At 68.6% G+C, this 169,274-nt stretch carries 145 protein-coding genes, 4 tRNA genes and 1 riboswitch; of the genes, 97 read left to right on the top strand and 52 right to left on the bottom strand.

Annotation, left to right across the window (positions count from 1 at the left end; translation table 11 throughout):
• The 4 genes from mmsA to ACPYN9_RS09465 form a co-directional block, all read right to left on the bottom strand.
• Positions 1 to 1,154 (bottom strand): CoA-acylating methylmalonate-semialdehyde dehydrogenase (mmsA, locus tag ACPYN9_RS09480; RefSeq protein WP_424465998.1); only part of this gene is annotated, 1,154 nt, incomplete at its 3' end.
• 78 nt (positions 1,155 to 1,232) lie between these two features.
• Positions 1,233 to 2,159 carry a Cgl0159 family (beta/alpha)8-fold protein gene (locus tag ACPYN9_RS09475; RefSeq protein ID WP_424465997.1) on the bottom strand — a complete coding sequence of 309 codons (927 nt, stop codon included), beginning with the start codon at positions 2,157 to 2,159 and terminating at the stop codon, positions 1,233 to 1,235.
• A complete protein-coding gene (gene iolC, locus ACPYN9_RS09470) occupies positions 2,152 to 3,120 on the bottom strand; it encodes a 5-dehydro-2-deoxygluconokinase (protein WP_424465995.1) in 969 nt (322 codons plus the stop codon). The genes ACPYN9_RS09475 and iolC overlap by 8 nt, the downstream gene beginning before the upstream one ends.
• Positions 3,121 to 3,239: 119 nt before the next feature.
• On the bottom strand, positions 3,240 to 4,343 hold the full coding sequence (locus ACPYN9_RS09465) for a glutamate--cysteine ligase (protein WP_424465993.1): 1,104 nt from the start codon (positions 4,341 to 4,343) through the stop codon (positions 3,240 to 3,242).
• 123 nt (positions 4,344 to 4,466) lie between these two features.
• On the opposite strand from ACPYN9_RS09465, the gene ACPYN9_RS09460 reads away from it, so the two are divergent.
• The 5 genes from ACPYN9_RS09460 (at position 4,467) to trmD (ending at position 6,916) form a co-directional block, all read left to right on the top strand.
• Positions 4,467 to 4,697: an LPXTG cell wall anchor domain-containing protein gene (locus ACPYN9_RS09460; protein ID WP_424465991.1), complete on the top strand. Its 231-nt coding sequence runs from the start codon at positions 4,467 to 4,469 to the stop codon at positions 4,695 to 4,697.
• Positions 4,698 to 4,841: 144 nt separating this feature from the next.
• A complete protein-coding gene (rpsP, locus tag ACPYN9_RS09455; RefSeq protein ID WP_424465989.1) occupies positions 4,842 to 5,258 on the top strand; it encodes a 30S ribosomal protein S16 in 417 nt (138 codons plus the stop codon).
• A gap of 2 nt (positions 5,259 to 5,260) precedes the next feature.
• Positions 5,261 to 5,491, top strand: a complete 231-nt coding sequence (locus tag ACPYN9_RS09450; RefSeq protein WP_068484100.1) for an RNA-binding protein — start codon at positions 5,261 to 5,263, stop codon at positions 5,489 to 5,491.
• Positions 5,481 to 6,098, top strand: a complete 618-nt coding sequence (rimM, locus tag ACPYN9_RS09445; RefSeq protein ID WP_424465987.1) for a ribosome maturation factor RimM — start codon at positions 5,481 to 5,483, stop codon at positions 6,096 to 6,098. The genes ACPYN9_RS09450 and rimM overlap by 11 nt, the downstream gene beginning before the upstream one ends.
• Positions 6,099 to 6,169: 71 nt before the next feature.
• Positions 6,170 to 6,916: a tRNA (guanosine(37)-N1)-methyltransferase TrmD gene (gene trmD, locus ACPYN9_RS09440; RefSeq protein WP_424465986.1), complete on the top strand. Its 747-nt coding sequence runs from the start codon at positions 6,170 to 6,172 to the stop codon at positions 6,914 to 6,916.
• Here trmD and map read toward each other — a convergent pair.
• A complete protein-coding gene (map, locus tag ACPYN9_RS09435; protein WP_424465984.1) occupies positions 6,913 to 7,680 on the bottom strand; it encodes a type I methionyl aminopeptidase in 768 nt (255 codons plus the stop codon). The genes trmD and map overlap by 4 nt on opposite strands.
• Before the next feature lie 76 nt (positions 7,681 to 7,756).
• Here map and ACPYN9_RS09430 point away from each other — a divergent pair, with 76 nt between their 5' ends.
• From ACPYN9_RS09430 to dprA, 9 genes are all read left to right on the top strand, one after another.
• Positions 7,757 to 8,323, top strand: coding sequence for a hypothetical protein (locus ACPYN9_RS09430; RefSeq protein WP_424465982.1), 567 nt, complete (start codon positions 7,757 to 7,759; stop codon positions 8,321 to 8,323).
• 187 nt (positions 8,324 to 8,510) lie between these two features.
• Complete coding sequence (gene rplS, locus ACPYN9_RS09425; protein ID WP_068484112.1) at positions 8,511 to 8,861, top strand: 50S ribosomal protein L19; 351 nt, start codon at positions 8,511 to 8,513, stop codon at positions 8,859 to 8,861.
• 103 nt (positions 8,862 to 8,964) lie between these two features.
• Positions 8,965 to 9,843, top strand: coding sequence for a signal peptidase I (gene lepB / locus ACPYN9_RS09420; RefSeq protein WP_424465980.1), 879 nt, complete (start codon positions 8,965 to 8,967; stop codon positions 9,841 to 9,843).
• Positions 9,840 to 10,493, top strand: a complete 654-nt coding sequence (locus ACPYN9_RS09415; RefSeq protein WP_424465978.1) for a ribonuclease HII — start codon at positions 9,840 to 9,842, stop codon at positions 10,491 to 10,493. Before lepB ends, ACPYN9_RS09415 begins: the two co-directional genes overlap by 4 nt.
• Positions 10,494 to 10,505: 12 nt before the next feature.
• A complete protein-coding gene (locus tag ACPYN9_RS09410) occupies positions 10,506 to 10,829 on the top strand; it encodes a DUF2469 family protein (RefSeq protein ID WP_068484088.1) in 324 nt (107 codons plus the stop codon).
• A gap of 70 nt (positions 10,830 to 10,899) precedes the next feature.
• Complete coding sequence (locus ACPYN9_RS09405) at positions 10,900 to 12,999, top strand: RecQ family ATP-dependent DNA helicase (protein ID WP_424465976.1); 2,100 nt, start codon at positions 10,900 to 10,902, stop codon at positions 12,997 to 12,999.
• Between the two features lie 173 nt (positions 13,000 to 13,172).
• Positions 13,173 to 13,532, top strand: a complete 360-nt coding sequence (locus ACPYN9_RS09400; RefSeq protein ID WP_424465975.1) for a YraN family protein — start codon at positions 13,173 to 13,175, stop codon at positions 13,530 to 13,532.
• Complete coding sequence (locus ACPYN9_RS09395; RefSeq protein WP_424465973.1) at positions 13,529 to 15,160, top strand: YifB family Mg chelatase-like AAA ATPase; 1,632 nt, start codon at positions 13,529 to 13,531, stop codon at positions 15,158 to 15,160. Before ACPYN9_RS09400 ends, ACPYN9_RS09395 begins: the two co-directional genes overlap by 4 nt.
• Before the next feature lie 6 nt (positions 15,161 to 15,166).
• Positions 15,167 to 16,495 (top strand): DNA-processing protein DprA, encoded by a 1,329-nt coding sequence (dprA, locus tag ACPYN9_RS09390; protein ID WP_424465971.1) that lies wholly within the window; start codon positions 15,167 to 15,169, stop codon positions 16,493 to 16,495.
• 43 nt (positions 16,496 to 16,538) lie between these two features.
• Here the strand turns inward: dprA and ACPYN9_RS09385 are convergent, their stop codons facing one another.
• Entirely contained in the window at positions 16,539 to 17,009 is a 471-nt protein-coding gene (locus tag ACPYN9_RS09385) for a MarR family winged helix-turn-helix transcriptional regulator (RefSeq protein ID WP_424465969.1), read from the bottom strand.
• Positions 17,010 to 17,073: 64 nt separating this feature from the next.
• Here ACPYN9_RS09385 and ACPYN9_RS09380 point away from each other — a divergent pair, with 64 nt between their 5' ends.
• Both ACPYN9_RS09380 and ACPYN9_RS09375 read left to right on the top strand, forming a co-directional pair.
• Positions 17,074 to 19,311, top strand: a complete 2,238-nt coding sequence (locus tag ACPYN9_RS09380; RefSeq protein WP_424465968.1) for an MMPL family transporter — start codon at positions 17,074 to 17,076, stop codon at positions 19,309 to 19,311.
• Positions 19,205 to 20,095, top strand: a complete 891-nt coding sequence (locus tag ACPYN9_RS09375) for a tyrosine recombinase XerC (RefSeq protein ID WP_424466004.1) — start codon at positions 19,205 to 19,207, stop codon at positions 20,093 to 20,095. Before ACPYN9_RS09380 ends, ACPYN9_RS09375 begins: the two co-directional genes overlap by 107 nt.
• Before the next feature lie 222 nt (positions 20,096 to 20,317).
• On the opposite strand, the gene ACPYN9_RS09370 is transcribed toward ACPYN9_RS09375, so the two are convergent.
• The gene (locus ACPYN9_RS09370) at positions 20,318 to 21,940 is read right to left on the bottom strand and encodes a hypothetical protein (RefSeq protein ID WP_424465966.1); all 1,623 of its coding nucleotides are present in this window, start codon (positions 21,938 to 21,940) and stop codon (positions 20,318 to 20,320) included.
• A gap of 37 nt (positions 21,941 to 21,977) precedes the next feature.
• Positions 21,978 to 22,529 (bottom strand): peptidoglycan DD-metalloendopeptidase family protein, encoded by a 552-nt coding sequence (locus tag ACPYN9_RS09365; protein WP_424465964.1) that lies wholly within the window; start codon positions 22,527 to 22,529, stop codon positions 21,978 to 21,980.
• A gap of 301 nt (positions 22,530 to 22,830) precedes the next feature.
• Here ACPYN9_RS09365 and rpsB point away from each other — a divergent pair, with 301 nt between their 5' ends.
• The 11 genes from rpsB to ACPYN9_RS09310 all read left to right on the top strand — a co-directional run bounded on the left by rpsB (position 22,831) and on the right by ACPYN9_RS09310 (position 31,484).
• Positions 22,831 to 23,703, top strand: a complete 873-nt coding sequence (gene rpsB, locus ACPYN9_RS09360) for a 30S ribosomal protein S2 (protein WP_424465963.1) — start codon at positions 22,831 to 22,833, stop codon at positions 23,701 to 23,703.
• Between the two features lie 27 nt (positions 23,704 to 23,730).
• Positions 23,731 to 24,561: a translation elongation factor Ts gene (gene tsf, locus ACPYN9_RS09355; RefSeq protein WP_424465961.1), complete on the top strand. Its 831-nt coding sequence runs from the start codon at positions 23,731 to 23,733 to the stop codon at positions 24,559 to 24,561.
• Between the two features lie 150 nt (positions 24,562 to 24,711).
• Entirely contained in the window at positions 24,712 to 25,437 is a 726-nt protein-coding gene (gene pyrH, locus ACPYN9_RS09350) for a UMP kinase (protein ID WP_424465959.1), read from the top strand.
• A 111-nt stretch (positions 25,438 to 25,548) separates the two neighbouring features.
• Positions 25,549 to 26,103 carry a ribosome recycling factor gene (gene frr, locus ACPYN9_RS09345; protein ID WP_424465957.1) on the top strand — a complete coding sequence of 185 codons (555 nt, stop codon included), beginning with the start codon at positions 25,549 to 25,551 and terminating at the stop codon, positions 26,101 to 26,103.
• 6 nt (positions 26,104 to 26,109) lie between these two features.
• Positions 26,110 to 27,294, top strand: a complete 1,185-nt coding sequence (locus tag ACPYN9_RS09340) for a phosphatidate cytidylyltransferase (RefSeq protein WP_424465955.1) — start codon at positions 26,110 to 26,112, stop codon at positions 27,292 to 27,294.
• A 100-nt stretch (positions 27,295 to 27,394) separates the two neighbouring features.
• Positions 27,395 to 27,955 carry a DivIVA domain-containing protein gene (locus tag ACPYN9_RS09335; RefSeq protein ID WP_424465953.1) on the top strand — a complete coding sequence of 187 codons (561 nt, stop codon included), beginning with the start codon at positions 27,395 to 27,397 and terminating at the stop codon, positions 27,953 to 27,955.
• 93 nt (positions 27,956 to 28,048) lie between these two features.
• A complete protein-coding gene (locus tag ACPYN9_RS09330) occupies positions 28,049 to 28,657 on the top strand; it encodes a lytic transglycosylase domain-containing protein (RefSeq protein WP_424465951.1) in 609 nt (202 codons plus the stop codon).
• Positions 28,658 to 28,738: 81 nt separating this feature from the next.
• On the top strand, positions 28,739 to 29,383 hold the full coding sequence (locus tag ACPYN9_RS09325; RefSeq protein WP_424465949.1) for a transglycosylase family protein: 645 nt from the start codon (positions 28,739 to 28,741) through the stop codon (positions 29,381 to 29,383).
• A 130-nt stretch (positions 29,384 to 29,513) separates the two neighbouring features.
• Positions 29,514 to 30,269, top strand: a complete 756-nt coding sequence (locus tag ACPYN9_RS09320; protein WP_424465947.1) for a transglycosylase SLT domain-containing protein — start codon at positions 29,514 to 29,516, stop codon at positions 30,267 to 30,269.
• Positions 30,270 to 30,372: 103 nt separating this feature from the next.
• On the top strand, positions 30,373 to 30,729 hold the full coding sequence (locus tag ACPYN9_RS09315) for a hypothetical protein (protein WP_424465945.1): 357 nt from the start codon (positions 30,373 to 30,375) through the stop codon (positions 30,727 to 30,729).
• Positions 30,726 to 31,484: an alpha/beta hydrolase gene (locus ACPYN9_RS09310; RefSeq protein WP_424465943.1), complete on the top strand. Its 759-nt coding sequence runs from the start codon at positions 30,726 to 30,728 to the stop codon at positions 31,482 to 31,484. Before ACPYN9_RS09315 ends, ACPYN9_RS09310 begins: the two co-directional genes overlap by 4 nt.
• Here ACPYN9_RS09310 and ACPYN9_RS09305 read toward each other — a convergent pair.
• From ACPYN9_RS09305 to ACPYN9_RS09295, 3 genes are all read right to left on the bottom strand, one after another.
• Positions 31,456 to 32,481 carry a zinc-binding metallopeptidase family protein gene (locus tag ACPYN9_RS09305; protein WP_424465941.1) on the bottom strand — a complete coding sequence of 342 codons (1,026 nt, stop codon included), beginning with the start codon at positions 32,479 to 32,481 and terminating at the stop codon, positions 31,456 to 31,458. The genes ACPYN9_RS09310 and ACPYN9_RS09305 overlap by 29 nt on opposite strands.
• Positions 32,482 to 32,549: 68 nt before the next feature.
• Entirely contained in the window at positions 32,550 to 33,596 is a 1,047-nt protein-coding gene (locus ACPYN9_RS09300; RefSeq protein ID WP_424465939.1) for an AI-2E family transporter, read from the bottom strand.
• A gap of 85 nt (positions 33,597 to 33,681) precedes the next feature.
• Positions 33,682 to 35,157 carry a DivIVA domain-containing protein gene (locus ACPYN9_RS09295; protein WP_424465938.1) on the bottom strand — a complete coding sequence of 492 codons (1,476 nt, stop codon included), beginning with the start codon at positions 35,155 to 35,157 and terminating at the stop codon, positions 33,682 to 33,684.
• Positions 35,158 to 35,490: 333 nt separating this feature from the next.
• Between ACPYN9_RS09295 and ACPYN9_RS09290 the strand changes: the two genes are divergently transcribed.
• Both ACPYN9_RS09290 and ACPYN9_RS09285 read left to right on the top strand, forming a co-directional pair.
• Entirely contained in the window at positions 35,491 to 37,926 is a 2,436-nt protein-coding gene (locus ACPYN9_RS09290; protein ID WP_424465936.1) for a hypothetical protein, read from the top strand.
• On the top strand, positions 37,919 to 38,908 hold the full coding sequence (locus ACPYN9_RS09285) for a tetratricopeptide repeat protein (RefSeq protein ID WP_424465934.1): 990 nt from the start codon (positions 37,919 to 37,921) through the stop codon (positions 38,906 to 38,908). The genes ACPYN9_RS09290 and ACPYN9_RS09285 overlap by 8 nt, the downstream gene beginning before the upstream one ends.
• Positions 38,909 to 39,023: 115 nt before the next feature.
• Here the strand turns inward: ACPYN9_RS09285 and glgB are convergent, their stop codons facing one another.
• From glgB to glgX (ACPYN9_RS09270), 3 genes are all read right to left on the bottom strand, one after another.
• Positions 39,024 to 41,228 (bottom strand): 1,4-alpha-glucan branching protein GlgB, encoded by a 2,205-nt coding sequence (gene glgB / locus ACPYN9_RS09280; RefSeq protein ID WP_424465933.1) that lies wholly within the window; start codon positions 41,226 to 41,228, stop codon positions 39,024 to 39,026.
• 57 nt (positions 41,229 to 41,285) lie between these two features.
• On the bottom strand, positions 41,286 to 43,544 hold the full coding sequence (locus tag ACPYN9_RS09275) for an alpha-1,4-glucan--maltose-1-phosphate maltosyltransferase (protein WP_424465931.1): 2,259 nt from the start codon (positions 43,542 to 43,544) through the stop codon (positions 41,286 to 41,288).
• A gap of 81 nt (positions 43,545 to 43,625) precedes the next feature.
• Positions 43,626 to 45,758, bottom strand: coding sequence for a glycogen debranching protein GlgX (glgX, locus tag ACPYN9_RS09270; protein ID WP_424465929.1), 2,133 nt, complete (start codon positions 45,756 to 45,758; stop codon positions 43,626 to 43,628).
• 118 nt (positions 45,759 to 45,876) lie between these two features.
• Between glgX (ACPYN9_RS09270) and ACPYN9_RS09265 the strand changes: the two genes are divergently transcribed.
• From ACPYN9_RS09265 to ACPYN9_RS09255, 3 genes are all read left to right on the top strand, one after another.
• Positions 45,877 to 47,088, top strand: a complete 1,212-nt coding sequence (locus ACPYN9_RS09265; RefSeq protein WP_424465927.1) for a cysteine desulfurase family protein — start codon at positions 45,877 to 45,879, stop codon at positions 47,086 to 47,088.
• Positions 47,089 to 47,168: 80 nt separating this feature from the next.
• Positions 47,169 to 49,052: an ABC transporter ATP-binding protein gene (locus ACPYN9_RS09260; RefSeq protein WP_424465925.1), complete on the top strand. Its 1,884-nt coding sequence runs from the start codon at positions 47,169 to 47,171 to the stop codon at positions 49,050 to 49,052.
• Positions 49,053 to 49,124: 72 nt separating this feature from the next.
• A complete protein-coding gene (locus ACPYN9_RS09255) occupies positions 49,125 to 49,850 on the top strand; it encodes a VIT1/CCC1 transporter family protein (protein WP_424465923.1) in 726 nt (241 codons plus the stop codon).
• Between the two features lie 6 nt (positions 49,851 to 49,856).
• On the opposite strand, the gene ACPYN9_RS09250 is transcribed toward ACPYN9_RS09255, so the two are convergent.
• Complete coding sequence (locus tag ACPYN9_RS09250; protein WP_424465921.1) at positions 49,857 to 51,125, bottom strand: CynX/NimT family MFS transporter; 1,269 nt, start codon at positions 51,123 to 51,125, stop codon at positions 49,857 to 49,859.
• A 76-nt stretch (positions 51,126 to 51,201) separates the two neighbouring features.
• On the opposite strand from ACPYN9_RS09250, the gene ACPYN9_RS09245 reads away from it, so the two are divergent.
• Positions 51,202 to 51,816 carry a TetR family transcriptional regulator gene (locus tag ACPYN9_RS09245; protein WP_424465919.1) on the top strand — a complete coding sequence of 205 codons (615 nt, stop codon included), beginning with the start codon at positions 51,202 to 51,204 and terminating at the stop codon, positions 51,814 to 51,816.
• On the top strand, positions 51,813 to 53,417 hold the full coding sequence (locus ACPYN9_RS09240) for an MDR family MFS transporter (RefSeq protein WP_424465918.1): 1,605 nt from the start codon (positions 51,813 to 51,815) through the stop codon (positions 53,415 to 53,417). Before ACPYN9_RS09245 ends, ACPYN9_RS09240 begins: the two co-directional genes overlap by 4 nt.
• A gap of 41 nt (positions 53,418 to 53,458) precedes the next feature.
• Here ACPYN9_RS09240 and ACPYN9_RS09235 read toward each other — a convergent pair whose 3' ends face one another.
• A complete protein-coding gene (locus ACPYN9_RS09235; protein WP_424465916.1) occupies positions 53,459 to 54,298 on the bottom strand; it encodes a helix-turn-helix domain-containing protein in 840 nt (279 codons plus the stop codon).
• Positions 54,299 to 54,427: 129 nt separating this feature from the next.
• On the opposite strand from ACPYN9_RS09235, the gene mnmA reads away from it, so the two are divergent.
• From mnmA to ACPYN9_RS09195, 8 genes are all read left to right on the top strand, one after another.
• Positions 54,428 to 55,606, top strand: a complete 1,179-nt coding sequence (gene mnmA, locus ACPYN9_RS09230; protein WP_424466002.1) for a tRNA 2-thiouridine(34) synthase MnmA — start codon at positions 54,428 to 54,430, stop codon at positions 55,604 to 55,606.
• A complete protein-coding gene (locus ACPYN9_RS09225; protein WP_424465914.1) occupies positions 55,603 to 56,079 on the top strand; it encodes a hypothetical protein in 477 nt (158 codons plus the stop codon). Before mnmA ends, ACPYN9_RS09225 begins: the two co-directional genes overlap by 4 nt.
• On the top strand, positions 56,076 to 58,454 hold the full coding sequence (gene ligA / locus ACPYN9_RS09220) for an NAD-dependent DNA ligase LigA (RefSeq protein ID WP_424465912.1): 2,379 nt from the start codon (positions 56,076 to 56,078) through the stop codon (positions 58,452 to 58,454). Before ACPYN9_RS09225 ends, ligA begins: the two co-directional genes overlap by 4 nt.
• A gap of 118 nt (positions 58,455 to 58,572) precedes the next feature.
• Positions 58,573 to 60,999, top strand: a complete 2,427-nt coding sequence (locus ACPYN9_RS09215; protein WP_424465910.1) for a DUF6882 domain-containing protein — start codon at positions 58,573 to 58,575, stop codon at positions 60,997 to 60,999.
• A 75-nt stretch (positions 61,000 to 61,074) separates the two neighbouring features.
• Positions 61,075 to 61,374 (top strand): Asp-tRNA(Asn)/Glu-tRNA(Gln) amidotransferase subunit GatC, encoded by a 300-nt coding sequence (gene gatC, locus ACPYN9_RS09210; protein ID WP_424465908.1) that lies wholly within the window; start codon positions 61,075 to 61,077, stop codon positions 61,372 to 61,374.
• Positions 61,371 to 62,897 carry an Asp-tRNA(Asn)/Glu-tRNA(Gln) amidotransferase subunit GatA gene (gene gatA, locus ACPYN9_RS09205; protein ID WP_424465906.1) on the top strand — a complete coding sequence of 509 codons (1,527 nt, stop codon included), beginning with the start codon at positions 61,371 to 61,373 and terminating at the stop codon, positions 62,895 to 62,897. Before gatC ends, gatA begins: the two co-directional genes overlap by 4 nt.
• Complete coding sequence (gene gatB, locus ACPYN9_RS09200; RefSeq protein ID WP_424465904.1) at positions 62,897 to 64,411, top strand: Asp-tRNA(Asn)/Glu-tRNA(Gln) amidotransferase subunit GatB; 1,515 nt, start codon at positions 62,897 to 62,899, stop codon at positions 64,409 to 64,411. The genes gatA and gatB overlap by 1 nt, the downstream gene beginning before the upstream one ends.
• A 111-nt stretch (positions 64,412 to 64,522) precedes the next feature.
• The gene (locus ACPYN9_RS09195; RefSeq protein WP_424465902.1) at positions 64,523 to 66,037 is read left to right on the top strand and encodes a hypothetical protein; all 1,515 of its coding nucleotides are present in this window, start codon (positions 64,523 to 64,525) and stop codon (positions 66,035 to 66,037) included.
• A 98-nt stretch (positions 66,038 to 66,135) separates the two neighbouring features.
• Here the strand turns inward: ACPYN9_RS09195 and ACPYN9_RS09190 are convergent, their stop codons facing one another.
• A complete protein-coding gene (locus tag ACPYN9_RS09190) occupies positions 66,136 to 67,857 on the bottom strand; it encodes a long-chain-fatty-acid--CoA ligase (protein WP_424465900.1) in 1,722 nt (573 codons plus the stop codon).
• Between the two features lie 62 nt (positions 67,858 to 67,919).
• Here ACPYN9_RS09190 and dinB point away from each other — a divergent pair, with 62 nt between their 5' ends.
• Positions 67,920 to 69,215, top strand: a complete 1,296-nt coding sequence (dinB, locus tag ACPYN9_RS09185; RefSeq protein ID WP_424465898.1) for a DNA polymerase IV — start codon at positions 67,920 to 67,922, stop codon at positions 69,213 to 69,215.
• An 8-nt stretch (positions 69,216 to 69,223) separates the two neighbouring features.
• Here dinB and ACPYN9_RS09180 read toward each other — a convergent pair whose 3' ends face one another.
• The 5 genes from ACPYN9_RS09180 to glgX (ACPYN9_RS09160) form a co-directional block, all read right to left on the bottom strand.
• On the bottom strand, positions 69,224 to 69,511 hold the full coding sequence (locus ACPYN9_RS09180) for a DUF2277 domain-containing protein (protein ID WP_424465897.1): 288 nt from the start codon (positions 69,509 to 69,511) through the stop codon (positions 69,224 to 69,226).
• Between the two features lie 67 nt (positions 69,512 to 69,578).
• The gene (locus tag ACPYN9_RS09175) at positions 69,579 to 70,169 is read right to left on the bottom strand and encodes a dihydrofolate reductase family protein (protein WP_424465895.1); all 591 of its coding nucleotides are present in this window, start codon (positions 70,167 to 70,169) and stop codon (positions 69,579 to 69,581) included.
• A 179-nt stretch (positions 70,170 to 70,348) separates the two neighbouring features.
• Positions 70,349 to 72,139, bottom strand: a complete 1,791-nt coding sequence (gene treZ, locus ACPYN9_RS09170; protein ID WP_424465893.1) for a malto-oligosyltrehalose trehalohydrolase — start codon at positions 72,137 to 72,139, stop codon at positions 70,349 to 70,351.
• 47 nt (positions 72,140 to 72,186) lie between these two features.
• Complete coding sequence (treY, locus tag ACPYN9_RS09165) at positions 72,187 to 74,532, bottom strand: malto-oligosyltrehalose synthase (protein ID WP_424465891.1); 2,346 nt, start codon at positions 74,530 to 74,532, stop codon at positions 72,187 to 72,189.
• A gap of 3 nt (positions 74,533 to 74,535) precedes the next feature.
• Positions 74,536 to 76,731, bottom strand: a complete 2,196-nt coding sequence (gene glgX, locus ACPYN9_RS09160; RefSeq protein ID WP_424465889.1) for a glycogen debranching protein GlgX — start codon at positions 76,729 to 76,731, stop codon at positions 74,536 to 74,538.
• Between the two features lie 139 nt (positions 76,732 to 76,870).
• On the opposite strand from glgX (ACPYN9_RS09160), the gene ACPYN9_RS09155 reads away from it, so the two are divergent.
• The 5 genes from ACPYN9_RS09155 (at position 76,871) to ACPYN9_RS09135 (ending at position 80,989) form a co-directional block, all read left to right on the top strand.
• Complete coding sequence (locus ACPYN9_RS09155) at positions 76,871 to 77,203, top strand: spore germination protein GerW family protein (RefSeq protein ID WP_424465888.1); 333 nt, start codon at positions 76,871 to 76,873, stop codon at positions 77,201 to 77,203.
• A 26-nt stretch (positions 77,204 to 77,229) separates the two neighbouring features.
• A riboswitch (TPP riboswitch) is annotated at positions 77,230 to 77,339 on the top strand.
• A gap of 50 nt (positions 77,340 to 77,389) precedes the next feature.
• Positions 77,390 to 78,037, top strand: a complete 648-nt coding sequence (locus ACPYN9_RS09150) for an ECF transporter S component (RefSeq protein WP_424465886.1) — start codon at positions 77,390 to 77,392, stop codon at positions 78,035 to 78,037.
• Positions 78,038 to 78,042: 5 nt separating this feature from the next.
• The gene (locus tag ACPYN9_RS09145) at positions 78,043 to 79,569 is read left to right on the top strand and encodes an ABC transporter ATP-binding protein (protein WP_424465884.1); all 1,527 of its coding nucleotides are present in this window, start codon (positions 78,043 to 78,045) and stop codon (positions 79,567 to 79,569) included.
• The gene (locus ACPYN9_RS09140; RefSeq protein WP_424465882.1) at positions 79,566 to 80,420 is read left to right on the top strand and encodes an energy-coupling factor transporter transmembrane component T family protein; all 855 of its coding nucleotides are present in this window, start codon (positions 79,566 to 79,568) and stop codon (positions 80,418 to 80,420) included. The genes ACPYN9_RS09145 and ACPYN9_RS09140 overlap by 4 nt, the downstream gene beginning before the upstream one ends.
• Positions 80,417 to 80,989: an ATP-binding protein gene (locus tag ACPYN9_RS09135; protein ID WP_424465880.1), complete on the top strand. Its 573-nt coding sequence runs from the start codon at positions 80,417 to 80,419 to the stop codon at positions 80,987 to 80,989. The genes ACPYN9_RS09140 and ACPYN9_RS09135 overlap by 4 nt, the downstream gene beginning before the upstream one ends.
• A 15-nt stretch (positions 80,990 to 81,004) precedes the next feature.
• Here ACPYN9_RS09135 and ACPYN9_RS09130 read toward each other — a convergent pair whose 3' ends face one another.
• From ACPYN9_RS09130 to ACPYN9_RS09120, 3 genes are read right to left on the bottom strand one after another with little or no spacing between them, the layout of a single operon-like run.
• Positions 81,005 to 81,619 carry a hypothetical protein gene (locus tag ACPYN9_RS09130; protein ID WP_424465878.1) on the bottom strand — a complete coding sequence of 205 codons (615 nt, stop codon included), beginning with the start codon at positions 81,617 to 81,619 and terminating at the stop codon, positions 81,005 to 81,007.
• Between the two features lie 42 nt (positions 81,620 to 81,661).
• The gene (locus ACPYN9_RS09125) at positions 81,662 to 82,009 is read right to left on the bottom strand and encodes a metallopeptidase family protein (protein WP_424465876.1); all 348 of its coding nucleotides are present in this window, start codon (positions 82,007 to 82,009) and stop codon (positions 81,662 to 81,664) included.
• Between the two features lie 47 nt (positions 82,010 to 82,056).
• Positions 82,057 to 82,497, bottom strand: coding sequence for a cytidine deaminase family protein (locus tag ACPYN9_RS09120; protein WP_424465875.1), 441 nt, complete (start codon positions 82,495 to 82,497; stop codon positions 82,057 to 82,059).
• Positions 82,498 to 82,553: 56 nt separating this feature from the next.
• Here ACPYN9_RS09120 and ACPYN9_RS09115 point away from each other — a divergent pair, with 56 nt between their 5' ends.
• The 3 genes from ACPYN9_RS09115 (at position 82,554) to ACPYN9_RS09105 (ending at position 84,412) form a co-directional block, all read left to right on the top strand.
• Positions 82,554 to 83,327, top strand: coding sequence for a class I SAM-dependent methyltransferase (locus ACPYN9_RS09115; protein ID WP_424465873.1), 774 nt, complete (start codon positions 82,554 to 82,556; stop codon positions 83,325 to 83,327).
• A gap of 62 nt (positions 83,328 to 83,389) precedes the next feature.
• Entirely contained in the window at positions 83,390 to 83,725 is a 336-nt protein-coding gene (locus ACPYN9_RS09110) for a hypothetical protein (RefSeq protein WP_424465871.1), read from the top strand.
• 81 nt (positions 83,726 to 83,806) lie between these two features.
• The gene (locus tag ACPYN9_RS09105; RefSeq protein ID WP_424465869.1) at positions 83,807 to 84,412 is read left to right on the top strand and encodes a phosphoribosylanthranilate isomerase; all 606 of its coding nucleotides are present in this window, start codon (positions 83,807 to 83,809) and stop codon (positions 84,410 to 84,412) included.
• Positions 84,413 to 84,508: 96 nt separating this feature from the next.
• On the opposite strand, the gene ACPYN9_RS09100 is transcribed toward ACPYN9_RS09105, so the two are convergent.
• A complete protein-coding gene (locus ACPYN9_RS09100) occupies positions 84,509 to 85,435 on the bottom strand; it encodes a LysR family transcriptional regulator (protein ID WP_424465868.1) in 927 nt (308 codons plus the stop codon).
• 72 nt (positions 85,436 to 85,507) lie between these two features.
• Here ACPYN9_RS09100 and ACPYN9_RS09095 point away from each other — a divergent pair, with 72 nt between their 5' ends.
• Positions 85,508 to 86,488: an EamA family transporter gene (locus ACPYN9_RS09095; RefSeq protein ID WP_424465866.1), complete on the top strand. Its 981-nt coding sequence runs from the start codon at positions 85,508 to 85,510 to the stop codon at positions 86,486 to 86,488.
• A 133-nt stretch (positions 86,489 to 86,621) separates the two neighbouring features.
• Here ACPYN9_RS09095 and ACPYN9_RS09090 read toward each other — a convergent pair.
• Both ACPYN9_RS09090 and orn read right to left on the bottom strand, forming a co-directional pair.
• Positions 86,622 to 86,697 (bottom strand) — tRNA-His (locus tag ACPYN9_RS09090).
• 49 nt (positions 86,698 to 86,746) lie between these two features.
• Entirely contained in the window at positions 86,747 to 87,367 is a 621-nt protein-coding gene (orn, locus tag ACPYN9_RS09085; RefSeq protein WP_424465865.1) for an oligoribonuclease, read from the bottom strand.
• A gap of 79 nt (positions 87,368 to 87,446) precedes the next feature.
• On the opposite strand from orn, the gene ACPYN9_RS09080 reads away from it, so the two are divergent.
• From ACPYN9_RS09080 to ACPYN9_RS09070, 3 genes are all read left to right on the top strand, one after another.
• Positions 87,447 to 87,519: transfer RNA gene (locus ACPYN9_RS09080), tRNA-Arg, on the top strand.
• Between the two features lie 53 nt (positions 87,520 to 87,572).
• Positions 87,573 to 88,730, top strand: a complete 1,158-nt coding sequence (locus ACPYN9_RS09075) for an SGNH/GDSL hydrolase family protein (RefSeq protein WP_424465863.1) — start codon at positions 87,573 to 87,575, stop codon at positions 88,728 to 88,730.
• A 61-nt stretch (positions 88,731 to 88,791) separates the two neighbouring features.
• Complete coding sequence (locus ACPYN9_RS09070; RefSeq protein ID WP_424465861.1) at positions 88,792 to 89,940, top strand: hypothetical protein; 1,149 nt, start codon at positions 88,792 to 88,794, stop codon at positions 89,938 to 89,940.
• Here the strand turns inward: ACPYN9_RS09070 and ACPYN9_RS09065 are convergent.
• Complete coding sequence (locus tag ACPYN9_RS09065; RefSeq protein ID WP_424465860.1) at positions 89,929 to 91,266, bottom strand: ClC family H(+)/Cl(-) exchange transporter; 1,338 nt, start codon at positions 91,264 to 91,266, stop codon at positions 89,929 to 89,931. The two genes, ACPYN9_RS09070 and ACPYN9_RS09065, sit on opposite strands and share 12 nt — an antisense overlap.
• Positions 91,267 to 91,480: 214 nt before the next feature.
• On the opposite strand from ACPYN9_RS09065, the gene ACPYN9_RS09060 reads away from it, so the two are divergent.
• Genes ACPYN9_RS09060 through ACPYN9_RS09045 form a run of 4 tightly spaced genes read left to right on the top strand, consistent with a single transcriptional unit; the run spans position 91,481 to position 94,611 of the window.
• The gene (locus ACPYN9_RS09060; protein ID WP_424465859.1) at positions 91,481 to 92,659 is read left to right on the top strand and encodes a cupin domain-containing protein; all 1,179 of its coding nucleotides are present in this window, start codon (positions 91,481 to 91,483) and stop codon (positions 92,657 to 92,659) included.
• Between the two features lie 6 nt (positions 92,660 to 92,665).
• Positions 92,666 to 93,304 (top strand): flavodoxin family protein, encoded by a 639-nt coding sequence (locus tag ACPYN9_RS09055; RefSeq protein ID WP_424465857.1) that lies wholly within the window; start codon positions 92,666 to 92,668, stop codon positions 93,302 to 93,304.
• A 39-nt stretch (positions 93,305 to 93,343) separates the two neighbouring features.
• The gene (locus ACPYN9_RS09050) at positions 93,344 to 94,156 is read left to right on the top strand and encodes a DUF1275 family protein (protein ID WP_424465856.1); all 813 of its coding nucleotides are present in this window, start codon (positions 93,344 to 93,346) and stop codon (positions 94,154 to 94,156) included.
• Positions 94,153 to 94,611 carry a hypothetical protein gene (locus ACPYN9_RS09045; RefSeq protein ID WP_424465854.1) on the top strand — a complete coding sequence of 153 codons (459 nt, stop codon included), beginning with the start codon at positions 94,153 to 94,155 and terminating at the stop codon, positions 94,609 to 94,611. Before ACPYN9_RS09050 ends, ACPYN9_RS09045 begins: the two co-directional genes overlap by 4 nt.
• A gap of 10 nt (positions 94,612 to 94,621) precedes the next feature.
• Here the strand turns inward: ACPYN9_RS09045 and ACPYN9_RS09040 are convergent, their stop codons facing one another.
• Both ACPYN9_RS09040 and ACPYN9_RS09035 read right to left on the bottom strand, forming a co-directional pair.
• Positions 94,622 to 95,947: a hypothetical protein gene (locus ACPYN9_RS09040; protein ID WP_424465852.1), complete on the bottom strand. Its 1,326-nt coding sequence runs from the start codon at positions 95,945 to 95,947 to the stop codon at positions 94,622 to 94,624.
• 31 nt (positions 95,948 to 95,978) lie between these two features.
• Complete coding sequence (locus tag ACPYN9_RS09035; RefSeq protein WP_424465850.1) at positions 95,979 to 96,698, bottom strand: CPBP family intramembrane glutamic endopeptidase; 720 nt, start codon at positions 96,696 to 96,698, stop codon at positions 95,979 to 95,981.
• 68 nt (positions 96,699 to 96,766) lie between these two features.
• Between ACPYN9_RS09035 and ACPYN9_RS09030 the strand changes: the two genes are divergently transcribed.
• Positions 96,767 to 97,348 (top strand): TetR/AcrR family transcriptional regulator, encoded by a 582-nt coding sequence (locus ACPYN9_RS09030; RefSeq protein ID WP_424465848.1) that lies wholly within the window; start codon positions 96,767 to 96,769, stop codon positions 97,346 to 97,348.
• A gap of 163 nt (positions 97,349 to 97,511) precedes the next feature.
• Entirely contained in the window at positions 97,512 to 100,172 is a 2,661-nt protein-coding gene (locus tag ACPYN9_RS09025) for an aminotransferase class I/II-fold pyridoxal phosphate-dependent enzyme (RefSeq protein ID WP_424466000.1), read from the top strand.
• 6 nt (positions 100,173 to 100,178) lie between these two features.
• Here ACPYN9_RS09025 and ACPYN9_RS09020 read toward each other — a convergent pair whose 3' ends face one another.
• The 3 genes from ACPYN9_RS09020 to ACPYN9_RS09010 are packed head-to-tail and all read right to left on the bottom strand — an operon-like array spanning position 100,179 to position 102,240.
• The gene (locus ACPYN9_RS09020; protein ID WP_424465846.1) at positions 100,179 to 101,084 is read right to left on the bottom strand and encodes an alpha/beta fold hydrolase; all 906 of its coding nucleotides are present in this window, start codon (positions 101,082 to 101,084) and stop codon (positions 100,179 to 100,181) included.
• Positions 101,081 to 101,764 carry a TetR/AcrR family transcriptional regulator gene (locus ACPYN9_RS09015; RefSeq protein WP_424465844.1) on the bottom strand — a complete coding sequence of 228 codons (684 nt, stop codon included), beginning with the start codon at positions 101,762 to 101,764 and terminating at the stop codon, positions 101,081 to 101,083. Before ACPYN9_RS09015 ends, ACPYN9_RS09020 begins: the two co-directional genes overlap by 4 nt.
• Before the next feature lie 56 nt (positions 101,765 to 101,820).
• Complete coding sequence (locus ACPYN9_RS09010; RefSeq protein ID WP_424465842.1) at positions 101,821 to 102,240, bottom strand: winged helix-turn-helix transcriptional regulator; 420 nt, start codon at positions 102,238 to 102,240, stop codon at positions 101,821 to 101,823.
• Between the two features lie 110 nt (positions 102,241 to 102,350).
• Here ACPYN9_RS09010 and ACPYN9_RS09005 point away from each other — a divergent pair, with 110 nt between their 5' ends.
• The 6 genes from ACPYN9_RS09005 to nadE all read left to right on the top strand — a co-directional run bounded on the left by ACPYN9_RS09005 (position 102,351) and on the right by nadE (position 106,741).
• Entirely contained in the window at positions 102,351 to 102,737 is a 387-nt protein-coding gene (locus tag ACPYN9_RS09005; RefSeq protein WP_424465840.1) for a nuclear transport factor 2 family protein, read from the top strand.
• 89 nt (positions 102,738 to 102,826) lie between these two features.
• Positions 102,827 to 103,036 carry a heavy-metal-associated domain-containing protein gene (locus tag ACPYN9_RS09000; protein ID WP_424465839.1) on the top strand — a complete coding sequence of 70 codons (210 nt, stop codon included), beginning with the start codon at positions 102,827 to 102,829 and terminating at the stop codon, positions 103,034 to 103,036.
• A 1-nt stretch (position 103,037) separates the two neighbouring features.
• The gene (locus tag ACPYN9_RS08995) at positions 103,038 to 103,253 is read left to right on the top strand and encodes a hypothetical protein (RefSeq protein ID WP_424465837.1); all 216 of its coding nucleotides are present in this window, start codon (positions 103,038 to 103,040) and stop codon (positions 103,251 to 103,253) included.
• The gene (locus tag ACPYN9_RS08990; protein ID WP_424465835.1) at positions 103,250 to 105,529 is read left to right on the top strand and encodes a heavy metal translocating P-type ATPase; all 2,280 of its coding nucleotides are present in this window, start codon (positions 103,250 to 103,252) and stop codon (positions 105,527 to 105,529) included. Before ACPYN9_RS08995 ends, ACPYN9_RS08990 begins: the two co-directional genes overlap by 4 nt.
• Complete coding sequence (locus ACPYN9_RS08985) at positions 105,526 to 105,843, top strand: metal-sensitive transcriptional regulator (RefSeq protein ID WP_424465833.1); 318 nt, start codon at positions 105,526 to 105,528, stop codon at positions 105,841 to 105,843. Before ACPYN9_RS08990 ends, ACPYN9_RS08985 begins: the two co-directional genes overlap by 4 nt.
• Positions 105,844 to 105,919: 76 nt before the next feature.
• Positions 105,920 to 106,741, top strand: coding sequence for an ammonia-dependent NAD(+) synthetase (gene nadE, locus ACPYN9_RS08980; protein WP_424465832.1), 822 nt, complete (start codon positions 105,920 to 105,922; stop codon positions 106,739 to 106,741).
• 27 nt (positions 106,742 to 106,768) lie between these two features.
• On the opposite strand, the gene ACPYN9_RS08975 is transcribed toward nadE, so the two are convergent.
• A complete protein-coding gene (locus tag ACPYN9_RS08975; protein ID WP_424465830.1) occupies positions 106,769 to 107,095 on the bottom strand; it encodes a hypothetical protein in 327 nt (108 codons plus the stop codon).
• Between the two features lie 95 nt (positions 107,096 to 107,190).
• On the opposite strand from ACPYN9_RS08975, the gene msrA reads away from it, so the two are divergent.
• The 5 genes from msrA to ACPYN9_RS08950 all read left to right on the top strand — a co-directional run bounded on the left by msrA (position 107,191) and on the right by ACPYN9_RS08950 (position 111,304).
• Positions 107,191 to 107,712 carry a peptide-methionine (S)-S-oxide reductase MsrA gene (msrA, locus tag ACPYN9_RS08970; RefSeq protein WP_424465828.1) on the top strand — a complete coding sequence of 174 codons (522 nt, stop codon included), beginning with the start codon at positions 107,191 to 107,193 and terminating at the stop codon, positions 107,710 to 107,712.
• A gap of 181 nt (positions 107,713 to 107,893) precedes the next feature.
• Positions 107,894 to 108,424, top strand: coding sequence for a single-stranded DNA-binding protein (locus ACPYN9_RS08965; protein ID WP_424465827.1), 531 nt, complete (start codon positions 107,894 to 107,896; stop codon positions 108,422 to 108,424).
• Positions 108,425 to 108,518: 94 nt separating this feature from the next.
• Positions 108,519 to 108,977 carry a DUF6993 domain-containing protein gene (locus ACPYN9_RS08960; RefSeq protein ID WP_424465825.1) on the top strand — a complete coding sequence of 153 codons (459 nt, stop codon included), beginning with the start codon at positions 108,519 to 108,521 and terminating at the stop codon, positions 108,975 to 108,977.
• Positions 108,978 to 109,023: 46 nt separating this feature from the next.
• Positions 109,024 to 110,706 carry an energy-dependent translational throttle protein EttA gene (gene ettA, locus ACPYN9_RS08955; protein WP_424465824.1) on the top strand — a complete coding sequence of 561 codons (1,683 nt, stop codon included), beginning with the start codon at positions 109,024 to 109,026 and terminating at the stop codon, positions 110,704 to 110,706.
• A gap of 100 nt (positions 110,707 to 110,806) precedes the next feature.
• Entirely contained in the window at positions 110,807 to 111,304 is a 498-nt protein-coding gene (locus ACPYN9_RS08950) for an acyl-CoA thioesterase (protein WP_424465822.1), read from the top strand.
• Positions 111,305 to 111,345: 41 nt separating this feature from the next.
• Here ACPYN9_RS08950 and ACPYN9_RS08945 read toward each other — a convergent pair whose 3' ends face one another.
• Positions 111,346 to 112,320: an acyl-CoA thioesterase gene (locus tag ACPYN9_RS08945; protein WP_424465820.1), complete on the bottom strand. Its 975-nt coding sequence runs from the start codon at positions 112,318 to 112,320 to the stop codon at positions 111,346 to 111,348.
• Between the two features lie 63 nt (positions 112,321 to 112,383).
• Between ACPYN9_RS08945 and ACPYN9_RS08940 the strand changes: the two genes are divergently transcribed.
• Both ACPYN9_RS08940 and gdhA read left to right on the top strand, forming a co-directional pair.
• A complete protein-coding gene (locus ACPYN9_RS08940; RefSeq protein WP_424465818.1) occupies positions 112,384 to 113,100 on the top strand; it encodes a hypothetical protein in 717 nt (238 codons plus the stop codon).
• A 79-nt stretch (positions 113,101 to 113,179) separates the two neighbouring features.
• The gene (gene gdhA / locus ACPYN9_RS08935; RefSeq protein WP_424465817.1) at positions 113,180 to 114,526 is read left to right on the top strand and encodes an NADP-specific glutamate dehydrogenase; all 1,347 of its coding nucleotides are present in this window, start codon (positions 113,180 to 113,182) and stop codon (positions 114,524 to 114,526) included.
• Positions 114,527 to 114,542: 16 nt separating this feature from the next.
• Here the strand turns inward: gdhA and ACPYN9_RS08930 are convergent, their stop codons facing one another.
• Both ACPYN9_RS08930 and ACPYN9_RS08925 read right to left on the bottom strand, forming a co-directional pair.
• Positions 114,543 to 114,995 (bottom strand): globin, encoded by a 453-nt coding sequence (locus ACPYN9_RS08930; RefSeq protein ID WP_424465816.1) that lies wholly within the window; start codon positions 114,993 to 114,995, stop codon positions 114,543 to 114,545.
• Positions 114,995 to 115,921, bottom strand: a complete 927-nt coding sequence (locus tag ACPYN9_RS08925; RefSeq protein ID WP_424465814.1) for a mechanosensitive ion channel family protein — start codon at positions 115,919 to 115,921, stop codon at positions 114,995 to 114,997. The genes ACPYN9_RS08930 and ACPYN9_RS08925 overlap by 1 nt, the downstream gene beginning before the upstream one ends.
• 89 nt (positions 115,922 to 116,010) lie before the next feature.
• Here ACPYN9_RS08925 and ACPYN9_RS08920 point away from each other — a divergent pair, with 89 nt between their 5' ends.
• On the top strand, positions 116,011 to 116,496 hold the full coding sequence (locus ACPYN9_RS08920; protein ID WP_424465812.1) for a glutathione peroxidase: 486 nt from the start codon (positions 116,011 to 116,013) through the stop codon (positions 116,494 to 116,496).
• Positions 116,497 to 116,581: 85 nt separating this feature from the next.
• Here ACPYN9_RS08920 and pepN read toward each other — a convergent pair whose 3' ends face one another.
• Positions 116,582 to 119,137 carry an aminopeptidase N gene (gene pepN / locus ACPYN9_RS08915; protein WP_424465810.1) on the bottom strand — a complete coding sequence of 852 codons (2,556 nt, stop codon included), beginning with the start codon at positions 119,135 to 119,137 and terminating at the stop codon, positions 116,582 to 116,584.
• A gap of 82 nt (positions 119,138 to 119,219) precedes the next feature.
• On the opposite strand from pepN, the gene ACPYN9_RS08910 reads away from it, so the two are divergent.
• The 3 genes from ACPYN9_RS08910 to ACPYN9_RS08900 are packed head-to-tail and all read left to right on the top strand — an operon-like array spanning position 119,220 to position 121,328.
• Positions 119,220 to 119,828 (top strand): DsbA family protein, encoded by a 609-nt coding sequence (locus ACPYN9_RS08910; protein ID WP_424465808.1) that lies wholly within the window; start codon positions 119,220 to 119,222, stop codon positions 119,826 to 119,828.
• The gene (locus tag ACPYN9_RS08905; RefSeq protein WP_424465806.1) at positions 119,828 to 120,373 is read left to right on the top strand and encodes a ribose-5-phosphate isomerase; all 546 of its coding nucleotides are present in this window, start codon (positions 119,828 to 119,830) and stop codon (positions 120,371 to 120,373) included. The genes ACPYN9_RS08910 and ACPYN9_RS08905 overlap by 1 nt, the downstream gene beginning before the upstream one ends.
• Positions 120,366 to 121,328: an Fpg/Nei family DNA glycosylase gene (locus tag ACPYN9_RS08900; RefSeq protein WP_424465804.1), complete on the top strand. Its 963-nt coding sequence runs from the start codon at positions 120,366 to 120,368 to the stop codon at positions 121,326 to 121,328. Before ACPYN9_RS08905 ends, ACPYN9_RS08900 begins: the two co-directional genes overlap by 8 nt.
• Before the next feature lie 31 nt (positions 121,329 to 121,359).
• Here the strand turns inward: ACPYN9_RS08900 and ACPYN9_RS08895 are convergent, their stop codons facing one another.
• Together ACPYN9_RS08895 and ACPYN9_RS08890 are read right to left on the bottom strand one after the other, a co-directional pair.
• Positions 121,360 to 126,870 (bottom strand): SCO7613 C-terminal domain-containing membrane protein, encoded by a 5,511-nt coding sequence (locus ACPYN9_RS08895; RefSeq protein ID WP_424465802.1) that lies wholly within the window; start codon positions 126,868 to 126,870, stop codon positions 121,360 to 121,362.
• 127 nt (positions 126,871 to 126,997) lie between these two features.
• On the bottom strand, positions 126,998 to 127,660 hold the full coding sequence (locus ACPYN9_RS08890; protein ID WP_424465800.1) for a DUF6891 domain-containing protein: 663 nt from the start codon (positions 127,658 to 127,660) through the stop codon (positions 126,998 to 127,000).
• 111 nt (positions 127,661 to 127,771) lie between these two features.
• On the opposite strand from ACPYN9_RS08890, the gene ACPYN9_RS08885 reads away from it, so the two are divergent.
• Positions 127,772 to 128,221 (top strand): N-acetyltransferase family protein, encoded by a 450-nt coding sequence (locus tag ACPYN9_RS08885; protein WP_424465798.1) that lies wholly within the window; start codon positions 127,772 to 127,774, stop codon positions 128,219 to 128,221.
• A gap of 107 nt (positions 128,222 to 128,328) precedes the next feature.
• Entirely contained in the window at positions 128,329 to 129,753 is a 1,425-nt protein-coding gene (locus ACPYN9_RS08880) for a DUF2252 domain-containing protein (protein ID WP_424465797.1), read from the top strand.
• Between the two features lie 24 nt (positions 129,754 to 129,777).
• Here the strand turns inward: ACPYN9_RS08880 and ACPYN9_RS08875 are convergent, their stop codons facing one another.
• Both ACPYN9_RS08875 and ACPYN9_RS08870 read right to left on the bottom strand, forming a co-directional pair.
• Positions 129,778 to 131,406 carry a Mur ligase family protein gene (locus ACPYN9_RS08875; RefSeq protein ID WP_424465795.1) on the bottom strand — a complete coding sequence of 543 codons (1,629 nt, stop codon included), beginning with the start codon at positions 131,404 to 131,406 and terminating at the stop codon, positions 129,778 to 129,780.
• Between the two features lie 236 nt (positions 131,407 to 131,642).
• Positions 131,643 to 131,719, bottom strand: a tRNA-Pro gene (locus ACPYN9_RS08870).
• 142 nt (positions 131,720 to 131,861) lie between these two features.
• Between ACPYN9_RS08870 and ACPYN9_RS08865 the strand changes: the two genes are divergently transcribed.
• Positions 131,862 to 131,935, top strand: a tRNA-Gly gene (locus ACPYN9_RS08865).
• A gap of 91 nt (positions 131,936 to 132,026) precedes the next feature.
• On the opposite strand, the gene ACPYN9_RS08860 is transcribed toward ACPYN9_RS08865, so the two are convergent.
• The 4 genes from ACPYN9_RS08860 to ACPYN9_RS08845 form a co-directional block, all read right to left on the bottom strand.
• Positions 132,027 to 135,092, bottom strand: a complete 3,066-nt coding sequence (locus ACPYN9_RS08860) for a DEAD/DEAH box helicase (RefSeq protein WP_424465793.1) — start codon at positions 135,090 to 135,092, stop codon at positions 132,027 to 132,029.
• A 41-nt stretch (positions 135,093 to 135,133) separates the two neighbouring features.
• The gene (locus tag ACPYN9_RS08855; RefSeq protein WP_424465792.1) at positions 135,134 to 136,573 is read right to left on the bottom strand and encodes an MFS transporter; all 1,440 of its coding nucleotides are present in this window, start codon (positions 136,571 to 136,573) and stop codon (positions 135,134 to 135,136) included.
• 61 nt (positions 136,574 to 136,634) lie between these two features.
• Entirely contained in the window at positions 136,635 to 137,879 is a 1,245-nt protein-coding gene (locus ACPYN9_RS08850) for a M20 family metallopeptidase (RefSeq protein ID WP_424465790.1), read from the bottom strand.
• Complete coding sequence (locus ACPYN9_RS08845; protein WP_424465788.1) at positions 137,876 to 139,087, bottom strand: M24 family metallopeptidase; 1,212 nt, start codon at positions 139,085 to 139,087, stop codon at positions 137,876 to 137,878. The genes ACPYN9_RS08850 and ACPYN9_RS08845 overlap by 4 nt, the downstream gene beginning before the upstream one ends.
• A 120-nt stretch (positions 139,088 to 139,207) precedes the next feature.
• On the opposite strand from ACPYN9_RS08845, the gene ACPYN9_RS08840 reads away from it, so the two are divergent.
• Positions 139,208 to 140,614 (top strand): hypothetical protein, encoded by a 1,407-nt coding sequence (locus ACPYN9_RS08840; RefSeq protein ID WP_424465786.1) that lies wholly within the window; start codon positions 139,208 to 139,210, stop codon positions 140,612 to 140,614.
• Positions 140,615 to 140,639: 25 nt separating this feature from the next.
• Here ACPYN9_RS08840 and ACPYN9_RS08835 read toward each other — a convergent pair whose 3' ends face one another.
• Together ACPYN9_RS08835 and ACPYN9_RS08830 are read right to left on the bottom strand one after the other, a co-directional pair.
• The gene (locus ACPYN9_RS08835; RefSeq protein WP_424465784.1) at positions 140,640 to 141,380 is read right to left on the bottom strand and encodes a response regulator; all 741 of its coding nucleotides are present in this window, start codon (positions 141,378 to 141,380) and stop codon (positions 140,640 to 140,642) included.
• Complete coding sequence (locus tag ACPYN9_RS08830; RefSeq protein ID WP_424465782.1) at positions 141,377 to 142,741, bottom strand: sensor histidine kinase; 1,365 nt, start codon at positions 142,739 to 142,741, stop codon at positions 141,377 to 141,379. Before ACPYN9_RS08830 ends, ACPYN9_RS08835 begins: the two co-directional genes overlap by 4 nt.
• A gap of 174 nt (positions 142,742 to 142,915) precedes the next feature.
• Between ACPYN9_RS08830 and ACPYN9_RS08825 the strand changes: the two genes are divergently transcribed.
• From ACPYN9_RS08825 to ACPYN9_RS08790, 8 genes are all read left to right on the top strand, one after another.
• Positions 142,916 to 143,911 (top strand): Bug family tripartite tricarboxylate transporter substrate binding protein, encoded by a 996-nt coding sequence (locus tag ACPYN9_RS08825; RefSeq protein WP_424465780.1) that lies wholly within the window; start codon positions 142,916 to 142,918, stop codon positions 143,909 to 143,911.
• Entirely contained in the window at positions 143,908 to 144,570 is a 663-nt protein-coding gene (locus tag ACPYN9_RS08820) for a tripartite tricarboxylate transporter TctB family protein (RefSeq protein WP_424465778.1), read from the top strand. Before ACPYN9_RS08825 ends, ACPYN9_RS08820 begins: the two co-directional genes overlap by 4 nt.
• Entirely contained in the window at positions 144,558 to 146,126 is a 1,569-nt protein-coding gene (locus tag ACPYN9_RS08815; RefSeq protein ID WP_424465776.1) for a tripartite tricarboxylate transporter permease, read from the top strand. Before ACPYN9_RS08820 ends, ACPYN9_RS08815 begins: the two co-directional genes overlap by 13 nt.
• A gap of 536 nt (positions 146,127 to 146,662) precedes the next feature.
• A complete protein-coding gene (tig, locus tag ACPYN9_RS08810) occupies positions 146,663 to 148,051 on the top strand; it encodes a trigger factor (RefSeq protein ID WP_424465775.1) in 1,389 nt (462 codons plus the stop codon).
• 159 nt (positions 148,052 to 148,210) lie between these two features.
• Positions 148,211 to 148,825: an ATP-dependent Clp protease proteolytic subunit gene (locus tag ACPYN9_RS08805; RefSeq protein ID WP_424465773.1), complete on the top strand. Its 615-nt coding sequence runs from the start codon at positions 148,211 to 148,213 to the stop codon at positions 148,823 to 148,825.
• A 14-nt stretch (positions 148,826 to 148,839) separates the two neighbouring features.
• On the top strand, positions 148,840 to 149,511 hold the full coding sequence (locus ACPYN9_RS08800; RefSeq protein ID WP_424465771.1) for an ATP-dependent Clp protease proteolytic subunit: 672 nt from the start codon (positions 148,840 to 148,842) through the stop codon (positions 149,509 to 149,511).
• 122 nt (positions 149,512 to 149,633) lie between these two features.
• A complete protein-coding gene (gene clpX / locus ACPYN9_RS08795) occupies positions 149,634 to 150,911 on the top strand; it encodes an ATP-dependent Clp protease ATP-binding subunit ClpX (protein ID WP_424465769.1) in 1,278 nt (425 codons plus the stop codon).
• A 91-nt stretch (positions 150,912 to 151,002) separates the two neighbouring features.
• Positions 151,003 to 151,872, top strand: coding sequence for a hypothetical protein (locus ACPYN9_RS08790; RefSeq protein ID WP_424465767.1), 870 nt, complete (start codon positions 151,003 to 151,005; stop codon positions 151,870 to 151,872).
• 26 nt (positions 151,873 to 151,898) lie between these two features.
• On the opposite strand, the gene ACPYN9_RS08785 is transcribed toward ACPYN9_RS08790, so the two are convergent.
• Positions 151,899 to 153,266 carry a M1 family metallopeptidase gene (locus ACPYN9_RS08785; RefSeq protein WP_424465766.1) on the bottom strand — a complete coding sequence of 456 codons (1,368 nt, stop codon included), beginning with the start codon at positions 153,264 to 153,266 and terminating at the stop codon, positions 151,899 to 151,901.
• The gene (locus ACPYN9_RS08780) at positions 153,263 to 157,201 is read right to left on the bottom strand and encodes a Pls/PosA family non-ribosomal peptide synthetase (protein WP_424465765.1); all 3,939 of its coding nucleotides are present in this window, start codon (positions 157,199 to 157,201) and stop codon (positions 153,263 to 153,265) included. Before ACPYN9_RS08780 ends, ACPYN9_RS08785 begins: the two co-directional genes overlap by 4 nt.
• A 250-nt stretch (positions 157,202 to 157,451) precedes the next feature.
• On the opposite strand from ACPYN9_RS08780, the gene ACPYN9_RS08775 reads away from it, so the two are divergent.
• The 7 genes from ACPYN9_RS08775 to ACPYN9_RS08745 all read left to right on the top strand — a co-directional run bounded on the left by ACPYN9_RS08775 (position 157,452) and on the right by ACPYN9_RS08745 (position 167,775).
• The gene (locus tag ACPYN9_RS08775; protein WP_424465763.1) at positions 157,452 to 158,849 is read left to right on the top strand and encodes an HtaA domain-containing protein; all 1,398 of its coding nucleotides are present in this window, start codon (positions 157,452 to 157,454) and stop codon (positions 158,847 to 158,849) included.
• Between the two features lie 144 nt (positions 158,850 to 158,993).
• Positions 158,994 to 160,442 (top strand): hypothetical protein, encoded by a 1,449-nt coding sequence (locus ACPYN9_RS08770; protein WP_424465762.1) that lies wholly within the window; start codon positions 158,994 to 158,996, stop codon positions 160,440 to 160,442.
• Positions 160,443 to 160,498: 56 nt separating this feature from the next.
• Positions 160,499 to 161,743, top strand: coding sequence for a heme/hemin ABC transporter substrate-binding protein (locus ACPYN9_RS08765; protein WP_424465760.1), 1,245 nt, complete (start codon positions 160,499 to 160,501; stop codon positions 161,741 to 161,743).
• Entirely contained in the window at positions 161,740 to 162,936 is a 1,197-nt protein-coding gene (locus tag ACPYN9_RS08760; RefSeq protein WP_424465759.1) for a FecCD family ABC transporter permease, read from the top strand. The genes ACPYN9_RS08765 and ACPYN9_RS08760 overlap by 4 nt, the downstream gene beginning before the upstream one ends.
• On the top strand, positions 162,933 to 163,802 hold the full coding sequence (locus ACPYN9_RS08755; protein WP_424465757.1) for a heme ABC transporter ATP-binding protein: 870 nt from the start codon (positions 162,933 to 162,935) through the stop codon (positions 163,800 to 163,802). Before ACPYN9_RS08760 ends, ACPYN9_RS08755 begins: the two co-directional genes overlap by 4 nt.
• The gene (locus ACPYN9_RS08750; protein ID WP_424465755.1) at positions 163,799 to 165,040 is read left to right on the top strand and encodes a hypothetical protein; all 1,242 of its coding nucleotides are present in this window, start codon (positions 163,799 to 163,801) and stop codon (positions 165,038 to 165,040) included. Before ACPYN9_RS08755 ends, ACPYN9_RS08750 begins: the two co-directional genes overlap by 4 nt.
• Entirely contained in the window at positions 165,037 to 167,775 is a 2,739-nt protein-coding gene (locus ACPYN9_RS08745) for a hypothetical protein (RefSeq protein WP_424465754.1), read from the top strand. Before ACPYN9_RS08750 ends, ACPYN9_RS08745 begins: the two co-directional genes overlap by 4 nt.
• A gap of 636 nt (positions 167,776 to 168,411) precedes the next feature.
• Here the strand turns inward: ACPYN9_RS08745 and ACPYN9_RS08740 are convergent.
• Positions 168,412 to 169,059: a heme oxygenase (biliverdin-producing) gene (locus tag ACPYN9_RS08740; RefSeq protein ID WP_424465752.1), complete on the bottom strand. Its 648-nt coding sequence runs from the start codon at positions 169,057 to 169,059 to the stop codon at positions 168,412 to 168,414.
• Positions 169,060 to 169,274 lie beyond the last annotated feature (215 nt).

The raw sequence follows: 169,274 nt of genomic DNA, 5'->3' as shown, positions 1-169,274 counted from the left end.
CTGCTGGTGGGGAGGTTGTCGATGAGGGTCGGGCCGAGCCAGAACCCGCCTTCGGCGCCCTCGGCTTGGATGGTGCGGCCGTCGACGAGGACGTCGGCGCCGTCATCCGCAGCGATCTGGATGTAGGAGGCGATCTTGTCGCGGTGTACTTCGGACACGATGGGGCCCATGTCGGGTTCCTTGTGCGTGTCGGTGGGGGTGCCGTCCCCGATGCGCAGCGTCGCGATGCGCTCCTTCACCTTCTCGATGAGCTGGTCGGCGACGGGCTCGATCGCGAGGACCACGCTGATGGCCATGCACCGCTCGCCCGCGGACCCGAAGCCGGCGTTGATGGCCTGGTCGGCGACGAGGTCGAGGTCGGCGTCGGGGAGCACGAGCATGTGGTTCTTCGCCCCGCCGAGCGCCTGCACGCGCTTGCCGTGCTTGGACGCGGTTTCGTAGATGTACTGCGCGATGGGGGTGGAGCCGACGAAGCTGATGGCGCTCACGTCGTCGTGGGTGAGGAGCCCGTCCACGGCTTGCTTGTCGCCGTGGAGGACGTTGAAGACGCCGTCGGGCAGGCCCGCTTCCTTCCACAGCTCGGCGAGCCAGATCGCCGCGGACGGGTCTTTCTCGGACGGCTTGAGGACGACGGTGTTGCCGACCGCGATCGCGATGGGGAAGAACCACATGGGCACCATCGCGGGGAAGTTGAAGGGGCTGATGATGCCGACCACGCCGAGGGCTTGCTTGATGGAGAACACGTCCACGCCGGTAGACGCGTTCTCGGTGAAGTCGCCCTTCATGATGTGTGGGAACCCGGTCGCGAGTTCCACGACCTCGAGACCGCGCTGGATCTCCCCGGCCGCGTCAGACACGACCTTCCCGTGCTCGGACGTGATGATCTGCGCGAGCTCCAACTTCCGCTCGTTCAACAACTCACGGAACTTGAAGATGATGTTCTGGCGCTTCGCGATCGAGGTGTTCGACCAGGCCGGGAACGCGGCCTTCGCGGCGGCGACTGCGGCGTTGATCTCGGCGTCGTCGGCGAGAGCGACGTTGCTCGTCGCGGTGCCGAGGGCCGGGTTGAAGACCGGCGACGTGCGCGCGGGCGCAGCCGTCGTGGAGGCGCCGTTGATCCAGTGCTGGATGGTCGGCAGGGTGGTGTCGGTCATTGATCTTCCTTCGCTGTGGTGCGCCGGACAGGAGCGGCGACGATGGATGCGGCGGTCGCCGCGACGCGGGTGGTGAGCTCAGCTCGTGGTGTGGACGAGGTTCGAGGTGTGGACGAGGCTCGAGGCCGTGTCCACCGCTGCGGCGACGTCGCCATCGGCGGGGTAGAGCAGCGTGCGGCCGACGACGAGACCCCGCACCCCTGGGAGGGCGAGGGCGTCGGCCCACTTGGCGTAGACCGCATCCTGGTCACCGTTCGGCTCTCCACCGAGCAGCAATGTCGGCAACGTCGTCGCCGCCATGACGCGCTCCATCTCAGGAACAACCGGCAGCTTCATCCACGTCGAGCCAGAGCTGTTACCGAGGCCAGAAGTGATCGCGACCGAGTTGATGACGGCGTCTGCACTGAGATCGTTGACGATCCGGCCGTCCTTCCACTCACTCATGAACGGCTCGAGCATGATCGGCAGAGACGCCGCCGCCGCGTCGTCGACCGCGCGGGCGTTGGCCTCGAGCGTCGAGACGGTGCCAGCGTCGGCGAGGTTGATGCGCACGAGCGTCTTCGCGAAGTCGATGCCGTCGCGCACCATCGAGTTGATGTCGTAGCCGGTGAACCGGTCGTCCATCTCGAAGCTCGCGCCGCGGAGTCCGCCGCGGTTCATGGAGCCGACGATGAGCTTGTCGTCCAGCACCCCGAGCAGCGCGAGGTCGTCGATGATGTCCGGCGTCCCGAGCACGCCGTCGACGCCGGGCCGCGAGAGGGCGAGCGCGAGCCGATCGAGCAGGTCGTAGCGGTCGGCCATGGCCATCGCGTCGTCCCGCACCCCGAGTGCACCGCGCGCGGGGTGGTCGGCGGCGACGAAGAACAGCCTGCGGTCCTCCGGCAGCAGTGCGGGGCGGCGCTTCCGGGCCGCGAGAGCCTCTCTGAGCGCTGCAGGGCCGTCGGCCCGAGCGTCGCGAAGCCGGGCAAAGGCGGCTTCGTCGAGGATCCGATACTTCTCAGGCAAGGGAGTTCTCCTTCAGGATCTCGTCGACCTCCGCCGTCGTCGGCATGGCGGTCGAGCACTCGAGGCGCGAGGCCACGACGGCACCGGCGACGTTCGCGAAGCGCAGGATGTGCTCGAGGTCCCAACCCGCGATGAGCCCCTTGCAGAAGGCACCGCCGAAGCTGTCCCCGGCGCCGAGGCCGTTGACGACGTCCACGAAGTGTGTCGGGACCTCGATGGATCCCTCTCGGGTCTTGGCCAGGACGCCTCGCGGGCCCTGCTTGACCACGGCGATCTCGACGCCGCGCTCGAGCAGCGCATCCGCTGCCCGCTGCGGCTCGGTCTCGCCGACGGCGACCTCGCACTCCTCTTTGTTGCCGATCGCGATCGTCGACTGGGCGAGGATCGGCTCGATTGCCGCGGTCGCGGTCGCGGCGTCCGGCCAGAACATCGCGCGGTAGTCGAGGTCGAGGATGGTGTGCTCGCGTCGGGCTCGAGCGGCGAACGCCGCGTGGTGAGCGGCTCGGCTCGGTTCCTCGGAGAGGCCGGTGACGGTGGCCCAGAAGATCTTGGCGTTCTTGATGGCCTCGAGGTCGAGGGTGTCCGCCTCGATGTTGAGGTCAGGCGCCTTCGGCTGCCGGTAGAAGTAGAGCGGGAAGTCGTCGGGAGGGAAGATCTCGCAGAACGTGACGGGGGTGGCGAGGGAGTCGTCGCGGGTCACGAAGCTCGAGCTGACCCCGAGGCGTTCGAGCTCGCGCACGATGTAGCGACCGAAGGGGTCGTCACCGGTGCGGGTGATGACCGCCGAGTGCAGGCCGTGCGTCGCGCCAGCGACGGCGACGTTGGTCGCGCTGCCGCCGAGGAACTTTCCGAAGGTGGAGACGTCCTCGAGCCCGACTCCGGTCTGGAGGGGGTAGATGTCGACGCCAACACGGCCGAGCGTGATGAGGTCGTACGCGGGGGGTTGTGTTGCAGTGGTCATACGGCTCTGTACAACTTTCAGTCCGATGGTGAACGAGGACGAACCTCAGCATACACCTAATGTCCTGACAAAGTAACAAAGAGGGGTGGGTGAATATTGATCCGCCGTCCGCGGACGCGTCAGCGCTTCAGATCGTCGATCAGGGCGTCCACGACAGGCACGAGCGCGCCGTCGTGCTGCTCCGCGATGCGCCGCTGGCGGTCGCTCGACGACCCGCCCTCAATGATCTCCGCGATCGTCTCCAGCTCCGCCGCGCATCCGAGGTCCTCAGCGACCTCCAGGTACTCGCGCTCGATGCGCTCGGACAGCACCTCGGTGACCGGTCGCTCGTTGCCCTCCGCGTCCTCGATGATGATCGCGTCGAGTCCGTAGCGAGCGGCCCGCCACTTGTTCTCCCGGACGAACCATGAGGGGAGGCGGTCGGCGTCCCTGCCCGCGTCGAGCTCCCGCGAGGCATGCTCAACGACCACGTGGTTCAGCGCCACCATCGCCCCGAGCTCCCTGAGGTTCGTCGCGCCGTCGGAGACGCGGATCTCAACGGTGCCCCACTGGGCCGACGGGCGCACATCCCACCGCAGCTCCTGCACCTCGTCGACGATGCCCGTGTGCAGCACATCGTGCGCGACGCGCTCGTAGTCTTCCCAGGTCTCCATCTCCGGGGGCAGCCCGCCGGTCGGGAGCTGCTGGAAGACCATGGTGCGGTGGGAGCTAAACGACGTGTCCTCGCCTTGCCAGTACGGGCTCGACGTCGAGATGGCCAGCATCAGGGGGTAGTTGGCCAGTACGGCGCGCATGATGGCAGGCACCTTCCGGCAGTCCTCGACCCCAACATGGGTGTGCACGCCCCAGATGGCGAGCTGTCCGCCCCAGCGTCCCGAGCGCTCCGTGACCAGTCGGTAGCGCTCGCCGGGCGAGCGTTGCTGCTCCCGCCACCTGGAGAAGGGATGCGTGCCCGAGCCGATCACGCCGGCTCCCGCCGCGTCGGCGGCCGTAAGCAGGGAATCCCGCAGGCCGCGCAGTTCGTCGACCGCAGACCGTGCAGAGCGGTGGACGCCCGTCACGAGCTCCACGGTGTTCGTGAGGAACTCCTTCGTAAAGCGCTCGTCGTCGAGGCGGGCGATCAGTTCAGGGCCGATGCCGGTGAGCTCGCGCGACTCAGTGTCGACGATGCCGAGCTCCCATTCGACACCGAGTGTCGACCGCTCTGATGAGGCGAAACGCATGGTTGAAGCGTAGACGCACCAGGGCTCGCGGCGTGTCCGCATTGCGGGCCGTTCCGCATCCACCGCAAGATAGGGGGAGGAGTCGGGCGGCGGCAGGCGGCGCCCCGGAAGCGGAGGCCCCACATGCGCTACTCGGATTCCCTCGCTGGGCTTGCGACCGCGGCCAACGAGCTCGCCGTCACGGGTGCACAGGACTTCGTGCCGTACGTGATCGGTGCCGTCCTCCTCGTCCTGCTCGGCGGGGTCGTGCTCTTCTTCGTGCAGCGCAGACAGCGGGCCGCCGAGCGCGCAAGCGAGTCCGCGATCGATCGCGAGGGGCGCTCGACATCCGGTGACGATTCTGCGGTTGGCTAACTGGCCAAGAGTCTGCCAAACTAGGCAGTTGAGTCTCGTGGGCTCGACCCTCTAATCCGGCCCGCGATTCACCATTGAGCTCTGCCGAGTGTGCCCCACGCCCTCCGGCTGTCGTTCGCCGATACACACACCATCAGGAGACACGTGGCTGTCAAAATTCGTCTGAAGCGCCTTGGCAAGATCCGGGCACCCTACTACCGCATCGTCGTCGCCGACTCGCGCACCAAGCGCGACGGTCGCGTGATCGAGGAGATCGGCAAGTACCACCCCACCGAGAACCCCTCGCTCATCGAGGTCAACTCCGAGCGTGCGCAGTACTGGCTGAGCGTCGGCGCACAGGCCTCCGAGGCCGTCGTCGTTCTGCTCAAGCTCACCGGAGACTGGGGCAAGTTCACGGGCGAGGGCTCGACCGAGAACCAGGTCAAGGCGCCTGAGGCTAAGGTCCCCTTCGTCGCAGAAGAGGGCAAGAAGCCCGTCCTGCGCCCGAAGGTTGAGCCGAAGGCAGCTCCGGCCGCCGAAGAGGTCACCGAAGAAGCAGCGGCTGAAGAGGTCGAGGCCTAGTCATGCTCGCTTCCGCGCTGGAACATCTCGTCAAGGGAATCGTCGATCACCCCGACGATGTCCGCGTGGACCGCAGCACTGCTGCACGCGGCGAGGTCCTCGAAGTGCGTGTGCACTCCGAGGACCTCGGCCGCGTCATCGGTCGCTCCGGCCGCACTGCGAAGGCGCTGCGCACCGTTGTGACCGCACTTGCCGATGGCCGCCGGGTCCGCGTCGACGTAGTTGACGACTGAGGTGGCAGGCAAGAAGAAGGGCATCACCCAGCTCCGCGTCGGGCGCCTCACCAAAGCCCATGGGCTCAAGGGCGCGATCAAGCTCGAGCTCTTCACCGATGAGCCAGACCGGCGCTTCGTGCCGGGGGCGAGCTTCAGCCTGCAGGTTCCCACCGACAGTGCATGGCACGGCAAGAACCTCGAGCTCCAGGAGCTCCGTTGGTACAACGGACACCCGGTCGGGTTCTTCGTCGGCGTCTCCGACCGCACCGCGGCGGAGGGGCTCGCCAAGGCGATCCTCTGGGTCGACTCCAACGACGCCGAAGAGCTCGAAGACGACGCCTGGTACGACCACCAGCTGGTCGGCCTCGATGTGCGGCGTGACGGCATCTCCGTCGGCCACGTCATCCGGGTCGAGCATCTGCCCGCCCAAGACCTTCTTGTCGTGAAGACCGCCGACGCTGAGGTACTTGTTCCGCTGGTGAAAGCGATCGTTCCCGACGTCGACCTCGAGGCCGGCTTCGTCAGCGTGACGCCGCCGAACGGCCTCTTCGAGGAGCTCGACGACACGCAAGCAGCGGGCAAGGTCCCTGCTGCAGGGTCGGCGAACGCAGCGGACGCCGAGTAGTCCGCCTTCCTCGGCGATGAGCTGCGCGCCCACGAGCATTCGGGGGCGCGCCTCCGCTTAAGCTGGAGTCCATGCGCGTCGACATCGTCACCATCTTTCCCGAGTTCTTCCAGGTGCTCGACGTCTCCCTGCTCGGGAAGGCCCGCCAGGACGGCCTCATCGACGTCCGCGTGCACGACCTGCGGGACGCGACGACCGACCGGCACCGAACCGTCGACGACACGCCATACGGCGGCGGCGCAGGGATGGTCATGAAGCCCGAGCCGTGGGGGCAGACGATCGACGCGATCCTCGAGGACGCCGCCGCTTCATCCGGTCGTCCAGGTGCCGTCGGGCTCGACACCGAGGCGGATGACCGACCGCTCGTCGTTTTCCCGTCACCGGCAGGCACGGTCTTCACGCAGGCCACGGCGCGCCGCTACGCCCTTGAGCGGCACATCGTCTTCGGCTGCGGACGATACGAGGGCATCGACCAGCGCGTCTTCGACGACACCGCCGAGCGTGCCAGAGTCGAGCTCGTGAGCCTCGGCGACTACGTGCTGAACGGGGGAGAGGTGGCAGTCACCGCCATGATCGAGGCGTTCGGTCGACTCGTGCCCGGTGTCGTCGGCAACCCTGAGTCACTCGTCGAGGAGTCACACGAAGACGGGCTGCTCGAGTACCCGAGCTACACGAAACCCGCGACGTGGCGCGGCAGGGAGGTGCCCGACGTGCTGCTGAGCGGGCACCACGCCAAGATCGCCGCGTGGCGCCACGAGCAGCAGATTGAGCGCACGAGGCGCGTGCGCCCCGAGCTGCTCCCGCCCGAACTTCGCTAGCTGCGCGCCGTCAGCACGATGGGGTCGCCGTCGGTGATGACGACCGTGTGCTCGCTGTGCGCGCCACGCGAGCCGTCTGCGCTGCGAAGCGTCCATCCGTCCGGATCCTGGACCAGCTTGTCTGTGGTCTCGAGGAACCAGGGCTCGAGGGCGAGCACGAGGCCCGGCTTGAGCGGCATGCCCCGGTTCGCGCGCCCCCGGTTCGGGACGCTCGGCTCCTGATGCATCGTCCGGCCGACGCCGTGGCCGCCGAACTCGACGTTGACGGGGTAGCCGGCGTTCTTCGCGACCTGGCCGATGGCGTGCGAGATGTCGCCGAGCTTGTTTCCGGGGCGGGCAGCCTCGATGGCTGCTTCCAGCGCGACCTCGGTCGTGTCGATGAGGCGCAGGTCCGCGTCCCTGGGCGTGCCGACCACCACCGTGATAGCGGAGTCACTGACCCAGCCGTCCACCGCGACAGCGAAGTCGAGGGTGAGGACGTCGCCGTCCTTCAGCGCGTAGTCATGGGGCAGGCCGTGGAGCACCGCGTCGTTGACCGACGTGCAGATGACCTTGCCGAACGGCGAGTTGCCGAAGGAAGGGTGGTAGTCGATGTAGCAGCTCTTGGCGCCGCGCTTCGTGATGAGCTCGTGTGCCCTGGCGTCGAGCTCGAGAAGGTTCGTGCCGACCGCGGCGCTCTGCGAGAGCTCGCTGAGGACCTCCGCGACGAAGCGCCCTGCAGGTCGCATCTCTTCGATTTCGTTCTGGGTGCGCAGCTCGATCATCCGGCAATCGTACCGGCGCTCGTGCCCAGAGCGAACGACGGAGGCTGCGTTCGGGATCCTCCCGTAGCGTTGCGCCATGGGCATCGGTCGTCTCGTCTACCGCGCACTCCTCCCAGCTGCGCTCTTTCTCGCCGCCTGGCAGTTCGTGGGATGGCTCATCCTGGGTGCGCCTGTCGCTCGGCTCTTCGTCTTCGGCTTCGCCGGTCTCGCAGCCGTCGCGGGCCTCCTCATCCTCTCCGCGAACTTCTGGCTGCGGCCCGACATCCGCGAGACCAAGGCCCTGCCGTTGCGGGACGTGTCACTCGTGGTCGTGCCGTGGCTGCTATGGGCTGTCGGTGCTGTCGTGCCGGATGCGCCGGGACTGTGGGTGCTGGCCGCGGCGTTCCTCTCGATGCTCATCGCGGGCTCGATCGCGCGCCGTCGCCTGACGGCAGTCGTCCAGGAACGGCTCGCCTCGGCGCAGGCTGCGGGGCCGCAGGCCAGCCCCTTCGGCCTGTTCGGTGCGATGCCAGGCATGGCTGGGCCCGGTATGCCAGGAGCCCAGGGCGGGCGGACCCCGCCCTCAGGCCCTGGGGGAGCATCCGGGCCGGACGCGGGCAAGGTCATTACCCTCGACTCCGAACCCGACGACGACCGGCGCTGACGAAGCCGTCGCGTGCACAACGCGTTCGCGCACACCGCTCGCATTGCGGGCGTCATGCCGGCATGGTTTACTAGATCCTTGTGCCGCGGCTCGACTCTGCCACAGGGGACGAGAGCACTTCGCGATGCACGCCAACCTCTTCACTGACCTTCGCAGCCGACCTGTGGCGACTGCAGAGAGCGAAATCATGACCAACGTTATCGACGTCATCGACGCAGCATCGCTGCGCAGCGATGTCCCAGACTTCCGCCCAGGCGACACCGTCAAGGTGCACGTGAACATCGTTGAAGGCACGCGCTCGCGCGTGCAGGTCTTCCAGGGTGTCGTCATCGCACGTCAGGGCGCCGGCGTCCGCGAGACCTTCACGGTCCGCAAGGTCAGCTTCCAGGTGGGCGTCGAGCGTACGTTCCCGGTGCACACCCCGGTCATCGAGAAGATCGAGATCGTCTCCCGCGGTGCCGTGCGTCGCGCGAAGCTCTACTACCTCCGTGGTCGCCGCGGCAAGGCCGCGAAGATCCGCGAGAAGCGCGACAACTAAGCGATTGCAGTAGGCGAATGGCTCCCCAAGGCGGGAGCCATTCGTGTCGATCCACATATTCACTGAGGGTTCCGCCGCAGCGGACCGAGCGCGAGGGGGAGCCATGGGTGACGCGAACGTGCGCGACCGCCGTGCTCCATCCCACGGTCGGCCACCACACGAGGGCAGACACCGTCTGGGGCGCACCGACCGCCCCGCCGGCCTGCGGCCCTCGGACATCGCCGACGCGCCCATCCACGCCACGGGGCTCATCTCCGAAGACGAGCCGCTTCCCACGCCCGGACGCGGTCTCGGCAAGGCGATGCTCTCGTTCGGGCGCGACCTGGTCATCGTCGCGGTGCTCGCGATCGTTATGTCGATGCTGATCAAGACGTTCCTGCTCCGCCCGTTCTACATCCCCTCCGCCTCGATGAACGACACCCTCGTCGTCGAGGACCGCGTGCTCGTGAACCTGCTCGTCCCGGATCTCGTCGGCATCGAGCGAGGAGACATCGTCGTCTTCGAGGACCCGGGCGGCTGGCTCCCCGTCGTCACTCCGCCGGCCAAGACCGCGTCGCAGGCCGCGATCGACGGGGCGCTCGAGTTCGTCGGCCTCAAGCCCGAAGAGACGAGCAACCACCTCATCAAGCGCGTCATCGGGCTTCCGGGCGACGTCGTGTCGTGCTGCAACGAGTACGGGCAAGTGCTCATCAACGGACTCCCCGTCGGAGAGCCCTACCTGCTGCTCCAGGACGGGCAGGCTGCGTCAGGCATGCCGTTCGACGTGACCGTACCCGAGGGGCACCTCTGGGTGATGGGCGACAACCGCTACAACTCTGAGGACTCTCGGTACCACCAGGACGAGCCGGGTGGAGGGTTCGTGCCGGTCGACGATGTCGTCGGGAAGGCGTTCCTCCTCAACTGGCCACTCGACAGGTTCTCGTTCCTCGGCAACTACCCTGAGGTCTTTGACCGCGTGCCAGAACGGTCTGACCAGGAGTGACGCCGCCCGTCGACCCGACGCTCGACCTCGAGCGTGAGCTTCTGCGCACCGCGCCCGTCGTGATCGGCGTGGACGAAGTCGGCAGGGGCGCGATCGCAGGACCGGTGGCCGTGGGAGCCTGCGCCGTCGACGGCGCACGCGTCAGCCTCGGCGCACCGGCAGGGATCCGCGACTCCAAGCTGCTCAGTGCGAAACGTCGCCTCGAAGCGCGAGAGGGCATCGAGGGCTGGGCGCTCGGCGTCGGCGTCGGCTACGCGAGCGCAGCCGAGATCGACGAGCACGGGATCACCGCCTGCCTCGGCGCCGCGGCGAAGCGCGCGCTCGCAGAGCTCCACGCGAACGGGGTCCCGGTCGCCGACGCCGTCGTGCTGCTCGACGGTGCGCACGACTGGCTCACCCCGTGCCTGAGCACCCCGCTGCGCGTCGTGGTGCGGCCGAAGGCAGATCGCGACTGCACCTCGGTGGCTGCGGCCTCCGTCATCGCCAAGCTCGATCGAGACGCGATCATGACCTCGGCCGCCGAAGCCCACCCCCAGTACCTCTGGGAGTCGAACAAGGGGTACGGCAGCGCGGCGCACCTCGCAGCGATCACCGCGAGCGGGCCGAGCGAGCTCCACCGGCACACGTGGCTCCGTGCCGCGACCCCGTAGACTGGGCGGATCATGGACGACGAGAATTTCGACGATTACGAGCGCGAGCAGGAACTCTCCCTGTTTCGCGAGTACCGCGACGTCGCGGGGCAGTTCAAATACGTGATCGAGACCGAGCGTCGGTTCTACCTGGCGAACAGCGTGGACCTGGTCAGGCGCGACACCGAGCACGACTTCTACTTCGAACTCACGATGAAAGACGTCTGGGTCTGGGACATCTACCGGTCCGATCGCTTTGTCAAGCAGGTTCGCGTGCTGACGTTCAAGGACGTGAACGTCGAAGAGACCGGCTCCAAGGAGTTCGAGCTGCCTAAGGAACTCGCACTCGACGAGTGATCCGCGAGCATCGGCGAGCGCGACGCGCCGCGTGCGCGCCGTTGTCCGTGGTTCGTGGGAGCCTCGTCGAGTGACAGAGACGCCGATTCCCTTAGCCACCGCATCCGCCGCGACCCAGATCCTCCGTGCGCTGGTCGGCCGAGACGACGCCGTCTTCCACGACGGTCAGCTGGAGGCGATCTCCGCCATCGTCGACGAACGGCGGCGCGTTCTCGTCGTCCAGCGCACGGGGTGGGGCAAGTCGGCGGTGTACTTCATCGCGAGCCTCATGCTGCGCGCCCGCGGCTCAGGGCCAACCATCCTCATCTCGCCGTTGCTCGCCCTCATGCGCGACCAGGTCGAAGCGGCAGGGCGAGCCGGTGTCAGGGCAGTGTCGATGTCGTCGGCCAATGCCCACGAGTGGGCTGGCATCCGAGAGCAGCTCGCCGCCGACGAGATCGACGTCCTGCTCGTCTCGCCCGAGCGGCTCAACAACCCGGAGTTCCGCGACACACAGCTGCCGGAACTCCTTGAGCGCACCGGGCTGGTCGTCGTCGACGAGGCGCACTGCATCTCCGATTGGGGCCACGACTTCCGGCCCGACTACCGTCGCATCGCGTCGCTCATCTCCGGGCTCGGCGACAACGTCCCAGTGCTCGCCACCACCGCGACGGCGAACGAGCGCGTTGTCCACGACATCGAGGAGCAGCTCGGTCGCAGCGAAATCCTGACCATCCGCGGGCCGCTCGCGCGGGCCAGCCTGCGGCTTGGTGTGCTGCGACTCGGCAACGCTCGCGAGCGTCTCGCCTGGCTCCTGCAGCATCTCGACGAGCTCCCCGGGTCCGGCATCATCTACACGCTCACGGTGGCGGGAGCGGAAGACACCTCCGCCGCGCTGCGCGAGGCGGGCATCCACGCCCCCTCCTACACGGGCAAGACCGACCCAGACGAACGCGAACGACTCGAGGGCGCGCTCAAGCGCAACGAGGTCAAGGCCCTCGTCGCCACCAGCGCGCTCGGTATGGGGTTCGACAAGCCCGACCTGGGCTTCGTGGTGCACCTTGGGGCCCCGTCCTCGCCGGTCGCGTACTACCAGCAGGTGGGTCGCGCGGGCCGATCGAGTGCCTCCGCCGACGTGCTCTTGCTCCCGGGCGACGAAGACCGCGCCATCTGGGAGTACTTCGCGACGGTATCCATGCCCGACGAAGCGCGTGCGCAGGCGGTGCTCGGGGCGCTCGGCGACGCTCCACGATCGACGGTCGCGCTCGAAGCCGCCGTTGACCTTCGTCGTTCTCGCCTCGAGCTGCTGCTCAAGGTGCTCGACGTCGACGGCGCCGTGCGTCGAGAGCAGGGCGGCTGGGTCTCCACCGGTCAGCCGTGGAGCTACGACGGCGAGCGCTACGCGCGCATCGCCGCAGCGCGCAGCGCCGAGGCCCAAGCGATGATCGACTACGAACGCACCGAGGGGTGCCGCATGGAGTTCCTCCAGCGGCAGCTCGACGACGCGACTGCTGCGCCGTGCGGGCGCTGCGACAACTGCGCGGGGGTCTGGTTCGATGCGACCACGGATGCGGCGGTTCAGGCGCGCGCGGGCGCTGCACTCGACCGGGTGGGCGCAGACATCGCCCCGCGCCGCCAATGGCCGAGCGGCATGGCGAGCCTCGGCGTCGAGCTCAAGGGCCGCATCTCCAAAGAAGAGCAGGCGTCCGAGGGGCGGGTCCTCGCGCGCCTCAGCGACCTCGGCTGGGGCGGCCCGTTGCGCGAGCTGTTCGGTTCGGCCGGGCCGGACACCGTCGTGACCGGCCCGCTCCTGCAGGCCTGCATCCGCATCCTGTCCGAGTGGAAATGGGATGCCCGCCCGCAGGCCGTCGCCTACGTGCCGTCACGCTCGCGGCCGCAGCTGGGCGCGTCACTCGCGGAGGGCATCGCCGCAGCCGGACGCCTCCCGCTGCTCGGCCCGCTCGACCTGGTCCGCGGCGGACCAGCCGGGCAGCCCGGCGGCAACAGCGCGTTCCGGCTCTCACACGTCGCTGGTCGGTTCTCGACGGCGTCCATCGAGGTGCCCTCTGGGCCAGTGCTGCTGATCGACGACTTCGTCGACAGCGGCTGGACGATGACGGTCTGCGCACGCGAGCTGCGGCGCGCCGGGGCCAGCGCCGTGCTGCCACTGGCACTGGCGCAGCGCGGTTAGACCGGACTCGAAGCCTTCTCCGCAATTGGTCGTCGTGTGAGGCCAGAGCAGCTGCTGCCGCGGCCACTCTGCAGACGTCTCGCCTGTGGACTCTTGCTCGTCCACAGGCGCCGGGCTCTTCGTCTGACGCTCGCTCGCCGCGGGCCAGACTCCCGGGCAGGGAGGTGGTGCGAATGCGTGCCAAGGATCAACTGGGGCGGCTCGGGGAGAACCTCGCAAGCGCGTATCTGGAGGAGCGCGGCCATGTGGTCGTCGAGCGCAACTGGCGGTGCAGGGAAGGCGAGATCGACGTGGTCTCGCGCCAGGGCGGGTACATCGTCTTTACGGAGGTGAAAGCGAGGCGTTCGACCGCAGCGGGCCATCCGTTGGAGGCGATCACGCCGGCGAAGCTCGCCCGCATGCGCAGGCTCGCGGGGCTCTGGATGCTCGCCCACCCCGACGAGCGCGGGGCGATGCGGCTCGACGTGATCGCGGTGATCGCGCCGACAGACCGAAGCCCTTCCGTGCAGCATGTGGCGGGAGTGGGCGCATGACGCAGGGCACAGTCGGCCACTCGGTCGCGATCGCACTCGAAGGACTCGGGGGAGCGCTCGTCGAGGTGGAGACGCAGATCAGCCCTGGCTTGCCCTACTTCAAACTCGTGGGTCTGCCGGACACCTCGCTCGGCGAGGCTCGCGAGCGAGTCCGGGCGGCCCTGCAGAGCTCGGGGTGTCCGCTACCTGCCAGCAGGGTCGTCACCAATATGTACCCGGCGTCGCTCCGAAAGCACGGCGCCGGCTTCGACCTGGCCATCGCCGTGTCGTTCCTCGCCGCCGCTGGCATCATCTCGGCGGAGTCGCCGACGCGTGCGGTGCATATCGGCGAGCTGTCGCTGACGGGCCAGGTGCGGGCGGTCGTGGGCGTGCTGCCCGCGGTCGCCGCGGCGAAGGCGGCGGGCTTCGACACGGTCGTCGTGCCAGTCGACTCGCAGGCGGAGGCGGAGCTCGTCGAAGATATCCGCGTGATCGCCGTAGCCTCGTTGCGAGCCATCGCATTGCACTACGGCGCCGACCCAGACCAGCTGACCGAGGAGCTCGACTATCCCTCGGGCGCCCCAGCGCGGTCGCTTGCCGTCGGGGAGCGCGGCGACACCGAAGCGCCCGTGGTCGCGGCCGGGCCGGGCGCCACCCTCGACCTCGCCGATGTCGTCGGGAACGAGGCGGCCGTCCGAACGCTCCTCATCGCCGCCGCGGGTGGACACCATCTCCTCATGCTCGGTCCGCCCGGAGCCGGCAAGACGATGCTCGCGGAGCGGCTGCCTGGTATTCTCCCCGACCTCGACCCGGAGGCGGCCGTCACCCTGGCGGCGATCCGCTCGCTGCGAGGCATCCCGCTCTCATCGCGCCTCGACCGCCGGCCGCCGTTCGAGGCGCCGCACCACACCGCGTCCGCGGTCGCCCTGCTCGGAGGCGGGAGCGGAACGATCCGGCCGGGCGCGATCTCGCTTGCGACCGGTGGGGTCCTGTTCCTCGACGAAGCCCCGGAGTTCGCGCGCCACGCGCTCGACGCGCTCCGGCAGCCGCTCGAGAACGGTGTCATCGAGATACACCGCGCGCAGGGGAAAGCCGCGTATCCGGCCGAGATGCAGCTCGTTCTGGCGGCGAACCCGTGCCCATGCGGCAACCACGGCGACGCGGAGGCGACCTGCCGGTGCGACGCATCCGCGCCACGGCGCTACCTTGCGCGTCTTTCCGGCCCGCTCCTCGATCGAATCGATCTGCAGTTGCGCGTCGAGCGGGTGTCGGCGGCCCGGGCCAGGCTCGTCGAGCACGAGGACCGACTTGTGGGAGAGCAGGGGCGCGAACGCGGATCGACGACCACCACGGAAACCGCCCGCGAACTCGTCGCGCATGCGCGTGCTCGGGCGGCGCGACGGCTGCGCTCCACTCCGTGGGACACCAACGCGCGAGTCGTCTCGCGCTGGCTGCGCGCGCCGGAGAACCGCCCGAAACGGGAAGCCTACGCACCGTTGGCGTTGGCGCTGGAACGAGGACAAGTCACGATGCGCGGGCACGATCGCGTGCTCCGGGTCGCCTGGACGATTGCGGATCTCGCGGGGGTCGAGCGCCCCGAGATCGACCACGTCCGCGAAGCGCTGTCGTACCGAATTCGGCTCGGGTAGGACACGATGCCAGCACGCCAAGAACCAAATGAGAGCCCGCGAACCGCGCCCGGCGACCTCGGCCACAGCCGAAGCCGCGAACCGGGCCTCGACGAGCTGCGGGAAGCGCTCGCCGGGGTCAGCGGGGCGGATGCGGAGACGCTGGGCGACGCTGAGGTGCGAGCCCGCGTTGCGCAGCTTGCCTGGTCCTGCACGGTCGAGCCGGGGGACGCGACGGCCGGGCTCCTGCTCGGCGCGCTCGGCCCCGCGGCGGCCTTCGAAGCCGTGTCCTCTGGCGCCCTCCTGCAACGGGCCCGGCAACGGGGGTCCGGGGCGGGCATCCCGCTCGCCGATCTTGCCTCAGCGCTGGAGCGATGGCACGACCGTCTCAGCATCGCGCGGACCGTTGCGATCCTGCGCAGCTCAGCACGGCTCGGCATCCGGGCCGTGCTGCCGGGCGCGCGAGAATGGCCAGTCCAGCTCGACGACCTCGGGCCGCACGCCCCCTGCGCGCTGTGGGTGCGCGGGTCCATGGAAGCACTCCTGCAGCTGACCTCGTCGGTCGCACTGGTCGGTGCACGCGCATCCACGAGCTACGGCGAAGAGGTGACGGTCCGGCTCGCGAGCGGGCTGGCCAACCGAGGCTTCGCGCTCGTGTCCGGCGGCGCGTACGGCATCGACGCGGTCGCGCACCGTGTGGCGCTCGCAGAGGATGCCCCGACGGTGGCCGTGCTCGCCGGCGGCCCTGACCGCCTCTACCCGCAGGGCAACAGAGCGCTCCTCGAGCGGATCATCGGGGAAGGGGCGCTCGTCACGGAGCTGCCCGTCGGCCAGGCGCCCACTCGCTGGCGGTTCCTCCAACGCAACAGGATCATCGCCGCCCTTGCTTCGGCAACCGTGGTCGTCGAGGCCGGCCGACGCTCCGGGGCCGCCAACACTGCAGCGCATGCGCTCACGCTCGGTCGACCGCTCGGGGCCGTCCCGGGCCCCGTCACCAGCGCCGCTTCGGTGGGCTGCCACCGTCTGCTGCGGGAGTCCGACGCGACGCTGATCACCTCGGCCGACGACATCGTCGAACTGCTGGGGCAAGGCCACGAGAATGAGCTGGCACTTCCCGATGGCGGGTCATGGCCGGAGAACCGGCGCTCCGATCGGAGTGCGCCACCGCGCCTCTCGTCCAACGCGGTCCGTGCGCGAGATGCGCTGCGAGCCGGGCGCCCGCAGCGTGTCGGGTCGGTCGCGGCGGCAGCTGGACTCACCGCCGGCGAGGCCGCGGCCGGACTCGCGGAGCTCGAGCTCGAGCGCCTCGCCACCGAGACCCCCGGTGGCTGGGTCAAGATCTCGACACCGAAGTGACGGCCGCCGTGGTCGTCTCTGCGCCCAGCGGAAAACCGCCCTCTCAGCGTGGTGGCTGGAGGTGCTCCCGGTAGCTGGCAACGACACCTTCCAAGTAGCGCACGATGACCTCGCGCTCCCGCTCGTCGAACTCCTGGGCCACGGAGTCGATGTCCATGATCATGGGTGCGAGCAGGCCCCGTGCCCTCGCCGTCGAATCCTCATCGGGGACGACGAGCACTCCGCGGCGGTCGCTGGGGTTCGGCTCGCGGCGCACGTGGCCGGCCTTGACGAGGCGATCGACGACGACGGTCACGGCCGCCGTCGTGATGCCGAGTCTGCGAGCGATGTCCGACGGCGTGAGATGGCCGGACGAGATGAGGTGCTGCATGGCGACGAGGTCGGTGTGGTTGACGTCGAGTTCCTTCGCGACGACGACCTCGTACTCGTCCGAGATCGTGAGGATCTCGCGCAGCAGCGCGGTCGACTCGTGGACGCGCGGGAAGGCGCGACCCTGCTCGGCACCGGATTGCATGGAACCCATCGTAGCGCTAGGTTTGCTAAGCAAATTGATTACTAGTGAAATTAGGCGGTTTCCCATGGGCGGGCTCCTTCGATTCATCATCGGCAAGGCGAGCGGTGTGATCGTCATCGCGGTCTTTGTCGTCCTCAGTGGCCTCGCGTTCGTCTGGGGATCGGGGGAGGGCGGCGACGTGGCACCCGCGGGAGACCTTCCCGCAACTGCCGAATCGGCGAAGGTTGAGGAAGCGCTGGCGACCTTCGAGACCGAGGACACCTCGGCGGCGCTCTTCGTGTTCCACCGCGACGGTGCGGCGCTCACCCCCGAGGACTTCGCCGCCGTCTCGGCCGCGAGCGCCGGTATTGCGGATGCGGCTGGCGTCGACATGCTGCCGCCGCCCTTCCCGGCGGAAGACGGTGAAGCGATGATCCTCACTGTTCCGCTCGACGCGACCACCGACGTGGACGCGCAGTCAACGCGGGCGGACGAACTGCGTGCCGCCGCGGCCGACGGGCTCCCCGAGGGGCTCATCCCCGTCATGACTGGGCCGGAGGGCTTCGCGGTCGACATCGCCGCCGTCTTCGAGGGAGCCAATTTCACGCTCCTCACCGTCACCGTGCTGGTGGTCGCGTTCCTGCTCATCGTCACGTACCGCAGTCCCGTGCTCTGGCTCATCCCGCTCTCCGTTGTCGGGCTCGCCGACGGGGTGGCGGGCATCGTCGCGACGCGAGTCGTCACGGCCTTCGGGCTGACGATGGATGCGTCGATCAAGGGCATCCTGTCGGTCCTCGTCTTCGGTGCTGGGACGAACTACGCGCTTCTGCTCATCGCCAGGTACCGCGACGAGCTGCGCGTCTCCGAGGACCGTCGCGAGGCAATGGCGACAGCGCTGCGCGGTGCGGGGCCCGCCATCATCGCCAGCGGCGGCACGGTTGCCCTCAGCCTCGCGACTCTGCTCTTCGCGTCGCTCGGTGGCAACGTCGTGCTCGGCCTGGCCTGCGCGATCGGCGTGGTCGTGGCTATGGCCTTCGCGCTCGCGCTCCTCCCGGCCACGCTGGTGCTCTTCCCTCGTGGGATCTTCTGGCCCGTCGTCCCCCGCGTGGGCGACGACCAGCACGGCAAGGGCTTCTGGTTCAAGCTCGGCACTGGCGTCTCGAAGCGCCCTGCCGTCGTCGCGGGCGCGGGCATCATCGTCCTCATCGCGCTGTCTGCGATCGCCCCGAGCATCAAGATCGGACTCGCCCAGACGGAGCGCTTCACCTCGACGCCCGAGGCGGTCGTCGGCCAGGAGCTCCTCAACGACCACTTCCCTGACCTTGCGGGCGCTCCGGCAGTCGTCGTCGCACAGTCGAGTGCGGCGGACACGGTCGCCCAGCGCGCCGCAGAGGTCGACGGCGTCGTGTCTGCGACGGTCGGCGACTCCAGCGGAACAGTCACTCGCATCGACGTCGGCCTCTCGTCGCCAGCTGAGACCGACGAGGCCCTCGCGACCGTGGAGCGCCTGCGCGCTGAGCTCTCGCAGATCGACGGTGCGGAGGCGCTGGTCGGCGGGCTCGACGCCCAGGCGCTCGACGAGCAGGCCGCCCAGGACCGTGATCAGCTCCTGCTGTTCCCACTCATCCTCGCCGTCGTCTTCGTGGTGCTCTTGCTGCTCCTCCGATCGCTGGTCGCCCCCGTCCTGCTCCTCCTCACGGTGGTCGGCTCGTTCTTCGCGTCGGTGGGCGCCAGCTGGCTCCTCTTCACGTACGTCTTCGGCTTCCCGGCGCTCGACACCTCGGTGCTGCTCTTCAGCTTCCTGTTCCTCGTGGCCCTCGGCGTCGACTACAACATCTTCCTGGTGACACGAGCGCGGGAGGAGGCCGTGAAGCACGGCACGAGGAACGGCATGATCCGGTCGCTCTCGGCGACGGGTGGGGTGATCACGAGCGCGGGCATCCTGCTGGCGGCGGTCTTCGCGGCCCTCGGTGTGCTTCCGCTCATCACGCTCACGCAGATCGGCATCATCGTGTGCGTCGGCGTACTGCTTGACACCTTGCTGGTGCGCACGGTCATCGTGCCCGCGCTTGCGTTCCTCACGGGCGAGCGCTTCTGGTGGCCGAACACGAGCATCGTCCGCACGTCCCACCCGGAGCGCGAGCATCCTGCACACGCGAAGCCGGCGCACGCCGAGGTTCGGCGACCCTACGATGGTGCCCATGCGGGAGCTCTCGGTGGCAGTGGATGCGTACCTGCGTTCGCTGCGCTCCGAGCGGGGGCTCTCGCCCCGCACTGCGAGGGCGTATGCCAGCGACCTGAGCCTGTTGCTCGACTTCTGTGAGTCGGCGGGAAGCGGCGATCCAAGGGCGTTGACCCTCGACGTGTTCCGCGATCTGCTGTGGGAGCAGACGCAGTCGGGGAAGGCGGCCTCGAGTATCGCGCGCATGGCTGCGTCGTTCCGCGGGTTCACGTCGTGGCTCGAGGAGACGGGTCGTGGCCCAGACGCGGCGCGTCGGCTGAAGAGTCCGAAGGCGGGTTCCACCCTCCCGCGCGTGGTCTCTGCGGACGGGATGCGGGGCATCCTGGACGCCCTCGGTGACCGCGCTTCGACGGGTGACCCGGTTGAGCTGCGGGATCTGGCGATCGTCGAGCTGCTCTACGCGTCTGGCATCCGTGTCTCGGAGTGCTGCTCGCTCGATCTGGGTGGTGTCGACCTTGCCCGGCGGGTTGTCAGGGTCGTGGGTAAGGGCGACAAGGAGCGAGTGGTGCCGTTCGGGGCTCACGCCGCGAGAGCTCTCGACCAGTGGCTGGAGGCGGGGCGCCCGATGCTGGCGCAGCCTCGATCGGGTCGCGCGCTGTTCCTCGGCGCTCGCGGTGGGCGATTGGATGCGCGCACCGTTTACGCTCTGGCCCGCGAGGTGCTGGGGGCTGCCCCGGGTGGCGGGCCGTCGGGGCCGCACACCTTCCGTCATACCGCCGCGACGCATCTGCTCGACGGTGGAGCCGACCTGCGGGCGGTGCAGGAAATTCTTGGGCATTCGGATCTCGGAACGACGCAGATCTACACCCATGTCTCTGCTGAGCGCCTGAAGGCCTCCTACCTGCAGGCGCATCCGCGAGCCTGAGCACCTCGTTCGGGTGATCGGCCGGCCGCGCGCTGCTGTCGTCTGATGATCTCGTCGGTGGGGCACCCGAGTGTGATCTGCGTCGAAGTCGGGCAGATGTGCGCGGCGCGCCGCGACGGTGTGATGCATCCGTCGCGGCGCGCCGTCGCGGTCAGAGTCGGAGTGGGCTCGGCGTCCGATGCTCGGGGCCTCACCCCCGCTCGCTGCCGGGAACGAGGCTCGTCACGCTCCGCGTCGCCTGCTCAGGGCGCCCCAGATGAGAGCTGCGAGCCCGGTCAGCAGCGCACCGATGCCCAGTAGGAGTGGCCAGCCGATTGCGGTCGCCCCGGTCTGCGCGAGCTCCGGCTGCGTGCTCTCTGGCGTCGAGGCGGCTGCGGCGGGCGTCGTCGGCTCCGTGGTTGGCGTGACCTGGACGGTGCTTGCCGTTGCCGTTGCCGTTGCCGTCGCCGAAGCTGGGGGCGTCATGGGCGTCGAAGCGGTCGGAGTGGCCGACGCGGTCGCCGGTGGCAGCTGTTCGGGTGTCGTCTGTTCGGGCGAGATGGAAGGGGCGCCTCCCTCCGGTTTCGCTGGCAGGGTGGGGGTCGCCGACGCCGTCGGGCTGACGGGTGGCACTGTGGTCGTCGGCGTCTCAACGCTCGTTGGCGTTGGCGTTGGCGTTGGTGTCGGTGTCGGTGTCGCTGCCAAGCTGGCCTTCGGGGTCGGGGTCGGGGTTGGCGTCGGTGTCGTCGTGGGCGTCGCGGTTGCGGTCGCCGTTGCCGCAGGGCTCGGGCTCGGGATGCGCGGGGGAGCCGCGGTGCGCGTCGGCGTCGGCGAGGTGGAGGGGGTGCTCCTCGTTGTGGACTTCACGGTCGGCGTGGGTACCGGCGTCGTGGCCGGGGGAGAAGTCGCCTCGGGTGAGCGCGGCACGCGGTCTTGCCCGATGGCGGTGAACTCACCGGGTACCGTCCCGCCGCTGCTCCCGAGTAGCTGTGCGCCCGGGGTGTGCAGGAGCAGGATCTTCGCAGCCCATGGCTCGGACGGCGACGCCACCTTCGCCGTCCCGCTTACCGTCACGGGTCCGCGCTCGAAGGCGGCTGAGGGCACGGTGAACGTCGCCGGCTCGCCGGCGGTGAGCGTGGCGGTGCTCGTTCCGGTCGAGGAGAACGTGGCTCCGCTGAGCATGACCACGCCGGTGACTCCGTTGATTCCGGACGCGAGTGTGACGCTCCCCTTGGTGGCATCCTTCGCGTCGGTCGTGAACTGCAGGCTGGCCGATTGGTTCGAGAATCCCTTCGCGCCCACCTTCGTCGCGCCCTCTCGGATGGTGGCCAGCGTCGCGATGACCGCCTGCTTCTGTCCGTCTGGGACGCGGCCAAGGTAGTGCTCGTCGCCGCTCGTCCCGTGGCTCGAGTATGCGTCAGGGGCTGCGAGCGACCACACGAACATGGCCACGGCGCTGGTCACGGCTGGGTCCGTCGACTGCCCGTGCGTCGAGATCGCCCAGTTGACGCGTGCGGTGTCGTCGTCGCTCATCTGGAACTGGCGGCCGTCGACGACGTCGCCCTTGGTTGTCTCGTCCAGCGGGCGTGGCAACCAAGGCTGCAGGCAGTAGACGTTGCGTCCCTCGAAGCTGTACGCCCCGATCCGGCCCTGTCCGCCGTTCTGCGCGTCGTCAAAACCCGGGCCGTAGTCGGCGGCACTCGCGGTCTGCGCCCCGGAGAAGAGCAGGAAAGTCGCGGCCATCGCCAGCATCGCGAATCCCGCGGTGGCTCTGATGATGCGGGCGACGAGCGTGGGCTGGTGGTGGTCCCCTCCTGGCTCGTGGAGTGCCGTGGGTCGATGCCGACGGGCGGTGCGTGGAGACATGTGGTGCCTTTCTGATGTGTGGTGTGCGTGACCGAGGTCACCGGTACAGCGGGAGGAGGACGGCGGCGGGCGGGCGAAGCGCACCGAAGCAGCGAGCTGGGTCGGCGTAGGACCCGCCTTGCCGAAGGCCGAGATGCAGGGCACCCTCAGGGGTATGACGATGCGCGGGGCTCAGCACCCCAATGCGCTGCCCGGGGTGGACGGCGGAGCCTTGGCTCAGGTCGGAGACGACCGGCTCGTAGCTCGTCACCGAGCCATCGGCGTGCTGCAGGGACAGCACAGGTCTGTCGACCACGAAGCCGGCGAAGCGGATCGTCCCGGCCGTTGGGGCGAGCACGGCCGCGCCTGGGCGTGCCGCGATGTCGATCCCGCGGTGTCCGGCGCCATAGTCCGTCGTGAGATCAAAGGCGCGAGTGACGCTCGGTGCCTCCTCCACCGGCCACAGCCAGGCGCACGGGGCGATCGAAGCGTCGACCTGCGTGGCCGTGAAGGTCGCAAGCCCGCACGCACACAGGAGCGCGACGATGCTTCCCGCTAGGATGCGGTGGCGTCGCGGGCTGGCGTGCTCGGGTTGTGGTTCGCTGCGCATGGAGGCATCGTGCTCCGGTCCGAAGGGCAGGGGAGCCCGGGTCGACGCTCCTGTGGACAAAGGCTGTCCACAGCGCAAAAGACACCCGAGTGACGCCCCGTTCCCTGCGACGTCCCGCCGGTGTAGACTGTCGCCAGCAGCCCGCCATGCGGGCTGACTTCGCGTGCCCACCACAACGCGCATCCACCGGTCTCCAGCACGTTCGTGCGGGAGCGGATGCGCGCAGGGCACCAGGCTGTGCGGCCGCCGGTCGCAGAGAACAACCGCGCGCAGGAATGCGCATTTGAAAAGGAGAACGACCATGGCAGTCGTTACCATTCGCCAGCTGCTCGACAGCGGCGTGCACTTCGGGCACCAGACCCGTCGCTGGAACCCGAAGATGAAGCGCTTCATCTTCACCGAGCGCAGCGGCATCTACATCATCGACCTCCAGCAGTCGCTGGGCTACATCGATGCTGCCTTCGACTTCGTCAAGGAGACCGTCGCACACGGCGGCACCATCCTCTTCGTCGGCACGAAGAAGCAGGCTCAGGAGTCCATCGCAGAGCAGGCAACGCGCGTGGGCCAGCCCTACGTGAACCAGCGCTGGCTCGGCGGTCTGCTCACCAACTTCGGCACCGTCCAGAAGCGCCTCAACCGTCTCAAGGAGCTCGACCTCGTCGACTTCGACGACACGACGCGTGGCTTCACGAAGAAGGAACTCCTCATCCAGCGTCGCGAGCGTGACAAGCTCGAGAAGTCGCTCGGTGGTATCCGCAACCTCTCGAAGACGCCTTCGGCGCTGTGGGTTGTCGACACCAAGAAGGAGCACCTCGCGATCGACGAGGCCAAGAAGCTCGGCATCCCGGTCATCGCGATCCTCGACACGAACTGCGACCCCGACGACGTCAACTACCCGATCCCGGGCAACGACGACGCCATCCGCTCCGTCGCACTGCTCACGCGCATCGTCGCCGACGCTGCTGCTGAGGGTCTGATCCAGCGCCACCAGAAGCCGACCGAGGGTCAGGCAGAGGTCGAGCCGCTGGCCGAGTGGGAGAGCGACCTGCTCCAGGGCGACGCTCCCGCTGCCGAGGCCGTCGTCGAGACGCCCGCCGAGACCGTCGAGGTCGAGGAAGCTGCTGCACCCGCAGAGGCGACCGAGGCTGTCGAGGCCGTCGAAGAGTCCAAGTAACTTCAAGCACTAGGGAGAACCCCACACATGGCTAACTTCACCCTCGCTGATGTCAAGGAGCTGCGCGAGCAGCTCGGGACCGGCATGGTCGACACGAAGAAGGCGCTCGAAGAGGCCGACGGCGACAAGGAAAAGGCCGTCGAGATCCTCCGCCTCAAGGGTGCGAAGGGCAACGCGAAGCGCGCTGACCGCTCCACCAGCGAAGGCCTCGTCGCCGCCAAGGACAACGGCAACGGCACCGCGACGCTCATCGAGCTCGCAACCGAGACCGACTTCGTGGCGAAGGGCGACAAGTTCATCGCTCTCTCGGAGAAGGTTCTCGACGCCGTGGCCGCCGCTGGCGCGTCGAACGTCGACGAGGCGCTTGCCGCCCCCGTCGACGGCACGACCGTCAAGGAGACCATCGACGGTGTCGCTGCGATCCTGGGCGAGAAGATGGAGCTCCGCAAGGTGAGCCTCCTCAAGGGCGCCAACTTCGAGATCTACCTGCACCGCACGTCGCAGGACCTGCCGCCGCAGGTCGGCGTGGTCGTGGCGTACGAGGGCGACGACGCGGCAACCGCGCGCGGCATCGCTCAGCACATCGCGATGTTCGACCCGCAGTACCTCACGCGTGACGACGTCCCTGCCGAGGCAATCGACAAGGAGCGGGTCATCGTCGAGGAGATCTCGCGCAGTGAGGGCAAGCCTGAGGCTGCCCTCCCGAAGATCATTGAAGGACGCCTCACCGGCTTCTTCAAGCAGATCGTGCTGCTCGAGCAGGACTACGCTCGCGACAACAAGCAGACCGTGAAGAAGATCGCTGACGCTGCAAACGTCAACGTCGTCGACTTCGGTCGCATTCGCGTCGGCGCGTAGAACCGCACCTTCACGAATTCGGGGCCGGATGCATCTGCATCCGGCCCCGTTTCGCGGTTCTGGGGCGCGTGCGCACGCGGCCCCTGAGACGTGGGCGCCCTCCACACAAGGTAGGCTCGTGGACGATCAGCGACCCCACAAGGAGCACACATGTCACCACAGGCCCCGCGCAGACGCGTTCTCCTCAAGCTCTCTGGCGAAGCGTTCGGTGCAGGCAAGATGGGTGTCGATCCCGAGGTGCTCACGAGCATCTCAAAGGAGATCGCAGCCGCCGCGCGTGACGTCGAAGTCGCCATCGTCGTTGGCGGAGGTAACTTCTTCCGCGGCGCTCAGCTCGCGAATGCAGGCATGGATCGGGCGCGTGCCGACTACATGGGCATGCTCGGCACGGTCATGAACGCGCTCGCGCTGCAGGACTTCATCGAACAGGCCGGCACACCCGCCCGCGTGCAGTCGGCCATTGAGATGCGCCAGGTCGCCGAGCCCTACATTCCGCTCCGCTCGAAGCGCCACATGGAGAAGGGTCGAGTCGTCATCTTCGGTGCCGGCGCCGGGCTGCCCTACTTCTCCACCGATACGGTCGCCGCCCAGCGTGCGCTCGAGGTCGGAGCTGATGTCGTGCTGGTCGCGAAGAACGGCGTCGACGGCGTCTACACCGCTGACCCGCGCAGAGACGAGAGCGCAGAGCTGCTGCACTCGGTCACGTACCAGGACGCCCTGCAGCGCGGGCTCAAGGTTGTGGACTCCACGGCGTTCAGCCTGTGCATGGACAACGGCATGGACATGCGCGTGTTCGGCATGAGCCCCGAGGGCAACATTGCGCGCGCAATCCTCGGTGAGGACATCGGCACCCTCGTGACCTCGAGTCTCGACTAGTCCGTACCTCGCACCCCGCGACAACTCCGTCAGCGCGCCGCGCCCTGCGCGTGGCGACCGCATCCCACCACCTCGGTAGGATGATGCAGAACGCCCTGGAAAGGACACCCCGTGATCAACGACGTGCTCACCGAGACCAAAGACAAGATGGCCAAAGCCGTCGACCACGCCAAGGAAGACTTCGCGACGGTGCGAACGGGGCGAGCGAACCCCCAGCTCTTCACGAAGATCCCGGTTGACTACTACGGCACCGCGACCCCGCTCGAGCAGCTTGCATCCATCGCGGTGCCCGAAGCTCGCGTGCTCGTGATCACGCCCTACGACAAGTCTGCGCTCAAGGAGATCGAGAAGGCGATCGTCTCCCACCCGAACCTTGGGGTGACCCCGAGCAACGATGGCAACCTCGTCCGGGTTGTCATGCCGGAGCTCACGGCGGACCGCCGCAAGGAATACGTCAAGCTCGTCCAGTCGAAGGCCGAAGAGGCTCGCGTCGCCGTGCGCAACATCCGTCGCAAGGCGAAGACCGATCTGGAAGCGCTGAAGGACGAGGTCGGCGAAGACGACATCACCCGCGGCGAGAAGGAACTCGAAACGGTCACGAAGTCCTACATTGACCGCATCGACGAGGCCTCCAAGCACAAGGAAGCCGAGCTCCTCGAGGTCTAATCGCTCGTGTCCACGACAGGGAGTGACGAGGCGGATCCCGCCAAGCTGTCGGACCCAGAGGTCCGGGAGCCGGTGACCGAGCCCGAAGCGCACGTCACGGCGAGCGCCTTCGGGCCGGCGGCTGGCGAGGCCGAGGCCCCACCGGTTGCCGACGACCCGTCGGCTGCGGCTGAGGTCCCGGTCATGCCCGGGGGCGAGAGCGCCCCGCCACTTGGGCCCCTCCGAGCGCAATCCCGACTCGGCGACACCGGGGCGAACATCCTGCACGACCTCGAGACGCGGGCCCAGTACGCCCGGACGCAGGTCAGAGAGCAGCGCGACAAGCTACGTGCGCGCAACGATGCGATCAACGCTCGCAGTGGTCGCAACCTCGCCTTCGCGGTGCTGTTCGGTGTCGTGCTCGGTGCCGTGCTCATCTCGAGTCTGATCTTCATCAAAGAGCTGTTCATCCCCTTCGCGATTGCGATGGTCGTCTTCGCGACCATCGAGCTCGCGAGCGCCATGCGAGGGGCGGGCCGCGATGTGCCCCGCATCCCGCTCGTCGCCGCCGCGGTCGCGATCATCCCCGCCGCGTACTACTTCCAGGTCGTGGGGCAGTGGGTCGCCCTGCTGGTCGGCGTTCTCGTTGTCACCGTGTGGCGTCTCGTGGAAGCTTCGACGTCCAGCGACAGGCCACCGCGCAAAGCTGTGTGGGCCGACTTCCTGGCTGCCGCCCTCATCCTCATCTACGTCTCGTATTTGGGGTCGTTCACGGTGCTTCTCACGGCACAGGAGGATGGCCAGTGGTGGGTGCTCGGCTTCCTCATCATTGTGGTCGCCGTTGATGTTGGCGCTTACGTGTTCGGACTCAACTTCGGCAAGCACAAGCTTGCACCCAAGATCAGTCCGGGCAAGACCTGGGAGGGCTTCGCGGGCGCGGCGCTCACCTCAATCGTCGTCGGCATCCTCGTGAGCGTTTTCCTGCTCGATCAGGCGTGGTGGTTCGGCCTGATCATGGGGCCCCTCCTTCTGATCACCGCCACCGCCGGTGACCTGACCGAGTCGATGATCAAGCGCGACCTGAAGATCAAGGACATGAGCTCGTGGCTGCCTGGTCACGGCGGGTTCTTCGACCGCATCGACTCGATCCTGCCCTCGGGTGCGATGGCGTTCGCGCTGTATTTCTGGAGTGCGGACAGCACGCTGTGGTGAGGGGCCGCGCGACGCGTCAGGGGTACGGATGCGGCGCTCCGGTCATGCCCCGCCGGGTAGCCTGCGCCATCTTGGCCCGTGATGCGGCAGAATGGTCCGCGTGAGCAGCACTTCATTCCCTCTGGCAGCTCGTGGCACTCTCGGCTACGACGCCGAAGAGGTCGACCGTGCATTTCGTGTCGCACGGCAGCGCTACGACAATTTCGACAACGGAACGCAGGGCAAGCGGCTGTCGACGAGCAGCATCCGCCACACGGCATTCACGATGCGCAAGGGCGGCTACTCTGCCCCGCATGTGGATGCGGCGCTTGAGCGCCTCGAGGACGCGGTTGCGATCCGTGAGCGTGACGAGCACATCGAGCGTGTGGGGCGCGATGCCTTCCTGCGGGAGACGAAGACCACCGCGCGCGCCGTGCTCGCTCGGCTTCGCCGAGAGGACGGCGAGCGCTTCGATCGCGTCTCGGTGTTGCAGCGCGGCTATGACGTGAAAGAGGTCGACGAGTTCTCTGGACGTCTCGCCGATTTCCTGCGTGGGGGTACCGCCATGTCGCTGCGCGAAGTGCGCGGGGTGGCCTTCACGCCGAAGCGTCACGGCTACAAGGAGACGCAGGTCGACCTGCTCATCGACGCCGTCATTGACGTCATGCTCGCCATCCGCTAGCTCGCGTCTCGCCTCAGAGAGGCCTGAGCGTTGTCAAATCGTAACCTACCCGTTACGATTGCCGGGTCCCCACTGCCCGTCGGATGGAGCTCCATGCCGGAAACCACTGCAACACGCGGTGAGCGTGCGCGTCAGCGTCGCCAGCGCCGCGCACGGCGACGGGCCGCGATCTTCGGATCTTCGGCGCTCGGCGTTGTCGCAGCTGGAGCCATCGCCGTCACGACCCTCACCGGCGCAGGAGCCACCGCATCCGCAGACGCGTCGCTCTCGCCGAGCGTGCAAGAACTGTCGCGGGAGCAGGCCCAGGCGTATGCAGTGCTCGCGGTGTCCGGGGAGAGCAGTCAGGGCACGACCATCGACGACCGCGGCTCGAGCGTCAGCATCGACGTCGTGCCAACCGACCCCGCGTCGCTGAAGAAGATCACCGAGGAGATGGTCAAATCCCAGTACGGCTGGGGTGCCGACCAGATGTCGTGCCTCGACAAGCTCTGGATGAAGGAGTCCGGCTGGAACTACTTGGCCGAGAATGCCGAGTCTGGAGCCTACGGAATTCCGCAGTCGTGGCCGGCTGAGAAGCTCGCCACGATGGGTGCTGACTGGAAGACCAACCCCCTCACGCAGATCAAGTGGGGAATCGACTACATCGACCGCGCGTGGGGCACTCCCTGCGCCGCCTGGAACCAGCACAACGGCTCCTACTGAGTCGGCGGAGGTGCCTGCCTCTGCCGCAGTGTGCACACCGCCTGAAGCCCTCGCATTCGCGAATCACCTGGGAGTACCAGCATGACCACGACAGCCATCCGGACCGGCTCGACCCGAGCCTCACGACCAGCTGCACTGCGCAGGCGCGTCGGCGCACGCGTCGTGGTTCCAACACTTGCCGGTCTCGCGATCGCAGCCCTCGCGGTCACCGCAACAGTGCAGCTCAGCGACCAGGGGCACACGGAGAGCGGCGTGCCCGTCGTGGCTTCTGTCGACGAGCTTTCGGCGGCCGGAGCCCAGGGGTATGCAGTGAGCCTCGTCTCGGCCGTCGACGAGGCGCAGGACGCCGGTGCACGGACGAGCGACATCGCCAGCATCGTCGTGACCACGCCCACGCCCACGCCGACTCCCACGCCGGAGCCGGAGCCGGAGCCCTCGGAGTCCTCCGGTGGGTCCTCGTCTGGCGGCGGCTCCTACGAACCGGTCGATGTGTCGTCCGATCCGAGCATCGACGCGACTCTTGCTCGAATCGCCCAGTGCGAGTCGGGCGGCAACCCGCGGGCCGTCAACCCGAGCGGGTACTACGGCCTGTACCAGTTCTCCATTCCGACGTGGCAGTCCGTCGGTGGCACCGGTCTTCCCTCGGAGGCTTCCGTGGAGGAGCAGACGATGCGAGCCAAGATGCTGCAGGCGAAGGCTGGCTGGGGCCAGTGGAGTTGCTACTGAGTCGTTGAGTTGAGGCGCGAGAGCTCTCTCGGCACGGGCACATCCCCGGGCATGTGACGCCGCGTTCGTTGCCATTCTGTAACCATTCCGTTATCCTCGGGGAGTCCCTAGTTCCAACCCCGGGAGATCAATGACCACGTTGCAGCGCACGGGCTCAACGCGAGCAGCGCGTCCGACAGCCGTCCGACGCTCGCGGGCGAAGATCATCGTCCCCATCGCCGCCAGCACCGCGGTCGGCGCGCTCGCGCTCACCGCAGTCCTGCAGGCCGGCGCTACCACGAGCCCCTCGCCTGCCCTCGCGATCGCGCCGAGCGTGGCCGATCTCACCGTCGCGGGTGCCCAGGCCTACGAGGTCAGCCTTGTCTCCGCAGTGGACCAGGCCGGGGCCGACGCCGTCGCAGATGAGGGCGCCACCGCCCCGACCGCGACTCCCCGCGACAACGACCTGGCAGGGATCGTCGTGACCACTCCGACACCAACACCGACACCGACCCCCACGCGCAGCGAAGACGAGTCGACTTCGTCGTCGTCGTCCTCATCCTCGTCTTCCTCCTACAGCAGTCCCGAGTACGTGGCGCCCGACCCCGGCACGGCCAAGGCCCTCGCAGCTGACATCGTCGCGTCCATGGGATGGGGCACGGGCGAGTTCGCCTGCCTCGAGAAGCTGTGGCAGCGCGAGTCCGGCTGGAACGCCGCCGCCGAGAACCCGTCGTCCGGCGCTTACGGCATCCCGCAGTCACTACCGGGTAGCAAGATGTCCACCCACGGCTCCGACTGGCGCACGAACCCCGAGACGCAGATCCGATGGGGAATCGACTACATCAAGGGCCGCTACGGAACTCCGTGTGGCGCGTGGGCGCACTCCGAAGCCGTGAACTGGTACTGAGTCGACCCCACGTTTTGCGCAGGCCCAACGACGCCGCGTGACCTCACGGTCACGCGGCGTTGTCTGTCAGGTCAGCTCACTCCGGCTTCCTAGAATGGATGCCATGCCCCGCTCGAACCGATCTCGCCGCCAGAGCGGGGACCCCTCGTCTCGGTCGCGAGGCGGACGCGCAGCGAAGTGGCAGCAGGCGGCCGTTGAGCGCGAGGCTGGTGGCGCGGACGAGCTCGAGCACCTGCGGGACGGCTGGCGGCGCACCGAGGTGCGCAGAGGCGTTTCCTACACCGTGCAGCCCATCTCGGCGGCGCGCGCACTCAAGGATTATGTGTGTCCCGGATGCCCGAACCCCATCGACGCGGGGGTGTCCCACGTCGTTGTGTGGCGGGCCGAGGGCATTCTCGGCGACGAACAAGCGTTGGCGGCCCGCCGGCACTGGCACAACCACTGTTGGAGGATGGCGTGACTGCAGCATCGAAGGACTCACAGGCCTCGGCCCCCGTCGAGATCAGAAGCGGAACAGAGCTCCCCGCCCGGCGCGAGGAGATCGAGTTGCACACGAGCGACGGCCTCACGCTGGTCGGTGAGCTCGCGCTGCCGCTCGACAGGGAACCCGTCGCGACGCTGGTCACCCTACATCCGCTCCCCACCGCAGGGGGCTTCATGGACTCGCATGTGCTCCGCAAGGCGTCACTGCGGCTGCCCGCACAGGCAGACCTCGCGGTGCTCCGCTTCAACACGCGCGGCACGAGCTCGCCGCGGGGGACGAGCGAGGGGCAGTTCGGCGATGGTGAGACCGAGCGCGCCGATGTCGAGGCGGCCATGGCGTTCGTGCGCGAGCGCGGGCTGCCGAATCCCTGGCTTGTCGGCTGGTCGTTCGGTACGGAGCTTGCGCTGAAGCACGGTCACGAGCACGCTGATGTCCGCGGCCTCGTCCTCTTATCGCCGCCGCTTCGTCGCACGAGCCAGGCCGAGCTCGACCGTTGGGCGGATGCGAGCGTGCCCGTTGTTCTGGTCGTGCCAGAACATGACGACTTCCTGAAACCGGACGAAGCGGCGGAGCGCATCGCGCACCTCCCAGGCCTGGAGCTGGTCGCCGTCGACGAGGGGCGTCACCTGTGGGTGGGGGAGAAGCAGACGCGCAGGGTGCTCGAAGAGATCGTGCGACGCGTCAACCCGGACGCGCTTCCGTTCAGCTCGTGGTGGCCGAGCGTCGACTGACCCGGGTCACGATGCGGTGCATGAAGGAGAGCTTCACCTCGGTCGGTGCGTTGAGCACGAACGGGTAGAGGTCGTTCTGCCCCATCGCCCGACTGAAGCGGTTGAGGAGCAAGGACACCTCGTGCCAGTCGGCGAGCACGCGTTCGATCGACTCATCCCGGTAGTCGAGTAGTGGAGTGATCGAGGGGTGGAGCTGCACGCTTGAGGCTGCGGCGGTCCACAGCGAGCCCAGGATGTGCAGGTAGTGGGCGAACGTCTCGGCGAAGTCCTCCCAAGGGTGCATAGTTGCGTACTCGGAGATGTACGACGCCGCCCAACCCTCCGGCGCTCCGAATCGGTAGTGGCGATCAAGCGCCTCCCGGTAGCTCGCCCGTTCGTCACCGAACAGATCGCGGCATTCGTCGAGGAGTGTCTCATCGTCGAGCAGGATGGACTGGTAGTAGTGCCCGATCTCGTGGCGGAAATGACCGAGGAGTGTTCGATAGGGTTCGCCAAGACGCACCCGAAGCGCCTCGCGATGCGCGTCCAGCGTCTCGGCGAGATCGATCGTGATGATGCCGTTGGCATGGCCGATCGTCACCCGCTGGCCCGAGCTCCTGCTCGAGAGCAGATCGAATCCGAGCCCGCCTTCCCGTTCGGCGTAGCTTGTGATCGGCAGGCCGAGGTGCAGGCACTGTGCGAGGAGTCGCCGCTTGTCGGCGTTGGCCTCTGCGAGCTTCTCGAGCGCCAGCGTGTCATCGGCTTCAGGGCGTCTCCGGACGAGCCGACACGACAAGCAGGATGACGTGGCGATGCCGTCTTCGACGAGCCAGTTGCACTGCCAGGTGCGGTTGCCGCACTCGCGCCAGAGGCGGCCGTCGACAAGTACGACACCGCCGCTCACGTCGATGAACGTTTGCGTCTCGTCGTGGAACGCGATCGGCGTCGCGCAGGCATCGCAGGAGAGCGATTCGAGCATGACCAGCGATGCGCAACGGGGGCACTTGATGCTCTGCACGCCTCGAATCATAGAGGCAGGATCGGACGGGCCGCGCGCGCCGTCTCCGCACGGTTCCGCGGGGCGCGTCAGCGTTCGTTCTGGGCGGGTATCCAGACCTGCTTGACGATGAGGAGGATCGCGGCAGCGATCGGGATCGCCACGAGTGCTCCGAGCAGGCCGAGGAGCGTGCCGCCGGTGAGGGCGGCGATCACGACGATCGCACCGGGAATTTGGACGGCGGAGCTCATGATGCGCGGGCTGATGATGTATGCCTCCACCTGCATGTAGATGACGTAGTAGATCGCAGCCATCCACCAGACGCTGCTGTCGACGGGCATCAGTGCGAGCTGCAGGAGCACGATGATGATCGAGGCCGACAGCGTGCCCACCAGAGGGATGAGCGAGCCGAGGAACGCGATGACGGCGAACACCGCGGGCATCGACGCTCCGATGATGGAGAGGAACGTGAACGACAGGATTCCGTTCGCGAGACCGAGCGCGAGCTGGCCGAGCACGAACTTCCCGACCGACGCCGTGATCTGCTCGGTCAGCTCCGCGGTCCGGGCCCGTCGTGACGCGGGCAGCAGCTGGTAGAAGCCGCGCTTGATGCTGTTCATGCTCGAGACGAAGTAGAGCATGAGGATGAAGACGATGAGCACGCCGAAGAAAGCGTTGACGATGCCGAAGCCGACCTCGAGCACGCCGCCACCGATCGCCGCGAGGTTGTTGCGGAGCCACTCAAGCGCGTCGGTGACGAACTCCTGGGCCTGCAGGTCGGGGAAGCGTTCGTCGACCCATTCGATCACGTTCGAGCCAGCGAGATCGTTGACGATCGACGAGTAGCGAATCGACAGCTGCTCAACCTGGCTGCTGATGCTCGGGATGAGCGCCCAGACGACAAGCCCCAACGCCAGTGCGGCGCCGCCGAGCGAGGAGACAATCGCGGCCCATCGTGGCCAGCGGTGGCGCTCGAGGAAGGCGATGATCGGCTCAAAGCCGAGCGCAAGAAAGAGCGCCGCTCCGATGTACGTGAGGATCGTGCTCAGTGACGCGATCATGCCGCCGAGCACCAGGGCGGTTAGCACGCCGATCGTGGCGATGAAGCCGAGCCTGAACGGATTCTCGATGCGCATTCGGTGTTCCCCCTGATCGGATCCCGACCGGTGGTCGGGATCCGAGTCTAGACGCGTGGGAGGGCGCTCCTTCGCGCGGTGCGCGTCAGCGCTGGCGGGGCGCGCCGCGCTTCTGGTTGGAGTTCTGGCCACCGCCCTGGCGTCCGGCCTGCGCGGGCACGGCGTCCTGAGCGGCCTTGTCTTCCCCAGCGGCTTCCTTGGCCTCGTCGGCGTTCGATTCCGTCTCCTGCTGAGCACCGCCGCTGGAGAGCGCGAAGGCGTGTGCCTCGGCGGCACCATCGCTCGAATCGGGTGCATCCTCAGCCGAAGCCGACGGACGCTTCGTGATCTGCTCGTCCGCCTCCGGGAGGCTGAAGTCGGTGCGCGAGAAGGCACGCTTGAGCTGGTCGAGGTAGCTCTGCACCTGGTCTCGCTCCTCGCGAAGCTCGGAGAGCCGCTGCTCGGCGTTGTCGAGGAGGCTCTGCGTGTGCTGCTCGACCTCGGTATTGCGCTCACGGGCCTGCTTGTTGCTGGTCTCGAGGAGGTCAGCGGCCTTGCGTTCGGCCTGGTCCTGCGTCTCCTGTGCGCGGCGGCGAGCATCCGCCATGATCTTGCCGGCCTCGCGTCGCACCTGCTCGCTGCGCTGGTTGAGGTCTGCGAGCTGCTCGGTCGCGTCATCGATGAGTTTCTTGGCGGCGGCCTCGGCTTTCCTGCCCGCCGCGACGAGCTGCTGCTCGAAGGCGTTGCGGCGCTTCGAGAGCTCGACGTCGAGCTCTGTGCGCTTCGCGTTCATCTCGCGCACGGCACCCTCGCGGAGCGCGTCGATCTCGCCCTTGGCGACCTGTCGCTCAGCTTCCTGCTCGTGCTCCATCTGCGTGCGTCGAGCCGCAGCCTCACGCTCGAAGTCGGCGCGGGCCTTCTCCATCTCGCGCTGACGCTCGGCGAGGCGGGCGGCCGACTCGGCGATGTCGTTCTCGACCGCCTGGCGCTTCGTCGCGAGCTCCTCGTCGACCGAGGCGCGCAGGGCGGAGATCTCGAGGTCGGTGGAGTGGCGCAGCTCGCGGAGCTCGGTCGTGACCTGGTCTTTGACGGTCTCGATTTCGCGTTCTTGGTTGGTTCGCGTGAGCTCGGCCTCCTGCTTCGCGTTTTCGAGCAGGCTGTCTGCCTCGGAACGTGAGTCGCTGAGCACACGGCCAGCGCGCACATCGGCTTCCCGCGTCACCCGCTCGGCGTAGTCGTTTGCCTCCTGGTGGATGCGCGCCGCGTTGCGGTGCGCTTCACTGAGGATCTTGTCGGCCTCGCGCTGGGCCTCGGCGGTGAGCTTCTGCGCCTGCTGCTCGGCGGTCGCCAGCGTGCCGGCGAGCTTCGTGCCGAGGCCGGAGTAGGTGGGGTTGCCCACCTCGTTCAGTTCGGTCTCGAGCTGCTTGATGCGCGTCCGCATGGCGGCGATCTCGCGGCTGGCGCCGGAATCCTGGTTGCCAGCCTGCGCGAGCTGTGTGCGCAGGGACCTGATGACCTCGTCGACCTCGTCGCGGTTGTACCCACGCATCGCAGTGTTGAAGTTGATGTCGTCGAATGCCAAGGACGCCTCCGCGTGAGTTCGGGTTTCCACGTGCGCGCCTGCCGCCCGCGCACGTCCTGAAGTCTAGACGGCGGGCGTGTGCGAGATGCTGATGAGGCCAGAGATGACTCGAACCTGTGCCAGAGAACGCGGTGGTGCGGGCCAGGAAGACCGGACTTTCCGCAGATTCCGGCCTGACATTGGCGTATTCCAGGGGATGTGCGGGCGCGGTGCGTTAGATTGAGGGGTCGAGAGTCTTCGTGAACCTCATGGAAGACGACGGCACCCTCGCGAGAGGAGCACGTCGAGCGCACAAACGATGCACGGCGCAATCACTCGAGAAGGAGTCACTCAGTGAGATTCATCCTAGCCGCGATCGCATTCCTCGGAAGTGCGGCGCTGCTTGTCGTCGGCTGGCTGCAGATCGCAGATGCGCGGGCCGCCGACTCCGTCGTTGCGAGCGGCACCCTGACGCAGGAGTCGCCGCTGCTGGTCATTCCGAGCGACACGCTCATCGAGCACGCTGGAACGCAGTCCATCACCATCAGCGGGGACGGCCCCATCCGCGTCGCCATCGGTCGTCAGGGCGACATCGCCGGCTGGGTCGGCACGACGCAGCATGAGATCGTCACGCTCGACGACACGAGCGGCGCACTCGTCTTTACGCCGGGGGAGGCCTCGGCCGACGAGACTACGGCGCCGAACATCCTCGGCAGCGACTTGTGGTTCCAGGAGTACGAGGGTGAGGGCACGCTCGAACTCCAGCAGACCCTCCCGGTCGGATTCGCGCTTCTTGTGCAGTCCGACGGTGAGTCTCCCGCGCCGGGTCAGGTCTCGATCTCGTGGCCGCTCGACGGTCGCGCGCCGATGGCGGGCCCGCTCCTGCTCGGTGGCGGGGTGCTGCTGCTGATCTCGCTCGGACTGCTGCTGTGGGCGCTCCTGAGCATGCGCCGCCGATCCAAGCCACAGCGCCAGACGCGCGAGGAACTTGACTCGGAGATCCCTGCAGCGGCTCCCGCGTTGGCGGACGACGCCGTGACGACGCCGGCGTTTTCGTTCGGCCGCTCGGCCCCGAGCGCAGACGATGGTCTGGATCGCACCGAGCTCGACCCGATCGAGCAATCGCAGAGCGTCGTCGCCACGTCGGTGAAGCTCTCCGAAGGAGATACGTCGACGACCGGCGGCGACGTCGATCACGACAGCTTCAAGCCGGTCGAGGAAGACGTTCCTGCCTGGGCTCCGCCTTCCTCTGATCCGGAGCAGACGCAGCAGCCGGGTCGTCCCACGTTCCCGTCGTTCCGCGCGCCCGGTGCGGACGTTCCAGCCGTGCCGTCCCAGGCAGGTTCCGAGGGGGCCGCGGTGGCGGCAGACGACCCGTTCAGTTGGAGCGCCCCGGCCGAGACCACGGCGTCAGAAGACGCGCCGTCGCTGCCCTTGGCAGCAGACGCGCGAGCGGAGCAGTCGACGGATGCGCCGCAGCCGAGCGATTCGCAGGGCCCGGACTCGGAGAGCGACCCGAGCGCGCAGAACGAACCGGCGTCGCCTACGGACGACGACGACCGGGGCGATGACACGTCGGCCGGTGGCGAGCCTCCCGCAGGCGGCGCATCCGGTGCGGGTGAAGCCACCCCAGCAGCCGACCCGACCGCGGGCGAAGCGCAGCAGTGGCGCAGGCCGCGTGGCCGCGACCGCAGTCAGGCGCCCAAGCGGCTCTTCCGGCTCATTCCGGTGTTGCTCGTCGGCTCCATCGCGCTCACCGGATGCTCGGCCGATTTGTGGCCGGAGCAGTTCGGCGGTTCGACGAGTGCGCCGACCACACCAACGCCGACGTCGTCGATCGATCAGGCGCTCATCACCGAGGGCGAAGCGCTCCCGGCGGTCAACGCCCAACAGCTCACCGAGATCCTCGACGATGCGGCCAAGCTCGCGCAGGAAGCCGACGCCGCGAACAAGGCGGACGGGCTCAAGCCTCGCTTCACCCAGGCCGCGTACCAGGAGCGCGCCGCGGAGTACCAGGCGAAGGCCGCGGACAACGCCCTGCCGGGCCCTGTCGCGTTCCCCACCGGAGACGTCGTCTACGCCGTGCCGCAGGCCTCTGAGGCGTGGCCGAAGTCGATCTTCGTGGTGCGCGAAGCCGGTGGTGACACCCCAACGGCACCGTTCGGCATCATGCTCACGCAGTCGAATGCTCGCGACACGTACAAGGTGGCGTCCATCGTCCAGCTCACCCCTGACGTGACGCTTCCGGAGGCTGCCCCGGCCGAGATCGGTGCACCGGGCATCGACGCGCTCGAGCAGCCGCTCGTGATCGCCCCAGACGAGCTCGCGGCCGCGTACGCCGACGTCATCACCAACGGCGATGGCTCGCAGTTCGCTGCGCTGTTCTCCCCAGACGGGGACTCGCTGCGCACGCAGATCGCCGATGCGCGGGCTACAGTCTCCGGGGAGATCGACGCGAACGCCGCGAAGATCGAGTTCCAGACGCGCCAGACCGACGATCCACCCTTCGGTGTGCAGACCCTCGACGGCGGCGCGATCATCGCGGTCTCCATCGAAGAGGTCGAGAAGCTGAGCGCTCGCACGCAGCTCGCGACCCTCAGCGTCCAGGGACGCACGGCAGCGCTGGCCGGTGCCAGCTCCTCGTCGCTGGGCTTCGAGACCCTGTACACCAACCAGCTGCTGTTCTACGTGCCGTCGGAAGCGACAGGCGGCGCTGTCCAACTGCTCGGCTTCGCCAACACCATGACCGGCGCACGCCAGCTCAACGCCAACGAGGTTACCTATGGCTGAAACCCCTCCACTCAACCCAGCAAGTCTCTACGGAGCAGTCGACCTGTCCTCGCTCGTGCAGCGCGCGAACGCTCCGGCAGGCCAGGCCTCTCCGGGAGCACCTGCCGCCGCCCCTGGCCAGCAGGGAACGCCAGCCGCAGGCTCCGCAGGTGAACCGGTCGCAACACTTCCCGATGTTGTGGTCGACGCCGACGAGCAGACGCTCGAGCAGTTCATGCAGCTCTCGCAGTTCCTGCCAGTCATCGTTGAGATGCACGCGAAGTGGTCCAGCGACGCGCAGGCGCTCTCGCCGGTGCTCGCCAAGATCGTTCGCGGTGCCGAAGGGCGTATCGTCCTGGTGCGCGTCGACCTGGATGCGCACCCGCAGCTCGGCCAGCAGCCCCAGGTCATCGCGATCATCGGCGGGCGACCGCTGCAGTTGTTCGCAGGCAACCCGCCGGAGGAGCAGATCACGCAGATCGTCGGCGAGATCCTTCAGGTCGCGGCCCAACAGGGCCTGACCGGGCACGTCGCCATCGACGGCGCGCCCGAGGCCGAAGCCGACGCCCAAGAGCCCGCAGCCCCGCCGCTGCCGCCGCTGCACGCTGAAGCCTTCGAGGCGCTCGAGCGGGGCGACTACGCGGCGGCCATCGATGCCTACGAACGTGCTCTGGCCGAGCGGCCGGCCGACGACGAAGCCCGCGCAGGGCTGGCCCAGGTCCAGCTCCTCGTGCGCTTGCAAGGCAAGACGCTCGAGGAGATCCGTCAGCGCGCTGCCGCGAACCCCGACGCGCTCGACGCCCAGCTCGACGTCGCCGACCTCGACCTCTCAGGAGGACACATCGACGACGCGTTCGATCGCCTGCTGACGCTGTTCCCCAAGCTCGACGCGGAGGGCAAGACCGCAGCGCGCGAGCGTCTGCTCGACCTGTTCCTGGTCGTCGGTGTCGCCGACCCACGCGTCGGAGCGGCGCGAGCGAGGCTCACGAACCTCCTGTTCTGACCCGTCCGCGCACGGTCCGCTGTCCGCAGCGCCCGGCCACGCGCACGACGTGAGCGGCCCGGATGCGATCACATCGCATCCGGGCCGCTTGCTGCGTGTTCTGCCGGGAGTTCGCTCAGCCCTCGTGCTTGAACCAGACGGCGGCGAGCGGCGGGAGCGTCACCGCGGCCGACTGCGCGAAGCCGTGCGATGGGATGTCCTCGGTCGTCACCGCTCCGTAGTTACCTGCACCGGAGCCCGCGTACGTCTCGGCGTCGGTGTTGAGCACCTCAGACCAGCGGCCGCCGTGCGGAAGCCCGAGGCGGTACCCGCTGATGACCTGGTTCGAGAAGTTGAAGATCATGGCGACATCAGGGGTGCCATCGAACCCGCGTCGAGCGAACGCGAGGACGCTGTTGGCCGCGTCGTCGCCGCTCAGCCACACCATTCCCGACGAGTCGTCGTCCCGCTGCCAGAGCGCACCCTCGTGCTTCGCGAGGCGGTTCAGGTCGCCCACGAGGCGCTGCACACCCGCGTGCCCGGGGTTGTCGAGCTGCCACCAGTCGAGGCCGCGAGACTCGCTCCACTCGGTCTGCTGCGCGAACTCCTGCCCCATGAAGAGCAGTTGCTTGCCCGGGTGGCCCCACTGGTAGGCCAGGAAGAGCCGGGTGCCGGCGAGCTTCTGCCACTCGTCGCCTGGCATCTTCGAATACAGCGACCCCTTGCCGTGCACGACCTCGTCGTGGCTGATGGGGAGCAGGAAGCGCTCGCTCCACGCATACACGAACGAGAAGGTCAGGTCACCCTGGTGGTGGGACCGGTAGATGGGGTCGCGTTCGACGTACCTGAGGCTGTCGTTCATCCAGCCCATGTTCCATTTGAGTCCGAAGCCGAGCCCGCCCCACTCGGTGGGCTTCGTGACGCCCGCCCAGCTGGTTGACTCCTCGGCGATCATGGCGATGCCGGGGTAGAGCTTGTAGGCGGTCGCGTTGACCTCCTGGAGGAAGGCGATCGCCTCGAGGTTCTCGCGGCCCCCGTGGATGTTGGGCACCCACTCTTCGCGCGAGTAGTCGAGGTAGAGGATCGACGCGACGGCGTCGACCCGCAGGCCATCGATGTGGAACTCCTCCAGCCAGTAGAGCGCGTTCGCCACGAGGAAGTTGCGCACCTGCGAGTCGCCGAAGTTGAACACCTTGGTTCCCCAGTCGAGCTGCTCGCCCAGGCGCGGGTCGGCGTGCTCGTACAGCGCCTGCCCATCGAACTCCGCGAGACCGAAGCTGTCCTTGGGGAAGTGGCCTGGCACCCAATCCATGATCACGCCGTAGCCCGCCTGGTGGAGCCGGTCGATGAGGTAGCGCAGGTCATCCGGTGAACCGAGGCGCGAGGTGGGAGCGTAGTAGCCGGTGACCTGGTACCCCCACGAGCCGCCGAATGGATGCTCGGCGAGGGGCATGAACTCGACGTGCGTGAATTCCAGGCCGTCGAGGTACTCGACGAGCTGATCAGCCAGCTCGCGGTAGCCGAGGCCCGGGCGCCACGACATCGCGTGGAGCTCGTAGGTGGTCATCGGCCCCGTGTGGGGGTCTCGCTGCGCCCGGGCGCTCATCCACTCGGCATCGCCCCATTCGTACGAGCTCGGGGCTGCCACCACGGATGCTGTCTGCGGCGGCTGCTCGGCGTGCAGTGCGACGGGGTCAGCCTTCTCGACCCAGTCGCCGGATGCGGTGCGGATCTGGAACTTGTACGTCTCGTGGGGCGTGACGCCCGGAACGAAGAGCTCCCAGATGCCGAGCGCGTCGAGGCGACGCATTGCGTGGGCTCGCCCGTCCCAGCCGTTGAACGACCCGATGACTCTGACCGCCTGGGCGTGCGGTGCCCAGACGACGAACGAGGTGCCCGAGACCGGAGCGTGCGTGCCCCAGTGCTCGCGGTGGTGGGCGCCGAACACATGCCACAGTCGTTCGTGGCGACCCTCGCCGAACAGGAACTGGTCGACCTCGCCGACCACCGGGAGGAAGCGGTACGGGTCGTCGACGACGTGTGGCACGCCGTCGCCGTAAACGGCTTCGATCCGATAGTCGTCGAGGCCGGAGGCGTGCGAACCCTGCCAGATGCCGTGCGCGAGATGATGCAGCTCGACCCGCTCGCCGCTCGTCTGGAGGATCGCGGTGACGCGCTCGGCGAGTGGTCGGCGCGCGCGGATGATCGTGCCCCCGTCGTCCTGCAGGTGCTGCCCGAGGATCCCGTGCGGCCCGGAGTGGCTGCCGTCGGCAACCGCCCGGAGCTCACCGTCGGGAATGCTGATCGCGGCCTGGGCGGCTGGCTGGAGTTCGTCCGTCATGGTGTTTCCGTTCTCGTTGACGTCCGGCCGCGCGCTGGGGCGCGACCGGACGACGGGTCAGAGTGCCGAGTGCCTTACGCGAAGGATGTGGGCGGGCAGGGTCGATGGGTCGAGCCGAACGTAGTTCGCGCCGCCCCACACCCACTCGTGCCCGCTGAGCAGGTCTTCGACGCCGAACTCGGTGTCGGGGGCGAAGCCGAACTTGGTCTGGTCGATGTAGACGGTCGCCTCCTCGATACCGGAGTGGTTGAGGTTGACCGCGACAATCACCGTGTTGGAGACGCCGTCTGGCGAGTACTCGGCGGGCAGGTGCTTCGAGAAGACCAGGACGTTCTCGTTGTCGCTGAACTGCACCTCGAAGTTGCGGAGCTGCTGCAGCGCCGGGTTGGCGCGGCGCAGCTCGTTGAGCTTCGTGAGCAGCGGCGCGAGCGAGTAGCCGCTCGCCTCGTGCGCGGCCCAGTCGCGCTGCTTGTACTCGTACTTCTCGTTGTCGATGTTTTCTTCAGAACCAGGGCGCGCGACGTTTTCGGCGAGCTCGAAGCCGGCGTAGACGCCCCACAGCGGCGAAGAGGTCGACGCGATGATGGCGCGGATCTTGGCGGCGTTGCGGCCACCCTGCTGCAGGTACTCGGTGAGGATGTCCGGCGTATTCACGAAGAAGTTCGGGCGGAGGAAGTCGCTCGACTCCTTCGACACCTCGGTGAGGTACTCCTCGAGCTCGGTCTTCGTGTTACGCCAGGTGAAGTAGGTGTACGACTGCTGGAATCCCGCCTTGGCGAGCGCATGCATGACGGCAGGTCGGGTGAACGCCTCCGCGAGGAAGATGACTTCGGGGTGCGCGGCGTTGACTTCGTGGATCAGCCACTCCCAGAACTGCAGCGGCTTGGTGTGCGGGTTGTCGACCCGGAAGATCTTGACCCCGAGCCCGATCCAGTACTCAACGGTGTCGAGCACCTCGGCGTACAGGCCGTTGCGGTCGCCGTCGAAGTTGATCGGGTAGATGTCCTGGTACTTCTTCGGCGGGTTCTCTGCGTAGGCGATGCTGCCGTCCGGCAGCTGCGTGAACCAGTCGGGATGCTCGGCGACCCAGGGGTGGTCCGGCGTCGCCTGCAGTGCGAGGTCGAGGGCGAGTTCCATGCCGTGGCGCTCGATCTCTCCGACGAAGAAGCGGAAGTCATCGACCGTGCCCAAGTCGGGGTGGATGTCGCGGTGGCCACCCTCTGCTGCGCCGATCGCCCACGGCGAGCCTGGGTCTCCCGGCTGCGTCGTGAGTGAGTTGTTCGGCCCCTTGCGGTTGGTGTGGCCGATGGGGTGGATCGGCGGCACGTAGAGGACGTCGAAGTTCATCGCGGCGACGGCGGGAACGCGCTCAGCGGCGGTGCGGAAGGTGCCGGAGGTCCAGCTGCCGTCGGCGGCCTGCTTGGCACCCTCGGAGCGCGGGAAGAACTCGTACCAGGCCGCGTTGCCCGCGAGTGCGCGGTCGACCTTGATGGTGCGATGTGCTGAGCTCGTCAGGAGCGACCTGACGGGGTGTGCGTCGATGATCTCGAGCACGTCGTCGGCCAGCAGTGAGGCGAGGCGGAAGGACGCGGACCGCGACGTGAAGCGCGACGCGGTCGCCGCATCCCGGAGCACGGCGGACTGGTGCGCGGTGAGTTCCGGGTCGGCGGCGGCCCGGTCGACGACCTGGGCGCCCAGCTCGAGCATCACCTCGACATCAATGCCAGCGGGAATCTTGATCTCGGCGTTGTGCTGCCAGGTCGCGAAGTCGTCGTTCCAGGCCTCGACCCACCACTCGTGGGCGCCTGCCACGGTGACCTGCGCCTCGGCGAGCCACGAGTCGGTGCCCTTCGCGCCGGGCCGCATGCGGATGCGCTCGGCTTCGGAGCCCGGAGCCGCGAGCAGCAGCTCGACGCCGATGATGTCGTGCCCTTCGCGGAATGCGACGCACGAGAAGGGGATGATGTCGCCGACGTAGCCCTTCGTCGGGAACAGGTTGTCGACGAGCTGCGGCTGCAGGTCGAGGATCGGGATGCGCCCGATCGATGGGACGTAGCCGGAGCCGGGGAAGCCGTCGCCGACCTGCGGAAGCGCGGTTGCGACGGCTGCGGCTGCGGCAGGCTTCGCGGCGGGCGCCTTCGGCTTGCGCGCACGCGGTGCCTTCGCGGGGGCGGCGTCGGAGACGGCCGCCGCGCTCGTGGTTTCGGCTGCCTCGGGCGCCTGGGCTACCTTCGGCGAGCTGCCCGCTCGCTTAGCGCCGGCCCGACGGGGGCGGCTCGGTGGAATCTGGTCTTCTGACGCTGGTATCGTTGCCACAACCGAACGCTACCAACACCCACCCTCATCGGGGCTGTCCGCGTGTCACGGAATGTGAACGACGTCCCGCGCGACGTCCGATCAGATGTGGTGGTGCGCCGGCGTCACGTCGACGGCGTAGACCTGGACCGAGGGGCCTTCGATGCCCGTGAGCTGACCTGGGACGAGCACGCGGCTCGTGGTGAGCGCCTCATCCGGATGCTCGTGGGTCGAGTCCCAGAGCAGACGGTACCCGGTGATGTCGTCGATGGCCGGAGGGCGGAGGGCCGCGTCGTCCTCACTGCCGTGGACGACGATCAGGAGACGGTCGATGAGCATCCGCACCCCGTCCACGAGTTCTGCGTCGCCGGTGAAGTCCGCGTCGGCCTCCGGGATGTACGCGTCGAGCAGCACCTGGAGTGTGCGTCCGCCTGGTCCCTGCCACGAGCCGTCGCCCATCGGGTTGCCGAGCGCGTCGAACCAGCGGCGCCTGGTGCCGTGCTCGCTGAGCAGGTTCCCGTGGTTGAAGCTGCTCGGACGCAGCACTTGGTGCGTGCTCCGCAACTCGATGAGGCGTCGCGTGTGGGCGAGCTGGGCGAGTTGGACCTCGCTGAGATCCCACGAGAACCAGGTGAGGGGCGAGTCCTGGTTGTACGGGTTGTTGTTGCCCTTCTGCGTTCGCGCGACCTCGTCGCCAGCGGTGAGCATGGGAACTCCGGCGCTCAGGAGGAGCGTCGCGAGGAGGTTCCGCATGGTGCGCCTGCGCAGTGTTTCGATGCTGCTGCTGTCGCTCGGCCCTTCGACGCCGAAGTTCCACGAGCGGTTGTCGCCGGTGCCGTCGCGTCCCAGTTCAGCGTTCTGCAGGTTGTGCTTGACGTTGTAGGAGACGAGGTCGCGCAGCGTGAAGCCGTCGTGCGCCGTGACGAAGTTGACCGAGGCGAGGGGGCCGCGATCGTCGCCGAACATGTTCGAGGACCCAGCGAGCGAGGTGCTGAACGACCCAGCGCCCTCGGGATGCACGCCGTAGGTCCGGGCCTCGGCGATGTCGCGCACCCAGAAGGAGCGTGCGTGGTCTCGGAAGCTGTCGTTCCACTCCGACCAGTCTTCTGGGAAGTTGCCCGTCTGCCACCCGCCCATGCCGACGTCCCACGGCTCCGCGATGAGCTTCGTGTCGGCGAGTCGCTCGTCGGTGACGATGGCTTCGAGGAGCGGGTGCTCTCGCTCGAACGCGTGGTGCGCGTTGCGGCCGAGAGTTGCCGCGAGGTCGAAGCGGAACCCGTCGATCCGGAACTCCTCGACCCAGTAGCGGAGCGAGTCGAGGATGAGCTCGCGGACAACCGCCTCCGACGTGTCGAGCGAGTTGCCGCATCCGGTCTCGTCGACGGGGTTGCCGTGCATGTCGTGGCGGTAGTAGGTCGCGTTGTCGAGGCCGCGGAACATGGAGGTCTCGTCGCCTCGCCCGCCCTCTGAGGTGTGGTTGTAGACGACGTCGAGGTAGACCTCGATGCCGGCGGCGTGCAGGTGCTTGACCATGCCCTTGAGCTCGCGTGCCACGGCGTGCGGGCCGGCCGCGCGTGCGGCGGGGGATGCGTACTCCGCGTGAGGTGCGAAGAAGCCGAGCGTGTTGTACCCCCAGTAGTTCGCCATGCCCTGCCGGCGAAGGAAGGACTCCGACGCGAACGCGTGCACGGGCAGCAGCTCGACGGCCGTGACGCCGACCGACTGCAGGTAGGCGATCGTGTCTTCGTGCGCGAGCCCCGCGTAGCTTCCGCGGAGTTCTTCCGGCATATGAGGGGCCAGCTGCGTGAAGCCCTTGACGTGCGCCTCATAGACGACGACATCGCGGAGGGGGAGCAGCGGCGCGCGCACCTGCCCCCAGTCGAACGGCTCGGTCTCGACGACCTGCGCGGTCCAGATGGGAACCGCGACGGTGCCCACGTTGGAGACCTGCTTCGCGTATGGCTCGACGAGCAGGCGGTGCTTGTCGAAGGCGTTGGTGCCGGTCGACGGGCCGTCCGCGCGCACTGCGTAGTGCTGTCCGTTCACGAGCTCGGCGCACTCTGCCTGCCACACGCCGCCAGGCATGCGCGCCATCTCGATCGTGCGCGTGATCGTGCCGTCCGCCTCCACGAGGCAGAGCGTCATCGCCGATGCGTGCGTCGAGAAGACGCGCAGGCGCGCGATGCCCTGGTGGTGGGTGACGCCGAGGTCGGAGCGGGTCTGTGAGTCGAGCATGAGGCCTAAACTGTTCGAATTGAGTGGGCGATGCACCTTCGGAGCTGCCGTCCGCGCGTGCGCGTCCTGGTGCGCACAGATCGCGCAATTCTATGTCCAGAGGAAGTCGAGGAGCGAAATGGCCGTTTACCTCGACCACGCTGCGACGACGCCCATGGTTGCGGAAGCGCGCGAGGCGCTGCTGGACGGGTTGGATCTGATCGGGAATCCGTCGTCGATCCACGGGCACGGGCAGGCGGCGAAGCGGATGCTCGAGGGCGCGCGAGAGCGCATCGCCTCGGCGCTCGGCGCCGATCCCATCGAGGTCGTGCTCACCTCGGGCGGCACCGAAGCGATCAATCTCGGGGTAAAGGGCCTCTTCTGGGCCAGGCGGCAGAACGCCCCCGCTCGCACGCGCATCCTGGTGCCGAGGGGCGAGCACCATGCGACGGTTGACGCCGTTGAGTGGCTGGCCACCCACGAGGGTGCCGTCATCGACTGGCTGCCGGTTGATGCGACTGGACGCGTCGATCTCACGGTCGCTGCGGGGCGGATGCGCGAGCACGCCGACGAGATCGCCCTGGTCACGGTCATCCTCGCCAACAACGAGGTCGGCACCGTGCAGCCGGTGCGTGCGCTCGCCGCCCTCGCCGCCGAGCACGGCATCCCGGTGCACGTCGACGCGGTCGCCGCGTTCGGGCACATGCCCGTCTCGCTGCGCGATCTCGCGGTGGCTGCGGTGAGCGTCTCTGCGCACAAGATCGGCGGCCCCGTGGCCATGGGCGCCCTCGCGCTCGCGCGTGCGCACACGGTCGAGGCTCTCATTCACGGCGGAGGGCAGCAGCGCGGAGTCCGCTCGGGTACGCAGGACGTGCCGGCCGCCCTCGCGTTCGCCGCAGCATCCGACTACGCAGTCGCGAACCTGGACGCGCAAGCGTCCCGACTCGACGCGCTGGCCGGTCAGCTCGCGGAGGGCCTCGCACAGATCCCAGGTGCACAACTCCGAGGTGCCGACCTCGACGGTCACCTCGATGACGGAGGCGTCTCCGTTCGCGCGCGCGTTCCCGGCAACGTGCATGCGACCTTCGATGGCTGTCAGGGCGACTCGATGCTCTTCCTGCTCGACATGGCCGGCTTCTCCGTCTCGACCGGTTCGGCCTGCCAGGCGGGCATCGCAGAGCCGTCACACGTGCTGCTCGGCATGGGGCTCGACGAGCGGGACGCGCTCAGCGCGCTTCGCTTCACCCTCGGCGCCTCGACGAGCAAGAAGGACATCGCTGAGCTCCTCGCGGTCCTTCCTCGCGTCGTCGAGCAGGCGCGGGCGGCGGGATTCTCCGACAGGGCCGTCTAGCGCCTCGTCCGCGCTTCGCCTGCCACGCGTTCGTGCATCGGCCGTGCCCGAGTGTCGGCGGATGCGCCTACGCTGACGCCATGACGATGCGAGGAGGCGGGCCGCCGGCCGGGGGTCGCGTACGTGACGAGTCCGTGCTCCGCGCGGCGAACGAGCAGGCACCGCAGATCGACGACCTGTGGCAGCGGGTGATCCGCCTGTTCGCGCCATACCGCGGCAAGATCGCGATCGCCCTGGTCCTCGTCCTGATCACGGCGGCCATCTCGGTACTGCCTCCGCTCCTCACCGAGCAGGCCTTCGACGTAGGCCTCTTCCCTCCGGGCGGAACGGGCCCGAACATCGGAGAGCTCTGGAAGATCGTCGGCCTCATGGCGCTGCTCTGGGTGTCGTCGAGCGCGCTCGGGGTCGTGCAGACCTACTTCACGGCGAGCGTCGGCAATTCCGTGATGGGCGATCTGCGCGTCCGGCTGTTCGACCACTTGCAGCGCATGGAGCTGGCCTTTTTCACGCGCACGAAGACCGGGGTCATCCAGTCGCGCCTGCAGAACGATGTTGGCGGAGTGGCATCGACGCTGCAGTCGATGATCACCAGCGTCGTCGGCAACATCGTCACTGTGCTCGCGGCCGTTGTTGCGATGGCCCTCCTCTCCTGGCAGCTCACGGTCATCGCGTTTGTGCTCATGCCGGCGCTCGTCTGGGCGCAGCGGCGGGTGGGGCAGGTGCGCGCCAGAATCGCGACCAAGACCCAGGAGTCGCTGTCCGAGATGACCGCGATCACCCAGGAGTCGCTGAGTGTGTCAGGCATCCTCCTCGCGAAGTCGTTCGGCCGCGAAGAGGCGGAAGGGCAGCGCTACCGATTCGAGAACACCAGGCAGATCGGGCTGCAGGTGAAGCAGACGATGAGCGGTCAGTCATTCTTCGCGTTCGTGTCCATCGTCTTCTCCCTGGTGCCCGCGGCCGTCTACATCGTCGCCGCCTACCTCATCACCGGTGGCGTCGACCTCACGGCAGGCACGATCGTCGCCTTCACGACGGTCCAGACCAGGCTGACGATGCCGCTCATCGGGCTCATGCGCATCGGGCTCGAGGTGCAGACCTCGAAGGCGCTGTTCGCGCGAATCTTCGAGTACCTCGACCTTCGACCCGCCATCACGCCCTCGGCCGCGCCCGTCCGGCTCGACGCATCCCGACTCGGCGAGGTGGAGTTCGACCGCGTGTCGTTCCGCTACCCAGACGCGGAGGTCGATTCCGCGCCGACGCTCGACGACGTCTCGTTCAGCGTCCGCCCAGGGCAGTTCGTCGCGTTCGTCGGGCCGAGCGGCGCAGGGAAGACCACGATCGGCTATTTGGTTCCTCGACTGTACGAAGTCACCTCCGGCGCGGTGCGGTTCGGGGGCGTCGACGTGAGAGACCTCGACCCCGAGGCCCTCATCGCGAACACGGGCATCGTGAGCCAAGAGAGCTACCTGTTCCACGCCTCCATCGCCGAGAACCTCCGGTTCGCGAGGCCTGATGCGACGCAGGAGGAGCTCGAGGAGGCCTGCAGGAAGGCCAACATCCACGAGACCATCGCGAGGTTCCCCGACGGCTACGAGACGCTCGTGGGGGAGCGCGGCTACCGGCTGTCGGGAGGGGAGAAGCAGCGGGTCGCCATCGCGCGAGTGCTGTTGAAAAACCCGGCGGTCCTCGTGCTCGACGAGGCTACGAGTGCGTTGGATACCCGCTCCGAGCGGTTCGTGCAGCGCGCGCTGGACGCCGCCTCGCGCGGCCGTACGGTGCTTGCGATCGCGCACCGCCTCTCGACGGTGAAGGATGCCGACCTGATCTGCGTGATTGACGAGGGCCGCATCGTCGAGCGGGGGAGCCACGCCGAGCTTCTCGAGAGGGGCGGACTCTACGCGGCGCTGCACGAGGAGCAGAACGCCGGTCTCGTGGCGTTCCCAGAGGAGGCTCCGCCGCAGTAGCATCTCGCCATGGCCTCCCAGATCGCAGCTGGTGATCCGCTCGACGACGTCGGCCCTCGGGAGCGCTGAACCGTGCTCGATGCGGCCAACGTGCGCAAGTGGGTGCTCGACTCCAACGACGGCATCATCTCTACGACGGGCATCATCCAGGGGTTCGCAGGCGCCGGCGCGGATGAGCAGACGGTGCTCTTCGCGGCGGTCACCCTCATGATCACCGGAGGGCTCTCGCTCGGAGGCTCGGCCTACGCCGAGGCAGCGCAGGATCGAGCGGCGGAGCTCGCGATCATCGAGGAGCAGCAGCGCCGCCTCGCGATGAGCCCGGAAGAGGAGCGCGAGGAGTTGCGCGAGCATTACCTCGACCGCGGCCTCGATCCCCGTCTGGCCGATCAGGTCGCCGTGCAGCTCATGACCCGGGACCCTCTCGGCGCGCATCTCGAGACGGAGTTCGGGATCCTCGACGGTGCGAGCCCGGCCACGCAGCCCTTCTGGATTGCCGTGCGTGGCTTCTTCGCGTTCCTGTCCGGCGCCCTGCCGTTGACGGCCACCGTGGTCTTCGTCGACGATGCGTGGCGCCTCGCGGCCTCGTTGCTGGTGGTGGTCGTCTCGTTGACCGTCACGGGCCTCGTGTCCGCGCGGGCGGGGACGGGGCACCCGCTCAGGGCCGTGACCCGGTCGGTCGGCGTCGGGCTCTTCATCGCCCTGCTGTCGTTCCTTGCCGGCAACGTCTTCGAGGTCGTCGACCAGTTCATTCCGCAGATCGACGTCGACGGTGACGTCGCCTCGACTCCGAGCGGCTGACCGCGACTACCTGGCCAGCTGGATCTCGTCCTCGATCTTCCACGTGCCTGCGAGTGCCGGGGCGAGCGGGATGACCGCGAGGGTGAGCACGGCGAGGAGGCCAAGCGAGAGCGACCAGTTGCCGGTTGCCGTGGCGAGCACGCTCACGGTGAGCGGGGCGAGGGCGGCGAGCGCATAGCCGACGAGCTGCACGAATCCGCTGAGGATCGCCGAGCCGCGCTGTCCCGCCGCGCGCAGGCCAATGAGCGTGAGGCAGATCGGGAAGATGAGCTGCCCGAAGCCGATCAGCACGACCCACAGGATCGGGGCGGTGGTCGGCGCGAAGATGAGGCCCGCGTAGCCGAGCGCGAAGCCCGCCGCCGAGGCGATGAGGGGCCAGGTCGTGCCGAGGTACCGGATGACGAGGGGCGTGGCCAGCGAGAGCGGAATGCCCATCGCGGCGAAGAGCGAGAGATACCCGGCTGCCGCGACGGTGTCTGCGCCCGCGCGTTCCTGGAGGATCGTGGGCAGCCAGCCGAAGCAGCAGTAGGCGTTCATCGACGAGATCGCGAAGGTGGTGGCGAGGGCCCAGGCACGTCTCGAGCGCCAGATCGATCTGGCGGGCTTCGCACGTGTGCCGTCGGGGAGTGTCACGGCGCCCGTCGAGGGGGCGACGTGGCCGCGCGCGGCGCGCACCTGCGCGCGAACAAGGAGGACGGCCCACGGCACGGCAGCGGACGCCGCGACGATCGCCCACATGGACAGCGACGTGCGCCAGCCTGAGGCGAGCGCCACCGGGGCGGCGACGAGCGGCGGAAGCATGGTGCCGAGCGCCACCACGATGGCGTACGTGGAGGTCATGACGGGGATGCGCGAGCGGAAGTAGGTGACCACGACGGGCGGCAGGAGGATGTTGCCGATCCCCATGCCCAGCAGCGCGATCCCGCTTCCGCCGAGCAGTGTCGGGATGTTGGGTGCCGCTCCTCGAAGCAGATGGCCCGCGATGATGGCGCTCAGCGCGATCATGATGAGCAGCTCGAGGCGCACGCGGCGCAGGAGCCACGGTGTGATGAGGCCCGCGATCGCGAACGCGACGGGCGGCAGCATCGTCAGCACGCCTGTCGTGGCTCCCTCGAGCGGCAGGTCGACTGAGATGAGGTCGAAGATCGACGACGCGTTGGTGACGGCCGTTCGCAGGTTCAGTGCGAGCAGCACAAGCGCGAGCACGGCGAGTGCCGTCCAGATCCACGGAGATCTGCTGCTGCCGGAGGGTTTCTGAGGGGGGAGAGCTGACACGAGGTGCAACTGTACTCAGCGTCTGCCCAGGAATCTTGCACTTGTGAAAGTTTGCACTCATGCATATTCTTGAGGGGTGTCGAACGCAGCCCTCTCCCTCCGTGAACGCAACCGCATCGACTGCTGGCATGCCATCCACGATGCGGCGGCTGACCTCACCATCGAGCGCGGGCTCGACGAGACCACGATCGACGCCATCAGCGAGCGGGCGGGTGTCTCGCGACGCACGTTCTTCAACTACTTCCCGAGCAAGGAAGACGCGGTGCTCGGCATGCAGGCACCCACCATCCCCGACGGGGCGGTCTCCGACTTCCGCACCGGCGAGGGCGACTCGTTCGGCCGCACGATGCGGCTCATGCTGGCCGTGCTCGACTCCGCGATCCCGGACCACGACGACTTCCCGAGACGGCGCACCCTCGCCGAACGGCATCCCGTCCTCGAGGAGCGGCTCCGGCGGCACATCAGCGCGGCCGAAGACATCGTGCTCTCGATCCTGAGCGACCCAGACGGTGAGGTGCGCGCCGAATCACGGTCGGGCGACATCGAGTCGGCGAAGGCGCTGCTCTCGCTCGCCGCCACCATCCTGCGCTTCACCAGCAGAAACGACCCCCACGGCATCCTCGTCGATCGAGAAGCCGCCATCAACCGATCCATCGACGTCTTCCGGAAAGCGATCTCAGAAGCTCTATGACGACTCCCCCCAGCATCGACTCGCACGCCCGCGCCGACGTGCAGAACGTCACGACCGCACCTGAGGCACCCGCACCCGGTGCAAACCGGCGCAGCATCGTGCCCCTGTTCCTGGGGCTGATGGTCACCATGCTCATGGCATCGCTCAACAACACCGTGCTTTCCAGCGCCATGCCGACCATCGTCGGCGAGCTGCACGGTGTCGAGCACATGAGCTGGGTGGTGACGTCGTTTATCCTCGCCTCGACGGTCATGATGCCCGTCTACGGCAACCTGTCGGACCTGTTCGGTCGCAAGCCGCTCCTGCTCATTGCCATCGGGCTCTTCATTGCCGGGTCCGTCCTCGGTGGGCTGGCCCCATCCATCGAACTGCTCATCGGCGCCCGGATCGTGCAGGGGCTTGGCGGTGGCGGTCTCATGATCCTGTCGCAGGCGGCGATCGCAGACGTTGTGCCCGCGCGTGAACGCGGCAAGTACATGGGCGTCATGGGCGCGGTGTTCGCTTTCTCCTCCGTCGCGGGCCCGCTGCTCGGCGGCTGGTTCACCGAGGGTCCCGGCTGGCGCTGGGTGTTCTGGATCAACCTGCCGCTCGGAGCGCTGGCCCTGCTCGCGACGATCTTCCTCCTGCGCCTGCCGAAGCGACCAGCGCACGAGCGGACGCGCATCGATGTCGGCGGCATGGCCCTCATCTCGCTCGCGACGACCGCACTGGTGCTCGTCGGTACCTGGGGTGGTTCCCAGTACGAGTGGACCTCTCCCACCATCCTGCTCCTCGCGGCCCTTGCCGTGGTCTCGGCCACAGGGTTCGTGCTTGTCGAACGCCGCGCGGCGAACCCGATCATGCCGCTCGGCATGTTCCGCGACCGCAACTTCATTCTGACCACGATCGCCAGCCTCTCGACGGGCGTCATCATGTTCGGCACGCTCGGCTACATGCCGACCTACCTGCAGATGGTGACGGGCTCCGGGCCAACCGTCTCCGGCCTCCTCATGACGCCGATGATGGGCGCGCTGCTCATCACCTCGATCCTGAGCGGTCAGTACGTCTCTCGCACCGGTCGCTACAAGTGGGTGCCGATCGCCGGCGCTGCAGTGCTGGGTGCAGGACTCGTCGTGCTCTCGTTTGTGACCGTCGACAGTCCGGTGTGGATGATCTGCGTCGCGCTGGGCATCATGGGTATTGGACTCGGCGGAAGCATGCAACTGCTCACGCTCATCGTGCAGAACTCGTTCCCGGCCCGAATCGTCGGCACCGCGACGGCGGCCAACAACTACTTCCGGCAAGTCGGGGCCACGCTCGGCTCCGCGGTGGTCGGCTCGGTCTTCGCCGCCCGGCTGACGCAGATGGTCGCCGATCGCCTGCCGGCGGGTGCTGCGGCTGAGGACGGCGCGAGCTCCTTCACACCGGCCGCGATCGCCCAGCTGCCCGAGCAGATCCGCGCCATCATCGTCGGCTCCTACAACGAGGCGCTCATCCCGATCTTCCTTGCGCTGGTGCCGCTGACGATCATCTCGATCATCGCGCTGTCGTTCCTTCGCGAGAAGCCACTCGCCACTGGTGCGGAGCCGTCGGCGACGACCTCGGCCACGCAGATCGGCTGAGCTCGGCACCGCAGATCGGCCCCGGCCCGCTGAGCGACTCGCTAGATGCAGAGCTCGGGGCCGAGGTCGATGGTCTCGCCGTCTGCGGTCATGGTCGCGAGACCGCACCATCGCTCGCTCGTCTCAGGGCTGATCCCGAGCGTCGTGTAGATCGACTGCACGTCGTGCGCTGAGACGGTCTGCCCACGCTCCGAGTCGCGGTCCACGGCGGGGTAGACCGACATGGTCAGCTCGTTGCCCGCGGCCGAGCCGTCGTAGCGGGTGACCCTGCCCCACACAGCTTTGCAGCTCGTGGAGTACATCATCTGCACTTGCGTCTCCCGGTCGCGCATCTCGCTCGCCGCGACCACGGCGTCGTCTCGGCACACGGTCTGCATCGGGTCCATGCCGTCCGCGATGCTCGCAAACGGGTCCTCTTCGGCCGTCAGCTGCCCGACGCCGAACCAGATGCCGCTGGTGACGGCGGCCGACACAATCGCTGCGGCACAGGCCGGTGTGACGAGACGGCGCTTCGAGATGCCAGTCGGTTCGTCAGTGCCTGTGCGCGGTGCTGCCTCGGCGTTCGTGAGCCCGGAGGTTCCAGTTGCGCCGGGCTCGTCTGTCGACGGCTGGGGGACCGAGGGGGCGGATTCGGCCGTGGCGAGCGCCGCCAGTGCGCTCCTGCGATCGAGCCAGGGGCGTGGTTCTGCTCCGAGCGCCCTCACCAGTCGGTCGACGGTCTTCTCCGTCGGTAGGCGACTCCCCGCGAACGCGTCGCCAACGACGGTCTTCGAGATCCCGGTCTCCGTGGCCAGCTTCATGATGGTCGGCTTGCCCGCCTGCTCGCGCAGCTGTTGCAGATCGGCGTTGAATTTGGAGGGGGAATCGGGGGTATCGCTCACGCGTTGCCTGCCTCGGGGTAATGGCCATTCACTGGCGCTGGACATCGTCAAAGTACCAGAGTCGCAGAGGGCACCCGGGGCAGTGTCGGAGGCCCGACGTACACTGATCCGGTGAAAGTTCTAGCCGCTATGAGCGGCGGGGTCGATTCCGCCGTTGCCGCAGCCCGGGCCGTCGAAGCCGGGCACGAAGTCATCGGTGTGCACCTCGCGCTCTCCCGAATGCCTGGCACCCTCCGCACCGGGTCGCGCGGGTGCTGCACGATCGAGGATTCGATGGATGCGCGCCGCACTGCGGACTTGCTCGGCATCCCCTTCTACGTGTGGGACTTCTCCGAGCGGTTCAAGCTCGACGTGGTTGACGACTTCATCTCGGAGTACAGCGCAGGGCGAACCCCGAACCCCTGCATGCGGTGCAACGAGAAGATCAAGTTCGCCGCCCTGCTCGAGAAGGCCATAGATCTCGGGTTCGACGCTGTGTGCACCGGCCACTACGCCACCCTCGAGGCCGGTGACGACGGGCTCGTCGAGCTCCACCGCGCCAGCGCCTGGGCGAAAGACCAGTCCTACGTGCTCGGCGTGCTCACGCAGCAGCAGCTCGAGCACTGCTACTTCCCGCTGGGTGACACGCCCTCGAAAGAGCTGATCCGCGCTGAGGCGGCAGAACGCGGCATCAGCGTCGCGCAGAAGCCCGATTCGCACGACATCTGCTTCATCCCCGACGGCGATACGCGCGGGTGGCTTGGCGAGCGCATTGGAACCGCCACCGGCGAGGTCGTCGACAGCGAGGGTGCGAAGCTCGGGGAGCATGACGGCGCGACCGCGTACACGGTCGGGCAGCGCAAGGGGCTCCGTCTCGGGGTGCCAGCTCCGGATGGAAAACCCCGGTTCGTGCTCGAGATCCGCCCGAAGACCAACGAGGTTGTGGTGGGGCCGAAGGAGGCCCTCAGCATTGCCGAGATCGCGGGGCAGCGGATGAGCTGGACCGGCGCGGTGCTGACGCCGGACGACGGTGAGTTCCGCTGCGACGTGCAGATCCGCGCGCACGCGGATCCGGTTCCGGCGACGGCGCGGGTGAGCGCGAGTGCCGAGAGCACTCGAGATGACGCGACGATCCCAGGCGTCGAATGGCGTGTGATCGTCGATGAGCCGTTGGTCGGCGTGGCACCGGGGCAGACGGCGGTCGTGTACGTCGGCACCAGAGTGCTCGGCCAGTTCACGATCGACCGCACGGTGAGCGCTGTCCCGGGTGGCGAACCCGCAGCAGACAAGGCCCCGGCGCGGGACGCCGGCGGACAGGAGGCAGCATGAGCACCGAGACCGATGGCTCCGTCTTGAAAGACGGCGAGGCGATGGACATGCTCACCGAACGGGCCGAACGCTGGGCCGCGAAGTACAAGCAGCTGTCCGACCCGGAGCGGTGGCGCAGCGACTACGACGAACACTTCACGGCTCCGGCGCTGCGACTCGCAGAGCGTTGCACGCTCGCAGCCCGGGCCTTCGGTCCGAAAGACTGGATCCTGGCCTTCGTCCTCTGGTTCCTCATCGGCGGCACGGTGTTCCTGGCGTCGAACTTCCTCATGCAACTCGAGCCGACTTGGCAGATCGTGTTCGCGGTGTTCGCCGTGCTCATCGCGGCCGTTGGCATCGTCCAGAGCTATCTCGAGACCACCAGCGAGAAACGGGCGGCCAAGCGCCTCGCCGCCAAGCACGAGTGGCTCCTCAACGTCAGCCGCAAGGCTGCGCTCGCCACGCTGAGCTCGCGTGCCGGAGCGGTCGCATGACGAGCTTCGACGACGCGAGAACCCGCGTCGAGGAGCTTCGGGAGCTCGTGGCCGGCTATCAGTCCGCCTACTACGAGCGCGATGCCCAGCTCGTCTCCGACGCCGAGTACGACGAACTCGTCAGGGAGCTCGACGCCCTCGAGCGTGAGCACCCTGAACTGCAATCACAGGACTCGCCGACGCAGACGGTCGGCGGCGGCGTCGCCGAAGGTCTGCGTCCGATCGAGCACGCCGAGCGCATGCTCTCACTCGACAACGTCTTCTCGACCGAGGAACTCCGTGAGTGGTGTGCCAAGACCGAGGCGGCCGCCGGTCGTCGTGTTGAGTGGCTCACGGAGCTGAAGATCGACGGGCTCGCCATCGCGCTGCGGTACGAGCACGGCAAGCTGGTGACCGCGGCGACGCGCGGCGACGGTCGCACGGGCGAGGAGGTCACGCAGAACGCCCTGCAGATCGACGGCATCCCCGCGACGCTTTCTGGCGAGGGGCATCCGCCGCTCGTCGAGGTGCGCGGCGAGGTGTTCATCCCCGTTGCCGCCTTCGCGGAGCTCAATGCCTTCCAAGCCTCGCTCCGGCCTCGCGCGGTTGAGGAGTATCGGGAGCGCTGGGAGGCCCGCCCGGCCGCCTCGCGCGGCGAGTTCGACGAGGAAGCCGAGCTGGCTCGCGCGACGAAGCGCTTCCCGGACTTCGCGAACCCCCGCAACGCGGCCAGCGGTGGGTTGCGTCAGCAGCTCGAGAAGAAGAGCGGACTCGAACGCGAGGCCGGTGAGCTGCGACTGCATGGGCTGCAGATGTATGTGCACGGCATCGGCGCATGGCCGTCGCCACCGGTGCGTTCGCAGAGCCAGGTCTACGAACTGCTGGCGGGGTGGGGGCTGCCGGTGACGCCGTACGCGAAGGTTGCCGCCGACGTCGACGAGGTCGTTGAGTTCGTCGAGCGCTATGGGGCAGAGCGTCACTCCGTCGAGCACGAACTCGATGGCATTGTCGTGAAGGTCGACGAGCTCGACCTTCACGACGAGCTCGGTACCACCAGCCGAGCGCCGAGGTGGGCGATTGCCTACAAGTACCCGCCGGAGGAAGTGCACACGAAGCTCCTTGACATCGCGGCGAGTGTCGGCCGCACCGGGCGAGTTACCCCGTTTGCGATCATGGCGCCCGTCAAGGTGGCGGGCAGCGTCGTGCGCATGGCCACGCTTCACAACCAGGACGTCGTGCGCGTCAAGGGCGTGAAGATCGGCGACACCGTGGTGCTGCGCAAGGCGGGGGATGTGATCCCCGAAGTGCTCGGCCCAGTGCTCGAGCTGCGGGGTGACGACGTGCGCGACTTCGTCATGCCGAGCGACTGCCCGGAATGTGGCACGCCGCTTCGTCCGATGAAGGAGGGCGATGTCGACCTGCGCTGCCCGAACGCACGCTCCTGCCCGGCTCAGGTTCGCGGTCGGGTCGAACACATCGGCTCGCGCGGAGGCCTCGACATCGATGCGCTCGGCGAGGTCACAGCTGCGGCGCTCACCCAGCCCTCGGTGCCGGAGCGACCGCCGCTCGAGACCGAGGCGCGCCTCTTCGCGCTCACGCTCGAGGAGATCGTGCCGATCGAGGTCGTCGTGCGCGACTCGGAGACGGGCGAGCCGAAGACTGACGACGCCACCGGCGAGCTCATCCGTCGTGCTCCGTTCCAGAAGGTCTCACTGGTCTACCCGCCCGGCGCTGAGGAGATGACCCCAGCTGAGCGACGGAAAGCCGGCATCAAAAAAGACCACAGGCTCGTCGAGCCCTCGAAGCAGGCCACCACGCTGCTCGAGCAGCTCGAAGTCGCCAAGACGAAGGACCTCTGGCGCCAGCTCGTCTCGTTGAACATCCGCCACGTGGGGCCGGTGGCCGCACGAGCGCTCGCGGACTGGTTTGGGTCGTTGGAAGCGATCGAGGCGGCACCCGCCGAAGAACTCGCCCAGGTCGAAGGCGTCGGGCCGACGATCGCGGACGCGATCGTCGAGTGGCTTGCCGAGGACTGGCATCGCGAGATCATCGCGGCCTGGCGTGCGGCAGGCGTGCGCTTCGCGACGCCTGATCATCCGGGTCCCGGAGCCAGGACCAGCACGGAGGGCCCGCTGTCGGGCCTGAGCGTGGTCGCGACCGGCACACTCGAGGGGTTCACCCGAGACGGGGCCAAGGAGGCGATCATCGCCGCCGGAGGCAAGGCCGCCGGGAGCGTGTCGAAGAAGACCGACTTCGTCGCCGCGGGCCCCGGCGCAGGTTCAAAACTCACGAAAGCCGAGGAGCTGGGTATTCCGATCCTCGACGCGGACGGGTTCCGGCTCCTGCTCGAGGGCGGCCCGAGTGCCGTCGAGCATCTGTTGGTCGACGCGGAATGAGCCTGGGGCCCGCTTCCACGACCAGGAGCCGATTCCGAGGCTGCGGCCCGGTGCCTCAGCTACAGTGTGCAGGCCGTGGCATCGGCTGGCCGCGGGGGAACGGGGAACCATGCTCAGCGTGAGCTTGCAAGATCTGGCGGACGACGCCGCCATCCTCCACTTCGACGCGCACGCGCAGCTCACCGAGCGGCTCGGCGATGCGGGATGGGACGTCGACCTCACCGCTCCGTCGATCACATATCAGACGCGTCCGGATTCGACCGTGCTTCCCGTGCAGCTCATCGGCAGCGTGGCGCAGAGCGCCGGCACCTGGATGTGGGGGTGGAACAACGTCAACGGCTTCCCGGAGCAGGCGATCGCGCTCGCGGGGCGAGTGCGTTCGTTCGTGCACGACGGCGGGCCCGAGCAGCTGTCGTCATCCGTGGTGAAGACCGATGAGACATCACCGCTCATGCTCGTGCTCGCCGCAAAGGCGCTCACCCGCTCGCGGGACAGCGTCATTGTCGAGGCAGCGCCCGGCGTGCAGGTGCACTTGATGGTCGAAGCTGGCCCGGACACGGTGACCACGGCCGAGCGTGCGACCCGCGCCATTCTCGATGCCCTCGAGTCGGGCATCCTCGGCGACCACGTGCGTGCGCTCCATTCCTACGCGGCGCGCACGGCCTCGCGACTCGAGCGCACCGGCGAGTCCAGCTACGAACTCACCACGAGCGCCGGCGTCGTCGACGTCACTCTGGATGACGCGCATCGCATCCTCGTCGTCCGCGTGTCGCCGACCGTTGGAGCATCTGCCGGCGAAGCCGGAACTGCCTCGACCGACGCCTCGACCGACGCCTCGGTGACGGCCGAGCCGGAGCACGACGTGGCGACCCGGCCGGAGACCGAAGCCGAGACCGCTGCAGAAGCTTCGGTCGAGCCCGAGGCTGAGAGTGAGCCCAGGGTCGAGGCCGAGTTCGATGATGAGCCCAGGGGCGAGCGTGAGCCCGAGCCTGTGCTGACCTTCCAGCCGGAGCCGGAGGCAGAGCCCTCCGCGGAGCGCGAAACTGAGCCCGGCTTTGAGTCTGAGTCCGAGCCCGTCCCGCCGCGGGAGCCCGTTGCTGCGTCGACGCCCGGCTCGATGCTGGACCAGGCGCCCTCGAAGACGTCGCCAGAGCCGTTGCACGAGCTGGAAACCTCGGACGTGCAGCCAGCGCCGATCCCGGTCGTCCCGCCCGCGGGTCTGCCAGCGCCGACACCTCCCGTCGTGCCCGCGTCCGCGCCCTACGTTGAGGCGTCACGACGCGAAGAGCGCCACGCGCAGCCAGATCGACCAGTGCAATCGGATCGACCAGTGCAATCGGATCGACCGGCGCAATCGGATCGGCCGGCGCAGCCAGACCGCCCGGCGCAGCCCCTCCGTTCGGAGCAGCCCGACCGTCCCGGTCAGCCAGGCGGCGCGATGAACCGACACGGCGAGGTGCAGCCGTCGGCACCGCCGCAGCCCGAGACACGCAGCGTTCCATGGCAACCGTTTGACGCGTCGCCACGCTGGGAGCGCACCCCCGCATCGGCCGTGGCACCGCCCGCCGGCGGCCCGCCGCCCGTGCCAGCCCCCGCTCCCGGCGAAGGCGCGGCCCAGGGTTTCCTGCCGCCGCACCTCGCCAATCCGCCGCAGGCACCCTCTGCGTACGGCACGCCGTCTGGCCCGTTCGGTCAGCTGCCCCCGCAAGGTCAGCCGCAACAGGGAGGACCATCTGGCCAGCAGTTCCCGCAGCAGCCGTTCGGGGGGCCGGGATACGTGGGGCACCAGGGAACACCAGCGCCGGGTGGGCAGCAGCCCCAGCCAGGCAACCCGAACCAGCCAGCGTGGCCGCACTACCCATCTGCGCACGCACAACCGCCCCAAGGGCAGGCGTGGCAACAGGGTCAGCCACCCCAGCAGGGTCAGCCGTGGCAGGGCCAGCCACCCCAGCAGGGCCAGCCACCCCAGCAGGGCCAGCCACCCCAGCAGGGTCAGCCGTGGCAGGGCCAGCAACCCCTGCAGGGCCGGCCGTCCCAGCAGGGCCGGCCGTGGCAGGGCGGTTACGCCGACCAGCAGGGGCAGCCGACACAGCGTGGCCAGCAGCCGAGTGCCTGGCAGGCCCCTCCGGGACAGCCGAGCGCCTACGGGGCCCCGGACGGGCGAGGGCCGCAGCACGGCCAACCGCATCCTGGTCAGCAGTTCCCGGGTCAGCAGTTCCCAGGCCAGCACGGTGCGTTCGATGCACGGCAGCAGGGGCAGCCGCGGCAGTTCCCGCCGACGCAAGCCCCGCAGCATCCCTCCCAGGCAGGCGGCTGGCCCGGCCAGCCGGCTCAGGGTCAGCAGCCGCCTCAGGGTCAGCAGCAGTACCCGGGCCAGCAGCAGCATCCGGGCCAGGGTCAGTATCCGGGCCAGGGGCAACAGCCCGGTCAAGCGCCCTACCCGGGTCAGCCGTCGCACCAGGGCCAGCCCCCGCAGCCGGGCCAGCCTGGTTACGACCCTCGCTGGCCAAGGAACGGCCAGCCGCCCCAGCCACCACGCCAGTAGCCCACCACAAGCACGGCCATGCGCCGTGCTCGGCCTAGACTTGTCCAGCCCTGGCCGACGCACTATCGGAGACGAATGACCGACATCACTGCCGCCGACGTTGAGCACCTCGCTCAGCTCGCGCGCATCGACCTCGCCGACGGCGAGATCGAGCGCGTCACCGGCGAACTCATCGAGATCCAGCACCTGATCCAGAAAGTGCAGGAGGTGGCGACGCCGGACGTCCAGGTGACGACGCACCCAATCGCCATGCACAACGTCACGCGCGTCGACGAGGTCGGCGAGCCGCTTGACCGCGACGCCGCACTCGCGGGCGCGCCGGACAGCGACGGAACCCGGTTCCGAGTCACCGCGATCCTGGGAGAAGAGCAGTGAGCGCGGACATCACGCGCCTGAGCGCCACCGACCTGGCATCCGCGATCGCCGAGGGCAGCATCAGCTCCATCGAAGCGACCACCGCACACCTTGAGCGCATCGAAGCGGTTGACGGGCAGGTGCACGCCTTCCTCCACGTCGACGCTGACGCAGCGCTTGCCGCCGCCGGCCGAGTGGATGCGAAGCGCCACGCCGGCGAGAAGCTCGCCCCACTCGCAGGCGTCCCCGTCGCGGTCAAGGACAACATCGCGACCAAGGGCACCCCGACGACGGCAGGGTCACGCATCCTCGAAGGCTGGGTTCCGCCCTACGACGCGACCGTCGTCGAGCGCCTCCGTCACGACGACCTCGTGATCATCGGCAAGACCAACCTCGATGAGTTCGCGATGGGCTCTTCGACTGAGCACTCCGCCTACGGTGCGACACACAACCCCTGGGATCTCGAGCGCATTCCCGGTGGCTCCGGCGGAGGGTCAGCTGCGGCAGTCGCTGCGTACGAGGCGCCGCTCGCGCTCGGAACGGACACGGGCGGCTCGATTCGACAGCCTGCCTCCGTCACCGGCACCGTCGGCATGAAGCCCACCTACGGCGGCGTGAGCCGCTACGGCGCGCTCGCGCTCGGCTCCTCGCTCGACCAGATCGGCCCGGCGGCACGCAACGTGCTCGACACCGCGGCGCTCCACGATGTGCTGGCAGGCCACGACCGTCGAGACTCCACCTCGCTCACCGGCGACTGGCCGTCGTTCACCGACGCAGCGCTCGCAGGACGCCGCGAGGACTCCGTGCGCGGACTCCGCATCGGCGTGCCCAAGCAGATCGCCGACGGTGCGGGCTTCGAGTCCGGTGTCACCCAGCGCTTCCAGGAGGCGCTCGCCGTGCTCGAGGAGCGCGGCGCGATTATCTCCTGGATCGAGACACCGCACTTCGAGTACGCCGTGGCCGCCTACTACCTGATCATGCCAGCGGAAGCCTCCAGCAACCTCGCTCGGTACGACTCGGTGCGCTTCGGGTTACGCGTCACTGACGCATCCGCCACGACCGTCGAGCGCGTCATGTCCGCAACGCGAAGCAAGGGCTTCGGTGATGAGGCCAAGCGACGCATCCTCCTCGGAACCTACGCCCTCTCGGCTGGCTACTACGACGCCTTCTACGGTTCCGCGCAGAAGGTGCGCACGCTCGTGCAGCAGGACTTCGCCGCGGCGTTCGCCGAGGTCGATGTGCTGGCGGCCCCCACCTCGCCGACCACGGCCTACAAGCTGGGCGAGAAGGCCGAAGACCCGACGTCGATGTACCTCGCCGACCTCACCACGATTCCCGCGAACCTCGCGGGCGTTCCCGGCATCTCGGTGCCCGGTGGACTTGCACCCGAGAACGGGCTGCCCGTCGGCATCCAGTTCATGGCCGCAGCCCGGGATGACGCGCGCCTTTACACCGTGGCCGCGGCACTCGAACAGACTCTCGAAGACCGCTGGGGTGGACCCCTGCTCGCGCAGGCCCCTCAGCTGAAGGCAGGTGCACGCTGATGGCCAAGGCAGAGCTGATGGACTACGACCGCGCACTGGAGCTCTACGAGCCCGTCATTGGGCTCGAGGTGCACGTCGAACTCGGCACCAAGACGAAGATGTTCTCCGACACCCCGAATCACTCGGGAAACGAGACCGGTGGAGAGCCGAACACCAACATCGGCCCCGTCGACCTGGGCCTCCCCGGCACGCTTCCCGTGGTCAACGAGCAGGCCGTGCGTTACTCGATCGCGCTCGGGCTGGCGCTCGGCTGCGAGATCGCGGAGGTCTCCGGCTTCGCGAGGAAGAACTACTTCTACCCGGACAACCCGAAGAACTACCAGATCTCGCAATACGACGACCCGATCGCCTTCGACGGTGAGGTGGAAGTCGAGCTCGAGGACGGGACGGTCTTCCACGTGCCGATCGAGCGCGCCCACATGGAAGAGGACGCGGGCAAGCTCACGCACGTCGGTGGCTCGACCGGCCGCATCCAAGGAGCCGAGTACTCTCTGGTCGACTACAACCGCGCCGGTGTGCCGCTGGTCGAGATCGTGACCAGGCCGATCTTCGGCGGCGAAGCGCAGACGCCGCAGCTCGCGGCCGCCTACGTCTCGACGATCCGAGACATCGTGCGTGCGCTCGGCGTCTCGGAGGCCCGCATGGAGCGCGGAAACCTGCGCTGCGACGCCAACGTCTCGCTCCGTCCGCGGGGCGAGGAGAAGCTCGGCACGCGCACGGAGACGAAGAACGTCAACTCGTTCAGGTCGATCGAGCGTGCGGTTCGATACGAGATCCAGCGGCAGGCCGCGATCCTCGCATCCGGCGGCACCATCACGCAGGAGACCCGTCACTGGCACGAAGACACTGGCCGCACGTCGTCCGGGCGTCCGAAGTCGGACGCCGACGACTACCGGTACTTCCCGGAGCCTGACCTCATGCCGCTTCGCCCGAGCCGTGAGCTCGTCGAAGAGCTGCGGGCGACGCTTCCCGAAGCGCCCGTCGCCCGTCGCCGCCGCCTCAAGGCAGAGTGGGGCTTCGCCGACCAGGAGTTCCAGGACATCGCCAACGCCGGTCTGCTGGACGTCGTCGACGCCACCGTCGCCGCGGGGGCAACCGCGGCCGGCGCGAAGAAGTGGTGGATGGGCGAGCTGTCGAGAATCGCCAACGACCGAGGTGTGCAAGCCACAGACCTCGCGACGCCGCAGCAGATCGCCGAGCTCGACGGCCTCATCACCGCCGGCACGGTCAACGACCGTCTCGCGCGCGACGTGCTCGAGGGCGTGCTCGCGGGCGAGGGATCGCCTGCCGAGGTCGTCGAGTCGCGCGGCCTCGCCGTGGTCAGCGACGACGGACCGCTCATCGAGGCCATCGACGCGGCTCTGGCACAGCAGCCCGACGTGCTGGCTAAGATTCGCGACGGCAAGGTCCAGGCCGCCGGCGCGGTCATCGGTGCCGTCATGAAGGCCATGAAGGGCAAGGCGGATGCCGCTCGCGTCCGCGAGCTGGTTCTGGAGCGCGCGCAGAACTCGTAAGACGCAGCAGTCGTACACCGAGGGATTGTCGGGCACGACCTCAAGGTGCCTCTGTGGCTCTGGCGCTAACGTCAGAGCCACAGGGCCTCGGTGAACGGAGAAGTGAGTCGTATGGGCAAGAAATCTGGCAAGGAGCGCGGGGCGGAACGCCCCGACGCGACCCAGGGTGGGCCTCGGGCGAAGGTCAAGAAGGAACGCGTGCAACCGCCGAAGTCGGTGGTTCGTCCTGCATCGGCCGCCGACACGGTACCGCAGCCTTCGCTTGCGACGGAGACAGCCGTGCCACCGGCCGACGTGGTGCTCGCGACGCCTGCCACCGGGGACAAGCGCAAGAACGCCAAGGGCGAGGCGGCTCAGAGCGAGAAGCCCGCGCGCGCGAAAGGCAAAGGCAAGAAGTCCAAGAAGGACAAGGCGAAGAAGGATAAATCTCAGAAGGACAAGGGCGACAAGTTCAAGAAGGACAAGTCCAGCACGGGCGACGTCAAGAAGGACGAGGCTGAGCAGGACAACGCGAAGAACGAGCAGGCCAAGAACGCCAAGTCTCAGAAGGACAAGCCTACGAAGAAGCAGGCCGACGGGAAAAACAAGCCCGTGAAGAAGGCCGATGCGGAGCGCGCTGCTGAAGCCCAGAACGCGGCCGATCAGCAGGGCACGAAGTCCAAGTCCGAGAAGAAGCGCAAGAAGCAGGCGCGCAAGGCGGAGAAGGAGGCCGGCGCGTCCGTGGGGGAACAGCACCAGCACACGGTGCGCGCCGCGGCGCTGCTGGCCGATGAGGGCGACGATGCCCACGGCTTCGCGCGCCTCATCGACGCCATGCCGGGAATCGTGGCGCTCGTCGAACAGCACGAGACGGCGGTGCACCGCGCTGTCTTCGACAGCTACGTGACCGCGGTGGTCGAGTTCGGCGTCGATGCCGCCGAGCTCACCCCCATCGACATCCGCACGTCCGCACCGGATGCGCTGGCCGGGGTCGAGTCCTCCCGAGCGGCCGGACGACGTGGTTCCCCCGGAGTTGATGCGGAGGCCACCGGTTCTGCCCGCGCTGCACGCAGGCGTCGACCCTCCGGGATCAACAGCGCCCCGGCCGCGACATCCAAACAGGCAGCCGACGCACCAGCTGGGCCGCAGGCAACACCCCCGAGCGTGGCGGCGAAACCCGAGCAGGTGCGCAGACCCCGATCGTCGGTCCGCGCATCCACACGGGCACGGTCAGGACAGGCACGCGCTGCGGCCCCCGGCGTCGCCGCGGGCGCCGCAGCAGAAGCACCCGGCCGTGGGGCGAGCGCGTCGATCGGCTCGCGCACGCGCGCAGGTGCCCGGAGCGGCGGCACCGGACGTCCTCGAGCAACCGCTGCCCGCTCGTGGGGCCTCGATGAGGCCGCGGCTGCGCTCAGGCCGACGAACAACGGGCAGCGGATCGCGCTCGCCATCGCGTCCATACTGGACGGCGACGGAGAGGTCTCGGCGGTGAGCATCGCACGCGAGTTCGAGCGCATGACCTGGCGAGTGCCGGTCAACGTCCCGGCTTCCATTCGGCAGGCTGCGCGCGCGGGCCTCGTCGACCTCGAAGGCCCGACGGGCACACGCCTCACGCCGGACGGCGAACGGTACGTCTCAGGCGCCTGAGGGCGCCGCCACAGCGACGAGCCCTCCACCTGGGTCCAGGCGGAGGGCTCTTCGCTGTCAGGAGGCGCCCCCCGGAGGAGGGGCCAAGCGGTCGCGTCTCAGTCTTCGTCGTCTGCAGGGGCCGCCGTCGCGGCGCGGTTCTGCTGCAGCGCATCCCGCACCTTTTTGCGCAACACCTTGCCGATGAGCGACTTCGGCAACTCCTCCCAGACGATGTAGGCGCGCGGAACCTTGTGCTCGGAGAGCCGCTCGCGGACAAACGCACGGGCAGACGCCTCGTCGAAGCTCGCGCCCTCCTCGAGCACGACCACGGCCGTCACCACCTCGGCCCCACCACCGCGCTTGATGCCGACGACTGCGGCCTCGGCGACGCCCGGAACCTCCGTGACGACCCGCTCGACCTCAGAGGGCGACACGTTGAAGCCGCCGGTGATGATGAGCTCCTTCTTGCGGTCAACCACGGTCACGAAGCCGTCCTCATCCTGCACGACCAGGTCACCGGAGCGCACCCAACCGCCCTCGATGAGCACCTCGGCGGTTTCCTCCGGTCGGTTCCAGTACCCCTGGAAGGTCTGCGGACCCTTGATGAGCAGTTCACCCACCTCTCCGAGCTCGACCTCCTTGCCTGGGTCGCTCGGGTCGGTGACCTTAATGAAGGTCGACGGGAAAGGAATGCCGATGGTGCCGGTCTTGCGCTTGTCGGTGAAGGGGTTGCCGAGCGCGACGGGTGAGGTCTCAGTCAGGCCGTAGCCCTCGACGAGCTGGCCGCCCGCGACGGCTTCCCAGCGGTGCACGATGCCGTCGTTGAGCGTCATCGCCCCGGAGATGGCGTAGATGACGCCGGAAAGGTCGAGCTTCCCCTCCTTCGCGACGCGGGCGAGCCGGTCGTACATGGGCGGGACGGCTGGGATGAACGTGGCAGGCGACTTCTTCGACGCCTCGATGACCAGCTCGGGGTCGAACGTCGGGAAGAGCACGGCCTTCGCGCCGACGCTGACCGAGTAGATGACGGAGAGCAGCACGCCGAACGCGTGGAACATGGGCAGGACGCCGTAGATCGTCTCGTTCCCTGCCGTGAACTCCGGCATCCACGCCGCCCCCTGGCGGGCGTTGGACCACAGGTTGCGGTGCGTGAGCATCGCGCCCTTCGGGTTGCCGGTGGTGCCGCTCGTGTACTGCAGGCTGGCAAGGTCTTCCGCGCCGGGGGTCGGGATGCTGGCGTCGAGCGGCTGCTGTTTCGCCAGCTTCTCGAACGGGACGGTGCCGGGTGCCTTCGCGCTGAGCTTGGCGCGAGATTCCCGTGCCTTGGCGATGGGAAGGCGGAGGAGCAACTGGGTCTTGAGCGGCATGCCGCGCGTCACGTCGACGGCGATCACGTGGCGGATGCCGAGGGAGTGGGGGAGCGACTGCACCGTGGGCGCGGCCTTATCCCAGGCGATGACGATCTCGGCGCCGTGGTCTTCGAACTGCGTGCGCAGCTCGTCGCGAGTGTAGAGCGGGTTGTGCTCGACCACGATGGCGCCGAGGCGCAGCACCGCGTAGAACGCGACCACGTGCTGCGGCGCGTTCGGCATGATCAGCGCGACCCTGTCACCGCGCTTCACGCCGATGCGGCGCAGGCCCTGCGCGAACCGCAGCACCTGGTCCTGCAGCTCAGAGAACGTCGTCTGCGCGCCGAAGAACTCGATAGCAGGCTTATCCGGGAAGCGGGTGGCGACCTCCGACAGCATGTCGGGGAGCGAGCCGGTTGGGACATCGATGTCCTTCGGGGTTCCGGGTGCGTAGAAGGCGGTCCAGGCGCGAGACTCGTTGAGCTGCATGGGCAGAGTCTATTCGCGCAGAGCGTCCTGCAGATGTCGGTGGCGCAACGCACAATGGATGCATGACGAGGAAAGACATGGGCGTGCGGCAGACGGGTGCGGCGTCCGACCGCGACGCGTCCGCGAGCATCCTCCACGTCGACATGGATGCCTTCTTCGTTGCCGTTGAGCTGCTCGAGCGGCCCGACCTCGTGGGCAAGCCTGTGATCGTCGGCGGCACGCGGGAGCGCGGCGTGGTCTCGAGCGCCAGCTACGAGGCGCGCGCGAGGGGAGTCCGCAGCGCGATGCCCATGCATCAGGCCATCGCGCGGTGCCCCGAGGCGGTTGTCTTGCCAGGCAGCATGCACAAGTACCGCGAGGCGTCACAGCAGGTTATGGAGATTTTCCGGGAGTTTACGCCGCTCGTCGAGCCGCTGTCGATCGATGAGGCGTTCCTCGACGTGTCCGGGGCGAGCTTGCTCTTCGGCTCGCCTGGCGAAATCGCGGCGAGGTTGCGGGAGCGGGTGAAGGCGCAGACGGGGCTCACGTGCTCGGTGGGCGCCGCATCCACGAAGTTCGTTGCGAAGCTCGCCTCCGGAAAGTGCAAGCCGAACGGCATGCTCGTCATTCCGCACGAGGAGACGATCCCGTTTCTGCACCACCTGCCCGTGGGCGCGCTCTGGGGCGTCGGCGAGAAGAGCGAGGCCAAGCTGCGAGGCGTGGGCGTCCACACGGTCTTCGACCTCGCCCACACCCCGGTGCCGGTGCTTGAGCGGGTGGTCGGCAAAGCCGGTGCGGCGAAGCTGAGCGCGCTCGCGTGGGGCCGCGACGAGCGGGGCGTCGAGGAGGTGCACCGGGAGAAGTCGATTAGTCACGAGCAGACGTTCTTCGAAGACGTGAGCGACTTCGTGTTCCTCGAGCGCGAGGTGCGGGCGCAAGCGGATGCGGTGGCGACGCGCCTGCGTCGCGCCGGTCTGCAGGCGCGCCAGGTCGGTATCAAGCTCCGCTGGTCCGACTTCTCGACGATCACGCGGTCGCACACGCTCGCAGAGCCGAGCGATGTCGGACATTCGCTCTACCTCGAGGCACGGGAGATGCTGCGCGCGGCCCTCGTGCCGCCCAGGCCGGTCCGCCTCATCGGGGTGCGGGCCGAGCAGCTCGTGGAGGCGGGCAGCGTCGGCCAGTTGTCGCTGTTCGGGGCCGAGGAGGACGACGACTGGGAGGCAGCGGAGCGGGCCGTCGATCAGGCGGTTGCTCGCTTCGGCAAGTTCGCGCTGCGCCCCGCCTCGCTGCTCGGCCGCGGAGAGCGCAGCGACGGCACCGTCGGACTCAGTGAGCGGGTCAATCGAGCGCAGGACGACACGCAGGACCGCCACTGAGGCTGGGGCTAGGAGGCGGTTTTCGCGGCCTCGCGAGCCGCGATGCGCGCCTGCACCTCGGGGCGTCGCAGGGGTGGCACCGTCTTCGGCGGCTGTCGCCGCTCGGGGAGCTCATCGAGGAGATGCTCGGTGATGTGGGCGATCTCGCGCACGGCCTTCTCGAAGGCCTCGCGAGTGCGGTCGGTCGGATGCGTGACTCCGGAGACCTTACGCACATACTGGCGCGCGGTAGCCTCGATCTCGTCGTCGTTTGCGGCGGGTTCGAGCCCGCGCAATTCAGTGATGTTCCTGCACATGCGGCTCAGGGTACGCCGACGTTCCGTGGGCGACAAGCGAACCCGCCTTCCTGGCGGGCGTCGTGAATCAGCGCGCCGGGCGGCGCACCGGATAGCGCAGGTGCAGCACCCGATGGCCTTGGAGCACCGTGTCTGCGTCCTCCAGCAGGTGCTGCGCATCGACGGGGCCGAAGAAGCGTTTCCCTGCGCCGAAGACCACCGGCACGACGTCCATCCGCACCTCGTCGACGAGACCGGCCGCCAGCGCCTGGCCGCCGATGTCACCTGCCGCCACCTCGACGGTTCGGTCACCGGCGAGCTCCTTGGCTCGAGCGACAGCCTCCTCAATGCCTTCGACGAAGGAGAACGGCAGTTCGGGGTGCCAGCCCTCCGGCTTCGGTCGGTGTGTCACGACGACCACATGGTCGACGCCGCTCGGAGGCGTTCCATCCCAACCGTCAGTGAGATCGAAGACGCCGCGGCCGGCGATTGTCACGCCGATCCCATCCCAGTACGGCCGGGTGTAGTCGTAGGAGGTCCGCGAGACCTTCAGGACGCCGCCGTTGTCGAGCGCGACGTCACCGCTGGTCAGCCAGTCGAAGAGCGGGCCGGGATCATCGTTGACGTCGGCGATAAATCCGTCGACTGACACCGTGGCGTACATGACGATCTTGCCCATGAGAGCGCTCCCTCGCGTTGAGAGCACCATAGTAGCCAGCGGGCCGAGCACGACCACGTCCGCATGTCCAACTTGCGTGATGAAAGCGTGGTTTCGAGGCCACGTGCTGCCCGAACTTCCGTTTGGTCACGCACCTTGGTCGGCAGCGGACGCGGGCCTCCGGCGCCCCGGGGCAGGGGCTAGCTGACGCGGAGGACCGCGGCGCTCTGCGCGGGAAGACGCAGCGGGACCGCGGATGCGCGGACCGGGGCGCCGGTGACGGTGCCGGTGGTCTCGCCGAGCGCCGCGTCTGCATCCGTCGAGAAGAGGACCTCGACGGCTCGCTCGATGCGCAGCTCACGCTCAACGTCGGAGAAGTTCACGGCGATGACCACGCTGCCGCGCGAGATGACGAGTGTGCCGTGCTCCTGTGACACCGCGACGGTGCTCGCGTCGAGCCACGGCGTGGTGATGTCAGCCTCGCGTCGGCGGAGGGCGATGAGCTCGCGATAGATCTCGAGGAGTCGCGCGTGCTCGGGCCGCTCGAGTTCGGTCCAGTCGAGCTTCGAGCGAGTGAAGGTCTCCTCCTCCTGCGGGTTCGGGACCACGCTCGGGTCCCACCCCATGCGCGCGAACTCGCCGATGCGTCCCTCGGCGGTCGCCTTCGCGAGCTCCGGTTCCGGGTGCGACGAGAAGAACTGGAACGGCGTCGTGGCGCCCCACTCCTCGCCCATGAACAGCATGGGAGTGAAGGGAGAGGTGAGCTCGAGGGTCGCCGCGATCGCGAGCTGGCCGGGGGAGAGGGTGGCGGTGATCCGGTCGCCGACGGCGCGGTTGCCGATCTGGTCGTGGTTCTGCGAGGAGACGACGAGGCGCCAGGTGCGGGTCTGCGCGGGGAGCGGTCGGCCGTGGTGGCGGCCGCGGAAGGTGGAGAGCGTTCCGTCGTGGAAGAAGCCCTTCGTGAGCACCTTCGCGAGCGCGTCGAGGCCTTCGAAGTCGGCGTAGTAGCCGCTCGTCTCGCCGGTGAGGTTGACGTGTACTGCGTGGTGGAAGTCGTCGGACCACTGCGCGTCGAGTCCGTAGCCGCCGGCCTCGTCGGAGGTGATGAGGCGGGGGTTGTTGAGGTCGGATTCGGCGATGAGGGTGAGCGGACGGCCCAGGTGCGCCTCGAGTTCGTCGACGTCTCGCGCGAACTCCTCGAGAATGTGCACGGCCCGGTCGTCGACCAGCGCGTGCACGGCGTCGAGCCGGAGCCCGTCGACGTGGTAGTCGCGCAGCCACATGGCCACGTTGTCGCGCAGGTAAGCGCGGACTTCGTCGGAGTGCTCGCCGTCGAGGTTGACAGTGTCGCCCCAGGCCGTGGCGTGGTGGTCTGACAGGTACGGGCCGAACTTGCCGAGGTAGTTCCCGGATGGGCCGAGGTGGTTGTAGACGACGTCCTGGATGACGCCGATGCCGCGCTCGTGGCAGGCATCTACGAAGCGCTGGTAGGCGGCGGGGCCGCCGTAGCCTTCGTGTACGGCGAACCAGTCGACGCCGTCGTAGCCCCAGCCGTGGGTGCCGCTGAACGCGTTGACGGGCATGACTTCGACGAAGTCGACGCCGAGCTGCTGCAAGTGGTCGAGGCGGTCGATGGCCGAGTCGAGGGTGCCCTGCGGGGTGAACGTGCCGATGTGCACCTCGATGATGACGGAGCCCGCGAGCGGTCGCCCCGTCCAGTCGCCATCCAGCCACGGGTGCCTGGTCGGGTCGAAGGTGCGCGAGAGGCCGTGCACGCCGTCCGGCTGCCACCGCGAGCGGGGGTCCGGAACGGGATTCGTGTCGCCGTCGACGAGGTACCCGTAGTCGTGCGTCGCCTCATCGGCCTCGAGCGGCGCATCCGGCACCCACCAGTCGCCCTCGGTGCGCCGCATGGGCAGCTGGGTGCCGTCGAGGAGGAGGGTCAGCGTCTCGGCGTTTGGCGCCCAGACGTCGAAGCGTGAATCGCGCACAGAGAACTCCTTGGTGGAAGACGAGGTGGTGTGGATGCGGGCGGCGGTCAGGACTTCGCGAGCAGCGCCACGGGGTACTGCTGCAGGATCGCCGCGAGCGGCACGTCTTTGCCGCCGACGTAGACGGATGCGGTGAGCTGGTCGATCCACTCGCCCTCCGGCAGGGGGATGGTCGTGCCGATCCAGCCTCCGCCTTGCTCGAGGCCGATGGGAAGGCGTGTGCCGATCGTGATGGCGCCGCCGCGCGAGAACGCCAGTGCGTGCTCTGCGGCGGGACCGTTCGCGACGATGCCCTCGTAGTCGGTGAAGAGCTCAGGGCGGCTTCGGCGCAGTCGCAGGCACGCTGCGGTGACGAGCAGCTTGGCCGCACCGGAGTCGTCGATCTCGGGAACGGCGCCGTGCAGGATCGCGTCGAGCGCCGCGGTGCGCGACGAGTAGTCGACGCTCTGGCGGTTGTCCGGGTCGACCAGTGTTCGTGTCCAGAGCTCGGTGCCCTGGTAGACGTCTGGGATGCCTGGCATGGTGAGCTGCACGATCTTTGCGGTGAGCGAGTTCGACCAGCCAGCGGCCTGAGTCTCGGCGACGACGTTCTGCACGATGTTCGAGGCGACGGGGTTGTCGAAGACGGCGTCGACGGCAGCGTGCAGTTGTGCCTCGAACTCCTGGTTGGGGTTCGTCCAGCTCGTGTGCAGGTCGGCTTCGCGGGCTGCCTTCTCCAGGTAGTCGACGAGGCGCTCACGGGATGCGGGCCAGGCTCCGATGATGGCCTGCCAGGTGAGCTGCGCGAAGGCGTTGTCGTCGATGGGGGCGACGTTCTGCAGCTCGGCGACGCTCTCGGCCCAGAACTCGGGCACCTCGCTGAGTGCGGTGATGCGTGCCCTCGTGTCTTCGCCGCGCTTCGTGTCGTGCGTCGACAGGGTGGTCATGGCGTCCGGCCAGTCGCGGGCGCGCGCCGCTTGCAGTTCGTGGAACCGCTCTGGGGTGATCGAGAAGAGGTTTGGGTCGCCGCCGACCTCGTTGAGCGAGGTGAGGCGCGCGTAGCGGTAGAACGATCGGTCTTCGACGGCCTTGGCCATGATCATGCCGGTGGTCTGCTGGAGGCGCAGAGCTGCCTCGGCTTCGGGTGCTTCGAGGAACGGCAGGATGCGCGCGATCGCTTCGGCGAGGTCGGGCCGTTGCTCCTTGGCGGCCTGTGCTGCCGCGGCGAGGTGGTTGGCGCCCGTGGGCAGGTAGCTGCGGTAGACGCCGAAGTGGGCGGCGATCTCGGTGACCGAGTCCTCGATGAGCTCGCTCTCGAGCCCCGTCGAGTGCAGCTCACGGGCGATGCGGCGGATCTCGGCGTTCAGCGAGACATCCGCGACGGCGCGCTTCGCCTCGTGGATCAGCTGCTCCCAGTAGATGGGCTGGCCGTCTTTCCCGGCGAGCTCGTCGAGCGTTTCCTCGGCGTTCGCATCGACGAGCACCCGGTCGATCTGCCCGAGCGCATCGTAACCGGTGGTGCCGGCGGTGCGCCAGTCGGCGGGGAGCGACTCGTCGCCCTCGAGGATCTTCTCGACGAGCACGTAGGCGCCTCGGGTGCGGTCGGCGAGGTGGCGCAGGTAGCCGCTTGGGTCGCGCAGCCCGTCCGGGTGGTCGATGCGCAGGCCGTCGACGAGGCGGTGTCGCATCCAGTCGAAGATCTCGGCGTGCGCGGCCTCGAACACGGAGTCGTCTTCGACGCGGATGCCCGCGAGTGACGTGATGGTGAAGAAGCGGCGGTAGTTGAGGCGGCTGTCGCCTTGGCGCCAGTGGATGAGCTGGTAGTGCTGCTTATCGAGCACATCGCGCACCGAGGCGCCCTCCGGTGCGGAGCCCTCGGCGAGGGGGAATTCGGTGGAGTGGTAGCGGAGCACGCCCGCCTCGCGGTCGATGCTCACGTTGGCGATCGCGTCGCCCCGCTCGCGCGGCATGTCGTCGTCGCCGACGGTCGGGATGAGCAGCTTGCCGCCGCCCGCCTCCCAGTCGATGTCGAAGGAGTCGGCGTGCGCCGCATCCTTACCGTTCGCGAGCACGTCCCACCACCACGGGTTGTCGCGGGGCGTGCCGACGCCCATGTGGTTGGGCACGATGTCGACGAGCACGCCGAGGCCGAGCTCGCGTGCTCTGGCCGAGAATCGCTCGAGGGCTTCTCGACCGCCCCGCTCGTCGTCCACCCGTGAGGGGTCGACGACGTCGTAGCCGTGGGTGCTGCCCGGGGTTGCCTGCAGGATGGGCGAGAGGTACACCCAGCCCACGCCGAGCTGCTCCAAGTAGGGGAGCTGCTCGGCGGCGGCGTCGAGGTCGAACTCCGAGGTCAGCTGGAATCGGTAGGTGCTGGATGGGATGCGCATCATGGTCTCCGTCGCGCTGTTCATGGGTCAGCTGCCGAGGGGAGGCCGCGTGATGATGGGGATGGGTGTCGTCATGGCGGCGACGGAGGCAGCGACCGAGTGGTCTGGCTTCTCCTTGAGCTCCGCCTCGCGCAGCACGACGAGCGAGCGCGGTTCGAGCGGGATCGTCGCGCCTGGCTCGATGCCTTCGAGGTCGGTGTGCATGCCGGAGGTATCGATGACGATGTCCCAGTGCGAGGTGATCTCGACGCTGGGGAGGGTCGCCTCGACGACCGTCTCGCTGGCGTTGAAGTAGACCATGAAGCTCACATCGGTGATTTCCTCGCCGCGTTCGTCGCGGCCGGCGATGGCGTTGCCGTTCAGGAACATGCCCATCGACTTCACGAACTCTGCGTTCCAGTCTTCTGAGGCCATCTGCGTGCCGTCGGTCGACAGCCACACGATGTCCGGCAACGCGGATCCTTCTGCGCGCTTCTCGACGCGGCCGTTGAAGAAGCGGCGTCGTCGGAACGTCGGGTGGTCTGCTCGCAGCTGGGCGACGGCGCGGGTGAATTCGATGAGCGGCTCGTCGGCGTTCTCCCAGTGCACCCAGCTGAGCTCGCTGTCTTGGGCGTAGGTGTTGTTGTTGCCCTCCTGCGTGCGGCCGAGCTCGTCGCCGTGGAGGAGCATGGGCACGCCCTGGCTGAGCAGCATCGTCGCGATGATGTTCCGCTGCTGCCTGGCACGCATGGCGTTGATCTCGGGGTCGTCGGTGGGGCCTTCGACGCCGAGGTTGTAGGAGCGGTTGTGACTTTCGCCGTCGTTGCCGTTCTCACCGTTGGCGTCGTTGTGCTTCTCGTTGTAGGAGACGAGGTCGCGCAGCGTGAAGCCGTCGTGGGCGGTCACGAAGTTGATGGATGCGAAGGGGCGCCGACCGGAGTGCTCGTAGAGGTCTGCGGAGCCGGTGATGCGGCTTGCGAACTCGCCGAGCGTCGAGGGCTCGCCGCGCCAGAAATCGCGGACGGTATCGCGGTACTTGCCGTTCCACTCTGTCCACTGGGGAGGGAAGTTACCGACCTGGTAGCCGCCGGGTCCGACGTCCCAGGGCTCGGCGATGAGCTTCACCTGCGAGACCACAGGGTCTTGCTGCACGAGGTCGAAGAAGGTCGACAGCTTGTCGACGTCGTGCAGTTCGCGGGCGAGGGTGGATGCGAGGTCGAAGCGGAAGCCGTCGACGTGCATCTCGGTGACCCAGTAGCGCAGCGAGTCCATGATGAGCTGCAGCGAATGCGGGTGGCGCATGTTGAGCGAGTTGCCGGTGCCCGTGTAGTCGGTGTAGTACCGCTTATCGTCTTCTTCGAGGCGGTAGTAGGCGGCGTTGTCGATGCCGCGAAAGCTGAGGGTCGGCCCGAGGTGGTTGCCTTCGGCCGTGTGGTTGTAGACGACGTCGAGGATGACCTCGATGCCGTTGGCGTGCAGGGTGCGCACCATCGACTTGAATTCCTGCACCTGCTGGCCTGACGTGCCCTGCGAGGCGTAGTCGGCGTGGGGCGCGAGGAACGAGATGGTGTTGTAGCCCCAATAGTTGCGGAGGCCCTTTTCGAGCAGTGTGCTGTCTTGCACGAACTGATGCACGGGCATGAGCTCGATGGCGGTGACGCCGAGACGCTTGAGGTGCTCGACGATTGCGGGGTGCGCGATGCCGGCGTAGGTGCCGCGAATTTCCTCGGGCACGTCGGGGTGCAGCTCGGTGAGGCCCTTGACGTGGGCCTCGTAGATGAGGGACTCGTTGTAGGGGATTCCCGGCTTCCGGTCGCCCGCCCAGTCGAAGTAGGGGTTGATGACGACGCCCTTCATCATGTGGGGCGCGGAGTCGAGGTCGTTGAAGGAGTCGGGGTCGCCGAAGTTGTAGCTGAACAGCGACTGGTCCCAGTCGATGTCGCCCGTTGTGGCCTTCGCGTACGGGTCGAGGAGCAGCTTCGCCGGGTTGCACCGGCTGCCGTTCGAGGGGTCGTAGTCGCCGTGCATCCGGTAGCCGTACTGCTGGCCGGGCTGCACGTGCGGGAGGTAGGCGTGCCAGACGTGCGCATCTTGCTCGTGGAGCCTTACCCGCTCCTCATTGCCGTCCTCATCGAAGAGGCACAGCTCGACCTTGTGGGCGGCTTCGCTGAAGATCGCGAAGTTGGTGCCGCTTCCGTCGAATGTCGCTCCGAGGGGGTAGGCATTGCCGGGCCACGTTTTCATGCACGCTCCTATTGCTTCATCGAAGAACATCGCGTGTGGATGCAGGCACTAAAGCTACCAAAGCGTGGGAGCGCTCTCGCCCGCCAGCACACAGGACTTCTCCTGGTTGGCAGGCATGTCGAGCACCTACGCTGGCCGCATGACGAACCTCACACAGAACCTCACCGATTCCGTCAAGAAGCTCGGCGTCACGCTCGCCTATGGCGAGAAGGTCGAGCTTGGCAAGTCGACGATCCTGCCGGTCGCTCTCGTTTCGTATGGCTACGGCGGCGGCGAGAGCAACGAGGAAGGCCAGGAGAACTCCTCGGGCGGCGGTGGTGGCGGCATGGCGGTCCCGGTCGGCGCCTACGTCGACGACGAGTTCGGCACCAGCTTCCGCCCGAACCTCATCACGCTGCTCGTCGTGTCGATTCCGCTCGTGTGGACCGTCGGGCACGCGCTTCCCCGCCTCATCAAGGCGCTCAAGAAGTAGCTCGCGCCACGGTTCGGCCTATACTCGGGGGTGTTCACGGGAGTCCGGTAGTCCGGGCTGAGAGGAAGGCACAAGCCTTCGACCGTCAAACCTGATCTGGGTAATGCCAGCGCAGGGAGGCACATCTCCGAGCAGAGCCACCCCCAGGCTCTGTGCCCGTGCACTTTCACTCGAAAGGGCACACACATGACAACCTCTGCACATCCATCTCCTGCCGCGCCAGCGCAGGCTCCGGCGAAGCCGGCGAAGAGCCGCTTCCGTTGGCGCGTCATTGACATCGTCACGGCCGCTGTCCTCGGCGTCGCGACGGGGCTCATCTTCATCGTCTGGAACAGCGTCGGCTACGCGTGGTTCACGGTGATGGATGCGTTCACACCCGGCGTCGGCGGCATCGCGGTCGGTATCTGGCTGCTCGGCGGCGTGCTCGGCGGGCTCATCATCCGCAAGCCGGGCGCAGCCCTCTTCGTCGAGGTGCTCGCGGCGTCGGTCTCGATGCTGCTCGGCAGCCAGTGGTCGATCGAGACGGTCTACTCGGGCATCGCCCAGGGACTCGGCGCCGAGATCATCTTCGCGCTGTTCTTCTACAAGCGCTTCGGCCTCGGCGTCGCGATGCTCGCTGGCGCTGGCGCTGCGGTCGCCGCGTGGGTACTCGAGCTCTTCCTGAGCGCCAACATCGAGAAGGGGCCTGAGCTCCTCACGATCTACCTGGTCTCGATCGTGGTGTCGGGTGCCGTGCTGGCGGGTGTCGTCGGCTGGCTGCTGACGCGCGCGCTCGCCGCGACCGGCGCACTGAACCGCTTCGCTGCGGGCAGAAGCACGAAGCGAATCGGCTGACCCGCGTGGGCGCGAGCGTTGTGGCGAGGGGGTGGGGCTGGCGGCACGCCGACCGGGCGAAGCTGGCGGTCTCCGGACTCGACCTGACGATCGAGCCCGGCGAGTCGGTGCTCCTGCTCGGGCCGTCGGGAGCGGGGAAGTCGACGCTCCTGGCGGCGCTTGCGGGCGTGCTCGGCGACCACGAGGACGACGGTCAGGAGCTCGGCTCGCTGCTGATCGACGGCAAGCACCCGACGGATGCTCGCGGCACCGTCGGGCTGGTGCTGCAGGACCCGCAGGCCAACACGATCCTCGCCCGCATCGGCGACGATGTCGCGTTCGGGTGCGAGAATCTCGGGGTCCCGCGAGCGGAGACGTGGGTGTGTGTCCGCGAGGCGCTCGACGCGGTCGGCCTGCGGATGCCGTTGGATCGTTCGACGGCCCAACTCTCCGGCGGTGAACGGCAGCGCCTCGCGATCGCCGGTGTGCTCGCGATGCGTCCGAACCTCATCCTGCTCGACGAACCGACCGCCAACCTTGATCCGGCAGGCGTCGAGGAGGTCCGCGATGCGGTCGTCCGTGCTGCGAAAGCGAGAAGCGCGACGCTCATCGTGATCGAGCACCGCGTCGATGTGTGGCGCTCGAGCGTCGACCGGGTCGTCGTGCTCGGTGGTGACCAGCATCTGCTCGCCGACGGCGATCCGGATGTGGTCCTCGAGCGGCACCGGGATGCGCTCCTCGCCGCTGGCGTCTGGATCGGCGGGCACGAGCCGCAGGTGCCGCGAGCCCCGGTTGCGCCGGGTGCCGAGCTGCTCGTGGCCGATAGCCTCGGCTTCGGGCGGGCCGACCACCCCCTGCATACCCAGCTCGACGCTACACTCCGGGCGGGGGAGTCGACCGTCGTGCTCGGACCGAACGGAGCAGGCAAGACGACCCTCGCGCTGACGCTCGCCGGCCTGCTGAAGCCGGTCGAGGGCGAAGTCCGCGCGACGACTGCCCTGCGCGACGCGGGCGACGACCCACGTGTGCGAGCGAACGGCTGGGGCCTGGGCCGGCTCCGGCGACCACAGCCAGCCGGTCCGCATCCGTCTGCCTGGCGCTCCCGCCAGCTGCTCACACGCATCGGCACCGTCTTCCAGCAACCGGAGCACCAGTTCGTCGCCCCCACGGTGCGACGTGAGCTGGAGGTGGGCCCGGATGCGGCGGGCCGTGGAAAACGAGAGACGAGCGAGCGCGTCGACGAACTGCTGGCGGCGCTCCGGCTCTCGCACCTCGCCGAAGCGCACCCGTTCACCCTCTCGGGCGGTGAGCAGCGCAGGCTCTCAGTCGCGACGGTCCTCGCGACGGCGCCTCGGGTCCTCATCTTCGACGAGCCCACCTTCGGGCAGGACCGGAGAACCTGGACGGAGCTCGTCACCATCATGTCGGGCCTCGTCGCCGAGGGGCACTCGCTGGTCTCCGTGACCCACGACGAACAGCTCGTGCGCGTACTCGGCGACCAGTGCATCCGCATCGAAGCCCACGAGCGAGCAAACGCGACGGTGCCAGCATGAGCCGCGACCTCGCGGCACCCGGCGCACGACCGGCGCGGACGCCCGACCTCGACCGTGACGGGGTTCCGGCCGAGGTGCTGCCCGCCGGTGAGCGGTTCCTCGACCGAGTCAACCCGGTCACGCCGTTCCTCGCCGCGGTGCTCTACTCCATTCCACTCCTCACGACGCTCGACGTGACCTCCGCGGTGGTCGCCCTCGCGCTCGCGACGGTCGCCCTCGGCATCGCCGGGGTCCGCCCGCTGGAGGCGCTGCGCTCGAGCTGGATTCTGCTCGTCGCAGCCCCGGTCTCGGCCATGAGCATGCTGCTGTACGCCAAGCCGGGCGGGACCAGTTACGGGCAGTTCCTCTACGCGAACATCACCGACAACTCCATTCAGCTGGCCATCGCCGTCGGGCTGCGAGTGCTCGCCATCGGCCTGCCCACGCTCGTGGTGCTCAGTCGCATCGACCCGACACGCCTCGCCGATGGGCTCGCCCAGGTCGCGCACCTGCCCGCACGGTTCGTCGTCTCGGCGCTCGCGGGCATCCGCCTCTTCGCCGTCTTCCGTGACGATTGGACTGCGATGAGCCAGGCGCGGCGGGCGCGCGGGCTGGGTGACTCGGGTGCGGTCAGACGCCTGATGACGATGGCGTTCGCGCTGCTTGCGCTCGCGATCCGGCGGGCCGGCACCCTCGCGACCGTGATGGAAGCGCGCGGATTCGGCGCGGAGGACGTGGCGCGAACCTGGGCCCGGCCCTCGCGGCTCGGCTGGCGGGACGTCGTGCTGGTGATGGCCGCGGTCGCGATCGCGGCGGCCGCCGTCGCGGTCGCCGTGGCGACTGGGTCATACCGGCTCGTGGGCAGCGCGTGACCGCGGCGGCGCAGCTCCTGGACCGAGTGCTTGCCGACGCGGGCGGTGCGCGGCCGGTCGTGCTCATCGACGGCGGCTCCGGTTCGGGCAAGACCACGCTCGCGGGGGAACTGCTCGCTGCATTCCGAGACCGGGGCTTCGTGGATGCGCAGCTCGTGTCGCTGGACGACGCGTACCCGGGCTGGGGTGGGCTCGCCGCCGCCTCGCAGGCGGTGCACCGCGACATGCTCAAGCACGAGCATCCGGGCGGCGCGAACCGCCCCGGCTACCAGAGCTGGGATTGGGCGGCGGATGCGTCAGGGCCATGGCGCGACATCGATGGCGGTGCGCCGCTGATCATCGAGGGGTGCGGGTCACTGACCCGCGAGAGCGCGCCCCTCGCGACCACAACGGTGTGGATCGAGCTCGATGAGGCGCACCGGAAACCGCGGGCCCTGTCACGACCGGGCGATATCGGCGTCTTCGAGGAGTTCTGGGAGATGTGGGCAGCTCAGGAGCGCGAGCACTGGCGCCGTAATGCTCCGTTCCTCCTGGCCGATGTCGTCATCGAGGTAGAACCCGGCCAGTGAGCCTGACGACCAGTCTCAGCGGGCAGCGTCCCCGGCATGCCCGGCCCTGGCCTGGCGACGGGAGCGGACGAACCGAATCGTGCGGACGATGGCGAGTGCGAGCCCGATGATCGCCGCGAGCAGCCAGGCGCCGCCCGTCATGAGACCGTAGACGGCGTCGTCGTAGTTGATGCCCGTGCCGGGGCCTGCGTCGAGCGACAGGTCGGTGCCGATGCTGTCGGCGACCGGGGCGAGCACCGTTCCGACCAGCGCGCCGAATCCCGTGGCGAGGGGAATCGCGAGAGCCCAGGCCCAGAGGACTGCGGCGAAGGTGGGGCCAGGAGAGGCAGGTGCGGGCCTCCGCGCCGCTTGAATGCTCTGCACGCCCAGCAGGATCAACGCGATCAGGCCAGCGCCCGCTGAGATGAACGTAGCCCAGTACGCGAACGCCGAGAGAAGGCCCTGCCCGAGTGAGGCGAGCACCGGGATGGAGCCAGTGGCATTGACGGTGATGTTCGCGGCCGCGAACGCCGACAGGAGACCCACCACCGCGATCCAGATGGCGAACGCCGGGGCCGCGAGGAGTAACAGGATGCCCCATAGGAGACGTCCGACCCGCAGGGGCTCGCGTGCTGGTGCCGAGTGCTGCATCCCGGAAGCGTACCGGGCCCGCACTGAACGAATGCGGTCGCCCTACGCCCAGCCGAGTTCGTGGAGCTGCGCATCGTCGATGCCATAGAAATGCGCGATCTCGTGCACGAGTGTCGTATGCACCTCGTCGCGGAGCGTTTCCTCATCGTCGCAGATCGACAGCAGCGGTTCGCGGAAGAGCACGATGCGGTCCGGCAGCTCGCCGAAACCGTACTGGCCGCGGTCCGTGAGCGCGAAGCCCTCGTAGACCCCGAGAAGATCGAGCGAGCCGTCTTCCGGGCGGTCTTCGACGACGAAGATCACGTTGTCGAGACCATCGACCATCTCGTCAGGCAGCGCGTCCAGCTCGTCGACGACCAGAGCCTCGAAGTCCTCACGCGACATGTCCATTCGCCCATTGTCCAGCAGGAATGCTGGGTGAGACCGCCGCGGGCTCCCTACACCTGCGCCGCGGCGTGGTCGTAGGCGAGGGGGAGGAGCTCGCGTGCTTCCACGCTGATCAGGCCATCGGGCCCGGGCAAGATCACGCGAATGTCGGGGTAGTGGTCGGCGAGCACCTGTCGGTCGCGCCCGCAGGGACTCATGACCCCGCGGCCGTGATTCGCAACCGCGACAATGTGCGTCAGCTCGAAGGCACCGGCGGCGCGGGCCGCGCCGAGCGCGACGAGCTCGGCGCAAGGACCGCCCGTGAAATGGTGGACGTTCACACCCACGTGCATTCGACCGTCGTTCCCGCGCACAGCAGCTCCGACCGTGTGGATGCCGTCCTCGTCGGGCCCCGCGTCTGTTGTTGCGTCGATCGTCGATCTGGCCGCTGCGACGACTGCCAGTTCCGACTCGGTGAGGGGGCGGGAAGACGCGAGCTGGAACGTGGCCATGCCGGAAGCCTACGAGGCGTATCGGACCCCCAGGCCTCGGTCGTTAGCCTGACGTGGTGGAAGCTTCGACGGATGCGCGCGTGCAGGCGTGGCGGGGAGCGCACGCTGCGGCGCGGATGATCGGCTGGGACTTCAGCCGCCTTGATGGGCGCCTCGCGGCCGCTGAACCCGACTGGGACTTCGACGCCGAATGTCGCGCTGCTCTAGCGACCGCATCCCGAGTCGCGGACCTCGGAACCGGCGGTGGCGAGCGGCTCGTCTCGTTGCTCGAAGCCCTCGGCCGCTCCGTTAACGAAGGGCTCGAGGTCGACGCGACTGAAGGGTGGGCACCGAACGTCGCCGTCGCCCGCCGCAACCTCGAACCCCACGGGGTGGGTGTGCATGGACACGACGTCGAGGCCGGAGAGCCACTCCCGTTCGCGGAGGGCTCCCTCGATCTGGTCATCGCCCGTCACGAGGAGTTCGACGCGCGCGAGGTCGCCCGAGTGCTGGCGCCGGGTGGGCGCTTTCTCACGCAGCAGGTCGACGGGCGGGAAGCTCACGAGTTTCGTCAGTGGTTCGGTGGTGAACCGCCGCATGCGGACGTGACGCTGGCCAACACGCAAATCGCGCTGCAGTCGGCGGGACTTCGCGTCGAAGCCGCCGACGACTGGACCGGCCGCATGGAGTTCGCCGATGCGTTGGCCGTCGTCGAGTACCTCGCGCTCGTGCCGTGGGACGTTCCGGGATTCAGCGTCGACGACAATATCGAGCAGCTGCAGCGCCTCGACGGCGACCGGCCGATCGTCGTGACCCAGCGGCGGTTCCGGTTGATGGCCGTGCGCGACTGACGAGGTGGGTGCCGGGCGCCTGGGTCCTGGCGTGTGTTTGCAGCGTCGGGAAGAATGGCGACATGATCGAAGCCCTGGGGACGACCCTGACGCACGGCGGTGTCGCGAATGGCGCGTTCTGGCTGACGCTGCTCGGCGTCGGCGTCGCGCTTCGCCTCCTCAGATCGAGGCGCCCTCGGCTGCTTGACCGCACTCGCTGGCTGATGCTGGCCGGGGCGCTTCTGCTTCTGCTGGTCAGCCTGTGGATGCTCACGCTGTCGGCGACCGTGGCCCTCTCGGTGGCGTGGGGCTTCGTGCTCGTCACGCTGAGCGCGGCGGGTGCAGGCGCCCTCGTCGCCCTCGGAATCTTCTCACTCGTGGAGTTCATCGCGCCGAAGCGGCGCCGACCGGCAGCCTGACCTCGGTCGGTCAGCGCCGACGAATCACGGTCAGGCGACTCGTCACCGCAGCGGAACAAGGGAGCGCCTAGGATTTCTCGCGTGTACGTCAAAGTGTGTGGCCTGGACTCTGTCGAGTCGGCGGCGGTTGCCGTCGAGAGCGGGGCCGACGCCATCGGCGTCGTCATGAGCCGCACGAGTCCGCGCAGGCGCACCGCCGCCGAGGCCGCCGAGATCTTCGGCTCCGTGCCCGAGCGCGTCGATCGGGTGCTGGTTGTCCACGATATGCCGGCGACCGACGCGGCAGCGATCGCGCTCGAGGTCGGCGCGAACGTCCTTCAGCTCCACGGCTCCTACACGGCCGACGAGGTGCGCGCCGCCGGCGAGATTTTCCCGCGCATCTGGCGGGCGACATCGCTCGCCGACGACCCTGAGCTGCACGTGGGCGCCTTCGGGGAAGAGCTTCTGCTGCTGGATGCGCCCAAACCCGGTTCGGGGGAACGCTGGGACCTTTCGGAGCTCACCCGCCGCAGGCCCGACGGTCGCTGGCTGCTCGCCGGCGGCCTGCATCCCGGAAACGTCGCGGAGGCGATCGGCCAGGCCCATCCCTGGGGCGTTGACGTCTCGAGCGGGGTCGAGTCGGCGCCGGGCGTCAAGGACCATGCGCGCATCCGAGACTTCGTCTCCTCGGCGAAGACGGCGGGCTGACTGCCCCGGTCCGGGTCCAACTGTCCAACTTCCGTGACGAGAGCGACTTCAGACGCCGCATCCCGCGTGCATCCGCTGCCTGGGCACTGAAGTTGGTCAGGGACGCGGTGGCTCGACTTCGCCGAATTGCGCCTCGAGCTCTGCCCCTGCCGACGTCAGGTGGTCGAGGACGGTGCGCACCGCGTAGCGCGCGTGTCGGTCGGGCCGCGCAAGGGCCACGATGCTGCGCACCGAGCGGACCCCGTCGAGGGGGCGCAACACGACGCCGGGGCGCGGCCTGGTCGTGAACCTTGGGAGCAGCGCGAGGCCCGCCCCTGTCGCGACAAGCGCCTCGACGAGGCGGTTGTCGCGCAACCGCTGCAGTCGGTCGAGGTTGGTACTCGTCGCGTTCTCGACCGCGATGAGGATGCTGTCGAACGGGTACCCGAGCGGTACGCCGACCCAGGCCGTGCCGACGAGGTCACCTGGTGCAAGTCGATCGAGGGCTGCGAGCGGATGCGTCGCCGGCAGCGCGACGTCGATGGGTTCGCGCGCAAGCACGCGCGATTGGAGGTGCTCTGCGCCGCGCGGGACGTCGCCCGTGAGGCTGTGCCCGATCACGATGTCGGCGTCGAGCGTCCGCGTCGCGTACTCGGACTCCGCGAGGTCGAAGTCGTCGAGCTCGAGCGTGATCGCCGAACCCGCTGTCCGCTGCAGGAGCCCCGGGAAGAGCGCCTCGCTCGCACTCGGCAGTGCACCGATGGAGACCGTGCCGCTGGGCTCGCCGAGGCTGGCCTCGAGTTTCCCCTGCACCGCGGCGAGCGCGCGGCCGACGTCGTCGGCCCCGTCGGCGAGGATCTGCCCAGCCGCCGTGAGCCGCAGGCCCCGCGAGAAGGGCTCGACGAGACGCACCCCGAGTTCACGCTCGGCGGTCTTGAGTTGTTGCGAGACCGCGGAGGGCGTGCGATGGGTCGCAGCGGCGACGGCAGCGAGGGTGCCGCGCATCGACAGGTCTCTGAGCAGCTCGAGGTGCCGGAACTCCATGAAGGGAGCCTACAGTGATGCCTCACCGATCATCACTGGTGCTTCAGAGTCTGCACGCCCCAGACTGAGCCCGTGCCCCCACGTCATATCGCGCTCGCCTGCCTCGTCGCAGTCCTCTGGGGCGTGAACTTCCTCGCCATTCATGCGTCGCTCGAGCAGTTCCCGCCGTTCTTCCTCATCGCCCTGCGTTTCGGGTTCCTCGCGATCCCGACCATGCTGTTCATCCCGCGGCCCAACGTGAAGTTGCGCTGGCTCATCGGCTACGGGCTCGGGTTTGGCACGCTGCAGTTCGTGGGCCTCTACCTCGGCATGACTGCGGGCTTCCCGACCGGGCTCGCGTCACTGGTGCTGCAGATGTCAGCGCCTTTCACGGTGCTCCTCGGCGCGATCTTCCTGCGCGAGAAACTCACGACCCGCCGTGTCGTCGGCATCGCGCTTGCCGTCGCCGGCCTGCTGCTCGTCGGCGTGGCCCGGGGCGGCGCCGGCAGCTGGTGGCCGTTCCTGCTGGTCGTGATCGGAGCCTTCGGCTGGGCGATCGGCAATATCTCGAGCCGCCTGGCGGAACCGCCCAAGCCACTGCACCTGACAATGTGGATGGCCGTGGTGCCGCCCATCCCGATGCTCGCGGTCTCGCTACTGGTTGAGGGGCCCGAGCAGATCTGGATGTCGCTCGCGACGGCCTGGACCGTTGCCGCGCTTCCCGCCTGGGTGGGGCTCGTCTACACGATCGTGCTCGGCACGGTCCTCGGTTCCGGCATCTGGGTGTGGCTCATGAAGCGCCACCCAGCCGGCGTGGTCGCGCCGTTCTCGATGCTGATCCCCGTCGTCGGCATCTCGACGGCCTGGCTGGTGCTGGGGGAGCGCCCAGGACCGCTTGAGCTCGTCGGCGGCGCGATCGTGCTCTTCGGGGTGCTGTGGGCGAGCCGGATGCCCGCCACGGCGCCCGCGCTCGAGCCGGCGCCGAGCATCCCGGGGTCGAGCATCCCGGCGCCGAGCATCCGGGACCAGCGCCTGCCCGGCGAGCCAGAACTCGAGGCCACCGCGCCTCGCTAGAAGCACGCGGGAGATGCAGGTTCCAGGCACTGGGAAGCTGTATCTCCCGTGTGGATGCGGTCAAGGCGTCGCTGGAGGACGCGCCGGCCGAACCACGAAGGCCCCGAGTCCTCAGGACTCGGGGCCTTCTACATGGGGTGAGTAACGGGGCTTGAACCCGCGGCCTCCTAGACCACAACCAGGCGCTCTACCAGCTGAGCTATACCCACCATGTCTGCCGCACGCTCGCTCTCGCTCGCCTGCGACTCCGAGAGTCTATTACAGATTTTGGGCGAAGTCGTTCACCACGTCAGCCGCGACCTCTCGGAGCTCCTCGCTTGTCGGTCCGGGCTTGGGCACGAGCACCGCCTTGCGGTAGTACTTGAGCTCCCGAATGGACTCGAGGATGTCTGCTTTGGCGCGGTGGCCGCCGTCTTTGTCGGGCGAGTGGAAGTAGACGCGCGGGAACCAACGTCGCGACAGCTCCTTCAGCGTCGAGACGTCGACGTTGCGGTAGTGAAGGTGCTGATCAACCTCAGGCATGTACTTCGCGAGGAACATGCGGTCGGTGCCGATCGTGTTGCCGGCGAGCGGCGCCGTGCGGGGGACAGGCACGTGCTTCTTCAGGTACGCGAGCAGTTCCGCGGTCGCGGCCTCGAGCGTCGCGCCGTTCGGGATCTCCTCGATGAGGCCAGAGGTCGTGTGCATCTGCGTCACGAACTCGCCCATATTGGCCATCGCGGCCTCGCTGGCGGAGATGACGATCTCGAAGCCTTCGTCGAGAATGTTCAGGTCACTGTCGGTCACGAACGCGGCGACTTCGACCAGCTCGTCGATCGACGGGTCGAGGCCTGTCATCTCGCAGTCGATCCAGACGAGACGTTCCTGAGCAATAGCCATGAGGGCCATCGTAGTGATTCCCCGAGTTTCGTGGCGGCCAGTGGAGCGTTTCGAGGGCCGCTATGCTGGCTGGGATCGCGCCCCAGTAGCTCAGTGGATAGAGCAACGGCCTTCTAATCCGTCGGTCGCAGGTTCGAATCCTGCCTGGGGCACTTCTCTCCGCAGCCTCTCGGCCTACGCCGACCCCGATTTCGGAGGCATCCTCGTGATTGTCACCCAGCTCTCGCCAGAGTTCATCCGCGGCGCAGTCGAGCTCGAGCAGACCACCAGGGGAGTGCGGCCGCACCGGCTTCCCGAAGTCGTTCGCGCGCAGTTCCCGGATCCGCAGCTGCTGCTTGTCGAAAGCCAGCCGTCTGGCGTCCGCGTCGTGTTCGAGACGCACGCAGAGCGCGTTGAGCTGGAGTTGCAGTCCACGCGGTCCGTCTACACGGGGATCGAGAGACCCCGCGGCCGCGTCGATGTCTTCGTCGACGGAGAGCGGGCGGCGAGTGACGAACTGACGGGCGGCGACGCCGTCGAGGTCAATCTGCAGACTGGCGCGATGTCGCAGCACGAGGGGGCGTCGCACACGACCATCGTCGGGAACCTCAGGCCACGGGTGACGAAGCGCGTCGAGTTCTGGCTTCCCCACAACGAGTCGGTGGAGTTGGTTGCGCTGCGCTCGGACGCGCCGCTTGAGCCGGTGGCCGCATCCGCGCCGGTGTGGCTGCACCACGGCAGTTCGATCAGCCACGGGTCGAACGCCACTGCGCCGAGCGCCATCTGGCCCGCCGTCGCGGCCCGCAGCGCCGGGGTTGAGCTCGTGAACCTCGGCCTCGGGGGCAGCGCCATGGTCGACCCGTTCCTCGCCCGGGTCATGCGCGATACCCCGGCTGACTTCATCAGCGTGAAGCTCGGCATCAACGTCGTGAACGCCGACGCGATGCGCCTGCGGGCGTTCGTCCCGGCCGTGAACGGGTTCCTCGACACGATCCGCGACGGGCATCCAGCGACCCCGATTGTGCTCATCTCGCCGATCTTCTGCGCGATCCACGAGCACACCGCCGGGCCGGGCGCGTTCGACCCGGCATCGTTCGCGACCGGCCAGGTCCGGTTCATCGCGACGGGCACTCCCGGCGACGAAGCGCAGGGGCGCCTCACGCTCAGCGTCATCAGGCGCGAGCTCGCCGCGCTCGCCGAGCGGCGCGCATCCGACCCCAACCTGCACTACCTCCAAGGCACCGAGCTTTACGGGGAAGCGGATGCGGCGCGCCTGCCGCTGCGAGACGCCCTGCACCCGGGGCCCGAAGCCCACCAGCTCATCGGCGAGCGGTTCGCGGCCTACGCCTTCGTGCAGGGTGGTCCGTTCGACGCCGCCCGCTGAGCGCCCCGCGCCCGACGTCAAGCCGCGCCTGTCACCATTGAGCATGGCCTCCCATCTCCAGATGATTCTCGACGCCCTCGCGCATGCCGAGGAAGCAGCGGCCGTGCAGCGACTCACCGCGGCTCTCGGCGGCGCGCCCAGCGAGGTATCGGAGCGGCACTTCGGCGAGCCCGCGACCACATCCCGTCGCCTGCGCTTCGCGTCGGGTGGCGAGCTCATCCTGCACGACGGCCTGCTCGTGGCGGTGCTGCTGCACACGGCACCGAGCGGGGCCGGCGCGGGCACCGTCGACCTGGCCGAGTGGATCGAGGGCGCACGCAATTCGGCGACACTGGACGACCTCAAGCAGGTCATCGACGGTCGGCGCCGCTTTGCCGGGTTCGGTGTGCCGTACTTCGAGGTTGACGGGGGCTATGTGCGGGCCGAGTTCCGGGGCCACCGCGGCTGGAACGAGCCGGGGAATCTCGACGCGCTCGTGTTCACCTCGGGCCAGCCCGGTCTGACCACTCGACCCGAAGACGACGACTGCCCCAGCTGCAGCTCCCTGTTGGTGCGTGGGGACAGCGGATGCATGGAGGTCGCGCCGACCGTCGACGCGCTCGCGGTTGCCAAAGCAGCGGGCGACCTCGCTGAAAACCCGAGCTGGGTGGCGCTCCGCGACCTCATCCCCCTCCACGCATCAGGTCTCATGGAACGTGTGGAGAGCCAGCTCACCTGCGCTCGCTGCCGACGCATCCTGTGCATCACGCTGCGTCGCGGAGGACCCGCGACCCTCGGCCACCACGCACTCAACGAGGCCAGGCGGCATCGACTCGGTGCGATCCCGCCCGTCGTCCAGTGGGGGAGCGCCGCACGGGTCGCCGAGGAACGAGACGCGATGCATTACGTCGACCACGAGCCCGGGCGCTGGTTTCTCCTCGAGCAGGGCGACCGCCTCTACCTCGACGCGCGGTACGTGGTGACGGACATGGTCGATGACTCCGCCCTGATCGAGCTCGACGCCGCAGAGACCGAGCAGTACCGAGCCGACGGCCGAGCTGCAGTCGAGGCCATGGCGGAGCGCATCGCGGCGGACCCGCCGCATCGAGAGGCATCCCCGTTCTCCGCTCGCGACCTGCAACGCGGGCCCGAGAGCGCCGAGCGCCGCGACATGGTGAGCCGCGCGATCGTGAACCACAGCTGGCTCGCGCAGCAGCGCTCACGCGGTTGACGGCCCCGAGCCCCCGGAGTGCTGCAGCATGCGCTCCCGAAGCGTGTCGTAGATCGGCGCGGAGCGGACGAGCGTCGCCGTCAGTACCGCCGCACCAGCCGCGGCCAACATCGGCACGGCGACCGACGTGATCGTTGTCATCTCGACCACCAGGACCACGCCAGTCAGGGGTGCCCTGACCGTCGCCGCGAAGAAGGCAGCCATGCCGACGATCGCCATAGCCACGCCGACCTCATGGCCCGGGAGCACGGCGTCGACGAGCCGGGCGAACAACGCGCCCCACAGTGCGCCCACCGCGAGGAGCGGAGCGAACAGGCCGCCGGGTGTGCCCGCCGCGTACGAGAGGGGGCCAGCGACAAACCTGATCGCGAGGTACACGAGCAGCAGCGGTACCGCCAGCGTGCTGCCCCCGAGGAGCAGCTGTGACAGCTCGTCACCACCGCCAGCGGTCAGCGGTGCCAGCACCAGCGCCAACCCAACAAGCGCACCTACCGCCGCGGCCTTCACCACCTGCGGCACGCGCGCCGCCCGATCGGCCAGGGTTAGGGCGCGGATGACGAACACGTTGTAGAGCGCCCCGAGGAGCCCCGTCAGCACGCCGAACACGACAAACGCTGGAAGCAGTTCGAAACCAGGCACCGCGACATCGCGAACGTCGAAGTCGGGGCGGTCATCCAGAATCAGCCGGGAGCAGCTGACGGCAGCGGCGACGCCGAGCAGCGTGGGCAGCACCACCTTGGGCCAGAACGATTTGGCGACCTCCTCAAACACGAAGAGCGCGCCGCCGATCGGCGCGGTGAACGCGACCGCGAGTCCGGCCCCCGCCAGCGAGGTCTGCAGCACGCGCACCTCCGCGTCGCTGCGCCGCGCCCGACGTCCGGCCTCAGCCCCGAGCGCCGCCCCCATGTGCACGCTCGGGCCCTCTCGGCCCAGGACGAGGCCGGAACCGAGGGCAAGCAGGCCTCCGACGAACTTGGCGGGCAGCACGCGGAGGGGAGGGGCAGCGAGGTCGCCGCGGTCGACCGCCTCCACGTCCTGGATGCCGCTTCCCACCGCCCGAGGGACGAGGCCGACGATGCTCGCGGCCAAAGCCGCCCCGGCCGCGGCGACCACCACCGGAATCAGCCAGCCGGGCCCATCCAGGCGCTCAGCCCAGATCAGCAGTTCGGCTCGCCATTCGCTGATCCGCTCCAGACACCATCGGAACGCACCCGCCACGAAACCGGTAGCAGCACCCGCGATGACCGCCAGCAGACAGAGCACGACGCCCCCAGGGAGCGGTCGCGCGGGGTCCAGCTCCGGAGGCGGTGACCGGAAGCTCGTCATGCGGCTCAGCGTAGAAGCGCGCTGGCGATGCGGCCTCGACATCCACTCCTCTTGTTTTGTACCGCCGGAGCGACGCAAAAGTGACACGAAAAAGTGTCAAATCTGTCGCAAAAGGCACCATTCCCGGCCCGCGTGTCAATGAGAGTGCTCACTAGGCTCGGCGAGAGGACACCGCTGTCCCGTCCCTCATCACACCCCGTCACGAGAGGTTCCCATGACTGACACCCCCGACACTCCACAGCCGATCCGTGCCAGCGACGGGAAGGGATGGCTCGACCTCGGACCCCGCGACATCTGGCGCGACCGGGAGAACCCGGACATCCTCGTGCCCCCGGCGACCGACAGCGGCACGATGGCGAACATGAAGTACTCGTTCTCCGATGCGCACCAGCGTCTGGAGCAGGGCGGGTGGGCACGTGAGGTCACCAATCGCGAGATCCCGTCGTCGCTCGACCTCGCCGGTGTGAACATGGCGCTCGAGCCGGGCGCCTACCGAGAGATGCACTGGCACAAGGAAGCCGAGTGGGGTCTTGTCCTGGTCGGCAGCTGCCGCGTTATCGCGCTGGATGAGCACGGCCGCTCGTTTATCGACGACGTCAAGGCCGGCGACCTCTGGAACTTCGAGGCCGGGCTCCCGCACTCCATCCAGGCGCTTGAAGACGGTGTCGAGTTCCTCCTCGTCTTCAGCGACCCCGACTTCTCGGAGAACTTCACGTTCCTCTTCTCTGACTGGTTCGCGCACACCCCGCAGGACATCGTCGCGGCGAACCTGAAGAAGACGGTCGGTGAGATCAGCGTCTTCCCGAAGAAGGAGAAGTACATCTTCACCGCCGAGGTTCCTGGTCCCATCGCCGAGGTCGATCGTCCGGTTCCGGCTGGCAAGGTGCCATCCCCGTTCACCCTCCACATGGAGACCATCGAACCGATCGAGTCTGAGGCCGGACGCGTCCGCATCGTCGACGTCAACGCCTTCCCGGCCGCGAAGACCATCTCGGCCGCGTTCGTCGAGGTCGAGCCTGGTGGCATGCGCGAGCTGCACTGGCACCCCAAGGCCGCCGAGTGGCAGTACTACATCCAGGGCAAGGCGCGGATGACGATCTTCGACTCAAACGGTCTCTCCAGGACCTTCGACTTCCAGGCTGGCGATGTCGGCATCGTTCCCCTCGTTGCCGGTCACTACCTGCAGAACATCGGCGACGAGAAGCTGATCTTCGTCGAGGTCTTCAAGTACCCCGAGTACTCGGATGTGTCCGCGAACAAGTGGCTGGCATCCAACCCGGCCAAGATCGTCGCCGACCACCTCAACGTCACGACCCAGTTCGTCGAGTCGCTGCCGCTCGACGACAAGCCTGCGCCCGTCATTTGGTACGACCAGTCGAAGGCCAAGGGGTAGCTGGCCGTGGCCCGCATCCTCGTCCTGTTCTCGAGCCTCTTCGGCGCGAACGCGCAGCTGGCGGGCCTCGCGTCCGAGGCGCTCAGCGCGGCGGGCGCCGAGGTGCGGATGCGCCGAGTCGCCGAGGTCGCGTTGCCCGGCGACGTCCAGACTGCGGCTGAGGGTGCGGCGGTGGCGGATACGGCTGACCTGGAGTGGGCTGACGGCTTCGTGTTCTCGTCGCCAGCCCACACCGGTCTGCTCTCGGCCTCGATGAAGGCGTTCATCGACCAGCACCACGACGCCGCCGTGGCCGGGCGCTTTCTCGACACCACCTTCACCGCGATGGCGACTTCCGGATTCGCGCACGCGGGGCAGGAACGGGTGGTCGACGATCTCAACGCCGCGGCGGCGGCCTGGGGATGCGTCATCGTGCCGCCGAGCACGGCCAACCCGGTCATCAACAAGCTCAACGGCAACCCGTACGGGTTGAGCTTCGTGCTCGAGCACGGGAAGCTCGCCGACGCGGCGCTCGCCGAGGAAGCGATCAGCGCGCACCTCGCTCGCTTCGCTGCAGTGACGGCTGCAATCGCGGCCGGGCGTGCGCCTTCCCCCGCGTCCAGCATCCGGAAGCCCCCACCGACCGCCGCCGAGGTCTTCTCCTGAGCAGGCCACGCCTGCATCAACCCTCCGAGGAGTTCAACCATGTCAGAGACCCCCGTGACCGCGCAGACGTCGGATGCTGCGGCGAACGCCCCGCATCGCTTCCCGCTCATGGAACTGACCTCAGTGGGGTTCCTGCTCGCGCTCGCAGCTGGTTCGATGAACGCTTGGTCGCTCGCCAACGCGGCGACGTTCTCGACCGTCCAGTCGGGCAACATCATCTCGGTCGGCTACTGGCTGATCCAGGGTGATATCGCGAAGCTCATCTTCCCGCTCGCCGCGATTCTTGCCTTCGGGCTCGGCTCGGCTGCGTGCGGAGTGCTCATGACTGCGTTCCAGCGCAGCGGGCGTGCGTACACCACGGGCGTGCTCCTGGCCGGAACGGTGCTGCTGGTGCTGCTCGGCACACTCGCCTTCATCTTCGTGGGCGACGGAGATGGTCGCGCTGCGGGGATCGACCTCACCGCCGATCACTCCGCGGTCGCCAGCTTCATCGCGCTCGGCATCAGCTTCGTCGCGGGTGCGCAGGGCAACGCGTTCCACAAGAACCGAGGCATGCTCTACGGCAACGTGGCGGTGACCTTCGTCGTGCAGATGGCCTTCAACTTCCTGGTGCAGGCGGCCTTCAAGAAGGAAGGCATCAACGGCCAGGCGAACCTCGCATGGTCCGGTGTGTTCTTCTTGATCCTCCTAGGATTCTCCGGCGGCGCGGCGGTCGGCTTCGCTGCCGATCACTTCATCGCGAACGGGGCGTCGATTTTCGTGCCCGCACTCATCCTGCTGGCGCTCGCTCTCGTAGCATTGGGTCGCCGGTCGAAGAACGTCGACCCGACCCCTGGAGGTTCCTTCGCGTGACCGTCACCCAGCCGATGACCGATCTCGCGCTGACGACCTGGTCTGCGCCGAACCCGTTCGGCGAGCCGACCGCGTTTGCCCTTGTGCACCCGGTCGCGGGTTCGGAGCCGAGCCAGGAGGGAGCTGAGGGCCGCGTCGCCGAGATCGTCAGTGGTCTCGGCATGAAGCGCTTGGATGCTTCTGGCGACATTTTGCCCATCGGCACCGACGTGCTGTACGCCTCCCTGCGCGCGCTCAAAGTCGAGCTGTGCACGCCGTCGGGGGTGTGGCTCGACCAGGCGGTGAGCGACGAGTGGACCGGCCACGCCGTCGGGCGTCGGTACGTCGTGCTGGCGGTCGGCGCGCGTCCGCTGTCGGACGATGCGGGCGCACGCGAGATCTCTGAGTACCTGGCCGAGACGAACGGTATCCACGCTGCGCTCGTGAAGATCAGGGTGCGCTTCCAGCAGAGCTGAGCGACCTGCCTCAGTCGTCGATGTGCGGCATCGCTGAGGCTGCCGCCCGCATCCCGGCCTCCAGTGCCCCGATGATGTCCCAGGCACTGGCCACCGGGCCTCGCGCGGGTTCCGGAAGCACGGCACCAGCGGATGCCGCGCCGACGAGCGTGCGCAGCTGGCCCGCGGTGGCGGCGAAATCGAGTCCGTTCGGCACCTCGTAGCGGCGCTCCGCGCTCACTGTGCCATCGTCGCCGAGCACGGCGATGTCGAGCGCGAGCAGGCGCCGCTCGCCACCCTCGTAGACCTCGCTGGTGGAGTGGCTCCAGGTGCGAGTCACGGGCGATGGGGCCGCGAGGTGGGCGAGCGCGCCGACGCGGTCGGTCTCGATCTGCTGTGCCGCGCCGGGGTCCAGGTCCACTTGGATCTGCGCGGCAGCGACGTCTGGTGTGAGGGCGCTGCCGAGTGCGGCAGAGACCCGAACGTGCAGCCCTGTGCGGTTCGTCAGCACCAGGTGTCGGTCGGTGAGACCGGCGTGGATGACATCAGAGGCACGGATGCGCGCGGCGGTGCCGAGGGGATGCACGGGCGCGGGTGAGGTGTGGGCGTCGCTGTCGGCGTCGCTGTGAGCGTCGCGGGACGCGGCGGTGTCCGGAGTGTTCGGGGCGGTCCGCTGCGTCGTGGAACGCCGGAGGTCGATGGCGAGCTCGACCATGGCCCCGAGCTGCGCGGCCACGTCGACGCCGAATCGATGGTGGGCGAGATCGATGATGAGGAGCTGGTCGGCGTCTGGGTGGCGCTGGAGGACGGAGTGGATCTCGGCGGTGAGCGTCGAGGCAGCGTGCACGATGACGGCTGGGCGGGCCGGCAGGCTCTCGAGGGCCTGCTCGAGATCTGGGCTCAGCCGTTCCGTCCAGGCCGGGACGCCTCGCTTGAGGTGGCCGCGTGCTGGTGCTGCGGAGTCGGAGGCTGACGCGGACCGGCCGCGAGCGTTGAGGTGTTCGACGGGCAGGCCACTCGTGGAGGCGATGCCGGCTGCGAGGTACAGCTCGTAGGACGTCGCGGACGCGGCCGGGGAGCACACCACCACCGGGCCTGCGGCAACGTCGCCGGCGGCCGGGATGAGGAGGACAACCGCCGGGGTGTCCGCTCGCGATTCCTCGGCCGCGCGCAGCGCCTCTTCCAGCTGTCCGTCGCTGAGTGTGCCCTCGGGGGAACGCTCGAGGCAGGAGCTGGGAAGGCTGCCGAAGTCGGCATCCTCCTCGGCGTCGACGGGCAGGATGCCGAGGCGTGCGAGGCGCCCGTGGACGGCCGCAGGTGGGTTCGCACCTCGGCGGCATGCAACACGCAGTCCCATCCGGCCAGTCTAGGGCGACTGCCGGCTGCGCCTAGAGCTTCGCCAGGACGGTTGGGATGAGGATCGGTGCGTTGATCAGCAGGTGCAGCAGCATCGTGGCCACGAGGTTGCGGCGGATGAGCGTGAAGGCGACGAGTGCGAGGGAGCCGACGAGCTGGTGGAAGAGCCAGCTCGGCCCGAAGAAGACGACGTGCGGCACGATGAAGATCGCGAGGCTCACGGCGGCTCCGAGCCACCTTGACCGCAGTAGGGCCCCGAGGCGCTCCTGCAGGTACCCGCGGTAGATGATCTCCTCGGTGACCGCGGCCGTCACGATGAGCACGAGAACGCCGAGGATGCTCATGCGTGCGATGGTGTCGACGCCGGAGTTGTCCTCCTGTGGAGCGATGAGGCTCGCGATCCAGGACCACGCCATGACGCCGCCGAAGACGTAGAACGCCCACTCGATGTCCTTACCGGAGGGCTTCGTGATGAGGAGGGTGGCGAGTCCGCGCCGCTCGCCCCAGACGACGAGGGCGACGAGGAGCAGTGCCCCGGCCCACTTCCATGGGGTGCTAGATGCAGGCCCCTCGAGCCCGAAGCGCAGGTCGATGCCGGCGATCTCGGGGAGGGGAGGTCCGCTGCAGATGAACCAGAAGATGGCGAGCCCCACCAGGAAAGTCAAGACATCGCGCAGGCGCGGAGTGAACTCGGGGGTGCCGATCGGCACCTTCTCTGGTCTGGTCTCCGCGCTGCGTGCTGTTTCGGCCATGCTCTAGAGTAAACACTCTAGAGTGGATGCTCTAGTCAGGTTTCGAGACATCGAGAGCGAGGTGCACCATGGCGGCACGAACGGGGGCTGGACGCACGGCCATCATCAAGGCCGGATACCAGCTCATCGCGGAGCTCGGGTACCCTGGCGCAACCACCGCGCTCATCTGTGCTCGCGCGGGCGTGTCATCCGGAACGTTCTTCCACTACTTTCCGACGAAGGTCGACCTGTTGCTCGGCATTTTGGACGCCGACGCGGACGACTCGCACGGGCGTGCGGAGCGGTCGGCCGACGCCTCGAGTGATGCCGACACCGCCTTAAGTGCGTGGCTGGATGCGCTCCTCGAGGAAGCGAGCGACCCGCACTTCGCGGGGTTTGTGGCGGCCCTCGGCACCGCGCCCAGCGACCCCCGACTGGACGTCCAGCTCGCGAGGGCGGCATCGGGGCAACGGGATGCGCTCACCGCGATCGTCTCGGCGGGTCAGCAGCAGGGAATCTGGCGCACCGACCTTGAGGCCGGACGCCTCGCGCTCTGGGTCGGGGTCATCGCCGACGGGGTCCTCGCGCGCAGGGTCGAGGACTCGAGCTTCGACACCTCGTCCGCATCCCGGGAACTCCGCGACCTCATCGCCCGATACCTCGCGCCGTAAGGGCGTCGTCGTCGCAATTCGTCGCTTGGCGGATGCTGGCCCGACGCTCTGGAAGAATGGCCGTGTGACGAGCTTCGATGCCGCAGGTCTCCACGAATCCGCCCCAGTCGCGACCGATGCAGATCGTCGTGCCACGAATCACGGCCTGGAGCGTGATCCCGGCATGCCGACGAGCACCTGGCGGCTCCGCAGTGACGCGTGGGAGTACCTGCGCTTCGCGATCAAGCGCCTGGAGTCTGGGCACGAGTCGGCGAGCATTCTGGATGCGGATGGGGAGATCGCGCGCAATCTGAGGGCGCTCGAGACGCTCGAGCTGTACTGGGGCGGATTCGGGCAGCGGTACGTCGCGGGCATCCGGGAGGCGCTGGAGGCGGGGGAGTACTCGTCGGCGTTGGAGCGCATCGGCCGAGTCGTGAGCCGCTTGCGGGGCACGAGCATCCCAGCCGATCACCGCGACGATCGCCTCGATGAGGCCGAGCGTGCGGAGTTGCAAGACGACGCCGACCCGCGGCCCCGCTTCGAGGTTCTGCTCGTCGATGAGACCACTCCGGCCGATCGAGACGCGTTGCGGGCCGACATCCTCAAGCTGCGCAGCGCGGCGGACGCGTTTGTGTACGACTTCGTGATCGTCCCGTCGGCGGATGACGCGGTGGCGGCGGTGCTCACGAACCCGAACATTCTGGCCGTGGTCATCCGCCCCGGGTTCAGTGACCGAAGCCAGCAGCGTCTGAGCCGGGACATGCGGGAGACGATCGAGCTCGCCCACGTGGATTCTGCGGGTGCGACCGCGACGTCGCGGTCGAGCCTCGCGTCGGTGCAGCGGGTGCTTGGCCTGGCCGACACGCTGAACACGCTTCGCCCGGAGCTCGACCTGTACCTCGTCGCGGGCGCGCACATCGAGGACCTGGCCGGGGTGCTCACCCGCCGCTTCCGGCGCGTGTTCCTGCGAGAAGACCAGCTCGAGCTGCACCTGTCGATCCTGCGTCGCGTCTCGCACCTCTACGACACGCCCTTTTTCACCGCGATCCAAGAGCACGCACGTCGCCCTGCCGGCGTGTTCCACGCGCTGCCGATTTCGCGCGGCGGTTCCGTGGTCACCTCGAAGTGGATCACCGACCTCGTCGACTTCTACGGGCTCAACCTGCTGCTGGCCGAAACAAGCGCCACTTCGGGTGGGTTGGATTCGCTGCTAGCGCCGGTGGGGGCGATCAAGAAGTCGCAGGAGCTCGCCGCGAGGGCATTCGGGGCGAAGCACACGTTCTTCGTCACCAACGGCACGTCGACGGCGAACAAGATCGTGCATCAGGCGCTCGTGTCGCCTGGCGACATCGTGCTCGTCGACCGCAACTGTCATAAGTCACACCACCACGCGCTCATGCTCACCGGGGCCCGCACGGCGTACCTCGAGGCGTATCCGCTCAACGAGTTCGCGTTCTACGGGGCTGTGCCACTCGATCGCATCAAGCAGCTGCTGCTCGACTACCGCGCGGCGGGGCGCCTCGACGAGGTGCGGCTCGTGACGCTCACGAACTGCACCTTCGACGGCATCGTCTACGACCCGGAGCGGGTCATGGCGGAGTGCCTGGCGATCAAGCCGGACCTCGTGTTCCTGTGGGACGAGGCCTGGTTCGCGTTCGCCGCGTTCCATCCCATCACTCGTCGTCGCACGGCGATGGCGGCGGCGAAGCATCTCGAAGAGCGACTCGCATCGAGTGCCCACGCGGCGGCTTACCAGGAGCAGCGTGCGCGCCTCTTCGACGCGGAGACGGGCGAGCCGGCCGCCGATGAAGTGTGGCTGGGGGAGCGGCTGCTGCCGTCACCGGATGCGCGCATCCGCGTGTACGCGACGCAGTCGACCCACAAGACCCTAACCGCGCTGCGGCAGGGGTCGATGATCCACGTCTACGACAAGGACTGGTACCGGGAAGCGGAGGAGCCGTTCCACGAGGCGTACATGACGCACACCTCGACGTCGCCGAACTACCAGATCCTCGCCTCACTCGACCTGGGTCGCCGGCAGGTGGAGCTCGAGGGGTTCGAGCTTGTACAGCGCCAGCTCGATCTGGCGACAAGCATCTCGCAGGCGATCGCCCGCCATCCGTTGCTGCGCCGCACGTTCCGCGTGCTCTCCGGCCACGACCTCATCCCGGCCGAAAATCGCGCGAGCTCACGCCCCATGCCGCACCGCGACGGGTTCGCGACGATGTGGCAGGCGTGGGAGGAAGACGAGTTCGTCGTCGACCCGAGTCGTATCACCGTCGAGATCTCCCGCACGGGCGTCGACGGCGACACGTTCAAGCACGAGCACCTCATGGATCGCTACGGCATCCAAGTGAACAAAACGAGCCGCAACACGGTCCTGTTCATGACCAACATCGGCACCTCCCGTTCCTCCGTCGGCTACCTCATCGAGGTGCTCGTGAAGCTCGCTGAGCGCTTCGAGGAGGAGTCGCAGGCGCGCGAGATCGACGGCGAGCGCCCCGCCCCCGCTCCGATGCCGCCGCTGCCCGACTTCAGCGCGTTTGCCCCCGAGTACGCCTCCCATGACGGACTCCCGGACGGTGACCTGCGCACCGCGTTCTTCCGGGGGCAGCGCCGCGCGAACATTGAGCACCTCAGCCACGCACAGCTTGCCGAGCGAGTGAAGGGCGGCGCGCAGCCGATCTCCGCCGGCTTCGTCACCCCGTATCCGCCAGGGTTCCCGGTGCTCGTGCCGGGGCAGCTCGTCACCGACGAGGTGCTCGACTTCATGGCCGTGCTCGACACTCGTGAGATCCACGGCTACGACCCCGTGCGCGGCTACCGCATCCTGCGCGAGGACTGACCCGGATCACGCACCGCCGGGTCGCTCCCGACCGCCGTTGAGCGTTTCGGTGAGGAAAGCCCGCGCGAGCGAGGCGAACGCCTCTGGCTGGTCGTAGGGCACCACGTGGCCCGCGTCCGACACGGTGACCAGCCGTGAACCGGGCGCACGATCCGCTGCCAGCGCCATCTCCCGGTGTCCGACGAGCGGGTCGCGCTCCCCGCGCATCCACAGCGTCGGCACTGCGAGCCGATCGAGGTGCGGGAGCAGATCGAGGCGCATCGCGCGGGGGCCGTACGCCGCGACCTGCCAGTCGTCGAGCGCCGGCTCGCGGTGTCGATGCTTGCGCTGGGCCTCGGCTGTGGCCTCGGCCAGGATGCTCGAGAACCCAGGCGTGTCGGCTCCCGCGACGAGGTGGGTGCGCATCGAGGCTGCGATCGCTCGCGGCGACCGCGCCAGGTAGCGAGTCGTGAGGCGCAGTGCCCCCGGGGTCTTCATGAAGAGCCAGGTGAGGAACTGGTGGTCGCGCCGCGCGCCGAGTCCGCCTGGGCCGATGGCGCAGAGCGCGGAGACGCGCTGAGGTTGCTCGAGTGCGAACGAGGTGGCAATGCCGCCGCCCATCGAGAGCCCGACGAGCGCGACACGTTGCAGCTCGAGCCGGTCGAGCAGCGCCTCAAGGAAGGTCATGAAGAAGCGGTTGTCCAGGGTGCCGCGCCACGGGCGGCTCCCGCCGTGGCGGGGGAGATCGATGGCGTGCACTTCGAATTCGTCGGCGAGCGGGGCGGCGACGTCTCGCCAGACTCCGGCCGCGGTGTCGAGCATGGCCCCGTGGAGGAGCAGCAGCGGTGGTGCGCCGCGCCGCCCGCCCCGGTAGTGCCGGACGGGGCCGCCGCACACCGTCATGTCCGTGAAGACGTCAAAGAACGCCGTCATGCTCGCGCCTCCAGCTTGTGCAGCTGCCCGTCGAGCGCGTCGAGCAGGCCAAGCTGCGCGCGTCTTGCAGCCTCGTGGTCAGTAGGGGTGCTTGTGGACAGTCCCCGTGCGACGAGCTCGCCGAAGAGCGTGATCGTCGACGAAAGCTCCGCACTGCCGATCTGCCCGAAGACTCGCGCGGCGTGCAGTAAGCCGATGGTGAAGACGCTCAGAACCCGGACGAGGTCCGCCGCCTGCACGCGGGAATCGACGACGCCAGCGGCTTGGAGCTCATGGGCGTAGTCGGTCAGCCACACGAAGCGCTCCTGATACCGGCCATCGTCGATCTCTGCGACATGCGACCCGAGGACAGCCTCATCGCCGAGGTAGAGCGCGCTCATCAGCTGGTCGTCGAGCAGCGCCTCGGCTGCGAACCGGTAGACGGCGGCGAGGTCGACTGGGTCGATGGATGCGGTGACGCGCTCGCGGACCCGCGCCGTGAGGGCCTTTGTGCGCTCGCGGACGAGGGCGTCGAGCAGTGCGGTTTTGGTTGGGAACTCGAGGTAGACGGCGCCCTTTCCGACCCCGGCTTTTGTCGCGACGTCCGCGATTGTGGTGCGGGGCCATCCTCGCTCCACGATGAGTTCTCCGGCAGCGCGCAGCAGGCGCCCTCGTCGGTCGTCGATGAGCGGTCGCGGCATGTGCGCCCCTTAGTGACTGAAAAGTTCCTTTCGGTCACTATACCCCGACTGCAGGCTTAGTCCGAGGGGATCGTCCCCGCCCCCGACCTGGTTTCGGTGGTGAGCGAGGCGAGCGACTCGTCATCGATGCGCGCATCGAACGTGTCTCGGGCCACAAGTACCTCGGCAATGTGCGCCTCTGCCCACACCTGGAGTGCGAGCAGCGGACCCTCGAGGCTCGCCCCCAGCGGTGTCAGCGCGTACACGCGATTCCCGTCGCGCTCGGTGCGCTCCAGCATCCCGTCTCGCTCGAGCGATCGAAGCGTGTCGACCAGCACCTTCTTCGAGATGCCCTCGATGGTGCGGTGGAGCTCGCTGAACCGCTTTGGTTCCTGCGAGAGCGTGATGACGATCATCGCCGTCCACTTGTTCGCGATCTGGGCAAGCGACGTGCGCGATGGGCAGGTCGCGGAGAAGACGTTCCACTTCGGGCTCACGTTCGGCCTCTCTTCGGCGGATGCGGGCTGGCGTCGGGCGCATTGGTGACGGTGAAGTGACCGTGGCTCGGTGCGTAGAACTGTAAGCACGAACTGAGAGGAACACCACCATGAACGCCTTCGACACCTTCACGAAGTACGACTCGAGCCTCGCTGCCGGTGATCTCGCCGGGGTCGCGGCTATGCTCGCGCCCGACGTGGTCTGGCACCAGCCCGGTGACAATCCGCTGTCGGGCAGCGTGGTCGGTCCGGACGGCGTGCTCGCGCACCTCGGACGGTTCTTCGAGCTCAGCCGGGGCACCTTCAGCCTCGTGACGAAGACGGCGGCCGCAAACGGTGACCTCGTCGTGGCGACGGTCGAGTTCTCCGCTCAGCGCGACGGGCGCGCACCCCTCGCGCAGTCGGGCATCGATGTCTTCCGCATCGCCGACGGTCGCGTCGCCGAAGTCTGGCTCTTCAGCGAAAATCAGGCGGCCGAGGACGAGTTCTGGTCGTGATCTGACGCCGCGGGAATACCTGCTGGGGGTATACGGTTACAGCAGGTGACCATACCCCCAGGGGGCACGCCCCGGCTAGGAGACCAGACATGACCAGCACCACGTTCAACGTCACCGGCATGACCTGCGCGCACTGCGAGCGGGCCGTCACGCAGGAAGTCAGCGAGGTGGCCGGAGTCCACGGTGTCGAGGTCTCCGCCGAGACTGGCCGCCTCGTCATCGAGAGCGCCGCACCGATCGACGACGCCGCGGTCCTCGCCGCAGTCGACGAAGCGGGCTACGTGGCAGTCCGGGCCTGACGTGAACGTGCCAGTCAAGCTCAGCCTGTATGCGGCGCTGCTCGTCGGTGTCTTCGGCGCGGCCTTCTTCACGGCGCAGGTCGTCGTCGAGGCTGACCGGGCTGGTGACTGGCGTCCACAGCTGCATCAGACCCAAGAGGTTCCTCCGGAGACCGACGCACCAGGTGGGTCCGGCGCGCACTCCGAGGCGCCGCGTCATGAGGAGGGCGAACAGTGAGCACCACAGACATCGAGCTCGAGATCGGCGGCATGACGTGCGCATCGTGCGCCATGCGCATCGAGAAGAAGCTCAACCGCCTCGACGGCGTGACGGCCAGTGTGAACTACGCCACCGAGAAGGCTCGCGTCGTGGTTCCGGAGGGGTTCGACGCGGACGAGCTGATTGCCGAGGTCGAGAAGACCGGGTACACGGCGGCCGTCCCCGCGCCACAACATCCCGAGGCAGACGACGCAGAGGTCGACCCCGAGCTCACGAGTCTCAGACAGCGACTCATCGGCAGTGTGGTGCTCGCCGTTCCCGTCATCGTCCTGTCGATGGTGCCGGCACTGCAGTTCACCTTCTGGCAGTGGGCCGCGCTGGCGCTCGCCTCCCCGGTCATCGTCTGGGCAGCCTGGCCCTTCCACCGTGCAGCCTGGCTGAACCTCCGCCACGGCGCCGCCACCATGGACACGCTGATCTCGGTCGGCACACTCGCAGCGTACGCATGGTCGCTCTACGCACTCTTCCTCGGCACCGCAGGTGAGGCGGGCATGACCCACCCGTTCGAGCTCACGGTCGCGCCATCCGACGGCGCCGCCAACATCTACCTCGAGGTGGCGGCCGGGGTCACGATGTTCGTGCTCGCCGGCCGATACTTCGAGAAGCGATCCAAACGCCAAGCCAGTGCCGCGCTCCGCGCGCTCCTCGAGCTCGGCGCGAAAGACGTCGCTGTGCTGCGTGGGGGAGCGGAGACGCGCATCCCGATCGGCGAACTTGCGGTCGGGGACGAGTTCGTCGTGCGGCCGGGCGAGAAGATCGCCACGGACGGTGTCGTCACGGGAGGACGCTCGGCCGTCGACGCCTCCATGCTCACGGGCGAGTCGGTACCCGTCGAAATCGTCGAGGGAGACCGCGTCGTGGGCGCGACACTCAATGCGGGCGGGCGCCTCGTGGTGCGCGCCACAAACGTCGGCGACGACACCCAGCTCGCGCACATGGCGAGGCTCGTCGAAGACGCACAGACCGGCAAAGCGGAAGTGCAGCGCCTGGCCGACCGCATCTCCGGCGTCTTCGTCCCCATCGTCATCGCCATCTCGGTCGCAACCCTCGGCGCGTGGCTGGGTGCTGGCTTCCCCCCTGCCGCCGCCTTCACTGCGGCCGTGGCCGTGCTCATCATCGCCTGCCCCTGCGCGCTCGGCTTGGCGACACCGACCGCGCTGCTCGTGGGAACGGGCCGCGGTGCGCAGCTCGGCATACTGATCAAGGGGCCGGAGGTGCTGGAGTCCACGCGTCGGGTCGACACGATTGTCGTGGACAAGACCGGCACGGTCACCAGCGGGAGGATGGCGCTGTCAGCGGTCTGGCCGCGGGACGGCGTCTCGCGCGAGGAGCTGCTGCGCCTGTCGGGTGCGCTCGAAGCCGCATCCGAGCATCCCATCGCCCGCGCCCCTGCCGCCGCCGCCGAAGCCGAGGTCGGCGCGCTGCCACCCGTCGATGGCTTCCAGAACCACGAGGGGACCGGGGTGCAGGGTCTCGTCGAGGGGCGTCTTGTGGTCGTGGGTCGCGAGCATCTCCTCGCCGACTGGGCGATCACGCTCGACGACAGCCTGGCGGAGCGCAAGCGCGAGGCAGAAGCACTCGGCCAGACCACCGTGATCGTCGCTTGGGATGGGGAGGCTCGCGGCGTGCTCGCCGTCGCCGACACCATCAAGCCGACCAGCGTGCAAGCGGTCGCCGAGCTGCGTCGCCTCGGCCTCGAGCCGGTGCTGCTCACCGGCGACAACAGCGCCGTCGCCCACCAGGTGGCGGCGACGACGGGCATCGGGCAGGTCATCGCCGAGGTGCTGCCGCAAGGCAAGGTCGACGTGATCCGTCGACTGCAGCAGGAAGGCCGCGTCGTCGCGATGGTCGGTGATGGCGTCAACGACGCGGCGGCGCTCGCGCAGGCCGACCTCGGACTCGCCATGGGATCCGGCTCCGACATCGCGATCGAAGCCGCCGACATCACCCTGGTGCGCGACGACCTGCTCGCCGCGGCTGACGCGATACGCCTGGCCAGGCGGACGCTCGGCACGATCAAGGGCAACCTCTTCTGGGCGTTCGCGTACAACGTCGCTGCGATCCCACTCGCGGCACTCGGCATGCTCAACCCCATGCTCGCCGGCGCCGCCATGGCGTTCTCCAGCGTCTTTGTCGTGGGCAACAGCCTGCGGCTGCGCGCGTTCCGAGGGCTCACAAGCACGGAGCATCGGGAACCGAGCACCGAGTCCACTTCACGAAAGGTCACGGCATGAACGACGCCGACTCGCCGGGTGCAGCGCACAGCCACCACGGCTACATCGAGGACAAGAGCAGGTACCTTGCGCGCCTGAAGCGCATCGAGGGGCAGGCGCGCGGGATCCACCGCATGGTCGACGAGGAGCAGTACTGCATCGACATCCTCACCCAGATCTCGGCCATCACCTCGGCGCTCGAGAACGTGGCGCTCGGGCTGATGGAGGATCACCTGAAGCACTGCGTCGCCGACGCGGTCCGGATCGGCGGCGAGGAGGGAGACCTCAAGCTGAAAGAAGCCTCTGCGGCCATCGCCCGCCTGGTCCGCAGCTGAACAGCGCCGAGCTCGGCCCGCCTCACCGGAAAATGACGCACTTTCGAAACAGGTGCTCGCTAGGATCGGTCGCACCATGAGCGCACAACAGGAAATCATCACCGCCCTCGGCGTCAAGCCGGTTATCGATGCCGCCGAGGAGATCGAGAACCGGGTTGCCTTCATGCGCGAGTATCTGCTCGCGACGGGCGCGAAGGGGCTCGTGCTGGGTATCAGCGGCGGGCAGGACTCGTCGCTGCTCGGACGGCTCGCGCAGCTTGCCGTCGAGGGGGTCCGGGCGGAGGGTGATGAGGCGACGTTTGTCGCCGTCCGTCTCCCGCACGGTGTCCAGGCGGACGAGGTGGATGCGCAGCTCGCGCTTGACTTCATCCAGCCCGACGAGCGTGTCACGTTCAACATCAAGCCCGCCACCGATGGCCTCCAGGCGGCCTTCCTCGATGCAACGGGCCGCGCCATTTCCGATTTCAACAAGGGCAACGCCAAGGCGCGGCAGCGCATGATCGCGCAGTACGCGATCGCGGGCGAGCGTGGCTTCCTCGTGCTCGGCACGGACCACGCCGCCGAGGCGGTCACCGGGTTCTTCACGAAGTTTGGTGACGGTGGAACCGACCTGAACCCGCTTGCGGGTCTGACGAAAGGCCAGGGGCGCCAACTGCTCGAACAGCTCGGTGCCCCTGAGCGTCTGTACGCCAAGGCACCGACGGCCGACCTGCTCGACGAGACCCCGGGGCAGACCGACGAGGCGAACCTCGGGCTCAGCTACACGCAGATCGATGCCTACCTGACCGGCGGGTACGTCGACGCAGAGGTCGCGGCGCGCATTGAGGCGCTGTATCGAAAGACGGAGCACAAGCGCCAGCTGCCGGTACTGCCCAGCGACACCTGGTGGCGCCGATAGCCGAGCCCACACCGCAGCATCGTGAGCTCAGAGATAACGGAACGCGGTCACGGCTTCGCCGAACTCGGGAAACTCGTCGAGGGTGAGGAACGCGGTCGAGGTTCGGCTCATGCGAGTGGCGGCGTACACCGACCCCGTGCCTCGACGGTGCTCTTCGACGTAGCCGCGGACAGCTCCGTTGGCGCCGGTGACGCGCCAGCGCGCGGCGTGCACCTGGGTGGCGGTGAGCCCACCGAACCGCTGCGTGAACGGACCGGTGCGCGGGGTGAGGTTCGGGATGCGCGGTGTGCCGGTTTGCGCGGACGCGCCGATCGACTGGGACGGCCTGGACGATGAGTGCTGTGTTGAGGTCATGTGGCGAGGCTAGGAGCGACCGCCGACATTCTGGGGTCGAGCGCAGTTCGCGTAGAGCTCAGCCACGATCGGACTCACCCGCGTAGCCTTGGCGCATGACCGAATTCGTGCTTGCAGGTGGCTGCTTCTGGTGTCTCGACGCTGTGTATAGGAACGTGAAGGGCGTCAGCGACGTGATCTCCGGGTACACCGGGGGCGAGCACCCCAATCCGAACTACGAACTGGTGTGCACCGGCACGACGGGGCACGCCGAGGCAGTGCGAGTCGTCTTCGACGAGCAGCTGGTGCCCGCCGACGTGATCCTCGACATCTTCTTTACGCTGCACGACCCGAGGCAGCTCAACCGCCAGGGCAACGATGTCGGCACGCAGTACCGCTCGGCGATGTACTACGCGGACGACGCGCAGCGCGAGCTCTTTGAGGCGGCTCGCGATCGAGCCGCTGAGCTCTGGGGCGGCGACATCGTCACCGAGATCTCGCCGCTCGGCCAGTACTTCGACGCCGAGGACTACCACCAGGACTTCTTCGCGAAGAACCCTGGTCAGGGCTACTGCAACTTCGTGGCGGTGCCGAAGGTCAACAAGGTGCGCGCGAAGTTCACCCCGTACATGATCTGACGCACTCTGCAGACGCGGCGCCTGTGGACGGACCCCCGTCCACAGGCGCCTTCTTCGTCCCCGTCCTCGCCCCCTCGTGCCCACACACTGGTGCCGCGATCCGGTGCGGAGCTTCCGGCACGAGCGCCGTACCGGATCGCCCCGAAGCCAGAAGGCACCGCACGCACATCCAGGGGGAACCATGCAAGACCACATCACGCTCATCGGGAATCTCGGCAGCAAGCCCGAGGTCAAGACCACGCCGAGCGGGCAGCACGTCGTGAACTTCAGCATCGCCACGAATTCGCGCCGGCTCAACCGAGCGACGAACACCTGGGAGGACGTCGACCCCAATTGGTACGACGTCGCGGCCTGGGGTGATCTGGCGACGCACGCGGCGAAGTCGTTCGAGAAGGGCCAGCGCGTCATCGTCGTCGGGAAGCTGCGGATGCGCAAGTACGAGTCCCAGAGCGGTCCGCGCACCAAGCACGAGGTCGTTGCGGATGCGCTGGGCCACGATTTGACCGCCGGGTCATCGATTTTCGCGAAGCGGCAGCGGTCCACGGCCGAGCAGGGCAGCGGCGAGGCGAGACAGGGCTTCGCCGCGATGCAGGGCTTCGAGCCTCCGGTGGAGGGACCACCTGAGGGGGACGGCGGGCCGTCGACGCACCCCGAAGCCGTCTGGCATGAGCCCTCGGCCGCCGAGTCGGAACAGTACCCGGCGCCCTTCTGAGCGAGGCACGCGCACCGAGTCGCGCGCGGAGGTCGGCTGACGATGGGCCGCGGCCACCTACACTGGTGACCGCCCCGTCTGAGAAAGGTCCCGAATGCGCCGTTTCCGTCTCTTCGCCCCACTGGCACTGGCGGCGGCGCTGGCGCTGACGGGATGCGCATCGCAGGAAGCGCAGCCTCCTGCACAGACGACGTCAGCGGCCGAGCCTACGCAGGAAGCTGTGCCGGTGGCCTTCGTGCCCGGCGGGACCGCGGCCGAGAACAAGCCGATTTTCGACGAGACGAACCTGCAGACGATCGCGGCGAACGGTTCCGCGAGCTCCGTGGAGTTTGTCAATGCCCTCAGCGCGACCGGCTTCGATAAGGCGGCCATGGAGGTCACGTTCGACCGCACCAACGTCGACCTCGAAGCCGACTACATCATCGTGTCGGTGAAGATCGGCGAGGAGTGCCTCGTGGGCCAGCGCGGTCCGCGAGGCTACACCTCCGACATCGTGGCCCCCGTCAGCACGGGCAAATGCCTCATCGGGCTCACGCAGCCAATCACCTGGTAGCGAAGCTCCACGCGCTGCCAGCCAACCAACTCCTAGACTGGAACCCATGGCCGAGTACATTTACCAGATGATCCGCGCCCGCAAGGCGGTCGGAGACAAGCTCATTCTCGACGACGTGACGATGTCGTTCCTCCCCGGCGCCAAGATCGGCATGGTCGGCCCCAATGGGGCTGGTAAGTCGACGATCCTCAAGATCATGGCTGGTCTCGACACCCCGTCGAACGGTGACGCGACGCTCACGCCGGGGTTCACCGTCGGCATCCTCATGCAGGAGCCAGAGCTCGACGAGACGAAGACGGTCCGCGAGAACGTCGAGCTCGGCGTCGCCGAGACGAAGGCGAAGCTCGACCGTTTCAACGAGATCTCCGCCCTCATGGCCGAGCCGGACGCCGACTTCGACGCGCTCATGGAGGAGATGGGCACGCTCCAGGAGTACATTGACCACGTCGATGCCTGGGACCTCGACTCCCAGCTCGAGCAGGCGATGGATGCGCTGCGCCTCCCGCCGGGAGACGCCGACGTCAGCGTGCTGTCCGGCGGTGAGAAGCGCCGCGTCGCGCTCTGCAAGCTCCTCCTCGAGAAGCCCGACCTGCTCCTCCTCGACGAGCCGACGAACCACCTCGACGCCGAAAGCGTGCTCTGGCTCGAGCAGCATCTGCAGAAGTACCCGGGTGCAGTCATCGCGATCACGCACGACCGGTACTTCCTCGACCACGTCGCCCAGTGGATCGCGGAGATCGACCGCGGTCGCCTCCACGGCTACGAGGGAAACTACTCGAGCTACCTCGAGAAGAAGCAGGAACGCCTCCAGGTGCAGGGCAAGAAGGACGCGAAGCTCGCGAAGCGCCTCGAAGAAGAGCTTGCATGGGTGCGCACCAACGCCAAGGGGCGCCAGGCGAAGTCGAAGGCTCGCCTCGCCCGCTACGAGGAGATGGCCTCGGAGGCCGAGCGCACCAGGAAGCTCGACTTCGAGGAGATCCAGATTCCCGCTGGCCCGCGCCTGGGCAGCATCGTTCTCGAGGCGAACAAGCTGAAGAAGGGCTTCGGGGAGCGCGTGCTCATCGACGACCTCAGCTTCTCGCTGCCGCGGAACGGCATCGTCGGCATCATCGGCCCGAACGGTGTCGGAAAGACGACGCTCTTCAAGTCGATCGTCGGCTTCGAGGAGCTCGACGGCGGCGACCTCAAAATCGGTGAGACGGTCAAGCTGTCGTACGTCGACCAGTCGCGTGGCGGTATCGACCCCGAGAAGAACGTGTGGGAGGTCGTCTCCGACGGGTTCGACTACATGCAGGTCGGCAACGTTGAGATCCCATCGCGCGCCTACGTCTCCACGTTCGGGTTCAAGGGCCCTGACCAGCAGAAGAAGGCCGGCGTGCTCTCCGGTGGTGAGCGCAACCGCCTCAACCTGGCGCTCACGCTCAAGCAGGGCGGCAACCTGCTGCTCCTCGACGAGCCCACGAACGACCTTGATGTCGAGACGCTCTCGAGCCTCGAGAACGCGCTGCTCGAGTACCCCGGATGCGCCGTGGTCATCACGCACGACCGGTGGTTCCTCGACCGCATCGCGACGCACATCCTCGCCTACGAGGGCACCGACGAGGACCCGAGCCGGTGGCACTGGTTCGAGGGCAACTTCGAAGGCTACGAGGAGAACAAGATCGAGCGCCTCGGCCCGGACGCGGCCAAGCCGTCGCGGATGACCTACCGCAAGCTCACGAGGGACTAGTCCCGACCGGAACCCCGGGGCCGCACAGAGCGGCCCCGGGGTTTCCTCGTCTCCGCGACCTCAGAACCAGCATTTCCAAGCCCAGAAAGATCCCACGCCGATGCGCTTCCACGTCCCCACGCTCCTCCGCTGGAGCGATCTCGACGCGTACAACCACGTCAACAACTCCCGAGTCCTCACCCTGCTCGAGGAAGCCCGAGTCCGCGCGTTCTGGAACATCGGGGCATCCAACGACGAGGAGCGACCCCTCGCCATCATCGACGCGGCGGCGGAGGGTGGGGATACCCTCACGCTCATCGCGCGCAACGAGATCGAGTACCTCGCGCCCATCCCGTACTCCACCAAGCCCCTCGATGTGCAGCTCTGGATCTCCAAGATGGGCGCGGCCAGCGCCGAAGTGGACTACGAGATCTGGAGTCCGGAAGTCGACCAGCACGACGGGGCAGAGCGCGTGCGCTACGTCATCGCCTCCTCGACGCTCGTCTTCATCGATGCCGCCACCCAGCGTCCACGTCGCATCAACGACCGCGAACGCGAAGCGTGGACCCCCTACCTCGACGAGCCCCTCACATTCCGGGGCGGTCGACGCGACGACTGACCGCGATCCCGGCGAGTCACGGCCGATGCCCCACCCCGAGGTCAGGCTCGCTTGCGCCGCACCATGCCCTCTTGCGCGACGGTCGCGACCAACGCGCCGTCCCTCGAGAACAGCTGACCGCGCGAGAGGCCCCGCCCGCCGCGGGCGACTGGCGAGTCCTGCACGTAGAGCAACCACTCGTCGGCCCGCGCGTCTCGGTGCCACCAGACTCCGTGGTCGAGGCTCGCCGCGCGCAGCCCGGGCGTTGACCAGGTCAGCCCGTGCCCGCGCATGATCGGCTCGAGGATCGAGTAGTCGCTGGCGTACGCGATGGCCGCGCGATGCAGCAGCGGGTCGTCCGGCATCCGCTCGACCGCTTTGATCCACACCGCCTGCGCGGGCGTCGGGTCACTGGCCGGCTCCAGGTAGACGGGGCCGTTGACATGCCGCATCGTGAACGGCCGCTTCAAGAGCCAGTAGGCGGCGAGCGACTCGGGCGCCTCGGCGCCGAGCGTCGCCTTCACGGTCTCGAGTAGGTCCGCCTCGCTCGGCAGTTCCTCCGGGTCCGGGATGCCCTCCGGCATCGTCACCTCGTGCTCGAAGCCATCGTCCACGTCCTGGAACGACGCGATCATCGACCAGATCGGCAGTCCGCTCTGGAACGCGCTCACGGCGCGCGTCGTGAACGAGTTCCCGTCGTGGATGCGGTCGACCGCGAACGTGATGGGCAGCTTCACGTCGCCCGGGCGCAGGAAGTAGCCGTGCATCGAGTGCACCGGGCGGTCGTCGGCGACCGTTCGCGCCGCCGCGACCAGCGATTGCGCCGCGACCTGGCCGCCGAACACGCGGCCGTGCGGCATCCACTGACTCGGGCCGGTGAAGATGTCGTCGCGGGTGCGCGCGCCCGTGTCCGTGAGGTTGAGGGTGTGCAAGAACGCTTCGATGGGCGACAGGGCCTCGAACGCTTCCAGGGGGAGCGGCGCCGGCTGGTGCGATGCGGGCGCGTGCGAGGGCGACTCGGGAAGCTGATCTGCCATCCCTGCAGTCTAGAGACCCATCGGCCCAGGAGCGCAGAGCGGGACTCGATAGGTTAGGGGGCGATGTCTCCTCTCCTCCGTATCGCCGACCTCCGCGCAGCCCGCGACCTCGACTCGTTCCTCGGACGGGCGGGCCGCATCGAAGACGGGGCCGTGCGTATTGTGGCGAGCGGGGGTGTGGCGGCCTTCTGGGTGCCGGTGCTGCGACCGCAGGGGCTCCTGGACGCGTCGCCGCTGGTTCTCGGCGTGCGCGCACTCCGGGCCGAGCTCGTCGGGGCGCCTGCTGAGGACCTGCACGCCGGTGCCTTCGACGTGACCGTGACGCTGCGCGCGCTGCTCGACCGGCTCGCCCGGCTCCGTAACGTCGAGGTCGCCGCTGGAGTCTCGACGGGCGCAGCAGCGGTCGGGTTCGACCTCGCCGTGCCGCCGGAGCGGCTCCGAGAGTCCTGGGCCGGCATCGCCGCACCGAACGGGGGATGGAGTCCGCAGGGGACGCTGCCGGCGGCGCGGCTGATCGCGGCGGCGGACCAGGGCATCGCGGAGGTCGCCGAGATCGTCCCCGGGAACCTGGGCACGGCCCTCGTCGAGCGAGTGCGCACCGAGGTGTGGACTCGCGTGGTCGATGAGCAGAGCGGGCTGACGAGCGGCGCGGCCTTCGCGGCTTTGAGTCTCGGCTTCCTGCGCTCCGGCGAGGACACCCGCATCCTCTCGGCCGGCCCTTGGCTCCGGCTTGAGACCTCGCAGGGCAATGTGCTCCTGCGCTCGCAACCGTCGGGCTGAACGCGGCCGCAGTCCAGACCGAGCTCATCGCTCAGCACCTGCGCACAGCCGTGCGCCTCACCCACCCCAGGAGGACCACTTGGAACGCAGCATCGACAGCCTCAAGAAGGACATCTTCGCGCGGAACGCGGGCGAACCGGAGTTCCACCAGGCCGTCACCGAGGTGCTCGACTCGCTCGGCCCAGTCCTCGAGCGCCATCCTGAGTACTTCGACCTTGCTGTTATCCGGCGGCTGAGCGAGCCCGAACGACAGATCATCTTCCGGGTGCCGTGGATCGACGACAGCGGGCAGGTGCAGGTCAACCGCGGCTACCGGGTGGAGTTCAGCTCGGCGCTCGGCCCGTACAAGGGCGGACTCCGCTTCCACCCATCGCTGAACCTGGGCATCGTGAAGTTCCTCGGCTTCGAGCAGGTCTTCAAGAACGCGCTCACGGGCATGCCCATCGGCGGTGGCAAAGGCGGCGCCGACTTCGATCCGCGAGGGCGCAGCGACCGCGAGATCATGGCGTTCTGCCAGTCGTTCATGTCGGAGCTCTTTCGCCACATCGGCGAGCACACCGACGTGCCGGCCGGTGATATCGGCGTCGGCGGGCGCGAGATCGGCTTCATGTTCGGCCAGTACAAGCGCCTGACGAACCGTTTCGAGGCGGGCGTGCTCACGGGCAAGGGCATGACGTGGGGTGGTTCGCTCGGGCGGCCGGAGGCCACCGGCTACGGCACGGTCTTGTTCGCGCAGGAGATGCTCAAGGCCCATGGGGAGGCTCTCGAGGGGCGGCGCGTCGCGGTCTCCGGTTCAGGCAACGTGGCCATCTATGCGATGGAGAAGGCCGTGCAGCTCGGGGCGAAGGTCGTCGCTGCCAGCGACTCGTCGGGTGCCATCTTCGATGAGGACGGTCTTGACGTGGAGGCGCTGAAGCGGCTGAAGCTCGTCGACCGGAAGCGCATCGGCGAATACCTCGACCGGGTGAGCGGGGGTGCCTCGGCGCTGGCTGGTCCTGAGGCGATGTGGCACGTGCCCGTCGACATCGCGCTGCCGTGCGCGACCCAGAACGAGCTCGACGGCGACGCCGCAGCGGCGCTGATCGACAACGGGGTGCGGGTTGTGGCCGAGGGCGCCAACATGCCGTGCACGAAGGATGCGGCTGACCGCTTCCGAGCCGCGGACGGCGTGCTCTTCGGGCCGGGTAAGGCGGCCAACGCGGGTGGGGTGGCGACGAGTGCGCTCGAGATGCAGCAGAACGCGCAGCGCGACTCGTGGTCGTTCGAGCACACCGAGGCCAGACTCGCGGAGATCATGGCCGACATTCATGCGCGCTGCAGCGAGACGGCGGAGGAGTACGGCAAGCCCGGGGACTACGTGCTCGGCGCCAACATCGCCGGGTTCTCGCGGGTCGTCGACGCCATGCTCGCCCAGGGCGTCGTGTAGCCAGATCGCCCGGTGCTCAGGCGGTGGCGTCCGCTTCCGGGGTCGGCTCGAAGGTGTTGACCATGGCCGTCGCCGCCCGATCGAAGTAGTCGGCCATCTGCTGCCTGTGGATGGGGGAGAGCTCGAGCTGGTCCATGGCGGCGTGCATGTGCCGCAGCCAGTGCTCCCGCGCCTCAGGGTTGATGTGGAACGCGTTGTGGCGCATCCGCAAGCGTGGGTGACCGCGCTCCGCGCTGTAGTCGCTCGGCCCGCCGAAGTACTGGGCGAGGAAGTGCCCGAGGCGCCACGTGGCGCCCTCGAGGTCGTCCTGCGGGTACATGCGCCACATGAGTTCGTCTTCGCGCACGCCCTCGTAGAACGCGCTCGCGAGCTTCTCGAACGCGGGCATGCCGCCGATCTCGTCGTAGAGCGTCGGCAGAGCTGACCCGCCGCCGTCGTTGGCGCGGAGGTGGATGGGGTTTCCGCTCATCACGCGTTTCCTCCAGGGGTCGGCTGGCCGTCTGCACCGTCGAGCACGATCGCCTTGAGCGACGGCAGGTTGATGTCGGCCGACTTTAGCGCGTCCTGGGTGCGCGCCCGCAGCTCCCGCTCGACTTCCCAGCGCGTTCCGGGGCGGACGCGGATGGTGAGTCGCAGCACGATGGCGTCAGACGAGATTGACTCCATGCCCCACATCTCGGGGGTGTCGATGAAGTAGTCGAGCCATTCCGGGTCCTCGGTCAGGTCCTTCGCGGCCTGCAGCATGACGCGCTCAACGTGTGCGCGCGAGGTCTCGTACGGCACCGCGAGGTCGAAGACGACTCGGTTCCACCCCTGTGAGTAGCTGCCGACGCGCTGGATCTCGCCGTTGCGCACGAACCAAAGGGTTCCCTCGACGTCGCGGATCTGCGTGATGCGCACACCGACCTTCTCGACGACGCCTGTGGCCTCGCCCATATCGATGACGTCGCCGACGCCGAGCTGGTCCTCCATGACCATGAAGAGCCCGTTGAGCACGTCGCCGACGATGCGCTGGGCGCCGAAACCGAGGCCGGCGCCGACCGCGGCGCTGAGGATCGACAGCGACGCGAGGATACCCGGATCGATCTTGGCGATGATCATGACGACGAGGATCACGACCACGACGACGTTCACGATGTTCGTCAGCACCGAGCCGATGGTGCGGGTGCGTTGCACGGTCCTCACCGCGGCGAGCGGCGACCGCACCGACAGCGCTTGCGTGTCGGTCACGCCCCGCTTCTTCTTGACCCCGCTGACGATCTGCTTCACGGATCGGTCGATGAGCTTCAGCAGGATCCAGCGGAAGACGAAGGCCCCGAGCAGATAGAAGACAATCGTGATGGGGATGTCGAAGGGGGTGAGCGCGGTCGTGAGCGAAGTCCAGAATTCTGCCATAGCGCAACGAGTGTAGGCGGATGCTCCTCCCCGTCACGTGTGAGCGACGTACGAGGAATAGCCGAGCCGCGCATCCGGTTGCCTCCCGTATGAGCCTGAATGTGAACGACATCGAAGTCACCACCATCGACGGCGAAGCCACGAAGTTGGCCGAGTACGAGCCCGTGAAGCTCGTCGTCAATGTCGCCTCGAAGTGCGGCCTGTCCGGCCAGTACGAGAAGCTCGAGGAGCTGCAGCGGCAGTACGGGCCGCGTGGCTTCACCGTTCTGGGGTTCCCGAGTAATCAGTTCCTGCAGGAGTACTCCGACACCGAGAAGATCAAGCAGTACTGCTCGCTGACCTGGGGCGTCAGCTTTCCGATGTTCGAGAAGGTCAAGGTCAACGGACGATCGCAGCACCCGCTTTACGCTGAGCTGACGAAGACTCCGGATGCGTCCGGCAAGGCAGGGCGGGTGAGCTGGAACTTCGAGAAGTTCCTGATCGGTCGTGACGGCACGGTCACGCGCTTCCGACCGACGACCGAGCCTGACGCGCCGGAGGTCGTCGCGGCCATCGAGGCGGCGCTGTCCCACTAGGCCGCACGATCGCACGCGTCTGAGCGCGGAGACCAGCGAGGGCCGCACACCCGTTGGGTGTGCGGCCCTCGTGTCTGGCGCTGTGTTACTCGGGCTGCGCGTCGCGCTGCTGTGCGGCCAGTGCGCGCACCACCCCGGCGCGTCCCTCGATGATCATGCGGCGGAAGGCGGGCGCTGCGCCCTCGTTGTTCGCGAGCCACTCGTCAGCGGCGTCGCGGACACGCTCCGTGGCGAGGCCTGCGGGGAAGAAGCCCTCGATGAGGGTTTCCGCGATCTGGAAGCTGCGGTCGGCCCAGATCGTCGAGATGTGGCCGAAGTAGCGGTCGACGAACGGCTCGAGGAGCGCGTCGTCGTTCGCGCGGTCGAAGCCAGCAACGGTCGCGCGGACGATGGCGTTCGTTGCGTCTGAGCGATCCATGACCGATGCCCAGGCGGCCTCCTTGCCTTCGGCCGTTGGGATCGCGGCGCGCGCGTGCGCGGCGCTGCGTTCGCCGTCGGCGGTCCGGTCGCTTTCCAACCTCGCGGCGATCTCGGCCTCGCCGGCGCGACCGCCTGCGACCAGCGCGTACAGCAGCTCCCAGCCGAGGTCGGTGTCGATCTCGAGTCCCTCAAGCGTGAAGGAGCCGTCGAAGAGCGCGGCGACCGCGTCGAGCTGGGGTTCGGTCGCGGCGAGCGACGCGAACGCCTTCACGAAGCTGAACTGGGCGTCAGAGCCGGCCTCCGCGCGCTTTGCGAGCTCGAACAGCTCGTCCACGACGACCTCAACGATCTCGGCGCGGTCCTCGGGGGCGGTGTAGAACTTCGCCGCCGAGGTGAGCTGCCCGAGCACCGTGCGGCGCGTGGTCGACTCGGTCTCGGTGCCGATGACGCCGAGGACCGCACGGATGAAGTCGCGCGCCCGCAGCTCCGCATCCCGAGTCGCGTCCCAGAGCGAGCTGATGACCAGCGAACGGGAGAGCGGCGCCCGAAGCTTCGGGAGGTGCTGCTGCACGGTCGCGACGGAGTGGGCGTCGAGGCGGATCTTCGCGTACGCCAGGTCGTCGTCGTTCACGATGATGAGGTCGGGGAGCGGGCCGCCAACGAAGCTCGGCACCTCGGTGCGTTCGCCGTCGACGTCGAGCTCGAAGCGGTGGATGCGGACCAGCTCGTCGCCCTGCACGTTGTAGAGGCCGATGGCGAGGCGGTGCGGGCGGATCGTGGGATGCTCGGCCGTCGCGGTCTGCTCGATCGCGAACGAGGTGAAGTTGCCCTGCTCGTCGAGCTCGTAGACCGGGCGCAGCGTGTTGACGCCGGCGGTCTCGAGCCACTTCGAGCTCCACTCGGTGAGGTCGCGGCCGCTGGTGACCTCAAGCTCGGCGAGCAGGTCGCGCAGCTCGGTGTTGCCCCAGGCGTGCTTCGAGAAGTAGGCGTTGATGCCAGCGAAGAACGCGTCGCGGCCGACCCAGGCGAAGAGCTGCTTGAGCACCGAGCCGCCCTTGGCGTACGTGATGCCGTCGAAGTTGACCTGCACGTCGTCGAGGTCGCGGATCTCGGCGACGATCGGGTGCGTGGAGGGCAGCTGGTCCTGGCGGTAGGCCCACGACTTCTCGCTGGCGTTGAACGTGACCCAGTTCTCGGTCCACTCGGTCGCCTCGGCGGTCGCGAGGGTCGAGATGAACTCCGCGAACGATTCGTTCAGCCACAGGTCGTTCCACCACTTCATGGTGACGAGGTCGCCGAACCACATGTGCGCGAGCTCGTGGAGGATCGTGACGACTCGGCGCTCGCGCACCGCATCCGCGACCTTGGAGCGGAACACGTAGGTCTCGGTGAACGTCACGCAGCCCGCGTTCTCCATGGCCCCGGCGTTGAACTCGGGCACGAAGAGCTGGTCGTACTTCGTGAAGGGGTACGGAACGCCGAACGCCTTCTCGTAGTACTCGAAGCCCTGCTTGGTGGTGCGGAAGATGTTGTCGGCGTCGAGGTTCGGCGCGAGCGAGGCGCGGCAGTAGACGGCGAGGGGGATGGTGCGGCCGTCGATGGAGGTGAGCTCGTCGCGGACGACCGTGTAGGGGCCGGCGACGAGTGCCGTGATGTAGCTGGAGATGCGGGGCGTCGTCGCGAAGTGCCAGACGGCGCGGTCGTCGTCGAGCTGCTGCGGTGGCGGTGACGGCTCGTTGGAGACAACCTGCCAGGATGCGGGAGCCGTGACGTGGAAGGTGAAGTTCGCCTTCAGGTCGGGCTGCTCGAAGACGGCGAACATGCGGCGCGAGTCGGGCACCTCGAACTGCGAGTAGAGGTACACCTCGCCGTCGGCCGGATCGACGAAGCGGTGCAGGCCCTCGCCGGTGTGCATGTAGATCGCGTCGGCGTCGACCGTCAGGGTGTTCTGCTCGGCGAGGTTCGGGAGCTGGATGCGCACCCCGTCGTTCACGGCGGTCACGTCGAGCGCCTCGCCGTTGAGCACGATGCTGTGCACCTGGCGGGTGATGGCGTCGATGAAGGTCGAGGTGCCGGGAACAGCCGAGAACGTCACCGTCGTGATCGAACGGAATGTCTCGGGACCCGTCGTGAGGTCGAGGGCGACGTCGTAGTGCTCGACCCCGAGCACCACTGCTCGTCGCTCGACCGACTCAGCGCGAGTCAGGTTCTCTCCGGGCATTCCAGCTCCTTCGGTGTCAGGGGCCCGGGTGATCCGGGCTTGCGGCGCGGCCAGCCTAGTCCTGACGAGTAGGCTTATGCGTATGCCCGCACCGATCAAAGTAGATTTCTGGTTCGACCCGATCTGCCCATTCGCCTGGATGACCTCGCGGTGGATCGACGAGGTCGCACGCCAGCGTGACCTTGATGTCACCTGGCACATCATGAGCCTGGAGCTCCTCAACGAGGAGAAGGACATCCCCCAGTCCTATCGGGACATGCTGCAGGGAACCTCCCGCCTCGGCCGTGTCGTGGCGGGCGTGGAGCAGGACCTCGGCAACGAGAAGGTCAAGGCGCTGTACGACGCCCTTGGCACGCGCATCCACCCAGGTGGGCGCAAAGACCGCGACGCGGTCCTGCAAGAGGCGATCGCCGAGCTCGACATCCCCGCTTCGATCGTCGAGCGCGCAGACGCCGGCGAGTTCGACGAGCGCTACCGGGCGAGCCACCTCTCCGGCATGGAGCGGGTGGGCGACGAGGTCGGCACGCCGATCATCGCGATCGACGGTGTGGCGTTCTTTGGCCCAGTCATCTCGCCGGCGCCCAAGGGCGAGGAGGCGCTTCGCCTGTTCGACGGCGTGGTCATGGCTGCTTCGGTCGACGGGTTCTTCGAGCTCAAGCGCAGCCGGACGCGCGGGCCGGTGTTCGACTGATGCGCATCCACGTCGCCACGGACCACGCCGGGCTCGAGTTCTCTCAGCAGTTGCAGGAGCACCTGCGTGCGCAGGGCCACGAGGTCGTCGATCACGGCCCGACCGAGTACGACGCCCTCGACGACTACCCGTCGTTCTGCATCAACGCGGCTCAGGCTGTCGCGAACGACTGGGCGAACGGCTCCAAGTCGCTCGGCGTGGTGTTCGGAGGCTCAGGCAACGGCGAACAGATCGCGGCCAACAAGGTCACGGGCGTGCGCGCCGCGCTCGCCTGGAGCGATGCCACGGCGCAGCTCGCCCGGGAGCACAACAACGCGAACGTCATCTCGATCGGCGCGCGACAGCACGAAATCGTCGATGTGCTGCGGTTCATCGACATCTTTATCGCCGAGCCGTTCCCCGGCGAGGAACGCCACCTGCGTCGCATCTCGCAGCTCGCCGAGTACGAGCAGACCGGCAAGATCGCGGGCAAGTCGATGCTCGGGGCGGTCGGCACCGTCGTGCCGCCGATGGTGGAGTCGGAGACGCCGGCGGGGAATGCCTGAGGGGCATTCCGTTCACCGGATCGCCCGGCAGTTCACCGCGAACTTCGTCGGGCGATCGGTCTCGGCTTCGTCGCCGCAGGGACGATTCGTCGAGGGCGCTGCTGAGCTCGACGGCCGCGAGATGCTCGAGACCTTCGCGGTCGGCAAGCACATGTTCTCGCGCTTCGAAGGTGGCCTCTGGTTGCGCGTGCACCTGGGTATCTACGGTGCCTGGGACTTCTCCGGCGAGGTGTCAACGACGCTCGGCCAGACGGGGGAGTACTCCCGGAAGCGGCCTGGCCTGACCATCGAGGATTCGCGCGGTGAGACCTCGCTTTCGAGCATCGGCGCCTCGAGGCGCACTCGGCTCAAGATGGCGGAGGCCGAGCGCGAGCAGGAGCTGTCCCAGTGGCCACCTGAGCCGGTTGGCGCCGTGCGGCTCCGCCTGCTCACGGCGGCGACCTGCGCCGACCTGCGCGGCCCGACGGCCTGCGAGCTCATGACGGGCGATGAAGTTGCGGCCCGCATCGAGAAGCTCGGTCCCGACCCGCTCGTCGACCGGGGTGCTAAGGCCGAGGTTCGCTTCGTCTCGCGCGCACGCGGCAAGCGCACGCCGATCGGGATCGTCCTCATGGACCAGCAGATCGTGAGCGGCATCGGCAACGTCTACCGTGCGGAGATGCTCTACCGCGCTGGCATCAACCCGCACACGCCGACCGCGCAACTGACCGACGAGCAGCTCGGCGAGCTCTGGCGCGACTGGACGAAGCTGCTCAAGATCGGTGTCGAGGTCGGCCAGATGATGACCATCGACGGGCTCCGCGGCAAGGCGAAGGCCGCCGCCCTCGAGAACCGCGAGGACCGCCACTGGGTGTATGGCCGCGCGGGCGAGCCGTGCCGGGTCTGCGGTACGCCGATCGCGCTGGAGGAGATGCAGGCGCGCAAGCTCTACTGGTGCCCCGGCTGCCAGCTCTGACCTGAGGTCGAGCAGCTGCCAGCAGGCGGCCTCACCGCAGTGAGCGGATGGATGCTGCTGCGCGCTTCGCGTCGCGCAGCCGCGCCTCGTAGGTGGTGGCGATGATGACGAGCACTGTGCCGGCGAGGGCGAGCCACACCCACCAAGGCACGACGCCGGCGACGACCGCGAGCTGCTGGCGGAACGCGGTGACGGCGTGCAGCACCGTGATGATGGCGCCGAGGACCAGCGGCGCTTGCAGTCGGCGCGTGGCACCCCACACCGTGATCCCGACCGCGAGCAGGCCGAGCGAGATGAGGCGCCACGGTGCGGGGTCGGCGAACTGGGCGAGGTAGCTCGGTACGAGCAGGAGCAGGAGTCCGGGGGTGAGGGCGGTCCAGCTGCGCAACATCGGCCGTTGTGCGAGGAAATAGAGGCCGCCGGCCAGGAGCGTTGCTCCGAGCGGTGCGGTCGCGAGCTCAAGCCAGGGCGTCGCTTGTCGTGCGCCGAGTACACCGACGACGGCGACGAGCGACGCCGCCGAGAAGGCGAGGACGGGGAGCCGCAGCGGCGGGCGGGCTCCTGGTGTGGACGTCGCTGGCGCGAGCGTCGGCAGCAGCTCGGGTCGGAGGAGCGTGGCCAGGGCGAGGGCGCAGAGCACGGCGACCCAGGGCAGTGCGATCTGCTGGGTGTGCTCGACGATGCCGCGCAGGATGCTCGGGAAGGCGGAGCACACCAGCGCGGCGATGGCGGCCGGCACGAGCACGGTCGAGGAGAGCGCGGCGAGGCGGGGGTTCTCGAGCTGGCGTTGCTGGCGCCAGAGCGCGCTGGCGAACAGCAGGACGAGGCAGGCAGGGACGACGCCGCAGAGCGGCAGCGCGAGCGCCGTGAGCGGCCCTTGCGCGGCGAGCACGAGGGCGGGTCCAAGCACGACGGCGGAGATCGAGGCGCCGACGCCGAGCGCGTTCGCCGAGGCGCGGAGCCTGGCAGGCACGGGAACGCTGGCGCAGGCGACGACGAGAGCCAGCGTCAGCATGGCGAGCGCGAGCTCGGCAAGCGAGAGGGACAGGATGCGCGACCCTGCGGCGTCGACCGGCTGCGCGACGGCCGCGAGCGCTCCGGCGGTGAGCCAGACGCCAGGGGCAGCCGCGAGCCACAGCAGGCTCTCTACGCCAGGTGCCTGTGCTCCATCGCTGGCTCGCGTGCGCCCCGAGGTCGCGACGCCAGCGGCGAAGAATACGAGGAACGCGCCGCCGAAGGCGACGAAGATCGATGCACCATCCCAGTTCGCGAGCACCTCCCAAACCCAGGCCAGGGCGAGGGCAGGGACGCCGCCGTATCGGAGCCAGGCGAAGGGCGACCGCGCGCCGAGGTGGGCGCTCGAGACGACGGCGGTTGCGGCGAGGAGGGCGATGGCGAGCGGGAGCGGCGTCCAGGTGCCGAAGCCGTGGAGTGGGGCGGCGGATGCGGCTGAGGGGGCGAGCACGACTCCGATCAGTGCCACGCCGAGGCCGAGGGTGCGGAGCGCGATCCCATCGGCTCGCCGAGTTCCGTGGGGGGCCAGGAGGACGCCGAGGAGGGCGACCAGCGTGCCGATGACTCCGGCAGTGGCGACGAGCTGTACGGGGCTCGTGTGCCGGAGGTCGATGAGCTGGATGTGGTGCACGAGCATCCAGGTGGCGAGCGCGCCCGTGGTGTAGCTCACGAGTCTGGTGAGCACGCTGGGCTGAGGCAGCTGCCGCGCAACGAGGGCTGCCGCCGCCGCGATGGTGCCGAGGAGCAGCGCCGTGATGCTCGCCTGCTGTTGGACCCAGATGAAGGCCGGTGCGGCCGGGCTCCAAAGCGCGATCGAGCTGCTCTGCGACGCGAGTGCGACGAGGCCCACGAGCGCCAGGGCCGCGCGGCCACCGGGGCTCACGAGCCTGCCGGGGAGGGCCGCGGCGGGGAGCGCGGCGAGGAACGCCAGCCCGAGGAGCAGGAGCGCTGCCTCGAATCTGGTGCTGAGCAGCAGGCCGACGCAGACGGCCACCGCGAGTGCGGCGAGCAGGGTGATGAGCAGCACACGGCGCGCTCTGGCCTCGGTGGAGGACCACACGGGGCGGAGCAGGAGCCAGGCGACCAAGCCGACGAGCAGCACGCAGGCGGTGAGCCAGATCAAGGCTTCGGCACTCGCGAGCAGCGCGACGAAGAAGCCGCCGCGGTTCGGGTCACCGGTGAGGTTCACGGCGAGGTGCGCGAGCGCAGCGAGCACGGCGACGCCGCCCGCGGACGCGCTCACCGAGACGAGCAACGGGCGCGCGTGCTCGGGAACGCGCAGCAGGCTGGCCGTGAGCGCGACGCCCAGGGCGAGCCCGGCGCCGACGAAGAAGTACAGCAGCGTGCGCTCGGGGGCCTGTGACGATGCGAGTGCGGGCGCTACGAAGGAGAGCGCGAGCCCGGCCGCGAGGACGCAGGCGGATGCGCGCGCGGGCACATCGCTTCGACGTGACCGCCCGAACCACCAAAGCAGCAGGGCGGCTACCACGAGCGGTACGCCCGCCGGGAGATGGAATGCTTCCGCAGTGGTGATGCTGGGCGTCCCGATGGCGAACACGTACCAGGCGATGGTGAGAAGGGCGACGCCAACCCAGGCCAGGAAGGCTCGGCCGCGGGCCTGGAACAGGCCGGCGGGCGAGAGCGCAAGTAACACCGGGACCACGGCTGCGACGGCGACGGTCAGGGCGACGTACTGCGCGCCGCCCGGCTGGCCGAAGTCGCCGGAGAAGACCGAGGTGCTCGCGAGCGAGACGGCGGCCACGGCGGCGGCGGCGAGCTCCGCTGGCAGCACGCGGGCGGGGTGTGCACCCCGAAGTCGCGCGGTGAGGGCTCCGCCGGCCGCCAGGGCCGCGGCGACCACACCGAACGATGACGCGACGGCGGGAAGGTGCTCGGCGTCGGTGAACGCGGTGAGCGCTGCCGCGAGTGTGGCCCAGAGCGCGGGGGCCAGGACGGCGAGCAGCGGGGCGACCGCGGGCGCGTCGACGTCCTGCGTGCGCCGCACGGCGACGGCGACGATGGCGGCGCAGAGCAGGGCACCGAAGGCGGCCGCCACCACCCAGAGGGCACCGGTCGGCCAGGCGGCGGCGATGAGCAGGTCTCCGTCGTCGGTTCGTCGCGCGAACGACCCGAGGAGCGTGAGGAGCGCGAATGAGGCGACGAGGGCGGGCACCGCCGCCGCGTAGGCGAGGAGGGTGCGCTCCACAGCCGAGAGCCACGGGCGGGGGAACAGCAGCGGCGCTGTGAGCAGCACCACGATGCCGAGGTAGGCGCAAGTGACGGCCAGGTTGGTGCCGAGGGCGTTCGGGGAGGTCCAGGCGTCGCGCACAAACGCGACGAGGAGCGGAACCGCGAGGAGCTGCGCCGCGGTGAACGCGGTGAGGACCGGCCGCAGCGTCGAGGCTGCGGTCTTCGCGGAGAAGCGCAGGAGGAATGTGAGCGCCGCGGCAGCGACGAGGGCGGCGATCTCCAGCCCGGGCAGGGCGAGGCCGGCGATGCCGATGGCAAGGATGGCGAGTGCGGAAACGCACTGCGACACGAGCCGCAGGGCGGAGGCGGGGCTGCCTCCCTCCCCGGAGGCGGCAGCCGCGTTCCGAGCGAGCACCACGGCCGCCGTGACCGACGCCGAGGCGAGCACCAGGTTCGTGACCGTCACCCCGAACGCGCCGGAGACGCTGGCTGCTGCGCAGAGCGCGAGGAAGGAGCCGCTCGCCGCGAGCGCGGGCGTCAGCTGCCGCATCCGCCCTGGCACGAGCTGCAGGATGCCCGCTGCACCGGCGAGGCCGAGCGCGCCGCTGGCGATGGCCCACCAGGTGCCGGGCTTCGCCCCCGCGAAGGCTGCAGCTATGCGGGCTTGGTCGGCGCTGAACAGCCCGAAGAGCGCGTCGATGTGCACGGCGGAGATGGCGAGCGAGAGGATCGGCACGGTGGCGGCGGTGAGCGTCGTCCACGTCCAGGCGGTGCACGCCAGGCGCAGCGCGGCGGCCTGCGGCTGCGTTGATGCCGCGAGTCGGGTCATGAGCACCTGCACGGCGGCGAGCGAGATAGGGATGAGGGCGAGCGAGAGTGCGAGCCTGAGGGGGCCGGTAAAGCTCAACGGCACCGCGCCGAGCGCCAGGGCCGTCAGGATTCCGAAGGAGACCAGGAGGCTGCGGCTACCGAGGGCCCCGCGCTCTCGGCTCACGAGCCAGGCGAGGAGCGCCGAGGAGCCGGCCGCGAGGACAAACAGGAACGCGTAGCCCGCCCAGGGGGCGTTGCCCGTCGACGCGGCGGAACCGGCGAGGACGCCGCCGGCGAGCGCGACGATGCCGGTGACCGAGAGGATCCACCGCTCGAGTGAACGTGGCGAGGCGGTGGTGAACGAGCCCGCGGCGTTCGGTGAGTCCGGGCTGCGCTGTTGCGGTTGCCTGATCCGAAGCAGCACGTGCAAGGCCGACGCCGCACCGGCGAGTACGAGCGCGAGGACGAGACGCTGCACGGGGGAGAGGACCGACGATGTTGCTCCGGCCACCGTGAGGGCGACGGCAGGAAGGGCCGTGAGGCTCGCGGCGATGCCAGGAGCGCGGAGACCCGAGAGACGATGCCAGGCTTCGAAGGCGACGGTCGCGACGGCCAGACCGAGACCCCAGTACAGCGTTCCTGGGGCGCGATCGGCGCCGAGCAGACCGGTGGCTTGGACGGCCCACACGTCGAGGACGACGAGCACGATGCCAAGCGCCGCGATGCCTTCAGCGGTCGCGGAGAGTCGCCGGCGCTTCAGGATGCTCGCGGTCGCGATGACCGCGAGGGTGACGCCCGCGGTGATTGCCGCCTTGACCTCGACCCCGAAGACCACCCACGCGAACGTGAGGAAGACGATGGCGGCGATGCTGAGGAGCCCGATGCCGAGCACGAGCAGCAACAGCTGCACGCTCGACCGGCGAGGCCTCGACGGCTGCGACGGCTGCGAGGGCTGTGTGGGCAGCGCGGCGGATGGCGGGCGCTGCGGCGGTGCCTGGTGCGGTGCGGGGGCTCGACCGTGGCCGGGGGCTTGCGGATGCGCCGGAGCTTGGGTCGGCGCGGGGACCTGAATGTGCGCGGCGGGCTGGGGGATGCTCGTTCGGGTGCCGCCATGGGGCTGCGCTTGCGGCTGCGGCTGCGGCTGCGGCTGCGGCCGCGGCGCGGGGCGGTTCGACGATGATTCGGCGGAGGCCGGTGCGGCATCTGCCCCGAGCTGGCCGACCGCTCCGCCCAGCAGGCGGGCGTGGTCGGCCGCGAGCTGCTGCGCGGCGGCCCGGGACCGCGCCTCCTCGTTGGCGGCGACAATGAACTCACCGCGGGCGAGTAACGGGTCGCGGGCCTGTGCCCCAAGCTCGAGCAGATGGCTGATGACGGCACGGTCGCGCGTGAATCCGCAGTGCACGCAGGCGGGTCCCGGCGCACCGTAGGCCTCGAAGCACGACGGGCACTTGCTCGGATCGGTGAGGTCGCCAAGCGTCTTAGGGAACCGTGGCCTCTGGGCTTGTCTGCCCGCTGCTGCGTCAGTCACTCTGCGTATCCCCCTGGGGTTGTCTGGCCGTCAGCCTAGCGAGCGCGCCGCAGAGATGCCGAGGTTCAGGCCGGAGCTGGGGAGGAGTGCCCTGCCGGAGCAGGTGCGGAGTGCCGCGGTGTGTCGGTCAGGCGCTGACGAGGGGGAGGCGCTTGCGCCAGTGGCTGATCGAGAGCGCGATGCGGCTCGCCGACTGCTCGTCCCACTCGACGCCGAGCCCGTTGCTGCGCATGGTCGTCACGATCAGTCGGCCGAGCTGCTGCTGTGCCGAGGCGCGCTCATCGTCCGACACCGAGCCCGGCGTGGCGAAGAGGCCGAACTCGAGCAAGAGCTGCGCGTCGTCGCCAGCGAGGCGCTCCGCGTCCTGCTGGTGGAAGAAGACGTAGCCCGTCTGCGCGCCTGCGGTCCGCTCCGCCGTGATCTCGGCGTGGCCGCAGTCCTGGCAGCAGGCGAAGTTCATCCGGGCGACGACACCGGCACGCTCGAGGTCCGCGAAGGCGGCGCGGAGCTTCTCGTAGTCGCCTTCGCTGGACCAGTCGCGCTGGCAGTCGGCGAGGTCGTCCCAGGTGGCGGTCACGATGCGCTCGATCTCATCGGCCCGGACGGGAAGCGCCTTGTCTTCGGCGAACGATCCGGCGGTCTCGAGCGCCTCGTCAAGCGAGACGAATCCTGGTCTGATGAGCTCGACGGTTTTCGCGCGGAGGGTCTCCCGCGGGTTGTGAACGCCGTGCGGCTGGTGCTCGGCCTGAGGGGTGGTCGAGGCTGGGCGGAGGTACTTGAACAGATCCACGGCGGAGACTCTACGTCGCTGCGACTTGTTCGTCCAACCGTGAGCTGTTCAGGGTGGCCTTCATCGTCCGGCGAGTTTTCAGTCAAGCGCTGGCTGGGGCACACTGGCCCCATGACTGCATGGAACGTGCGCCCTGTGACCCCATCGGACGAGCCTGCGTGGCGCGAGCTCTACCGCGGCTACCGCGAGTTCTATGGCGTCCCGGCCGACGAGTCCAAGATCGACACGGTCTGGGCATGGCTGGGTGACGAGGCCCACGAAACGCATGGCTTCGTCGCCGTCGACGAGGAGGGTCACCTCGGCGGGCTCGCGCATGTCCGCCGGTTCGCTCGGCCTCTCTCCGCCACAACGGGGCTCTACCTCGACGACCTCTTCACTGCGCCCGACGTGCGCGGGGGCGGGGCGGGGCGGGCACTGCTCCTGCACCTCGGCGAGTACGCCAGGCAGTCGGGCCTCAGCGTCGTGCGGTGGATCACTGCTGAGGACAACACGACCGCCAGGCGTGTGTACGACGCCGTCGCGACGCAGACGAGCTGGGTGACCTACGACATCGTGTCGTGACGTCGTGACGCGGCGGCAACGCTTGGTCTTCCGGCGTTCACCCGATCGCGAGAGACTTACCCGGACCGAGCCGCAGCTCGACGCTCGCACGAGGAAGGCCTTCCCCGATGCCGACGCACCTCAGCCGACTGCAGCGCGATCGCGCGCCCCGGCCCACCCGAGATGACCTGTACGCCGCGGGCAAGGCGCTCCGTAAGACGCAGCCTCACGTCGAACACGCCGTGTTCGTCGCGGGTGATCGCGACCCTGGCGCGATCCTCGCCGAGCAGAACACCACTCGCCTTGAGGACCTCGTGCCGCTTCGCATGGGGCGGATGCTCGCGAGCCCGTTCACCTTCTACCGGGGAACCGCGGCGATCATGGCGCACGGCCTCGCGCAGGGGGCGAGCACGGGCATCCAGGTCGTCGCGTGCGGCGACGCGCACCTCAGCAACTTCGGGCTTTTCGCCTCCCCGCAGCGCACCCTGGTGTTCGACCTCAACGACTTCGACGAGGCGGCGTCCGCACCCTGGGAATGGGACCTCAAGCGCCTCGTCGCGAGCGTCGTCATCGGCGCCCGCGACCTCGGCTTGACGGAGGAGAAGACGCGCAAGGCGGCGCGGCGAGCGGCGGCCGCCTACCGCGAGGGGATGCGCGAGATGGTCGGCCACTCGGCTCTCGACCGCTACTACCTGCGGCTCGACACCGATGTGGCGCATCCGTCTTTCCGGACCGAGGCGCAGGAGGTCCTCGCCATGGCGACCAAGAGCGCGAGGAAGCGGACCTCGCAGAAGTTCGTCGACAAGCTCACGGCGCGCGCCGAAGACGGCACGCGCCTGATCGTCGAGAACCCGCCCGTGATGACGCACGTCCCAGAGGAGGCCGAGGCGCGGGTCGAGGAGCTCTTCGAGCAGTACCGAGCGACCGTGAGCACCGACGTGGCGTTCCTCCTCGGCAACTTCACGCTCACGGACGTGGCGAGGCGGGCCGTGGGCGTCGGCAGCGTCGGCACGCGTTGCTTCATCCTCATCCTCACCGGCCCGGCAGGCGAGGCCCTCGTCCTGCAGGTCAAAGAGGCACCGCCGTCGGTGCTCGAGACCTACGGTGACGTCGACCCGAGGCGCCTCCTGCAGGCCCGGTCTCGCCGCGAGTACGAGGAACTCGGCGAGGGCTACCGGGTCGTCAGCTGCCAGCGCATCCTGCAGGCCGTCTCCGACCCGTTCCTCGGCTACCTGCGCTTCGAGGGCGAGGACGGCGTGCTTCGCGACTACTACGTGCGGCAGTTCCGCGATATGAAGGGCTCCGTGGAGCTTGATCAGCTCACTCCCGGAGAGTTCTCGAAGTACGGCGAGGCGTGCGGGACCCTGCTGGCGCGCGCACACGCGCAGAGCCCCATCGCACCCATGATCGCGGGCTACCTCGGCAAGAGCGGTTCCTTCGACGGCGCCGTGACGGAGTGGGCGATCGGCTACGCCGAGCAGTCGGCGCTCGACTACGCCGAGCTCCGCGCCGCCCGCGACCGAGGGGACTTCGAGTCCGTCTCAGACCGCTAGCGTGCCGCCCGCGGCCTCGTGCGCCTAGGAGGCGCGTCGCTCCTGCGGGCCGCCCGCCGCATCCGCTGCGCCGAACGCCGAAGGGGGCTCGGGTGCGAGCCAGCCGTGCCGGCGCAGCGCCGTCACCGCGGCCTCCCGAGCCGAGTACGGGACGATGCGGCCGTCGACCTCGACATCGGCGCGATGTCCATGCCCGCCGACGAAAATCAGGTCGCCGGGCTTCGCCATCGAGACGGCGTGGTCGATGCCCGTGGCGGAGTCCGCGATTTCGTACAGCTCCCGCTCGGGAAACTCGGAGCGGATTGTCTCGACGAGGGTCCGGCGGATGCCGTGCGGGTCCTCCGTGCGCGGGTTGTAGTCGGTCACTATGACCACGTCCGATTCCTCGCTCGCAGCGCGCGCCATCTCGGGCCGCTTGCCCTTGTCTCGGTCGCCGTCGGCGCCAAAGATCATGAACAGCCGGCCAGGAGTGAACGGACGAAGCGCGTGCAAGACCGCGCGGAAGGACGCCGCCGTGTGGCCGTAGTCGACGTAGACGCGCAGTTCGGAGTCGCCAGAGACGAGGTCGAGCCTGCCAGGCACTGCCGGATGCAGTCCTCCGGTGGCGTCCAGCGCCTGTCGGACGGCGTCGAACGACGCGAGGCCGGCGTCGACGACCGAGACGATGGCGAGCGCCAGATCGAGTGCCGTGAACGCGCCCGGAAGGCCGATGCTGGAGCGCAGCTCCTCGCCACCAGGCCCCCGGAGGGTGAAGTCGGTGCGCTCGAGCGCCTCGGCGTCGATGTGCAGCAGCCAGTCGGCCTCGCTGGCACCCTCGGAGGAATCACGAGCGACGGTGACGACCGGGATGGTCGCCTCCAGTGCCGCGCGGCGCCCCCACTCGTCCTCGACCGCGATCACGCCGCGCTTCGCATGCTCGGGCGTGAACAGCGTCAGCTTCGACGCGAAGTACGTCTCGAGGGTCCCGTACACGTCGAGGTGGTCCTGCGAGAGGTTGGTGAAGATTGCGTTCTCGAAAGACAGGCCATCGACGCGCCCGCCGTCGAGACCGTGTGAGGAGACCTCGATCGCGGCGGCCTGCACCTGGTCTTCGGTCATGCGGGCGACGAGCCCGTGGAGGTAGTCGGACTCGGGGGTCGTGAGACGGCCGGAGAGCCGAGTCTCAAGCCTCGCATCGCCGACCACGCGCTCGACGGTGCCGGACAGCCCGGGCTTGAGCCCGAGTGCCGCGAACAGCGCATGCAGCAGGTAGGTCGTGGTCGTCTTGCCGTTGGTTCCGGTGACCGCAAACAGTGCCGGGGTGTGTGCATCGGTGCGGTAGATCGCAGACGCGGCGGCGCTGGTCACCGCTCGCGGACTGTCGACGATGATCGCTGGCAAGCCCAGCGCCACGGCCTGCGCGGCACCGGCCTCATCTGACAGCACCGCGACGGCACCTGCCCTGACGGCGGAAGGGAGGAACTCAGCGCCGTGCATGGTGACACCGGGAATCGCGACATACAGGTCGCCCGGGCGGATGCGGCGGGAGTCGCTGGACACGCCGGTGATGTCGACGTCGTCAGTCGTCGGCGAGATCCGACCGCCGACAACCCGGGCGACCGCGGAGAGAGGAGTGGCGGACGGGGAGTTGGGTCGTGCCAGATCTGACTGCAATGGTGTTCCTCTCGGAGTGCGCTCGGCGCCGCGGATGGCCTGCACTGCTCGTCGAGGCCGACGCCGGGGCGACGGATCTCAGCCACGCCAACGTGCAGATAACAAGAAGGTAACGACGCCGTCTGTGCGCTTCACCTCGCAAAGATGTGAGCCGTCTATGTGTCACACCTGCATGCACGAACAACGGCCTCCCAATCAGGAGGCCGTGCGGCGCGGGGTGCGTGCCCCGGTCAAGATGGTCGGGGTGACAGGATTCGAACCTGCGACTTCCCGCTCCCAAAGCGGGCGCTCTACCAAGCTGAGCTACACCCCGGTGCCGATCGCTCGGCGAACCGGAGGCAATGCTACCCGACTCCCGGGCCCGCACCGACCACATCCAGACCGCGACGCGCTGTCGCCGCCTCGTGTTCACGCAGCTCCTCGAGATGCGGTAGCATTCTCTTCGTCCCGATTTTGGGGCTGTAGCTTAGTGGTAAAGCCTCTGTCTTCCAAACAGATGATGCGAGTTCGATTCTCGTCAGCCCCTCCAAGAAAACCCCGGTCAATCCAGAAGTCCGGTGAGTTCACAAGCCCGGTTCGGCCCACAAGGCCCGACCGGGCTTCTGCGTCCCGCCCGGCCGCTACCGCAGCAGGCCGCGGATGTCATCCGCCGAGAGCTCAGAGCTGAACAGCTCGTCGTCGTCGATGACGGCGTCGAAGAGCTTCGACTTGCGCTCCTTGAGCGCCATGACCTTCTCCTCGATCGTGCCCTCCGCGATCATTCGGTACACCATGACGCGGCGCTGCTGCCCGATGCGGTGCGTGCGGTCGATCGCCTGTTCCTCGCTCGCGGGGTTCCACCAGGGGTCGAGGAGGAACACGTAGTCGGCTTCGGTGAGGTTCAGTCCGAACCCGCCCGCCTTGAGGCTGATGAGGAAGACGGGGGCGGTGCCCTCCTTGAACGACGCAATGACCTCGGCGCGTCTCGTCGTCGCTCCGTCGAGGTACACGAAAGGGATGCCGTCCGCCTCGAGCCGCTCGGCGACCAGCTTCAGGTAGGACGTGAACTGGCTGAAGACCAGCGCGCGGTGCCCCTCGGCAGCGACGTCGCGCAGGTGCTCGAGCAGCGCATCCAGCTTGCGCGACGCCACACCCCGCGCGGCCTCGCCGTCCGTCCCCGCCTGGATGAGCGCGGGATCGAGGGCGAGCAGGCGCAGCAGCGTCAGCGAGCGAAACACGGTGAAGCGATGCTTGTCGAGGTCCTCGAGCAAGCCGAAGAGCTTCTGACGCTCGCGCTGCAGGTACAGGTCGTAGAGCTCGCGATGCTCTTCGCTCAACTCGATGAACAGCGTCTGTTCCTGCTTCTCCGGCAGCTCCGGAGTCACGCGCTGCTTGGTCCGGCGCAGCAGGAAGGGGCGGATGCGCGCCCGCAGTCGAGCGAGGCGCTTGGCGCGGACCTCGGCGCTCGCGGGTTCGCTCAGCCCCGCGCCGACCCCTTCGCTCACGCCTTGCCGCTTGCCCTCGATGGTCCGCACGTACTCCTCGCCGAAGCGTCGCGCCGACGGGAACAGGCCGGGGGCCGTGATCGCGAGGAGCGAGTGCAGCTCGGTGAGCGAGTTCTCGAGCGGGGTGCCTGTGATAGCCAGCTTGAACGGCACCTCGAGTTCGCGCGCGCACTCGCTCACGAGCGAGTTGGCGTTCTTCACGAACTGCGCCTCGTCGAGCACAAGGCCGGACCAGCCGGTGCTCTCCGCGACGGCGCGGTAGGCGTCGAAGTCGAGCCTGAAGAGCGCGTAGCTGGTGACGACGATGCTCGCGCCTGCCGCGATGTCGGCGATGCGGCGCCCGGATGCGGCCTGCGTGGCGTCGACGGTGCGTGTCGTGAGCTGCGGGGTGAACCGGGCGGCCTCTGACGCCCAATTGGCGACGACCGAGGTCGGAGCGACGACCAGCAGTGGTGCAGGGGCATGCTCCGGCGGGGCCTGCTCGAGAGCGTGCTGGGCGAGCGCGAGCGTCTGCAGCGTCTTCCCGAGGCCCATATCGTCGGCGAGGATGCCGCCCAGCTTGTTGCGCCAGAGGAACGCGAGCCAGTTGAGACCCTCCTGCTGGTAGGGGCGCAGCGACGCAGCCAGTCCGCGGGGCGCCTCGACGGGGGAGGGCGTGTCGTCGCGCAGCTCCTGCAGGAGCTGGCGCCACTCGACGGCGGGCCGGGCCTCGTCGGCGAGGTCCTCGAAATCCGACCAGAGGCTCGCGTGCCTCCGGCTGAGCTGCAGCCGGTTCGGCTCCCACTCGTTGAGGCCCTGCGCTTCGCTGATGAGCTCGCGCAGCGGCTCGAATGCCGGGTGCTTCAGCGAGAGGTAGCTGCCGTCGATGAGCAGCAGCCTCGGCCGCCCGAGCGCCAGCGCCTTGAAGAGCTTTGTGAAGGGGATCACCTTGCCGTCGACCGTGACGGTCACGCCGAGGTCGAACCAGTCGTGGCGCTCGGTGGGCACGGTCGTGATGATCAGATTCGGCGCTCCGCGCAGCTCCCGGTACGCGGGCGGCGTGCCGACCGTCTCGACGCGGATGCCGGGCAGTCGCTCGAGCCGAGGCAGGGTCTCTGCGGCGAAGCGGGCCGCGTCGATCTGCGTCAGCGTGACTCGCGCGGGCAGCGAGCCCTCCGCATCCGGGTCCTCGGGCATCCAGTCGCGAGGCAGGAGACCCTCGTCGAGCACCGTCGAGAGTGCGGGCAGAGCTGCGCGAGACCTCGGCGTCGCCCACGTCCAGCGCAGCTCGAGGCTGTGGCGAGGGCCGAAGGTCGTGGTCAGTACGAGCTCGGGCGGGGTCGGGGCTGGGATGCGCACCGACGCGTCGGCGCTGCCGAGTCGGAGGCGCGCCGCGAGCTCAGGCAGGTGGGTGCGCTCGAACTCCGCGGCGTCCGCGTCCGGCACCGTGAACTGCGCCCTGCTCGCCCTGCCTGGCTTGAGGAGTTCCAGCTGCGCGCCGGTCATCCTCGTCTCGCTCGGGGCGATCCGGATACGGTCTGGCTCGCCCGACTCGAACACGTAGACACCGTGATCGCCGACGGGCCTGGCGGTCTCGAACTCGACTGGTGCATCGCCGAGCGTCAGCAGCGGCGCGACGGCGACCCCGGCCTCGGTACGACGTGCATCCAGCGTCAGGCTCGAGCTCGACTCGAGGGAGACGCTCGCGCGCTTTCCGGTTCCGACAAACGCGATGTCGAGCCCGATCGCCTCCTCGAGCATCGTCCACATGACGGGGCTTGGTGCCTCGTCGAGGAACACCCACTCGCTGTCCTGTCCGGGCTCCGGCGGCCGAGCGGCGCGATGCAGTGCGAAGAACTGCGCGAACCAGGACTGGTGACGCGGATCGAGGTCACGACGACCTCGCAGGTGCTGCACCTTCGCCCACGTGAGGTCGCCCTTCACCCACTTGCCTCGAACCCCCTGCATGACGGGGCGAACTCCGAGGCGCAGCTCTTCCAGGCCGACGCCCGTGCCCTCCTCGCCGGTGAAGGCACGGCGCGAGGTGGGCCCGTTCCAGCGGTACATGGTTCGGGGGATGAGCTCGCGCACCTCGAACTGCAATGCAAGCGGCACGACCCGCTCGTGGCCGGTCTGGGCAGCAGTCGGGGTCGGCTGCTCGAGGAGTCGCCCGAGTGCGCTCCGCCAGGACACTGGCGCTTGGCTCTCGTTCGGATGGGTCACCGGTGCAGTCTACGAACCACCACCCCACGCGCGCTCGAGACCTACTTGTTGACCTTTCCGACCAGATGCTCGCCTGCCGCGATGCGCTCGGCGTCGTCGCTGCCGGGAATGACGTTGCCGCGCAGCGAGCGCCCGGCCGTCTCCTTGAAGGTGAGCACCGAGATGAGGCCGATCAGACCGGCGCCGGCGAGGTAGAAGCCCGGGATGAGGACGTTGCCGGTCTGGTCGATCAACCAGGTGTTGGCGGATGCGGCGGTGCCGCCGAACACGGCCGTCGAGATATTGTAGCCAATGGCGAAGCCCGAATAGCGCACCGCCGTCGGGAACAATGCCGGCAGCGTCGACGAGATGGTCGAGATGATCATGACGAGGAACAGCCCGAGGATGCCGAGACCCGCGATCTGGGCGATGAGCGAGCCGGTCTGGATAAGCATGACTGCGGGCACCGACAGCACGGTGAACCCGATACTGGCGGCGATGAGCTGCGGTTTTCGCCCAATGCGATCCGAGAGGGCCCCGAACGGCACGATGACGACCATCATGAGCAGCTGGATGACGACGAGCGAGAACGTCGACTCGGCAGTGCTCTGGTCGAGGGTCGTCGACAGGTAGGTCGGCATGTAGGTGAGCACAAGGTAGAACGCGACGTTGATGAGAATCACGAAGCCGAACAGCTTGAGCACCTGCAGCGGGTAGTTCTTCAGAAGCGACACGAGTGCCCCGATCGCCGACTGCTTCTCGCCCGGCTGCTGCGCGTCGTCGACGAACGTTTCCGACTCGCTCAGGTGGCGACGCATCCACAAGGCCACGAGCCCGAGCGGCAGCGTGAGCAGGAACGGCAGTCGCCACCAGCCCTCGAGCATGCCGTCGTCGCCCACGATGAAGGCGAGGGTCGTGCACAGGATTGCGGCGGCGCTCGCGCCGGCGAGCGTACCGAACTCGAGGAACGAGCCGAAGAAGCCTCGCTTGTCGTCGGGCGCGTGCTCGGACATGAAGATGGCGGCTCCCGCGTACTCACCGCCCGCGGAGAAGCCCTGCAGCATGCGCAACAGGATGAGCAGGATCGGCGCCGCGAACCCGATCGAGTCGAACGAGGGCAGCAGTCCGATCGCGGCCGTGGACAGGCTGATCATGATGATCGTGAAGACGAGCACCTTCTGGCGTCCGATGCGGTCGCCCAGCGGCCCGAGGACGATGCCCCCGAGTGGGCGGACGAGGAAGGAGACGGCGAAGGTCGCGAACGTCAGGATCAGGGCGAGTGCCCCACCCTGGTCGTCACTGAACGTGAAGAAGAGCTGCGAGACGTAGATGGCGAGGTAGCCGTAGATGCCGTAGTCGAACCACTCGATGGCGTTGCCGATCGCAGAGCCGGCGACCGACTTGCGGGCTGTCTTGCGCTGGATGGGGGTGAGGTCGATCTCGCGGGTCAGCGGTGGCAGGGTCGACCCCTGGCCGCCTGGACTGGACTGATTCGAGGACATAGGTGCTCCTAGCGGCAGTTCCACACGGGTAATGGCCCAGTCCAACCCTTGGACCTGTGTGTTACCGGGATGCCCCCGCGAGGCGGAGCGCTATGAGCGCGTACGCGCGCGCGGCAGTCAAGAGGTCGTCGACCCGCACACGCTCCTCCGGCTGATGGGCCTGCGTTTTGACCTCGCCCGGCCCGAGGATCACGACAGGGACCTCATGATGGCGGGCGATGAACCCTCCTTCGCAGGCGGCGCTCCACCCGCCGATGCTCGACGTGCCCCCGGCGTCGGCCACGGCCTGCACCGCGGTGGCGGGGAGCGTCGACTCCGGTGGGGTCAGGAAGCCGGGCATCGCCATGTCGAGGGTGCCGGTGACTGTGATGCGTTCCCCGTTTAGCATCCCGCTTCCGGCGATGGACGAGCGGATGCGCGCGAGCAGGTCCTCGAGGATCCGCTCTGGCTCTTCGTCGGGCAGCACGCGTCGGTCGACGTACAGCGTGCACTCCTCGGCGACGATGGACGTGCCGTGGCCCCCGGCGATCATGCCGACGTTCCAGCTTCCGGTTCCGATGAGTCCGGGGACGGCGGCGGCGCCCTGTGCAATGCGCCTCGCGTCGTCCTCGATCGTCTGCACGGCGATCGCAGCGGCGGCGATGGCGCTCGCCCCGTCAGCAGGGTTGCCGGCGTGAGCCGCGGCTCCGCGGAGCGTGATGATGAAGTTGGTGGCCCCGCGGCAGGCGACCACGGTGTCGAGCCCGGTCGGCTCTGCGACGATGCAGGCCGAGTAGGGCGCGGGGTCGCCCGCGGCGTCGAGCTCGCGTGCGGTCGGCGCGTCGGCGATGTAGCGGAGTGCGCCCGTAGCGGTGTCCTCCTCGTCGACGGTGCAGAGGAGCGCGAGTCGCACCTGCGGATGCCTCGCGTGCACAGCCGACATGGCCGCGACGACGGCCGCGAGCCCGCCCTTCATGTCGACGGCACCGCGGCCGATGAGCATCCCGTCGACGAGACGCGGCTCGAACGGGTCGCCGAGCCACCCGGCGCCAGCGGGCACGACGTCGCTGTGTCCGAGGAAGAGCAGGGCTGGCCCGTCGCCGCTGCCGAGCTCCGCGAGGAGGTTGTGGCGCCCGGGGGCGACCTCGGTGAGGGTCACCTGCGCTCCGGCCCGCTCGCAGAGCGAGGAGAGCACCTCGACCGCCGCTGCTTCCGTCTCGCCCGGATTCTCGCTTCGCGCTCGGATCAGCGCGGAGGTGTCGGCGACGATGCGCTCGAGCTGGAGCTGGTCGAGGACCTCGCGCTCGGCGGCGTTCGGCGCGCTCACGCGTCGCCCTTCACGATCAGCTCGCGCGGAGCGCTGGTCAGGATCTCGACCCCGGTCTCGGTGATGCGGATCGACTCGGAGACCTCGAACCCGAAGCCCGTCATCCACATGCCGGCGATGAGGTGGAAGGTCATGTTGGGGGCCAGCACCGTCTCCTCCCCGGAGCGGATGCTCACGGTGTGCTCGCCCCAGTCCGGCGGGTAGCCGATGCCGATCGAGTACCCGAGGCGGGAGGCCTTGCTGAGCCCCTGCTTCGCGAGCACCGCATCCCAGGCCGCGACCGCCGCTTCCGGAGTCTGGCCGGGGCGGAGGAGCTCGAGGGCCGCCTCGAAGCCGTCGAGGGTCGTCGCCGCGATGCGCTGCAGCTCGGCGCTCGGCACCCCGAGGCTGACGGTGCGGGCGAGGGGCGCGTGGTACCGGCGGTGCGCGCCGGCGAGCTCGAGCGACACCGCCTCACCGGCGACGATCGGGGCGCGCGACCAAGTGAGGTGCGGGGTATCTGCCCCCTCGCCGGCGAGCATCATGGGCACGATCGAGGGGTAGTCGCCCTCTGCATCGCCGATGCCCGCGGCCTGCGCTGCCTGGATCTCGGCGGCCACGTCGCTCTGCCGTCTCCCGGCTCGCAGCGCCTCGACGCCGACCGCCATCGCGTTCGAGCTGACGGCCGCCGCCGTGCGCATGAGCGCGATCTCGGCGTTCGACTTCACGAGACGTACCCAGTTGACGAGCTCCCCGCTGTCGACGAGCTCCCATTCCGGGAGGCGTCGCTGCAGCGTGAGGAACGAGCGCACCGAGAAGAAGTGCGCCTCCGCCTCGTAGCCCACGCGCATCCTTCGGCCCGCCTGGCCGCGTTCGCGGAGTTCGGTCGCAGCCCAGTCCATGGGGTGCACCTCCGCACGGTGCACGAGGCTCTCCGGGTACCCCGCGACCTGATCGCCTGGCAGCCAGGTCGTGTGGTGGGCGCCGTGCGCATCCATCGCCCGCATGACCAGCAGAAGGTCACCCTTGAGCGGGACGTAGAGGAACTGGGGCATGTAGAACGACCACGCGTTGTAGCCGGTCAGGTAGTAGAGGTTGGCCGGGTCGGTCACGAGCAGCGCGTCAAGGCCGGCGTCTTCCATGCGGACCCTGGTGTTCGCGAGCCTGAGGTCGTACTCGTCCCGGCTGAAGTCAGCGGCGGGCTGATGGACATCTGCGAGCTGCGACATCGTGCTCCTCACGGTCTTGCGGCGGTCCCGAGAATCTACTCGCTCGGGGAGGGGGCAGCGTGCATGTAGTTCAATGGATGCGCGATCACCGCCCCCGTTCGTCGCCGATGAGGAGCTGCAGTGCCTGACAACTCGACGCCAGAAGACCACGACAGCGACGGCGCGGTCGACTACTCGCAGCGCGACTACCAGGCCCCAACGGGCTATCGCGCCCCGGACTTCGTGTCGAAGTGGGCCGCGCAGGACAGCCGTGGCGACGCCCAGAAGCTCGAGGACGAGGAGCGCCAAGCGGCACGCGAAGTACAGGACCCAGCGGGAGGTCCCGACGCCGCCCCGGACCGGGTGTTGGAGCCCACCGACACCCCGATCGGGCTTCCGGACCCGCCGCGCACCCTTGAGGAGCTGGATGCGGCCATCCGCCGTGACGGCGATGCGCTGGTTCCGGGCGTGGTGCTTCCCGGGTCTGGCCCAGGTGAGCACCTCACCCAGGACCTCGACCGACAGGAGCTGCTGACGCGCGTCGCGACCGACAGCAGCGCGCTCCTCGGGAAGCGGGCTCGGGAGGTGCAGCGGGCCGTGGGCACGGGCCGCGCCGCGAACCTCTCCGAACGGGCGAGCGACGCCGGGTGGACGCCACCGAGCGAGCTCCCGACGCCGAACGGCGGGGCGGCATCGACGCCGAAGGTCGCGGCGGGGACGACGAAGCAGGGCGGCGGTTGGTTCGGCGTCATCGCCGCGATTCTCGCGCTGACGTTCGCCATCTCCGACATCGGGTTCCTCGGCTGGGCGCTCATCGTCGTCTCGCTCATCGCCAGCATCGGCCTGCTGCGGGCCGGCGGAGGGCGGCGGGTCGTCGGTGTCCTCACGCTCGTCGTGACCGTCGTGGCGCTCGTCATCCAGCTCATCGGGTCGACCGGAGGCTCCATCCGAGGCGCCGTGACCGAGCTCTCCGGCGGCGCGGGCACGCTCGACCTGAACGGCACGGCAAGTGTCTCGGGCACGGGAAACGCGCGCTTCGACGTGGTGCTGCCGGGAGGCGCCGACAGCATCGGCCTGCTGCAGGTCGAGTTCGAAGGTGAGCGGCTGCGCATCTACGACGTCGATGCGGACGGCGAGCAGATGGGCGGCTCGTCGCTTTCGGCGTACGACGACTACTCGGGCCTCGCCGTGATCAACGAGTGGACCGACGACGAGTTCCGTGCCGTGGACATCGAAGCTGAGGGGGACTGGACGGTGACGCTCGTCTCCGTCGATACGCTGCCCTCGTTCGACGCCGAGTACACCGGCACGGGGCCCGAGGTGGTGCTCTACACGGGACCAGGTGGCGACGCCACCTTCACCTTCGAGCCGGACCAGAGCGTCGGCATCGACACGTTCGGCGCCGACAGCTGGTACGAGAGCACAAACGAGATCACCTCGCTCACCCGGCCCTTCGACGCCGGGCCGACGATCATCCGCGTCGAGCCGTACGAGGAGACGACCTGGAGCATCCGCTTCGACGCCCGCGCGCCGACGCCGACCACCTAGACGGGCGCGGCGGCGCTCCGCCCGCCTACCCGGAGCGCCGGTAGCGCAGCTCGGGGCGGCCGCGCCTGCCGTACACGGGTTCCACCTCGGCGAGCCCTCGCGCGCAGAGGTGGTCGAGGTAGCGGCGCGCGGTGACGCGCGAGAGGCCGCACTGCTCGGCGACCTCGAGCGCCGACTGCCACTCGCCTCCGAGCTGCGAGAGCACGAGCTTGATCGTGGGCTCGGAGAGTCCCTTCGGCAGCGGTCGCCCTCTGCCTGCCGTCGTCGGAATCGCCTGGGTCGAGGGTCGCTCGCCGGCCGTGGGGGAGCCACGGCGCGCCAGGAGTCCGTCGATGTCCTGTTGACGCAGGGGCGCCGTCGGCGTTTGAGCCGCGGATGCGGCGGCGGGGCCGCGCGTGTCCCGGTAGTTCTCGAGTCTCGCCTCGAAGTTCGCTCTCGAGAACGGCTTCACGAGGTAATCGGAGATCGTCGCGGTTGCGAGCTGCGCGACCGACAGCCGGTCGTTGGCGGACGAGATGACGATGGCGTCGAACGCATCGCCGAGGAGTAGACGGAGACGACGGAGCACCTCGACGCCGCTGAAGTCCGGGAGATGCACGTCGAGGAGCACGAGGTCAAGGTCGACGCTCGCCGCGACTTCGAGCGCCTCCGCGCCGCTGCCTGCCGTCGCGACGACCTCGAAGCCGTCGACCCCGGCGAGCATCCGCTCGTGCAAGCGTCGAACGGCGGTCTCGTCGTCGACGATGAGCGTGCGGATCGGGGTCACCGGGTGATCCTCTCAGTGTTCGAGGAGCCGCGGGGCCCGGGCGTCTCGTGCGTGTCGGCATCGGGGAGCGGCTGGGGGAGGACCGCGACGAAGCGGGCACCCCCGAGTTCGCTCTCCGAGATGACGAGCGTGCCGCCGTGCTCCTCGGCGATGCGTCGGACCAGGCCGAGGCCGACACCCCGAGGAATCTCGAGGCCATCCTTCGACTCCGCGGTCTTCGTCGAAAAACCGGTCTCGGTGACCTGCTCGCGAAGCTCCGCCGCGACCCCAGGGCCACTGTCGTCAACCTGCATCCGCAGCCCTGCTCCCTCCGCCTCCACGGCGACGCGCACGACCCCGGATGCGCCCTGCTGCTCGACCGCGTCGACGGCGTTCCCGACCAGATTGCTGAGCACCGTTGCGGCATCGTCGTCGAAGCTGCGCTCGAGACGCGCGCGGTCGTCGACCTCGACGTCGGCGTGCAGCTGCCCGCCGTGCTCGCAGAGTCGCGCGCTCGCGGCGGCGAGGATGGCGCGGATGCGCACCGGGGCCTCCTCGAGCGCGGCCTCGAGATCGGGGTCCGCGGCGAGCGAGTCGACCGGCGTCAGCGTGCGGATGTAGTCGAGGGCCTCGTCGCGCTCGTCGACCTCGATGAGCCCGTACAGCACGTGCAGGCGGTTGGAGAACTCGTGCGTCTGCTCACGCAGGGCCGAGGCCAGTCTGCGCTGCGTCTCGAGCTCCTGCGCGGCCGCAGCGAGGCGCTCGAAGCGACGCCCGAGCATCGTGGACACGACGGAGGCGGCGGCGAGCCCGAACAACCCGGCCCCGACCACCCAGGGCACGACCTGCCAGATCCGCTCCTCGAGCTGTTCCGAGATCGTCGACTCGAGGATGCCGACCGACGCGGTGCCGACGACGGTGCCGTCGCGCCAGACCGGGACCTTCGCCCGCAGCGTGGCGCCCACCGTACCGACCTGCGTCCCGACGTAGGTCTCACCGCCGAGGGCGACGCTGGGATCGGTCGAGACCATCTCCCCGCGCCGCTCAGGAACCGGGTGCGTGATCCGGATGCCCGCGTCGTCGGTGATGACGACGTAGTCGACGCCGGCGGACTCGGCGACGAGGTCCGCCACGGGCTGCAGGGTTGCTCCGGCGTCGGGTGCTCCGATGGCCTCCACGACCGCGGGCAGCTCCGCGAGGCTCGTCGCGACGTCGAGCGCCCGCTCGCCGGTCTCCTCCCGAATCGAGTCGTGCTGCACCTGCAGCGCGACGAGGAGCGTCGCCACCATGCACACCAGCACGATCGAGAACTGGAGGGCGACGAGGGTGAGCACGCGGGGTCCGCGCAACGGGCTCAGCGTCGCGCCCTGCTGCCTGCTCATCTGGCCACCTCCTCGAGGGCCGACTCCCCGAAATCGATCGTTCTGCTGACGACCTTACGTGTCCACAAAGACCATAAAGGCCAGAAGCCGCCCGCGGACAGCGCCGGTGCGATCGTAGAGGGCAGCGCAGACCAGCGCGGCGACAGAGTCGTTGCCAACGGAAGGAATACTCCATTGAGTAGAACAAGACTCCCGAACAAGCTGCTCTCCTCGCTCTTCGCCATCGTCACGGTCGTCGTCCTCGGCTTCGCGGTTGTGGATGCGAGCAGTGCGGGTGCAGGAGCCTCGGCGAGGAGCAAGCTCACGATCATGGCGCCGGCGGCGCCGGGCGGCGGTTGGGACGCGTTCGCCCGAGAGGCGCAGCAGGCGCTCCGGGCGAACGGCATCGTCAACAACGCGCAGGTCGTGAACGTGCCTGGCGCCGGTGGCACCATCGGGCTCAGCCAGCTCCTGCAGATGCAGGGCCGCGACGACCTCCTCATGGTCACGGGCGGCGTCATGGTGGGCGCGACGGTGCTCTCCAACACCGGCGAGTCGCTCGAGGACACGGTGCCGATCGCGCGCCTCGCCGACGACTACAACGCGCTCGTCGTCCCCGGCTCCTCGCCGTACAACACCCTCGACGAGTTCGTCGAGGGCATGAAGAAGGACCCGGGCGGCCACTCCATCGCGGGCGGCTCGCTCGGCGGCATCGACCACCTGCTGAGCGGCATGCTCGGCAAGGCCATCGGGGTCGACCCGAAGGACGTCAACTACGTCGCCTACTCCGGCGGCGGCGAGGTGCTCTCCTCCCTCCTGTCGAGCACGACCGCGGCTGGGCTGTCCGGCTACAACGAGTTCAGGGACCAGATCGAGGCAGGCACCCTCAAGGCACTCGCGATCTCCGCTCCGGAACCCGTCGACGGCATCGACATCCCCACCTTCAAGCAGGAGGGGGTCGACGTCGCAATGGTCAACTGGCGCGGCGTCGTCGCCCCGCCAGGCATCGACGACGCGACCCGCGATGAGCTCATCGCCATCGTCGACGAGTTGGAGAACAGCCCAGAGTGGGCTGAGGCGCTCGACCGCAACAACTGGACCGACAGCTTCCAGCCAGGGACCGACTTCGAGGAGTTCCTCGTCGACGAGACCGATCAAGTGACCGCACTCGTGAAGGAGCTCGGACTATGAGCCAGCTGAAGAACCCCAGCGAGGCGCAGGCGCCCGCGACCGACAGCATCCAGCGACCCAAGCGCTCCTGGTGGCACGGGAGGAGCGAGCTCGGCGTCGCAGCCTTCGTCTTCCTCCTGGCCGTCGTCTTCACCATCGGCACGGTCACGATGGAGGTGCCGGCCACCGCAGGCGTCCCAGGCCCGCAGTTCTTCCCGACCATCGTCGTCATCCTCCTCTTCGTCGTCTCGATCGCGCTCGCGATCACCGTCATCCGCAAGCCCGCGCGCGACGACGAAGACGAAGCGGACCAGATGCTCGAGATCTCGCCAGAGCTGCTCGAGGACATTGGGCAGATCGACACGACCTCGGAGATCCGAGTCGTCACCGCCGCGGCCGGTGAAGAACGCAAGAAGCGCACCGGCACCGACTGGAAGACCCTCGCCATCGTCTTCGCAGCCCTCGCCGGCACGGCGCTCCTGCTCGAGCCGCTCGGCTGGATCATCACGGCCGCCGCGCTGTTCTGGGTCGTCGCCTACGCGCTCGGCAGCAAGCGCCACCTCTTCGACATCGGTGTCGCATTCCTCTTCTCGTCACTCGTGCAGCTGTCGTTCTCGGCGGGCCTCGGCCTCACGCTGCCGTCCGGAATCCTGAGCGGAGTCCTCCCATGGATCAGCTGACCCACCTGCTCGAGGGCTTCACCGTCGCCCTCACCCCCATCAACCTCCTGTGGCTCCTCATCGGCGCCGTCCTCGGCACCGCAGTCGGTGTGCTGCCCGGCCTCGGCTCGGCCATGGCCGTCGCCCTGCTCCTTCCCGTCACCTTCAGCCTCGACCCCACCGGCGCGTTCATCATGTTCGCGAGCATCTACTTCGGCGGGCTCTTCGGAGACTCCACGTCGGGCATCCTGCTCAACACGCCCGGTAACTCATCCGCCATCGCCACCACCTTCGAAGGCCACAGGATGGCCAAGGACGGGAGGGCCGCGAAAGCACTCGGCACCTCAGCCATTGGCGCCTTCCTCGGCGGCACCATCGCGACAGCGCTCGTCGTCTTCTTCTCGCCGTACCTCGTCCAGCTCGCGACCCAGTTCGGACCCGCCGAGTACTTCGCGCTCGCGGCGTTCGCGTTCGTCGCGATCTCCTCGGTCGTCGCCGACTCGGTCATCCGCGGGCTCATCGCCCTCGGCATCGGACTCGCCATCGCGCTCGTCGGCGTCGACGGCCCGTCGGGCGCCGCCCGCTTCACGATGGACCTGCCGCAGTTCTTCGACGGCATTTCGATCATCGTTGTCACGGTCGGGCTCCTCGCCATCGGAGAGGTCCTCCACGTTGCCAGCCGGATCCACCGCGAAGGCGGCCTCACGAAGATCCCCGCGTCCGGCTCCCCGTATCTGAACCTGCGCGAGCTCCGGCAGGCGCTGCCCGCCTGGCTCCGCGGCACGGCCTACGGAGTTCCGTTCGGCGCGATCCCCGTCGGCGGCTCCGAGGTTCCGACCTTCCTCGCCTACGGCACCGAGAAGCGCCTCGCGAAGCGCCGAAACGACCCCGACTTCGGCACGCGCGGCTCCATCCAGGGTGTCGCGGCGCCGGAGGCCGCGGGCAATGCGACGGCCGGCACCGCCATGGGTGCGCTCCTCGCGCTCGGGCTCCCCACCTCCGCCACGGCCGCGATGATGCTTGCAGCCTTCCAGCAGTACGGCATGCAGCCGGGCCCGCTCCTCTTCGAGCGCAGCGGCGACCTGGTCTGGCCGCTGCTCGCGAGCCTCTTCGTTGGGCTCCTCATCCTGCTCATCATCAACCTGCCGTTCGCGGCGGTGTGGGCGAAGCTCCTGCTGATCCCGCGCCACTACCTGTACGCAGGCATCACCGGCTTCGCGATGCTCGGCGTCTACGCCATCGCCTCGTCGGCCGTCGACCTGTGGCTCGCGATCGCCATCGGCGTGTTCGGGTTCGTGATGCGCCGCTACGCGATCCCGCTCGCACCGGTGCTCATCGCCGCGATCCTCGGCCCGCTCGCCGAGACCGAGCTGCGCCGCGCGCTCGCGGTCAGCGAGGGCGATCTCGGCATCCTCATCGATTCGCCCATCACCATCGCCATCTACGTGCTCATGGTCGGAGCGATCGTCATCAGCGCCGTCCAGCACCTGCGTACCCGCACCCGCGAGAAGCAGATCATCAAGGCGAAGACCGAGGCCGTCGCCGTGCAGGCAGGCGCTCGGGAGGACGCCAAGTAGCGCGGCGATCGACGACGCGCCCGAGGGGCGGGGGGGTGGGGGCGCGGCGCCCCCCCCCCCCCCCCCCCCCGGGCGGCGGGGCGCCCCCCGCGCGGGGGGGGGGGGGGGGCCCGGGGGGGGGGGGGGGGGGGGGGGGCGGCCCCCCCCCGGGGGGGGGGCGCGCGGGGCCCGGGGGCCCGGGGGGGCCCGCGGGGGGGGGGGGGCCCCGGGGGGGGCGGCGCCCCCGCCCCCCCCGGGGGGGGGGGGGGGGCGGCGCCGCCCCCCCCCCCCCCCCCCCCCTCCGTCGTGCAGGCGGCCTGCACGCGGCGATGGGGGGGTGTCCGCCACGGGTCGGGCGTGAGGAGCGAGACGCCGCCTCGCGGCGGGCGGCTCCCACAGGAATCCTGATTGCCGGTAGAGTGCTGTCGTTTGTGTGTGCCGTAGGCTGTTTCGCAGCCGCATCAGTGCGGCGATACGCCCATTCGGGTGGTGCGCGGCGTGCAGTCGCACCCCGCTCCACGCGCGATTCCGCGCAGTCACCCCACGTATCTCAGGAGATGCCCCACGTGAAGACCTCGGTCGAACAGATCAACCCGACCCGCGTCAAGCTGACGATCAACGTAGAACCGGCTGAACTCAAGCCATACGTCGACTCGGCCTACCGCACCATCGCAGAGCAGATCCAGGTGCCCGGCTTCCGCCGCGGCAAGGTTCCGACGCCGATCATCGATCAGCGCGTCGGCCGCGCCGCGGTGCTCGACCAGGCGATCTCGGACGGTCTCGACGTGTTCTTCAACCAGGCCGTCGCAGAGTCCGAGGTGCAGCCCCTCGGCCGCCCCAAGGCCGACATCATCGAGACGCCGAACGTCGCCGACTTCGCTGGCGACCTCGTCGTCGAGGTCGAGGTCGACTCGCGTCCGTCCATCGAGCTCCCGTCCTACGATGGCATCAAGGTCGAGGTCGAGGCAGCATCGGTCGACGCTGCCGATGTCGACGCTGAGCTCGAAGAGCTCCGCAAGCGCTTCGGCACGCTCGTCACAGCTGACCGCCCGATCGAGGACGGCGACTTCGTGACGCTCGACCTCATCGCGACGGTCGACGGCGAAAAGGTCGACGAGGCCGAGGGAATTTCCTACGAGCTCGGCTCGGGCCAGCTCCTCGAGGGCACCGACGAGGCGCTCCTCACGCTGACCGCGGGCGAGGAGACGACCTTCCGCTCCACGCTGCTCGGCGGCGAGCACGAGGGCAAGGAAGCGGAAATCACCGTCACGGTGCAGTCGGTCAAGGACCGCGAGCTGCCCGAGATCGACGACGAGTTCGCGCAGATCGCGAGCGAGTTCGACACGATCGACGAGCTCCGCGCCGACCTCGAGACGCAGGCCAAGAGCAAGAAGACGTTCGCGCAGGTTGACGCGGCCCGCGAGAAGGTCGTCGAGCAGCTCCTCGACCTCGTCGAGATCCCGCTCCCCGAGACCCTCATCAACGACGAGGTCACCCGCCACCTCGAGCAGGAGGGCCTCCAGCCCGACGACGAGCACGGCGTCGAGGTCCGCGCCAACGCTGAGAAGTCGTTCCGCCAGCAGGTGCTCCTCGACGAGGTCATCAAGGCTGAGGGCGTCGAGGTCGAGCAGGACGAGCTCACCCAGTTCCTGATCCAGTCGGCCGCCCAGTACGGCATGGCTCCGCAGGAGTTCATCGGCGTGCTGCAGGAGAACAACCAGCTCCCCGGCATGATCGGCGAGGTCGCACGCTCGAAGGCGATCCTCTTCGTGCTCGACAAGGCAGAGGTCGTCGACACCAACGGCGACGCCGTCGACATCTCGGAGTTCACGGTCGCCGTGCAGCGCGCGAAGGACAAGGCCGCTGCAGCTGAAGCCGAGTCGGGCGACGCCGTCGAGACCGACGAGGCCCCCGCGGAAGAGGCTAAGGACGAAGAAGCCAAGTAGCTTCTCGCTCCAGTTCGCGAAGCGCCGCCGGCTCACGCCGGCGGCGCTTCGTGCATGCGACTGCGGACGCGCGGCACCGTGTGCCGTGGGCGAACAGGCCAGCGCTGGCCTCGTCGCTCTACTAGATTCGGTGACGACCGTTAGGGAAATGGAGCGACCGTGGCTGATATTCAACTGCCGAACAGCGTCTTCGACAGGCTTTTGAAAGACCGCATCATCTGGCTCGGGTCCGAGGTGCGCGACGAGAACGCGAACGAGATCTGCGCGAAGATCCTGCTGCTTGCTGCAGAGGACCCTGAGCGGGACATCTACCTCTACATCAACTCGCCGGGTGGATCGATCACCGCCGGCATGGCGATCTTCGACACGATGGAGTTCGTGCCGAACGACATCGTGACCGTCGGCATCGGCATGGCGGCCTCGATGGGCCAGCTGCTGCTGACCGCCGGCGCACCGGGCAAGCGCTACATCACGCCGAACGCGCGCGTGCTGCTGCACCAGCCGCACGGCGGCTTCGGGGGCACGGCGAGCGACATCCAGACTCAGGCTCAGCTGATCCTCGACATGAAGGCGCGTCTCGCGTCGATCACCGCCCAGCGCACGGGCAAGAGCCTCGAACAGATCAACGAGGACGGCGACCGCGACCGCTGGTTCAACGCCGATGAGGCGCTGGCCTACGGGTTCGTCGACCACATCCGCTCGTCGGCGACCGAGGTCACCGGCGGTGGCGGCACCAAGCGCGACGCCGAGTCCAAGTCCGAGTCGGCAGAGTAAGGAAGCCAGAGCATATGAACACCCCATTTCTGACCGGCGGTTCGCCAGCAGGCGTCCAGAGCCCCTCTTCTCGGTACATCCTGCCGTCGTTCGAGGAGCGCACGGCCTACGGCTACAAGCGCCAGGACCCGTACGCGAAGCTCTTCGAAGACCGCATCATCTTCCTGGGCGTGCAGGTCGACGACGCCTCGGCTGACGACATCATGGCCCAGCTGCTCGTGCTCGAGAGCCAGGACCCAGACCGCGACATCACGCTGTACATCAACTCGCCCGGTGGCTCGTTCACCGCGATGACGGCGATCTACGACACGATGCAGTACATCCGCCCGGAAGTCTCGACCGTGTGCCTCGGCCAGGCCGCGTCCGCGGCGGCCGTGCTCCTCGCGGCAGGCCAGCCGGGCAAGCGCCTCGCGCTGCCGAACGCTCGCGTCCTCATCCACCAGCCCTCGACCGGCGGCGCCGGCCAGGGGCAGGCGTCCGACATCGAGATTCAGGCCCAGGAAGTGCTGCGGATGCGCACCTGGCTGGAGGAGGCGCTGTCGCGTCACTCCGGGAAGCCGGTCGACCAGGTCAACCGCGACATCGAGCGCGACAAGATCCTGTCGGCAGCCGAGGCTCTCGAGTACGGTCTCATCGACCAGGTGCTCACGAGCCGCAAGGGTGCCGAGCCGGTCATCATCGACTAGTTCGACACACAGAACTGCGATCTGCAACGCCGAGATGGCCGCGCCAGGGGTGACCCGGGCGCGGCCATCCGGGCAATGTCGGTGGTTCAGGTTAGTCTTGGCAGACCGCGAAGGAGGTCCTCATGGCACGTATCGGTGAAAGCAGCGAGCTGCTGAAATGCTCGTTCTGCGCCAAGAGCCAGAAGCAGGTCAAGCAGCTCATCGCTGGTCCTGGTGTCTACATTTGCGACGAGTGCGTCGAGTTGTGCAACGAGATCATCGAAGAGCGCATGGCCGATTCCGAGACCAGCGAAGTCAAGGACTTCGAGCTCCCGAAGCCGCGTGAGATCTTCGCCTTCCTCGAGGAATATGTGATCGGGCAGGAGCCGGCGAAGAAGGCGCTCGCCGTCGCGGTCTACAACCACTACAAGCGCGTCCGCGCCCTCGGCCAGATCACCTCCGCTGAAGAGCGCGTCGACGAGGTCGAGATCTCGAAGAGCAACATCATGCTCATCGGGCCGACCGGCTGCGGCAAGACCTACCTCGCGCAGTCGCTCGCCAAGCGCCTCAACGTTCCGTTTGCCGTGGCCGACGCCACGGCGCTGACCGAGGCGGGGTACGTCGGCGAAGACGTCGAGAACATCCTCCTCAAGCTCCTGCAGGCAGCCGACTTCGACGTGAAGCGCGCCGAGACGGGCATCATCTACATCGACGAGATCGACAAGATCGCGCGCAAGGCCGAGAACCCCTCGATCACGCGCGACGTCTCCGGCGAAGGCGTGCAGCAGGCGCTGCTGAAGATTCTCGAGGGCACGGTCGCGTCCGTTCCACCGCAGGGTGGCCGCAAGCACCCGCAGCAGGAGTTCATCCAGATCGACACGACGAACGTGCTGTTCATCGTCGCAGGCGCCTTCGCGGGCCTGGAAGAGATCATCTCGTCGCGGGCCGGCAAGAAGGGCATCGGCTTCGGTGCCCCCATCCACTCGAAGAACGACGACCTCGACCTCTACAGCGAAGTGCTGCCAGAAGACCTGCACAAGTTCGGACTCATCCCGGAGTTCATCGGCCGCCTGCCCGTCATCACGACGGTGTCTCCGCTCGATCGCAGCGCACTCATCGACATCCTCACGCAGCCCCGCAACGCGTTGGTCAAGCAGTACCAGAAGATGTTCGAACTCGACGGCGTCGAGCTGGTCTTCGACGATGGCGCCCTCGAAGAGATCGCCGACCTCGCTGTGCTGCGCCAGACCGGCGCCCGCGGCCTTCGCGCCATTCTCGAGGAGACCCTCGGGCCGGTCATGTTCGAGGTGCCGTCGCTCGACGACGCGAGCCGCGTCGAGATCACCCGCGACGTGGTACTCAAGAACGCGGCGCCGACCATCATCCCGCGGCCCGAGCTTCGGGCCGAGAAGTCCGCGTAAGCCGCCCTCGCTTGGCTTTGCCGCCAGAGCTCAGAAGCCCCGCGTGTACGCACGCGGGGCTTCTCGCGTCCCGACCCGGAAGGCGACCGGCGTGAAGGTCACCGAGCTGCTCCTCGACGGCGTCCTCGTCTTGGGCGCCGACGCCGGGGCGCTGAGCGGAAGCGAGCGAAGGCTGGCGCTCGACAGCCTCTCCGCCGGTGACCGCGCCCGGCTTCCAGCGATGAGCGACGGTCGGGCGGATGCCTTCCTCGCTGGCCGTCTGCTCGTCAGACGGGGCCTCGAGCATCCAGCTCTCGGAGCTGCGCGGCCGCCCACCACGACCCTCAGGCTTGAGCGGCCGCCCACCACGACCCTCAGGCTTGAGCGACCGCCCACCACGACTCTCGAGATGGGTTTCTCACTTCGGGATGGGTTGCAACCCATCCCGAAGCGAGAAACCCATCCCGAATTGGCGGTGCGGGAGCAGGCTCGCGGTTTCGACGCGCCGCGCAGTGCGGCGCAGCCGGGTGTGCTCGAAGTGGTCTGCTCGCACTGCGGGTCGACGGGGCACGGAAAGCCGTTGGTCCCGGGCTTGCCGGTGCTGACGAGCATCACCTACGCGGGCACCGCTGTCTTCGTCGCGCTCGCGAGCACGGACCTCTGCTCGAGGCTTGGGATCGACGCCGAAGCCCTCGGACGTCACGCTGCACAGCCGGGACTCCCGAGCGGAGGCCCCAGCCCCCGAGCCGCTTCCGGCGCAGATCCCGAACCTGCCAGGGACCTCGAGCGCTGGACCGCCGTCGAGGCGGTAGTGAAGGCCGACGGCCGCGGGCTCCGGGTCGACCCGGGCGAGGTGGAGTTCGATGGTGGTGCCCTGGCGCGCGTCGCCGGCGATAATGACGCCTACCGTATCTGCCGAACCGTTGTCGACGACCGTTTCATCCTGACGCTCGCCACCAGGTCGTCGACCGGAGCCCGCTAGCGAGAAACGAAGCTCGTCAGCGAGGCTCAAGCCCGTTCGCGAGGAGAGCGGGCTGCTCGAGCCGGCGTGACGGGCGGGAGGTCCGGCAGCGCCAGCTGATAGAGCCAGGCGTCGAAGAGCTCCTGGAGCGGGAGTTCTGGCACCCTCGCGGCGGCGTGTTCGAGGAACTCGGCGGTCGATGCCACCGAGGAGCGTTTCGTGTGCGTCCAGGTGATGAGGATCTCGAAGAAGGCGGTGTCACCGACGGTCAGGCGCAGCGCGTGCAGGGTGAGGGCGCCGCGCTTATAGACACGGTCGTCGAACATGTCGGCGGCGCCCGGGTCGCCCAGCAGCACGTCTTGCGGCAGGGCGGCGAGTGCCTGCCAGTAGTGCCTGGCCAGCTGATCGGCGGTCTCGGCCCCGCTGGCCTCAGACCAGATCCACTCGGCGTAGCAGGCGAAGCCTTCGTTGAGCCAGATGTGCTGCCAGCCGGCGACGCCGACGCTGTTGCCGAACCACTGGTGGGCGAGCTCATGCGCGACGAGACGTTCCTGCCCGCGGGCTCCGTCGATCTGGTTAGCGCCGAAGATGGCCATGCCCTGGGCCTCGAGCGGGATCTCGAGCTCGTCCGCGGTCACGATGACGGCGTAGGTGTCGAAGGGGTACGGGCCGAATGTCAGCTCGAAGGTGCCCATCATCTTCGCGAGGTCCGCGAAGTCGGTCCCGACGCGACGGGCGAGGGCGGGCGGGTAGTGAAGGTGGCTCGCGACTCCCGCGAGCTGCACGTCCTCGCGCCGGTAACGCCCGATCTGCAGCGTGACGAGGTAGCTCGCGGTGGGCGCCGCCTCTTCGTAAACCCAGGTGGTGAGGCCGCCGGTGGAGCGCTTTGAGCGCAGCTGGCCGGTTGCGACGACGTCGTAGTTGCGGTCGACGGACACCTGGATGCGGTAGCTGGCCTTGTTCGCGGGATGGTCGTTGCAGGGGAACCAGGTCGGAGCCCCTGTGGGCTGGGATGCGACGATGACGCCGTCTTCGAGTTCTTCCCACCCAATCGTTCCCCACCGGGAGCGGCGGGGTCGGGGAGCGCCCTCGTAGACAACGTCGACCGTGATGTCGCGGCCCGCCTCGATGCGCTTCGAGAGCGAGATCTTGAGCTTTCGGTCGCTCTGCGAGAAGCGCGCCTGCTTGTCGCCGCGCACGTTGACCTTGCTGGCTCTGAGCCCGACGAGGTCGAGCGAGAAGGCGGCGAGGGGCACGGTGGTGCGGATGCTCAGGGTCGCGGTGCCGGAGAGCCGGTTGTTCTGCATCCGGTACTTGAGGGTCAGCTCGTAGTGTTCGACGCGGATGCTCACGTCGCCGCTCTGGGGCGTGTAGGGGTTGCCGGGCAGTGGTGCGGGTGCCGCCGCGGGAATCATGAAGCCTTCGACTGGTAGGCGCGTACCTTGACGGCTCGCCAGGGGCCGATGGGGTTGCCGCTCCACCGGCTTCCGACGGGGACCGACTCACCGCGCATGACGAGCGACGCGGGGCCGACCGTGGCGTGTGCGCCGATCGTGGCGGCGGGGAGGATCACGCTGTGTGGTCCGAGCGTTGCGCCTGCTTCGAGGGTGACGGTGTCCATGCTCATTATTCGATCATGGAATAGGTGTGTCTGGACAACGCAGCCCCGGTTGACGGTGGCGCCGTCGCCGAGCGTCACCAGGTCTGCCTCGGGCAGCCAGTACGAATCGCACCAGACGCCCTTGCCGATCTTCGCGCCGAGCGTTCGGAGCCAGAGCGCCAGAGCTGGGGTGCCGGCGGCGCCGCGGGCGAACCAGGGCGCGGCCACCATTTCGACGAAGGTGTCGGCGACTTCGGTGCGCCATACGAAGCTCGACCAGAGGGGCTGCTCAGAGACGCGGATGCGGCCGACGATGACCCACTTGGCGATGGTCGAGATGACGGCGGATGCGGCGGCGGCGGCGAGCAGCACGAAGCCGGAGAGGATGATGGTCCAGGCGACGCCGATGGCGGTTTCGATGGCGGCGAGCCCGAAGAGCACACCGAGCCCGAGCCCGCAGGTGACGATGACGGGGACGATCCTGCACAGTTCCCAGAGTCCTCGGGCGAGGCGGAGGGACCGCGGCGGGTTGTAGGTGCGCGACTCGTCGCCGTCGACGGTCACCCGGCGGAGGCGGACGGGTGGCGAGCCGAGCCAGGAGGAGCCGGGCTTGGCCTTGGCTGGGGCTGCGGAGAGCACGGCGACGAGGCCGTCGCGCGGCACCGAGTGCCCAGCCGCGGCCATGCCGGAGTTCCCGAGGAACGCGCGTGCGCCGATGCGGGCGCGCTCGATGCGCATCCACCCGTTGTGGAGCTCGTAGGAGGCGACCATCGTGTCGTCGGCGAGGAACGCGCCGTCGTCGATCTGCGTCATGGAGGGGAGGAGGAGCACGGTCGAGGCTTCGACGTCACGGCCGACCTTGGCGCCGAGCATGCGCAGCCAGACGGGCGTGAAGAGGCTCGCGTAGAAGGGGAAGAGCATGGTGCGGGCCGCGTCGAGGAGACGCTCGATGCACCAGGCCTGCCAGGCGACGCGGGAGCGCACGGGGTGCGTGCCTTCCGTGAGGCCGATCGAGAGGAGCCGGACGAACACGACGACGCTGCCCGCGAACGTGACGCCCGCGGCGAGGACGGCGGGAGCAAGCCAGGCGAACGCGGCGATCGCGGCGTCTGCCAGCGACTCGGCCCCGCGCATCCCGGTCGCCACGACAATGCCGCCGACGGCGAAGGAGCACAGCGGCAAGAGGGCAAACGCGACGGAGGCCACGGCGTAGACGGCCGCCCAGCCGAAGGGCTGCGGGGGCCGTTCGCTCGGCCAGTCGCTGGCGCGGACCTTGCCGACGCGCACGGCGGGGGAGCCCGCCCAGCTCTTCCCGGACCGCACCCTGCCGAACACCGCGGACCCGGGGGCCACTTCGGCTCCCTGCCCGATCTTCGTGCCGGGCGCGAGGGTGCTTCGGGCTCCGACGGTCGCGCCTGCGCCGATGCGGATGCCGCCGATGCGCACGAGCTCACCGTCGATCCAGTAGCCGCTCAGGTCGACTTCTGGTTCGATGGCGGCGCCGTCGCCGAGCTGCAGCATGCCGGTGACGGGCGGGAGCGAGTGTAGGTCGACGTTGGTGCCGACCTTCGCGCCGAGGGCGCGTGCGTAGTAGACGACCCACGGGGCTCCGGCGAGGCCGACGGCGTCGATCTGCGTGGCGACCTGCTCGGCCAGCCACAGGCGCATGTGGGTGGACCCGCCCCTGCGGTAGTCGCCGGGTTGCAGGCGGAAGAGCAGGATGCGCGCGGCGGCGACCGAGATCGCCATCTTCCCGAAGGGGGTGACGAAGACGATGAGCATCGCGACGATGAGCCAGGTCGGCGCGTCGGGGAGGATCTGGAACCCTGGGACAAGCTGGAGCAGTGCGCTCGCGGTCAGGAGGTAGGTGATCCACCTGGCGCCGGCGAGGACGTGCAGCGGCACCCCGGCGACGAGCTGCAGGATGCGCGCCGAGAGGGGGGTCGGGCCGGGCGTGCTGAACGAGGTGGGCGTCTCGTCCTCGTCGTCGAGTGCCTCGCTGATCGCCTCGGTCATGGCGCCGAGGCGCGGGTGGTCGTAGACGTCGGCGACGGTGAACTCGGGCACCCGGGAGCGCACGCGGGTGACGAGCTGCGCGGCCGAGAGCGAGCCGCCGCCGAGGTCGAAGAAGTCGGCGTCCTTGGAGCCGACGGGCAGGCCGAGCACCGCCTGCCACTGCTCGGCGAGCCAGGCGATGTGCCCGACGAGGTCGCTGGAGACCTCGTCGGCACCCGGGAGCGGCCAGGGGAGCGCGTTCTTGTCGACCTTGCCGGAGGTGCGGGTTGGCAGGTCGTCGACTTCGGCGAGCAGTGGGACGAGCGCTTTTGGCAGCTGCTCGCCGAGCTCGGTGCGGGCGAGCTGGCGGTCGTAGCCTGGGCCGGTCACGATGTAGCCGACGAGGATCGAGACGCCGGCGGAGGTCTTGCGGACCGCGACGGCTGAGCCGGTCACGCCGGTGACGGCCTGCAGCGCGGCTTCCACCTCGCCCAGCTCGATGCGGCGCCCGCCGATCTTCACCTGGTCGTCTGCGCGCCCCTGGAAGACAAGGCCCTCGGCCTCGTTCCTGACGAGGTCGCCGGAGCGGTAGGCGCGCCCCCAGCCGAGGCTCTCCATCGGCGCGTACTTCTCGGCGTCTTTGGCGGGGTCGAGGTAGCGGGCGAGTCCGACGCCTCCGATGATGAGTTCGCCGGATTCGCCTTCGGCCACCCGGTTGCCCGCGGCGTCGACGACCGCGAGCTCCCAGCCGTCGAGGGGCAACCCGATGCGGATGGGTGCGGTGCCGTCGAGCAGGGCGGCGCAGGCGACGACGGTGGCCTCGGTGGGGCCGTAGGTGTTCCAAACTTCGCGGCCGTCGCCGACGAGGCGCTGCGTGAGCTCGAGCGGGCAGGCCTCGCCGCCGAAGATGAGCAGCCTGACCTGTTCGATGGTCTCGCTGGGCCAGAGGGCGGCGAGCGTTGGCACCGTCGAGACGATGGAGATCTGGTGGCGCAGCAGCCACGGTCCGAGGTCTTCGCCGGAACGCACGAGCGAGCGTGGGGCTGGCACCAGGCAGGCGCCGTAGCGCCAGGCGAGCCACATCTCCTCGCAGGAGGCGTCGAAGGCGACGGAGAGGCCCGCGAGCACGCGGTCGCCTGGACCGATGGGGTCCTGCTGCAGGAAGAGCTTCGCCTCGGCGTCGACGAAGGCGGCGGCGGAGCGGTGCGAGACGGCGACGCCCTTGGGGACCCCGGTGGACCCGGAGGTGAAGATGACCCACGCGTCGTCCTCGAGGTGGGGTGGGTCGAGCTCGTCGAGGCTGCTGCGCTCGGGATGCGGGGCGCCCTCCTCGAAGAGCGGCACGGGCCCGACGGCTGGCTCACCATCGTGCGTCGCGAGCACGAACTCGCCGTCGCCCTGGATGCTGCCCCGCACCTTCGCCTCGCCGAAGACGAGCACCGCCCGCTCGTCCGGGTCGTCGACGTCGACCGGCACGTAGGCGGCACCCGCGGCGATGATCGCCAGGATCGCGACGTAGAGCTCTCTGGTCCCGGACACGAGCCGAACGCCGACCTTGTCGCCGCGCTGCACGCCCGCATCCCGCAGCTGCTTCGCGGTCTGCGCGACATAGGCGGTCAGGTCCTGATAGCTGAGCGGGGCGACGCCGTCGTCGATGGCGATGGCGTCGGGATGCGCGGCGGCCGTTGCCACGAGCACGTCGATGAGCGTGCGTGGTGTGGGGACTGCCGCGGATCGGTCCAGAGGGGAATGCACGAAGCAACGCTACTGGGAGAAGGTAACGCGGTGGTTGCCGGATGCGCCTCGCTCCGGCCCGTGGTGCTCGCGATTTCGCGATGGCGCATTGTCGAACCTGAGCATCCCCTGTAAGGTTACCCTTGCCTTACTTAGCGTCACCTAACCTGCTCCACCGGGTGTCGCCCCCACTGTGAGGCGTTCGGTATACGGCACTCGCCGCGCATCTGCGCGCGTGTCGGGGAGCCGTGGCTTCGATTCAGGAGAACTCATGACAGCAGTGCACGAACGGACGGCTCGTCGGTCGTCTGTCCTGGCCCGCAGCGGCGCAACACTCGCCGCAGCAGGCCTCATCGCGGCGGGCCTCGGCCTCGGCGCGACCCCGGCGTCGGCAGCACCATCCGCCGTCGAGAACATCTCGTTCTCGTGGCAGGTCAACACGGAATCCGGCGCCGGCGCCTGGTTCGGGGGATGCAACTTCCTCGTCGCCGGCAAGGCGGGGAACGTCGGGGCCTCCGGCGTCTGGACCGCGGAGAACGGCCAGTACAAGACGACGGATGGCAACGTCACCATCACGAAGCCGAACGAGGCAGGCGAACAGGTCGCACCAACGTGGTCGACGAAGTGCCAGACGCCGGCGGGAACGCCCGTCGTCGCGTCGAGCCCAACCTCCACGTCGGGTAACCAGGTGAACCTCACCGGTGGAACCGGCACGATCGACGCGGACGCCAACACGGGAAGCGTCAGCTGGGACGGCTCCTTCACCTTCGTCTACTACGGCGGCATGACGTACTGGTCGGTCTCCGACCTTGAACTCCAGGTCACCGATGGCACCGGGGTGCTCACCGGCACCGCATCCGGCTACGGCGCATCCACGGACGACTCGACCGTGTGGGAGCCGCTGCCCGAGCAGACGATCGAGCTTGCCACCTTCTCGGGTGCCGACCTCACCGAGACCGGCGCCGTCGTCGCCACCGACTACGCGGGCGTCGAGGTCACCACGACGGGCACGCCACAGGCGCGCACCGGCGCGAACTGGGGAGCCTTCCCGCAGTCCTTCGTCGACTACAACACGCTGACGGGGCAGTCCTCGTACTGGTACTCGTCTGGCGGAGCAGCCGACCCGCGCAAGGTGGCGAAGCCCTTCTCGCTCGCGTACACGCTTCCTGAGGTCGAGGTCCCCGGCACGCCGGACGGCAACGTCGACGTCGTGATCCCGGAGGCGGAGGTCGAGCCTCCGGTCGACCCCGAGACGGGCTCGTTCTCGTGGGCGTGGGCTGACGCGGAGGGTGCAGACCTCGGCACCGCCGTGCAGACCGGTGACACCTTCGTCGCCAATGGGTCGCTGAGCGACGTTGCGGTGACCGACACGCGCGCCGGTGGCACCGCGTCCTACGGCTGGACGGTCTCCGGCCAGTCCACGGACTTTAGCAACGGCACCGACACGATCTCGGCCTCGAACCTCGGCTGGGCTCCGAAGCTCCTCGCCGGCAACGAGGCCAACGTCGCGAAGGGTGCTGCGGTGACCGGCCTCGACACGGCTCAGCAGCTCGCGACGTCGAACGCCGCCGCCAGCGCGACGCTCGGTGCCGACCTCACCCTGACGGTCCCCACCACCACGAAGCAGGGCGCGTACTCCGCGACCCTCACCATCTCGGCGATCTCCTAGCGCCGGGGAGTGCGCGGGAGCCCGCCGGGTTCCCGCGCACTCGCACCCCGTCGGCCGCGCATCCGCTCGGCCAGCGCTCCGCTCCAGCCCACTGCATCCCGCTCCGCCGCGGCTTCGCCGCGAGGGCCCCACGTAAGGGACCACATGGCTCTCTCCATCCGTCTCCGCACCCGCGCCACAGCATCCGTCATCCTCGCGACCTCGCTGCTGGCGCTCGCGGCGTTCGTCGCCCCCGCCGCGCAGGCCGACACAACGCAGCCGCCCGCCTGGAGCATCGACACCGTCGACGGCGATCAGGGCACCGGCCGGCCGAACTTCTCCTACGACGTCGCCCCTGGCGACGTGCTCAGCGACTCGATCACGGTCACGAACACCGGACCGGGTGCCCTGAACCTCACCATCTACGCGGCCGACGCCTTCACGACCGCGACCGGTGCCGTCGACATCCTCGAAAACGGCGAGCCGTCGGTGGATGCGGGCACCTGGGTCGCGCCGGGCGCAGGCGCGGTCTCGCTCGAGCCGGGCGCGAGCATCGACGTTCCCTTCACCGTCACGGTGCCCGCGGATGCGACGCCGGGCGACCACTCCGCGGCAATAGTGGCCTCGCTCCTCCCCGGCGATTCCGGCGGCCAGGTCAAGGTCGAGCGCCGGCTGGGCCTGCGCATCGACCTGCGCGTCGGCGGCGAGCTGGCGCCGACCGCCGAGATCCGCAGCCTTGCAACGAGCTGGGGCCCAACGAGCCTCAACCCCTTCGGCGGCGGCACGACGACGGTCAGCTACGAACTCGTCAACACGGGTAACGTCCGCCTCGCCTCACTCGAGGACCTCCGCCTGAGCGGCATCGGCGGCGCGGCCGGCGTTGCGCTCACCGGGGGCGAGATCCCCGAGCTCCTGCCCGGCTCGGCGGTCACAATCACGCGCGAGGTCACGTCCAGCGCGATCGGTCCGCTCACGGGCGCCCTCACCGTCTACCTGCAGCCCGTCGGAGCCTTCACCGATGTGCCGGTCGCCGTGACGGCAGAGTTCTCGGCCTTCGCGCTGCCCTGGTCGCTGCTGATCCTGCTGCTCCTCCTACTCCTCGCGATCGCCGCGGTCGTCTTCTGGATTTGGCGCCGCCGCCGCGTCGACCTGCTGCTCGCCGGCTACGACGAGCCTGAGCTCACCGCGGGGAACACTCTCGTTCCGCCGCGCCCCGGCTCGGTTCCAGGCGCCGCTGTCGCCGTCGCGACCGCGCTCGGGCTGGCACTGGCGCTCAGCGTCGCGAGCCCCAACGATGCCGTCGCCAGCGAACTGCCCTCCTCGGCCGTCGGCGTCGCACTTGCCGACGCGACTCCCGTGCCAGGCAACATCGTCGTCGGCATCCCGACGGCCACCGCCGTGCCGACCGCCACCGCAGTCCCAAGCGCGAGCCCCGCGCCGACGGGACCGTCGCACACGCCCGCCGCCACCACCGGCTCCGGCGCCGCCGGAAGCGGATCGGGGCTCGCCGCGACCGGCACCGAAACGCTCGCGCTTGCGCTCGGCGTCGGCGCCCTCGCACTCCTCCTCGGTCTCGTCGCGCTGCTGCTCCGCAGGACGGGGCGCGCCAACTGAGCTGGCCCGCCCCGCCGACACCCGCATCCGCGCCCTGACCGAGACCCGAGGACACCATGCCCCTCCCACGCCCGCTCCGCCGCTTCCGCCGCTCCACGCTCCGTCGCGCCGGCTGGACGACGCTCGGTGTCGTCGTCGTCTCGGTGCTGTGGGCAAACGGGTTCCACAACGTCGGCACCGCCAACGGCGTCGGCGCAGAAGAATGCGTGGCGCAGCCCGCGCAGAGCGTCCCAGTCGCGCCAACGCTCCCGTCGGTCACCGCGGCGCAGCTGCAGGACCCGCGCAGCATCACCGGGCCCACGACCGCGTACACGCAGACGGCGGCGATCAGCCCCATCACTGATGCGGCCACCGCCGTCCAGCAGCTGCCAACAACGCTCACCAGTGCCGACGGCGCGGAGACCACCGTCACCGACACCACGCGCATCCTCGCCGTGAACCAGAACGGCGGGCTCGCCGCGGCGGTCATCGGGCTCGGCTTCGGGTGCAACCTCGTCGGTCGCGACACCGCCACCGACCTCACCAAGCTGATGCCAGGCAACGAGCAACTGCCGCTGGTCACGCAGAACGGGCACGAGCTCAACGCCGAGTCCATCCTGCAGCTCGCGCCGACCGTCGTCATCACCGATGCCTCCATCGGGCCCTACGACGTGCAACTGCAGCTCCGACAGGCAGGCATTCCAGTCGTTCTGGTGCCCATCGCCTACGAGGACGGCGTCGAGGGCGTCGCGCCGCAGATCCAGTTCGTCGCCGACGCCCTCGGCGTGCCAGCCCTGGGGGAGGCCCTCGCGCAGCGCACGCAGACCGAAATTGGCACGACCATCCAACACCTCGGCACGATGGCGCCCACCGACCCCGAGAAGAAGCCGCGCGTGGTGTTCCTCTACCTGCGCGGCAGCGTCTACTACTGGTTCGGGGCGGGCTCCGGCGCCGACTCGATCATCCAGAGCCTCGGAGCACGCGACGTTGCGACCGAGGTGGGCTTCGCAGGAATGGCGCCGACCAACGCCGAGGCCCTCGTGCGCGCCGCGCCCGACGTCATCATCGTCATGACGCTGGGGCTCGCCTCCGTCGGCGGCATCGAAGAGGCGGTGCAGCTACCAGGCATCGGCCAGACCCCGGCGGGCGCCAACCGTCGCATCGTCGACATGAGCGACTACGAGGTCATGAGCTTCGGACCACGCACGGCGTCCGTGCTCGCGGCGCTCGGCACGGCCCTCTACGCACCCGAGCTGGGGTACTCGCCAGCGACCGACCCGGTCGGGGGCGACGCAGACAGCGCAAAGGACACCGGAGAATGACGAGCGACGCGAACGTGGCCACCGCGACACCACAGACCGACCACCGGCGCGCAGCGACGAAGCCGACCCAGCGGCACACCTTCCGCGACCGCGCCGACGACCGCGCGCGACGCCGTCCCGAGCCCGTGGCCGAGCCGACGGATGCGCCACCGCGGTCCAAGAAAGCTCGGGCGTCGCTGCTCGCGACCGTGCTCAGCATCCTGCTCGTCGCGGGCTGCCTCGTCTCCGCGATGATCGGCCAGCTCTACATCCCGCCGCTCGAAGTGCTCGGATTCCTGCTGCACCAGGTCGGCATCGACTGGCTTCCCGCCCCGAGCCACGAGTTCGGGGGCGCGGCGCTTGCGGAGGTGCGCTTCCCGCGCCTCGTGCTGACCGTCCTCGTCGGTGCCGCGCTCGCGGTCGCGGGCACGCTCATGCAGGGCATCTTCGGCAACCCGCTCGCCGAACCGGGATCGGTGGGCGTCTCGGCGGGTGCCGCCGTCGGGGCGAGCTTCTCGATCCTCTTCAGCCTCACCTTCCTCGGCCCCTTCACGACACCCGCGTTCGCCTTCGTCGCCGGCCTCATCACGACGTTCGTCGTGTACTCGCTGTCCCGCTCCGGCAGGCGCACCGACGTGATCACCCTCATCCTCACCGGCGTCGCCGTCAACGCCGTCTGCGGCGCCCTCATCGCGTTCATCACCTTCAGCGCGCCAACGCAGGCGCGCGAGCAGATCGTGTTCTGGCAGATGGGCAGCCTCAACGGCTCGCGCTGGGAGCAGGTCTGGCTGGTCGCGCCGCTCATCATCATCGGCTGCATCCTCGCGATCGGTATCGGGCGCCAACTCGACCTGCTCTCGCTCGGCGAGAAAGCGGCCAGGCACGTCGGCGTCAACGTCGAACGCGTGCGCCTGCTCGTCATGATCTACGTGGCCCTGCTGGTCTCCGCGGCGGTCGCCTTCGCCGGCATCATCGCGTTCGTCGGACTCGTTGTGCCGCACATCATCCGCATGATCATCGGCCCGTCGCACCGCCCGCTGCTGGTGTGCTCGGTCCTCGGCGGTGCCCTGCTGCTGACCATCGCCGACCTTGGCGCGAGGACCCTGGTCGAGTACGCGGACCTCCCCATCGGCATGCTCACGTCCCTCATCGGCGGGCCGTTCTTCTTCTACCTGATCCGGCGAAGCCGGGCGAAGGGCGGTGCGTGGTCATGATCGGCTCCATCCTCAGGAACCCCGTCCGCAAGCCCCGGCCCGCGACCCCCGGCGACGTGGTGCTGTCGGTGCGCGACGTGACCGTCGACTTCGGCGAGCGCACCGTGCTCGAAGGGCTCGACCTCGACATCAGGGCCGGCGAGGTGCTCGCCCTGGTCGGGCCCAACGGTGCAGGCAAATCGACGCTCATCAACGTCATCACCGCCGATGTGGATGCGCGCAGCGGCACCGTCGAGATCGATGGCCTTCCGAGCTACGCCTGGACAAACACGGAGCTCGCCATGCGTCGCGCCGTGCTCCTCCAGCAGGTCGATATCGCGTTCCCCTTCTCGGTCGAAGAGGTCGTCGACATGGGGCGCGCCCCGTGGCAGCAGGTCAGCGAGCGCGACCGCGACGATCTCATCACCGCTGGGGCCATGCGCCGCACCGATATCGACCGCTTCGCCGACCGCCACTACCCGTCGCTGTCCGGCGGCGAACGCGCCCGCGCCGCGCTCGCCCGCGTGCTCGCACAGACCGCCTCGGTCATGCTCCTCGACGAGCCCACCGCGGCCATGGACATCAAGCACCAGGAGCTGGTGCTCGACCTCGTCCGCAGCTACGCGAGCACCGGATGCGCGGTCGTCATCATCGTGCACAACCTCGACCTCGCGGCCGCCTACGCCGACCGCATCGCACTCCTGAGCGGAGGCCGCATCGTCGCAGACGGGCCGCCCGCCGAGGTCCTCACCGCCGACCTCGTCTCGCGCGTCTACGAGCATCCCGTGCACATCCTCGAGGACCCATTCACGGGCGCCCCGATCGTCGTGCCGAAGCGCGCATCCACAGCCTCCCCGAACCCCACTGCAGAAGGGCACAGCGCATGACTGCCACCATCCCGAGCACGCACCGCATCGCCCCGGCCCGCCGCCTCGTCACACTGGTCGCGGCCGCTGTGCTCGCGCTCGGTGCCACGCTCGTCGGGCTCAGCGCGGCACCGGCGCATGCCGCAGGACAGGTGACGATCTCCGGACAACCGAACGCGGATGCGCAGAGCGAGATCCAGGTGTCCGGCGCCGGCTTCCAGTCGGTGCAAGGCGGCTTCGGCGGGATCTACGTGCTGTTCGGCTGGGTCGACGACGCGAGCGGCGGCTCCTGGAAGCCAAGCGCCGGGGGAGTGACCGGCGAGGACTACCGCTACGTCTACGACGACGAGACCAACCCGGTCGGCTACCAGCTCTTTGTCGCCTTCCCAGGCGGCTCGACGTCGTACGCCGCGAACGGTGGCGAGGTCGCCGCCGACGGCACCTGGTCGGGCACGCTGCGCATCCCCGGCGCCGTCTTCCAGACCTACGACCGAGACCAGAACGCCACCTCCGTCGACTGCAACGCCGTGCAATGCGGCATCATCACGATCGGTGCGCACGGCGTGAAGAACACCAACAACGAGTCGTTTACGCCACTCACCTTCGCGGGAGGCGCGGCAGCGGTCGCTCCGCAGGCCGAGGCGACCGCGCAGCAGCCCGAGGCCGCGGCGCCAGCGGCCCCCGTCGAACAGGCGCCGGCCGCAGACACCGCGCCCGTCGCGACCTCGGCCCCGGTCGGCGCGACCAGCCAGAACACGACCTCGTCAGCGGCACTCGGCACGGTCAGCGACGCTCTCGCCTGGCTCGTCGTGCTCGCGCCGCTCCTGCTGCTCGTCGGCCTCACCGTCGTCGCGCTCGCCGTCGGCATCGGCGCCTACCTCGCCGCCAAGAGCCTCCTCCTCGGCGTCAACCCGGCTGCCCTCGAGAAGGTGCGCGGGCAGCGCGAACGCAAAGCCCTCCAGGAACGAGAGAAGCAGCGCCGGAAGACCGCCTCGGTCAGTCTCGCACAGGAGCAGCGCGAAGCCCGCGCCCGACGCCGGCTCGGAGCCGCAGCCGCTCAGTACCCGTCCGCCCCTGCGCCGGCAGCGGCCGCCCCGCTCGACAACGACAAGCTCGTCGACTTCTTCGCCATGGAGGCCCCCGCGCCGCGCCACCCGAGCCCCCTCGCAAGCGAGCACTCGGACCTCGACGCCGACGATCGCGACACCCCGACCCTCGTGCTCTCCAGCACAGCGTCACCCCGCGAGGACGCACGGTGACGGCCTCCACGACTCCGAGGGGCCGGCGACGCCTCCCCGCCCCCGGACTCGGCACGCGCATCCTCGCCGGCATCGGCATCGCCGGTCTGCTCGCTGGCGCGGGCCTCTTGGCCGCCGACTCCGCCGAGGCAGCCCCCACACCGGTCACGGGCGTCGCCCTCTCCTGGCCCCTGAACGACGAGGTCGGCGGCGGAGCGTACTTCGGCGGCTGCAACTTCCTCTCGGCCGGCACAGCAGGCAACCACGGCACGTCGGCGGTCTGGGCCGACGACGCCCTGTACTCGGCACGCGACGGCGGCGTGACCATCACGAAGCCCGACGCAGCCGGCACCCAGGTGCCCGCGACCTGGGACACCAGATGCCAGGACGCCGCCGGCACCACCGTCGGCACCGCGCCCGGCTCGTCCAGCGCCAACCAGGTGAACCTCGCCGAGGGCAGCGGCACCATCGACCTCGAGACCGGAACAGCCAGCATCTCCTGGGAGGGCGCCTTCACCGTCGTCTTCTACGGAGGCATGACGTACTGGTCGATCGAGGACCTCACCCTCACGCTCACCAACGGCACGGGAACCCTCACAGGCACCGCCTCCGGCTACGGCGCCGACATGGACGACCCAACCACGTGGGAGCCGCTGCCGCCACGCGCGGTGACCCTCGCGACCATCTCGGTCACGCCGGCCGAGCTCAACGCATCCGGCGCGACCATCACCCCCGACTATCAGCGCGTCGACGCCGGATCCGTCAGCACCCCGCAGGCAAAGACCGGCGACTGGGGCTCCTGGCCCAAGGACTTCGTGGCCTTCCACGAATCGACCGGGCAGGCCAGCTACTGGTACTCATCGGGTGGCATGGCCGACCCGAAGAAAATCGCAGCACCCATGACCCTGCAGTTCGACACCTCACCGTCGGCGACGCCCGCCTACGAACGAGTCCCGCTCGGCTCCACGGGCGGCCTCCGCATCGGGTTCGCGAACCTCGGCACCGACCGCTCCGGCCAGGCCGTGCTGCGTGCGCGCGACGGCAGCGAACTCCCCGTCCACGACGGCGGCACCGCGCTGATCGCGAACGGCGTCGGCGCCGGAGTCTGGGACATCTCCGGGCTCGCACTCGGCACCCACGAGTACACCCTCCACCTCCGCGACGGCGCGTCAGAGACCCCCGTCGAGCTTGCAGACGAACAGCCGCTCCGCATCAACGTCGTGACCCCGCTCGACGCGACAGCCACGCCCATCCTGGCCCTCGACGACGCCACAAGCACCTCGTTCGCCGTCAACCTGGACTGGCCCGGCGCAGCCGGAGGACCTCCCACCTCCTACCGCCTCCAGCTCGCGCAGGGCGACACCCCCATCGGAGCCCCGACACAGGTACCGGCAGGCGCAGACGGCAGCGCGACAACCACCATCACCGCAGGTCTCGCCGCCAACACCCAATACTCGCTCACCGCGACCCCGTACCTCGCGACCGCCGCAGGCGCATCCGCCACCACAACCGTGACCACGGCTGCAGCGCCCGCCCCCGCACCCAGCCCGACCCCCGCACCCACGACCCCGCCCAGCACCGCACCAACAACCCCAGCCGACCCGCCGGGCGACTCCGCCGACGGGGCCACCTTCTTCTGGGGGCTCAACAAGGAAGCCACGAGCGGCGCGTTCTACGGAGGATGCAACTTCCTCTCGGCCGGACAAGCCAGCGACACCGGATCGTCCCGCCTCTGGACCGCAGACGACTACCGCTCGGCCGACGGAAACGTGACAATCATCAAGCCGGTCGGCGCCGAGTTCCAGCAGGCAAGCTGGGCGACAAAATGCGTCGACCGCACCGGCGCGAACGTCTCCACCGCCAGACTCGGCTCCTACACCGAATCGCAGGTGCGGATCACCGGCGGCGAGACGACCCGAAACGGCTCCCAGCTGACCGTGCAATGGCGCGGCAGCTTCACCGTCGCCTTCTACGGAGGACTGTCCTACTGGACAGCCACCGACCCCGTGCTCAAGGTCGACGCCAACGGGAACGGCACCATCACCGCCACAGGATCCGGCTACGGAGCGTCGATGACCGACTCCTCGAAGTGGGTGCCCCTCGCCGAGCGCACCATCACCCTCGCCACACTCACCGGCATCAACACGAGCGGTGACGTCTTCACCATCACCCCCGACTACCTCGGCGTCTCCTACGACGGCACCGGACAATCGCAAGGGGTCGTCGGCGGCGACGAAGGCACCGCAAGCGGACAAGCCGCCCGCACGGCCCTCAACTCCAGCTACTGGGGCGCGTTCCCGGCAGACTTCATCGACTTCCAGAAGGAGACAGGACTGTTCTCGTACTGGTTCACCTCGAACGGCGCCCGCGACGCCTACAAGCCGACGCTGCCGCTCACCGTGAGCCTCGCGGGCGAGCACACGCCAGCAACCGGCACCTACACTGCGCCCTCCGCCCCCACACTCACGCAGCCCAACTCGTCGACCGGTGCGCGCACGCCGAACCCGGCAGCGCCCCCGACCACGACACCGACCTCGGCCCCAGCCGCAGCCGCGACCGGTAGCGGGGGAGCGGCACCCGCGGCCAGCGACCCGATCGCGAGCGCGAGCGACGCATCCGGTCTCCGCATCGGCGAGATCAGCGCCCCCATGTTGCTCGGCGGAGGCGCAGGCCTCCTCGCCGTCGCCGGCCTCAACTGGTCGATCTCCCTGATCGTGCGCCGCCGACTCGGACTCGACCCAAACCTCTTCGGGTAACTCGCGCTCGCGCTGCCGCTCGCGAGATGCCGCAAAGGGTCGCTCTGCGCGCTGCTGTGCCCGCGAGATGCCGCAAAGGGTCGTTCTGGGGCGTGGGTGGCGACCTTGTGGGGCATCTCGTGGGGTGACGAGGTGCTGAAGGTGGCTCGGGTGCGTGGTGGTGCTCTCGGGTATGGGTGCGCGCGAGTTGCCTTGAAGGGTTGTTCTGCGCGCTGCTGTGCCCGCGAGATGCCGCAAAGGGTTGCTCTGCGGCGTGGGTAACGACCTTTTGGGGCAGTTCGCGGGCGTTTGCGCAACAGACGTCAGTATCTTCGCGGGACCTACCAGACGACGCTGCTGACGGGCCGGAGCCACTGCTGACGGTCCGGCGCTGCTGCTGACGGTCCCGCGCCCGATCAGGGTTGTGGCAAAGTGCGGTTCCCGTGCGTTTCGACGGCACATTGCCACAACGCTGTGCCACGACGCTCGGCCCACAGCGCTCGGCTCACAGCGCTTTGCCCATCGCGCTCGGCCACGGCACAGGGCCACAGCGCTGTGGACACACGGCGGTCGCGCGGAAGTGCGCACCTGTGCGGAGAACGAACGGCCCGCATCCGGTGGTGGATGCGGGCCGTTTCGCGAGGTCAGCGCGAGGTCCTAGAAGCGCGCGTCGAGTTCTCCGAAGGTGCGCTCGTTGCAGGTGAAGCTCGCGTTTGCTTCATCGAGGAGTCGAGCGATGGCCGCCTCGTCGAAGGCGAGCTCGTCGAGCTGAGTTCGATAGGCGCGCTTGAAGGGCACGATCGCGGGGATCCCGGCGAAGTCGAAGAACGTCGCCTCCTCGGCGGGGAGTCCGTAGGTGCGGTCGAGCATGACCCGCATCGCCTGGCCGCCCGAGAGGTCGCCGAGGTAGCGCGTGTAGTGGTGTGCGAGGTAGCGGGCCGGGTCGGCGGCGGATGCGGTGATGCGCTCGGCGTACTCGCGGGTGGCGGGTAGCTCGCCCGGCAGCTGCTGGGTGAGGCGCGGGGCGATGGCTTCGAGGTCGGCGACGATGGAGGCGACACGGTCGAGTTCAACTGCAGGGATCGCCCCGAGCTGCCCGCCTGCTCGCACGGGCACCGCGGCGCGCTCGAGGGCTTCGTACATGAAGCCGTACTGCTGCAGCAGTGCAGCCCAGGCGTCGATGCCGAGCTCACCGCCGAGGAGTCGTTCGAGGAAGCGCGAACGCTCCGCGCTCTCGTGGGCCTGCGAGGTGCGCTCGCGGAGGCGGGCGCTGATGGTCGTCGCGGTCTCTGTGGCGATGGTCATGGGGGATCCCTTCGGGCGGGAACGGTGCGACGGCGTCGCACCGAAGGCTGAGTCCCTCTAGCTTAGGTGACCCTTACTTCGGCTGGGAATCCCCTCTGGGCGAGTTCATCCTCTTGTTACACGAGGGGTGCGCGCGTCCTAGCTGTATTGACCTGGGACGTTGTGAACGCTTGATGGTTTGAGGGAAACGAAAACCTCCGTGAGGATGTGGGTTA

The sequence above is a fragment of the Pseudoclavibacter helvolus genome (genome assembly GCF_049707175.1).
Taxonomy (GTDB): Bacteria; Actinomycetota; Actinomycetes; order Actinomycetales; family Microbacteriaceae; genus Pseudoclavibacter; species Pseudoclavibacter helvolus_A.
The sequence above is the reverse complement of the archived record's forward strand: the minus strand, read 5'-3'. Positions and strand labels throughout refer to the sequence as shown.

Excerpts from the sequence above, each read along its gene's own strand:
- iolC (WP_424465995.1), bottom strand. The coding sequence starts at position 3,120 with ATGACCACTGCAACACAACCCCCCGCGTACGACCTCATCACGCTCGGC.
- ACPYN9_RS09465 (WP_424465993.1), bottom strand. The coding sequence starts at position 4,343 with ATGCGTTTCGCCTCATCAGAGCGGTCGACACTCGGTGTCGAATGGGAG.
- ACPYN9_RS09460 (WP_424465991.1), top strand. The coding sequence starts at position 4,467 with ATGCGCTACTCGGATTCCCTCGCTGGGCTTGCGACCGCGGCCAACGAG.
- ACPYN9_RS09450 (WP_068484100.1), top strand. The coding sequence starts at position 5,261 with ATGCTCGCTTCCGCGCTGGAACATCTCGTCAAGGGAATCGTCGATCAC.
- trmD (WP_424465986.1), top strand. The coding sequence starts at position 6,170 with ATGCGCGTCGACATCGTCACCATCTTTCCCGAGTTCTTCCAGGTGCTC.
- map (WP_424465984.1), bottom strand. The coding sequence starts at position 7,680 with ATGATCGAGCTGCGCACCCAGAACGAAATCGAAGAGATGCGACCTGCA.
- ACPYN9_RS09430 (WP_424465982.1), top strand. The coding sequence starts at position 7,757 with ATGGGCATCGGTCGTCTCGTCTACCGCGCACTCCTCCCAGCTGCGCTC.
- rplS (WP_068484112.1), top strand. The coding sequence starts at position 8,511 with ATGACCAACGTTATCGACGTCATCGACGCAGCATCGCTGCGCAGCGAT.
- lepB (WP_424465980.1), top strand. The coding sequence starts at position 8,965 with ATGGGTGACGCGAACGTGCGCGACCGCCGTGCTCCATCCCACGGTCGG.
- ACPYN9_RS09410 (WP_068484088.1), top strand. The coding sequence starts at position 10,506 with ATGGACGACGAGAATTTCGACGATTACGAGCGCGAGCAGGAACTCTCC.
- ACPYN9_RS09400 (WP_424465975.1), top strand. The coding sequence starts at position 13,173 with ATGCGTGCCAAGGATCAACTGGGGCGGCTCGGGGAGAACCTCGCAAGC.
- ACPYN9_RS09395 (WP_424465973.1), top strand. The coding sequence starts at position 13,529 with ATGACGCAGGGCACAGTCGGCCACTCGGTCGCGATCGCACTCGAAGGA.
- dprA (WP_424465971.1), top strand. The coding sequence starts at position 15,167 with ATGCCAGCACGCCAAGAACCAAATGAGAGCCCGCGAACCGCGCCCGGC.
- ACPYN9_RS09385 (WP_424465969.1), bottom strand. The coding sequence starts at position 17,009 with ATGCAATCCGGTGCCGAGCAGGGTCGCGCCTTCCCGCGCGTCCACGAG.
- ACPYN9_RS09380 (WP_424465968.1), top strand. The coding sequence starts at position 17,074 with ATGGGCGGGCTCCTTCGATTCATCATCGGCAAGGCGAGCGGTGTGATC.
- ACPYN9_RS09370 (WP_424465966.1), bottom strand. The coding sequence starts at position 21,940 with ATGTCTCCACGCACCGCCCGTCGGCATCGACCCACGGCACTCCACGAG.
- ACPYN9_RS09365 (WP_424465964.1), bottom strand. The coding sequence starts at position 22,529 with ATGCGCAGCGAACCACAACCCGAGCACGCCAGCCCGCGACGCCACCGC.
- rpsB (WP_424465963.1), top strand. The coding sequence starts at position 22,831 with ATGGCAGTCGTTACCATTCGCCAGCTGCTCGACAGCGGCGTGCACTTC.
- tsf (WP_424465961.1), top strand. The coding sequence starts at position 23,731 with ATGGCTAACTTCACCCTCGCTGATGTCAAGGAGCTGCGCGAGCAGCTC.
- pyrH (WP_424465959.1), top strand. The coding sequence starts at position 24,712 with ATGTCACCACAGGCCCCGCGCAGACGCGTTCTCCTCAAGCTCTCTGGC.
- ACPYN9_RS09330 (WP_424465951.1), top strand. The coding sequence starts at position 28,049 with ATGCCGGAAACCACTGCAACACGCGGTGAGCGTGCGCGTCAGCGTCGC.
- ACPYN9_RS09325 (WP_424465949.1), top strand. The coding sequence starts at position 28,739 with ATGACCACGACAGCCATCCGGACCGGCTCGACCCGAGCCTCACGACCA.
- ACPYN9_RS09320 (WP_424465947.1), top strand. The coding sequence starts at position 29,514 with ATGACCACGTTGCAGCGCACGGGCTCAACGCGAGCAGCGCGTCCGACA.
- ACPYN9_RS09315 (WP_424465945.1), top strand. The coding sequence starts at position 30,373 with ATGCCCCGCTCGAACCGATCTCGCCGCCAGAGCGGGGACCCCTCGTCT.
- ACPYN9_RS09300 (WP_424465939.1), bottom strand. The coding sequence starts at position 33,596 with ATGCGCATCGAGAATCCGTTCAGGCTCGGCTTCATCGCCACGATCGGC.
- ACPYN9_RS09285 (WP_424465934.1), top strand. The coding sequence starts at position 37,919 with ATGGCTGAAACCCCTCCACTCAACCCAGCAAGTCTCTACGGAGCAGTC.
- glgB (WP_424465933.1), bottom strand. The coding sequence starts at position 41,228 with ATGACGGACGAACTCCAGCCAGCCGCCCAGGCCGCGATCAGCATTCCC.
- glgX (WP_424465929.1), bottom strand. The coding sequence starts at position 45,758 with ATGCTCGACTCACAGACCCGCTCCGACCTCGGCGTCACCCACCACCAG.
- ACPYN9_RS09265 (WP_424465927.1), top strand. The coding sequence starts at position 45,877 with ATGGCCGTTTACCTCGACCACGCTGCGACGACGCCCATGGTTGCGGAA.
- ACPYN9_RS09260 (WP_424465925.1), top strand. The coding sequence starts at position 47,169 with ATGACGATGCGAGGAGGCGGGCCGCCGGCCGGGGGTCGCGTACGTGAC.
- ACPYN9_RS09240 (WP_424465918.1), top strand. The coding sequence starts at position 51,813 with ATGACGACTCCCCCCAGCATCGACTCGCACGCCCGCGCCGACGTGCAG.
- mnmA (WP_424466002.1), top strand. The coding sequence starts at position 54,428 with ATGAGCGGCGGGGTCGATTCCGCCGTTGCCGCAGCCCGGGCCGTCGAA.
- ACPYN9_RS09225 (WP_424465914.1), top strand. The coding sequence starts at position 55,603 with ATGAGCACCGAGACCGATGGCTCCGTCTTGAAAGACGGCGAGGCGATG.
- ligA (WP_424465912.1), top strand. The coding sequence starts at position 56,076 with ATGACGAGCTTCGACGACGCGAGAACCCGCGTCGAGGAGCTTCGGGAG.
- gatC (WP_424465908.1), top strand. The coding sequence starts at position 61,075 with ATGACCGACATCACTGCCGCCGACGTTGAGCACCTCGCTCAGCTCGCG.
- gatB (WP_424465904.1), top strand. The coding sequence starts at position 62,897 with ATGGCCAAGGCAGAGCTGATGGACTACGACCGCGCACTGGAGCTCTAC.
- ACPYN9_RS09195 (WP_424465902.1), top strand. The coding sequence starts at position 64,523 with ATGGGCAAGAAATCTGGCAAGGAGCGCGGGGCGGAACGCCCCGACGCG.
- ACPYN9_RS09190 (WP_424465900.1), bottom strand. The coding sequence starts at position 67,857 with ATGCAGCTCAACGAGTCTCGCGCCTGGACCGCCTTCTACGCACCCGGA.
- dinB (WP_424465898.1), top strand. The coding sequence starts at position 67,920 with ATGACGAGGAAAGACATGGGCGTGCGGCAGACGGGTGCGGCGTCCGAC.
- ACPYN9_RS09180 (WP_424465897.1), bottom strand. The coding sequence starts at position 69,511 with ATGTGCAGGAACATCACTGAATTGCGCGGGCTCGAACCCGCCGCAAAC.
- ACPYN9_RS09175 (WP_424465895.1), bottom strand. The coding sequence starts at position 70,169 with ATGGGCAAGATCGTCATGTACGCCACGGTGTCAGTCGACGGATTTATC.
- treY (WP_424465891.1), bottom strand. The coding sequence starts at position 74,532 with ATGAACAGCGCGACGGAGACCATGATGCGCATCCCATCCAGCACCTAC.
- glgX (WP_424465889.1), bottom strand. The coding sequence starts at position 76,731 with ATGAAAACGTGGCCCGGCAATGCCTACCCCCTCGGAGCGACATTCGAC.
- ACPYN9_RS09155 (WP_424465888.1), top strand. The coding sequence starts at position 76,871 with ATGACGAACCTCACACAGAACCTCACCGATTCCGTCAAGAAGCTCGGC.
- ACPYN9_RS09150 (WP_424465886.1), top strand. The coding sequence starts at position 77,390 with ATGACAACCTCTGCACATCCATCTCCTGCCGCGCCAGCGCAGGCTCCG.
- ACPYN9_RS09140 (WP_424465882.1), top strand. The coding sequence starts at position 79,566 with ATGAGCCGCGACCTCGCGGCACCCGGCGCACGACCGGCGCGGACGCCC.
- ACPYN9_RS09130 (WP_424465878.1), bottom strand. The coding sequence starts at position 81,619 with ATGCAGCACTCGGCACCAGCACGCGAGCCCCTGCGGGTCGGACGTCTC.
- ACPYN9_RS09125 (WP_424465876.1), bottom strand. The coding sequence starts at position 82,009 with ATGGACATGTCGCGTGAGGACTTCGAGGCTCTGGTCGTCGACGAGCTG.
- ACPYN9_RS09120 (WP_424465875.1), bottom strand. The coding sequence starts at position 82,497 with ATGGCCACGTTCCAGCTCGCGTCTTCCCGCCCCCTCACCGAGTCGGAA.
- ACPYN9_RS09110 (WP_424465871.1), top strand. The coding sequence starts at position 83,390 with ATGATCGAAGCCCTGGGGACGACCCTGACGCACGGCGGTGTCGCGAAT.
- ACPYN9_RS09100 (WP_424465868.1), bottom strand. The coding sequence starts at position 85,435 with ATGGAGTTCCGGCACCTCGAGCTGCTCAGAGACCTGTCGATGCGCGGC.
- orn (WP_424465865.1), bottom strand. The coding sequence starts at position 87,367 with ATGGCTATTGCTCAGGAACGTCTCGTCTGGATCGACTGCGAGATGACA.
- ACPYN9_RS09070 (WP_424465861.1), top strand. The coding sequence starts at position 88,792 with ATGATTCTCGACGCCCTCGCGCATGCCGAGGAAGCAGCGGCCGTGCAG.
- ACPYN9_RS09065 (WP_424465860.1), bottom strand. The coding sequence starts at position 91,266 with ATGACGAGCTTCCGGTCACCGCCTCCGGAGCTGGACCCCGCGCGACCG.
- ACPYN9_RS09060 (WP_424465859.1), top strand. The coding sequence starts at position 91,481 with ATGACTGACACCCCCGACACTCCACAGCCGATCCGTGCCAGCGACGGG.
- ACPYN9_RS09050 (WP_424465856.1), top strand. The coding sequence starts at position 93,344 with ATGTCAGAGACCCCCGTGACCGCGCAGACGTCGGATGCTGCGGCGAAC.
- ACPYN9_RS09040 (WP_424465852.1), bottom strand. The coding sequence starts at position 95,947 with ATGGGACTGCGTGTTGCATGCCGCCGAGGTGCGAACCCACCTGCGGCC.
- ACPYN9_RS09035 (WP_424465850.1), bottom strand. The coding sequence starts at position 96,698 with ATGGCCGAAACAGCACGCAGCGCGGAGACCAGACCAGAGAAGGTGCCG.
- ACPYN9_RS09030 (WP_424465848.1), top strand. The coding sequence starts at position 96,767 with ATGGCGGCACGAACGGGGGCTGGACGCACGGCCATCATCAAGGCCGGA.
- ACPYN9_RS09025 (WP_424466000.1), top strand. The coding sequence starts at position 97,512 with ATGCCGACGAGCACCTGGCGGCTCCGCAGTGACGCGTGGGAGTACCTG.
- ACPYN9_RS09020 (WP_424465846.1), bottom strand. The coding sequence starts at position 101,084 with ATGACGGCGTTCTTTGACGTCTTCACGGACATGACGGTGTGCGGCGGC.
- ACPYN9_RS09015 (WP_424465844.1), bottom strand. The coding sequence starts at position 101,764 with ATGCCGCGACCGCTCATCGACGACCGACGAGGGCGCCTGCTGCGCGCT.
- ACPYN9_RS09005 (WP_424465840.1), top strand. The coding sequence starts at position 102,351 with ATGAACGCCTTCGACACCTTCACGAAGTACGACTCGAGCCTCGCTGCC.
- ACPYN9_RS09000 (WP_424465839.1), top strand. The coding sequence starts at position 102,827 with ATGACCAGCACCACGTTCAACGTCACCGGCATGACCTGCGCGCACTGC.
- ACPYN9_RS08985 (WP_424465833.1), top strand. The coding sequence starts at position 105,526 with ATGAACGACGCCGACTCGCCGGGTGCAGCGCACAGCCACCACGGCTAC.
- nadE (WP_424465832.1), top strand. The coding sequence starts at position 105,920 with ATGAGCGCACAACAGGAAATCATCACCGCCCTCGGCGTCAAGCCGGTT.
- ACPYN9_RS08975 (WP_424465830.1), bottom strand. The coding sequence starts at position 107,095 with ATGACCTCAACACAGCACTCATCGTCCAGGCCGTCCCAGTCGATCGGC.
- msrA (WP_424465828.1), top strand. The coding sequence starts at position 107,191 with ATGACCGAATTCGTGCTTGCAGGTGGCTGCTTCTGGTGTCTCGACGCT.
- ACPYN9_RS08965 (WP_424465827.1), top strand. The coding sequence starts at position 107,894 with ATGCAAGACCACATCACGCTCATCGGGAATCTCGGCAGCAAGCCCGAG.
- ACPYN9_RS08960 (WP_424465825.1), top strand. The coding sequence starts at position 108,519 with ATGCGCCGTTTCCGTCTCTTCGCCCCACTGGCACTGGCGGCGGCGCTG.
- ettA (WP_424465824.1), top strand. The coding sequence starts at position 109,024 with ATGGCCGAGTACATTTACCAGATGATCCGCGCCCGCAAGGCGGTCGGA.
- ACPYN9_RS08950 (WP_424465822.1), top strand. The coding sequence starts at position 110,807 with ATGCGCTTCCACGTCCCCACGCTCCTCCGCTGGAGCGATCTCGACGCG.
- ACPYN9_RS08945 (WP_424465820.1), bottom strand. The coding sequence starts at position 112,320 with ATGGCAGATCAGCTTCCCGAGTCGCCCTCGCACGCGCCCGCATCGCAC.
- ACPYN9_RS08940 (WP_424465818.1), top strand. The coding sequence starts at position 112,384 with ATGTCTCCTCTCCTCCGTATCGCCGACCTCCGCGCAGCCCGCGACCTC.
- ACPYN9_RS08930 (WP_424465816.1), bottom strand. The coding sequence starts at position 114,995 with ATGAGCGGAAACCCCATCCACCTCCGCGCCAACGACGGCGGCGGGTCA.
- ACPYN9_RS08925 (WP_424465814.1), bottom strand. The coding sequence starts at position 115,921 with ATGGCAGAATTCTGGACTTCGCTCACGACCGCGCTCACCCCCTTCGAC.
- ACPYN9_RS08920 (WP_424465812.1), top strand. The coding sequence starts at position 116,011 with ATGAGCCTGAATGTGAACGACATCGAAGTCACCACCATCGACGGCGAA.
- pepN (WP_424465810.1), bottom strand. The coding sequence starts at position 119,137 with ATGCCCGGAGAGAACCTGACTCGCGCTGAGTCGGTCGAGCGACGAGCA.
- ACPYN9_RS08910 (WP_424465808.1), top strand. The coding sequence starts at position 119,220 with ATGCCCGCACCGATCAAAGTAGATTTCTGGTTCGACCCGATCTGCCCA.
- ACPYN9_RS08905 (WP_424465806.1), top strand. The coding sequence starts at position 119,828 with ATGCGCATCCACGTCGCCACGGACCACGCCGGGCTCGAGTTCTCTCAG.
- ACPYN9_RS08900 (WP_424465804.1), top strand. The coding sequence starts at position 120,366 with ATGCCTGAGGGGCATTCCGTTCACCGGATCGCCCGGCAGTTCACCGCG.
- ACPYN9_RS08885 (WP_424465798.1), top strand. The coding sequence starts at position 127,772 with ATGACTGCATGGAACGTGCGCCCTGTGACCCCATCGGACGAGCCTGCG.
- ACPYN9_RS08880 (WP_424465797.1), top strand. The coding sequence starts at position 128,329 with ATGCCGACGCACCTCAGCCGACTGCAGCGCGATCGCGCGCCCCGGCCC.
- ACPYN9_RS08855 (WP_424465792.1), bottom strand. The coding sequence starts at position 136,573 with ATGTCCTCGAATCAGTCCAGTCCAGGCGGCCAGGGGTCGACCCTGCCA.
- ACPYN9_RS08845 (WP_424465788.1), bottom strand. The coding sequence starts at position 139,087 with ATGTCGCAGCTCGCAGATGTCCATCAGCCCGCCGCTGACTTCAGCCGG.
- ACPYN9_RS08830 (WP_424465782.1), bottom strand. The coding sequence starts at position 142,741 with ATGAGCAGGCAGCAGGGCGCGACGCTGAGCCCGTTGCGCGGACCCCGC.
- ACPYN9_RS08820 (WP_424465778.1), top strand. The coding sequence starts at position 143,908 with ATGAGCCAGCTGAAGAACCCCAGCGAGGCGCAGGCGCCCGCGACCGAC.
- ACPYN9_RS08815 (WP_424465776.1), top strand. The coding sequence starts at position 144,558 with ATGGATCAGCTGACCCACCTGCTCGAGGGCTTCACCGTCGCCCTCACC.
- tig (WP_424465775.1), top strand. The coding sequence starts at position 146,663 with ATGCCCCACGTGAAGACCTCGGTCGAACAGATCAACCCGACCCGCGTC.
- ACPYN9_RS08800 (WP_424465771.1), top strand. The coding sequence starts at position 148,840 with ATGAACACCCCATTTCTGACCGGCGGTTCGCCAGCAGGCGTCCAGAGC.
- clpX (WP_424465769.1), top strand. The coding sequence starts at position 149,634 with ATGGCACGTATCGGTGAAAGCAGCGAGCTGCTGAAATGCTCGTTCTGC.
- ACPYN9_RS08785 (WP_424465766.1), bottom strand. The coding sequence starts at position 153,266 with ATGATTCCCGCGGCGGCACCCGCACCACTGCCCGGCAACCCCTACACG.
- ACPYN9_RS08775 (WP_424465763.1), top strand. The coding sequence starts at position 157,452 with ATGACAGCAGTGCACGAACGGACGGCTCGTCGGTCGTCTGTCCTGGCC.
- ACPYN9_RS08770 (WP_424465762.1), top strand. The coding sequence starts at position 158,994 with ATGGCTCTCTCCATCCGTCTCCGCACCCGCGCCACAGCATCCGTCATC.
- ACPYN9_RS08765 (WP_424465760.1), top strand. The coding sequence starts at position 160,499 with ATGCCCCTCCCACGCCCGCTCCGCCGCTTCCGCCGCTCCACGCTCCGT.
- ACPYN9_RS08760 (WP_424465759.1), top strand. The coding sequence starts at position 161,740 with ATGACGAGCGACGCGAACGTGGCCACCGCGACACCACAGACCGACCAC.
- ACPYN9_RS08755 (WP_424465757.1), top strand. The coding sequence starts at position 162,933 with ATGATCGGCTCCATCCTCAGGAACCCCGTCCGCAAGCCCCGGCCCGCG.
- ACPYN9_RS08750 (WP_424465755.1), top strand. The coding sequence starts at position 163,799 with ATGACTGCCACCATCCCGAGCACGCACCGCATCGCCCCGGCCCGCCGC.
- ACPYN9_RS08740 (WP_424465752.1), bottom strand. The coding sequence starts at position 169,059 with ATGACCATCGCCACAGAGACCGCGACGACCATCAGCGCCCGCCTCCGC.